227 protein-coding genes, 3 tRNA genes, 4 pseudogenes and 1 CRISPR repeat array (2 of these 235 only partly in view) are annotated in these 230,686 nt (G+C 61.4%); of the genes and pseudogenes, 76 read left to right on the forward strand and 158 right to left on the reverse strand.

Going from position 1 to position 230,686, the window contains the following annotated elements; genetic code table 11:
• Positions 1-149 carry the 3' portion of a CRISPR-associated protein Cas4 gene (gene cas4 / locus AB1555_01200; GenBank protein ID MEW6245308.1) on the forward strand. Its footprint begins 421 nt before the window's first position, so only the last 149 of its 570 coding nucleotides appear in the window; its start codon lies beyond the left edge, outside the window; it ends in the stop codon at positions 147-149.
• A gap of 176 nt (positions 150-325) precedes the next feature.
• Positions 326-2,705: a CRISPR direct-repeat array (repeat unit 37 nt; unit sequence GTTGAAGAGCCCTTCCCTATGAAGAGGGAACTGAAAG).
• A 492-nt stretch (positions 2,706-3,197) separates the two neighbouring features.
• Positions 3,198-3,995 (forward strand): OmpA family protein, encoded by a 798-nt coding sequence (locus tag AB1555_01205; GenBank protein MEW6245309.1) that lies wholly within the window; start codon positions 3,198-3,200, stop codon positions 3,993-3,995.
• Between the two features lie 90 nt (positions 3,996-4,085).
• On the opposite strand, the gene AB1555_01210 is transcribed toward AB1555_01205, so the two are convergent.
• Entirely contained in the window at positions 4,086-4,979 is an 894-nt protein-coding gene (locus AB1555_01210; GenBank protein MEW6245310.1) for a GGDEF domain-containing response regulator, read from the reverse strand.
• A 313-nt stretch (positions 4,980-5,292) separates the two neighbouring features.
• Here AB1555_01210 and AB1555_01215 point away from each other — a divergent pair, with 313 nt between their 5' ends.
• Complete coding sequence (locus tag AB1555_01215; GenBank protein ID MEW6245311.1) at positions 5,293-6,393, forward strand: GGDEF domain-containing protein; 1,101 nt, start codon at positions 5,293-5,295, stop codon at positions 6,391-6,393.
• 41 nt (positions 6,394-6,434) lie between these two features.
• Positions 6,435-8,348: an EAL domain-containing protein gene (locus AB1555_01220; protein ID MEW6245312.1), complete on the forward strand. Its 1,914-nt coding sequence runs from the start codon at positions 6,435-6,437 to the stop codon at positions 8,346-8,348.
• A 315-nt stretch (positions 8,349-8,663) separates the two neighbouring features.
• Here AB1555_01220 and AB1555_01225 read toward each other — a convergent pair.
• Together AB1555_01225 and AB1555_01230 are read right to left on the reverse strand one after the other, a co-directional pair.
• Positions 8,664-8,738 (reverse strand) — tRNA-Thr (locus tag AB1555_01225).
• A gap of 150 nt (positions 8,739-8,888) precedes the next feature.
• Positions 8,889-10,907, reverse strand: a complete 2,019-nt coding sequence (locus tag AB1555_01230; GenBank protein MEW6245313.1) for a hypothetical protein — start codon at positions 10,905-10,907, stop codon at positions 8,889-8,891.
• Between the two features lie 39 nt (positions 10,908-10,946).
• Between AB1555_01230 and ubiA the strand changes: the two genes are divergently transcribed.
• The gene (ubiA, locus tag AB1555_01235; protein ID MEW6245314.1) at positions 10,947-11,852 is read left to right on the forward strand and encodes a 4-hydroxybenzoate octaprenyltransferase; all 906 of its coding nucleotides are present in this window, start codon (positions 10,947-10,949) and stop codon (positions 11,850-11,852) included.
• 3 nt (positions 11,853-11,855) lie between these two features.
• Here ubiA and AB1555_01240 read toward each other — a convergent pair whose 3' ends face one another.
• The 14 genes from AB1555_01240 to hpnH all read right to left on the reverse strand — a co-directional run bounded on the left by AB1555_01240 (position 11,856) and on the right by hpnH (position 25,975).
• Positions 11,856-12,905 carry a c-type cytochrome gene (locus AB1555_01240; GenBank protein ID MEW6245315.1) on the reverse strand — a complete coding sequence of 350 codons (1,050 nt, stop codon included), beginning with the start codon at positions 12,903-12,905 and terminating at the stop codon, positions 11,856-11,858.
• The gene (locus AB1555_01245) at positions 12,902-13,705 is read right to left on the reverse strand and encodes an ethylbenzene dehydrogenase-related protein (protein ID MEW6245316.1); all 804 of its coding nucleotides are present in this window, start codon (positions 13,703-13,705) and stop codon (positions 12,902-12,904) included. Before AB1555_01245 ends, AB1555_01240 begins: the two co-directional genes overlap by 4 nt.
• 84 nt (positions 13,706-13,789) lie before the next feature.
• Entirely contained in the window at positions 13,790-14,509 is a 720-nt protein-coding gene (locus AB1555_01250; GenBank protein MEW6245317.1) for a cytochrome c, read from the reverse strand.
• 130 nt (positions 14,510-14,639) lie between these two features.
• The gene (locus AB1555_01255; GenBank protein ID MEW6245318.1) at positions 14,640-15,248 is read right to left on the reverse strand and encodes a cytochrome c; all 609 of its coding nucleotides are present in this window, start codon (positions 15,246-15,248) and stop codon (positions 14,640-14,642) included.
• Positions 15,249-15,339: 91 nt separating this feature from the next.
• On the reverse strand, positions 15,340-17,181 hold the full coding sequence (locus tag AB1555_01260; protein ID MEW6245319.1) for a cytochrome ubiquinol oxidase subunit I: 1,842 nt from the start codon (positions 17,179-17,181) through the stop codon (positions 15,340-15,342).
• Positions 17,182-17,232: 51 nt separating this feature from the next.
• Positions 17,233-18,165: a hypothetical protein gene (locus AB1555_01265; protein MEW6245320.1), complete on the reverse strand. Its 933-nt coding sequence runs from the start codon at positions 18,163-18,165 to the stop codon at positions 17,233-17,235.
• A gap of 51 nt (positions 18,166-18,216) precedes the next feature.
• Positions 18,217-19,311: a cytochrome bc complex cytochrome b subunit gene (locus AB1555_01270; protein MEW6245321.1), complete on the reverse strand. Its 1,095-nt coding sequence runs from the start codon at positions 19,309-19,311 to the stop codon at positions 18,217-18,219.
• Between the two features lie 27 nt (positions 19,312-19,338).
• The gene (locus AB1555_01275) at positions 19,339-20,283 is read right to left on the reverse strand and encodes a ubiquinol-cytochrome c reductase iron-sulfur subunit (GenBank protein MEW6245322.1); all 945 of its coding nucleotides are present in this window, start codon (positions 20,281-20,283) and stop codon (positions 19,339-19,341) included.
• 1 nt (position 20,284) lies between these two features.
• The gene (locus AB1555_01280; protein MEW6245323.1) at positions 20,285-21,103 is read right to left on the reverse strand and encodes a cytochrome c; all 819 of its coding nucleotides are present in this window, start codon (positions 21,101-21,103) and stop codon (positions 20,285-20,287) included.
• Between the two features lie 42 nt (positions 21,104-21,145).
• Entirely contained in the window at positions 21,146-22,849 is a 1,704-nt protein-coding gene (locus AB1555_01285; protein MEW6245324.1) for a cytochrome ubiquinol oxidase subunit I, read from the reverse strand.
• A 40-nt stretch (positions 22,850-22,889) separates the two neighbouring features.
• Positions 22,890-23,453: a cytochrome c gene (locus tag AB1555_01290; protein ID MEW6245325.1), complete on the reverse strand. Its 564-nt coding sequence runs from the start codon at positions 23,451-23,453 to the stop codon at positions 22,890-22,892.
• A 206-nt stretch (positions 23,454-23,659) separates the two neighbouring features.
• On the reverse strand, positions 23,660-24,214 hold the full coding sequence (locus AB1555_01295; GenBank protein ID MEW6245326.1) for a carboxypeptidase-like regulatory domain-containing protein: 555 nt from the start codon (positions 24,212-24,214) through the stop codon (positions 23,660-23,662).
• A 261-nt stretch (positions 24,215-24,475) separates the two neighbouring features.
• Positions 24,476-24,865, reverse strand: coding sequence for a hypothetical protein (locus AB1555_01300; GenBank protein MEW6245327.1), 390 nt, complete (start codon positions 24,863-24,865; stop codon positions 24,476-24,478).
• A 93-nt stretch (positions 24,866-24,958) separates the two neighbouring features.
• Positions 24,959-25,975 (reverse strand): adenosyl-hopene transferase HpnH, encoded by a 1,017-nt coding sequence (gene hpnH, locus AB1555_01305; protein MEW6245328.1) that lies wholly within the window; start codon positions 25,973-25,975, stop codon positions 24,959-24,961.
• Between the two features lie 219 nt (positions 25,976-26,194).
• Between hpnH and AB1555_01310 the strand changes: the two genes are divergently transcribed.
• Positions 26,195-26,899: a cysteine rich repeat-containing protein gene (locus tag AB1555_01310; GenBank protein MEW6245329.1), complete on the forward strand. Its 705-nt coding sequence runs from the start codon at positions 26,195-26,197 to the stop codon at positions 26,897-26,899.
• Between the two features lie 10 nt (positions 26,900-26,909).
• Here AB1555_01310 and AB1555_01315 read toward each other — a convergent pair whose 3' ends face one another.
• The 3 genes from AB1555_01315 to AB1555_01325 are packed head-to-tail and all read right to left on the reverse strand — an operon-like array spanning position 26,910 to position 29,887.
• Positions 26,910-27,626 (reverse strand): FHA domain-containing protein, encoded by a 717-nt coding sequence (locus AB1555_01315; GenBank protein ID MEW6245330.1) that lies wholly within the window; start codon positions 27,624-27,626, stop codon positions 26,910-26,912.
• A 42-nt stretch (positions 27,627-27,668) separates the two neighbouring features.
• Positions 27,669-28,478: a Stp1/IreP family PP2C-type Ser/Thr phosphatase gene (locus tag AB1555_01320; protein MEW6245331.1), complete on the reverse strand. Its 810-nt coding sequence runs from the start codon at positions 28,476-28,478 to the stop codon at positions 27,669-27,671.
• A complete protein-coding gene (locus tag AB1555_01325) occupies positions 28,475-29,887 on the reverse strand; it encodes a serine/threonine-protein kinase (protein ID MEW6245332.1) in 1,413 nt (470 codons plus the stop codon). The genes AB1555_01320 and AB1555_01325 overlap by 4 nt, the downstream gene beginning before the upstream one ends.
• 426 nt (positions 29,888-30,313) lie before the next feature.
• On the opposite strand from AB1555_01325, the gene AB1555_01330 reads away from it, so the two are divergent.
• Positions 30,314-30,604 (forward strand): hypothetical protein, encoded by a 291-nt coding sequence (locus tag AB1555_01330; GenBank protein MEW6245333.1) that lies wholly within the window; start codon positions 30,314-30,316, stop codon positions 30,602-30,604.
• 358 nt (positions 30,605-30,962) lie between these two features.
• Positions 30,963-31,265, forward strand: coding sequence for an RNA-binding protein (locus AB1555_01335; GenBank protein MEW6245334.1), 303 nt, complete (start codon positions 30,963-30,965; stop codon positions 31,263-31,265).
• A 486-nt stretch (positions 31,266-31,751) separates the two neighbouring features.
• Here AB1555_01335 and AB1555_01340 read toward each other — a convergent pair.
• A tRNA-Ser gene (locus AB1555_01340) sits at positions 31,752-31,837 on the reverse strand.
• Between the two features lie 356 nt (positions 31,838-32,193).
• Here AB1555_01340 and AB1555_01345 point away from each other — a divergent pair.
• The 3 genes from AB1555_01345 (at position 32,194) to AB1555_01355 (ending at position 36,098) form a co-directional block, all read left to right on the forward strand.
• Positions 32,194-33,846, forward strand: coding sequence for a hypothetical protein (locus AB1555_01345; GenBank protein ID MEW6245335.1), 1,653 nt, complete (start codon positions 32,194-32,196; stop codon positions 33,844-33,846).
• 439 nt (positions 33,847-34,285) lie between these two features.
• Complete coding sequence (locus tag AB1555_01350) at positions 34,286-34,915, forward strand: hypothetical protein (protein MEW6245336.1); 630 nt, start codon at positions 34,286-34,288, stop codon at positions 34,913-34,915.
• A gap of 775 nt (positions 34,916-35,690) precedes the next feature.
• Positions 35,691-36,098, forward strand: coding sequence for a type II toxin-antitoxin system VapC family toxin (locus AB1555_01355; protein ID MEW6245337.1), 408 nt, complete (start codon positions 35,691-35,693; stop codon positions 36,096-36,098).
• On the opposite strand, the gene AB1555_01360 is transcribed toward AB1555_01355, so the two are convergent.
• Both AB1555_01360 and AB1555_01365 read right to left on the reverse strand, forming a co-directional pair.
• Positions 36,079-36,852 (reverse strand): hypothetical protein, encoded by a 774-nt coding sequence (locus tag AB1555_01360; GenBank protein ID MEW6245338.1) that lies wholly within the window; start codon positions 36,850-36,852, stop codon positions 36,079-36,081. The genes AB1555_01355 and AB1555_01360 overlap by 20 nt on opposite strands.
• Before the next feature lie 235 nt (positions 36,853-37,087).
• Positions 37,088-37,291, reverse strand: a complete 204-nt coding sequence (locus tag AB1555_01365; GenBank protein ID MEW6245339.1) for a helix-turn-helix domain-containing protein — start codon at positions 37,289-37,291, stop codon at positions 37,088-37,090.
• 163 nt (positions 37,292-37,454) lie between these two features.
• Between AB1555_01365 and AB1555_01370 the strand changes: the two genes are divergently transcribed.
• Together AB1555_01370 and AB1555_01375 are read left to right on the forward strand one after the other, a co-directional pair.
• Entirely contained in the window at positions 37,455-38,165 is a 711-nt protein-coding gene (locus tag AB1555_01370; protein MEW6245340.1) for a hypothetical protein, read from the forward strand.
• 529 nt (positions 38,166-38,694) lie between these two features.
• A pseudogene (locus AB1555_01375) lies at positions 38,695-39,126 on the forward strand (site-specific integrase).
• Between the two features lie 170 nt (positions 39,127-39,296).
• Here the strand turns inward: AB1555_01375 and AB1555_01380 are convergent.
• The 13 genes from AB1555_01380 to ispH form a co-directional block, all read right to left on the reverse strand.
• A tRNA-Cys gene (locus AB1555_01380) sits at positions 39,297-39,372 on the reverse strand.
• A gap of 127 nt (positions 39,373-39,499) precedes the next feature.
• Positions 39,500-40,696 (reverse strand): flavodoxin-dependent (E)-4-hydroxy-3-methylbut-2-enyl-diphosphate synthase, encoded by a 1,197-nt coding sequence (gene ispG, locus AB1555_01385; protein MEW6245341.1) that lies wholly within the window; start codon positions 40,694-40,696, stop codon positions 39,500-39,502.
• 93 nt (positions 40,697-40,789) lie between these two features.
• Positions 40,790-42,757, reverse strand: a complete 1,968-nt coding sequence (dxs, locus tag AB1555_01390) for a 1-deoxy-D-xylulose-5-phosphate synthase (protein MEW6245342.1) — start codon at positions 42,755-42,757, stop codon at positions 40,790-40,792.
• 171 nt (positions 42,758-42,928) lie between these two features.
• A complete protein-coding gene (locus AB1555_01395; protein MEW6245343.1) occupies positions 42,929-43,945 on the reverse strand; it encodes a DUF3187 family protein in 1,017 nt (338 codons plus the stop codon).
• A gap of 22 nt (positions 43,946-43,967) precedes the next feature.
• A complete protein-coding gene (locus AB1555_01400) occupies positions 43,968-45,161 on the reverse strand; it encodes a BamA/TamA family outer membrane protein (protein ID MEW6245344.1) in 1,194 nt (397 codons plus the stop codon).
• A 26-nt stretch (positions 45,162-45,187) separates the two neighbouring features.
• Positions 45,188-45,859, reverse strand: a complete 672-nt coding sequence (locus AB1555_01405) for an ABC transporter substrate-binding protein (GenBank protein ID MEW6245345.1) — start codon at positions 45,857-45,859, stop codon at positions 45,188-45,190.
• A gap of 11 nt (positions 45,860-45,870) precedes the next feature.
• A complete protein-coding gene (gene mlaD / locus AB1555_01410; protein ID MEW6245346.1) occupies positions 45,871-46,314 on the reverse strand; it encodes an outer membrane lipid asymmetry maintenance protein MlaD in 444 nt (147 codons plus the stop codon).
• Positions 46,315-46,388: 74 nt separating this feature from the next.
• Positions 46,389-47,138, reverse strand: a complete 750-nt coding sequence (locus tag AB1555_01415; GenBank protein MEW6245347.1) for an ABC transporter ATP-binding protein — start codon at positions 47,136-47,138, stop codon at positions 46,389-46,391.
• A gap of 87 nt (positions 47,139-47,225) precedes the next feature.
• Entirely contained in the window at positions 47,226-47,996 is a 771-nt protein-coding gene (locus AB1555_01420; protein MEW6245348.1) for an MlaE family lipid ABC transporter permease subunit, read from the reverse strand.
• Positions 47,997-48,029: 33 nt separating this feature from the next.
• A complete protein-coding gene (locus AB1555_01425) occupies positions 48,030-48,785 on the reverse strand; it encodes a hypothetical protein (GenBank protein ID MEW6245349.1) in 756 nt (251 codons plus the stop codon).
• Between the two features lie 21 nt (positions 48,786-48,806).
• Positions 48,807-50,978 carry a squalene--hopene cyclase gene (gene shc, locus AB1555_01430; protein ID MEW6245350.1) on the reverse strand — a complete coding sequence of 724 codons (2,172 nt, stop codon included), beginning with the start codon at positions 50,976-50,978 and terminating at the stop codon, positions 48,807-48,809.
• A 199-nt stretch (positions 50,979-51,177) separates the two neighbouring features.
• Complete coding sequence (gene smc / locus AB1555_01435; protein ID MEW6245351.1) at positions 51,178-54,843, reverse strand: chromosome segregation protein SMC; 3,666 nt, start codon at positions 54,841-54,843, stop codon at positions 51,178-51,180.
• A 180-nt stretch (positions 54,844-55,023) separates the two neighbouring features.
• Complete coding sequence (ispH, locus tag AB1555_01440) at positions 55,024-55,980, reverse strand: 4-hydroxy-3-methylbut-2-enyl diphosphate reductase (GenBank protein MEW6245352.1); 957 nt, start codon at positions 55,978-55,980, stop codon at positions 55,024-55,026.
• A gap of 270 nt (positions 55,981-56,250) precedes the next feature.
• On the opposite strand from ispH, the gene AB1555_01445 reads away from it, so the two are divergent.
• Positions 56,251-56,958: a response regulator transcription factor gene (locus AB1555_01445; GenBank protein MEW6245353.1), complete on the forward strand. Its 708-nt coding sequence runs from the start codon at positions 56,251-56,253 to the stop codon at positions 56,956-56,958.
• 104 nt (positions 56,959-57,062) lie between these two features.
• A complete protein-coding gene (gene pnpS / locus AB1555_01450; protein MEW6245354.1) occupies positions 57,063-58,934 on the forward strand; it encodes a two-component system histidine kinase PnpS in 1,872 nt (623 codons plus the stop codon).
• On the opposite strand, the gene AB1555_01455 is transcribed toward pnpS, so the two are convergent.
• From AB1555_01455 to AB1555_01465, 3 genes are all read right to left on the reverse strand, one after another.
• Positions 58,907-59,899, reverse strand: coding sequence for an inorganic phosphate transporter (locus AB1555_01455; protein ID MEW6245355.1), 993 nt, complete (start codon positions 59,897-59,899; stop codon positions 58,907-58,909). The two genes, pnpS and AB1555_01455, sit on opposite strands and share 28 nt — an antisense overlap.
• A gap of 178 nt (positions 59,900-60,077) precedes the next feature.
• Positions 60,078-60,695: a DUF47 family protein gene (locus AB1555_01460; GenBank protein MEW6245356.1), complete on the reverse strand. Its 618-nt coding sequence runs from the start codon at positions 60,693-60,695 to the stop codon at positions 60,078-60,080.
• A 51-nt stretch (positions 60,696-60,746) separates the two neighbouring features.
• Positions 60,747-61,745, reverse strand: coding sequence for a beta-ketoacyl-ACP synthase III (locus AB1555_01465; protein MEW6245357.1), 999 nt, complete (start codon positions 61,743-61,745; stop codon positions 60,747-60,749).
• A gap of 190 nt (positions 61,746-61,935) precedes the next feature.
• On the opposite strand from AB1555_01465, the gene bamD reads away from it, so the two are divergent.
• A complete protein-coding gene (gene bamD, locus AB1555_01470) occupies positions 61,936-62,856 on the forward strand; it encodes an outer membrane protein assembly factor BamD (GenBank protein ID MEW6245358.1) in 921 nt (306 codons plus the stop codon).
• Positions 62,857-62,960: 104 nt separating this feature from the next.
• On the opposite strand, the gene AB1555_01475 is transcribed toward bamD, so the two are convergent.
• The 6 genes from AB1555_01475 to AB1555_01500 form a co-directional block, all read right to left on the reverse strand.
• Positions 62,961-64,169, reverse strand: coding sequence for a geranylgeranyl reductase family protein (locus tag AB1555_01475; GenBank protein ID MEW6245359.1), 1,209 nt, complete (start codon positions 64,167-64,169; stop codon positions 62,961-62,963).
• 145 nt (positions 64,170-64,314) lie between these two features.
• On the reverse strand, positions 64,315-65,061 hold the full coding sequence (locus AB1555_01480) for a cytochrome c biogenesis protein CcdA (protein ID MEW6245360.1): 747 nt from the start codon (positions 65,059-65,061) through the stop codon (positions 64,315-64,317).
• A gap of 2 nt (positions 65,062-65,063) precedes the next feature.
• Complete coding sequence (locus AB1555_01485) at positions 65,064-65,630, reverse strand: TlpA disulfide reductase family protein (GenBank protein ID MEW6245361.1); 567 nt, start codon at positions 65,628-65,630, stop codon at positions 65,064-65,066.
• A 9-nt stretch (positions 65,631-65,639) separates the two neighbouring features.
• Positions 65,640-66,269: a TlpA disulfide reductase family protein gene (locus AB1555_01490; GenBank protein MEW6245362.1), complete on the reverse strand. Its 630-nt coding sequence runs from the start codon at positions 66,267-66,269 to the stop codon at positions 65,640-65,642.
• 80 nt (positions 66,270-66,349) lie between these two features.
• On the reverse strand, positions 66,350-67,264 hold the full coding sequence (ccsB, locus tag AB1555_01495; GenBank protein ID MEW6245363.1) for a c-type cytochrome biogenesis protein CcsB: 915 nt from the start codon (positions 67,262-67,264) through the stop codon (positions 66,350-66,352).
• A gap of 93 nt (positions 67,265-67,357) precedes the next feature.
• Positions 67,358-68,791, reverse strand: a complete 1,434-nt coding sequence (locus tag AB1555_01500; protein ID MEW6245364.1) for a cytochrome c biogenesis protein ResB — start codon at positions 68,789-68,791, stop codon at positions 67,358-67,360.
• A gap of 376 nt (positions 68,792-69,167) precedes the next feature.
• Between AB1555_01500 and metK the strand changes: the two genes are divergently transcribed.
• The 7 genes and pseudogenes from metK (at position 69,168) to AB1555_01535 (ending at position 75,357) form a co-directional block, all read left to right on the forward strand.
• The gene (gene metK / locus AB1555_01505; protein MEW6245365.1) at positions 69,168-70,316 is read left to right on the forward strand and encodes a methionine adenosyltransferase; all 1,149 of its coding nucleotides are present in this window, start codon (positions 69,168-69,170) and stop codon (positions 70,314-70,316) included.
• Between the two features lie 177 nt (positions 70,317-70,493).
• On the forward strand, positions 70,494-71,750 hold the full coding sequence (gene ahcY / locus AB1555_01510) for an adenosylhomocysteinase (GenBank protein MEW6245366.1): 1,257 nt from the start codon (positions 70,494-70,496) through the stop codon (positions 71,748-71,750).
• A 1,530-nt stretch (positions 71,751-73,280) separates the two neighbouring features.
• Positions 73,281-73,433, forward strand: a pseudogene (locus tag AB1555_01515) (VOC family protein).
• A 167-nt stretch (positions 73,434-73,600) separates the two neighbouring features.
• The gene (locus AB1555_01520; protein MEW6245367.1) at positions 73,601-73,891 is read left to right on the forward strand and encodes a BrnT family toxin; all 291 of its coding nucleotides are present in this window, start codon (positions 73,601-73,603) and stop codon (positions 73,889-73,891) included.
• Positions 73,892-73,910: 19 nt separating this feature from the next.
• Positions 73,911-74,108, forward strand: coding sequence for a BrnA antitoxin family protein (locus AB1555_01525; protein MEW6245368.1), 198 nt, complete (start codon positions 73,911-73,913; stop codon positions 74,106-74,108).
• Between the two features lie 173 nt (positions 74,109-74,281).
• A complete protein-coding gene (locus AB1555_01530; protein MEW6245369.1) occupies positions 74,282-74,704 on the forward strand; it encodes a VOC family protein in 423 nt (140 codons plus the stop codon).
• 68 nt (positions 74,705-74,772) lie between these two features.
• Complete coding sequence (locus AB1555_01535; GenBank protein MEW6245370.1) at positions 74,773-75,357, forward strand: hypothetical protein; 585 nt, start codon at positions 74,773-74,775, stop codon at positions 75,355-75,357.
• 180 nt (positions 75,358-75,537) lie between these two features.
• On the opposite strand, the gene AB1555_01540 is transcribed toward AB1555_01535, so the two are convergent.
• The 4 genes from AB1555_01540 to AB1555_01555 form a co-directional block, all read right to left on the reverse strand.
• A complete protein-coding gene (locus tag AB1555_01540; protein MEW6245371.1) occupies positions 75,538-75,831 on the reverse strand; it encodes a GYD domain-containing protein in 294 nt (97 codons plus the stop codon).
• 310 nt (positions 75,832-76,141) lie between these two features.
• On the reverse strand, positions 76,142-76,276 hold the full coding sequence (locus AB1555_01545; protein MEW6245372.1) for a hypothetical protein: 135 nt from the start codon (positions 76,274-76,276) through the stop codon (positions 76,142-76,144).
• Positions 76,277-76,336: 60 nt separating this feature from the next.
• On the reverse strand, positions 76,337-76,690 hold the full coding sequence (locus AB1555_01550) for a hypothetical protein (protein MEW6245373.1): 354 nt from the start codon (positions 76,688-76,690) through the stop codon (positions 76,337-76,339).
• Positions 76,672-76,857 carry a hypothetical protein gene (locus AB1555_01555; protein ID MEW6245374.1) on the reverse strand — a complete coding sequence of 62 codons (186 nt, stop codon included), beginning with the start codon at positions 76,855-76,857 and terminating at the stop codon, positions 76,672-76,674. Before AB1555_01555 ends, AB1555_01550 begins: the two co-directional genes overlap by 19 nt.
• A 283-nt stretch (positions 76,858-77,140) precedes the next feature.
• Between AB1555_01555 and AB1555_01560 the strand changes: the two are divergent.
• Positions 77,141-77,449 (forward strand): annotated as a pseudogene (locus AB1555_01560) (bifunctional transcriptional activator/DNA repair enzyme protein Ada).
• Positions 77,450-77,494: 45 nt separating this feature from the next.
• Positions 77,495-77,842 carry a methylated-DNA--[protein]-cysteine S-methyltransferase gene (locus tag AB1555_01565; GenBank protein ID MEW6245375.1) on the forward strand — a complete coding sequence of 116 codons (348 nt, stop codon included), beginning with the start codon at positions 77,495-77,497 and terminating at the stop codon, positions 77,840-77,842.
• Positions 77,843-78,322: 480 nt separating this feature from the next.
• On the opposite strand, the gene AB1555_01570 is transcribed toward AB1555_01565, so the two are convergent.
• From AB1555_01570 to AB1555_01615, 10 genes are all read right to left on the reverse strand, one after another.
• Positions 78,323-78,607: a hypothetical protein gene (locus tag AB1555_01570; GenBank protein ID MEW6245376.1), complete on the reverse strand. Its 285-nt coding sequence runs from the start codon at positions 78,605-78,607 to the stop codon at positions 78,323-78,325.
• A 228-nt stretch (positions 78,608-78,835) separates the two neighbouring features.
• A complete protein-coding gene (locus AB1555_01575) occupies positions 78,836-79,507 on the reverse strand; it encodes a substrate-binding domain-containing protein (protein MEW6245377.1) in 672 nt (223 codons plus the stop codon).
• Positions 79,508-79,800: 293 nt separating this feature from the next.
• Positions 79,801-80,160, reverse strand: a complete 360-nt coding sequence (locus AB1555_01580) for a hypothetical protein (protein ID MEW6245378.1) — start codon at positions 80,158-80,160, stop codon at positions 79,801-79,803.
• A 99-nt stretch (positions 80,161-80,259) separates the two neighbouring features.
• A complete protein-coding gene (locus tag AB1555_01585; GenBank protein MEW6245379.1) occupies positions 80,260-80,502 on the reverse strand; it encodes a CsbD family protein in 243 nt (80 codons plus the stop codon).
• 81 nt (positions 80,503-80,583) lie between these two features.
• On the reverse strand, positions 80,584-80,724 hold the full coding sequence (locus tag AB1555_01590) for a hypothetical protein (protein MEW6245380.1): 141 nt from the start codon (positions 80,722-80,724) through the stop codon (positions 80,584-80,586).
• Between the two features lie 491 nt (positions 80,725-81,215).
• A complete protein-coding gene (locus AB1555_01595; GenBank protein MEW6245381.1) occupies positions 81,216-81,461 on the reverse strand; it encodes a hypothetical protein in 246 nt (81 codons plus the stop codon).
• Between the two features lie 138 nt (positions 81,462-81,599).
• Positions 81,600-82,415 carry a formylglycine-generating enzyme family protein gene (locus AB1555_01600; GenBank protein ID MEW6245382.1) on the reverse strand — a complete coding sequence of 272 codons (816 nt, stop codon included), beginning with the start codon at positions 82,413-82,415 and terminating at the stop codon, positions 81,600-81,602.
• A gap of 591 nt (positions 82,416-83,006) precedes the next feature.
• On the reverse strand, positions 83,007-83,513 hold the full coding sequence (locus tag AB1555_01605) for a hypothetical protein (protein ID MEW6245383.1): 507 nt from the start codon (positions 83,511-83,513) through the stop codon (positions 83,007-83,009).
• A 38-nt stretch (positions 83,514-83,551) separates the two neighbouring features.
• Positions 83,552-83,716, reverse strand: coding sequence for a hypothetical protein (locus AB1555_01610; GenBank protein MEW6245384.1), 165 nt, complete (start codon positions 83,714-83,716; stop codon positions 83,552-83,554).
• A 163-nt stretch (positions 83,717-83,879) separates the two neighbouring features.
• Complete coding sequence (locus AB1555_01615) at positions 83,880-84,080, reverse strand: hypothetical protein (protein ID MEW6245385.1); 201 nt, start codon at positions 84,078-84,080, stop codon at positions 83,880-83,882.
• Positions 84,081-84,692: 612 nt separating this feature from the next.
• Between AB1555_01615 and AB1555_01620 the strand changes: the two genes are divergently transcribed.
• Positions 84,693-85,658 carry a VIT1/CCC1 transporter family protein gene (locus AB1555_01620; GenBank protein MEW6245386.1) on the forward strand — a complete coding sequence of 322 codons (966 nt, stop codon included), beginning with the start codon at positions 84,693-84,695 and terminating at the stop codon, positions 85,656-85,658.
• Between the two features lie 75 nt (positions 85,659-85,733).
• Positions 85,734-86,456 (forward strand): DUF72 domain-containing protein, encoded by a 723-nt coding sequence (locus AB1555_01625; protein MEW6245387.1) that lies wholly within the window; start codon positions 85,734-85,736, stop codon positions 86,454-86,456.
• Between the two features lie 14 nt (positions 86,457-86,470).
• On the opposite strand, the gene AB1555_01630 is transcribed toward AB1555_01625, so the two are convergent.
• The 11 genes from AB1555_01630 to AB1555_01680 all read right to left on the reverse strand — a co-directional run bounded on the left by AB1555_01630 (position 86,471) and on the right by AB1555_01680 (position 102,247).
• Positions 86,471-88,105: a radical SAM protein gene (locus AB1555_01630; GenBank protein ID MEW6245388.1), complete on the reverse strand. Its 1,635-nt coding sequence runs from the start codon at positions 88,103-88,105 to the stop codon at positions 86,471-86,473.
• A 290-nt stretch (positions 88,106-88,395) separates the two neighbouring features.
• Positions 88,396-89,268, reverse strand: a complete 873-nt coding sequence (sucD, locus tag AB1555_01635) for a succinate--CoA ligase subunit alpha (GenBank protein MEW6245389.1) — start codon at positions 89,266-89,268, stop codon at positions 88,396-88,398.
• A 618-nt stretch (positions 89,269-89,886) separates the two neighbouring features.
• A complete protein-coding gene (sucC, locus tag AB1555_01640; GenBank protein MEW6245390.1) occupies positions 89,887-91,086 on the reverse strand; it encodes an ADP-forming succinate--CoA ligase subunit beta in 1,200 nt (399 codons plus the stop codon).
• A 111-nt stretch (positions 91,087-91,197) separates the two neighbouring features.
• On the reverse strand, positions 91,198-92,778 hold the full coding sequence (locus AB1555_01645; GenBank protein ID MEW6245391.1) for an FAD-dependent oxidoreductase: 1,581 nt from the start codon (positions 92,776-92,778) through the stop codon (positions 91,198-91,200).
• A gap of 109 nt (positions 92,779-92,887) precedes the next feature.
• Positions 92,888-93,622, reverse strand: coding sequence for a 2Fe-2S iron-sulfur cluster-binding protein (locus AB1555_01650; protein MEW6245392.1), 735 nt, complete (start codon positions 93,620-93,622; stop codon positions 92,888-92,890).
• Positions 93,623-93,707: 85 nt separating this feature from the next.
• A complete protein-coding gene (gene icd / locus AB1555_01655; protein ID MEW6245393.1) occupies positions 93,708-94,979 on the reverse strand; it encodes an NADP-dependent isocitrate dehydrogenase in 1,272 nt (423 codons plus the stop codon).
• Between the two features lie 109 nt (positions 94,980-95,088).
• Positions 95,089-97,335 carry an aconitate hydratase gene (locus AB1555_01660; GenBank protein MEW6245394.1) on the reverse strand — a complete coding sequence of 749 codons (2,247 nt, stop codon included), beginning with the start codon at positions 97,333-97,335 and terminating at the stop codon, positions 95,089-95,091.
• 77 nt (positions 97,336-97,412) lie between these two features.
• Positions 97,413-99,239, reverse strand: a complete 1,827-nt coding sequence (locus AB1555_01665) for a citrate/2-methylcitrate synthase (GenBank protein ID MEW6245395.1) — start codon at positions 99,237-99,239, stop codon at positions 97,413-97,415.
• A 239-nt stretch (positions 99,240-99,478) separates the two neighbouring features.
• Positions 99,479-100,678 (reverse strand): ATP citrate lyase citrate-binding domain-containing protein, encoded by a 1,200-nt coding sequence (locus AB1555_01670; protein MEW6245396.1) that lies wholly within the window; start codon positions 100,676-100,678, stop codon positions 99,479-99,481.
• Positions 100,679-100,904: 226 nt separating this feature from the next.
• The gene (gene mutM / locus AB1555_01675) at positions 100,905-101,741 is read right to left on the reverse strand and encodes a bifunctional DNA-formamidopyrimidine glycosylase/DNA-(apurinic or apyrimidinic site) lyase (GenBank protein ID MEW6245397.1); all 837 of its coding nucleotides are present in this window, start codon (positions 101,739-101,741) and stop codon (positions 100,905-100,907) included.
• A gap of 41 nt (positions 101,742-101,782) precedes the next feature.
• Positions 101,783-102,247 (reverse strand): dual specificity protein phosphatase, encoded by a 465-nt coding sequence (locus AB1555_01680; protein MEW6245398.1) that lies wholly within the window; start codon positions 102,245-102,247, stop codon positions 101,783-101,785.
• A 255-nt stretch (positions 102,248-102,502) separates the two neighbouring features.
• Here AB1555_01680 and AB1555_01685 point away from each other — a divergent pair, with 255 nt between their 5' ends.
• Both AB1555_01685 and AB1555_01690 read left to right on the forward strand, forming a co-directional pair.
• A complete protein-coding gene (locus AB1555_01685) occupies positions 102,503-102,862 on the forward strand; it encodes a hypothetical protein (protein ID MEW6245399.1) in 360 nt (119 codons plus the stop codon).
• Positions 102,863-102,897: 35 nt separating this feature from the next.
• The gene (locus AB1555_01690; protein MEW6245400.1) at positions 102,898-103,089 is read left to right on the forward strand and encodes a hypothetical protein; all 192 of its coding nucleotides are present in this window, start codon (positions 102,898-102,900) and stop codon (positions 103,087-103,089) included.
• A gap of 140 nt (positions 103,090-103,229) precedes the next feature.
• On the opposite strand, the gene AB1555_01695 is transcribed toward AB1555_01690, so the two are convergent.
• Both AB1555_01695 and AB1555_01700 read right to left on the reverse strand, forming a co-directional pair.
• Positions 103,230-103,544, reverse strand: a complete 315-nt coding sequence (locus AB1555_01695) for a HigA family addiction module antitoxin (GenBank protein MEW6245401.1) — start codon at positions 103,542-103,544, stop codon at positions 103,230-103,232.
• 358 nt (positions 103,545-103,902) lie between these two features.
• A complete protein-coding gene (locus tag AB1555_01700; protein ID MEW6245402.1) occupies positions 103,903-105,078 on the reverse strand; it encodes a small ribosomal subunit Rsm22 family protein in 1,176 nt (391 codons plus the stop codon).
• Positions 105,079-105,190: 112 nt separating this feature from the next.
• Between AB1555_01700 and AB1555_01705 the strand changes: the two genes are divergently transcribed.
• Positions 105,191-105,439 (forward strand): hypothetical protein, encoded by a 249-nt coding sequence (locus AB1555_01705; protein ID MEW6245403.1) that lies wholly within the window; start codon positions 105,191-105,193, stop codon positions 105,437-105,439.
• A 129-nt stretch (positions 105,440-105,568) separates the two neighbouring features.
• Here the strand turns inward: AB1555_01705 and AB1555_01710 are convergent, their stop codons facing one another.
• From AB1555_01710 to AB1555_01730, 5 genes are all read right to left on the reverse strand, one after another.
• Positions 105,569-106,777, reverse strand: coding sequence for a transketolase C-terminal domain-containing protein (locus AB1555_01710; GenBank protein MEW6245404.1), 1,209 nt, complete (start codon positions 106,775-106,777; stop codon positions 105,569-105,571).
• 254 nt (positions 106,778-107,031) lie between these two features.
• Positions 107,032-107,793 (reverse strand): carbon monoxide dehydrogenase beta subunit family protein, encoded by a 762-nt coding sequence (locus AB1555_01715; GenBank protein MEW6245405.1) that lies wholly within the window; start codon positions 107,791-107,793, stop codon positions 107,032-107,034.
• A gap of 37 nt (positions 107,794-107,830) precedes the next feature.
• Complete coding sequence (locus AB1555_01720; GenBank protein ID MEW6245406.1) at positions 107,831-108,154, reverse strand: pyruvate ferredoxin oxidoreductase; 324 nt, start codon at positions 108,152-108,154, stop codon at positions 107,831-107,833.
• 27 nt (positions 108,155-108,181) lie between these two features.
• Entirely contained in the window at positions 108,182-108,901 is a 720-nt protein-coding gene (locus AB1555_01725; protein MEW6245407.1) for a 2-oxoacid:acceptor oxidoreductase family protein, read from the reverse strand.
• Between the two features lie 65 nt (positions 108,902-108,966).
• A complete protein-coding gene (locus AB1555_01730; GenBank protein MEW6245408.1) occupies positions 108,967-109,860 on the reverse strand; it encodes a thiamine pyrophosphate-dependent enzyme in 894 nt (297 codons plus the stop codon).
• Between the two features lie 427 nt (positions 109,861-110,287).
• Here AB1555_01730 and AB1555_01735 point away from each other — a divergent pair, with 427 nt between their 5' ends.
• The 4 genes from AB1555_01735 (at position 110,288) to AB1555_01750 (ending at position 112,550) form a co-directional block, all read left to right on the forward strand.
• Complete coding sequence (locus AB1555_01735; GenBank protein ID MEW6245409.1) at positions 110,288-110,536, forward strand: methylenetetrahydrofolate reductase C-terminal domain-containing protein; 249 nt, start codon at positions 110,288-110,290, stop codon at positions 110,534-110,536.
• 132 nt (positions 110,537-110,668) lie between these two features.
• The gene (queF, locus tag AB1555_01740; GenBank protein MEW6245410.1) at positions 110,669-111,094 is read left to right on the forward strand and encodes a preQ(1) synthase; all 426 of its coding nucleotides are present in this window, start codon (positions 110,669-110,671) and stop codon (positions 111,092-111,094) included.
• Between the two features lie 132 nt (positions 111,095-111,226).
• Positions 111,227-112,051: a symmetrical bis(5'-nucleosyl)-tetraphosphatase gene (locus tag AB1555_01745; protein MEW6245411.1), complete on the forward strand. Its 825-nt coding sequence runs from the start codon at positions 111,227-111,229 to the stop codon at positions 112,049-112,051.
• Positions 112,044-112,550, forward strand: coding sequence for a DUF309 domain-containing protein (locus tag AB1555_01750; protein MEW6245412.1), 507 nt, complete (start codon positions 112,044-112,046; stop codon positions 112,548-112,550). Before AB1555_01745 ends, AB1555_01750 begins: the two co-directional genes overlap by 8 nt.
• A gap of 55 nt (positions 112,551-112,605) precedes the next feature.
• On the opposite strand, the gene panB is transcribed toward AB1555_01750, so the two are convergent.
• From panB to folD, 3 genes are read right to left on the reverse strand one after another with little or no spacing between them, the layout of a single operon-like run.
• The gene (gene panB, locus AB1555_01755; GenBank protein ID MEW6245413.1) at positions 112,606-113,394 is read right to left on the reverse strand and encodes a 3-methyl-2-oxobutanoate hydroxymethyltransferase; all 789 of its coding nucleotides are present in this window, start codon (positions 113,392-113,394) and stop codon (positions 112,606-112,608) included.
• Positions 113,394-114,281 (reverse strand): methylenetetrahydrofolate reductase, encoded by an 888-nt coding sequence (locus AB1555_01760; GenBank protein ID MEW6245414.1) that lies wholly within the window; start codon positions 114,279-114,281, stop codon positions 113,394-113,396. Before AB1555_01760 ends, panB begins: the two co-directional genes overlap by 1 nt.
• 10 nt (positions 114,282-114,291) lie before the next feature.
• Positions 114,292-115,152, reverse strand: a complete 861-nt coding sequence (folD, locus tag AB1555_01765; protein MEW6245415.1) for a bifunctional methylenetetrahydrofolate dehydrogenase/methenyltetrahydrofolate cyclohydrolase FolD — start codon at positions 115,150-115,152, stop codon at positions 114,292-114,294.
• A gap of 492 nt (positions 115,153-115,644) precedes the next feature.
• Here folD and AB1555_01770 point away from each other — a divergent pair, with 492 nt between their 5' ends.
• The 19 genes from AB1555_01770 (at position 115,645) to AB1555_01860 (ending at position 131,384) form a co-directional block, all read left to right on the forward strand.
• Positions 115,645-116,433 (forward strand): hypothetical protein, encoded by a 789-nt coding sequence (locus AB1555_01770; GenBank protein ID MEW6245416.1) that lies wholly within the window; start codon positions 115,645-115,647, stop codon positions 116,431-116,433.
• A gap of 253 nt (positions 116,434-116,686) precedes the next feature.
• On the forward strand, positions 116,687-117,616 hold the full coding sequence (locus AB1555_01775; GenBank protein MEW6245417.1) for an SMP-30/gluconolactonase/LRE family protein: 930 nt from the start codon (positions 116,687-116,689) through the stop codon (positions 117,614-117,616).
• The gene (locus AB1555_01780) at positions 117,613-118,332 is read left to right on the forward strand and encodes a hypothetical protein (GenBank protein MEW6245418.1); all 720 of its coding nucleotides are present in this window, start codon (positions 117,613-117,615) and stop codon (positions 118,330-118,332) included. Before AB1555_01775 ends, AB1555_01780 begins: the two co-directional genes overlap by 4 nt.
• Positions 118,333-118,667: 335 nt before the next feature.
• Positions 118,668-119,006: a hypothetical protein gene (locus AB1555_01785; GenBank protein ID MEW6245419.1), complete on the forward strand. Its 339-nt coding sequence runs from the start codon at positions 118,668-118,670 to the stop codon at positions 119,004-119,006.
• 55 nt (positions 119,007-119,061) lie between these two features.
• Positions 119,062-119,316, forward strand: a complete 255-nt coding sequence (locus tag AB1555_01790) for a hypothetical protein (protein MEW6245420.1) — start codon at positions 119,062-119,064, stop codon at positions 119,314-119,316.
• Positions 119,317-119,572: 256 nt separating this feature from the next.
• Positions 119,573-119,890 (forward strand): RNA-binding protein, encoded by a 318-nt coding sequence (locus AB1555_01795; GenBank protein ID MEW6245421.1) that lies wholly within the window; start codon positions 119,573-119,575, stop codon positions 119,888-119,890.
• A 91-nt stretch (positions 119,891-119,981) separates the two neighbouring features.
• Positions 119,982-120,842, forward strand: coding sequence for a fatty acid desaturase (locus AB1555_01800; protein MEW6245422.1), 861 nt, complete (start codon positions 119,982-119,984; stop codon positions 120,840-120,842).
• 558 nt (positions 120,843-121,400) lie between these two features.
• Positions 121,401-121,553: a hypothetical protein gene (locus AB1555_01805; protein MEW6245423.1), complete on the forward strand. Its 153-nt coding sequence runs from the start codon at positions 121,401-121,403 to the stop codon at positions 121,551-121,553.
• A 121-nt stretch (positions 121,554-121,674) separates the two neighbouring features.
• Complete coding sequence (locus AB1555_01810; GenBank protein ID MEW6245424.1) at positions 121,675-121,815, forward strand: hypothetical protein; 141 nt, start codon at positions 121,675-121,677, stop codon at positions 121,813-121,815.
• A gap of 246 nt (positions 121,816-122,061) precedes the next feature.
• On the forward strand, positions 122,062-122,427 hold the full coding sequence (locus tag AB1555_01815) for a hypothetical protein (GenBank protein ID MEW6245425.1): 366 nt from the start codon (positions 122,062-122,064) through the stop codon (positions 122,425-122,427).
• A gap of 256 nt (positions 122,428-122,683) precedes the next feature.
• Complete coding sequence (locus AB1555_01820; protein ID MEW6245426.1) at positions 122,684-123,337, forward strand: Crp/Fnr family transcriptional regulator; 654 nt, start codon at positions 122,684-122,686, stop codon at positions 123,335-123,337.
• Positions 123,338-123,482: 145 nt separating this feature from the next.
• Entirely contained in the window at positions 123,483-124,232 is a 750-nt protein-coding gene (locus tag AB1555_01825; GenBank protein MEW6245427.1) for a hypothetical protein, read from the forward strand.
• 366 nt (positions 124,233-124,598) lie between these two features.
• Complete coding sequence (locus AB1555_01830; GenBank protein ID MEW6245428.1) at positions 124,599-124,937, forward strand: hypothetical protein; 339 nt, start codon at positions 124,599-124,601, stop codon at positions 124,935-124,937.
• A 991-nt stretch (positions 124,938-125,928) separates the two neighbouring features.
• A complete protein-coding gene (locus AB1555_01835; protein MEW6245429.1) occupies positions 125,929-126,810 on the forward strand; it encodes an SPFH domain-containing protein in 882 nt (293 codons plus the stop codon).
• Positions 126,811-126,919: 109 nt separating this feature from the next.
• Complete coding sequence (locus AB1555_01840) at positions 126,920-127,219, forward strand: hypothetical protein (protein MEW6245430.1); 300 nt, start codon at positions 126,920-126,922, stop codon at positions 127,217-127,219.
• A 232-nt stretch (positions 127,220-127,451) separates the two neighbouring features.
• On the forward strand, positions 127,452-127,781 hold the full coding sequence (locus AB1555_01845; GenBank protein ID MEW6245431.1) for a hypothetical protein: 330 nt from the start codon (positions 127,452-127,454) through the stop codon (positions 127,779-127,781).
• A 128-nt stretch (positions 127,782-127,909) separates the two neighbouring features.
• Complete coding sequence (locus tag AB1555_01850) at positions 127,910-128,218, forward strand: hypothetical protein (protein ID MEW6245432.1); 309 nt, start codon at positions 127,910-127,912, stop codon at positions 128,216-128,218.
• Between the two features lie 429 nt (positions 128,219-128,647).
• A complete protein-coding gene (locus AB1555_01855) occupies positions 128,648-130,372 on the forward strand; it encodes a radical SAM protein (protein ID MEW6245433.1) in 1,725 nt (574 codons plus the stop codon).
• 229 nt (positions 130,373-130,601) lie between these two features.
• Positions 130,602-131,384 carry a slipin family protein gene (locus AB1555_01860; protein MEW6245434.1) on the forward strand — a complete coding sequence of 261 codons (783 nt, stop codon included), beginning with the start codon at positions 130,602-130,604 and terminating at the stop codon, positions 131,382-131,384.
• Positions 131,385-132,050: 666 nt separating this feature from the next.
• Here the strand turns inward: AB1555_01860 and AB1555_01865 are convergent.
• The 26 genes and pseudogenes from AB1555_01865 to AB1555_01990 all read right to left on the reverse strand — a co-directional run bounded on the left by AB1555_01865 (position 132,051) and on the right by AB1555_01990 (position 154,640).
• Positions 132,051-132,638 carry a peptidylprolyl isomerase gene (locus AB1555_01865; GenBank protein ID MEW6245435.1) on the reverse strand — a complete coding sequence of 196 codons (588 nt, stop codon included), beginning with the start codon at positions 132,636-132,638 and terminating at the stop codon, positions 132,051-132,053.
• Positions 132,639-132,690: 52 nt separating this feature from the next.
• On the reverse strand, positions 132,691-133,413 hold the full coding sequence (rnc, locus tag AB1555_01870; GenBank protein ID MEW6245436.1) for a ribonuclease III: 723 nt from the start codon (positions 133,411-133,413) through the stop codon (positions 132,691-132,693).
• A 93-nt stretch (positions 133,414-133,506) separates the two neighbouring features.
• Positions 133,507-134,757 (reverse strand): beta-ketoacyl-ACP synthase II, encoded by a 1,251-nt coding sequence (gene fabF, locus AB1555_01875; protein ID MEW6245437.1) that lies wholly within the window; start codon positions 134,755-134,757, stop codon positions 133,507-133,509.
• An 18-nt stretch (positions 134,758-134,775) separates the two neighbouring features.
• Positions 134,776-135,009, reverse strand: a complete 234-nt coding sequence (gene acpP, locus AB1555_01880; GenBank protein MEW6245438.1) for an acyl carrier protein — start codon at positions 135,007-135,009, stop codon at positions 134,776-134,778.
• A 138-nt stretch (positions 135,010-135,147) separates the two neighbouring features.
• Positions 135,148-135,891, reverse strand: coding sequence for a 3-oxoacyl-[acyl-carrier-protein] reductase (gene fabG, locus AB1555_01885; protein MEW6245439.1), 744 nt, complete (start codon positions 135,889-135,891; stop codon positions 135,148-135,150).
• A gap of 87 nt (positions 135,892-135,978) precedes the next feature.
• Positions 135,979-136,923 carry an ACP S-malonyltransferase gene (gene fabD / locus AB1555_01890; GenBank protein MEW6245440.1) on the reverse strand — a complete coding sequence of 315 codons (945 nt, stop codon included), beginning with the start codon at positions 136,921-136,923 and terminating at the stop codon, positions 135,979-135,981.
• 147 nt (positions 136,924-137,070) lie between these two features.
• Positions 137,071-138,045, reverse strand: coding sequence for a beta-ketoacyl-ACP synthase III (locus AB1555_01895; GenBank protein MEW6245441.1), 975 nt, complete (start codon positions 138,043-138,045; stop codon positions 137,071-137,073).
• Complete coding sequence (plsX, locus tag AB1555_01900) at positions 138,042-139,073, reverse strand: phosphate acyltransferase PlsX (GenBank protein ID MEW6245442.1); 1,032 nt, start codon at positions 139,071-139,073, stop codon at positions 138,042-138,044. The genes AB1555_01895 and plsX overlap by 4 nt, the downstream gene beginning before the upstream one ends.
• Before the next feature lie 139 nt (positions 139,074-139,212).
• Entirely contained in the window at positions 139,213-139,398 is a 186-nt protein-coding gene (rpmF, locus tag AB1555_01905) for a 50S ribosomal protein L32 (protein ID MEW6245443.1), read from the reverse strand.
• A gap of 50 nt (positions 139,399-139,448) precedes the next feature.
• Complete coding sequence (locus AB1555_01910) at positions 139,449-140,018, reverse strand: DUF177 domain-containing protein (protein ID MEW6245444.1); 570 nt, start codon at positions 140,016-140,018, stop codon at positions 139,449-139,451.
• 92 nt (positions 140,019-140,110) lie between these two features.
• Entirely contained in the window at positions 140,111-140,338 is a 228-nt protein-coding gene (gene rpsR / locus AB1555_01915) for a 30S ribosomal protein S18 (protein MEW6245445.1), read from the reverse strand.
• A gap of 12 nt (positions 140,339-140,350) precedes the next feature.
• The gene (locus AB1555_01920; GenBank protein ID MEW6245446.1) at positions 140,351-140,746 is read right to left on the reverse strand and encodes a single-stranded DNA-binding protein; all 396 of its coding nucleotides are present in this window, start codon (positions 140,744-140,746) and stop codon (positions 140,351-140,353) included.
• Positions 140,730-141,080, reverse strand: coding sequence for a 30S ribosomal protein S6 (gene rpsF / locus AB1555_01925; GenBank protein ID MEW6245447.1), 351 nt, complete (start codon positions 141,078-141,080; stop codon positions 140,730-140,732). Before rpsF ends, AB1555_01920 begins: the two co-directional genes overlap by 17 nt.
• A gap of 238 nt (positions 141,081-141,318) precedes the next feature.
• Positions 141,319-142,098 (reverse strand): enoyl-ACP reductase, encoded by a 780-nt coding sequence (locus AB1555_01930; protein ID MEW6245448.1) that lies wholly within the window; start codon positions 142,096-142,098, stop codon positions 141,319-141,321.
• 394 nt (positions 142,099-142,492) lie between these two features.
• Positions 142,493-142,704 (reverse strand): annotated as a pseudogene (locus AB1555_01935) (type II toxin-antitoxin system HicA family toxin).
• Between the two features lie 2 nt (positions 142,705-142,706).
• Positions 142,707-142,904, reverse strand: a complete 198-nt coding sequence (locus AB1555_01940) for a type II toxin-antitoxin system HicB family antitoxin (protein ID MEW6245449.1) — start codon at positions 142,902-142,904, stop codon at positions 142,707-142,709.
• Positions 142,905-143,133: 229 nt separating this feature from the next.
• Positions 143,134-143,814, reverse strand: a complete 681-nt coding sequence (locus tag AB1555_01945) for a hypothetical protein (protein MEW6245450.1) — start codon at positions 143,812-143,814, stop codon at positions 143,134-143,136.
• Between the two features lie 787 nt (positions 143,815-144,601).
• Entirely contained in the window at positions 144,602-145,693 is a 1,092-nt protein-coding gene (ychF, locus tag AB1555_01950) for a redox-regulated ATPase YchF (protein ID MEW6245451.1), read from the reverse strand.
• A gap of 98 nt (positions 145,694-145,791) precedes the next feature.
• Positions 145,792-146,376 carry an aminoacyl-tRNA hydrolase gene (gene pth / locus AB1555_01955; protein ID MEW6245452.1) on the reverse strand — a complete coding sequence of 195 codons (585 nt, stop codon included), beginning with the start codon at positions 146,374-146,376 and terminating at the stop codon, positions 145,792-145,794.
• A gap of 2 nt (positions 146,377-146,378) precedes the next feature.
• Complete coding sequence (locus tag AB1555_01960) at positions 146,379-147,149, reverse strand: 50S ribosomal protein L25 (GenBank protein MEW6245453.1); 771 nt, start codon at positions 147,147-147,149, stop codon at positions 146,379-146,381.
• A gap of 98 nt (positions 147,150-147,247) precedes the next feature.
• The gene (locus AB1555_01965) at positions 147,248-148,189 is read right to left on the reverse strand and encodes a ribose-phosphate pyrophosphokinase (GenBank protein ID MEW6245454.1); all 942 of its coding nucleotides are present in this window, start codon (positions 148,187-148,189) and stop codon (positions 147,248-147,250) included.
• Positions 148,190-148,366: 177 nt separating this feature from the next.
• The gene (ispE, locus tag AB1555_01970) at positions 148,367-149,305 is read right to left on the reverse strand and encodes a 4-(cytidine 5'-diphospho)-2-C-methyl-D-erythritol kinase (protein ID MEW6245455.1); all 939 of its coding nucleotides are present in this window, start codon (positions 149,303-149,305) and stop codon (positions 148,367-148,369) included.
• 106 nt (positions 149,306-149,411) lie between these two features.
• Positions 149,412-150,791: a sigma-54 dependent transcriptional regulator gene (locus AB1555_01975; protein ID MEW6245456.1), complete on the reverse strand. Its 1,380-nt coding sequence runs from the start codon at positions 150,789-150,791 to the stop codon at positions 149,412-149,414.
• Entirely contained in the window at positions 150,776-152,470 is a 1,695-nt protein-coding gene (locus AB1555_01980) for an ATP-binding protein (GenBank protein ID MEW6245457.1), read from the reverse strand. Before AB1555_01980 ends, AB1555_01975 begins: the two co-directional genes overlap by 16 nt.
• Before the next feature lie 254 nt (positions 152,471-152,724).
• Entirely contained in the window at positions 152,725-153,942 is a 1,218-nt protein-coding gene (locus tag AB1555_01985) for a type II secretion system F family protein (protein MEW6245458.1), read from the reverse strand.
• A gap of 161 nt (positions 153,943-154,103) precedes the next feature.
• Positions 154,104-154,640: a CDP-alcohol phosphatidyltransferase family protein gene (locus AB1555_01990; protein ID MEW6245459.1), complete on the reverse strand. Its 537-nt coding sequence runs from the start codon at positions 154,638-154,640 to the stop codon at positions 154,104-154,106.
• A 167-nt stretch (positions 154,641-154,807) separates the two neighbouring features.
• Here AB1555_01990 and AB1555_01995 point away from each other — a divergent pair, with 167 nt between their 5' ends.
• Positions 154,808-155,125 carry a hypothetical protein gene (locus tag AB1555_01995; GenBank protein ID MEW6245460.1) on the forward strand — a complete coding sequence of 106 codons (318 nt, stop codon included), beginning with the start codon at positions 154,808-154,810 and terminating at the stop codon, positions 155,123-155,125.
• A gap of 25 nt (positions 155,126-155,150) precedes the next feature.
• On the opposite strand, the gene AB1555_02000 is transcribed toward AB1555_01995, so the two are convergent.
• From AB1555_02000 to asnS, 22 genes are all read right to left on the reverse strand, one after another.
• Positions 155,151-156,293, reverse strand: a complete 1,143-nt coding sequence (locus tag AB1555_02000; protein MEW6245461.1) for a serine hydrolase domain-containing protein — start codon at positions 156,291-156,293, stop codon at positions 155,151-155,153.
• Positions 156,294-156,422: 129 nt separating this feature from the next.
• Entirely contained in the window at positions 156,423-156,929 is a 507-nt protein-coding gene (locus AB1555_02005; GenBank protein ID MEW6245462.1) for a DivIVA domain-containing protein, read from the reverse strand.
• A gap of 18 nt (positions 156,930-156,947) precedes the next feature.
• Positions 156,948-157,250, reverse strand: coding sequence for a YggT family protein (locus tag AB1555_02010; protein MEW6245463.1), 303 nt, complete (start codon positions 157,248-157,250; stop codon positions 156,948-156,950).
• Positions 157,250-158,068, reverse strand: coding sequence for a pyrroline-5-carboxylate reductase (gene proC / locus AB1555_02015; GenBank protein MEW6245464.1), 819 nt, complete (start codon positions 158,066-158,068; stop codon positions 157,250-157,252). The genes AB1555_02010 and proC overlap by 1 nt, the downstream gene beginning before the upstream one ends.
• Entirely contained in the window at positions 158,061-158,774 is a 714-nt protein-coding gene (locus AB1555_02020) for a YggS family pyridoxal phosphate-dependent enzyme (protein MEW6245465.1), read from the reverse strand. The genes proC and AB1555_02020 overlap by 8 nt, the downstream gene beginning before the upstream one ends.
• A gap of 130 nt (positions 158,775-158,904) precedes the next feature.
• Positions 158,905-159,612 carry a peptidoglycan editing factor PgeF gene (gene pgeF, locus AB1555_02025; protein ID MEW6245466.1) on the reverse strand — a complete coding sequence of 236 codons (708 nt, stop codon included), beginning with the start codon at positions 159,610-159,612 and terminating at the stop codon, positions 158,905-158,907.
• A 202-nt stretch (positions 159,613-159,814) separates the two neighbouring features.
• On the reverse strand, positions 159,815-161,011 hold the full coding sequence (ftsZ, locus tag AB1555_02030; protein MEW6245467.1) for a cell division protein FtsZ: 1,197 nt from the start codon (positions 161,009-161,011) through the stop codon (positions 159,815-159,817).
• A 51-nt stretch (positions 161,012-161,062) separates the two neighbouring features.
• Positions 161,063-162,298, reverse strand: coding sequence for a cell division protein FtsA (gene ftsA / locus AB1555_02035; protein MEW6245468.1), 1,236 nt, complete (start codon positions 162,296-162,298; stop codon positions 161,063-161,065).
• A gap of 3 nt (positions 162,299-162,301) precedes the next feature.
• Positions 162,302-163,177, reverse strand: coding sequence for an FtsQ-type POTRA domain-containing protein (locus AB1555_02040; GenBank protein ID MEW6245469.1), 876 nt, complete (start codon positions 163,175-163,177; stop codon positions 162,302-162,304).
• Between the two features lie 20 nt (positions 163,178-163,197).
• A complete protein-coding gene (locus AB1555_02045; GenBank protein ID MEW6245470.1) occupies positions 163,198-164,166 on the reverse strand; it encodes a D-alanine--D-alanine ligase in 969 nt (322 codons plus the stop codon).
• A 139-nt stretch (positions 164,167-164,305) separates the two neighbouring features.
• The gene (gene murB / locus AB1555_02050; protein MEW6245471.1) at positions 164,306-165,199 is read right to left on the reverse strand and encodes a UDP-N-acetylmuramate dehydrogenase; all 894 of its coding nucleotides are present in this window, start codon (positions 165,197-165,199) and stop codon (positions 164,306-164,308) included.
• A gap of 50 nt (positions 165,200-165,249) precedes the next feature.
• Positions 165,250-166,644, reverse strand: a complete 1,395-nt coding sequence (murC, locus tag AB1555_02055; protein ID MEW6245472.1) for a UDP-N-acetylmuramate--L-alanine ligase — start codon at positions 166,642-166,644, stop codon at positions 165,250-165,252.
• Between the two features lie 61 nt (positions 166,645-166,705).
• On the reverse strand, positions 166,706-167,914 hold the full coding sequence (gene murG / locus AB1555_02060) for an undecaprenyldiphospho-muramoylpentapeptide beta-N-acetylglucosaminyltransferase (protein MEW6245473.1): 1,209 nt from the start codon (positions 167,912-167,914) through the stop codon (positions 166,706-166,708).
• The gene (gene ftsW / locus AB1555_02065) at positions 167,914-169,119 is read right to left on the reverse strand and encodes a putative lipid II flippase FtsW (protein ID MEW6245474.1); all 1,206 of its coding nucleotides are present in this window, start codon (positions 169,117-169,119) and stop codon (positions 167,914-167,916) included. The genes murG and ftsW overlap by 1 nt, the downstream gene beginning before the upstream one ends.
• A gap of 38 nt (positions 169,120-169,157) precedes the next feature.
• Positions 169,158-170,585: a UDP-N-acetylmuramoyl-L-alanine--D-glutamate ligase gene (gene murD / locus AB1555_02070; GenBank protein ID MEW6245475.1), complete on the reverse strand. Its 1,428-nt coding sequence runs from the start codon at positions 170,583-170,585 to the stop codon at positions 169,158-169,160.
• A gap of 86 nt (positions 170,586-170,671) precedes the next feature.
• Positions 170,672-171,748: a phospho-N-acetylmuramoyl-pentapeptide-transferase gene (mraY, locus tag AB1555_02075; protein ID MEW6245476.1), complete on the reverse strand. Its 1,077-nt coding sequence runs from the start codon at positions 171,746-171,748 to the stop codon at positions 170,672-170,674.
• A 17-nt stretch (positions 171,749-171,765) separates the two neighbouring features.
• Positions 171,766-173,226, reverse strand: coding sequence for a UDP-N-acetylmuramoyl-tripeptide--D-alanyl-D-alanine ligase (murF, locus tag AB1555_02080; protein MEW6245477.1), 1,461 nt, complete (start codon positions 173,224-173,226; stop codon positions 171,766-171,768).
• Between the two features lie 49 nt (positions 173,227-173,275).
• Positions 173,276-174,781 (reverse strand): UDP-N-acetylmuramoyl-L-alanyl-D-glutamate--2,6-diaminopimelate ligase, encoded by a 1,506-nt coding sequence (locus AB1555_02085; GenBank protein ID MEW6245478.1) that lies wholly within the window; start codon positions 174,779-174,781, stop codon positions 173,276-173,278.
• Positions 174,782-174,815: 34 nt separating this feature from the next.
• On the reverse strand, positions 174,816-176,525 hold the full coding sequence (locus AB1555_02090) for a penicillin-binding protein 2 (GenBank protein MEW6245479.1): 1,710 nt from the start codon (positions 176,523-176,525) through the stop codon (positions 174,816-174,818).
• Positions 176,526-176,858: a cell division protein FtsL gene (gene ftsL / locus AB1555_02095; protein MEW6245480.1), complete on the reverse strand. Its 333-nt coding sequence runs from the start codon at positions 176,856-176,858 to the stop codon at positions 176,526-176,528.
• 12 nt (positions 176,859-176,870) lie between these two features.
• A complete protein-coding gene (rsmH, locus tag AB1555_02100; protein ID MEW6245481.1) occupies positions 176,871-177,779 on the reverse strand; it encodes a 16S rRNA (cytosine(1402)-N(4))-methyltransferase RsmH in 909 nt (302 codons plus the stop codon).
• 404 nt (positions 177,780-178,183) lie between these two features.
• A complete protein-coding gene (asnS, locus tag AB1555_02105) occupies positions 178,184-179,476 on the reverse strand; it encodes an asparagine--tRNA ligase (GenBank protein MEW6245482.1) in 1,293 nt (430 codons plus the stop codon).
• A gap of 207 nt (positions 179,477-179,683) precedes the next feature.
• On the opposite strand from asnS, the gene AB1555_02110 reads away from it, so the two are divergent.
• Positions 179,684-180,730 carry a hypothetical protein gene (locus AB1555_02110; GenBank protein ID MEW6245483.1) on the forward strand — a complete coding sequence of 349 codons (1,047 nt, stop codon included), beginning with the start codon at positions 179,684-179,686 and terminating at the stop codon, positions 180,728-180,730.
• Positions 180,731-180,747: 17 nt separating this feature from the next.
• Here the strand turns inward: AB1555_02110 and AB1555_02115 are convergent, their stop codons facing one another.
• Positions 180,748-181,695, reverse strand: a complete 948-nt coding sequence (locus AB1555_02115; GenBank protein ID MEW6245484.1) for a hypothetical protein — start codon at positions 181,693-181,695, stop codon at positions 180,748-180,750.
• Between AB1555_02115 and AB1555_02120 the strand changes: the two genes are divergently transcribed.
• Positions 181,688-181,876 (forward strand): hypothetical protein, encoded by a 189-nt coding sequence (locus tag AB1555_02120; GenBank protein MEW6245485.1) that lies wholly within the window; start codon positions 181,688-181,690, stop codon positions 181,874-181,876. The two genes, AB1555_02115 and AB1555_02120, sit on opposite strands and share 8 nt — an antisense overlap.
• Before the next feature lie 33 nt (positions 181,877-181,909).
• Here the strand turns inward: AB1555_02120 and AB1555_02125 are convergent, their stop codons facing one another.
• From AB1555_02125 to AB1555_02160, 8 genes are all read right to left on the reverse strand, one after another.
• A complete protein-coding gene (locus tag AB1555_02125) occupies positions 181,910-182,407 on the reverse strand; it encodes a YajQ family cyclic di-GMP-binding protein (protein MEW6245486.1) in 498 nt (165 codons plus the stop codon).
• 18 nt (positions 182,408-182,425) lie between these two features.
• A complete protein-coding gene (locus AB1555_02130) occupies positions 182,426-184,417 on the reverse strand; it encodes a carbon starvation CstA family protein (protein ID MEW6245487.1) in 1,992 nt (663 codons plus the stop codon).
• Between the two features lie 132 nt (positions 184,418-184,549).
• Positions 184,550-185,545 carry a lysylphosphatidylglycerol synthase transmembrane domain-containing protein gene (locus AB1555_02135; GenBank protein ID MEW6245488.1) on the reverse strand — a complete coding sequence of 332 codons (996 nt, stop codon included), beginning with the start codon at positions 185,543-185,545 and terminating at the stop codon, positions 184,550-184,552.
• Positions 185,538-187,007: a CDP-alcohol phosphatidyltransferase family protein gene (locus AB1555_02140; protein ID MEW6245489.1), complete on the reverse strand. Its 1,470-nt coding sequence runs from the start codon at positions 187,005-187,007 to the stop codon at positions 185,538-185,540. Before AB1555_02140 ends, AB1555_02135 begins: the two co-directional genes overlap by 8 nt.
• Before the next feature lie 133 nt (positions 187,008-187,140).
• Positions 187,141-187,863, reverse strand: a complete 723-nt coding sequence (locus AB1555_02145) for a phosphocholine cytidylyltransferase family protein (GenBank protein MEW6245490.1) — start codon at positions 187,861-187,863, stop codon at positions 187,141-187,143.
• Complete coding sequence (locus AB1555_02150; GenBank protein ID MEW6245491.1) at positions 187,860-188,954, reverse strand: alanine--glyoxylate aminotransferase family protein; 1,095 nt, start codon at positions 188,952-188,954, stop codon at positions 187,860-187,862. The genes AB1555_02145 and AB1555_02150 overlap by 4 nt, the downstream gene beginning before the upstream one ends.
• A 110-nt stretch (positions 188,955-189,064) precedes the next feature.
• The gene (locus AB1555_02155; protein MEW6245492.1) at positions 189,065-189,643 is read right to left on the reverse strand and encodes a thiamine pyrophosphate-dependent enzyme; all 579 of its coding nucleotides are present in this window, start codon (positions 189,641-189,643) and stop codon (positions 189,065-189,067) included.
• Between the two features lie 87 nt (positions 189,644-189,730).
• Complete coding sequence (locus AB1555_02160; protein MEW6245493.1) at positions 189,731-190,228, reverse strand: thiamine pyrophosphate-binding protein; 498 nt, start codon at positions 190,226-190,228, stop codon at positions 189,731-189,733.
• Positions 190,229-190,378: 150 nt separating this feature from the next.
• Between AB1555_02160 and AB1555_02165 the strand changes: the two genes are divergently transcribed.
• The 7 genes from AB1555_02165 to AB1555_02195 all read left to right on the forward strand — a co-directional run bounded on the left by AB1555_02165 (position 190,379) and on the right by AB1555_02195 (position 199,281).
• Positions 190,379-190,927: a hypothetical protein gene (locus AB1555_02165; protein ID MEW6245494.1), complete on the forward strand. Its 549-nt coding sequence runs from the start codon at positions 190,379-190,381 to the stop codon at positions 190,925-190,927.
• Between the two features lie 79 nt (positions 190,928-191,006).
• Positions 191,007-191,609 (forward strand): hypothetical protein, encoded by a 603-nt coding sequence (locus AB1555_02170; protein ID MEW6245495.1) that lies wholly within the window; start codon positions 191,007-191,009, stop codon positions 191,607-191,609.
• Positions 191,610-191,682: 73 nt separating this feature from the next.
• Positions 191,683-192,267, forward strand: a complete 585-nt coding sequence (locus tag AB1555_02175; protein MEW6245496.1) for a hypothetical protein — start codon at positions 191,683-191,685, stop codon at positions 192,265-192,267.
• Between the two features lie 76 nt (positions 192,268-192,343).
• The gene (locus AB1555_02180; protein ID MEW6245497.1) at positions 192,344-194,023 is read left to right on the forward strand and encodes an isocitrate lyase/phosphoenolpyruvate mutase family protein; all 1,680 of its coding nucleotides are present in this window, start codon (positions 192,344-192,346) and stop codon (positions 194,021-194,023) included.
• 133 nt (positions 194,024-194,156) lie between these two features.
• Positions 194,157-194,810, forward strand: coding sequence for a TetR/AcrR family transcriptional regulator (locus AB1555_02185; GenBank protein ID MEW6245498.1), 654 nt, complete (start codon positions 194,157-194,159; stop codon positions 194,808-194,810).
• A complete protein-coding gene (locus AB1555_02190) occupies positions 194,807-195,997 on the forward strand; it encodes an efflux RND transporter periplasmic adaptor subunit (protein ID MEW6245499.1) in 1,191 nt (396 codons plus the stop codon). The genes AB1555_02185 and AB1555_02190 overlap by 4 nt, the downstream gene beginning before the upstream one ends.
• An 80-nt stretch (positions 195,998-196,077) precedes the next feature.
• Positions 196,078-199,281, forward strand: a complete 3,204-nt coding sequence (locus AB1555_02195; protein ID MEW6245500.1) for an efflux RND transporter permease subunit — start codon at positions 196,078-196,080, stop codon at positions 199,279-199,281.
• A gap of 6 nt (positions 199,282-199,287) precedes the next feature.
• On the opposite strand, the gene AB1555_02200 is transcribed toward AB1555_02195, so the two are convergent.
• The gene (locus AB1555_02200) at positions 199,288-199,620 is read right to left on the reverse strand and encodes an SCP2 sterol-binding domain-containing protein (protein MEW6245501.1); all 333 of its coding nucleotides are present in this window, start codon (positions 199,618-199,620) and stop codon (positions 199,288-199,290) included.
• Positions 199,621-199,779: 159 nt separating this feature from the next.
• On the opposite strand from AB1555_02200, the gene AB1555_02205 reads away from it, so the two are divergent.
• A complete protein-coding gene (locus tag AB1555_02205; GenBank protein MEW6245502.1) occupies positions 199,780-199,971 on the forward strand; it encodes a hypothetical protein in 192 nt (63 codons plus the stop codon).
• 178 nt (positions 199,972-200,149) lie between these two features.
• A complete protein-coding gene (locus tag AB1555_02210; GenBank protein MEW6245503.1) occupies positions 200,150-200,515 on the forward strand; it encodes a PilZ domain-containing protein in 366 nt (121 codons plus the stop codon).
• A 206-nt stretch (positions 200,516-200,721) separates the two neighbouring features.
• Here AB1555_02210 and AB1555_02215 read toward each other — a convergent pair whose 3' ends face one another.
• From AB1555_02215 to AB1555_02250, 8 genes are all read right to left on the reverse strand, one after another.
• Positions 200,722-201,150, reverse strand: a complete 429-nt coding sequence (locus AB1555_02215; GenBank protein MEW6245504.1) for a hypothetical protein — start codon at positions 201,148-201,150, stop codon at positions 200,722-200,724.
• Between the two features lie 519 nt (positions 201,151-201,669).
• Entirely contained in the window at positions 201,670-202,791 is a 1,122-nt protein-coding gene (locus AB1555_02220) for a DUF2914 domain-containing protein (GenBank protein ID MEW6245505.1), read from the reverse strand.
• Positions 202,792-202,887: 96 nt separating this feature from the next.
• Complete coding sequence (locus tag AB1555_02225) at positions 202,888-203,949, reverse strand: hypothetical protein (GenBank protein MEW6245506.1); 1,062 nt, start codon at positions 203,947-203,949, stop codon at positions 202,888-202,890.
• Positions 203,950-203,987: 38 nt separating this feature from the next.
• Complete coding sequence (locus AB1555_02230; protein MEW6245507.1) at positions 203,988-204,626, reverse strand: hypothetical protein; 639 nt, start codon at positions 204,624-204,626, stop codon at positions 203,988-203,990.
• A 507-nt stretch (positions 204,627-205,133) separates the two neighbouring features.
• Positions 205,134-205,781 (reverse strand): hypothetical protein, encoded by a 648-nt coding sequence (locus AB1555_02235; protein MEW6245508.1) that lies wholly within the window; start codon positions 205,779-205,781, stop codon positions 205,134-205,136.
• A complete protein-coding gene (locus AB1555_02240; GenBank protein ID MEW6245509.1) occupies positions 205,778-206,149 on the reverse strand; it encodes a hypothetical protein in 372 nt (123 codons plus the stop codon). The genes AB1555_02235 and AB1555_02240 overlap by 4 nt, the downstream gene beginning before the upstream one ends.
• Positions 206,150-206,258: 109 nt before the next feature.
• Entirely contained in the window at positions 206,259-206,600 is a 342-nt protein-coding gene (locus AB1555_02245; protein ID MEW6245510.1) for a hypothetical protein, read from the reverse strand.
• Entirely contained in the window at positions 206,597-206,896 is a 300-nt protein-coding gene (locus AB1555_02250; protein ID MEW6245511.1) for a hypothetical protein, read from the reverse strand. Before AB1555_02250 ends, AB1555_02245 begins: the two co-directional genes overlap by 4 nt.
• A gap of 250 nt (positions 206,897-207,146) precedes the next feature.
• On the opposite strand from AB1555_02250, the gene AB1555_02255 reads away from it, so the two are divergent.
• From AB1555_02255 to AB1555_02290, 8 genes are all read left to right on the forward strand, one after another.
• Positions 207,147-208,037: a polyprenyl synthetase family protein gene (locus AB1555_02255; GenBank protein ID MEW6245512.1), complete on the forward strand. Its 891-nt coding sequence runs from the start codon at positions 207,147-207,149 to the stop codon at positions 208,035-208,037.
• A gap of 103 nt (positions 208,038-208,140) precedes the next feature.
• Complete coding sequence (hpnA, locus tag AB1555_02260) at positions 208,141-209,124, forward strand: hopanoid-associated sugar epimerase (GenBank protein MEW6245513.1); 984 nt, start codon at positions 208,141-208,143, stop codon at positions 209,122-209,124.
• A 103-nt stretch (positions 209,125-209,227) separates the two neighbouring features.
• Complete coding sequence (locus tag AB1555_02265) at positions 209,228-210,067, forward strand: carotenoid biosynthesis protein (protein MEW6245514.1); 840 nt, start codon at positions 209,228-209,230, stop codon at positions 210,065-210,067.
• 42 nt (positions 210,068-210,109) lie between these two features.
• On the forward strand, positions 210,110-210,730 hold the full coding sequence (locus AB1555_02270) for a c-type cytochrome (protein MEW6245515.1): 621 nt from the start codon (positions 210,110-210,112) through the stop codon (positions 210,728-210,730).
• A 23-nt stretch (positions 210,731-210,753) separates the two neighbouring features.
• Positions 210,754-211,065: a DUF5666 domain-containing protein gene (locus tag AB1555_02275; GenBank protein ID MEW6245516.1), complete on the forward strand. Its 312-nt coding sequence runs from the start codon at positions 210,754-210,756 to the stop codon at positions 211,063-211,065.
• Positions 211,066-211,084: 19 nt separating this feature from the next.
• Positions 211,085-211,486: a phage holin family protein gene (locus tag AB1555_02280; protein MEW6245517.1), complete on the forward strand. Its 402-nt coding sequence runs from the start codon at positions 211,085-211,087 to the stop codon at positions 211,484-211,486.
• A gap of 67 nt (positions 211,487-211,553) precedes the next feature.
• On the forward strand, positions 211,554-213,365 hold the full coding sequence (locus AB1555_02285; protein ID MEW6245518.1) for an ATP-binding protein: 1,812 nt from the start codon (positions 211,554-211,556) through the stop codon (positions 213,363-213,365).
• A gap of 129 nt (positions 213,366-213,494) precedes the next feature.
• Positions 213,495-213,860, forward strand: a complete 366-nt coding sequence (locus tag AB1555_02290) for a hypothetical protein (protein MEW6245519.1) — start codon at positions 213,495-213,497, stop codon at positions 213,858-213,860.
• An 84-nt stretch (positions 213,861-213,944) separates the two neighbouring features.
• Here AB1555_02290 and AB1555_02295 read toward each other — a convergent pair whose 3' ends face one another.
• The 4 genes from AB1555_02295 to AB1555_02310 form a co-directional block, all read right to left on the reverse strand.
• Complete coding sequence (locus AB1555_02295) at positions 213,945-214,487, reverse strand: DNA-3-methyladenine glycosylase (GenBank protein MEW6245520.1); 543 nt, start codon at positions 214,485-214,487, stop codon at positions 213,945-213,947.
• 90 nt (positions 214,488-214,577) lie between these two features.
• Positions 214,578-216,623, reverse strand: coding sequence for a TonB-dependent receptor plug domain-containing protein (locus tag AB1555_02300; GenBank protein MEW6245521.1), 2,046 nt, complete (start codon positions 216,621-216,623; stop codon positions 214,578-214,580).
• 8 nt (positions 216,624-216,631) lie between these two features.
• Positions 216,632-217,048 carry a nickel-responsive transcriptional regulator NikR gene (gene nikR, locus AB1555_02305; protein ID MEW6245522.1) on the reverse strand — a complete coding sequence of 139 codons (417 nt, stop codon included), beginning with the start codon at positions 217,046-217,048 and terminating at the stop codon, positions 216,632-216,634.
• Positions 217,049-217,262: 214 nt separating this feature from the next.
• Positions 217,263-217,460 carry a DUF2283 domain-containing protein gene (locus AB1555_02310; protein MEW6245523.1) on the reverse strand — a complete coding sequence of 66 codons (198 nt, stop codon included), beginning with the start codon at positions 217,458-217,460 and terminating at the stop codon, positions 217,263-217,265.
• Between the two features lie 199 nt (positions 217,461-217,659).
• Between AB1555_02310 and AB1555_02315 the strand changes: the two genes are divergently transcribed.
• On the forward strand, positions 217,660-217,818 hold the full coding sequence (locus tag AB1555_02315; protein ID MEW6245524.1) for a hypothetical protein: 159 nt from the start codon (positions 217,660-217,662) through the stop codon (positions 217,816-217,818).
• A 13-nt stretch (positions 217,819-217,831) separates the two neighbouring features.
• Here the strand turns inward: AB1555_02315 and AB1555_02320 are convergent, their stop codons facing one another.
• The 3 genes from AB1555_02320 to AB1555_02330 all read right to left on the reverse strand — a co-directional run bounded on the left by AB1555_02320 (position 217,832) and on the right by AB1555_02330 (position 222,682).
• Positions 217,832-219,277, reverse strand: a complete 1,446-nt coding sequence (locus AB1555_02320) for a Do family serine endopeptidase (GenBank protein ID MEW6245525.1) — start codon at positions 219,275-219,277, stop codon at positions 217,832-217,834.
• On the reverse strand, positions 219,274-221,931 hold the full coding sequence (locus tag AB1555_02325; protein ID MEW6245526.1) for a heavy metal translocating P-type ATPase: 2,658 nt from the start codon (positions 221,929-221,931) through the stop codon (positions 219,274-219,276). Before AB1555_02325 ends, AB1555_02320 begins: the two co-directional genes overlap by 4 nt.
• Before the next feature lie 103 nt (positions 221,932-222,034).
• A complete protein-coding gene (locus AB1555_02330) occupies positions 222,035-222,682 on the reverse strand; it encodes a thioredoxin domain-containing protein (GenBank protein ID MEW6245527.1) in 648 nt (215 codons plus the stop codon).
• A gap of 34 nt (positions 222,683-222,716) precedes the next feature.
• On the opposite strand from AB1555_02330, the gene AB1555_02335 reads away from it, so the two are divergent.
• Positions 222,717-223,319 carry a Slp family lipoprotein gene (locus tag AB1555_02335; protein MEW6245528.1) on the forward strand — a complete coding sequence of 201 codons (603 nt, stop codon included), beginning with the start codon at positions 222,717-222,719 and terminating at the stop codon, positions 223,317-223,319.
• A 103-nt stretch (positions 223,320-223,422) separates the two neighbouring features.
• On the opposite strand, the gene AB1555_02340 is transcribed toward AB1555_02335, so the two are convergent.
• Complete coding sequence (locus AB1555_02340) at positions 223,423-223,902, reverse strand: hypothetical protein (protein MEW6245529.1); 480 nt, start codon at positions 223,900-223,902, stop codon at positions 223,423-223,425.
• A 190-nt stretch (positions 223,903-224,092) separates the two neighbouring features.
• On the opposite strand from AB1555_02340, the gene AB1555_02345 reads away from it, so the two are divergent.
• A complete protein-coding gene (locus tag AB1555_02345) occupies positions 224,093-224,344 on the forward strand; it encodes a hypothetical protein (protein ID MEW6245530.1) in 252 nt (83 codons plus the stop codon).
• A gap of 194 nt (positions 224,345-224,538) precedes the next feature.
• Here AB1555_02345 and AB1555_02350 read toward each other — a convergent pair whose 3' ends face one another.
• The 4 genes from AB1555_02350 to AB1555_02365 all read right to left on the reverse strand — a co-directional run.
• Entirely contained in the window at positions 224,539-225,054 is a 516-nt protein-coding gene (locus tag AB1555_02350; protein ID MEW6245531.1) for a cytochrome P460 family protein, read from the reverse strand.
• A 423-nt stretch (positions 225,055-225,477) separates the two neighbouring features.
• Positions 225,478-227,754, reverse strand: coding sequence for a TonB-dependent receptor (locus AB1555_02355; protein ID MEW6245532.1), 2,277 nt, complete (start codon positions 227,752-227,754; stop codon positions 225,478-225,480).
• A 518-nt stretch (positions 227,755-228,272) separates the two neighbouring features.
• Positions 228,273-228,569: a helix-turn-helix domain-containing protein gene (locus AB1555_02360; GenBank protein MEW6245533.1), complete on the reverse strand. Its 297-nt coding sequence runs from the start codon at positions 228,567-228,569 to the stop codon at positions 228,273-228,275.
• Positions 228,570-228,597: 28 nt separating this feature from the next.
• On the reverse strand, positions 228,598-230,686 hold the 3' portion of the coding sequence (locus AB1555_02365) for a TonB-dependent receptor (protein MEW6245534.1). The gene runs 197 nt beyond the window's last position; 2,089 of the gene's 2,286 nt are visible here — the last part of the coding sequence; the start codon falls outside the window, past its right edge; its stop codon occupies positions 228,598-228,600.

Below are 230,686 nucleotides of genomic sequence, written 5' to 3' on the forward strand. Positions count from 1 at the left end.
AGCTGACCGACGAGCTCAGGGCTGAAACGCTCCGCGCCCTGGATCGTATTCAAGAGATGATCCTGTTGCAGCGCGTCCCGGAAGCGACCGAGGTTCGAGCCCGTTGCACGGACTGCGAGTATCGCAACTATTGTGGGGACGTGTTTTGATCTGCGATCCGCAGACCGCTGTCCGCTGTCCGCCTTCCGCCGCCGGAGACCGGGTCGCGGATTGCGGGAAGCGGGTTTTCGCAAACCACCCCGGGTTTATGGCAATTGCGAGGCTTTCGATGAACTGGCTCTGGACAACGACAAAGTGGCTTGGTTTATTGCGGCCTTCGTGAGCGGTTGAAGAGCCCTTCCCTATGAAGAGGGAACTGAAAGATGGAGCAATACCAACACGCAATTTTGCTCCATGAAATGTTGAAGAGCCCTTCCCTATGAAGAGGGAACTGAAAGAAGGGACATCATCCGAGCACACCTAAGCTACAAGGAGAGTTGAAGAGCCCTTCCCTATGAAGAGGGAACTGAAAGGCGCACGATCACCCACGGCGGGCGACCACTTCCACGCGTTGAAGAGCCCTTCCCTATGAAGAGGGAACTGAAAGCCCTTTGCGCGGTGGCCAGCACCATGCTGGCCTCGGTTGAAGAGCCCTTCCCTATGAAGAGGGAACTGAAAGGGCGTTAAAGAAGGTGCCGCCGCCACTGTTGACCCAGTTGAAGAGCCCTTCCCTATGAAGAGGGAACTGAAAGAATCAACCTGCGCGCGCTGGCTGAGTTCCCACGCCCGTTGAAGAGCCCTTCCCTATGAAGAGGGAACTGAAAGGCAGTTGCTCGATCTCGGTATAGGCGAGCGCGACGGTTGAAGAGCCCTTCCCTATGAAGAGGGAACTGAAAGGCGTGGGGAGCGACGAGGACTGAGCCGGGCACTCCCGGTTGAAGAGCCCTTCCCTATGAAGAGGGAACTGAAAGCCAGTTGCTGCGGCACCTCCGCCTCTTCCCGCTCATCGTTGAAGAGCCCTTCCCTATGAAGAGGGAACTGAAAGCTCGGTACCAATCCCATGACCCCAACCACCCACGCGTTGAAGAGCCCTTCCCTATGAAGAGGGAACTGAAAGATCGTAATCGAATCGGCTGGGGTCGTCGTCAGTTCCGTTGAAGAGCCCTTCCCTATGAAGAGGGAACTGAAAGCTGTGACAGGCGGAACCGTCGGCGACTGTCTCAGCGGTTGAAGAGCCCTTCCCTATGAAGAGGGAACTGAAAGGTGTAGGAAAACCCATACAGGAAAAGATGAGAAATCGTTGAAGAGCCCTTCCCTATGAAGAGGGAACTGAAAGGGCTCAGTCACGCCTCACTCGTCGTCATCCTGCGCGTTGAAGAGCCCTTCCCTATGAAGAGGGAACTGAAAGGGCGATTACTGATCCGGCGAGGGAGATCGTCGTGGATGTTGAAGAGCCCTTCCCTATGAAGAGGGAACTGAAAGGCATCAGCCGCCAATGCCAGGCATCGAGCAGGCTCAGTTGAAGAGCCCTTCCCTATGAAGAGGGAACTGAAAGTCTCGATGACACCCCCAGGGCCGGGTCCCTTCACCGTTGAAGAGCCCTTCCCTATGAAGAGGGAACTGAAAGCGAAACAAGGTAATCTACAGCCAACCCGGACAGTTTCGTTGAAGAGCCCTTCCCTATGAAGAGGGAACTGAAAGGCGGGGATTGCGGCAGTCGGGCTTACAGATAGAGTCGGTTGAAGAGCCCTTCCCTATGAAGAGGGAACTGAAAGATTGTATAACCAACGACAGCGAGCCAGTAACCTTGATGTTGAAGAGCCCTTCCCTATGAAGAGGGAACTGAAAGTTTGAAGGAAGCGTGGGCGATACGCTCCACATTCCCGGTTGAAGAGCCCTTCCCTATGAAGAGGGAACTGAAAGCGATCAATTCTGAGTAGACGGGCAAGAGGCGCTCCTGGTTGAAGAGCCCTTCCCTATGAAGAGGGAACTGAAAGTCTGTTCCATGCGGGTCAGGAGCCGGTGGCTGGTCGGTTGAAGAGCCCTTCCCTATGAAGAGGGAACTGAAAGATTGGGGCCGCTCCTGGATGCGACCGGGCAGCCCGGTTGAAGAGCCCTTCCCTATGAAGAGGGAACTGAAAGGATGGTCCTGATTCGCGTCGGCCAGAGTGACGCCGGTTGAAGAGCCCTTCCCTATGAAGAGGGAACTGAAAGACGAAGTTCTGACCTGGCTCTCGCTGGGTGCCGGCAGTTGAAGAGCCCTTCCCTATGAAGAGGGAACTGAAAGACCAACGAGAACTGATTCGTGGCGCTCTTGCCCACCGTTGAAGAGCCCTTCCCTATGAAGAGGGAACTGAAAGATTCACACAGCCACCGCGCGAGCCGCATGGCATGTGGTTGAAGAGCCCTTCCCTATGAAGAGGGAACTGAAAGGGTCGAACAGAGGAGGGCAGCCATCATGGTCCGCTGTTGAAGAGCCCTTCCCTATGAAGAGGGAACTGAAAGGAGCTTACGGGCGGTTATTGGGCAAGGATTCTGTATCGTTGAAGAGCCCTTCCCTATGAAGAGGGAACTGAAAGGTCGAGCGCTTCGTCCGCGTGGCCTTGACCGCGATCGGTTGAAGAGCCCTTCCCTATGAAGAGGGAACTGAAAGAATCGACTACCGCGGCCAACCCGGCGCGCTGGCCACGTTGAAGAGCCCTTCCCTATGAAGAGGGAACTGAAAGGCCCGTCTTCCGCAGCCCGCTTTCCGCAGCCCGGTAGGACAGGACGGAGAATGGGATACGGATCGTGGACAGCAGATTGCTGCCCCAAGCTCTTCCCTAACAAAGGGAACCAGAAAACTTTTGGAAGCAATACGCTTCCCTAAAGCGCGTTTTTTGGTTCTTTGAACATCAAGCCCCTATACTTCAAGACAGATAGCTCCGGCTCGCCGCATCTCGTCATGCGGGGATGTCCCCGCACGGACATGCGCGTCCTGCATGACTCTCCCTGATCTCCTGACCCTCCTCTCTTTCTAACTTCGCGAGTTTCCTGCCGGTTCAACTTCTCACACCCTCCAGAAGCAGCGGCACCGCCATTGCTCCATCGGTCTGTCGTCTTGAACAGCATGCGGGCCGGCTGGAAAGGAGGTGACGGCTCACGAAAGGCCGGCTTTCGCAACACTCATGAGCGATGACGCTTGACCATTGACCTGCTAACTCAAGGAGGAACCGACCATGCAGAAACCCACTCCATCACAAGTCGCGTCCGGGGGCATTGCCCCTGCGATTGTCGGACCGAGCAAGGACATGAAAGACATCTACATCGTGGCCGGGGTCGTCCTGATCCTGGCCGTGATCATCGGCGTCTTCTGGGTCTATTCGCCGCCGGGCGAGCCCATCACCACGCCGGGCGCGTCGGACAAGCTGGAGACGGCGCAAGTCTCCAGCGCGCTCTGGACACCCGCCACGTCCCTGCCCGAGCCGGCTATGCCAGACCCGGCCGTGAGCGCCGAGCCGGACGTCCTCCACGCCGACGTCTACTTCGAGGTCGGCCGCAAGGGCTTGACCGACGAAGGCAAGGCCCTGCTTCAGCACCAGGCCGAGTTTCTGAAGAGCCACCCGGATTATGGCGTCCTCGTTCAGGGCTCTACCGACCAACAGGGCTCGGCGAGCTACAACAAGACGCTCGGCCTGAAGCGGGCGGAATCGGTGAAGCAGTTTCTCGTCGGCGTAGGCGTACCGGACACGACCATCAAGATCGTGAGTCTGGGGGAAGAGGGTGCGCTCTGCGCGGACATCAGTGATATCTGTCGCAAGATAAACCGGCGCGTCCATCTGGAACTGCGCCGCATCGGCAAGGAGCACCTTATCCTGACTTCGCCGACGGTAACTGAGGCGATCCAGGAGCCGACTTCGATCCCTTCCGAAGCACAGGCCAACTCAGAAAGCGATCTCGGCACAGACGGGCTGCGGAACGAGGGGGAGGCGGTTTCCAAGACCGAATCGGTTCAGGAGCCGGTTCTCTCTCACTGACGGCGCGGGAAGGGCTGCGGTTATCCCCGCCGTCCTTCCCATCCGTGTGTCTTCCCGGTCTCCTTGTTCCTTACGCTTTGAAGGTCGGAATCAGGCCGGTTCATAAAACCGGTAGGTGTTGCCGCCCTGCTCCTTCGCCTGGTCCATCGCCTGTTCCGCGTGGGCCAGCAACTCGTGGATCTCGTGAGGGTCCAGCGGATAGACCGTGATGCCGAGGCTGGCCGTGACCGTCGTCGGCTGCACGTCCAGCTCGAACGGTTTGGCGAAGAGTCCCAGAACCCGCTTGGCGACGATGTCCATGTCGGCCTTGCAGTTGATGCCTTCCAGCAGGATGGTGAACTCGTCTCCCCCCAGGCGCGCAACCGTGTCCACCTCGCGCATGCATTGCCGCAACCGGTCGGCCGTCATCTTGAGCAACGCGTCGCCTTTCTCGCGGCCCAGCGTCTGATTGACCTCCTTGAAACGATCGAGGCCGAGCATGACGATGCCCACCTCCTGCTTTTTGCGCTTGCTCATGGCCAGCGCCCGGCTCATGCGATCCTGGAACAGCGCGCGGTTGGCCAGAGCCGTCAACGGATCGTATTGGGCCAGATACGCCAGGTTCTGCTCCGCCCGTTTCCGCTCGACGGCGTGGCGCAGCGCGCGCGCCAGTTGGTCCCCGCTCCACTGGCTCTTGACCAAAAAATCCTGCGCTCCGTGTTGGATCGTCTGGCGCTCCAAGCTCTCATCCGGTTTGTCGCTCAGGACGACGATCGGCATCCGCGCGAGCGCCGCCTGAATCAGGCTTAAGGTGTCCAGCCCGTGCGTGTCCACGAGCGTCAGATCCACCATAATCGCGTCAAAGGATTCTCTGGCCAGGCGGCGCAAGGCGGTGCTCAGCCGCTCAACGTGCGTGACTGTGATCTGCCCGCCTCCTGCCTTGGCAAGCATTTCCTGGGCCTTCCTGGCGTCGATCGGGTTGTCTTCAACGAGCAACACTTTCATGGCTGTTCCGGAAGGACGGTTATATCACACCGCCGGAGTCGGATGAAGTGCAACATATCACGAACGGGACAGCACGGACCCGCCACCCGGTCCCGGAGCTTGGCCGCCGGTCGCCTCCCGCCGTCGCCGTCGGCCGCTCGGCGTGCTGCGCTGTGGACAGCAAGAGAGCGGCCACGTCCGATGAGGTCGCCCGGCTTCGATGCCCGTTTTTTCCGTTGCGAGCCCGTTGGTGACGATTCCACCAAAACACCTGACAAAATGGATGTTTGCTGATAGAGTTTTTTCAGCCACTACGTAGAGGCACCCGTTCCTCATGACCGATCATCACGCCGGTGTCATCGTCAGGCGCTCCTCGTTGCGTCTCCTGCTCGGCCTGCTGCAGGTCCTGTTGACATTCGTTCTGGGTTACCGCCTTCCGCCCTTGGACGCGCTCCGTCACGCCGACATCGCGTTGATCGGGGTGACGAGCATGCTGCTTCTCCTGGTCCTCTGCCTTCCCGGCTCGGCGCTCGCGGGGAAGCCGTTCGTCTCGCTGTTGACCCTCGCGAACACGGGAATTCTGATCTTCATGACCCATCAAGCCGGCACGATCGAGCCCTGGCTCTACCTGGGGTACATCCTCGTCATCCTCATGGCGTCGGTCAGTTCATCCGCTCTGCATCTCTGGGGCCTGGGAGGTCTGGTGTCCGTCGCCTATGGCGTGTCATTGCATGCGGTCGGGGCCATGTTGACCGACCATGCCTTGCTCATTCCCGTCCTCTTATCCACGGCTTTGCTCTGCGGCAATAAAACTGAACTCGCCCAGACCGAGCTCAAGCGGATTACGGAATCCGAGGAACAGGCCCGCTATGAGAAGATGTCCGACGCATTGACCGGACTGCCCAATCGCGCCCAATTCATCGAGCGGGTATGGCGCTCGATCGAGTGCGCCAGGAACAATCGGGAATTCCAGTTCGCGATCATCTTCATCGACCTGGACGGGTTCAAACCGATCAACGACGGCCTGGGACACAAAGCCGGAGACGCGGTCTTGATCAAGACCGCCAAACGCCTGCAAGCCTGCCTGAGAAAGGGCGACATCGTCGCCCGGTACGGCGGAGACGAATTCACCCTGTTGATCAACAATGTGACGGGCAAGACCGACGCGATCCGCGTCGCCGAGCGTGTGCTGCGCAAGCTGACGGAACCGATCGACGTCGGCAAGACCGTCCATGTCGGCGCCAGCATCGGCATCGCCCTCAGCACCAACGTGCACGGCCGCCCCGAGGATCTCATCCGTGACGCCGATCTGGCGATGTACCGCGCCAAATCCCAGGGAAAGGGGAGGTACGAGATCAGCGACCAGATTCGAGATACGAAAGTCGGACACGCCGGAGGACGCCCGGCCGAACAGGTTCTCATGCAGTCGCGGTGACCGTTCAGGCTCCGACCGCGGGAACAAGGGGAACGACTTCCATGTCCATGTTGTCCAGAGCGCTCGCCGCGATGCCGAGGGTGCAGAGCACGCCGCCGGGCCTCCCGGAAACGGGCGGTGAGACCGCTCAACCGGCCACGGCCATGCGCTACAACTTCCTTCAGTTGCAGACGCTCGTGACCATCGTCCTGAGCTATCAGCTCCTCCTCAGCCCCAATGCGTTGATCACGCCGGAAGTGGAGATGCTCTCCATCCTGGGCCTGCTGCTGCTCTGCGGCATGCTGATGATCCTCCCGGCTCGCCTCATCACCGCGGACTGGTTCCCCGGCACGCTGGCCGTCCTGGACACCGGCATCACCTCCCTACTCATTTATTTCTCGGGCAACGCCGGATCCGACCTGTATTTGGCCTATTTCGTCATCATCCTGATCGTCACGGCCTCCCGTACGGCGATGCAGATGACGGTGTTCCTGACCCTTGTGACCACGATTTACGGATTCGCCCTCTATCGGGAGATCGAGGACACGGGGGAGGTGCTGGAACGCCATCTCGTCCGCATTCCGCTTCTCCTGATCATGGCCATTTTTTATCGGCGGACCGCCGAGTCGGTTCGGCTGCTGACCTATTACGATCCTGTGACGGGCCTCCCCAATCGGCGGCAATTCGTTCGCTTGCTGGGCCAGCAATTGACGGCCGGGGCGTCCGCCGATCACCGCAAGGCGCTGCTGTTTCTGGATCTGGACGGGTTCAAGCTCATCAACGACACGTTGGGTCATGTCGTCGGGGATCAACTGCTGAAAGCAGTGGCGGCGCGGCTCAAACAATGCCTGCGGACGACCGACACGATCGCACGGTTGGGCCCCGATGAGTTTTCCGTCCTTCTTCCGAACATCGCCGGTCCCGACATTGCGGGTCGGCTGGCGCAACGGATCCTGGACGCCCTCAGGCCCCCGTTCACGCTGGCCGGCCACGAAGTCTTCGTCACCGCGAGCATCGGCATCGCGATGAGTTCCTCCGAGAACGGCGACGCCGGCAGCTTGATCAAGAACGCCGATGCGGCCATGTATCGCGCCAAGGAGCGCGGCAAAAACAGCTACGAGTTCTACTCTCCCGACATGAACGCCCAGGCGTACGAGCGCCTGGTTCTGGAAAGCCGCCTTCACAAGGCACTGGAGCGGAACGAGATCATCGTCTATTACCAACCGCAGATTCACCTGCCCTCGCGCCGCATGATCGGCGTCGAAGCGCTCGCCCGGTGGAAGGACCCGGCCTCCGGCCTCATTCCGCCCGCCAAGTTCATTCCGCTTGCCGAAGAGACCGGACTCATCGTGAAGATCGGGGAATCGGTCCTGCGGCAATCCTGCCGTCAACTGAAAGCCTGGCACGACGCCGGTCACACCGCGCTTCAGTTGTCCGTCAACCTGTCCATGCGCCAATTCAAGCAGCCCGACTTGGCGAAAACCATCGCCGGGGTCCTCGCCGAGATCGGCATGGAGCCGAGGCATTTGGATTTGGAGCTGACCGAAACCTCCATCATGCAGGACGCCGAAGCCGCGCTGAAGGCCTTGAAGGATCTCAAAGCGATGGGGGTTCGCGTTTCGATCGACGATTTCGGCACCGGCTATTCGTCGTTGATTTATTTGAGGAGATTCCCGATCGACACGCTCAAAATCGACCGCGCGTTTACGCAGGATATGATGACGAGCGCGGACGCCCAGGCCATCATCGCCGCCATCATCGCCATGGCCCAGGCGCTCAAGTTGACCGTGATCGCCGAAGGAATCGAAACGGACGAGCAGATCTCGCTGCTACAGAAGCAAGGCTGCGTTCACGGGCAGGGGTTCGCCTTCAGCAAGCCGGTTTCTGCGGAAGAAATGACCGAATTGCTGAAGACCTGGCCGGGCGGAGTCGGATCCGATCTTCCCGAAGACCGTCTCCATGTGACACATTCCTGATTCGAGCTTCCATCCACTGCCGGTCGGCAGTTCCACCGTTTCCGGCGAACTCACGCTGCACGATCCACGGTGAGTGATTGAGGCGTGTATCCCGTCGCCGAGAGCAATTCACATGGCTCAGGGTCGAGCAAGCTTGGTTTGGTGTGGGCAAGCAGAGTCAATACAACTTGAGGTGTTTATCCCGTCGGCAAGATCCATCACATGGCCTCCGGGTCGAGCAAGCAGAGATAAGAAGAAGGGACACTGGAGGGTTTTATCCGCGCACATTTAGGTTCGATACTGCGATGAATAGCGCGCGGTCGCGCAAGCGAGGTGTGGAGCCGGCGAGTGGGGTCGAACCACCGACCTGCTGATTACGAATCAGCTGCTCTGCCACTGAGCTACGCCGGCTTTCACGGATGTGTCGAGAGGCTGCGCCGTGTCTCTGTCACCGGGCAAAGGCAGTGAATTTATACAGGTCTCCCCGTCGCCCCGTCAACACGCCCGTGAAGAAATCCGTGACCGTCTCTTGGCGTCGAACCGACGGTCCGTCGACCCGACTCACCGAACCTTCGTGAACGGAAGGATGCGCAACGCGGAGCCCTGACCGGCGCCCGGGATACAGATCGGCTCCTGATCGTTCCCGTCTTGCTTCTTTGCCACGCTGCGGACCTGCGCCCGCACATACGCGCAAAGTTCTCCGACCTGCACGACACCGTTCTTGTCCATGTCGGCTTCGCCGCGCAACCCTTTCAACAGGTAGTAGGTGAACAGCCCGTGCCGGCCTTGCTCATAGGCATGGGCTTCCTGCAGCGTGCGATTGCCGATCATGAACATCAGCTTGTCCTCGCGCGACGCGGGCTCTTCGCCGTCCCACATGGGCTCGATGCCGCTCCCCGGATCCGCTCCCGGGACCGGTTCCAGCGAGACTTCGAGCATCACCACGGCGCGCTGGACCGACGCCCGGCTCAACGCGTCCAGCAAACGGCGCAGCGAGAACAATCGGGACCGCGACACGGCGACTCCATCGTAGGGGACGAGCGAGACCGCGCCTGTGACCGGTTCCACAAGCGCCCGCCCTGCGAAATAGACATACGCCACGGTGCCTGGTTCCGTGTGGGGCGGAAGCCACTCCTCGAACACTTCGGCCAGGTCGTCTTTCATCGCCTGTTCATTCACCAAGAGCTTGAGCCGGCTCGCCGGAATCCCCGCCAGCGTCCTGAGGTGGCCGGCCATGACTTGGGCGTCTCGTCCCGCGAACTTGACGTCCGGCATCCCGGCGTCCCGGAAGGTCTCCACACCGATCGCGATGCCGATGGCCTTCGGCTGTTTGAACCCGGTCCCCGGTTTCGGTAGTTGGTCCACGTCCACAGAGAGCACTTCCACCTCTTCGTTCTGATCCGGCCTGACCGCGATGAGGAACTTTTTGGGAAGCGGCAAGTGCGCGCCGCTCGATAAGGTCCTGAGCGAGAGGATCAGTTCGGCCTGTTCCACCTCCTTCACCCCGTCGAGCTTGGCGCTGGCGGTGACCCGCTTCAACTCTCCGGCTTGGAGGTCGCCGACCTCGATGGGATTGGGAAACCGTCCGATCAGCGACGGGCTACCGCCGAGCAGGGTGTCCACGCCCAAGGCCGGTCCAGGTCCTTCGTTTTTGACTTCGATTTCGATGTTGACCTCCTCGTGGTTCTCCAGGACCTGATTGCGGTTCTCGTCTCGGACGATCGCGCGGAACGTGAGCTTAGGGCGTTGACCGCCCTCGCTCTGAACAGGCGAAGACCCCGGTTCGGAAGGGGGAGGCGCCGTCTTTGCCGGAACCTGGTCGCCAGCCTGGACCGGTGTCGACGCCTGAGCCCTCGGCAACGCGGCCCCAGGGTTCTTTCCCCGCAATGCCGCCTCGCGGATCTTCGTCGCGGTCCCCAATTGCTTGGCCATGCCTTCCGTGACTTTCTCGATCGCCTGTTCGGCGATCTTGTCGAGACCATGGACCTCGCAGCTTTCGCCGTCGGTCTCGACTTCGCCGCGCCCGAAGCTCTGGAGCTTCTTGCTGTACAGCACGGCGCCGTCCTCGTCCGTATAGGAAAAGTCCAGGCCCAGCGTCACCGTCACAGGATACGAGCGCCGGACTTTGCGCGGAATGTAGAGCTCCGTCTGGCTGATTCCCAAGACCACCGTCACGATGCCGTCTGCGGCGCCGCGCTTCGAGGCGACGTCGCCGACCTGGACTCGTTCGAACACCGTTCCGATCCGGCGGACCACAGCTGCCTTCAACGTCGCGTCGATCGGCAGCGTTTGCGGCTGTCCGCAGGCGTCGCGATACTGAAGAGCCGCATGGGCCACCGTCTCGTCCAGACTCAGGCGGACCGTGAGCGGGAGCCAATAGCCCGACGTGAACCCATCCCGGCCGGCGAAGAGCCCGCAACCGGCCAGGAGGGTCGCCAGGCAGACCAGCGCCGGGAGGCCGGCGGCAAGCCGTCCGCCGTGGCCGCTCAGCTTCGTGATTCGTCGGGCAGTTCCCACAGTACCGCGCTTATACCGGAAATCCGCCGCGGATAACAACCCGCGAGCCAGGTCATGCAGCATAATTGACAGCCGTTTTTACGGTGGGCTAAGGTCCCCGTCATGGCCGAGTCGCTGGTGCGCCATTCCGAATCGATTTCCGCCGGTTCGCCGCCCCAGAACAAGTGGGCCTCTTTCGCCGATCTCATTCGCTTGCGCAGTCAATCCGGCACGATGCTCCTGATGCTGCCGGCACTGTGGTCGCTCGTATTGGCTTCGGAGGGCCGGCCGCCGCTCAAGCTCCTGTTCGTGTTCGTGGCGGGCTCGTTTCTGATGCGGAGCGCGGGCGTCGTGCTGAACGATCTCGCCGACCGGTCGTTCGACCGGCAGGTCGCGCGCACGCGCGCGCGCCCTTTGGCCTCCGGATCGGTCACTGTCAGCCAGGCGCTGATGCTCGCAGCCGTGCTGATCGGACTAGCGGCGGCCTTGGTGTTGCTGCTTCCTCCTTTGGCGATCTTCTTGAGCCCGGTCGCCTTGATTCTGGCCGCGGTCTATCCTTATTCCAAGCGGGTGATCCACGTGCCCCAGGCGATCCTCGGTCTTGCCTTCGGATGGGGCGTTGTCATGGCCTGGGCTGCGACGCGCAGCTCACTCGACACGCCGGCTTGGTTGCTGTACGGAAGCGCTCTCTGCTGGGCGGTGGCATACGATACGATCTACGCGTTGCAGGATCGCGAGGACGATCTGCGCATCGGCGTCAAATCGGCGGCGATCTTTTTCGGCTCCCGCACTTGGATCGCGGTCGGGGTCACCCTCGGAGCCACGCTGACGCTTCTGGCTCTCGCGGGACGGCTTGCGGAACTGGGCATGGCCTACTATGGCGTTTTGGCCGTGGTCGGCGGCTTCTTCGCGCGGCAAACTTTCCTACTGCGCGGTTCAATTACTCCACCCGATGCGTTTGCGCTGTTCAAGCAGCACGTCTGGGTGGGTTGGGCGGTGCTGGCGGGGATGTGGTTGGGATTCTTATGAAGGTCAAGGTCGAGGTTCAGGTTGAGACTCCTCAACCTTCGCCTGAGCCTTAACTTCGGGTCTGTCCGATCTTGGCGCCCGCAACGTGCTGAGATACATCGTGACAGCCTTGGCGTCCGTATCGCTGAGCCCGAGATTCGGCATTCGGGTTTCAGGCTTCATGGCCTGCGGATACTTGATCCACCGGTACACCCAGGTCGAGTTCAGCCGGAACCCGGCGCGATCCAACGCCGGACCGACGATCCCGCCGTCGCCACCCACCCGATGGCAGCCGTTGCAGCCGTACTTGTTCTGATAAAGCCGCTTGCCGAACTCGGCGAGCCTCGTCACATCGGCAGCGGCCACGGTGGAAAAGTCCGGACGGGGGATCGGCGAAAACTTGGGCCGGGACGAGAAGTTAACCAGGGCGGCCTTCGCCTGATCCAGCTCCTTCTTGGCGACGAGGAGCGCTTCTTGCTCCTTCGCGTACGTGGACTCGTCCACTTCGACGCCCTTCTTCTCCGCCTCTTCATTGGCCTTCTTCTCGGCTGCATCGTACGACTGCTGGGCCTGATCGTACTTCTGCTGCGCCTCCTGGAGCTTGGCCTCCAGCTCCTTCTTACGGCCGTCCACGTCGTACGTCAACTTCAGGCCGTGCAACGTCCGGACGTAGGCGACGATGTCCCAGATTTCTTCCTCCGAGATGGTGTATTTGAATGTGGGCATCGTCGGCACGGCGAATTCGTCGTCGCCGATCTTGTCCCCGATCTCCGGCGTGGTGTCCTTCATGTCCCGGTAGATCGTGAAGAAGATCTCCTCGTCCTTGAAGGTGCTCATCTCCTCTTTGTTGGAGAGGTCCTTGGGCTTGGGATCGGGCATATGGGCCCAGTTGAAGCCTTCGTTCGGTCGGCCGTGTTCGCCGTGACAGTGCATGCAGTAGTGGTTGTACAGCGCCTGGCCCCTGGAGACCCGCTCGCTCTGGAAGAGCGAACAGCCACCGGTTCCCAGCGTTGCCGAGAGGCCGGCCATTCCGACGACCACTGCGACCACCCGCAGCTTCATCGACGTCCTCATGCCGACTGTCCTTTCTTTAGCTTTCTGATGACGACGAATTGAAACCCCGCCGCCAGCCCGATCGCCAAGGCGGCATAGAGATAGGGAGAATAATCCGGCGGCGGCTCGGCCCGGAAATACCACCAGGACGAGACCGCCTTTTGGGAGCCCTTCTCCTTCAGATCCCCGCTTTCCAGTTTCTTCCCGTCCCAAATCGCAAAGGCGATGCTGGTGAACTCGCCGGGTGTGAACTGCGCGTCCTCCTCGAGATGCTCGGTCGCGAGGGTCCGCGAAAAGACCACGCGCCACTTGCCGTCTTGATATACCCCCTTGGCCTTCACATCCTGGTGTTTCTGCGCCTTGAGGGTGCCGAACCCCTTGGCGTTCATATCCACGGCCTTGTTCTCTTTGTTCTTCCAATACCAGATGTTGACGGGACCGCCTTCGACGAGAGCCATCGGCTGGCCGTGCGCGAAGTGGGCCTTTTTGTCTCCCACCATGAACTCGAGGCCGGCCGCGTCGTCGGGATCCTCGGTGGGGTCCTCATATTCCAACATGATGGCCAGTGCTTTTCCGTCGTGCAGCGCGCGGACCTTGACCGATTTGACCGTCACTTCCTGGATGCGCGGCGCCCAATGGACCTGTGGAGATAAGGGGAATTCCGCGAGAGGCGCGCTGTTCCAAGCAGCCGCCATAGGGTCTTCCGATGGCAGCCCGCCTTTGACCACCGCCGCTCTGACCGTCACGCTTTCCTGGGCTGAGGCGATCGCTCCGACGCCGGAGGCTAGAAGCAAGAACCCAGCCAGCAAAAGGATTAACACTCGTCCTAGTCCCGTGACTCTTTCAGGCCGTTTCAATCTGTTCCTCCCCTCACCTCTAGCCCCTGGCCCCTCGCCCGCGACAAATCATTCCCATGTCCTCGGCTTCTGTTTTGCGCCGTCATACTCGCCCATGATGATCTTCCAGATCCATTCATCGGGCAATTCTACTTCCCAACGCGGCATCGCCGACTTCCAGGGCATCCCTTCGACCGGCAACCCGACTCCTCCTTTTTTGATCCGCCAGAACAGATAACTTTCCTGCAGCATCGCGATGGTCGTCGGGTCGGAAAAGTTGGCGGGCGGCGGGTTGAACCCTTTGGCCGCGACGCCCTTGCCGTCGAAGTTCGCTCCGTGACAGGGGGAGCAGAAAGCGGCGTAGAGTCCCTTGCCCGTCATCACGTTCTCCGGCGTGTTCGGAACCGGATTGGAGAGACCGACGAATTCTCCCGGCGGCGCCGGATGAATGGTCCGATTTTCCGCCGGCGGCTGACCGCTGGGAGCCGTGCTGGCATAGGTCTGCCACCCGACGAGCAACGGGAACAGGATCAACACCAGCCATCGCGCGCCCTGCAAGGCGCCAAGGTTTTCGCCGCTCAGGAAGCGGAAGATCGGGTCGAAGAACGCGTCCTTCGACTGGCCGCTGAGCGTGGCGTAAATCAGGATTCCCGTCACCGTCAGCGCAATGTAGAGAAAAATCAGGCTGGACGGCAACGGCGCCGAACCGGGGATATAGGGGACGACTAACTTGAGGAAAAGGTAGATGGCCACGATCAGCATGATCGGTTTAAGCAACGCACCGCCCATGATTCCTCCGTCTTCGGCTCTTATTCGAAAACCCTTAACCGTTGAACGCGACTCGTTAATCGTAGGATGGAAAACACCCTAAAACTGCCGAGCCTGTGCGGAACGCTCACCAAATGACGCGCTCCGTATTTCATTGCGCCTGCACCATGGTCGTTGGCGCGGCTTCGGCCATTTTCGGCGCGCCAGGCATCTCGATCTCGGACGGGCTCACCGTGATTGGCTCGCCGCTCATCTGCTGGAGGAACGCGATCACCGAAAGAATCTCGTTCTTTGACAGTCCGATCGGGTTCTTGTTGATGTACGGCATCCGGGCCGGATATTCCTTCGGCGGCCCTTCGTGTCGGTAGTCGAGATAGATGTACGCCTGCGGCTGAGTCAGGCTTTCATAAATGAATTCACGGGTCAGTTTCGCTCCGATCCCCTTGAGGTCCGGACACCGAGCCGATTCGCTCGGACCGATCGAGTGACACAAAGCGCACTGCCCCTTGCTGAAAAAGATCTTTTGCCCGATCGCCGCCATATCCGCCGGCGTCTTGATGCTGGCGACATCGAACTTTTCCTCCGCCGGGGGAAGCGAGGGCATCTGCGGAACACCCAGCGCGATGAGCGCGAACGTTCCCAGCACAATGACGACGAACCCGACGACCCGGAGAAACTGGGCTTTGATGAAGAGCAGAATGGCAACCCCGACGCCCACGACGCAGAGGCCGATGATCTGCAATAAGGCGACTTCGCTCATACGCTTCCTTCGGTTCGCGAATTAGGAATTAGAATTGTGAATTATGAATTCTGAACCACATTGGAACAATTCATCATTCACCATTCAAAATTCAACATTCCTGCCCACGTTTCACGCGGGTGGGTGCGCCTCCCGCCATGGCCGGCAAGGCTCCGTGCGGCACTTCGCTTTTCGCCGGCGCAGCCTCGGTTTTTCCTTTGTCGCCCATCGTGGCGACCCAGAAGATGAAAGCCACGAGCAGGCAGAACAGGAACGTGTTCAGGGACATGAACGCGGCGGCATAGCCGAGCGCCGGCGAGTAGGCGTACTGCGAGGAGTCCCGCATCACGCCGTAGATGTGCCAGTGAACCCGCGACGACGACCGCGCGTATCCCATCAGCGTCATCAGCAGGATGACCATCACGGCGTTGAGCACCAGCGCGTATCCGGCACGGGGAGGCATTCGGCCCCAGATCATTTCCGTGGTCGTCTTCGCGCTCTTCAACAGTAACGCGGTCAAGGGCGTGATCGTGAGCATCACGAACAGGACGATCAACACCTGCGACGTGGAAAAGTAATTGATCCTGACGATCGCGGGGACGAAGTATCCCCAGACCCCCAGCACGATCACCGCGATGGCGGCGACCGCGAGTACCGCGCCCATGACGGCCTTGGCGATCCTCGCCCACGTCGCCGTTTCCTGCTTGCCGGCCCTCCAATACATGATGAAGCTCATGAACGTCACCAAAATCATCAGATTCGCCACCGTCATCTTGGCCGACATGACGCCGAACACGCCGAGCAGCGGATGGTGCGTCCCGCCCATTTTTCTCGCTTCTTCGAGGCTGGCCACGAGGGAGTGCGGTGTCATCCAGACTCCGAGGCAGAGCAGCAAAATCACCAGCATCGCCATGATCGGCTTGCGGTAGCTCATTTCCGCGCCAGGAATGCGGTGCGTGATTCCGAGCCAGAAATAATAATTGGACCCGAGGAAGAGCACGCCGATCAGCATCGCCTGGAGAATGAACAGCCAGGAGAGGAACCCGCCCATCAGCGTGATGCCCATCTGCTGGTTGTACTGATAGATCTCGCGCATCAACCAATACCCGGCGAAGGGGAGTGGCAACAAACCGAACACGCCGATGAAGTTTCCGACGTAGCCCATCCAGTCGTAATGGTAGCGTTCGTCCTGGCTCCGGGCCGCGAGGTATCGGATGCCGGCGTAGGCGCCGCAGATATAGCCGCCGAGCACCACGTTGGCGATCAGGCGGTGAATGTTGACCGGCCACCAGGTCGGATTCCAGGTCGCCGCCCAGGCGCGTTGGATGTCCGTTCCTTCCGAAATCACCACCGGACTGGCCTGGAACGTCGCCCACGAATTGGGCACGATCATGATGAAGAACGCGAAGACGTTGAGCAGGAATCCGAGAAACAGATGGACGCTCTTCATGCCGCCATCCTGCATCGCATCCCATCCGTACCAATAGAGATACAGCGTGACGGTCTCGAGGAGGAACAGGATGCAGTAGACGATGAAGGAGGGGAAAAAGATATCGGTCAGGTACGCCATCAGTTTGGGATAGAACCCGATGAGCAGGAACAGCAGAATCCCTCCGAACAGGGCGGTCGTCGCGTATGACGAGGTCAGCAACTTGGTAAACTCCTTGGCCAGCTTGTCGTAGCGCTTATCCCCGGTCTTCCAGCCCACGATTTCACAGAGCCAGGCAAAGATCGGGACCCCTAAGACGAAGCCGGCCAGGAGCAGATGCTGCTGAGCGACGACCCAGATGATGTTCCGGCTGCCCAGTCCGGGAATGTCTCGATAGGCCACGGAGGCGGAGGCGCTGGCCGCGTCCTGCGCCACCCCCGAGGCGGGTACGCCCAAGAAGGCGGCCAGCATCAGTAATCCGGCGACGGCGACGATCTTCCGGCTCATCACGGCGGCTGTTCGCATTGGGTGTCCATCCCGGTGCATCATGGAGCTTCTCCCTAATCCCCGCCCAGGTTAAGGTTTCGCGGCCTTCCCTTTCACCTTACCCTTCTCTTTCGTTTCCTGCGCAGCCTTCTCTTCCAAGGCCTGCACGGTCGCTTCTGCCTGCGCCAGCAGTTTTTCCGCCTTCTGCAACGCCGCGGCGGGCTTGAACGGCGGTTCGACCTTGGCCTCGGATTGCACATACGACTCGTGCGGACGAGGCGTCGTCGCCGGGAGAAAAGCCCAGAACAATAGAACCAGCGTGACACCTGTACCCACGAAGACAGTGAGCAGCAGCGGTTGATCCGACGGGATCCGCATCAAATCCCACCGCCGGACGACCGACTGGTACGTTTCCGCTACCGGGGTCGCGGTCTTCACGTGCGGCTGAATGATCCGACCGATGATCCAGAGCCACCCCGTGATCAAGCCGAGCAGGACGAGCGTCGTCGGCACGCCCCATAAGTTCAGTTCGAGGCCGATACGCTCAGCCACCGGCAACGCTTTCATCAAGTCGGTTTCCATAATCGCGCGCGCGACGGACCGTGCGGCGCCGAACGCGGCGCCTTCGATGAGATACAACAGCGGAAAGTAGATCGCGCCGGTCAGCGCGATCTTCCACCACAGGGTCAGGCCCAACCCTTCCGGCGGCTCGAGACGCAGCCGGTCCAGGAATACCGTACGACCGGACAGGCCGAGCGCCCAGATGTCGATGGGAATTGCCAGCAGGAACAGGACGGCCAGTCCGGCGCCTTCGCCGAGGTGCAGACCTAGACCCAGAGTGACGATCGGGAGACCAAGCGCCGTCACCGGACTGGCGAGCAACAGCAGCAATGCGAGACCGGCGGCGGCCTCCACGTGCATTGCGCCGCTCGCGAACACCAGCAGCGTCAAGGCCAACTTGATCGGGAGTCCCGTCCAGAAGGCGGGCCAGAGCACCAGGAGGGCCAGCTTTATCGGGGACATCGGCTCACGATCCGTCATATGCAGACGCAGGATGCCGCGACCGCCGCGGCGTTACTCCAGAAACTCCCGGTTGATGATGGCGGATACGGTGAAGACCAGAATACCGGTCATCACGACAATCCAGCCGATCAGCGCGATCGGCCGCTTGAAAATATTGCGCTCGGGACTCCGGTCGATGAACGGCAGCGCCGCCAGGAACAGCAGGAACGCGCCGGGCACCGCCACCGCGCCCAGAAACTGGCCGAATTCGCCGGCGAAGATCTTCAACCGCAGCATCTGGAACAGGAACAGGAAATACCATTCGGGCTCGGGATGATACTCGCCGGGGTCCGGAGTGGCTTCTTCAAGCAACACCACCGGCTCCCAGAAGGCCAGGCTGCTGACGGTCAAAAAAACGGCTCCCATCGCCACGATGTCCTTCCAGACCTGACGCGGAAAGAAGTAATCGGTTTTCGCCTTCAGTTCCTCGGGACTGCCGCGGAACGGCCCGGCCGGGCCGGCCTTCCTGAACAGGAACAGATGCAGCCCCGCCAGCCCCATGAGCGCCGCCGGGAGGATCATGACGTGGATGACAAAGAATCGGCTGAGCGTCATCTGGCCCGGCGTGGGCCCGCCCTTCAGGAACCGGGCGATAAAGTCCCCGACGATCGGCGTCTTGTCCATGATCTCCACGCCGACGGTGGTGGCCCAATACGCCCGTTGATCCCAGGGCAGCAAATACCCCGTGAAGCCGAACGCCATCACGATGCCGAAGAGCGCAAGGCCGACGAGCCAGATCATCTCGCGCGGCTTCTTGTAGGCGCCCCAGAGGAAAACCTGGGACATATGCGCGAAGACCATCACGACCATCGCCGAGGATCCCCAGAAGTGGTAGCTGAGGATGAACCACCCGTAATCGACTTCGTGAATGATGTACTGGGTGCTCGCGTAGGCGTGGTCGGCGCTGGGCACGTAATAAAACATCAACAGGATGCCGGTGACCGCCTGCATGATAAAGATGAACAACAGGCATGACCCGAATACGTAGGCCCAACGCGATCCCCCGGGAACGGGCTCGTTGAGCATCTTGGCCTGGATGGTTTTCAGGCCGACCCGCTCATCCACGAACGCGAGAACTTTTTCCAGCGCGGTGGGTTGACCGTTCATGAAGCGATTCCGGGCTCCTCGAGAAATTTAGACGATCCGCACCCGGGCCTTGGTGCCGGCCTTGAACTCCATGTCGATGATCTGGACATCCCCGGTCGCGGACACCTGAATCGGCAACGGATCGAGCGGGCGCGGCGCCGGTCCATCCAGCACTTTCCCGCTGGCGTCATAGATGCTGAGATGGCACGGACAGAGGAACACTTCGCCGAGCAGCTTGTGCTTGCGCCATTTATATCCGCATCCGAGGTGGGGGCACTTTCCCGAAAAGGCGACGTAGGGGACATCTTTCTTGTTGGTCCAGATCACCTTGCCGCTGGAATCGCGGAAGTCCATATCTTTTCCCTGATAGACCTTGTCCAGCACGGCCGGCGTGGCCTTTAGGATCCAGACGTTCTTCTCGATCTCCGCCTCCGGCATGAAGGCTTCCTTGACCTTCTTTTTATATTTGAACTGGACGCCTACGTCCTCGGTCTTGATCTTGCTCACATTCCCGATCTTCAGCCACCTGTTGTCGAACGGCGCATACATCGGTTTCATCAGATACCGCAACACCGGGTAGACCAGCGGCAGGCCGATCAGCAATCCGATCGCGTGGGTCAGGTTCGCGAAGAACGTCCGCCGTTTGACGTCACGCTCCAGGACGGGCAGCGGAACCAACACCTCGCCGGGTTGGACGTGATGGAGGGAGGCTTCCAGATGCGCGATCTCGACCTCGTGGGTCGTGACATAGTCGTCGCGCTTGAACGGCGGCAACGCGTCGACCTCGCTCGACGCCGCGCGCAATTCAACGGCGTCTTCGGTGACGCTTTGCACCTGCGAGATCGGCAGCTGTCGCTCCTTCTGACCCAGCCCGTCGCCGCCGACGACGATGTGGCTGACCTCCCGCGACAAGGGGTCCATGATGACCTTGGTCACCTGGCCGATATCACGGTCCGTGCAACGGACTTTCGACTTTAATTTGGGAGGCTGCATGCTACTTTTTCTTGACCGGCTTAGGGGTGTTGACGGACGGATTCTTCATGGTGGCGAGCCAGGCCGCCAATACCTCGACGTCCTTTTCTTCCATCAAATCCTTATACTTGTCGGGCATTTTGCCTTTTTCGTACTCCTTCTCGAAGCCCTCCGCCATCCAGCTCTTCGGATCGAGGATCTTCTGCTTGATCTCCTCCGCCGTAAGATAACTTCCGATGTTGTCCAACTCGGGCCCGCGTTTCTTTCCGCCCTCCCCGCGCAATTTGTGGCAGTTGTAACATTCCTGAAGCTGCCACTGTTCGAAGCCGAGCTGTTCAAGCGCTTTGGCGTCCATGGCGCCTCCGATCGACGCAGGAGTCGGCTTGACGGAATCAGGACCGACTCCCACCGCGACCTCCGGCACATCCTTGCTCAAGCTCTTCAGCCGCTCGCTGATCGCCTTCGCCTGTTCCTCCAATACCTTGGCCCGTGCGATTAATTCTTCGGCTTTCCCTTGCTCGGTCTGTCTTCGCTTGGACTCGAGAATCTTGGCGATTTTGCCTTTCTCATCCTCCGGGTCGTACTGCGGGAGAAAGGACGCGCCAGCGATATAGACGGCGGAGATCACGATATAAAAGACGACGAGAGCGGTCACCGCTTTCGTCCCGCTGATAGGTTTCAGCGAGGGCGCGTCGAGCAGGATGAAGACGGCCGCGCCGAGCATCGCATAGGCGAAAAACATGGCCTGGAACACCGGCGGAAACTCCAACGCCCTGGTTACGCCGACGAGAACGCCGCCGACGAGAATTCCGACGATCAGCTTCTTTATCACATTGGCCATAGAATTCCTCGGCTCATACCATCAATCCGTGCGACGGCGGCGTCATTTCGCTCCCGCAGGAACCGGACTGCCTTCGGGCGCATGACTCTTGGCTTCGGCCGCGCGAAGCGTGATGAAAATCGCAAAACTGACCACGATATAAAACACCAGCGTAATCGCCGTGATCCACCAGGCCGAGTAGGACAGCGTCGGGGTAAACGACTCGGCGGTGAAATCCGGCACGAGATTGTAGGTATGGAAATACTTCCTGAGCAACGACCGCACGGCGCCCATCAATCCCATCGTCCAAATGGCGCTAAACGCCAGAAAGATCAAGACGAACTGGGACGCAAAATCGATTTTTCCCCAAACGATGGTTCCCTGTCGGATCGCACGGTTATAGATGACATAGTTGACGACCGTGACGAAGACCAGCGTAAAGGCCGCGGAATTCTTGGCCGGCATCAGCGCCAGGAAGTTCCACTCCGACGGCAGCTCCAATTCCGCCACGAGCTTGGCGCCGGTCGGCACGAACCCGTGGGGAGTCATCCAGATGGCGTTTCCCACGACCACCATCAGGAACCCGATCTTGATCACCGTTCCGGAAGAAACCGTGAGCGGCACGAATTTTCCGAGCACAACCGGGAGCAATACCAAGGGCAACAGAATAGCCAGCGACATGGGATCGGGGGCCGGAAACTGGGTCCAGGCCCAGGTCATCACGAACGGCAACGCGATCATCGCCAGCGGCGTCAGGACGGTCATCCTGACCCGCTCCACTCCCTCGATCCGCTTCATGCTCAGCCAAATGTAGTAGTTGCTGGCCAGGAAGATCAATCCCACCATGGCGCCCTGCATCTCGAAGAACATGGAGAGCTGATCGGCCATCATGTACGGACAAATGGAGGCGTCGTAGTCGCACAGCTCGTACGCGAGCAGATAGCCCATGAACGGCAGGAACAACAGCGCGCCGACGCCGATCAGGTTGCCGACAAATCCCATCCAGTCGTAGTACGACCGTTCTTCCTCTTTCTTGGCGCCCATATACATGTAGGCGGCGATCAACCCGGCGATGAACCCGCCGAAGGTCACATTGCCGACCAGGCGGTGGAGATTCATCGGCATCCAACTGTAGTTGTAAACCTTGTCCCATAGGGTCGCGGTTTGCAGAAACTCGGCTGGCGACACGCCTTCCGCCTTGACCGGGGTATTCATGAACGAAGTCGGACCGTCGATGACGAACAGCGTGATTGTCCCGATCACGTTCAACAGCACCCCGAGGGCAATATGGCGAGCTTTTTTGTCTCCCTTCCAGGCATCCCAGGTGTAGAAATACATGTAGAGCACGATGGTCTCCCCGATAAACAGCAACGGGTAGATCACCGCGAAGATCATGAAGAAGTGATTGATCAGCCACGCGGTGAACTGCGGATAGGTGGCGAGCAAGACGAAGATGAACAGGCCGCCGCTCAAGGCCGTCATACTATAGAGGATGACGGTGACTTTCGTGACCTCTTTGGCGAGCCGGTCGTATCGAGGGTCCTGCTTTCGATATCCCAACCACTCCGAGATCACCACGAAGATCGGAGCTCCGAGAATGAATCCCGCAAAGAGGATGTGGAGTTGGGCGACGATCCACACCGCGGTTCGATTTCCCGTGTACGGGAATTCGACGCTGGGCGCGCTCGGCACCTGGGCATAGGCCGCGGTCCCGAACAGCGCGAACAGGGCCGTTACGGCCAAGAGACTGCGCTGCCACATTGTCATGATGTCTCCCCGCCCCTCCTCTGCTCGGCCTAAATCAGAATTATTTCCCCGCTCCTGCGGCTGCCGGGGCCGCCCCTTCTCCGCTCGAAGCGGGAGCCGCTGCGGCGGCCGGGGCCGCACTGCCGACCGGCACCCACGCGTTCTTCACCGGATCCCATTCCTGCCCTTTCAACCCGAAGGTCCGTTCGAAGGCCAATACCTTCCACCGATCTTCTTCCGAAAGCTTGGTTTTCCACGCTTTCATCTTGGTGTTGGGAACGCCTTCGGAAATCCGCCAGAACCAGACGGAATCAGAATACAGCTTCATCCGTTCGGCATTCCGGAAGTCGCGTGCGCCCGCCTTGACCGGCTTGCCATCCTTGCCGTGACAGCTTGCGCAGTTCACGTCCGGATTTTTCTCACCGATGAAGATCTGCCGTCCCTCTTCGATGATCTTGTCGTCCGCCCACCAGCCGGCCGGCATGTGCTTGTCGGCGTATTCGGCCGGAGCCGGCGGAGGCGGGACAATCGGCCCTTCGCCCCCTTCACCACACCCGACCACGGAGACAGCCATCCCGACTATTCCGACAAAGAGCGCCACACCTGTTACATTAGTTCGTTGCATAGAGAATCACCCGCTCCTTTCTCCGTCGTTTCACGAACCGACCCTTTCCGGATAAAGCGCATGAAAAAAGACGCTTTTACCCAGGCTTTTCAGCCTCAAGCAAAAGCGCCATCTCCTACGAGTACGTCGAGATCACGCAAGAGCACTTTCCCTCGCCTTGCTTCCGCGTCCGATCCGGCGAGGTACGAGAGCGCCCCACGGACCGCCTACAGTGATGTCTTCCGCTTCCTCTGACTCTTCTTGTCCCGTCGGCCGACTTGCCTCCGCCGTTTCCGAAGCCATTTCAGTCCGGCGAAGACAACCGCCGCCGCCACTCCCATACCGGACCCGTAGTACATCCATCGTGGCGGCCCACCAATGGTCTTTTGGCATCCCGACCCGAAATTGACCTGAACCCTCCGTTCCGTCTCAAGATCCCTCGGGTCGAATTGGACCTTGATACGCTGCTCCTCGCTTCCCGCGATGACAAGGACCGGATCACCCAGGTTGTCGTTATGGAGATGAAGGATGGCCTTGTAGTAGCCATCTTCATCGGTCGACACCGTCGCCCCAATCGACACGCGTGTGTCTTTGACGACGACTTCGACATTCGGATTTGGCCGCCCGCCGCTTCCGCATACGAACCCTTCCACCGTGAATCGATGGTCGGCCTCATGTGTCGCCCATGCGGCGACCGGGAACAGCGCCAGCCAGGCGACTGCGATAGCACCAACCGCTCGTCGACCACTGATCCGCGCCGGCTGGCTGTTCTTCTGCCTCATACCCCAGCGCTTACTCGGCCTTCTCGATGCCGAGCCCTTGCACCTCGCCTCAAGCAGCGAAAAGCCTCATCAACACTGGGTGTGCCCGTTTTTGAGGCCGACCCTTTTAACATAGATGATTTTCTTTGTCAATAATTCGGACGACGTGACAAAGGAGAAAAGGAAGTGAGGATTTCAATGACTTATGTTCGAGATTGAGTGACAGAATCGGGCAACATTTTCAGGGTGACGCCGCCAGAAACAGCGGGGGAAGGCGGGAGGCTACAGGTGACCGCGGGCCCTCGCGGCGGCGGCTACCTGCTCCGATTCGGCGCGCCGCTGCGATTCTTTTTTGGCAACCCAGGCTTCCCAGGACTTGCCGGAGGCGGTGTCTTCGCCGGTAAATGCGATCGACACCACGTCGGCATAGGCGATCTTGCGGACGCCGGGCAGATCCTTTGGAAACAGCTCAAGGGCGGGAACGGCACCGTTCGCGTCGCGGTTGAAGACGTATCCGACGACGGTCTCGCCGGATGTGAGTTCGAGCGCCACGTCCCCACGATAATCGAACGCCTGCTCGATGGCTTCGCGCAACTCGGTCGTGCTCGACGGGCGAAACACCCGGCCTTGCAGCGTCTGGTCCTCCGGAGTGTGGTATTTCGCGTCGGTCATAAAGAAGACGCTAAGCGTGAATCGTTCTTCGTGAAACGGAAGGACCGGAAAGGCTACGCTTGCAGTTGACGTTGAACGGTTAACGACTCCCGTTTAACGGGCATTGGGGAGAAGCGTCGCCTTGACGGTGCGGCTGAGCCCGGACCAGGAACTGAACGTGTCTTCGACCGCGGACGCCTCATACCCGCAGTGCACCATGCAGTCGGCGCACTTTTCGTTGCGTCCGGCCCCATAGCGCTCCCAATCGGTCTCTTCCATCAACTCCCGGAACGTCCTGGCGTAACCGTCCTGCAGGAGATAGCAGGGCCGCTGCCAGCCGAAAATGTTGTAGGTCGGATTCCCCCACGGCGTGCACTGGTATTCCCGCTTCCCCATTAAAAATTCCAGGAACAACGGCGACTGATTGAATCGCCAGCCCGGCTTGCGGTTGCCGAGGATCTTGGAGAACAATTCACGCGTCCGATGGCGCTTCAAGAAATGTTGTTGATCGGGCGCTTTCTGGTAGCTGTAGCCCGGCGAAATCATCATGCCCTCGACGCCCAGTTTCATCATCTCGTCGAAGAAGGCGCGGACCCGTTCCGGATTCGCGTCGTCGAACAGGGTCGTGTTGGTGGTGACCCGGAACCCGCGCTTCAGCGCGGCCTTGATCGCCCTCACCGCCGTCTCATAGACGCCGTCCCGGCAGACGGCCCGATCATGTTCTTCCTTCAGGCCGTCCATATGCACGCTGAAAGTCAGATACTTAGACGGGGTATACTCGTCGAGCTTCCGTTCCAGTAGGATTGCGTTCGTGCACAGGTACACATATTTCTTCCGCGCGATCAACCCGCGGACGATCTCCGGCATTTCCGGATGGATCAGCGGTTCTCCTCCGGGAATGCTCACGATCGGCGCGCCGCATTCCTCGGCCGCCGCCCAACACTGCTCCGGCGTCAACCGCTTGTCGAGCACGTGGTCGGGATATTGAATCTTCCCGCAGCCGGCGCAGGCCAGGTTGCAACGAAACAGCGGCTCCAGCATCAGCACCAGAGGATAGCGTTTGACCCCCTTGAGCTTTTGCGTCAGGACATACTTTGTAACCGTGAACATCTGGGAAAGCGGAACGGCCATCCCGCACTCCTTCCTGTGCCGATGTTTCTGGAGAACGCTGAACCTTCGGCTGGATCCGCCGGTATGCGGCGCGGATTGTAACATCCCGTTTCCAGGTACGTCAATTTCTTGAGTTCGGTGGCCGCTGACCGCGCGCGACGCACTTTCATATTCTCGGGAAGTTTTCGCTTTTTGTCGGTTTTTGACATATCCTCTTCCTCAAGCCGAACGGAGACCGCCATGCCTTCGTCCCGATCAGCGGGTTCATTCACGGCAGGATTTCTGACCGTGCTGACGCTGGGCATCGTGTGGGGGACGGTCCTGCTGGGCGTCACCGCGTCGCCACAACCGGAGACGGTTGGGGGACCGATTTTTATCACACCTTCCAATCCGTCTCCCGACACAACACTTCGGCTGCGGAACGCGCCTGCGGTCGACTCTTCCGTCCCCCCGCCTCAAGCTTCGGCCGCCCCCTCCTCTCCGAAGCCGGCCGATCCCTTGCGGAGCGTCCCGGACCAGACCGACTACGAACCCCAAGCATCTCTGCCTTCGTTTCCGCCGCCAAATCCGCCTGACGACGCTCCCCGACAAGCCGAGGAGCTTCGACTCCCGGCAAACGTCGAGATCAAATGCCAGGCGGAACTGGAACGCATCTGCCCCGCCTCCCTCAGCGGCGACGATCGCCTGCGTTGCGCGCAGCGGAGCGCGCAGAAGCTGCCGTTGCCTTGCCAGCGTACCGTTCTGGCTCGAGTGGCTCGGGCGAAAGAAGACCTGCAGCGAATTCGGTTCGCTTGCGAGGAGGATGCAAGGAGATTTTGTCGGCAGGCGGGACGGCGGGGAGGACAGATCCTGCAGTGTCTGGAAGAACACGCGCAGGAGATTTCCGACCGGTGCTTTCAAGCTCTGCCCAAACGCCCGGTCATCAATTTCGAAACAGGACGTTGACGACCGCGAGTCAGCGTGCGGCCGTGTCTCTCAAGTAAAAATACATCCGTGCGCCGGCCACCTCCACCAGATCGCCGTCCTTCAGATCGACCTGCCCCTTCACCGCCTGGTTGTTGACCAGCACCTTCTTCCCGTCGTCAGCCGCCGCGATGTAGTAACCCTGGCCGCGACGCCCAATCATCGCGGCCGTCTTCGGCGTGAACCACCCGGCGAGTTTGATCGTCGCGTCGGGACTCGATCCGATGATCGTCAGTTGCTTGGTGAGCTGGTACTCTTTGCGGTTGGTTCGGCCCGACACCACCTGGATCGTCCCGGTCTTCTGCGCGCTCAGGCCGCGGCTTGGCGGGGTCGAGCCGGTGATGACCATCGTCCGATCCGACGCGCTGACGGCGGAGGCACCCTCGGCCGCCGGAACTGCGTTCTCCTCGCGGAAAATCAAGCGGTGCTTGCCGATCGCCACCACATCCGTATCTCTCAACTGCCGCCGTTCGATCTTCTGGCCGTTGACAAACGTTCCGTTTGTGCTCCCCAAGTCCTCGAGAAAATAGACAGCGTGGATCTTGACCAGTCTGGCGTGTCGTCCGGACACGGCCGGATCTTCGACGACCAGATCGTTGCCGTCCTTGCGCCCGATCGTGAACTCGGACTTGGTAATCGCGATCTCCTTGACCGCGCCGCCGTGCGGTTTGACGATGAACTTGGGGCATTTGGTCGCGACATCCTGCATCGTCGTCCTCCTTGCGCCGGAACGTTCAACAGCTCGACGGTTTCAGTTCCACAACCTTTTCCTTATGCGCCGCCACAGACCGGGGTGCGCGCCTTCGCATAACACCACGACGACAACGGTCGTGTTATCGTTCCCGCCCGCGGCGTTCGCCAATCTGATCAGCCGCTCAGCCAATGCCTCGGGATCATTGCCGTAGCGAACGGCCCGCAAGACCTCGTCGGAAGCCACGCCGCTCGTGAGCCCGTCCGAGCACAGCAGCACGATGTCCCCGCTCATGACCGGCACCTCGCCCAATTCAACCTCGACCGTCGATTCCACGCCGAGCGCCCGAGTCAGGACATGCTTCTGAAACGATTGCTCCGCCTCTTCTTCGGTGAGGAGACCCTGACGCACCTGGTCGCGTACGAGCGAATGGTCGGCCGTCAGTAACTGCATCGCGTCGCCCCGGATCAGATAGGCACGGCTGTCTCCGACATGGGCCACCGAGAGGACGCGGTCGGTGAGCAAGACGGAGACCGCGGTCGTGCCCATGCCGGCGTACTCCGGGCGCCGCCACGCTTCCCGGTGAATGGTCTGATTTGCGAGCCGAACGGCGCTGGCCAGCCGGTTCGTTTGCGGCAGGAAATTCGGATCGTACTCGCCGATGAAGGGAAGCTGTCCGTTACGGGTGGCGTCGGCGAGATGTCGATGAATCACTTCGACGGCGATTCCGCTCGCCACTTCGCCGGCGTTGCAGCCGCCCATGCCGTCGCATACCAGATAGAGGCCGAGTTCCGGATCGGCGCAGAATCGGTCCTCGTTATGGGACCGCCTCAAGCCGACGTCCGACTTCGCCGCATAGCTGCTCATCATGCGCGAGCCGCTGCCGGAGCGGATGTTGCGAGTTGCTGCACACATGCGCGGAGGTCCTGCGCCATGTCGCCGGCCCGCCGATACCGGCTCGGCAAATCCTTTTGCAGTGCCCGATCGACAATCTCCTGGGCCCGGATCGGCAGATCGGGGCGAACCTGGCTCAACACCGGATGCGGCTCACGGGCAATCTTATACAACAGGGAGGTGACATCTTCGGCGTCGAACGGTCTGCGTCCCGTGAGCAACTCGAACAGGACGACGCCCAGCGAAAACGTGTCCGACCGGCCGTCGACGACCTTCCCCATGACCTGTTCCGGTGACATGTAGCCGGGTGTGCCGAGGATCACGCTCGTCTTGGTTTTCATGGATGTCGTGACCCGTGCAATTCCGAAGTCCATGACTTTCACCAACCAATCCCTCGTCAACATGATGTTCGCAGGCTTGATGTCCCGATGTACGACTCCCCGGCTGTGGGCGTAATCCAGCGCGCTCGCGACCGTTGCGACGATGTCCATCGCCTTCGCGACCGGAAGCAGGTTCCCTTTCCGGCACCACTGGGTCAAGGTGGTTCCTTCCAGATATTCCATCGCGATGAATACGAGACCGTCCTGTTCTCCTGCGTCGTAGATGGTCACAATGTGGGGATGCGAGAGCCGACCCGTCGATTCGGCCTCCCGGAAGAAGCGTTCCTTGACTTCCTCGATCTCGGACGGATCGTCCGCCTCGTCGAACCGCATCGTCTTGATCGCGACGAACCGCTGAATTGTGGGGTCCTTGCCCAAATACACGATCCCCATCGCACCGCGGCCCAATTCTTTGACGATCCGGTACCGGCCCAACGTTGAACCTACGCCACCGACCGAGCCGGCAAGTTTTCGTTCGGCCCCGGTCCCGGCCGGCAGTTCCGTCGGCCGCTTGCCCTCAAGCGATTGCGTCTCATCGACCGTTCGGGTGGTCGGCTTGCCGCTTGCGCAGAAGGCTTTGAGCGCACTCAAGTGGCGAACCCAGGCGATGGTCAGCCAGACGGCGGCGCCGCCGAGCATGCCGGTGTACAACCAGTGATAGCGAGGGCGGCCGATCTGATCGAGCAGGGCTGAGCCATGGACAGCGAACATCTTGTTCGCGAAAAAGACAGTGACGAACGTGGCGATCGGGAGCAGGACGGCCTGCAAGAATTCGGCGCCTTTAGTCTCTTTGGACAGCCGGCGTGACGTGCGGTAGGCCATCATCCAGACCGTCAGAAGCGCAATGCCGTCGGCAGCCAGGCGCGCCATCTGAGAGGCGCTCAGACCCATGACGTCGAAGGAGGCCTGCCTCACCGGCCCAAGGTTGGCCAGAAGAGGTCCCAGCAGCAACGCCATCACGACCACGAGCAGGTACGGTCCAATCCAGCCCCAGGCCATCGTCATCAAAACTCCTTCGGATTTCTTCCCAGTGTAGCGGAAGGCAGCGGACTGTCAACGAAACGGTGCAAAGAAGCAGGACGAAGAGCCTTCGAGAAATCTTGAGAGATGACGGGTTAAAACCCGATGGAGCCGTACGCCGACTCGGAAGCGATTTGACCCGCCCCTTCCCATGTGTTACTGTGCATCAGCGTACGAGCCGCAAAAACTACCCTGCCAATCGCGCGCTTACCTGTCTTGTTGTGTCTGCGCGACCGGTATCTTAGTCCAGGCTGCTCCTACGGCCCAACAGTTTCCCGTCGTTTGATGCAAACCGGACGCAGGCTGATTCGTCACCGGTCGTCACTCAGATCCGTTGTGGTTCTTTCCGTCATCGCGGTCGGCGGACACACATCAGAGCGCCCGGTTTGAAAAGAGAAAGAAGGGCCGCCTATGGTAAGAATCAATGTCGACCCTCTCGCCACATTTGCCGACGGTTCGCAGTTGTTGGTGAGCACGAGGAACGCCGGTGCGGGACGCTTCACTTGCGAATTGTATATGGCAAAGCCCGATATTCATGAGAAGTTGGATGTGCGGGCCGTCTCCAATCCTTTCGAAGAGCCGACCTGCCTCCAAGCTCAAGAAAGCGCCTATGCCTATGCGAAACGGCTGTATCCGGGCACGGCCGACGGGATGAAGAAGCCGCCGTATCTCGTCTGGTCTGGACCGGCTCAAACCATGTAGGCGACAGCCTTTTCCCCGAAGGAGACACAGTGGCCTACCGCTTCAGCAAGAAAGCGCACAAGGCGAAACGCCCCGCACACCAACGGAAAATACGGTGGAAACGGTCGGGACTAGCGGGCCCGGCAAGGGACAAACCATCGGCGGCAAAACCCTCGGCGGCAACGGAAGAACCCGGCGAGCAAGTGGCGGTGCTTGCCAGTCGCGGGCTCGGCCAGGGAGCCCGGTCCCGACCTGCCCTCTCCAAGGGCTCTCCGGGCAACATCGCCGATCGGTGCGGAACCGTTCGTCGAAGCCGTCGAGGCGCGACCGAGTAGTGGACGGGGTGTCGGCCTCGTCCCTCATTCACAGGAGGAATCTCATGAGTACGAAAATTTATGTTGGCGGCTTACCGTATTCGACGACCGAACCGCAGCTCACCGAGCTGTTTGCGACCCATGGCAAGGTAGAGTCGGTGCGCGTGATCACGGACAAGTACACCGGTCAGTCTCGGGGTTTCGGCTTCGTGGAGATGGCGACAGCCGAAGAGGCCAAGCGCGCGATCGCGGCGTTGAACGGGACTACGCTGGAAGGCCGGACCTTGACGGTCAACGAAGCGAGACCTCCTGAGCCCCGCTCCGGTGGGGGTCTTGGGGATCGCGGCGGGCGCAAAGGTCGCTGGTAGATCGCGGTTTAACGGCTCACGCGACAAACGCGAAGCCAACAGGGGATGCCGGATCGGGTGTCCCTACACGTGTACCAAAAGAGGGCATAGCCCGGGAGGTCACCATCGCTAGACCAGGGAAAGCGACTCTTGCCAAGCGCGACCGCGAACGCGCCAAGCAGGCCAGACAAAAAGAGAAAGAAGCCCGCCGCGCTGAACGCAAGGCGAACAAAGCCGCGCGTCCGGCCTCACCTGACGGCCAAGACCCGGACCTCGCCGGTCTCACCTGGGGTCCTCAGGCTCCACTGTTTTGATTTCACCAGCGGCTTGTTTGGTCTTCCCTTTTAAGGCACCGGAGAGTGTTATCCGGCGGCAACCAATACGATACTCCGATGAAGAGCCGCCGGGTCGCAGCACTAGGTACGGTGTAAAGATTGAAGACACTGAAGGGTTTTATCCCGTCGCCAAGAGCCATGTGGAAAGGCTCCGGGTCGCGCGAGCGAGGTATGGAGGCGCCGGGCGGGTTCGAACCGCCGCATCGCAGTTTTGCAGTACGTCCGAGCCCAATGCGCCTGACAACGACCAACAGCGACAGAGTAGCAATATCCCCCAGGAATCTCAAGGAGATAGGTCATCCCCTGTGTGATAATTTGCGATTGTGGCGGACTGTGAATCGGGACAAAAACGGTGACCGAACCGTGACCAAAAGATTCGGGGTGCAACCGTGTCAGAGGAGTCTGTCCGGACCATAGGTCGAACGGAACCCCTCAACCGCTTTGCTCCGCGCGGTTCGCGAACATACTTCATTGACACAATCCCCCCATAAAAAGTAGCCTGTCACCATCCAACTTCTCAAGTGTTGCACTAGGATCTTGAGCCCAAACTGACACCTTTTCTGGCTCCACCTTTTCTGGTTCGCACCTTTTCTGGTTCGCAATTGCAGGTCCAGATGCCCAAGCCCGACAGTCTCGAATTCATTCTCCAACGAGACATCATCGAGACGATGCTTCCTTGTCTCGGTAACGAACAGTGGCAGCCCTTATACCTGAGCAGTGGCAATTATCCCCATCGGTTCACGCTCTGGTCTGCCCTTTTAGGGGACGAAGAGGCGAAACGGGCACTAGAGCACGATAGCTGGGACCTCCTGATAGGTGATGGAAAGCCTGGCTTTACGCAGAGATGGTCTGATGGCAAAGAAATGACGACCTATCATCGCTTTGACATGGGGAACACTCTCCGCCCTATTGTTCTTTACCGCCATTTCCACGGTGCCTTTCCGCAGTACTGTGAGATCGACGAAGAATTTAGGCTGTATCACGATCTGGCTGAGGATAAGGCAAGGGGCCTACTGCTCGATTTCGACTCATCGGGCAGGGAAATAGAAGTGGTTCGTTTAGGTCCGCGCGAAGTGACGGCTCGGCTCCAATATCTGAGACAATTCCAGGCCGGGGTCCAGCTGCACCTTGCGATCTTCATAGAATCGGTCCGCTATTCCAAGCTGCCTGTCAAGGACGTCCCCGGCGGTCGACATGAAAAAACGGAAAGGAAGGACGACCGTCGCTGGCGACGCTATATCGGCGAAGCTCAGATGGTGGAGGATTATGAATCGTTTTCTCTGGTCAACTGCAAGGTCGTCCTCCCTCCCCCGCCGCTCGAAAAGGCCGGCATCTGGCCGTTTAAAAAAGATGACGATTCCAGGACCGTCTCGTTCATCATCAAGGTCGATCAGAACGGTGATCCCGTGGAGCACACATCAGACCCCGCAGCGTTATCTAACAATTTTGGCGCCAACCCTGGCGCTCCACATTATCTGACCCCAGTGTTTTTCCGTCGCGAGGTCTTGCAAAAGTACTTTGCTGAGCCTAATCGCTACACGGTGGCGGATGGACAGTTGACTTGTCTCGGCCTCTGGAGCTGCCAGATTGATAACAATCTCCCCGATCGCGTTTCGGTATTTCTTGGCGACCTCGGCCGGGATCTGCCATATGAGGAGCGGTTGCATTGGCGTCAGTTCAATGTGTCTCCCGAAGGGGGTATAAGTGAAATCAACTTCCGCCGCAGCTTTCTTGCACAATTCACCGATCCGCAGGCTTCCGATCTAGTCTTTCGCCAAGAGTACACCGACTTCGGGCACGACTGGGAGAAAGTGCACGGATGGCCTTTGTTCCTGCCACCATCTGCAGCAGACTCACACTTGATTGATACCGTCCGAATCCCCACGACGAATTCACAGACGGAATTCGACGAGCAGGTCCTTCAACTCGCGAAATTGCTTGTGGGCTTCCTCAACGAAAAGGAATTAGCTTTCAGGGCTGGCCCTCTGGAAGAGGGCGCCAAAGGACTCAGTAAGCTAGAAAGCTACTTCGAGGCTACAAAGTTTGCTGATGGGAAAACGATAATTCAATTCCTGCGGGACCTCCAGACTCTACGATCCAAAGGCTCGGGACACAAAAAAGGCTCGTCCTATGATGCCATCGTCGCAAAACTTGGGATTAATCTGGCTAGAAAACCAGACGGTGTTCGAAAACTCCTTGAGGAAGCTATCATCGCTTTACGCATCATGCGACGGCATTATCTGAAAGGCAGCAAGAGCCAGCCATGATCGCCGACATCGATCATCGAACCGTCGATGGCTTCCTGGTAGCTTTGGCTGATGGATTCAGGAACTAGAATAAAAGGGATCTAGCCAAAAGGGCAAAGCTAGATAGGGGGCATTCATGGCCAAAATGGAATACTTTGGAGTTGGGCAAGAGCATCATATTCAAGATGTCAAACCAGATGGACGCCGTCTTGAGCTTGATGACTTGTCGAGGTGGGAAATTCAACCAGGTCATTCTACGCAGGTAGTTTGCTGGTATCCAACACAGCGTGTCCTGGTTGAAGAAAGCAACGCTAAGGGGCATTACCCAATCACGAACTTGGAAACGAACCAGACGGTCCTAGGGAGGTTTATTCCTCGGAAACCCCGTCTGTCACGTCTGGTGAAGAAGAGCTCCAGAGGCGTCAAACCAAGGCAATCCCGATAGACAGGAGGAACTAACTTGAAAATGCCGTTCGACGGCCACGATTTCACTATCCTCGGTGTAGCCCTCGCCTTCGGTGCCGGGATCTTATTCGCCAAGGCGTACCTAGTCCCTTCCTTCCCAGCCGAAGCTGCCATGACGTTTTTTGGCAGCAATCCGTTCCTGGTCAGGAATGGCATTGTGACACACCACGAAGCGATTGCGGGGCAGGTCTGGCTTTCCGCTGCATCTATCTTCACGATCATTGGTATCGTTCGGACCATCAGAGCCGGACAAGTTGGGTCGCTCATTAGCTCGTGGTTCGACATTCTCGTTCTCCTGGCTGCGGTGCTGGTTCTCGGTCGTCTTACTATTTCGATCACAGATCGGACCAGTCGCGCTGAATATCTGCCGATCATGATCTCCATGACGCGGGAGCTCTACGCCCGAGACAGTCATTATGTCCTCCATGATGGCCTGTCACGAGAGGAATCGATGAAAGGGCTGCGTGTCTCGTATGACACTCGAAGCGATAGACTCAAGCATAGTTCTGAAAACCTTGATCGGATAGGGAAGCTGCTAGACGAGCCGCGCAGGGAGGCCGAAGATGATAGAGCATACACCAACCGACTCTCACCTTACTTTCCAGGCATAGCTCTAACTGATTAGCCAAGATCAAGAAAAAGATATCAGGCTACTTTTCCGCTGACGCCTGACGGCCCGCCGCTCCGCGTCGGCTTGGCTTCCCACCCGGGCTTAGGGCTCCCCTCAATCGGCTTTATCGGCCCCGCGAACCAGCGGATCGACGAATCCTCGCGGCTTGAGATCCAGCCATTCCTAAACTGTTGCATCGCTGGGAACCAGCAAGATATTCCTTCCTTGCGGAATCAAGAAAATGCTCGTTAAGAAGACATCCAAGAACCAAGTCACCCTGCCGAAGCGAATTGTGGAGGGGTTGCCGGACACTGATTATTTTGATGTCAGTCTGAAAGGTGGAGCTGTGGTGTTTAGTCCGGTTAAGGGGATAGGATCCTCCAGACATCTCGCCACCGCTCGGCGAAAAGTTCGGAAACTGGGGCTTACCCCCAAGGATATTGAGAACGCGGTCCGCTGGGCCCGGATGCGTCCGAGCCGCAGGACGTGACCTTGACTTGTTGACGGAATGGCTTGCCCCTGCTACCATCCTCTTCGAGGTTAGTCATGGTAAAGACGATCAAAGCCAGATTTTCGCATGGGACCTTCACGCCCCTCGATCCGCCGCCGCCCGAGCTGGTTCATGAAGGCGATGAAGTGCTATTGGCCGTTTCACCGGCTGCAGTCTCCTCCGCCTCCGCCCTCCGGGAAACAGCCGGCTCCTGGAGAAAGCTTATTGATGGTGAGGAACTTAAGCGGAATATCTACGCCGATCGTCTCGTGACTACGCGCCAGCCCGTCTCGTTCTGACGTGGCCCGTCCCGCCTATCTCATCGACACCGACTGGATCATTGACCATCTCTGCGGTATTGCACCCGTTACACAAAAGCTACAGGTGCTCGAACCGGAAGGGCTGGCGATCAGCATTATCTCGCTGGCCGAACTCTACGAGGGCGTCCACTATTCGCGCGATCCCCAGCGAAGCATGGCCGCGCTGCAGAAGTTTATGGCCGGCGTCGTCGTGCTTCCCATTGATGAACCGATCTGCGATCTGTTCGGAAAGGAGCGCGGGCGTCTCAGAAAGCTCGGGCGCACCGTCGGCGATTGCGACCTGTTCATAGCCTGCACGGCGATCTGCAATGGTGCCACCCTCTGCACGAACAACCGTCGCCATTTTGAGATGGTCGAGGGTTTGACGCTCATGTGGGTTCAGGGCTAGGCTCGCCGGAACCTACAATCCACCGATACGATAAAGCTTCGTAGCCCGCAATCCAGCCGCAGGCCCCTCCCTCGCCCAGCCACTGCATGATATTGCAGTGCACGCCGAGGCGGCGCACCGCTTCCTTCAGCATAAGGGACACGATCTCCCCTTGCACCCCCTCGGAAGGGCGTGCAAGGGTGATCTCGAAACGCTCCGTTGGCACATTGATGCCCAGTGAACAAAAATACCTGTGCTCTCCCACGGTGCGTGGCAGAGCCTCCAACTCCTTGCTGATGTATTTCGAGAGATACCGGGCGAGCTTGACCGGCGAGCTCCCCGGCCGTGGCCCTTTGACGTTGACCTGGCCCTGGCCGTTGCCGACGACTTTATACCAGCAGCGGCGCAGGAGCCGGACGTCCTGAAAGCCCTTGACGGCGATATGGAGATGAATGGCCCCCCGCTTTTGATGCTCCATGACCGCCACGTACTGAAAGGAGGCTCCCAATCGCTTCAGCATTCGGCGGAATTGGTCGAGGTTCTCGAGCGCCCGGGTCCGGTCCTGGACGTTCTCTGGATATGTTAACGTGAGCAAGGTATCGGCCCCGATCGCGATGCACTTTTTCCGAATTTCTCCCTTGGCCCCGGCCCAGGCCCGTTGCAGGTTCCGTTCTCGGTTCGGTGAGCGTCCTTTCGTTCCGCGCTTTCCGGGTCTGGAGTCCGACTTTCCCCAGGTGGCCTCCATCCATTGCTTCCCGAAGTCGTGAACGTTCACCGCCCATCTGTGGACGACCTGAACAGGCGGTGCGACTGGCTGTGACGAGGACGGATCGCCGAGATATGTCTTCCTGAGAAGTTTAGGGGCTGCCGCTGGCGCGGCAGCCGTGCGTCGGTGGCTGTCGCCATCCGGCGCACTGGCTTCCCGCTTCAGGACGTACGGCTTGAACTGCCTGGAGTTTGCATCCGTGCCTGCCTCCACATAGTCCCCGGCATCTCAGCCGCCGATGCGTTCAAGGTGTTCCCCCTTCAGGGATGGGCGGGCGGTATCCTTTGCGGATCAACTCCTGGACGACCTCCAGGGGAATCCGCACCTGCCGCCCGAGCTTCACATAGGGAATGCGCCGGCGGAGGATGTCCTTGCGCCAAGTGGCGACCTTCCGCCCCGTCAGTGCCTCCGTCTCTCTCACCGTGAAGAGCTTCGCACTGTCCTTCACGCCCCACCTCCTTGCGTTTTGAGATTGACTGCGCTTGCGAACCCACCTATACTGCTTTCTTACAATAACGCCTTTAGTCATGCAAGACGTTAGCGCAATGTAATGCGATAAAGTCAGTTCTCACAGAATCGCATTGGCACCGATGAATCACAGCGAGGCAGGCATGGACAACGAACTGGCGGGGGTCTTGGACGAGCTGGCGAAGGCGGCGGAGCGCCTGGGCAGGAATCCGGACGAGTGCATGCGCTGGGTGCTCAAGTTTGCCCAGGCCGACCTGCCGAAGTATTCAGAAGGCCAGTGGGCCGACCTGGCCACCGAGGTTGCCATCTTTATAGGCCGGGGGCCCTTGGTCAGCGTCGGCCGAAACATTACCCATCTCGGGGCGGCCTTCGACTGGAGCGGACCGCCCCCAAAAAGCGCCCGCCTCAAGGCGGAATGGGCAACCTATGCCTCTCACCCCTCCCGCCAGCAAATCATGGCGCTACAGAAGCACACAAAGGAGGCGCTGAATACTTTCGCCCAACGCAAGGAGCTCAAGTTTGTCCTGGGGCCGCTGCACATGACTCTTGAACCCTGGCGGGTTTCGCGAGGCGGGCTCTCGCTCAAATCCCATACTCCCGCCGATGCTTTTCGATTTCACCTGGCTCTCTTGCTCTCCCATTACTACGGGCGCGTGAGATCCTGCGGGGAATGCTCAACCCTGTTTCTCGCCGACCGGCGCAATCAACTATACTGCGCCACGCGGTGCCTGACCCGGGTCACGCAACGCCGTTGGCGGGAGCGCCACATGAAAAAGAAGCCACGCATAACCACGAAACGGAGCCTGCGCCGAGCTGGCGCAAAAGGAGCGCGTCATGGCACGAAAAGACGGTAAGGATCGCGGCATCCTCCAGCGAAAGGGTCGTGACGGCTGGTGGGTCCGCCTCATTCACAATGGCCGGGAACGCTGGCATCGGTGCGATACCAAATCACAGGCGAAGGCCCTCTACGGCCGTTTGAAGGCAGAAATTCGGGAGGGAACGTATTTCCCCGACAAGTTCAAGCCGAGCCAGGAGATCACGCTGCGAGCCTGGATCACCCGGTACAAGGACAGCATTACTTCGCCAGGGTTGCGGAACATGAAGCACTACGGCAAATTCTGGTCAAAGCTGCTAGGCCGCCGGCTGCTCACCGATCTGACCGGCGATGAGTTGCGCCACGTCCAGGCCCGGATGCTGGCCAAGCGCAAGCGCGCCCCGCAGACGATCACCCGTTACTTCGCCGGACTCCGGCGCATCCTGAACCTGGCTATTGCGGAAGGGAAGCTCGTCACGAACCCGGTCAAAGGCGTGAAGTTCTTTCGCGAGCCGCAGGGCCGTCTCCGGTTCTTATCCGATGGTGAGATCGCCCGGCTTCGGGAGGTCATGTCTCCCGAACACTGGCCGCTTGTGGCCTTTGCCCTGGAAACGGGCCTTCGGTTGAACGAGCAGTGCAAGGCCCGGTGGGATTGCGTGGACCTGGAGCGGGGTATTCTGACCATCCCCCTGAGCAAGTCCGGCCGGACCCGTCATGTCGTGCTGAGCGAGGCCACCATTGCCATCCTTCGGGGCCTCCCGTCATGGATGCACAGCGCCTACGTGTTCCCCAGCCCCCGTCATGGCGGAGAGCCGATGCAGGGCCGGCATTTCGTGGTGAAGGTCTATGAACCAGCCTTGGAGCAAGCGGGCATTGTAGGGGCAACCTGGCACACGCTGAGGCATACCTTTGCGTCACGGGCGGTCATGGCCGGGGTGGATATTCGGACGGTCCAGGAGCTGATGGGCTACTCCACGATCACCATGACCATGCGGTACGCCCACCTCTCCCCGACTCACTTGCGGGAGGCCGTCAACAAGGCCAGCCTGGGGCAATCCATGGTGAAAAGTGCCAATGGAACCGTGACCAAAACCGTGACCAAACAGAATCAGCCGGTCACAGTTGAAAAGGAAGAAACGGCAGAAGCCTTTGAGGAACTTGCGGGAATAGGTGGAGGCGCCGGGCGGGTTCGAACCGCCGCATCGCAGTTTTGCAGACTGCTCCCTTAGCCACTTGGGTACGGCGCCACGTGCGGCATTATAGCCAGGCGGCTCTTCCAAACTCAACAATCAGCGGCGCCTCCGAGGAAATGCCTGTGGGTTCACGTGCGAGAAACAGGTCCGCGTCATCTCGCGGACAGATCGGGGGAACTCGTTAGCTTTTGTCGGAGAGTACCGGCAGTTCGCGGACGAGCGATGATGAGGTCTCGGTCGAGGAAACGTTAGAAACGGGAGTGGATGACGCATTTCCGTGGGCGGCCGCCTGTTCGTCTCCTGTGCTTTCCGCTTCCTTTTCTTTCGCCAATAGCTCGACTTCTTCGATCAATCGGTCCATCAGTTCGGCCATGGGCACCTTACGGACTAGCTTGCCTTTCTTGAACAAAATGCCCACCCCTTCGCCGCCGGCGATGCCGATGTCCGCTTCTTTTCCTTCGCCGATCCCGTTGACCACGCACCCGAGCACCGACACGTTGAGCGGCGTCTTGATGTGCCCGAGCCGCTTCTCGAGCTCGTTCGCCATACGGACCACATCGATCTCGACGCGGCCGCAGGTTGGGCAGGCGATCACGTTGATCCCGCGATGGCGCAGCTCCAGCGCCTTCAGAATCTCGAAGCCGACTTTGACCTCTTCCACGGGATCAGCCGCCAGCGAAACGCGGAGCGTATCGCCGATGCCTTGGGAGAGCAGCCATCCGAGCCCGATCGCCGACTTCACCGCGCCGGTCATCGCGGTGCCGGCTTCCGTGATGCCGATGTGCAGCGGATAGTTGGATTGGTGCGCGAACAACCAGTAGGCGTCGATCGCCATATGCACGTCCGAGGCCTTCAGCGACACTTTCATATTCGTGAACCCGACGTCTTCCAGCGCATGGACAGCGTTCAGCGCCGACTCGGCCAGTGCCTCGGCCGTCGGGTAGCCGTACTTCTCCAGCAGATGCCGCTCCAGCGATCCTCCATTGACACCGATCCGCAACGGAATCCCTCGATCGCTCACCGCCTTGATGACTTCGGCCACTTTCCACCAGGCCCCGATGTTGCCGGGATTGATCCGCACGCAGTCCACCACTTCAGCCGCCTTGACCGCCAGGCGATGATCGAAGTGGATGTCGGCGATGAGCGGCACGGTCATCTGCGCCTTGATCTTCGGGAGCGCCTCGGCTGCTTCCACGTCCGGCACGGCCACGCGGATCAGCTCGCAGCCCACCGACTCCAGCCGGCGAATCTGCTCGACCGTCGCCTTCACGTCACGCGTATCGGTGGAGCACATGGACTGAACGGAGACCGGCGCATCTCCGCCGATCTTCACCATTCCGACTTTGATTTGCCTGGTCTTGCGTCTCGTGATCCGCATGAGTTTCAGAAGGTCGCGGCTGAGGTGAAGGTTAAGAAAAATCCTGAACCTATCCTAGCTTGACCTTAACCGTAGCCTCAACCCTTTTCCGGCTCAGCTCCCCTGTTCGTCTCCGATCGGCGCGCCGCTGAAGGGCGCGTAGCCGGCGCCCATGGCATTGCGGGCATGGATTGCGGCGCGACCACCCGAAGTCTGGGTCATCAATTCTTTGACGCTCTGGTAAATACCTTCCGCCGTAAGCCCGTACTTCTCACGCAACAGGTCCTGCGGTCCCTGCTCGATGTACCAGTCCGGCAAACCGATCAGTTTGGTGCGCAGGTGCGCGAGGCCTTCGTCGGACAAGGCTTCGAGCACGGCCGAGCCGAATCCACCCATCTTGCATCCTTCCTCGACCGTAACCAGATAGCAGACCCGCTTCGCCACACCGACGATCAAGTCCTTGTCGAGAGGCTTCACGAACCGCGCATTGACGACCGCGGCGGAAACGCCCTCCCGCTCCAACCGTTCAGCCGCCTGGACGGCCTGCCAGACCGTGACACCGATGGCGACGATGGCGACGTCCGTTCCGTCCCGCAACAGCTCCCCTTTTCCGATTGGAAGCGCCGCCGGCTCCTGATCCAGGCCTACCCCCAGACTGACGCCTCGCGGATAGCGCACCGCCGCGGGCCCGTCGTGGATCAGGCAGGTTTTCACCATATGCTGCAGTTCATTTTCGTCCTTCGGCGCCATCACGACCATATTGGGGACGTGCCGCAGATACGCGAGGTCGAAGGCGCCGTGATGCGTCGTGCCGTCTTCGGCGACCAAACCGCCTCGGTCGATGCAGAACGTGACCGGCAGGTTTTGCGTGGCCACATCGTGCACCACTTGATCGTAGGCCCGCTGCAGAAACGTCGCGTACATGGCGACGACGGGTCTCATGCCCTGCGCCGCCAGCCCGGCGGCGAACGTCACTGCATGCTGCTCCGCGATCCCGACGTCGTAGAGTCGGTCGGGGAATTCCTTTTCAAAAGCCGTGAGACCGGTGCCTTCGCACATCGCCGCGGTAATGGCCACGACGCGCCTGTCCGATCGGGCCAGCTTGATCAGCGTATCGACCGCGATCGCCGTGTAGGTCGGGCGCGGCGACTTCTTCGCCGGCGCGCCGGTCTCGCGGACGAAGGGCGGGCAGGCATGAAACCAGACCGGATTGTTCACGGCCGGCTCGTACCCCAGTCCTTTCTTCGTGATGACGTGGAGCAGGATCGGCCCTTTCAACTTGAGCACGTTCTCCAACGTCGGAAGGAGATGGTCGAAGTTATGGCCGTCGATCGGTCCGACATACTGGAAGCCCAGTTCCTCGAACAGCAGTCCCGGCAGGATGACGCCTTTCGCCAATTCCTCGGCGCGACGAGCGATCTTCTGCATGTCCTGACCGATGCCCGGAATCAGGCGCAGCAGATGGCCCGTTTCTTCACGAACGCGCGCGTAAAACTCTCCGGTGAAGGTTCGATTCAGATAGGCGGAGATGGCCCCGACGTTTTTGGAGATCGACATCTGGTTGTCGTTCAAGATCACGAGGAAGTCCTTGCCGAGCCCGCCGGCGTGATGCAGCCCTTCCAGCGTCATGCCGGCCGTCATCGCGCCGTCGCCGACCACGCACACCACTTTGTGCTTCTGGCCCTGCTGATCGCGCGCTTCCACCATGCCGAAGGCGGCCGATACGCCGGTGCCGGCATGGCCGGCGTTGAAGGTGTCGTAGACGCTTTCTTCGCGCTTGCAGAACCCGCTCAGCCCGCCGTATTGCCGCAGGGTGTGGAACTGTTCGCGGCGACCGGTCAACAGTTTATGCGTGTAGGCCTGGTTGCTCGTATCCCACACGATCTTGTCCTTCGGCGTGTCGAGCAGGTAGTGCAAGGCGACGGTCAATTCCACCACGCCGAGGTTGGATGCGAGGTGCCCGCCGACGTTCGAGACCACACCGATGATTTGCTCGCGGATTTCCTGGCAGAGCTCGGGGAACCGCTCCGGAGGAAGCCGTTTCAAATCGGCAGGGTTGTGTATGGCCTTCAACAACGACATAGCTCATTCTCCTCGTATGGAAGTGGTAACCGCCCGGTCTCTAGGGAAGCGGTGTGGACAGGAGCTTCGAGAGTAGCAAGTTCTTAGGGATTTCAGGTAACCCGCGGCGTAGTCTCACACAGATTTCCGCTCTTGTCAAGCAATTCACCCGGAGCTCCGCAGAGACGAGCGTTACCGCCCATGATCAAATCGATACGTGATCACGGTCGAGAGCGTAAAATCCGCTGCGCTGTCTCGAATAAAATCCAAATTCTCCACGCCGTAGACCTGCCAGAGCACATTCGACCTGAGCCGATAATTGAAGCCGACCGCCGACTCGGTGACCCCGCGATCCAGCGGTTTGAGGCCGGCCCCGTCAAACGGCGTGGAATAATAATCGAACTGGGCGGTGAACGAGAGAGTTTTCGACCAGAGGTATTCGACCGCCGCGATCCCCGACATGAACGGCCGCAGCGCGAAGCCGCCCACCTGGCCGGTCGGAAAGATGCCGTTGACGTTGCCGTACAGGATCCATCGTCCGGCCACCGTCCTTTCCACCGCGAGCCCGATCCCCACGTCCGGATGTCCGCTGCCGAAGAATTTGCCCTGGTCTCCCGAGGGCACCTTGACCGCCAATCGCAACGAAACGGCCGGGAGCGAAGCGCGCTGCGACAGAAACTGGTACTTGCCGAGCAGGGTAATGTCTCCCAGCCCAAGGTCTCCGTCGGTTCCTGAAAAACGCCTCCGCCCCGCCGCCGAGAGGTTGTACGCAAATCCGGTGTCCTTCAACGCCGCCCGAGCCGGGCTCAGGCCCGTGGTCGCCCGTTCGGTCGCCGTAATGACGCCTTCCATGAACCCGCGATACCGATAGAGCGCCGGCACTTCCATGCCGACTTCCAACCGATCGGTCAGCCCATACCGCAGGAACAGACCGGATCGGAGTTGCTCGAATTTCATGACCGCGCTCGCCTGCGCCGTGTGCTCGTTGAAAATGGTGCTGGTCTCGGCCAGTTCGACCCGCACATCCAGCCGACCTTTCTTGAGCACCTCGGCGCGGTCGCCCGGCATGCCCAGGAAGAGAAGCTGTATCGGCTGAAAATTCCGCACGGGCAACGGCCCGAAGCCTTCCGCCAACGCCGCGGCCTGCCCTGCGCAGAGCGACCAGATCAGCAGAGCAAGGACGAACGGCCAACGGACTTGTCCGGGCATCGCGCACGCCACCGATCGACCGTCAGTAAGGGAAATCCAATCCGGCGAACACCGCTCCTCCTTCGCGGCTGTAGCCGTAATCGACACGGCCGACCACATTGGGCCGCACCAATCCGCGGAAGCCGATTCCTGGAGTCATCCGATAATCCTTAAAACTGACGTCCTTATAGTTTTCGAACACCTGGCCCGTGTCCAGGAACGGTGCGACCTCGAAGTCCGCAGTGACGCCGAACATCTTGGTCCGCATCACGTGGATGCGTTCCTCGACACTGACCGCCACGAGATGCTTGTCGATGAACCGATCCACCCCGAACCCCCGCAGGTTGTTCTGCCCGCCCAGCGAACTCTGCTCGTAGAACGGCACCTCGCTGCCCAACGTCGCCTGCAGATCCGCGCGCACGACGAGGATCGCCCGCTTGGATTCGCTGGGGAACAGCTTCTTGACTTCAATTTCGTACCGGGAGAACACGGGATGGTCGCCGTTGCGAAGATTCTGGTTCAGTTCGGCATAGGCGGTCACTTGCATGCCGTCGGTCGGCGTGACCAAACTGTCGCGCGTGTCGTAATGGAAAGTGACCCGATGCCCCAGGATCGTCGCGCCTCGGACGCCGTCGACATTCGGAAAGCGATCCACGGTGAACGGCAGATCGGTCCCGCCGCGCTGAAGACTCACGTCTCTGAACCGCTGGCCGACGGCGATCTGCGTCACCTCGTTGGCATGGAGGCCGAACTTCCACCAGGCCCGGCCTTCCCGCGCCGTGTAGTTCGTCTCGTTGCCTTCGACCGTCGTTTGTCCGATCCCCCAAAACCGCGCGGTCGCATTTTTGAAAAAGGTTCCTCCGTAGCTGAGCGCGTACCGCCCGTGGCTGAAGGCCGGGTCCGTGTAGCTGAACAGGAGCTTCCGCTCGATCAGCTCCGTGAACGAGGCGATGAACCGCATCTCCCGGCCGCCCGGTTCGTAACGAAAGATATTGAGCGCGCCCCGGACCCCGACGATCGAGTTGCGGATCACCATCGGCGCCACGAGATACTTCAATTCGCCGTCGGGTTCGGTCACGAGAATCGGCACGATCAGGCCGACATCGTTGCCGTCGTTTCTGGTGGTGGACACGGAGGGAATCGGAAAATACTGGGTCTCTGCAACGGCCGACCGCGGCGGGAAGGGGAAGGCAGCCCCCCCGAGCACGAGCAGGACCAAGGCGAGAAGTCGATGCATCGGGGGCATGGGGTCGGAGGAACGGCTCAGGGAGCCTTGATCTTGTCGGACTTTTTGCGGAGTTGCTCGACGAGGTCGGCATAGGAAGACGAACGGATGATCTTGGCGAACTGCCCTCGATAGTTATTGACCAGGCTGACACCGTCGATGACCACGTCATAGACGCGCCACTCGCCGTTCCTGTTCAGCAGCCGGTAATCCAGCGGAATCTCCGCCTTACCGGACACGATCTTCGTCCGGACTTCGGCGAAGTCTTTCTCCGTGCGCTCGTTCACGTACTGCACCGGCTCGCCCGAATAGCTCTCGATCTTGTCGGCGTAAGAATTGGTGAGCAGGGTCCGGAAGAGCTGCACGAACTCCTGCCGCTCCTGTTCGCTGAGTTGATGCCACGGCGCGCCCAGCGACCGTTTCGACATCTCTTCATAATTGAATCGGTCGCCGACGACCTTCTCGAGCAGGCGTCTCCGTTCTTCGGCCCGTTCCGGTTTCTTGAGATCCTTGTCGCGGAGAATGCGCAGCACTTCGTCGATCGTACTTTTCACGGCGTCGGTGGCACCGCCGGCCCAAGCGGATCTGACGCTCCCCATCAGGCCGACCAAGGCAGCCAACACGGCGATCAAGACAACCGCAGGCCGTCCAGCCGACCACCCCAACCCCCACCATGTCCTCGGACACGCCCTGATCTGTCTCCGCTCCATCGCTCCCCCCGTTATTTCACGTTGCCATGCACGAATTGGCTGACCAGTTCCTCCAGGTCGAGCCCGGACTCGGTGTCCCGGATCGTCTCCCCCGGCTTGAGCGGCTCTCCGCCGCCGCCGGGGGACAGCGCCATGAATTTCTCCCCGATGATGCCGCGCGTCTTGATCGACGCGATCGTGTCGGTGTAGAGCGTAACCCCGTCGTTGATCGCAAGAGCCACCAGAGCCCGGTTGTCTTTGAGGGCGATGTCTTTCACCCGGCCCACCTCGACGCCAGCGATTTCCACCGATGCGCCGTTCTTCAAGCCCGAGGCGGAGGTGAATTCTGCGAAGACCGTGTAGTTCTGCCCCCCGATCACTTCCAGCTTGCCCAACTTGATCGAGAGATACGCCAGGCAGGTGATCCCAATCAACACGAAAACGCCGACGACCAGTTCTAATTTGGCTTTATCCATGTCTTGGCCTCGTTAGCTGCTCCTTGCAAATCGTTCACCGCGGTCAATCTGGGCCAGCAACAGACCAGTCACGTTTAACGATTCACGTTTAACGATACGATCCCGCCGACGGAAATAAACTCGCGAATGCCCGGGTCCTCAATGCGCTGAAACTCGGCTGCGGGCGCCATGGCCGCGATCTTGCCCTCCTTCAGCATCGCCACCCAGTCGGAAATGCCGAAGATCTCCGGAATCTCGTGACTGACCATCACCGCCGTAAACCCAAAGGTCCGTTGCATGCCGGTGATCAAGTCGTGAATCTGTTTCGCCATGAGTGGATCGAGCCCGGTCGTCGGTTCGTCGAACAGGATAATTTCCGGCTCCATCACCAAGGCCCTCGCCAAGCCCGCCCGTTTTTTCATCCCGCCGCTCAATTCAGCCGGATACTTGTGTCCCATGCCGGCCAGGCCCACCTGCTCGAGCTTTTCATTGACCCGGCGGGTCACATCCGGACCTTTCAGCCGCAGTTTTTCCCGGAGCGGAAACGCGACGTTCTCAAACACCGTCAAGGAATCGAAGAGCGCCGCGCCCTGGAACAGCATGGCGAATCGCTTGCGCACCTCGTTGAGCGCCTTCCCGCGCAACCGCGAGATCTCCACGCCGTCGACCCAGACCTCGCCGCGATCGGGTTGGAGCAGGCCGATCATATGCTTGAGCAGGACGCTTTTCCCCTCGCCGCTCCGCCCGATGATCGTCGTCAGCTTGCCCTTGGGAACGTCCAGATCGACGCCCCGCAGGACCGGTTGACCGCCGAGGGTTTTTTCAACGCCGATGAGTTTAATCATGGGCAACGAATCGCTCATATCCGGTAGCAAGCAGCGGGGCATCCGGAACCCCGGCTATTAGCTGCTCGCTATTAGCTGTCAGCACACCTATAGGAGCACCGACGTGAGGAAATAATCCCAGACCAGAATCAGCACGGACGACAGGACCACGGCTTCGGTGGTCGCCCGGCCGAGCCCCTCGGCGCTCATCCTCGTATAAAACCCTTTATAACAGCAGACCCAACTGACGATCAGCCCGAAACTGATCGATTTCAGAATCCCGCCGTAGACATCTTTCCATTCCACCGCCGACTCGATCGAACTCCAATACGAGCCTTCGTTCACGCCCAGCAGTTCGACCCCGACCAGATAGCCGCCGTAGATCCCCACCACGTCGAAGATCGCCACGAGCAACGGCACCCCGATCAGTCCCGCCACCAGTTTCGGCGCGATCAGGTACTGCAGCGGATTGATGGCCATCGTGTCGAGGGCGTCGATCTGTTCGGTGATGCGCATGATCCCGATCTCGGCGGTCATGGCGGACCCGGCCCGCGCCGTCACCATCAGGGACGCCAGCACCGGCCCCAATTCCCGGATCATGCTCAGCGCGACGGCCGATCCCAACAAGGCCTCCGATCCGAACTTTCGGAGCGTGTAGTAGCCTTGCAAGCCCAGCACCATGCCGGTAAAGGCGGCCGTAAGCACCACCACGAACGTCGATTTGTACCCGATAAAGTGGAGCTGTTTGACGATCTGGAACAGGCGGAACGGCGGCCGCGCGAGCCACGCGAACGAGGCGAGGACAAACAGCAGCATACGCCCCATCTCCTGCACAATGAAAAGCGTGGTCCGCCCGATTTTCTCGATCGCCTGCGCCATTAGCGGATGCCTCGCTGTCCTGCCGTCGTGCGGCTACTCCCGAAGCGCGTCGAAAAACTTGCCATAGAAGACCGTCAACCGCGCCGCCGCCTCGGCGCTCTGCGTCCGCAGTCGATGAAGGCCCGCGAGACTCGACGGATGGGCCATCACCATCGCGAAGCCGCGAAGCCAACCGGCCGGCCGCAGGAACAGATTGAAGTCGAGCGGAAGATCCTCGTCCACAAGGTCAGACGCGGCCCGGGCGATCATGAAGGGCACCCGGCGCAAGTGAGCCGACTCGGCGATCGCTGCACTTTCCATATCCGACGCGACCCCGCCGGTGGCCGCCGCGACCTCCCGCTTGTGTTCGGCGCGCCACAATACGCGGGACACGGTGACAAATCGCCCGGAGCGAGACGTCGGTGCGACCTCCCGCGCCGCTTGCAAGGCCATGTCACGGTAGTCGCTCGAACAGACGAAGGATGAGGAGGAAAGAGGGGAAGACCGGGCTCCACCGTGCAGGATCACATCGGTCCCGATCAACAGGTCACCGACCCGCGCGGAGGACAAGGCACAAGCGAACCCGGCCGAGATGACCAACTCGAACGGATACGCCGCCAGCGCCTCCCGACTGGCGGCGCCGGCTTGATCGATCCCCACGCCCGTTTGGATGAGTCGTACCCGAACACCGCCTCGTCGTCCCACGACACCGTGGAAGGCTCCCGTTCGCTCCTGCTTGTCAACAGCGACGGCCTCCCGAACCGCGTTAAACTCCCACCGGGTTGCGACGAACACGCCGACCTGCTTCAATCGGCCTCCCGGGGATCCGGACTATTCAAACCGAAAGCGTCCTGTCTCGCGAGCGTGTTGGCGCAATTCGTCGGCCCTCGTGCGACCGCGGGTTCTGAGATTGCGGTACATGGCAAGGGCCCAGAACGGGAAATACTGGCAGTACCAGTGGTAACGGAGATAGAACACGCGAGGGAATCCGGTGCCCGTGTGGCGGATCTCCTCCCATGAACCGTCTTTGAGCTGCTGCCGAATGAGGTAGTTGATTCCCCGCACCACACTGAATGAATCGGTTGCGCCGGCGGCCATCAACGCCATCAGCGCCCAGGCGGTCTGCGACGGCGTGCTGTCCCCTTTTCCGCTGTACGCGGGATCGGCATAGGAGAGGCAGGATTCACCCCATCCGCCGTCCGGGTTCTGTTTCGATTCCAACCAGGCCACTGCGCGGCGGATATAGGAAGCCGTGAGGTCCTCTCCGATCGCCCGTAAACCGGCCAGCACGGACCACGTGCCGTAGATATAGTTGACGCCCCACCGGCCGTACCAACTGCCGTCCGGCTCCTGTTCCCGCCTCAAGAACTCCAAGGCCGGCGCCGCCGCCGGATGGCTTCTGTCATAGCCGAGCGTGCCCAGCATTTCCAGGCAGCGGCCCGCCAAATCCGCCGTGCTGGGATCGAGCAGCGCCCGGTGATCGGCGAATGGAATGTAGTTGAACACGATGCGGTTGTTGTCCTTGTCGTAGGCCCCCCATCCCCCGTCGGATCCCTGCATGGCCATGACCCAGCGGTAGCCGCGACGAATCGACTCCCTCTGCCTCGCTTCGTCCGCCATACGCAGTTTGGAGAGCGCCATGATCACCACGGCGGAATCATCCACGTCGGGATACAGCTCGTTCTCAAATTGAAAATACCAGCCGCCCGGTTCGGCCTGAGGCGAGGAGACCTGCCAGTCTCCCGCCATCCTGGTCTGGCGGGCCATCAGCCAGGCGGCGGCCTTCTGCAAGGACGGATGGTCCTGCGGCAGCCCGGCCTCGACCAAGGCGTTCATCAACAGCGAGGTATCCCACACCGGCGAGAAACAGGGCTGCAAATGCAACGCTTCGACCCGCTCTCCGTTCTCGCTCACGGTGTCGTAGACTTCGAGCTCTTCAATTTCCCGCAGGGCTTTGACCACCAGAGGATCGTCAACGTCGCGCCCCAGGCAGTGCAGCGCCACGACGGAGTTGGCCATGGCCGGGTAGATTGCGCCGAGCCCGCCGCTGCCCTGGATATGGGCCAGCATCCAGTCGGCCGCTTTTTGCAACGCCTTCTGACGCAACCACGCGATCGGCAGGCGATCATAGAGCTTCAGCACGGCATCCAGCGTGATGAAGACGTTCCGCCAGGTAAACCAGGCCGCATCTTTCTTGAGCGGGGGGACGTCCCGATAGTCGATGAGATGGCGCGGCGTCGTATACAACTCGTCGAGGCCCTGCTCGGCCGGAATCCGGCAAACCGGCCGGTGCGCGAACACGATCAGCAGGGGAATCAACACGGCGCGCGACCAATACGAAATCGCGTAAACACTGAAGTAGAACCGCTTGGGGAGCAGCATGATCTCCGGCGGCATGCTCGGAATGCCCCGCCAGTCGTATTGATCGAAGAGCGCGAGGGCGATTTTCGTGAACACGTTGGCCGCGACCACGCCCCCGAGCGCGAGAATGCATGCCCGCGCACGGACCAGGCACGGGTCGTTGGCGGGCACGCCGCATAATTTCAGCGCAAAGTAGGCCTTGACGGAGGCGCTGATGTCGGGCGGGCCGCCGTAGTAGATCGGCCAGCCGCCGCCGGGCAATTGGGCGGCTTTCAAGTACCGGACGGCCTTGCGTTCGCGTTCCGGGTCCACGACGCCTAGGAAGCGCCGCAACATGATGTATTCCGAGGTGAGCGTCGTGTCGGCTTCGAGCTCCGCCACCCAGAAGCCGTCGGCGGCATGCTGGCGGGCGAGGAACCAGGCTTGACTGCGGCGGATCGCTTCGTCGATCGAGTCGAGTTGGCTGAATGTCTGGCCGGATGAACGGCGCATCGTCGCATCGGTCGAGGTCGCGCCGGACTTGTCGGACACCAGCCGGAGCGCCGGTCCTCTGGAACGATCGCCCGCCGTTTTGAGCCTCCCAGGTACGGCGGCGAACAAGCTGTCAGAGAGGCGATTGAGCAATGCCCGAATCAGTCCCATACTGTCCTTGGAACGACGGAGATGGCAGGAAGAAAGCGAACTACAGGATCAACCTACCAAGCAGCGGCAGAAGAAGCCGGACAGGTCGGCGCACCCGTCATCCAGCGGCTTATAACAAACAAGCTACACGAAGTCAAGCGAAGGGACTCGGAACTGCCCTGAACTACGAGCTTTTTCCGCCTCTCTCGGCGGATAGCGGTCAGGCCGGCTGCAGATCGGCCAGGCGGACGGAGACCAGCTTGGAGACGCCCGGCTCTTCCATGGTCACGCCGAACAGGGAATCGGCCACCGACATCGTGCGTTTATTGTGCGTGATCACGATGAACTGGGCGGTCCGAGCCAATTCCTCCAGTACGACCGTGAAACGCCCGATGTTTTCTTCGTCCAACGGCGCGTCGATCTCGTCCAGAATGCAGAATGGCGTCGGCCGGATGAGGAAGCTCGCGAACAGCAACGCCATGGCCGTCAACGTCTTCTCTCCGCCCGACAGCATCGTGATGCTCTTCAGTCGTTTCCCCGGCGGCTGCGCGACGATGTCCACGCCCGGCTCCTGGTTCGTTCCCGGCTCGGCCCCTTCCGGCGGCGGTTCGTCCACCAAGACCAGCTCCGCGCGGCCCCCGGGGAAGAACTGCGCGAAGACCTCGCCGAACTTCTCCTGCAGCTCATTGAACGTAGCCAGGAACATGTCTTTCGTCGTGCGATTGATCCGGTGGATGATCTGCTTGAGCGAGCCGATGGAGTTGGAAAGATCCTGTTCCTGCTCCGTGAGAAAACGATAGCGCTCCTCCAACTCCCGGTGCTCCTCGATGGCGGCAAGATTGATGGGCCCCATCCGATCCAGGCGATCGCGGATTTTCTGCAATTGCTGCCGCCGTTCTTCAGCCGTGGCCGCAGGGGGTTCGCCTGCCGTGGGAACGGACCCGGATTCGTCGCCTCCCGCTTCCCGGCACTCGAGCACCGACGCGGGCGCGAGCTGATAGGTGCCGATCAGCGTGCTCTCCACGGCTGCAAGCTGCGTTTTCAGTTCGGCGCGCCGGACCTCCGCCGTCATCCGTAATTCCCGGATGGATGCGAGCGCCTGCCGGACCTCGGCCAACGCCTGTTCGAGGCGCCGGGCCGCGCCCATTTCCTCGGCCTGACGCTCCTGCGCCGCGATCAACTCGGCTTTGATCCGGCTCACAGCCCGTCCCAGTTCCTGGCACAACGCGTCCTGCCGTTCGCACTCCCGCCGGCTCTGTTGCCGCGACGCCTCCAACTCCGCGACCTGTTGATCGAGCGCCGACCGGTGAATTTTCGCCGCCTCCTGCCGATCCAGAAGCCGGGCCAAATCGGTTTCCGCATGGGCTCGGCGCGCGCGCAATCCTTCCACCGCCAAACGCGCGTCGGTGAGCCGGTGTTGCAACGCCAGGCTCTCTTCCTCGATTTCTTCGAGCCTCGCTTTCAGTCCGGCCAGCGCCGCCTCCTGTTCCACCTTGTCCTGAACGTCGCGCGCCAGGCGTTCGTGCATCGACCGGATCTCGGCCTCGATGCCCTGTCGCTCCTCTCGCCCGCGTTCAAGCTCGGCCGCGATCGCTTCGGCGCGCCGATCGAGTTCGGCGAAGCTTTGTCGCAGACCCGCTTCGTCTTTGACCAGCGACAGCGCCAGCATATCCGCTTCACGTAACGCATCGGCCAGCCGCTGCTCATCGTCGCGCAAAGCCGCCAGTCGCGCAGCGAGGTCCTCTCGCCGACGGCGGATCGTTTCGACGGCGCCGACCAATTCTTCGCGCCGGGCCGCGAGTTGCCGGACTTCCCGCCGGCGCTGCAACAAGCCCGTATCTGAACCGGCTCCTCCGCCCGTGATCACACCGGCCGCATCCACGATCTCTCCGGCCAAGGTGACCAACGTCGGCCCGTCGGGGGCGGCCCACCGGTGGCGTTCCCATACCCGGACCGCCGTCTCCAACGCGTCGACGATGACAACGCCGTCGAGCAGGCACGCGCAGGTCGCGGCGGAACCGGCCGGCGCCTGGACCAGGTCGAGCGCCCGCCCGATCACGCCCGGCTCTCCGGCGAGAGCCGGCCACCAGGCGTGAACCCGGTCCGCCGACCAGCGCGGCTGCCGCGGAATAAACGCGCCCCGTCCGAGGTCTTTTTGGCGGAGAAACTCCACGGCCCGGCACGCAACGGACGGGTGGTCGACGAGCCAGCCTCGCACCCGCTCGCCCAGGACCGCCTCGATCGCTCGATCGAGTCCTTGGGGCACCGCCAGCCATTCGACGATCGCCTCTCGCACGCCCTCGCAAGTCCTGAGCGCGGTGCCTTCCTCTCCCTGCCGCCCGTAGCCCATCTCCTCCCGAACGACGCCTTCCAGAGTCCGCAACCGGGAATCGGTCGCCGTGAACTCCTCCAGCCGCCGGCTGAGGAGTTGTTCCGTCTCCGCCAGCTCCGTCGTCACCCGCTCGGCTTCCGCGACGGCTTCCTGGCGGGCGCGTTGGAACTCCAGCCGCCGGTCTTCGTTCTCTCGCCCTTGAGCCTGCAGTCCTCGGGCTTTCTCCAGCAGCGCGGTCCTCTCGCGATCGATCTCGACCTGCTCGCCGGTCAGCCGTTCCGCGCGCCGAGTTGTCTCGCGTTCCCGCTCCGCCAACTGCGTCAGCGCATGCTCCCCGCCGGTCACACGGACCGTCAATTGCAAAATATCTTGCCGCAACCGCTCTTCCTCCGATTCGACCGTCGATCGCTGCTCCGACGCCTGCCGCACGGCGGCTTCCAACTCAGCAAGCCGGCCCGTCCGCTCGGCTATTTCCGCATCGCATTCGGAAAGCGTGAGGCGCAACCGATCCGCTTCCGCCGAAGCGCGATTTTGCTCCTCGGCCAGCCGCTGTATCTCGTGAGCGGCCTGGGCTTGCTGCTGTTCGTATAGCCCGATCCGGTTTTGTTCCACTTCCGCCGCCGCCAGCGCCCGCGCCTGTTGCTGCTCCGTCTGCCCCAACGCTTCCCGGAGACGATTGATCGCCTCTCCGCTCTCCAACACGCCGAGCTTGACCGTTTCCAACTCGGTGCTCAGCCGGGCTTGCTCGGCCGTCTGCGCCGACTCCCTGACTTCCAGACCGCCGACCTCCTCCTCGATCACGTTCAGGCCGGCTCGCAGAGTCCGATATTCGTCGGCGAGGAGTCGAATTTCCAACGCCCGTGCTTCTTGCTGGAGCGCTTGAAAGGACCGCGCCTGTCTCGCCTGCCGTTCGAGGGAATTGAGCTGTTTTTTCACCTCCGCGATGATGTCCCGCACCCGCAGCAGGTTCTGCTGGGTCGTCTCGAGCTTGCGGAGCGCCTCGGCTTTCTGTTTTTTGTAGCGGACGATGCCGGCCGTTTCCTCGATCAATTCGCGCCGATCCTGCGGCGAGGCGTTCAAGATCTGATCGATCCGGCCCTGTTCGATCACCGTATGCCCCTTTGACCCGGCCCGGGTGTCCAGGAGAAGACTCCGAATGTCCTTAAGCCGACAGGGCGTCTTGTTGATCAAATATTCGCTCTCGCCGTTCCGATAGAGTCGCCTCGTGATCATCAGCTCCTGGTACTCGTGCAGCCGGCCCGGCAGGCCGGCGACCACATCCGGCGCCAGGCCGCCGAGCCCGCCGATGACCAGCGATACTTCCGCCATCCCCAGCGGCTTCCGGAGTTCGGTCCCGTTGAAGATGACATCTTCCATCCGCTCGCTCCGGAGCGTCTTGGTGCTCTGCTCGCCCAACACCCACAAGATGGCGTCGACCACGTTGCTTTTCCCGGCCCCATTGGGACCGACGACGGCGGTGATCCCGCTGGGAAATTGAATCTTGGCCTCGGCAAACGACTTAAACCCGACCATCTCCAAGGACTTCAGGTACATCCGCAGACCTCCCTACCACTCCCGTTGCCGGCGACCCCGGTCAGCCGCGAGTTTCGGCCCTTGTAACACAGCCATAGGTGGAAAATCAAAGCAGAAATACCGTATGGGGTGGATGGAGAGAAAGCCCGCCACTATTTGTAGTGGACGGTCAAAGGTCGAGGGCCAGGGAACCTGAACCGGTCAGCCGCCGTTCGAGCGCCGGGAGATCGAATGGACGCTCACCAGTTCTTTAGGCAGGAGAAATTCCACATCCTCTTCGATCACCGTCAAGTCCTCGACCTCGGCGGGACCGTAGTTCTTCAAATAGGCCACGACTTCGGTCACCAAGACTTCCGGCGCTGAAGCGCCGGCCGTGATGCCGACCGCCTCGGCGTCTTTGAGCCATTCCGGATCGATGTCATCGGCCGAGTCGATCAGATAGGAAGAAATCCCGCAGTGCTCGCCCAATTCGCGCAGCCGGTTGGAGTTCGAGCTGTTGGGCGATCCGATGACCAGGATCACGTCCACCAGCTTGGCCAGTTCCTTGACGGCGTTCTGCCGGTTTTGCGTGGCGTAACAGATGTCCTCTTGGTGGGGCCCTTTGATGTTGGGGAACCGACGATGCAGCGCCTCGACGATGTCACGGCATTCGTCCACGCTGAGAGTGGTCTGCGTGACATAGGAAAGATGGTGTGTATTTTCGACCTGGAGCTTCTCGACATCTTCCACCGACGAGACCAGATGAAACTTGTCCGGAATCTGCCCAAGCGTTCCGATGACCTCTGGGTGGCCAGCGTGGCCGATCAGGATCAACTCGTAGCCTTGAGCATAATCCCGGTTCACCTCGTTGTGGACTTTGATCACCAAGGGACAGGTCGCATCGATCACCTTGAGCCGGCGGCTGTTGGCTTCCTTCCACACTTCCTTGGCCACGCCGTGAGCGCTGAAGATCACCACCGACCCTTCCGGGACTTCGCTCAGCTCTTCCACGAAGACAGCCCCTTTTTGCCGGAGCGAATTGACCACGTGGCGGCTGTGCACGATCTCGTGCCGCACGTATATGGGTGCTCCGTATTTCTTAAGAGACAGATCGACGATATCGATCGCCCGGTCGACGCCGGCGCAGAACCCGCGGGGATTGGCGAGATAGATCTTCATATCCAGTACCAGCTCCGTTATGTGCGCTAAAGAACGTTGCGATCTCGCCGGCCTGGAAGCCGGTCACCAAGGCGACACCTTACGTCAGACCCCGCCTCGCCGTCAACACATTTGACCGCTGACCGCGGCTGTCAGCGCGAACGTCGGCCCGGTGCCTTCAGTCCCCTGCACGCGGGCGACAGGCCGGATGCCCGTCGATCCGATCGGCGGCGCGGATCCGCGCCGTGAGGCCTTGACACCTCCAGGCCTTCTCATTAGGCTGTGATTCAGGTGAGCACGCCACCCTCGAGCAAGAAAATTCTGATCGTGGAGGATGAGAAAGATATCCTCCAGTTGGTCAAGCTCTATCTCGAAAAAGACGGCTACCGCACAGTCGCCGCGATGACCGGCACGGAAGGGCTCCGGCTGGTCAAGAGCGAGCGACCCGACCTGGTGATCCTGGATCTGATGCTGCCCGAGCTGGACGGCTTGGAGGTCTGCAAGAAAATCCGGACGGCTCGAGAGACGGCCCTCCTCCCGATCATCATGCTGACGGCCAAGGCCGAAGAGGCCGATACCGTGGTGGGTCTCGAACTCGGCGCGGACGACTATGTCACCAAGCCGTTCAGCCCCAAGGCTTTGGTCGCGCGGGTCAAAGCACTCTTGCGCCGCGTGGAACGCAGCCAGGAAGAGGGGCCGCCCCGGTATCTGTACGGCGACCTCGTCATGGACCTCGCCAAGCACGAAGTCACGGTCAACCATCGCGAGGTGCCGCTGACCGCCAAGGAATTCGGCTTGCTCGAGCATCTGCTGCGGAACTCCGGCCGCGTGTTGACCCGCGACGTGCTGCTGAACGCCGTCTGGGGGTACGACTATTACGGCACCACGCGCACGGTCGACGTGCATATCCGTCGATTGAAACAGAAGATCCCGCTGTTGAACGAGGCCATCGTCTCCGTCAAGTCGCTCGGGTACAAGCTCAAAGAACGTGAAGCGTGAAACGTGATGCGTGACGAGTCGGGCAATTGGATGCGTCCCGATCTTCCGGCTGCCATCTTTTACCCCTCACCCTTACCCTTCACCCCTCACTCCTCACCGTCCCTATGAGCCTCTCAATCCGCTGGAAAGTTACGCTCGGCACCCTGTTCGCGGTCACGCTGGGGCTCGCCGTGGCGGGGTGGTTGTCCATCCGCTCGATCGAAACGATCGAGTTGACCCGCCTGAAAGACACCCTCCACGCTCAGACCACCCTCGCCGCGTTGACGTTACAGCCGCTCCTGCAGAAGGAAGATTTGCGCAGGCCCGGTCCCGAGCTGCAAGCTCTCGCCAAGGAAATCGGCCGCCGTTCCCTTGCGCGCGTCACCGTGATCGCCGCCGACGGCACCGTTCTCGCCGACAGCGCCACCGAAGACCGTGCAGTGGCGCGAATGGACAACCACGCCGCGCGCCCGGAGGTCGTGCAGGCGTGGGCGTCCGGGGAGGGGACGACCATACGGGTCAGCGACACCACCGGGCAGCGGACCTTCTATCTCGCGCACCGCATGCGTCCTGTCGACCAGCCGGAGAGCCGCTCGGCGATCATCCGGTTAGGTCTGCCGATGACTCAGATCGAAGCGCAACTGCGCGAGCTGAAACAGCGACTCGCCCTGGCGTTGGGATTGGCGTTCCTGGTCGCCGTCGCGTTGGGCATGGTCATCGCCCGGAGCCTGACGCGCCCGCTCTCCGACATGGCCGAGGTCGCCAGAAAGCTGGCGGCCGGCGTGCTGGGCCAACGCGTCCCCGCCGCCTCGCGGGACGAAATAGGGGTGCTCGCCCGCGCCCTCAATGACATGACCAGCCAGTTGGAAGCCAAGATTCATGAATTGTCCGAGGACCGAGCGCAGTTGCTCGCGGTGCTGGTCTCGATGGTCGAAGGCGTGATGGTGCTGGATTGTCGAGGCACCGTCCTGCAGGTGAACCCCGCGCTCGAGCGAATGTTCGCGCTCAAGCCGGGCGAAACCAAAGGACGCCCGTATTGGGAAGTCATCCGGCACCATGAGCTCAACGAATTGACCGCTCGCGCGCTGGAACGCCGAACGAGCCTGGGAGGAGAGATCACCCTTACGCCGAGCGGAAACCAGCTTCGCGTCGAAGCCTCGGTCACGGCGTGCGCGGGGGAAAACGAACCTTGCGCCGTCCTGGTCTTTCACGACGTCACGGCCGTGCGCCGTTTGGAAAAAATCAGGAAGGACTTCGTCGCCAACGTCTCTCACGAACTCCGCACCCCCTTGACCTCGATCAGGGGGTATGTCGAAGCCCTGTTGGACGGGGGAAAGGACGATCCTGAAACGCTCGTCCGGTTCCTCGACATCATCCTCAAGCAGAGTCACCGGCTGGAGCTTATCCTGGAGGATCTTCTGCAACTCTCGCAGATCGAGTCCGGACTGGTTCTCTTCAAACGGGAGCCCGTCGCCCTCGGCGCCGTCATCGAGCGGACCGTGGCGCTGATCAAGCCGATGGCGGACAAGAAAAATCACGCGCTGATGACCCGCATCGACGACGATCTGCCGCCGGTCATCGGCGATGAAGACCGCCTGGTGCAAGTGCTGACCAACCTGCTGGATAACGCCGTCAAGTACACGCCGCCTCACGGCGCCATCACCGTCGCGGCCCATGCGCTTCGCGCGCGGACGGCGGACGGCTCGCCCGCCGGTATCGTGGAGCTCAGCGTCACCGACACCGGCGTCGGCATTCCCGAAGCCGACCGGCCCCGCGTCTTCGAACGGTTTTACCGCGTCGATAAGGCCCGCTCCCGGGAGCTCGGCGGAACCGGCCTGGGCCTGGCCATCGTGAAACACATCGTGGAAGGACACGGAGGGCAGGTATGGGTCGAGGGAAACGAACCGACGGGCAGCCGCTTTGTGGTCCGCCTGCCGGCGGCGAGGGAAACGCCGATCTCCGCTCAGCCCTATTTCGCCGCCAAGACCAAGACGTAGATCGCCGCCGAAAGGATCGCCGCGCCGGGCAGGGTGAACAGCCAGGCGAACAGAATCCGGGCGGTGACACCCCACCGGACGGCGGACAGCCGTTTAATGGCGCCCACTCCCATGACGGACGACGTGATGGTGTGCGTGGTGCTGACCGGCAACCCGATATGCGCCGTCATCAGCAGAACGGCCGCGGCGCCGGTCTCGGCGGCGAATCCGTGCACCGGTTCCAGCTTCACGATCCGCATCCCCAGTGTCCGGACGATCCGCCAGCCGCCGACCGCCGTGCCTAACCCCATCGCGATCGCACAGGATCCGATCACCCAGCCCGGCACCTCCGCGGTCGCAATCTGGCCGGCGGACAGCAACGCCAGCGTAATAATGCCCATCGCTTTCTGGGCGTCGTTTGCGCCGTGACTGAAGGCCATGAAACTGGCCGAGACGAGTTGAAGCCTCGAGAAAAGCCGCGTCGCGACGCTGCGTGGAACCCGGAAGAAGGTCCAACTGATAAAGACCATCAAGGCCAGACCGATCGCAAAGCCGAAGAACGGCGAGAGCACCATCGCTTCGAGCACCGCGCGCAGCCCCGACAATTTCACCGCAGTCCATCCGCTGTGGATCCACGCTGCGCCGACCATGCCGCCGATCAGCGCATGGGAAGAACTGGTCGGGAGTCCCAGCAGCAACGTAAAGAGATTCCAGAGAATCGCCCCGGCCAGGGCCGCCGCGACGACCTCCTGGGTGACCGCGGTCGGATCCACGATGCCCTTCCCCACCATCTTGGCAACGGCCGTCGACATGAACGCTCCCGCCACGTTCAGCACTCCCGCGACCACCACGGCAACGAACGGGCTCACGACCCGCGTGGACACCACGGTGGCGATCGCATTCGCGCTGTCGTGCCAGCCGTTCGAAAAATCGAACAGCAGAGCCAACACGACGACGAGCAGCAGCATGCCGGTCAGATCAAACACGACAGCCGTAAGGGGTAAGGGGTAAGGGGTAAAGAGTTCGGAGTATTGAGCGAGGAGATGGTCGGAAATTGAACGAGGGAAGACAGAAGGTACGGAAATCTAGACGGGCCACCCCGCCGATATAGGCGTGTTGTGCTCCTCTTCTCACGCCTAACGCCTCACCCCTCACGACAAGTTATCAGATGTGCTTCAGCGCGATGCGTTCCAGAATGTTCGCCACGTCTTCGCAGCGGTCGGTGCCCGCTTCGAAATTCTCGTAGATCTCTTTCCACTTGATCACGGCGATGGGGTCCGTCTCTTTGTCGAACAACCGGGAGATCGCGTCCCGCGAGATCCGGTCCGCCTCGTTCTCCAGGCTGTTGACCCTGACGCTGACTTCGTTCATGTCGGTGTGCGACTTTCCCAGCAAATCCACGGCGGCTCCCACCGCCTCCGAGGCCTGATAGAGAACGTTCGACAATTTGATGGCCATTTCGGTGGGCTTCTCCACCTTGTAGAGCACGAACCGATCCGCAATCGCCTCGACGACGTCCAAAATATCGTCGATCGCGCTGGCGAGGTCATGAATGTCCTCACGATCGATCGGCGTAATAAAGGTCTGATTCAGCTTCCTCGCGATGTCGTGGGTGATCGTGTCCCCGTCGTGCTCCACCTGCTTGATGCGCCTCGCCTTCTCGACCGGATTGGCGAAATCCTCCATCATGTCCTTGAGCAGACGGCTGCCCTCGATCATGTTGTGCGCCGCCTTGCGGAACAGATCGAAGAAGGCTTCTTCCCGGGGAATCAAGTTAAACATCCCGACTCAACTCCGTGCGCCCGCGTCGAACGCAGCACTGTGCCTTGATCATTACCAGCGCGCCAAGGCCGTCGCCCAGGTCAGCCCGCCGCCGAACGCGCCGAGCAACACCAGGTCGCCGGCGGCGATATGCCCGTCGCGCACCGCCCGGTCCAACGCAATGGGGAGCGATGCGGACGAGGCGTTCCCGAACCGCTCGATGACGGAATCCAGCGCCTCCGGCGGGAGCCCCAGCCGATCCCGCAGCGCCGCGAGGATACGCCCGTTGGCCTGGTGCACCACGACCCGCTTGACCTCGGAGAGGTCGACGCCGAATTCCTTCATGGTCGCTCGGACGGCCGTTTCCAAGCGACGGACTGCGATCCGAAACAACGGCCCGCCCTGCATACGAATCACGTGCTGGTTCTGACCGATCGTAACGGAACTCCCGGGAACCCGCGAGCCGCCGGCTATGACCTGAATCAACGTGTGCCTCGCGCCGTCCGCGTAGAGACGGACTCCTAAAATACCGGAGCCCTGACCGTCGGCGACCGTCTCACCGACGACGGTCGCCGCGCCCGCTCCGTCTCCGAACAACATGGCGGTCGCGTCGTCCTGACGGTCCAGGAACCGGGACTTGACCTCCGCCGCAATCACCAGACAACACCTTGCCTGGCCGCTCCTGATCATGGCGTCGGCCATCGAGAGACCGTACAGGAACCCGGAGCAGGAGGCCGCCAGATCGAACGCCGCAACGGCTCGCGCGCCCAGCGCCCGTTGCACGTAACAGGCGGTCGACGGAAAGACCGTGTCCGGCGAGGTGGTCGACACCAGAATGGCGTCGACCGACGACGGAGTCCTCCCCGCCGCGTCGAGCGCGTGGCGGGCCGCTTCCGTGGCCAGATCGGACGAAGCCTGGCCGTCCGGCGCCCAATGGCGCGTTCTGATACCGGTGAGCCGGAACACCCGATCCGGATTTCTCGCCAGCGAAGGACTGACCTCGCTGTTCCCGACCACACGCTCAGGCACATATGAACCCGTTCCGACGATTCTACTGCGTAGCATCGGCATCCGAATCTCCGAAGCGGGCAAGGATCGAAGTCCGTCCGAGTGCGCCGGCGGGATTATAGGGGTCCCCTTCCCACCGGTCAACTGCACGGCCCGCCATTTCCGTTGCATTTCAGCCGGGTCTTTGTTAAAAAAGCCGAAATTTGCCGACCATTCACCGCGGTGCTTCTGCGGTGCTTCTACGGTGCTTCTGATGCGCGGAACATGTGCTCGCTGGCGGCCGCCGATCGCCTTCGCCGCGGCGATGTTGATATCCACGGCTCTGCTCGCCGGCGGCTGTTCCGGCACCTCGAAGAAGACCGGCAGCAAGACCCTGAGCGGCACCGACGAGCAGATTTTCATCGGTGATACGATCGAAAAGAATTACGATCCAAACGTCATCATGAAGCGCGGGGAAGCCTTCTTTGAGAGAGAAGAGTATGCGGAAGCGTTAGTCGAATACCAGCACTTCCTCGACCTTCACCGCGCCCATGTGCTCGCCCCGTATGCGCAATTCCGGCTCGCAGAGGCTCATTTTAAAATGGCTCGGACGATCGACCGGGATCCCGAGCCGGTGTACAAGGCCTTGGCGGCGTTCGAGAAGTTGAGGCGTGAATTTCCCGGCAGCCGCTACGACGCTCAGGCGCTTCAAAAAATCCAGGAATGCCACGAGTGGCTGGCGCAGACGCATCTGTTCGTCGGGCAGTTCTACTACCGGCGAGAATCCTACTTAGCCGCCGCCCATCGCTTCGAGTTGATCATCAAGGAATACCCGGACATGAACGCCGCGCCCGACGCGTTGTATTACCTGGCCCTGAGTTGGAAGGAACTCGGCGCAGACGACTGGGCCCGCGACAGCCTCATCTTGCTGGCGGAAAAATATCCCAACAGCCAATACGCCGAAGACGGCCACAAGCTCCTCGCGAAACTCGGAAACCCGAAACCGCCGGCCTTGGTGGCCAAGTCGGACAACGGTTCGAACGGCAGTCGGCCGTCCCCTCCGTCGTCCAACGGCACGAACAACCATCACGTTCCCAACTTTCAGCTCGGCGTCCAACCTTCCTCCCTCGCCGTCCCCTCCGCCAATGGCCTCGGGCAGAGCTTCACGCCCTGCCGTGTCGGGGCGTGGTGTTAATCTCCAACTTCGAGCAAACAGTCGGTAGCGAACAGCGCAAGGCCGAGGAGATCATTGATTTTCCGGCACTTCGCTATCTTCTATTCGCTATTCGCTGCACGCGGTCAACGAAACGGCAGAGCTTCGCGCAAGAGTTCGCGGAACGAGGACTTCACAATGCCTTTGGCTTCGTGGAAAAAACTGTGGTAGGTGTGCCGCCCTCGCAGTACCTCGTAGTACAGGTTGATGACTTCCTGATAGCGGTGCATGAGACGGTGGCAGAGCTTGGGGAACGAATAGACGATACGGGCGATCCGAGAGGCAATGCGGAATTCCGAGTAGATCTCCCGTCTCACCGCCAACTCGTAGTCCATCAGTGAACGACGCCGGTCGTGGAACGTTTCCAGGACCGAGGCGGCCGCCATCTGGCCAGACCGAACCGCATAATAAATGCCTTCGCCGAACAGCGGATCGACCAGATGCCCAGCATCTCCGACCAACAGGGCCCGGCCGCTGACCAGCGCGACGGGAGGCTGTTCCGTGAGTCCGACCACGCGGGGCGAAAAGAGCGGCAACGGGTGTCCGGCCGGATGCGGCACGGTGAAACTCGCCAACCCTTTCTCGTCCCGCACGAATCGATCGAAGATCTGCTTGGGACTCGTCGTTTTTCCCCGAAACTCCGCCACGCCGATCGACAGCCGCTGGTGCTTCGGGAAGATCCACGCGTACCCTTTGGCCGTCGCGCCTAGATCGATGAGCACTTTCCCTTCGCCCGGATAGGGCGGCATCATGCCGATGCCGATCTCGCTCTCCAACGTCGGCATGCGCCGCAGACGACGTGCCGGAAACAGCCGCTGGGCCACGACGCTGTTGGCTCCGTCCGCGCCGATCAAGACCTTGGCGTGATAGCGGCCCCGGTCCGTCGTCACCTCGATGCCGTCCGCTGACTGTCGGAAGGCCAATGCCTGTTCGCCTTCATGGACATCGGCCCCGGCCCGGCGCGCCTTCTCCACCAAGAGATGATCGAAGCGATCCCGCATGACCATATACGCGATCGGCTGGGAGGACTCGATCAGGAAGGGCTCTTCGCCCCGATAGGTGAACTGCACGCCGTAAATCGTGTGTTCGACCACCGACTTGAAATCGGCCTCCAAGATCCGGTCGATTCGGAGCGAGAGTCCTCCGCCGCAGACTTTGTACCGGGGATGGAGCTGCTTCTCTAGACCGAGCACGGCCAAGCCCGCGCGGCTGAGTTCATAGGCGGCCGTGGCGCCGGCCGGTCCCATCCCGACGATCAGGGCGTCGTAGAATTTCATGTCGGGAAACGCGGGCATGGACGAACGAGCCTTCGACTTTCAGCCGTCGGTTCTCAGCTTTTCGGATGCGGAGATGCCGGCGAGGGTCAGCGGTTCTGAACGCGTCTCAGGGTAAAGCTGATGGCTGAAAGCTGATAACTAATAGCTGATCGCCGACAGCTCTTCACTGTCCCAGATACCAGCCGATGCCGTACCGCTCGAGGAAGCTGGTGATCATGGTGAGCGAGTTGGCATAGATCATCACGCCGACGACGACCAGCAACGCGCCGCTGACCGTCGAGACGCCCCACAAGTAGGCGCGGACCTCTTTGAAGTAAGCGAGGAACCGATCGACGCCGAGGGCGGTCAAAAACAGCGGCAACCCGAGGCCCAGCGAATAACACGTCAGCAGCGTGACGCCGTCGGTCAGCGCGTCGGTGGTGCTGGCGTAGAGCAGAATGGTGCCCAAAACCGGACCGACGCAGGGCGTCCAGCCCGCCGCAAAGGCCACCCCGATGAGAAACGAGCCCAGGTATCCGGCGGGCCGGTTTCGGAAATGGAGACGTTTCTCGGTCTTGAGAAAATTCAGGTTCAAAATCCCCAGCAGATACAACCCGAAAATGATCACCAGGATGCCGCCGAACCGGCGGAGGTGCTCCTGATAGGTGATCAGCATCTGCCCGATCAAGCTGGCGGAGGCGCCGAACGCCACGAACACGACGGAGAACCCGGCGATGAAGAGCAGCGAGTTCACGATGATGGCCTTGCGGAACCGGCTTCGCTCCGCCGCATCCGCCAGTTGCTCGACTGACAGGCCCGTGATGTAGGAGATGTAGGACGGAACCAGCGGCAGCACGCAGGGAGACACGAACGAGAGCAACCCGGCCGAGAAGGCGGCGAAGAACGAAATCTGTTGGATCGACTCCGACATGGTCAGAAGGCCTTCACCAGACTCTGAATCAATTGTATCGCTTCCGGACTCTGCCAGTCGCGCGCCCCGAAGATCCGATGCCGAATGACGCCGTGGCGATCGATCAAAAAGGTCATCGGCAGGGTGCGGGCGCCGTAGGCGACTCCGATGCGGAAATCAGCGTCGTGCAAGATCGGGAAGCTCAGACCGATCTCCCGCTGAAACGGCCTCGTCACCGCCGCGCCCTGCGGGTCCGTCGAAACCGCCAGGATCTCGAAGTCCTTGCGGTTGAACGACCGGTAGAGCCGCTCCATCGCCGGCATCTCGAAGCGGCAGGGACCGCACCAGGTCGCCCAGAAATTCACCAACACCACTTTGCCGCGCAGGCTCGCGAGCGTGACGAGGTTCCCGTCGAGGTCCCGCAACTGGAAGTCCGGCGCCGGCTCGCCGAGCTTGGGTCCCGAGCGGTCCGCAACGGCTACAACCTCCGTCGGCGGCGTCGACGACGAGGAAGGCTCGCTCGGTTCGCAGCCCGTCTCCGCCGCGAGCAGCATGGCGAGCAGGCACGTGTAACCCCACTCCCGCGTCATGGCTATGGATCACAGACGCTGCGCATCGGCCGCCGAATGAGCGGTTTGCGCGGACTTGGCGCCGGACTTCAGCAACTGCGTCACAATCTGCAGATTGTCCAGCCTGGTCCAGTCACGGGGACCGATGACCTTCTCTCGGAGGATGCCCTGTTGATCGATGATGTAGGTCTCGGGGACGCCCATCAGTTTGTATCGCTTGTCGGTCTGTCCCCAGGAGTCGATGAGGATCGGGAAGGTGAGGTTCAGACTTTTGACGAAGGGCGGGATATCCTTTTTCGTCGTGACCCGGTCGATACTCACCGCCAGAATCACCAGCCCGTCCTTCTCAAAATTCTTGTAGAGCACCTCCATGGACGGCATCTCTTCGCGACAGGGTTTGCACCAGGTCGCCCAGAAGTTGAGAAACACGACCTTGCCGCGATAATCGGACAGCCGCACGTCCTTGTCGTTGAGATCGGGCAGCTTGAAGTCGGGCGCTTCCTTCCCCACCGTGAGCGGCTCGTACTTGGCGCTCTGCATCCAGACCACGCCGAACGCAAACGCCAAGATCCCCGCCGTCATCAGCACAATGGACAGGCGCCGCGAGGCCGGCGGGTGCGGCTCTTTCTGCACGGACTCGACTGCGATCGGTTCAGCCATACCTTCCTTAGGCTAGAGGCGCGAGGCAAATGGCTAGGGGGATTTCACCACTCGCCTCAAGCCCCTCGCCCCTTGCCCGATTATGCGTACGCGTGGAGCCCGGATAGGAGAAAATTCACGCCCCAGAAACAGAAGATCACCATGAGAAACCCGAAGATGGCATAGATGGCGGCCCGTCGGCCTTCCCATCCTCTCGTCATCCGGGCATGGATGTACGCGCCGTAGATCAGCCAGACAATGAGCGACCAGGTCTCTTTGGGATCCCAGCTCCAGTAGCCGCCCCAGGCATAGTTGGCCCACATCGCGCCCAGGATGATCCCGAACGCCAAGAGCGGGAACCCGATCATGATCGCCTTATAGCCCAGCTCGTCGATGGTCTCAAGATCGGGAAAGCTGGCGAAGACCCGCGACCGGCTGCCTTGCCGCTCGGCCCGCTCCTTCAGCAGGTACATGACGCCCAGCCCGCCCGCCATCGCGAAGGCCGCGTAGCTGGTCAAGGTCACGGAGACATGAATGTAAATCCAATAGCTGTTCAAGGCCGGCACGAGCGGTTCCGCCGTTTGATAACGGTACGGAAGCAACGAGGCTGCGCCCATCGCGATGAACCCGATGCCGACCACGAAAGCGCCGATCGCCTTGATCCGATACCGGAACTCCAGCAGCACATAGCCGAGGATGATGGCCCACGAGACGTACGCCATGGCTTCGAACTGGTTCGACCAGGGCGCGAAGGTCCCCGAGTGCTGCATCCGTTCGAACGCCCGCGTGCCCAACGCGAGGGTGTTGACGATCCAGCCGAAGATCGTCACCAGCGTGGCCACCTGTCCCAGTTGGGTCGCCCAGGCTCCGTCGCCTTCTTCGACGTTCGAAGTCGGATGGCCGGCCGGCGCCAGTTGCATGGCCGGGCGCCGCACGAACATGTAGGCGACGTACAACACGAGCGCCGAGAGGTAGAGCCAGAAGGTCATGTCGAATAAGAAGAGTGAGCGAACCATAAAAACCTCCTCCTCAGGCGAGTGGCACGCGGCAAGCGACTAGAGGATGAGTGCCTGCTCCCCCTCGCCCCTAGCCTCGCGCCCCTGGCCCATCTACGTCTTTATCGTCTGAATCCGTTCCGTCAGTTTGGCGAATTCCTTCTGGAAATCGATCTGACTCTTGTGCGTCGTCCCGCCGAGATGCACCGTCGCGCCGTTCGGCCCCGGAACGACCTTGGCCCACAGCCGGCGATGGTAGATAAACGAGGACAGCGTGATGCCGACGACGATCATCGTGGAGCCCACCCAGACGATGTTCACGCCGGGATTCTTCGCGATCTGCAGGCCGGTAAACTTCTTCGGCTGATAGCCGACCAGCTCGAAGGCATACTTCGACCCCTGAATCTCGAACAGATCGGGATAATGATAAAAAATCCAGGGCGCCGCTTCCAGCGTCTTGCGCTCCCTGATGGCGAGACGGACCGCCGGATTCGCATGTTCGACCGTCTTGGAGAACACCTTCTTCTCGGTGGAATTGAAGGCGAAGTCGGCGACGAAATCGGTGAGCGTGAGATTCAGATCCAACCCGTCGACGACGGTTTCTTTTTGCCATTCCAGATCGACCGTTTTCAAGACCCTGTCGGTTTTCTTGTCCTTCACGTTGATGCGCGCGACTTCGATCCGATCCCACGCGTCTCCGTAGCTCGACTGATAAAACCAGATGCCCTTGTAGACGAGCGGATCGTTCACCGTGATCGTCTTCGTGGTCACCGGCGCGCCCTGGTCGATGACGGTGAGCGTGCTGTTATAGGATTTGATCGCGCCGTTCTCGTAATAGTCGATCCAGAATTTGTCCACCTTCAGGTCGAAATTCCCGCGCGGGATATGGTACGTCTGGCCTTCCAGGCACACGCCGAATTCCTGAAACCCGTAGTAGCTGCCGATGAGTCCGCCGAGCACGATCACGGTCGCGCTCAGATGCGCCATATGGGCGCCGACCCGGCCGATCACGCCCTTCGTGGCATAGAGGGTCACTTCGCCCGGCTCGTTCTTCGCCAGGACCCGATAGCCCTTTTCGATCAGCATCTGCGCCATCCGTTCCGCCACGTGTTCCCGGGACGCCGCAACCGGAATCTCGGCCTTGTGCTTCATGTTCTGAATGAACGCCAGGGAGACGCTCACCTTATCCTGACGCATGGAGCGCCAGACGGCCGGGAATCGCTTATAGAAGCAGGTGAGCGAGTTGACGCAGAGCAGTCCGAGCAGACTCGTGAACCACCAGGTGTGATAGACGTCGGTGAAGCCCAGGCGCAGAAACCAGCGGTAGGCGTCCTCCCCGTATTCCTGAATATAGACGTCCGGCCGCTCACCCTGCTGGATGACCGTCCCGATTGTGGCGGTCATGGCCAGGGCGATAAACAGGAACATGGCCAGTTTGATCGAAGCAAAAAACTCGACCAGTTCCCGGGAAAACTCTTCCCACCCCAATCCCGGTGTGGACGGGCGGGCAACCTCCCGCTCAGCGATGATTTCGGGTTTCCCGTTCATAGCGATTCAGTCCTTAAAGTGAAGCCGGGCCGGATTCCAGCCGGACGCAAAGACAAAAAACCAGCCCTCGGGGCAGCTCCCGATGCTGCCGAGGCCTCAAGGCTGGAGTGGCACGCAAACGATGGGTTGGGCGTGCGAGAATTCAGACAAGCCCGCGAAAATCAAGCTATGCTACAAGCCGGCGGTAACACGTGTCAAGCAAAGGACCCGCCCGACCGGCGCCAAGCCCCATACGGATGAGTGGTGGACAAATGCCCGCGGCTTCGTTAATATTCGCCAGGTTTTTTGGCGTTCTCAGGAGTTATGACACAGTCAGGTGCCGCCTGATAGAAGCCAGCGCTCACGCATTCCCATTCACCTGTAGTCAGAGGACACAATGAGAAATAATTATCTGTTCACCTCGGAATCCGTCACCGAGGGCCATCCGGACAAGATCGCCGATCAGATTTCCGACGGCATCCTCGACGCCATCATTGCGAAGGATAAGCACTGCCGGGTCGCCTGCGAGACCATCCTGACGACCGGCATCGCCTTCGTCGCCGGCGAAATCTCCACGACCGCGTACGTCGAGATTCCGGACATCATCCGCCAGGTGATCAAGGATGTCGGCTACACCGATGCTTCCTGGGGATTCGATTACCACACCTGCTCCGTTCTGACATCCATCCACAATCAATCGCCGGACATCGCGCAGGGGGTCGATTCGGGCGGCGCGGGCGACCAGGGACTCATGTTCGGCTATGCTTCCAACGAAACCGAAGAATTGATGCCGATGCCGATCGTGCTCGCGCACCGGCTCACCAGGCGGCTGGCCGAGGTGCGGAAGAAAAAAATCCTGCCCTGGGTGCGGCCGGACGGGAAATCGCAGGTGACCATTGAATATAGAAACTGGAAGCCGGTGCGGGTCGATACCGTCGTTGTGTCCTCCCAGCATAGCCCCGATGTCACCAGCAAACAGATCGAGCGCGACATCATCGAACACGTCGTCAAGCCCGTGATGCCCAAGGGGCTCTACGATCCCGCCAGCGTCAAACACTACATCAACCCGACCGGCCGATTCGTCGTCGGCGGTCCGATGGGCGACACCGGCCTGACGGGGCGGAAGATCATCGTCGACACCTACGGCGGCGTCGGCAGCCACGGCGGCGGGGCATTCTCCGGCAAAGACCCCACGAAAGTGGACCGCTCGGCCTCCTATATGGCCCGCTATATCGCGAAGAACGTCGTGGCCGCGGGCTTGGCGGACAAGTGCGAAGTCCAGTTGGCCTACGCGATCGGGGTGGCGGATCCCGTCTCGATCCTGATCGACACGAAGAACACGGAAAAAGTGGCGGTGGAGACGCTCGACAAGCTCGTCCGCAAGCATTTCCCCATGACCCCGCGCGGCATCATCGACCACCTGAAGCTTCGGCGCCCCATCTTCAGGAAGACGGCGGCGTACGGCCACTTCGGCCGGAACGAGCCGGAGTTCACCTGGGAAAAAACGGACAAGGCCAAGATTCTGAGGAGAGAAGCCGGGCTCTGACAGCAGGGGTTCTACAGGCAATGCACAAAGGGGGACGGAGCGCATTCCCGTCCCCTTTTTATATGATGAGCCAGTAGCTGACAGCGAATAGCGAGTAGCTCGTGAAGGATTGGGCTACGTCAGGCTATGAGCTATTAGCTATTCGCTGTTGGCTATCAGCTTTTTTAGGGAGGACATGTGGATTACGACGTGAAAGACATCAGGTTGGCCGACCAGGGCCGGCTGAAAATCGAATGGGCGGAAGCCACCATGCCGGTGCTGCGCCTGATCAGAAAACGCTTCAAGCGGGAGCAGCCGCTCAAGGGGATGCGGGTCACCGCCTGTCTCCATGTGACCACGGAGACCGCAAACCTCATGAAGACGCTGCAGGCCGGCGGCGCGGAGATCCGGCTCTGCGCGTCGAATCCGCTCAGCACCCAGGACGACGTGGCGGCGTCCCTCGTCCAGCACGACGGCATCGCCGTCTTCGCGATCAAGGGCGAGGACAATCAGACCTACTACCGCCACATCGAGTCGGCGATCGCGCACCGTCCCCAACTCACGATGGACGACGGCGCCGATGTCGTCTCGACTCTCCACGCCAAGCGCAAGGACCTGCTCAAACACGTCATCGGCGGCACGGAAGAGACGACCACGGGGGTGATCCGGCTGCGCAGCATGGCGGATCGGAAGGTCCTCCGCTTCCCCGTCATCTCCGTCAACGACGCGGACACCAAGCACATGTTCGACAACCGCTACGGCACGGGGCAAAGCACGATGGACGGGATCGTGCGCGCGACGAACCGGCTGATCTGCGGCTCCACGGTCGTGGTGGCCGGCTACGGGTGGTGCGGCCGCGGCGTCGCGATGCGTGCGAAGGGCATGGGCGCGGATGTGATCGTGACGGAAATCGATCCATTGAAAGGATTGGAGGCGGTCATGGACGGCTTCCGGGTCATGCCGATGGAACAGGCCGCCCCCGTGGGCGACTTCTTCATCACCGTCACCGGCAACCTGAAGGTGATTCGCGGGGAGCATTTCGCCGTCATGAAGGACGGTGCCATCGTCTGCAACTCGGGCCATTTCAACGTGGAGCTGGACATTCCGGCCCTGGAAAAGCTCAGCCGCAAGCGACGCCTGGTCCGGCCCGGCGTGGAGGAGTTCACGCTGAAGAACGGCCGGCGGGTCAGTCTGCTGGGCGAAGGGCGGCTGGTGAATCTGGCGACCGCCGAGGGCCATCCGTCCAGCGTGATGGACATGAGCTTCGCGAATCAGGCCTTGAGCGCGGAGTATCTGGTGAAGCATCGCCAGAAGCTGGAGAAGAAGGTGTACCCGGTGCCGGCGGAGATCGACAAGGAGATCGCGAGGCTGAAGCTGGCGGGGATGGGGGTGGAGATTGATCGGCTGACGAAGGAGCAGAGGAAGTATTTGGCGTCGTGGGAGATGGGGACGTAAGAGCGGGCCGGGAGGCTCTTTCCGCTCTTGGCCAGAGCGGCGTTGACCGCTCTACGCTTCGCCTCCACTTGGCTGCGGAACTTGTTCAATTCCAGCCACGCTGAATTGAACGTCGAACAGTCCTCGCCACCCGCAACAGCGGGCCGTTTCGGCTCAGCAAGCGCGGTGCCCCAACGCCGCTCTGATGCCCGCTCCAAGAGCCTCCCGGCCGCGCTTGAGCAGTCGGGAAAAAGAGCCTGTCGAGGGGAAACAGTGCTCGCCGTCGCGAAGCGCGACCGCATGTGCTCGGCAAGCGCGGGACCCGAGCCTCCGCGATTCGCGACACAGCTTACCCCATCCCGCCACACATCCCAGGGAAAAGCCACGCAGCTAGAGGGAGAGGGGAATCAAAAAGGCCACCGCTCATGGGTGGCCTTTTTGTATACGAATACGTTGGCTGACCTTTTTGAGCCTCTTAAGGTAAGCACCCTGTCTAGAGAAAGAGCAGTGACCCCCGCTGATCGTCTCTGCATGTGTTACCGCATTCTGTCGAATCATGCCGCCCCACTTACAGTAGTCTTCCCGCTCAACGTCCGGTGCCGACGGCTATAAGGGTGGCAGAGAAATACTCGGAGGGCTTGGAAGAAACGGCCTTAGCGCGAGGAAGGCTAATATTGCTAAGAGATTCACCCAGATTGGGGCTGTATAGTCGAGGGCATCGAGCCAGATCCAGAACCAAACCATAGGCGGATACTTACCCCCTCCGCTAACTCCGATGCAACCATAGTCTTGGGTAAGTCGGTTAACCACGCTCACCTGATCTTCCATACCTGGAACGTATCGGCTCGCGATTTCTCTGATCTCTGGGCTGTGGCTACCAGGTGGAATCGGCATAGGGCCGAACGCTCCCACCTCAAGCAGACGGCGCGCCTTCCATGGCGTCAGGGATTTAACGAGAGCGTGATAGGCATACCTCGCAGCCCCATATAAACAGACTAGGACCAGTCCCCATTCGACAACCGCTGGGCGGGTCAGCTTTAGATTGACACCTAAAAAAGGGACCTGCGCGTACTCTCCGAACGTGGCACCTGCAAGGCTGTAAACCCATAGAACCATCCCCAGTGTGAGCGCAAAACGGCGAAGCCTCAGAAGCTCGTTGTCCATCACAATGGTAGTGGGCGATCAATGTTTCCCCGGGATGGATATTACCCCTTAGTACCAATTCCGCGCTTTTATTCGAGGAGTCGGTCTTGTATTTCTCACGAAGCTCCTCGTATTGTGCTTGAATTAGCTCGTTTACACGCTCTCGTATCGTATGCTCAAAAATAGATATTAACCAGTTTGAGCTGAGGCCCGAACAAAGAGTTGCCGGGAACTGCTCTTGCGGAAGCCTACCACAGTAAGGCCGGTCGATGAAGAGAGCAAAGGTGCAGGAACTATTCCCCTGAACCTTTTTGCTGTGCTGATGGCGCTGGAGGATCGGATCGCCTGCACCACGGCGCGTCCACTGATTTAGCTGCCTTCCCGCCTCTGCTATAATCCCGGTCCACTATGAAGCCGCGAATTACGATGATCACCTTGGGCGTAGATGATTTGGAGCGATCGCTCAAGTTTTATCGCGATGGGTTGGGATTTCCGACGGAGGGGATCGTTGGGACGGAGTTTGAGCATGGCGCGGTGGCGTTTTTCGATCTGCAGCCGGGATGGGGGCTGGCGCGAGCAATGTAACACTTGATTTGGCCGATCGAGAGCGACGGCTGCCCCGCATGCTCCACCCTCGCACAGTTGCACCCCACATCCGCCGCACTCCCCCTGCTTCTGCGCTGGAGTAGGCTCTGGCCCCCCGCGTAGGTTTTGTATATACTTAATCCGTGTTCGAATGGGACCCGCTGAAGGCTGCCGCCAATCTTGCCAAGCACGGCGTCTCATTTGAAGAAGCCACGACGGCGTTTCAAGATGCCAGAGCTCTTGATGGTCCCGACATCGAACATTCCACTTCAGAGGCGCGCAGGCTTCATCTTGGCCTGTCCATGTCAGGCAGGCTCCTGGTGGTTGCCTATACCGTGAGGAGATACGACGATGAACAAGAGGCGATTCGGATCATCAGCGCGAGGCGCGCGAGTCGGAAAGAGAGACGCCGTTATCAAACGGCGCAGGATTGATTTCTCCGACATCCCGGAGATGTCCGATGCCCAATTGCGTGCCATGCGGCGAGTGGGCCGCCCGAGGCTTGGCGAGGTGGCACGGCAACTGATCGCGATCCGCATTGATCCCCAAGTGTTGGAAGATCTTCGGAAGGAAGCCAAGCGGCGGGATATCGGCTATCAAACGCTGATCAACAACATCCTGGCGGAGCACGCCAAAAAGAAAACGGCGTAGCGGGACAGAACAAGTAACATTACCGGCCGATGGCCACGGCCGGGCGGGTTCACCCGCTTGGTTCTGAAGCCACAGGCCATAGGCTTCCAGCGAGCCACTTTCCGCGGAGCCGCCACCCTCCCGCGTCCACTGATTTAGCTGCCTTCCCGCCTCTGCTATAATCCCGGTCCACTATGAAGCCGCGAATTACGATCATCACCTTGGGCGTAGATGATTTGGAGCGATCGCTCAAGTTTTATCGCGATGGGTTGGGATTTCCGACGGAGGGGATCGTTGGGACGGAGTTTGAGCATGGCGCGGTGGCGTTTTTCGATTTGCAGCCGGGATTGATGCTGGCCATTTGGCCTCGCAAGGATATCGCCCATGACGCGAACCTCCCCCTGACGCCTCGCAGCCCGACCGAGTTTACGATCGGCCACAATGTCGGCAGCCAGGAAGAAGTGGATGCAGTCATGGCGCAGGCGGAACGAGCGGGCGCCAAGCTCGTCAAACCTGCCGGCAGAACATTCTGGGGAGGCTACGCCGGATATTTCCAGGACCCCGACGGGCATGTGTGGGAGATCGCCTGGAATCCACGCATGCCAATAGCGGATTAGGAAGAGAAGAATGTACCAAGAGTCCTTTCTCACCCGAATACGGCGACCTCGGCCGATCGCCGGAGAATATGATGCTGCGCCGATCCATGGCGGGCCTCTGCGTTTTGACTTTCCTCGCGTGGCCGGTCTCTGGTCTGACCCCGGCTGCTCCTGTAGCTGCGGAGGTCGCTGAGCCGACGGCCGGGCAGTGGTCGGGCGGAGCGGGGCTTGGCTTTTTAGGCCGCACGCCGGATGGAGTTCTGGAGTTCGGGCTCAACGGGCACGCCGATTACTTCGTCATCAACCACGTCTCGCTCGGCCCGTTGGTCCAGTATGCCGGCGTGGGGAACGACATGATCTTTGGTTTGTCCGCGCAGGCCAAGTACTGGTGGGACATCCCCGGCAGCCACAGGGCGCGGCTCGCGGTGCAGAGCGGAGTCGGCTTCATCCGAGCCGGGATCAAAGACGCCGACAGCGGCGTGACCGACACCTATACTTCGTTCCTGATTCCACTCGGGATCGGGCTCGACTACGCCCTATCCCAGCGGTTCGCCGTCACGGCCGACGTCCTCCTCAACGTCACTTCTCTCGGGCAAACCCTGCGCGCTGGAGGACGCGACGTCGATCTCCACACGAATCTCATGCCGGGCCTGTACCTGGGAGTGAGGTTCTAAGGGAACAGAAGGGAAGAGAAGAGAAGATGTAGCGGGAGTCTTTTCTCACCCCATCAAATTCTTCAACGCTCAGAGCGGCCCACCCCGGTTCAGCAAGAGCGGTGACCAACGTCGCTCTGATAGCTGATCCCAAAGTGTCCCTGCCTTGCTTAACGGGTACGCGGGCAAGAAACACGCGCCTTAAGCCAGTGATTCCATGATCTTCCGATAGTCCGCCTCGGGATAGGCCTTGAGCGTGGTCGTCCGGACATTGCCGGCCGAGCCGGTCTTGAGCAGGAACTTGGCCGCCGCTTCATCGTTGGGCACCTCGAAGATCAGTACCGCATCGAAAGCTCCCTGGGTCATGTAAAAGCTCTTCACCTCGCCTCCCAACTTCTGCAGCTCTTTTTTCGCCGCGTCGAGGCGCTTGGGCGAATCCTTCACCGTTCGAATCCCCTGATCCGTCCAGTTGATGAGTGTCACGAAGGCCGGCATGACGCACCTCCTCTTCCCTCGGAAAGGACCCCGGTTGGTTGTCAATGATCGTGGCGCGGGCGTTCGATGGTATACGTGCCGGAGCGAGAAAAAGGCTAGGCTTCCTGTGGGGGCGTGTCAAGAGTGGGGAGTGAGGCTGAGCGGGGCCTGTCGCCGACCAGCCTGCTCGACCTCGGACAAGAACATGGAGACCTTCAGAATGTTGTAAACCGCCCGCCGGCGGCGACGGCTCGCCCGCACGATCCCGCGCTCGCCCGGTCGCTGATTCTGGAGGAGCTGTTTGCTCTGTTGCTCTATCAAGTGTTCCGGGTTAGGAAAGAGAGGCGAGGAGCGTGGTGCATTCCTCGGCCAGGCCCAAGGCTTCGGCCTGGGTCGCCAAGCTCTCCCGTTCGACGGCGCTTGGCTGGCGAACCGTGACAATGTCCAGAGCATCCTGGAGGTCCACCGGCCTCCCTGCATAAAGCTTCAAGAGCACCAGCGCCTGCCAATTCACCACCGGAACCGGTCAGTCCAGAACGGAAACGATGTCCACGCGTCTGAAGACGATATCAGCCCATTTCGGTTCGAACACGATTAACTGGACAGGAACGACGTGTTCGCCGACAGAAACCTCAATCCGGAACACACCGCTCAACGGATCGTCAGGATCGCCTGGACGATATCCGGCGTTCAGGTCGGCGGCAAGCATAGCGGGATCGGCGGCGCCGAGAGCCACCGCCAGGTCAATGTCGTGTGTGGCTCTGGGCTTTCCCCAGACCGCGACGGCGAATCCGCCGACCAGCGCGTAGGACTGCACGAGCTTCCGCTCTCGCGCCTGGTCGAGGCGTCGCGTGATCTCGATCAGTGCTTCGCGGAACACGTGCGCTTCAACTCGAAGCAGAAGTCGGAAAGTTCGAGGGCCAGCAGGAGCCGCTCCTCGGGAGTCATCCGCCGAGCCGCTTCGATCTTCTGGCCGGCGAGCCACCCGCTGAGTCGGCTGTGCCGCCTCCGGCGCGTAAGGGTGGGGAGAAAGAACCGGCGATTCATGGCCGGGATTATACACAGATTACGATAGGAAATGGAAAATGAGTGGAGCGGTGAGATGGGGCCCGGCATGAGTAATTGAATCTGCCCATTTGAGATATTGCTAATTTGGCAGCAAGAATCGGATGGTGCGCGTCACTGTATCAGAGGTAGGATGACTGTGCCGGGCGAGGGTGACGAGATGAACGACCGACTGTTGCCGGTGAGTCCAGACCGTGCGTGGGAAGCGGTTCTGACGCGCGATCGCCGGTTCGATGGCGCGTTCGTGTAATGGGTCGGGCTTTCTCCGAAAGCGTATCGAGATATGCGGAGAATGGAGCGTTTCAAAACATCGTTGAAGCGAGGTGAGACCGTGACGAATGCCATCTACGAGGCGAACTTTGGTTCGAGCGGCCGCCTGTATGAACGCGTGAATTCGGACCTGGGCATGACACCCTCGGTGTTGCAGTCAGGTGGAGCCGGGGTGACCCTTCGCTTTGCAACGGCTCCGACTCCCGCCGGCCGGATGTTGGTGGCGATCACGGAGCGGGGCATCGCGACCGTTCGACTCGGGAATACGGACGCTTCATTGATCGCGTCGCTTCAACGAGATTAGCCGAGGGCCATCCTCCGCCGAGATCCGTTCGGATCGAAGCCGTATGTGGATGGAATCTTCCACCGTCTCAGTGGAACAGGCCAAGCTCATCGGCTCCCGTTCGACCTCCACGCGACCGCATTTCAACGGCGGGTGTGGAAAGCCCTCCAACGGATCCCATACGGACAGACTCGTTCCTATCGTGAAATCGCGCGAGCGATCGGGCAGCCGGCTGCAGCCCGGGCTGTCGGCAAGGCTTGTGCGGCCAATCCCGTCGCGGTCGCCATTCCTTGCCATCGGGTTATTCGGGAAGATGGACGGCTCGGCGGCTATCGGTGGGGCCTTCAGCGAAAGAAACGGCTCCTCGCCCTCGAACAGGAATCGGCAGGCCCGGTGCGCAGGAATTCTTCGTGAGCACGAGACCCAAAGTGTACCGGGAAGTCTTTCCTCTATTGCTCATCTCGTTGTGACGGGTGATTCCCTGTGACTCCTAGACCTGATCCGAAATTCTTTCCGACCTTGAGCCCTCTATTCTCTTCGCCCCCATTGGGGGAGAGGCTGCGGTGAGGGGGTGCTTTTCGGATACCACCCTCACCTGTCTCCTCTCCCTCCCGCGCGAGGGAGAGGATCCTTTCGGGAACCGGGGAAAGGCATTGTTGCCGAGAGAAATATTTTCGGATCAGGGCTAGCCTTCCGCTGATTGTCGGTGAGTAGTCGTGGCCCGTTGGAGCGGTCCATTGTAGGAGAACCTTAGGGCGCAGAGGCTCCCGCTCCGGCTCGAAGCCTGCCGCAGAATTCGCGCACTTGGGTAAAACCATCCCTTTGAATCGGCAATAGTCCCGGCAAGACTTCTACTTCTGATGAGGGAAGCGGAAACTTTTGAGCGGACAGGCGTTAACAACCCGACATAGACTGAGTTCTAATGATCCCCTCGGCATCGATGGTAAACACTCTCCGGCATGTATAGGTTTCAAAGAACCCGTTTTTCCAGAAACTGATATAGGTCATGGTCCGACCGGCGCCCTCTATGTCGGTTTCTTCTGAAGGTTGCCCCCACACGCGGATCAATTCACTCCCATCGTGGCCTATCCAGCCGCGCATGGAGTCGCTTGGGTCCGAACAGGCGGCAGCGAAAAACATGACCAGACCCAAGATTGTGGCGGACGTGATAATCATCATGGGATCTCGCCCTTTTTCACCTGGTTGGGTTGGTGGGCCTTCCATCCGGCCCGTGAGGGCAAGTCCGTCGGTCCGGATGACCCGTCTCTCGCGGCCGGTTCGGTGTTCGCCTTGCTCCCCAGCGCAGCGGCGTTGCCCAGCGCATGGCCGTCAGGCCGCCGTCGTCCAGTACGAGGCGCACCGCCAGTCGAAGTGGGCAGAGAACGGTTTGTGCACGGCCGGCGAGGGCTATGGCTTGGGGCCTTGCTGTGGCTGCTGCGCGTCCGATGGGTTGAAAGGGGTATACATCTCGCTGATAATGTCTTGCCCTTCTTGTGACAGAGCAAATCCGGCGAAAGCTTCAGCCACAGGGTTCGGCTCTTTTCTCGAGAGCAGAAGAACCGGGCGCCGAAGCTGATACCGTCCGTCTTTGACAGGTTGCGCGCCCGCCTCGACCTGGTCGATCAGCAGCACATGGACATCAACTCCGTACTTCATCGCGTCGAGGGCGACTCGAAGCGAGGTATAGGTCACCGCCGAAAGGTTCCCTGCCACCGTGCTCATCGCGGTCTGGTCAGATCGAATCACCTTGGCCGATTTGGGAATCTGCCCTACGATCCCGAGCGCCTCCTCAAAGCTGTGGCGGATATGCTGGTTCTGCGGACGGTCGATCAGTTGGATGGCGCTGCCCTGTCCGTTCAGCTCCGCCCACTGTGTCACCTTGCCCGAGAAGATGGCGGCCACCTGTTGGATGGTCAGTTCTTTGACCGGGTTTCCAACGTAGACGACCACCGCGATTCCGTCCCAGGCGATAGGGATCGCGGCCAAGTCCGGATCCTGTTGCCCTGTCACGGCGACATGCGCTTCCCCCGACTTCACCATGCGAACCGCGTCCTGATCCTTGTCCCACTGGATCTCCACGACACTCCCGAAGTGGCCCCTCTCAAACGCCCGAGCCAGCCTTCGATGATCGGGAGTTCAGGGCCGTTCCCGACGATGATCATCGAGCCGGCGAAACTCGGCGCAGCGATTGACAGCAGACCCGTGCTCGCGGCCAGGAGCACATTCAAGACCGTAACTCCTCTCGTGGACATAGGAAACCCTCTCATGCGTCTAATGCATCGCGCGTCCAACGCGTCCAACCGGCTCGTCATGTCCGAACTCGTCGGTCCCGACGCCCTGTTCCATGGAGCGGCCTCATCGGGCTCGGCTCATCAGCGCCACGTGCGGTGGCGCTCGCTCACGTGCTCCACTCCGCCAACCTTCTCGATCTCCCAGGTGACATCCGGCGGTATCTCCACAATCTTCAGCGCCGCGCCGTGCCCATTGGCCTCGACGCCCAGTTCTTCCACCACCTGCACGAGCTTCTCATCGTCTCGGGGAATGAGCAGGCCGCACTGATTCAAACTCGGCTCTTGCGGCGTCGCCCCTTGGGGCCAATACGCGCCCAGGTCCGGTTCCTTGAGCGCCTCCGGTTGCCCCAATTCTCGCAGCCGCAGCAGGGCCCTATGGCTGAGGGAAAATCCTCCGTAGCGCTGATCTCCATAGCTCGTATTGATCACGATCTTTCTCATGGACTGATCTCCCTCTCTCAGTTCTGCTCTGCCTCCCGGGCGCCTCGGTCGGCGGTACCGGGATTCCGCCGTCTGACCGCGATGGCGCTCGGGACCCGATCAGGAACTGGACGTTGCCTCTTCATACTCTTGATACTGTCCGGTCCACCGGGCGTACCAGCGATTCGCCCACTTGCAGACCTCTTCTTTTTGCAATTCGCCGTACCGCTTCTGGATGGTTCCCTTGAACTTGTCCAGATCGCCCGCGATCTGGAGGAGGTCTTCGTCCGTGATCCTTCCCCACTGCGTCTTCAGCGCGCCCTTGAGTTGGTCCCAACTCGCTGTGAATGGCTCCTGGTTCATCTTGCCCTCCTGTGTCTGGTGATGTCTTCTGCGCCGGATCCTCCGCCAACGTCTCCGCAGCCGGGGAGGAGATGAGGGCGACTAGTCCCGGTCGGGCCACTCCTTGTAGTCGTACACGTAGGTGTACAGCGTCACCGCGACCACAGCTCCGCCAAAGAACAGCGCGGCGGCGGTGAACGGAGAGTGCGTGACCCACTGAACAAAGGTCTGGATGGCACTCATGATGCTCCTCTGTGTTGTCATTCGACTGCGGAAGAAGGATGGTCCCTACGCGCACGACGCGTCCGCATGCCTCGATGCACCCGGCCGGTTGACCGTGCCCTCCTGAGAGGCGGCTCCCCGGCTTATGGCTTCTCCTCCCGAATGGAAGCCCACACGGCCGCCCCCCAAGTCAGCAACATGATTCCCAACAGCGCGAGAATCGGATACATCCCGTTCACCGTTCTCTTTCATGAGTACGTTGGAATGTCAGGAGTGTCCTTCCCCAAACACCGATCGTGTGATCAACGCCGGGCGATTGCAACGAACCACGGGGAAACTCTAGCGTAGAAGCGGCGGAGACCGGGGAATCAGTCGCGCAGGGAGATAGCAAAAAGCGCGAAAGATAGGACAGTCGGCGTGGCTCAATACGTCATGGTTTCACGCTACGCGCAAAGGACAATGGAGTCAAGCAGTATTATCGGGACTTGGATAGCTTCTCCCTCCACGGGACCTCAAGACCTCAGATCACGAATCAGTTGCTCCATCTCGCCGCGAATCTGTTTCATGCGGCTCGGATCTTCTATGAAATCAAACAAATCATCCTCGGACAGAGGAAAGCACAGGGATTTCTCTTCGTTCATAATGGTAATCTGAAAGAAACCGTGTTCCGTCTCTTCGGGAATCTTGCACACGAGCCGAGGATTCATCATACGCACCATCTCGCTCAGCTTCTGCTTGGCTTCGTCCAGATCAGACATGGGTTAGGCCCTTCCCTCACTTGGTATGTCATGACATATCCACTTCCCCCTGCCGCTAACTTTTCCCCAGCCTCGTAAGAGGACGACTGTTTTCCCGACAGCAGGATGATATCCCGTTGCCATGAAGAGGGCACACGACTAGAAGGCGTCTTGGGCGCACCGGATCCCCGCGTAGAGGACCTTGTCCACAGGCAAGTAGCTCTCCCGAGTTGTTGAATTCAGGTCGGTCGGTGAAGCCCTAAACGACCCGCCTCGGAGCACCTTCTGGTCGCCGCTGGCCGGCCCCTTCGGATTACTCTTCGGGCTCGTGGCGTAATACTTCTCATCGTACCAGTCCGCCACCCACTCCGACGCGTTCCCGGCCATGTCGTAAATCCCATAAGGACTCTGGCCGGTTTCATAACTGCCCACCGGCCTGAGACTGTCACTGTAGGTATGGCGTGTAACGAGCTTGTTGTAATTCGCCAGCGTGAAGGTCGGGTCGGCATCGCCCCAGGGGTATGTGCGTCCATCCGTCCCTCGCGCCGCTTTTTCCCACTCGGCCTCGGTGGGCAGGCGCTTGCCGACCCAACGACAGAAGGCCTCTGCTGCCCTCCATGTGACTCCGATCACCGGCCGATCGCCGTCATAGGGCAAGTTGACTTGCTCCCACAACATCGGCACGAGCCTCGGCTGATTGTGCCCGGTTGCGTTCAGGAACTTCGCGTAACGTGCCGTCGTCACCTCGTACTTGTCGATATAGAACGCGTGAAGATACACCTCATGAGAAGGTTGAACCTTGGAGCCCGTCGGGCTCCCCATGATAAACGTCCCGTCTGAAACCCACACCATCGGAGCGCCGTGCTTGCGGGCCTCCGCCTCAGCCGCTCGGCGACTTTCCGCCAACGCCGGCGCAGCGACGTCGATCGCGACCAGCCCGGCTAGGATTGTCAGCAGTCCGGCGACGCATAGCATGGGAGACCTCCGCGTGAGATGGAGTTTCATCTTTTCCAGGAGACCGGCAATCGGCACAGACAGTTTTCGGGACCTTGCCAGGGTCTCGACCTCCTTCGCGAAGGTTGACAGGCTCAGCGGCTTTGTTCGAACCCGGCTCGCGAATGAACTCCGTCGGCCTTGTCATTCAGCGATTCCGGAAGAGCGCCTGACGGTTCTCGCTTTCTCTCGCGCTTCGAAGAGGAAGGTTTGAGCTTCGTGGGTTTTTCCCCTTTCGGGGCGTGCGGCAACTCGACCATGTAGGTTCCTTCGCCCACTGATGTCACGCACACCTGTCCGGTCCGGCTCATGCGATCGACTGCGAGAAAGACCTGGTTCCACGTGACACCCGACAAGCTCAGCACCAAGTCATCGAGCTGACAGCCGGGAGCGCGTCGCACGGCTTCAAGGATCCGATCGGCAACAGTCTCTTGTGGTAACATGGCAATCCTTTTCTCTCTCAGGCTTCCCAGCGTCTCGCTTCGCCGAGACCATCCCTCTCATCCGACCTCTCTTGGTCTCAGGGCAAGGACGGGATGAGGGGATGGTCTGAAGGCACAGACCAACGCATTTCTACTGCGCTGAGCCGGGTCTGGGCACCTCCGTCCCATACTGCCCGGCCGCGGACCTTGGCACCGCGATCCCGTACTCATCGAGCGGTGTGACCATCTGCGCGAAGTTGGTCAACTCTTCCGCCGCGACATCGCTGATACCATGATCCCGCTTGGCGAGCATTCTGAAGAACGCGCCCATCTCGGCTTTCACGGCTCGGCGATCTCCACGGCCCAGCGCGTTCCGGACCAGGTCCAACTTCGCCAGATAAGGGGAAAAATCGGACGCGGGATAGTTGGTTTTGTAGATGCCCAGCGAGTTCCTGATCTCATCCACCCAGGTGGATTGCGCCGGAGCAGGCCGGACCGAGGACATCTCCGGTTGCGCGGAGGGCCGCGTTCCCATGATCTCTGGAATCCCCGATCCGGGAGACTGCTCCGCTGCATAGGTTGACAGTGGAGGGAGCCACGACGTCAGTGTAAGCGTCGCGAGAATGACCGTGCGACCGATGAACAGATCGGTTCTCATGATGCGTTTCTCCTTTTCTCCATTTCTCCATGTTCGCGTTATGCTGCTTTCTTCCTCGTCGTACGAAGATCGCCGACGGCGGTCTCCCTCTTGCCGGCGCCGGCTGACTGGGAGGCTATCAGCGCCCAACCTGACACGACGAGGGCAACGATGACCCCCGCGACCGCGATCGACCCATCGATGACAGAACTCACATTCTCCATTTGCATTCACCTCCTTTTTGCTTCGGCGTCTTGTTCGGAGTCTCAGGGGTTGACGCTTCCTCGGAGGCCCCGGCATGAAGCGCGCACCCCGTCATCTCGTCTGTCCAACCACCGGTCATGACCCTGGATCCTGGCGCCCGAAGCGAGATCGGGCTTCATTCGTTCAATTGTTGGACTCCGCGAGCTTCGGCCGGCCGGATACCGCCACCACTGCGCCGGGAAGACGGGCCCGGCTCCGAATCGGCTCGTGGTGACCTTTTCGATTGGCTTCGATACCGGGGTCGGTGGCCTCGCCGCACAGCAGGCATCGCCACCCCGAGATCGTCTCGCCGCTCGCCGTTTCCTTCATTCTGACAGGTATCATCAAGCCGTCACACCGTGGGCAGTGCATCTGTTAGCCTTTCCGGGCTCTGGCCCGCACGCCGTTTGCGGTCACGATACTTTCCTCAACGTTCGCCCCCATACGATGCAGGCATAGTGGGAATATTTCGGTTCCCTCCGGAAGCGGCGTAGCCAGAATGTTTTGATCTGCGACCACAGTCCGTTCATGCCTCGTCTCCTTCAACCAACGACGGTCCCGGGTCTCCTTCGATCACTCCGCAAGTCTTGCCGACGAGTGCTTCGCAGAAGACACGGACGGCCATTCCTGTTTTCAGCTCACGAAAGATGCAAGGACCGGCGTTCAACGCCGGGGAATGCCGCGCTTCAAAGAAACTCTGGCGGAGAAGCGACGGAGACCGGGGAATCGATCGCGCTGGGAAGGATCAGGAAGCGCGAAGGATAGGACAGTCAACGAAACTCGACACGTCAGGCTTTCATCCTACGCGCAAAGAGCAGCCCGGTCAAGCCGCATAGAACGCGTCCGGGATAGTTCAATGATTTCATAGGCTCTCGGAGGCGCCACGCGTACGCCGCTCCCGGTTCTCCGGCCTGACTCTGGTATAATCCGCTCAACTTTTCTCCTCGAGGTCCGACAATGGGGACTCTTCACCGCCATGATCCCGAGCTCGCCCGGACGCTCATCCTGGACGAGCGGTTCGACCTGTCGCTCTATCGAGCGCTGCGGGAGATCTCGTCCGATGAGGACGCGAAGAAAGTGCTCGATGAGTTGATCCAGGTGGAAATTCAGCATCTGGCGTTCTGGCAGAAGTTCTTCGATTCCACGTTGGATACCCTCGATCTTGGCCGGCGCGTGAAGCTGCGCGTCATCGTCCTGGCGTGCCGGCTGTTCGGAACCACGGCGGTCCATCTGATTCTCGAAGCGATCGAAGTCTATGGCGTGCGGAAGTATCTCGCGCTCTGGAAAAGTTACAAGGGCCAGCCTTTGGGCGAGGCGCTCGAAGGCATTCTCATGGACGAGTTCAAACATGAGGACGCGCTCGTCACGCAACTGACCGAGCGAAAGATCAACGCGGAGAAGATCCGGAACATCTTCCTGGGATTGAACGACGGGCTGGTCGAAATCCTCGGAGCCGTGAGCGGGTTCTTCGGCGCCTTCGGCGACGCCGTGACGGTCTTGATCGCGGCCTCGACGACCGCCGTGGCGGGCTCGCTCTCGATGGCGGCCGGCGCCTTCTTGGCGTTGAATTCCGAGAAGGAGGTGAAATCGACCGAGTCCTTGAAGAAGCAGTTCTTGGGGAAGGCGAGCGGTTCGACCGATATGGAGGAACAGCCCTTCGGGTCGGCCGTGGTCGTCGGCTTGAGCTACTTTATCGGCGCGCTCGTGCCGGTCTTGCCGGTCCTCTTCGGCGCGACGAATGCCTTGTTTTCCGTGCTGACGGCCGGTCTCGTCATTATTGTCGTCTCCACGATTCTCGCCTTCCTGTCCGGCATGAATGTGCGGCGCCGGATCGTCATGAACCTCGTGATCATCACCGCGGCCGTCACCATTACCTATGCCATCGGTATCGCGGCAAAGACACTCTGGGGCATCTCCGTGTAAAGCTGACGGCTGAGGGCTGATAGCTCATAGCTGGCAGCTCATAGCGAATAGCTGGTAACCGGCGGCGGCTCGTCCATGGCCCACATCTTCATCGGCCTCTCCGGGTATTCTTACAAACCCTGGCAGGGACCGGGGCGCTTCTACCCGGAAGGTCTGAAATCGTCCGAGTTCCTTCGCTACTACGCCACCCGCTACCGGACCGTCGAGCTTGATGGAGTCTGGTATCGCCTGCCGACCGAACAGACCGTTCGGTCGTGGATCGAGCAGACTCCCTCGACCTTTTTCTTTGCACCCAAAGCCCATCGCCAGATCACCCACATGTCCCGGCTGAAGCCGGAGGCGCTGTCGTTCGCGCAGCTCATGCTGGACCGGCTGGCGCCGCTGGCTGAGAGCCGGCGTCTCGGCCCGATCCTGCTGCAACTGCCGCCGAACCTGCGACGCGATGATGCTCGTCTTGCCGATTTCCTCGGCAAGCTGCCGCAGGGCTTTCGCTGGGCCGTCGAGTTTCGCCACGACTCGTGGCGCGTGGCCGAGGTAGAAAAGCTGCTGACACAGCATGGGGTCGCCTGGGCGGCCGCCGATACGGATGAGCAACCGGCTGAACGTCGCGACACGGCCGGTTTCTGCTACGTCCGCCTCCGTCGCAGCGCATATGACGAGACGGCGCTAGCCGAGTGGGCCGAATGGCTGGAGAAGGAGGCTCAAGCCGGGAAAGAGTGCTTCGTGTACCTCAAACACGAAGACGAAGGCTCGCCGTGGGTGTGGGCTGATCATCTGCTCCGACTTGCGGGAAGCTGATCGTCGATCGCTCATCATCGAGCCGAGACCATGGGCAGTTCCCTTGGACCCTCCGCCTCGCTCTGAATGCGCAGGCGCTCGGCCGCCGACTCCTGCAGCACGTGGTTGAGCATGTCATCCGTCAGTTGCGTGAGGTGGGCCGCAGCGTCCTTCATCGCTCCGTGCTCAACGGCGCGCGAGAGGACCTCGGCCTTCGTCGCCCCTTTCTTCTGTCCGAGGAACGGCTTGATGATCAGATAGGCCACGTCTCGTACCGGCATATAACGGAGAAAGCGCCGCAGCAGCTTGAACGTTTGCATCGGATAATGCAGCAGCTTGTAGAGGAACAGCCGCCGCAACCCGACACGGCGCTCATCGTTGATCACTTCGCCGGGGAGGCAGGTCGGGTCGATCTCGGAGCATTTGAAGTACTTGTACCAATCGGTTGATTCGCTGACCAACCCGCGCTTGACATATTCCTGCCACAGCGGCGTCCCGCGATACACGCAGAGGCGATTGAACCCGAAGGTATCGAGCGGAATTCTCGCGGCAAAGTCGAAAGTGGCCTTCACTTCTTCAGCCGTCTCATCCGGATTGCCGACGACGAAGAACCCGTGCACGATCTCGATGCCGGCCTGCTTGGCGTTCCTGACCGCCGTCTCGGCTTCCGCCAGCGTCTGCTCTTTCTTTAACCGATCGAGCACCTTCTGACTGCCGCTCTCGAGTCCGAACATCAGAGTCCGGCAGTGCGCTTCGGCCATGGCGGGGAACAGATGCTGCGCGACCGAGTCCACCCGTCCCTCGCAGCCCCACTGAATCGTAAGGCCATTGTCGTTGATGCCCTTGCAGATCGCCTCGATGCGTTTGGGCTGCAGCAGGAAGTGATCGTCCACGAAATAGACCGAGCCATACCCGAGATCCTGGAGATGCTTGAACTCCTCCACGACATGCTGCGGACTCCGGGAGCGCCACTTCCCTTCATTGAAGATCGGAATATCGCAGAACACGCAGGGCCACGGACAGCCGCGCGAGGTCTGCATGGTGGTGAACCGTTCCATGGAAAGCACCGCCGGCACGTCCAGCGGCATGGATTCGACGAAGTCCAGCGGCAGGCTTTCGCGGTCGGGAAACGGCCACTGATCGAGGCGGCGTTCCATCGGCCGGTTCGGATTGTTCACGACACGGCCGTCCTTCGCCCACGTGAGCCCTCCGACACCCTCCGGATCGTCCAACCGTTCCACGAGATCGAGGATGAGCTGTTCGCCGTCGCCGCGGCAGATGAAGTCCACTTCGGGACATTGCAGCTTGACCAGCGGGGCATTGAGGCTGGCGAACACCCCTCCGAACGCCAGCTTCACCCTTTCATTCGTCGCGCGAATCTGGCGGGCCAGGATCTTCGCGTAGGGGTAACTGGTCGTGCTGAGGAAGCTCAACCCGACAAGGGCCGGCCGCCGCCGCCTGATTTCCTCGACGATGACCTCATTGGGCGTCTCCGGATTCGCCTGGTCGAACATGACGCATTCATGGCCCGCTTGCTTCAGCACGGCCGAGAGCGACATGATGCCGATCGGAGGGAACCCCATCACCCGGATGTGTCCGTTCTTTGCACGAGTCTTGGCCGGGAGGGCGTAAAACTGCGGGTCGCGGACGTGGACCAGGAAGGTGAGCATCGCGGCCTCCTCTCTGTGTTAAGGACAGGAACCGGGGCTCCGTTGTGTGCCGCCGAGTCTCCGAGGGGAGGCCGATCCTATCTCTGTGAGGTTGGAATTGACCTGAATGGCTCTTGCGCCGACCGGGTTTTTCCCATCAGCGCCGAACGCCCTGTCGTGAATCGTTGACGGACCGGAGGCTGTGTGGCCTCATTGATGCGCTGAGGGTAACACGATTGAACGTGCGGGGGAAGCAAATAGTGCAGACGTGGAACAGGTGGATTGGGACGTATTCAGTCGCTGCGCATCAATCAGCGATTCAGCGCAGCTTTCACGGTCGCGCCGATTTCGGCCGGGTTGCGGACGACGCGCACGCCGGCGGCTTCGAGCGACGCCATTTTCTCGGCGGCCGTGCCTTTGCCGCCGGTGATGATGGCGCCGGCGTGCCCCATGCGGCGGCCCGGCGGCGCGGTCAGGCCGGCGATGAAGCCGATCACCGGTTTGCGGATGTGCTCTTTGATGTAGGCGGCGGCTTTTTCCTCGGCATCGCCGCCGATCTCGCCGATCATGACGATGGCTTTCGTTTCTGGGTCTTTCTCGAACAGCGGCAGGACGTCCACGAAGCTGGTCCCGTTCACGGGATCGCCGCCGATCCCGATGCAGGTGGTTTCGCCGAGCCCCAGCGTGGACAGTTGATGCACCGCCTCATAGGTCAAGGTTCCGCTGCGGGAGACCACCCCGACGACCCCGCGCTTGTGGATGAACCCCGGCATGATGCCGATCTTGCATTCATCGACCGTGATGATGCCGGGACAATTCGGCCCGATGAGCCGGACATCGCGCCCGCGCAGCGCGCGCTTCACGCGGACCATGTCGTTCACCGGAATCCCCTCCGTGATGCAGACGATCAGTTTGATGCCGGCATCGGCGGCCTCGAGGATCGCATCCGCAGCGAAGGCCGGCGGCACGAAGATCAACGAGGTGTCGCACTGAGTCTTCTTCACCGCCTCGCGGACGGTGTTGAAGACGGGAATGCCTTCCACTTCCTGTCCCGCCTTCCCCGGCGTCACCCCCGCCACCACCTGCGTCCCATACGCCTTGCACTGCGTCGCATGAAACGATCCCTCTTTCCCGGTAATCCCCTGCACCACCACGCGGGTGTTCGTATCGACTAAAATGCTCATGTCGGATTTCCTACTCTAGGTTTTTAAGTCGGAATCTGACTCGCAGTTGCCTAAGTTTCTTCACTCTGGTCCAAATATTGTTCATGGCATCCTTTATGCCACACTCGTCTGAAGAGGAACCCTCCGACTTCCTCAGGAAATTGCTTCTCAACCTCTAGGTCGGGATCTCCCTCTCTAACAGTCACTCCACAGTACGCACATAGATGAGCCCAGCCGTGAAGCTTTGAAAGTTGAAAACTGTCGTCCATTGTATTCAGGTCTCTCTGCTTTATAAGCCGCACAGGGCGCGGGATCTGGTTCGCGAATTATGCGGAAGATCGGGTTACCGATGGTTCCCGTCACCCTCCCCTCTCCCCCAAGGGGGCGAGGGGCGAAAATTGGAAGCGGTCGGGCTGCGAGGCTCTTGGAGCGTTATCAGAGCACCGTTGGGTCACCGCTCTTGCTGAGCCGGAGCGGTCGTGTCGCAGACGCGGCGGCGAGGACTGTTTGAGCTGCGTCTCCCGAAGGGAAGGACACAGCGAGTTCCGCAGCCGAGCGGAGGCGAAGCTTAGAGCGGTCAACGGTGCTCTGTGGCTGCAAGCGGAAAGAGCCTCGCTGCCCAGGACCCACCACAACAACTCACGCCGTCGCCACCGCCCTCTTCCGCTTCTTCCCCGTCATCGCCACGATCTTCTGCGCCGCCTCCCACAGATCCGTCGCCACATCGACTTTCAGCCCGGATTCGAGCAATAGCTTCCGGCCTTCCTCCGCGTTCGTCCCCTGCAGCCGCACGACGACCGGCACCTTGATGTTCACTTCTTTCGCCGCCTCGATGACGCCGTGGGCGATCCGCTCGCACCGCACGATGCCGCCGAAGATGTTGATGAAGATGCCTTTCACCTTCTTGTCCTTGAGCAGGATGCGGAATCCCGCCGCGACGGTCTCCTTGGTCGCTCCGCCGCCCACGTCGAGAAAGTTGGCCGGCTCGCTGCCGGCCAACTTGATTACGTCCATCGTCGCCATCGCCAGCCCGGCGCCGTTGACCATGCAGCCGATGTTGCCGTCGAGCTTCACATAGTTGAGGTTGTTGGCGCCGGCTTCGATCTCGAGCGGGTCTTCTTCATGCAGATCGCGCATGGCCTGCACGTCCGCATGCTTGAACAGGCCGTTGTCGTCGAAGGACACCTTGCCGTCGAGGGCGACCAGCTTTTTGTCCGTCGTGATGACCAGCGGATTGATTTCCACCAAGGATGCGTTCTTTTCCATAAAGAGCCGGTACAGGTTGCCGAGCATCTGGACGAATGGATTGAGCAGGGTCGGCTCAATGGACGGCAGGCCCAGTCCGAACGCCAGATTGCGGCCGTTGTAGCCTTGGAATCCGACCGCGGGGTCGATCGGCTCTTTGACAATCTTCTCCGGCGTGTGCGCGGCGACCTCTTCGATCTCCATGCCCCCTTCCGTGCTGGCGATGAACACCGGCCAGCCGGAGTCCCGATCGACCAGCAGGCTCAGATAGAGCTCCTTCTCAATCCCGGCGCCTTCTTCGATGAGAAGCCGCCGAACCTTGCGGCCCTTCGGCCCCGTCTGATGGGTGACCAGCGTTTTGCCGAGCAGTTCCTTGGCGAGCGCCGGTACGTCGGATGGATTCTTCGTGATCTTGACCCCGCCGGCCTTGCCGCGCCCGCCCGCGTGAATCTGCGCCTTCACCACAAAGACCGGGCTGTTCAACTGCGCGGCCCATTTCTCCGCCGCCAAGGGCGTCTTGATCTCTTTCCCGCGCGGCACCGGCACGCCGAACTGCGCAAACAACTGCTTGGCCTGAAATTCATGGATGTTCATGGTTCTCCTCAGAAAACTGCCTGCGCGACGGGCGGGACTGGCCCGAAAGGCGGGACTGGTTGCAATTTATGGCAAGTCGCGCCTTTCTCGCGCTTCGCGTATGTCTCGCTGTTACTCCTTTTTCGCGTACGCCGGCAAGACCATCGGCGAGACGACGGAGAAGGACGCTCCGTGTTTGCGGGCTTCGGCGCGGAAACGGGCGAGATGGTCCAACGTCAACTTGCCCTGCGACATCGAGGCGGCCCGTTGCGCCGCCGTCGTGCCCGAGCGCTTCCCGAACACCATCAGATCCAGGAGCGAGTTGCCCATCAACCGATTGCGTCCGTGCAGACCGCCCGATGCTTCACCGGCGACGAAGAGGTTCCGCACCTCGGACTCGCCGTTCACGTCGATCTTCACGCCGCCGTTCTGGTAGTGCAGCGTGGGATAGATCAGCACCGGATCCTTGCTGATGTCGATCCCGAAACGTTCGTACTGGCGGACCATCGCCGGGAAATGCTTTTCGAGCGTCCCCGGCCCGTGCTCGACCTCCAGCAGCGGCGTGTCCAGCCAGACGCCGACCCGGCCGGACATCGTACGGATGCCTCGCCCCTCTTCGCACTCGCGGATAATCGAAGAGGACACGACGTCGCGGGTGTCCAGCTCGTTGACGAACCGCTCGCCGCGCGCGTTCACCAGGTGACCGCCTTCCGATCTGATGCCTTCCGTCACCAGCGCCCCCGCCAATTGCTCCGGATAGACGGCCCCGGATGGATGGTACTGGAACGTATCGATCTGCACCAACTTGGCCCCCATCCGATAGGCCAGGCAGAGCCCGTCCCCGGTCGCGCCGTAGTGGTTGCTGGTCGGGAAACCCTGAATATGCAGCCGCCCGATGCCGCCGGTCGCCAGGATCACTGTTTTGGCCGCGACGACGATGAACCGCTGGTTGTCGAGATCCCGCAGGACCGCGCCGGTGCAGGCGCCATGATCGTCGCTCAGCAGTTCGACGACGGCGCAAAACTCCAAAAGCTGGATCTTCCGGTTCAACACCTCGTCCTTGAGCACCCGCATGATCTCCAGACCCGTATAGTCGGAGCAGGTCAGGAGCCGGGGTTTGGAGCTGCCCCCGCCCCTCTTGACGTGCAGATTGCCGTCGGCGTCCCGATCGAAGAGCACCCCCAACTCGATCAGCCACTTGGCGATGGACGGGCCTTCCTCCACCATCACCTTGAGCAGCCGGTGGTCGTTCTGCATGTGCCCGCCCTTGAGGGTGTCCAGGAAGTGTTGGATGGGCGAGTCTTCCGGCGCGACGGAGACCTGAATGCCACCCTGGGCCATCACGCTGTTGGAATCGCCGAGGCGGAGCTTCGTGGCCAGGATGACTTTCGCGCCTTGCCCGTGCGCGTGCAGCGCGGCCGCGCACCCGGCCCCGCCTCCGCCGACGACGAGCACATCCGTCGTGTAGGCCGGAGTCAGGTCGAGGTCGTCCGGAACCGGGCTGTCGCCTTCGAGCAGGGCGGCCAATTCCACGACCGTCTTCTCGCCGGCGTTGGGGCCGAATCGGATTGCCCGGTATGCGCTTTCGCGGTAATCGGGATGATACTTTTTGATCAGCGTGTCGCGCTCGGCGGGCGAATACTTGGGCAGCGTTTGGGTGCGCCGAAAATCGCGGGTCTTGTGCACGATTTGCTGGAGAACGTGGATGTCCATTCGTTACCGACCCGGCGCGAGACACGTGGCGAGAGGCGAGCGGTAAGAAGGACCGCACACGCTGATTCTTTCGCCCATAGCCTCTAGCCCCTCGCCTCTCGCCTAGAATCTATTTCAGTTCGGCGCACGCCTTCGCTAGCTCTTGGTCGTTCATGTTCAGGATCTTGTTCCACTCCGCGTCGTAACGGCCTTCCTGGATTTCTTTGATCCGGCGGTCAAGCCGCTCCGGCTTCGGAGTGAAATGAGCGCCCTGAACGCGGCTGACGTAGAGTGCGACGAAATTCGGCGCGATGTCGGCGATGCAGACCGGCGCGCAGAGCCCGCACATGACGCAATCCATGAACATCTCGGATACGCCTTTGAAATCGCCGAACACCGCCTTCCATACCCCCTCCCGAACATCGATTTTCTGAGGACAGGCTTCGGTGCAGGCGTTGCAGTTCCGGCAGAGGGGCGCTTCCGGGTAGAGATTGAAGAGGTCTTGCTTGGGGTCCTCTAGTTTGGTGATGTCGTAGGTGGCTTTCCGGGCTGGAAACGGCGGCACCATGGAGAACGACATGCCGTCTTCGACCGCCGTCTGGCAGGCCAAACAGGTCTTCACCTTGGGGTCATCTTTCGTCCGATAATAGGTCGCGCATGCGCCGCAGAAGCCGCCGAGACAGCCGGCTCCGCGGACGACTTCTTGTCCCGTATACCAGAGCGCCTTGATGACGGTGATTCCTTCCGGCACCTGATACGTCTTGCCGGCGATCTCGACCGTCACCATTTTCGGCCGGAGGATTTCCTCCTGGTCGATGACGTTCTGGGTATCGTAATCGGCCGCCATCTTATCTCGAACGATCACTTCAGACCGTGAAGCGTGATGCGTAACGCGTGACGGGTAACGAAATCCCTCGGATCTCCAACCCATCACGCATCACGTGTCACGCCTACTCCATGTTCCTGATGATCTCCGTCCCGTACTCGGAGCACTTGATTTCTTTCACATCCGTCCGGCCTTCTTCTCTCATGAGGCGGGCGAAATCGTAGGTGACCGTGCCGTTGGCGATGGTCTTGGACATGCCCTTCTCGATCAAGCGCGCCGCTTCGGTCCAGCCCATATACTCCAGCATCATGACGCCGGATAGCAAGACCGCCCCGGGATTGACCTTGTCTTGCCCCGCGTACTTGGGCGCGGTGCCATGGGTCGCCTCGAACCAGGCATGGCCGGACACATAGTTGATGTTGGCGCCCGGCGCGATGCCGAGGCCGCCCACCTGCGCCGCAAGGGCGTCGGAGATGTAGTCGCCGTTCAGGTTCATGGTGGCGATCACGTCGTACTCCGCCGGCCGGGTCAGAATCTGCTGCAGGAAGTTGTCCGCGATCGCGTCCTTGATCAACAGCTTCCCGGGAGGCGGATTGCCGCCGCAGTCGTCCCAGGCGACCGTCTTGTCCGGGAATTCCTTCTTCGCCAGTTCATAGCCCCATTTGCGGAACGCGCCCTCGGTGAATTTCATGATGTTGCCCTTGTGCACCAGGGTCACGCTCTTCCGCTTGTTGGCCAGCGCCCAGTTGATCGCGGCCCGGACCAGACGGTGGGTGCCTTCTTCGCTGATCGGTTTCACCCCGATGCCGGACGTCTCCGGGAACCGGATCTTCTTTACGCCCATTTCCTTCTGCAGGAAGTCGATGACCTTCTTCACCTCGGGCGTGCCCTTCTCCCATTCGATGCCGGCATAGATGTCTTCGCTGTTTTCCCGGAAGATCACCATATCGACCAGGTGCGGCTTCTTCACCGGCGCCGGCACGCCGGTGTACCACTTGACCGGGCGCTGGCAGACATACAAATCGAGCAGTTGCCGAAGGGCCACGTTGATGCTGCGGAACCCGCCGCCGACCGGAGTCGTCAGCGGCCCCTTGATTCCGATCATGTATTCCTTGGAAGCGACCAGGGTGTCGTCGTGCAGCCAGGTGTTTTCCCCGTAGATTTTGTTGCACTTCTCGCCGGCGTACACTTCGAACCACTCGATCTTGCGCTTGCCGCCATAAGCCTTTTGCACCGCCGCGTCGAACACGCGCACGGAGGCCGCCCAGATGTCCGGCCCGGTGCCGTCGCCCTCGATGAACAGCACGATGGGATTGTCCGGGATGTTGAGCTTGCCGCCCGGTCCCATCGTGATTTTTTGCCCCTTCGTCGGTGGTGTCAGTTTCGCGTATCCCATCTCCTCACCTCTCCCTTGATGATTGAAGGATGTTTGTGGTGGCCTGAGCCCGATGTCCAATGCCAAGGTCGCCACAACCTCCCGCACCGGACCGCGAAGCTGTTGGTGTTCAACTCAGAGCATTCAAGGCCGACCCGGCCTTGAACCATCCGATCTGCTGCTCCGTCATGCTGTGGTTCGCCTGGATGGCGATCTCTGTTCCATCCGGCTTGTGGATGATCACCCGGACGGGCTTCCCCGGCGCCAGGTCCTTCAATCCCATGACGCTGATCCGATCGTTCTGCTCGATCTTGTCGTAATCGGCCGGGTCAGCGAACGTCAGCGGGAGAATCCCCTGTTTCTTCAAATTCGTCTCGTGGATGCGCGCGAAACTCTTGGTCAGCACCACCCGGACGTTCAGATAGCGGGGCGACATGGCCGCATGCTCGCGGCTGCTCCCCTCGCCGTAGTTCTCGTCGCCGACTACGACCGATCCGATGCCCTTCGCCTTGTAGCGTCGGGCGATCTGCGCGATCGTGAGCCCAGACTCGCCGGTCAGCACGTCGGTGCCCTTCCCCACCTCCGGGTAGAACGCATTGTTGGCGCCGAGGAACATGTTGTCGCTGATCTTGTCCAGGTGGCCGCGGTACTTGAGCCACGGACCGGCCGGCGAAATGTGATCCGTCGTCGTCTTTCCCTTCGTCTTGATCAACAGGGGCAGTTTGATAAAGTCCTGACCGTCCCAGCGCGGGAACGGCCGGAGCAACTGGAGCCGCTCGCTGTCGGGCGGAATGTCCACGGTGAGCGCCTCGCCGTCTTCAGCCGGCGGAACGTAGCCTTCTTCGCCTCTCGCAAAGCCCTTCGCCGGCAACTCTTCGCCCTGCGGAGGCTCGAACTTGAACTCTTTCCCGTCCGCCCCTTTCAGCGTTCCGCGTACCGGATCGAAGGTCAGATCGCCCGCGAAGGCATACGCCGTCACGACTTCCGGGCTCGCGAGGAACGACAGCGTCTCGTTGATGCCGTCGTTGCGGCCGGGGAAGTTCCGGTTGAACGAACTGACGATCGAATCGGCCCGGCCTTTGACGGCGTCCGCCCGCTTCCACTGACCGATACAAGGACCGCAGGCATTGGCCAGGACGGTCGCGCCCATCTGCTCGAACGCCTCCATGAAGCCGTCCCGCCTCATCGTGTGGAAGATTCGCTCGGAGCCGGGCGTGACCAGGAACGCGGTCTTCGCCTTGAGCCCCGCCTTCAAGCCCTGGCGCGCGATGTGGGCCGAGCGGCTGATGTCCTCGTAGGACGAGTTGGTGCAACTGCCGATCAGCGCCGCTTTGAGTTCGACCGGATAGCCTTTTTCCCTGGCTTCCGCCGCCATCTTGGAGATCGGTCTGGCCAGGTCCGGCGTGTGCGGCCCGACGACGTGAGGCTCCAGCTTGGAGAGGTCGATTTCGACGATCTGGTCGAAGTACTTCTCCGGCGACTGCAGCACTTCCGGATCGGCGGTGAGCAACTCGCGATTCGCCAGGGCCAGGTTCGCGATATCCGCCCGATCGGTGAGGTTCAAATAGGCCACCATCTTCTGGTCGAAGGGAAAGACCGAGGTCGTGGCGCCCAGCTCGGCGCCCATGTTGGTGATCGTGCCCTTGCCCGTGCAACTGATCGTCTCGGCGCCGGGTCCGAAGTACTCCAGAATTTTGTTCGTGCCCCCCTTCACGGTGAGCAGGCCGCAGATGTACAGAATCACGTCCTTCGGGGACGCCCAGCCGTTCAATTTGCCGGTCAGCCGGACACCGATCAGCTTCGGATGTAGCACTTCCCAGGGCAGCCCGGCCATGACCTCGCCCGCGTCGGCTCCGCCGACGCCGATCGCCAGCATGCCGAGACCGCCCGCGTTGGGCGTGTGGGAATCCGTCCCGATCATCAACCCGCCCGGGAACGCGTAGTTTTCGAGGACGACCTGGTGGATGATGCCAGCGCCGGGCTTCCAGAATCCGATCCCGTACTTCTTCGCGGCCGAGGCGAGGAAGTTATAGACCTCCCGGTTTTCGTCCATCGCGCGCAGCAGGTCTTTCTGCGAGCCGACTTCCGCCCGAATCAGGTGGTCGCAATGGATCGTGCTGGGCACGGCGACCTTCTTCTTGCCGGCCTGCATGAACTGCAGCATGGCCATCTGCGCCGTCGCGTCCTGCATCGCGACCCGATCCGGCCGCAACGCCAACATGGCCTTGCCCCGTTCCCACACCTGCGTGTCGAAATTGTCGGCGTGCGACACGAGAATCTTTTCCGTCAGCGTGAGCGCGCGGCCGAACTTCTTCCGCGCCTTGGCCAGCTTCTCCGGCATCGACGCATACAGTGTTTTGGCTATTTCCAGCGACATGGAACTCCTCTCAGCTAAGAGCGAATAGCTCATAGCAAGCAGCCAAAAGCTATTCGCTGTTTGCTATTCGCTACTTGCTATTTCAGAGGCGGCACCTCGCGCCGCTTCGGCGCGGCATAGTTGACCAGATAATCGAAGAGCCGGATCAGCCGGCTCTCCTGGCGCTTCTGATCGACCCAATGCCCGATCAGGCCGATCGTCCGAGCCAGGATGAAGAAGCCGTTCAGGCTGTCCACCGGGAAGCCCAGATCCACGAGCACGGCCGCCATCGTGCCGTCCACGTTCAGGATCAGGTTCTCTTTTTTCGCCGAGGTCACCTTTTCGACCTCCAAGGCGAAGTCCAAGTGCGGCGTTTTGATGCCGAGGCTCTTGACGTATCCGACCAATTCCTTCACCCGCTTATCCGGGTTTCGCACGCTCTTCACGCGATGGCCGATGCCGGGAACCGGGCCGACATTTTGCTTCATGTACGAAAGGAACTCGTCCACCGTCATCTTGTTGTCCACCGCGTATTTGAAGTAACGCCCGGCGTCGGTGACGGCGCCGCCGAATCGAGGCCCGATCATGATCAACCCGGCCGCGACCGCCTGCGACATGCCGATGCCGGCGCAGGCCGCGATGATCGTGGCGAGCGCGCCGCTCACGCAGGGACCGTGGTCGGCGGACAACATGATGATCCGCTTGATGATCTCCGCTTCCTGCTTGGAGATAAGCCGCTTGTCCCACAGGAGACCGATAATGTGGGGAATATCGTAACCTTTGTTGATCAATTCCGAGGCAGGATAGCCGTCGTACAGCGGTTCATCGCCGCGATCGTCGCTGATCGTGGTCTTGATCAGCGGCGCCACCATGACTTCGCCGGTCTTCATGGCTTCGTCGACGGTCTTGGGGAGCTTCGGGAGATCGGCCGGGCTCAAGTCGGGGATCGGCACGACCTGCCCTGTCCTGACGAACTCTTCGTACACTTCCTTGATGGACGGACCCAAGGCGCCGAAGGTCGGCGGGACGATCGCACCGGCCTTCTTGAGCGCTTCGGACTTCGAGCGGGCCGACCCTTCGCCTTTCAGCCCCTCTTTTGCCCCGGCGTGGCCGAACTTCATGCCCTTGGGCAGGCTTTCCTGGCAGAAACCCGACACCACCGCCAGGAGTTTGATCCGCCGCTTCTTCGCGCCGTACCACTCGGCCGCCCGCTCTTCCAAATCGCCGCCCATCTCCCCTACGATCACGACCGCCTTCGTCTGAGGATCCTGTTCGAACATTTCCAAATACGTGACGTAATCCGTACCGGGATAGGCGTCGCCGCCGATGCCGATCGCGGTAGTGATGCCGTCCGCGAACTGGGAACAGATCCAGATGATCTCGTTCGAGAGCCCGCCGGATTTCGTGATGACGCCGAAAGAGCCTTCGCGATAGAGCTTGCAGGCGACGAGGTTGTCGAACGCGCCGCCGATGACGCCGAGCCGGCAGGCGCCCGCCGAAATGATGCCGATCGAGGAGGGTCCGTTGAAGATCTTGCCCAGCTTGACCGCGTGACGGCCGAGCAGCTTCGCGTCCTTCTCAGGCACGCCTTCCGTGATCATCGACACGAGCTGAATCCTCGGATCGTTGAGCGCCTCCATTCCCGCGGCAAGCGCCCGGTCGGCGCCGATATAAACGAGACTCGTGTTGATCTGCGGATGGTTGGCGGTCGCCTCCGCGACGCTCTTGTAGACCGGAATCGTCAACAGACCGCCGCCGTAAGGCACCTCGTTGGTCTTGCCCGCGTCCGGCGGATACACAAATGCGTCCACGTTGAGCGGGCGCTTGATCATGTAACAGAACTCGGCCATGCGGCGTGCGGCGTTCAAGCCCGCAGCTCCACCCTGGATCACCACCCGGGTGTCTTTGTTCGCAAGAATACTCATCGGGATCTCCACTGTGTAGAAAATAGCAGTCAGCTATCAGCCGTCAGGTTCACCCTCACGCTCCCCTCCCCCTTCAAGGGGGAGGGTCTCGGGGAGGGGGGTTTTCATGCTGCAGGGTGAGCCAAGGGCTCATGAAGACTTCTTAAAAACCGTGACGGGTCACGAGTGATGAGTGACGGGCGGAAGAGACGGAACGTCTACTCCAGCGCTTTCCACTACCACTCATCACGCGTCACGCATCACTTGTTTTGGAGCGCCATGTCGACGATATCGGTCAGCGGCGTGTGGCGGTCGAACACGTGGATGTCGAACCCTTCGTCCTTCAACGCGCGCATCGCGTCGAGCCCCTCTTTCTCGCGGGGCCCGCCGCGGCGGACCCAGATTTTCACCCCGTTCAACTTGCCTTCGGCCTTCGCCTTCCGGAACCCGGCGATGATGCCGCCGAACGTCTTCTTGACGTCGGTGAAGTTCGCGATCGCGCCGCCCACGATGATGTTCTTGATGCCGGGCAAGGAACAGACTTTTTCCGTGAGGACTTCGACGGCCCAGTCCGGCGGATCGCCGGAATATTCGGCGTAGTTGGCCAGTTTTCCGCCGCGGGCGACCACGGCATCCGAATAGTAGACGCTCGCCCCGCCGCCGGCCGGCAACATAGCGGTATCGCCTCCGGGAATCTCGATGAATTTCACCGAACCCTTGATCTTGGCGTCCACCGCCATCACTTCCAATTCGTTCTTCGTATACGGGCGTCCGAATTCCGCGGCGAATTGGAAATTCCAATCGGGATGTCTGAACTTGGCGTCCCCGTCGAGCAGAGTCACCGCGTCGAGCGCGACGAATTCGCCGTCGCTTTCCCGCACCACGACCGGATTCACCTCGAGGTATTGCGCATCTTCGTTGTCGAAGCAGGCAAACAACTTACCGGCGAAATCGGCGACTTTCTTCGCGAGATCTCCCGTGAAACCGGCTTCCTTGGCCAGCTTCTCGAGCGCATCACGGGGGGGCGTCGTCCCGATTTCGACCGAGAGCCGCTTCACCCGATCCCAATTCGATTCCACCTCGATTCCGCCGCAGTTCGCGACGAGAATATCGGCGCCCTCGCGGGTGGATTTCACCGCCACATAATATTCCTCCTTGTGAGGAATCATTTCCGACACGATGACTTGGGACACCGTGAGGCTGCCCACCTGGCGTCCCAACATCTCCTTGGCGGCCGCCTCCGCACCGTGGAGATCGAGGCCGACTTTCACGAGCCCGAGCTTGAAGCGGGAGCCGAGCGCTTCGTGAGCCTTGACGACCAGTTTCGATTTCTTGAGCCAGTCATTGGCCTGGCCGAGCTTGGCCAGCTCGTCAACCGAGGTGACAACGACATAGTTGGGAACCGAAATGCCCCACTTCTTCATCAGCCCCATTCCCGGGCCCTCGAGCACTTTAGCCATAAGCTGCGACTCCTTTTGCCAGCATCAGAAAACCAGCGGGGGGCTAGGGTAGCGGAATCTCGTACCGGCCTCAATCCTCCAAAGGGCCTACCGAACGGGCTCAGAAGTCCTACCCGCCTCCTGACCAGCCGGGGAGACCGCTAAGTTATTGAATTCCTAAGGCAGGGGAATGAAGAGTCTAAGGAAGTTGGCTCGGCGTAGTCAAGGAGGAAATTCGAGGAGAAATTTACGACAGGTTTTTTCGCTGACACGAGGGACAATAGAAGGAACTGCGTTCGCCTCGCAATCGCCTGATACGTCGGCCGCAGCCGTTCGGGCAAGGCTGGCCTTCCTTCCCGTACACAAGATGTCGCTGCTTGTACCGTCCCTCTGTTCCATCCGGGGCAAAGAAATCCCGCACGCTGGAGCCCCCATATCTGATAGCCTCTTCCAGCACTTCCCGCACGGTTCGATACAACCGCTCGGCGGCAGGCCTGCGCAGCCGGTTGGCAGGTCGATAGGGGTGAAGGCCGGCACGAAACAAGATTTCGTTCGCATAGATGTTGCCGATGCCGGCAATCACCTGCTGGTGCATCAAAAGCGGCTTGAGCCGCCCGCGGCGAGCGTGCAGGAGACGAACGAACTCTTCCTTCGTCATGTCCAGAGGATCGAGGCCAAACCGCCTGGCGATGAAGCGGTCCAGCCCTTGTCGATCCAACAAGTAGATCCTTCCGAACCGCCGGGGATTCCAGTAGCGCACCTCTGGCTCCGCTCCATCGTCCAAATACAGCGTGAAATGGGTATGCTGGGGAAACCGTTGGCCGGATGTCCTGAACAGGAAGCGCCCGGTCATCCCGAGCTCCCCGACGATGTACCGAGTTTCCTGACCGCGCGACAACGAAAACACCACGCTTTTGCCTCTCCGTTCCACCGCGGTAATCCGGGCGCCGCGATACCATCCTACCGTGGACAAGCCTTCCCGCACGATGTCCGCGCGGCCCACCCAACAGTCCTTGACGCTGGCGCCTACGATCCGGCTTCGGAGTTGACAGGCGGCGACTTCCGCTTCCGGCAGTTCAGGCATGAAGATACAGGGGGACGCAGCCCCGGCGGGAAGACGACACGTTACAAGGGGCGCCGGGCGGGATCGGCCGGCATATCGTACGGTTCGGTCGACTGTTTGTGTTTCTGCCGCATGCGCTGCACTTCCCGAATGGTCTCCTCGAGGTTAGGGATCGGCGCCGCACCCGGACGTCGCGCCGACACAAGCTTCACCGCGTCTTCATAGGTCATGCGTTCCACACAGCAGAGATAGGCGATGGCCACCGATACCGAACGTCCCATTCCCGCCCGGCAGCAGACCATCACACGCCCCGACGGCGCGTGCCGCTCCAGCCACTCCACAGCATGTTGCAGATCGAGCGGATCGACGGCCGCAAACTCTTTCAATGGGATCACATGGTACGAAACCCACGGCGGCGGCTGAACCTGGTATTCGCCGGCCACCAACAAGAGCCCGCTCACAAACGGCGCCGGTTCGCGCGCATCGTCGCTGTTCCCGACCAGCAATGAATCCGTAATGAAGTGCATAGGCCCTAAAGGTATCGAGAGGGAGTTCCTCCGTCAAGGTGTTTGCGGGAACCTCGAGTAGAAAACATACACCATCACTATCCGGAACGAAAAGATAGACAATCTGCTTCCAACCGTCCGGATAGTGAGGCGGCGGGCCTGGTTGGAAATGGTCAGGAGACGGCCTTGAACACGTTGCAGTCTTGTGGCAATGGCCGCTATACTCGTATCACTGACGCAGCCAAGGCTGCGGTTCTTCAGGAGGATCACACCAGAATGACGAAGCCGTCCGTTGAAGAAGTCGAATCACGGCTGGCCGGAGTCCGGTGCGCGATTTGTAAGGGGAGTCGGTTCATGATCGACCGCCGCACGATGCAGCCGGACGGAGAATGGAAAGGCGTGTGCACCGCTTGCCGGTACACATTCCCGGTCTATACGGACATGGAATTCTACCTGCGCACCCAGCCGGACATCCCATACCGCCTCAAGGAGATGTCCTGTCCTTCATGCCGGCAGCGCGGCGTGAACTTGGATTTTCGAGCGACCCTGTCGGTACGGGAGGCCGTCTACTTCCTGACCTGTTCCGCCTGCAAACACCGATTCCCCGAAAAGTCATCGTTGGAAGCGTTCGAGTAGCCCCTCCCCTCCCCGGTTTGGTGTATACTGAAGCCATGAAGGAACCCCAATCGCCTCCCCCAAAGCCCGCCGATGCCCCCGAACCAGATCAGCCCAAGGCGCGGAAGGAGATTCCTCTGGTTTCCGTTCCCAATGACCGGGATTTGATCGCCGAGGAAATGGCTGAGCTGTTCGAGGAAGACAAGGTCCGACACGAGCACGGCTCTTCCGAGCCGGAAGCGGATTAACCGCAGAGGCCCTCAGCAATCGGCCGTCAGCTTTCAGCGGATCACCAGCCGGCATTTCAATCACCTACGACGAACGCGGAATGCTGAACTGGCGTGGTAAGTCAGCGGCCTCGGCGAGTTGCCGCCCTATCAACCGGCCATCATGCGGCGTCCAGCGGTGAAATACGTTCAATCTTGCTTTTCGCGTTTCTGGACGCCTCCCAGAGATCAACGGCCCGTTGGGCGTTCAACCAAAATTCCGGGGTATTGCCAAACAGTCGAGCCAGACGTAGCGCCATCTCGGGACTCACGGCCCGTCGTTCCCGAAGCACTTCATTGACGGTCTGACGCGACACCCCGAGAGCCCTGGCAAAACTCGATACGGTCAGCCCGTAGTCCGGCAAGAAATCCTCTCGCAGCATCTCGCCCGGATGGGTGGGCCGCACTTTCCGCGACCCTTTACTGGGAATGCTCATGTGACACCTCGTCTCAACCCGGATTCCGCAGTTGGTCTTGTTGGGTCGAGGAAAAGTGGTCGGGAGTCTTTATAGGATTCGCGTCTTGAAATGACTCCCGACCCCTTTTTCCGACTCCATTAAGGGGGTAGTCTGACCGTCCTTCACTGCGCGCATCATCGACCCGTTGCATTGACCCATTGCTACCATAGAGAGCAATGGGCAACCCCGAGCAACAGGTCCCCCGGCACCGTCCTTAGTGTTGCAATCAATTAATTCTTATGTGCGCGCTCTGTGAGCGCGAGGACGGTCAGGCTACCTCCTTACGTTCCTCTTTCTTGTGTGCGCGGTTCTCGAGCACGAGGGCCAGCCCTGCCGCCTAAGCACTCAACACGGGCCGGATAATCTCCACCGTCGCATCGGCTGGAATCCGTCCCACTGTGGCTTCCCGTCCTTTCCGTTGCCCCCGCACAATCTGGTCGATCCTCACGATCGCCCCGCGGTGCCACTCGTCGAAGGCGGCATTCGACGGCGACCGCATCCGATCCAGCCGCCCCACCTCTGGCCTTCCCGTCTCGTTGCACAACCAGACCCGTTTTTCGCCCTTCATCTCCCGGAGTTCGCTCACGACACGGTAGACATCGGTTCCCCTGGGCACGATCGTGCGACCATCCTTGCGTAACAACAGATAGGAGAACTTCAGCGCGTCTTTGATCAATCCGACTTCCCGATCGATCGCCGAAACGATCGGCGGCGGTGTCCACGGCCGTTCCTCGTGGCACCAGTCCTCGACCTTCACCAAAGCCGGACAGGGACGCTCGTGCAGGCAGGGACTGTAGACGGTGCAAACCTTGTCCTCCAGCAGGCGGTCGCGCAGTCGGTGCAGCGCGCGCGAGGTGTCCCGCAGGGCCGGTTCGACGATCATCAACGTTCCGGCCGGGTCGAGGAGTTCCAGGAGCGAACCGACCAGCGCGACTCTTGGAGCCAACGGATCGCGCGCAGCGAGGAAGAGTTCCCCGAGGGTGTTGGCCAGCACGATCAGGTCGAAGGTCCGGCAGGAACCCTGCATCCAGTGCGCCGACAGAGGGGTCCGCTCCATATCTTCGCAGACCGTCCGGAGCTGCGCATCGGATGCTCCCACAAGGCCCACGCACGTCTCCCACAGACGCGCGCAATCGCTGAGGGCCATCGGCGAGCGATCTATGGCGAGGCACTCGAGCGGCCGCGTCGGGCCCGTCGCCGATCTCGCAACCCAGTCCAATACCGCCAGCACGGCCGTGCCCGGTCCGCTCCCGACATCCAGGATTCTGTACGGCCTCCCGGCCGATGCCGGCTCCATCGGCCATGGGGGCGACTCTGCGAGCAGCGACTGCACCTTCGCCAGGTTAACCGGAACGTAATAGGCCAAATAGGCCCGTCGCAACTCGTCTCTCTCCAGGTATGGATCGGCAAGTCCATCGCGTCGTCGCGTGAAGAGGAGAGACAGGGCGGCGACGCCGTGCGCGATCTCCTTGGCGGTCCTTGCTTCGGGCGTCGCGACGTCCACGCCTGCCACGCGGGAGAGTGTTTGAAGGATCGGCTGTGATAACCGGGGAAAAGCCGCCATCGTGTCAGGTTGACCCTCAGAAAGAGAGTGGTGTATCTTACCTCGCGGATGGAGCGCTGTCATGACCGACGCGATCTTACAGGCTTACCGCGAAGTCGAGCAGGCGATGGCGCGGTACAACAAAGTGCTCGAAGAGCACGTGACCACGCTCCGCACCTCCGAGTCCGCCGACGCCAGGAAACTGGAGCGCATGACGCACGGCGCCAAGGCCATGCGCGACAGCAGCATGATTTATCTTTCCTACGCCAAGTTCATCGCGTACGGTATGCCTGAAAGCGAGGAGCTGATCGAAGAGGACTTGCAGGGGTAGGCTGGTCTGTCTCGTCTGTCTGGTTTATTTGGTCTGTTAGTAACCAGACAGACCAGATAAACCCAAAACCAAAAGGGCCCGATCCCGGACGGGATCGGGCCCTTTGTTTTCAGACCGCGCGCAGCGCCGTCAGATGCTGCGCATGAAGTGGGCCATCGCCGCCGGATCCACGTCCGCCACACCCATGACCTGAGACAGCGGGACATTGGTGGACTTCTTGCCGGTCAGTCCCGACTCGACCTCGTCCACGATCAATTCCACCGGCATGGACTGACCGCCGTAGACGTGAGGGCCGGCGATGATCTTGGCCTTGGAGTGCCCGTAGATCGCGGCCGCGACATCCTTGGCCAGCCATCCCACGTAGTTGAACTCAGGGATCACGATCAGTTTCGCCTTGGCGCAGAGCTGCCGGAGTTCCTGCGTCGGAAACGGCCGCAGCGAGCGGATCTTGATCAGGCCGACCTTGATCCCTTTCTCGGCGCACAGTCTGATCGCCTCGCGGGACTGGGCCACCGCGCTGCCGGACGCGATCAGGATGGCATCCGCGTCCTCGGTGTTTTCCGCCGTACAGAGCCCGCCCATGTACTTGTTGATGTACTTCCGCGAACGCTCCACCGCCGCCCAGACTTCCTGCTGCCAGACGGCATGAATGTTATACGCCATGAAGTTGGATTTCTGGACCGGCGCATCGCGGGAAAGCCGCGCCGGTGGGTTCTCCGCGTCCAGCACAGGGACCGCACCACGCCAGGCGTCTCGAGGCGGGAGCTTGAGGCTCCGGTCCTGCATATGCACATAGCCGCGCGCGTGGGTCACGAAGAATCCGTCGCAGGCCACGCCGACCGGCAGGGTCACGTCGTTCTTCTCTCCGATGATGAACCCCTTCATGATGAAGTCGAACATGTCCTGCTGATTCTCGGCATGGAAGAGGATCAATCCGCAGTTCAGGAGGTACGAAATCTCGATGTTGTCCGGCTGAATCGCGAGCGGGGCGTTGACCACGCGGCACGTAAACATGATCACGGCCGGCAGCCGATGCCCCGGCCATGACGCGATCGGCTCGATGCCGCGCAGCGTGCCCGGTCCCGCCGTCGCGGTGAAGCACCGCACGCCCGCGCGCGACGCCCCGGCGATGGCGGACATGACGCCGTATTCCTCCTCGCCGCGGTAGTATTCTTTCACGTAACCCTCGCCGTACAACACGCCGATGAGCTGCATGGTCTCGCTTTGGGGCGTGATCGGATAGGCCACGGCGAAGTCCACATTCGAGCGACGCACCGCTTCCTTGGCCGCTTCGCTTCCCGTGATGAATTCGCGGGTCCTCGGCGCCTCCAGAAACATATATTCCGGCGTGACCACACGCTGTTTCTTGGCCTCCGCGTGCGGATCCTTCTTGACCTCGGTGGGCTTCGGAGCCGCCACGCTGGTGATCGGGTCACCTTGCGGATTGGTTTTGACTTCGGTCTCCAGGGATTCGCTCATGGTGGCACCTCTTGGCTTTTGCGCTACTCGCGCGTAGCGAATAGCTGAAGGCGTTGTGGCCGGATTCTTCTTCTGTAGCTTACCCGCGACTCGCTACCGGCTGTTCGCTCTTGTCAGGCTTCGCTGTGCATATGTTCGGGTCGGTGTCCGTAGGCCGCGGCTCCTGCCAGATCCGCCGTGATCGGCACGAACTCGAGGGGGTTCGTGTGCGTCTTGCCGCCGTGCACCTTGGACTGTGTTCCGGTGAACCGGACGTTCTCACCGTTTTCCGGCAACGTGAGACCCATCTCTTCACGCACCCGCTTGACGACCTGCGCGACCCGCCGCAGCTTCGCCGCGTCGCAATCGCGGACGGTGAGCATTGCGTCTTCGTGCCCTTGCTCGGCGCAGAGCGCGCTTGTGCAGCAGTTCGTTCCCGCCCGAATCATCTTCAGCGTGAGATTGGCGTAGTGACAATGCACGCCGACGAAGATACAGGCTTCGATCTTGTTGCCCCAAATGGTCAGATTCGGGTGGTTCGGGTTGATGACTTCCTCGGGATCGATCTTGGGATACTTCGGGCGATAGTCCGGCATGGGGATGATCAGCACATCCGGAATCTGCGCGGCGATTTCCAAAACCGCTTTGGCCTTGTCCACGGCATGTTCGTTCCAGGCCCAGAGCACCAGCGGACCAGGGAAGATCGTCGCGTTGGGACTCGTCAGCATCTTGCGCGCAATCTCCTCCATCACCTTTTCTTCGTCCTCATGATGCCCATACCACAACCCCTGGCCCGGCTCGGGCAAGGTCACCCCGAGCTGCGCAGCGGACGGCGGGTGAAACCCGGCCGGTCCGGGAACGATGATTTTTTCTCGTGTCTGCTGTGTCGTCTGCACGACCCTATCTCCCTTTCTTGTCCCGCTCTTGTCCCGCCTATCCGACCACCGGACTCGCCAGCAAGGCAGTGGTGGACTTCTCGCCGTACATCACGTTATCCGTGATCGCCGCCTTGGGCAATTGGTCGATCATCACCATCTTGATGGCGTGATGCTTGGCCATGTTGTCACACACCCAGACGCACTGCGCGCATCCTTTGCAGCGGTCCACCGCCACATAGGCCGCTCCGTACTTGTACCCTTTCTCTTTGCCCAACTGGTCGTTGTAGAGAATGGTATTGGCCTCAGGGCAGTATTGCGTGCAGAGCTTACAACTGGTTTGGGCGCAAATGTCGACGTTGATGTCGGCTACAAGGTACATCGGATCCCCTTTTCTTCTTCTTGAGGATTATGCTTTAGCCGCGGCGGCAGCTTCGGCCCGTTTTGCCGCTTTGCTGACCTCATCCCAGCCGTTATCGGCCGCAAACTTCCAGCCGGCCGCAATCACGGCCATGTTCTTTTCGATGAGCTCCTGTTTCTTCTTGAACTTCCGCTCCACGACGCTATCCAGAGCCGCGGTTCCGCCAGACACCACAAACCCCTTGCCAAGGAACCGATCCTTCACCGCCTGACCCAAGGCCTCCAGGTTCGTCAACCCGGTGATACATCCGATCGCGCCCATCAAGGCCATATTCGTCGCCAGGTCCATCCCGGAGACTTCGAGAGAGATCTTGGTCGCCGGCAGGTAGTACAACTTTGCCCGCCGTTCCTCCAACTCGCGCATATGGTCCTTGTGCAACTTCATCGGGCCGTCATGATTGATCAGCGCCACCCCGTCTTCCTTCAATCCGAAATAGAACGGCATCGTATAGGATTTGCCGTGGGTGATGACCTGAGGGTGGAAGATGATGATGATGTGCGGGAAGGTGATCTCCCCGATCTCATAGATCGGCTCGTCCGACACCCGCACATAACTCTCGACCGGCGCCATGCGCTTTTCCGATCCATAGAACGGCACGATCGTGCTCTCGCCGCCGGCATTGATGACCGCGGTGCTGAGAATGTGCGAGGCGGTGACCACGCCCTGTCCGCCCACGCCGGCCATCCGGATATTAAACCGTTTCGCCATGGCTGCTCCCTCCTTCTGCGCTGGACCCCCGCCCCTCAAACCGCTTTCCGCAGGTTACTTCTAGGTTACTTCTGAGGAACCGCGGCTGCCGCCGGCTTCGCCTGAAACTCCCTATAGCCGTAGCGATCGGCCAGGTATTGTTTCGCGTCGTCGGTAATGAATTCGGTGAACTGGTAGCGATCGTTCTCGACGTTCTTGGCGTCTTCCATGACCTTGTCGGTGGGGATCGCGTATTCGATGTTGCACGAGGTGTAGGCCTGGATGTAGGTCGGGCCGACTTCGCGGGCAATGAGGACGGCCTTCTTGATCACGCTTTCGACCCGACGGGGGTTGTTCGGCACGACGGTCGCCACATAAGCGCAGCCGGCGACTTTGGCCATCTGGACCATGTCCATCTTCTCGAACTTCTTGCCCAGCGGCGCCATCTTCAGCACCGCGCCGCGGTTGGTCATGCCGCTTTCCTGCCCGCCGGTATTCCCATAGACCTCGTTGTCCAGCATGATCGTCGTAAACTTCTCTTTGCGGAACCAGGAGTGGAGCACCTGCGAAAATCCGATGTCGGCCAAACCGCCGTCGCCGGCCAGCACGACGACATCCTTGGGTTTGTCGCCGAATCGCAACCGGAGCCCGCGGGAGAGTCCGCTTGCCACGCCGTTGGTGTCGCCGTAGTTGCCATAGACGAACGGGATGGCGGCCTGGGAGAGGGCCAGACGTCCGCAGCCGGCCGTCCCGACCGTAATGGTATCTTCAGGATTCGGGAACGAAATGATGGCCAGCCGGATGAAGAGAGTCATCGCGCAACCTGCGCACATAGGATGTTCTTCGAGGATCTCTTTGAAGCTTCCCATTTGGGAAACCGTGACCTTTTTTCCGAAAGGTCCGTGCTCCACCATGTCACGATATTCCTTCGGCATGAACTTCCCGAACCCCGGAGTGAATTTGACGTAATCAAGACTCATTTGGATACCCTCCCTGCTGTTCGCTGGCCCTCGCACACCACTATCAGCGGGCCAACTTGAGGTCGTGTCGATGGGGATCGCCGTAATCGCAGAAAAATGCTTGCGGTACAAACCCGCCGGATGATCCGGTTCTTCCGAGAGACCGAGTGTAACAAAGGCCGGAAAACAGTGTCAATTGTAAATCCGCTTAAAAGCGACTATTGTGCCCGAACAATCGCCAGTTTATAATTCCGCTCGGGTCAATGCAACGCCGCAGAAGGCCCACGGGCTGCGAAAGAAGGCCTAGCGCTCCCGGGTCCGGTAGGCCATTTGCCCTAAAATTTCCGACGTTCATTTCATTCATTCACCCTGATTCATTACTGTCCGCGTTCGCTCCGGTTGACGAGGAGATTGCCGATTGGGCCGAATCCGTCTACACTAGGACGCTATGCCGTTGCGCGTCATCATTCCGGGAGAAGACGAAGGCGCCGAGCACACGGGAGGCGTCCATAAGCGCCCGCCGATTCCCGAGGCATCGCTCAAGGCCGAATGCCCGAAGTTCATGAGCCACGGCCCTTGCGGCGGTGTGCGGAAGGGCGGATTCTGCGAAGTGTATCCGGACATGAAGTGCCCGTGGGTCACGCTGTATTTCGAATTGGAGAAGATCGGACAGATCGAATGGATGAAGCAGGTGTAACGCGAACGTAGGGCGCGAGCCGCGGGGCACGCGGCGAGAGATCGTGCGGAGGAAAGACATTCACTTGGATCTTGGCTGTCTGCGCCGCTAGCCCCTCGCCTCTCGCCTTCAGGCCTCGGTGGGGAGCGAGACATGAAGCGCGACAAGGCACTGAGAGGAACAGGAGCGAGGAAGGCAACAAAGCTCGGCTACAACGAGCGGCATGCAAGAAGCGGAGTCTCCGTTCCGCTGCCAGACATTGAAACTTGGCCGAACCAGTATAAAGGTTACGAGATCACCATTGAGATCCCGGAGTACACGGCGATCTGCCCGAAGACCGGTCTTCCCGATTTCGGGACGATCCGGTTGCGCTACATGCCCGACAAGGCCTGCCTCGAGCTCAAATCGCTCAAGCTCTATATCCACGCCTACCGGAACCTTGGTATCTTTTACGAAAACGCCGTCAACCGCATTCTGCAGGACGTGGTGAAAGCCTGCCGCCCGGTCTGGGCGACCGTGACCGGCGAGTTCACCGCCCGAGGCGGCCTGCGGAGCACGATCGAGGCCCGGTACCCCTAAGAAGCGTCAACCGTCATTGGGCATTCGTCATTCGTAAAAGGACGGATTTCCAATCCTCCAGGTTCGGCGACTTCTCCCGCGATCTTCCCAACCATGTGGCGAGCGACGAGTAACGGAGCACGCTCCTTTTGAATGGCGATCTACGCAATCGGCGACATCCAAGGCTGCTTCTCGGCACTGCAGAAGGTCATTGATCGGATCCGCTTCGATCCCGCCAAGGATCGCCTGTGGTTTGTGGGCGACTTGGTCAATCGCGGACCGGACTCGCTGAAGGTGCTGCGTTACGCCAAGAGCTTGGGGCCGGCCGCGGTCTCGGTCCTGGGGAACCATGACCTCCACCTGCTGGCTGTTGCGGCCGGTTGCGCGCCGGGCCGGACCAAAGACACGTTCCAGGATGTCCTGGACGCGCCGGATCGCGACGAACTGCTGGACTGGTTGCGCCATCGTCCGCTCCTGTTTCGGGACCACGACTTCCTGCTCGTCCACGCCGGACTCTTGCCGCAATGGACCAGCACCATGGCTGTCGAGCTGGCCCGGGAAGTCGAGTGCGCGTTGCAGAGCGACGCCTATCAGAAGTTCTTGCGCATTCACTATAATAAGAATGGGCACACGCAATGGAGAGACGAGCTGACGGGCATGCCCCGCCTGAGCGTGATCGCCAACGCCCTGACGAGACTCCGCGTCTGCACTCCCTGTGGTGACATGGACTTCTCTTATACCGGTCCGCCCGAACAGGCGCCGTCGGGATTTCTTCCCTGGTTTGAGATCCCACACCGCAAGAGCGCGGACGTGACGATCGTCTGCGGACATTGGGCGGCGGCCGGACTCCGCGTGCTGGACAATGTGCTGGCGGTGGACAGCGGATGCATCTGGGGCCGACACCTGACCGCCGTCCGGCTCGAAGACCGGCAGGTCTTTCAAATCTCCTGCGGCGACCGCGGGTGCCGCGGTGCATGAGCCGGAACCGCCTGATCTCAACTGGCCTCGGTATTCCTGCCGCCCGTTTCCCTCTTACCGCTTCGTCCCGGGGCGGAACCCGCATCCGCGCCGCGACCCGCGCGGCCATTCCTATCACCTGCCCGAAGCCCGACCGGCGCCGTTTTCGCCGGAAGCGTGGGCGCAATCAGAGGACTTTCTGTACGGGATCGATCTCTACAATTTCGCCTATTGGTGGGAAAGCCACGAAGTGTTCGAAGGGCTCTGGCACGCGGCGGGACACCAGAGCGAGCAGGGCCGATTCTTTCAAGCCTTCATCCACCTCGCCGCCGCCCATCTCAAGCGGTTCACCGATCAGGAGCCGGCGGCGAACCGTCTCTTCGTAAGCGGGTTGGCAAGGCTCGAGCGGTTTCCCCCTTTGTTTATGGGGGTCGATGTGGCCCGCTTGACGGCGGGCATCCGCTCCGCGTTGGCGGATCCCACCGCGCAACCGATCCTCGTCCGATTGCTGATGTCCTGACGCCTCCGTCGTCAACGGAGCGGCGTCCCGGATTTCGTGTTGAATCGGGACCGGTTCAGTGATAGCTCTCCGAATGGCTCGGGAACTTCCCCTGCTCCACTTCTTCTTTGTAGCGACGCAACGCCTGCAGGGCATCGGCCTTGAGGTGGGCGTAGGGTTTGACGAATTTCGGCGTGAAGTCGTCGAAAAGGCCGAGGAGATCGTAGAGGACCAGCACTTGGCCGTCGCAATGCGGGCCGGCGCCGATGCCGATGGTGGGAATGGTCAACGCTTTCGTCACACGCCGAGCCAAGTCGGCCGGCACGGCTTCCAGAACGACCGCGAAGGCGCCGGCGGCCTCCAAGGCTTTGGCGGCCTCCAACAAGGCGTCGGCACTGTGCCGATCCTTGCCCTGCACTTTGTACCCACCGTATTGATGCACGGACTGCGGCGTCATGCCCAGATGCCCCATGACCGGGATGCCGAACTTCGTGATCGCAGCGACGCGATCCATCACCGGCACGCCGCCTTCGAGCTTCACCGCCCCCGCGCCGGCTTGCAGGAAACGGCCCGCGTTGCGAACGGCTTCTTCCACGCTGACCTGATAGGACAGGAACGGCATATCGCCGATCACCAGCGCCCGCTGAGCCGCGCCGGCGACCAACTTCGTGTGGTACAGCATGTCGTCCATCGTGACGGACAGGGTGTCTTTGTTTCCTTGGACCACCACGCCGAGCGAATCCCCGACCAGCAGCACGTCGATCCCCGCCTGTTCGATGATGCGGGCGAACAGCGCATCATAGGCGGTGACGACGATGAGCTTCCTGCCCTCTCGCTTGCGCTTCTGAAACTCGGGAACCGTCATCACACCAGCTCCGCCTTGGTGAGAATCTCCGGCAGGCGATCGATCGCCTTGATCGCCATCAGGTGGACTCCGTCGCAGTGCGGCCGCACGGCTTTGATCGTCCGGACGGCGATCTCCACGCCGACATCCAGCGCGTGCTTGTCACCGGCCGCGCGCAACTCGGCGATCATGTCGTCCGGCACCGAGATCCCGGGAATGTTCGCGTTCATGAACTCGGCCATTTTGGCCGAGCGCAGGAGCAGAATCCCCGCCAGCACTTTGACCTTGAAGCGGCGGACCGCCTGCATGAAGCTCGCGAACTGCTCCGGGTGGTAAATCGCCTGGGTCTGGAAGAATTGGGCGCCGGCGCGGACTTTGGTTTCAAACTTCACCAACATGGGGCCGATGGGGTCGGCTTCGGGCGTGACCGCGGCGCCGATCGTAAAATCGGTCGCGCCGTCCAGTTTGTTTCCCGCCATATCCCGGCCATTGTTCAAGCCTTGAACCAGTTGCATGACCTGAACCGAATCGAGGTCATACACCGGCTTGGCCTCTTTGTGGTCGCCGACGGTCGGATAGTCGCCGGTGAGGCACAGAATGTTGCGAATACCCAGCAAGTGCGCCCCTAAGAAGTCGGACTGCATCGCCAGGCGGTTCCGATCCCGACACGTCATCTGCATGACCGGATCATGCCCCATTTCGTAGAGCAGCCGGCAGACCGGCAGCGATCCCGCACGCATGACCGCCGCCGTGTTGTCGGTCACGTTGACGCCGTGCACTCGTCCGACCAGCCCTTTGGCGCTTTCCAGCAGCACAGAAATGTTCGTGCCTTTGGGCGGGTTGTATTCGATCGTGACCGCGAACTGACCCTGATCGAGCACTTCTTTCAGACGCCGGGGTTCCCGCATAGAGCTTCCTTCACCTCGCGCCGGCGAAACGTTTCGCGGATTCCAGCGTATTGTCCAACAGCATAGCGATCGTCATCGGTCCTACGCCGCCCGGCACCGGGCTGATCCAGCCGGTCTTCTGGCTGACGGGACCGAAATCCACATCGCCCACAAAGGTGCCGTCCGCGAGCCGGTTCACTCCCACATCGATTACCACCGCGCCCTCGCGCACCATGTCCGCCGTAACGAACTTGGCCTTCCCGATCGCGACGACAAGGATTTCGGCTTCGCGGCACACGGCGGGCAAGTCCCTGGTCTTGGAGTGGCAGATGGTCACCGTGGCATGCCGATGGAGCAGCATCAATGCCACCGGTTTCCCGACAATGTTGCTCCGTCCCAGGACCACGGCGCGCTTGCCCTCGATCGGAACGCCGGTGGATTCGATCATTTTGATCACGCCTTTCGGCGTGCAGGCTTCGAAAATCGGGTTGCCTTCCACCAATCGGCCGAGGTTGTAGGGATGAAACCCGTCCGCGTCTTTCTTGGGAGAGACCGCGTCCAATACGACCTTGCTGTCGATGTGCTTGGGCAGCGGCAGTTGCACGAGAATGCCGTGGATCCGTGGATCCGCGTTCTTTTTCTCGATCAGGCTCAAGAGATCGGCTTGGGACGTGCTCGCGGGCAACTTGTGCTCGTCCACGTAGATACCCGCCGCATCGCAGGCCTTCTGCTTGTTTTTGACGTACAGGTGCGACGCGGGATCGTCTCCCACCAGGATCGCCGCCAACCCCGGCCGCACGCCGGTCTTCGCGTATAGTTCCACCACGTCCTTCGCGATGCGCTCGCGAATACTCTGGGCCAAGGTTTTTCCATCGATCAGTCGCGCCGCCACGGATCCCTCCATTGCGATTCCCGATGCAATTCCCGAATAAAGAGACGCGACCAAGCGATTAGATGCCCATGATTTCCCTGGTCGCTTGTGAGGAAATCAGCGAACGATAACAGGCCATTCGAATATCCGTCAAGCGCGCAGGAGTCCTTTCACACGCCCGCCTTCGCGCTTCTTTGACTTCTCCCTACGGGTCCTAAAGCGGGGCCGGCCTTCATACGGCGACCCGTTCGCCGACATTCGGGATTTAGCGAGATATACAGGTTGCACGGCTCATGAGATTCTGAAATCATAGCCGACGGTCGAAACGATCGGTGAGACAAGGGGGCCGGCTTGGGCATGACAAGATTTCTCCGCCCTCTCTGTGTGAGCATCATGCTTTCCGGCTGTGTATCTTCCTCATCCTTTACGCCCGGCACTCAAGTGGAACGGGCACATTTTGCAACTCGATGTCACGCCCCCGGCGTCGTTCGGTGCTTCGGGTTCGATTCCGAGATGGAAGTCGAACCGTACATCTACCCCGGTTTTGACGGAACGATCCGCCCGGAGATCGACAGGAACATCAAGGCGTCGGGGACAGGCTCTCTGCGCTTCACGGTGCCTCCGAACTCGCCGGCGGATAGCTCCGGGAGTTTTCAATTCAATTTCTCGGACGATCTTTCGGTTCAGTTCGGAGAAGGAGACGAATTCTTTGTGCAATGGCGGCAACGGTTCTCGCCGGAATTCCTCGATACGTTCTACGAGGGAGGGCTCGGCTGGAAGCAGATCGTCATCGGAGAAGGCGATCGACTCGGTTTCTTCTCTCCAGGATGCACGCAGTTAGAAATCGTGGTGAGCAACACTGAACAGCGCGGGTACCCGCAGATGTACCACAGTTGCGGCGGAAAGGACGGGCAATACGAAACGCTCTACCTGAACCGATACGTGTCCTACACCGCCAACGAATGGATGACGTTCCAGGTGCACGTCAAGATCGGAACGTGGTACAAGAACGACTCCGATTACAAGGGAGACAGCACGGTACAGCTTTGGGTGGCACACGAAGGAAAGGACCCGTCGTTCGTCGTCGATCTGAGTCCTCGGCCGGCAACTCTCTTCGGCTTGGAAATTCCGTGGACGGGCAACGGATATGATTTGGCCAAGACAAACCCGGAAGCCAAATACGGCAAGATTCTCCTGACGCCCTACCACACCGGTAAGTCCGAGTCGCAGGCTCATCCGACCGGTTATGTGTGGTACGATGAGCTCATCGTCTCGACCCAGCGGATCGCGGAACCGCAATGACGCTCGAGCGGAAGATACTGATCATTTAGCGTGCTCCACCACGGTTCTTTCGGATAGGCTATTCCGCAACCATTTCATTGGACAGTTAACGTCCCCCAGCAGCAACCAGGAACTGAGTTTTCCTACGATGCGCCCCCTTCACCGCCGCTTCCCTGCTCCTCATTGCTCACAGGTCTGCCGATTACGACAGTGCTACTTTGCCTCGTTCATTTTGGTCTTCATGGTCATGTCTCAAACCGATCTCGCTGAAGCGATGCAAGTCGTAGATCTGCGGTCGCCGCACAGTTTCCTGGGCGACCCCTCCGGCAAGGAGTATTTCATCTCGAACGTCAACGGAGAGCCCGACTCCAGAGACAACAACGGTTTCATCACCAAGCTCGACGCCGAAGGCAAGGTCGTCAACCTGAAATTCGTTCAAGGCGGCGGCGAGGTCACGCTTCACGCGCCCAAAGGCATGGCGCTGGTGAACCACACGCTTTACGTCGCCGATTTGGATACACTCAGAGCATTCGACCAAAAAACCGGTCGCCCGGTTCTGACGCTCTCGTTGGCACCCCAGTCCAAAGCATCATCAGCGTCATCGGGTAAGCCGGTTTCCCTGGTGGATGTGGCCTGGGACGGGCAACGCTTCCTCTATATTTCAGATTCGACCAACAATTCCATCTACCGAGTCGATCTCGATCAGCAATATGCCGTTTCGCTGCTCGTCCACGACGATCGGCTGGCCGGCCCGTCCGGGCTCGCCGTCCATCCCAAAAGCGGACACATCATTGCCGTGAGCTGGGAAAAAGGCAAAATCCTGGAGATCACCCCGGAGGGTGCGTTGACCGAGTTGGTCTCGAACGGATTTTTCACCGCCCGGTTTCAGAATCTCAGCGGCGTCGATTTCGACCGCTGGGGCAACATGTATGTCTCGGATCAGACCAAGGGCAAGATCTGGCGCATGACTCCGAATCAACGTTTTCATGTCATCGCGGAATACCTCCCGAGTCCGGCCGACATCGGCATCGACAGAGGCAACAACCTGATCCTGGTGCCCTATCAATACGCCGACGCGGCGGAGATGAACGGATTGGAGGCGCCGGCCGGGTCCAGGAGCAAAGGCCAGAAGCGCACGCTGGCCGACTATGGCTTCGTGCCACCTCCGCCCAAACCACAGCCCGAAGGGGCGACAAAGAAATGAGCAAGTGCGCCTATTGTCACCTGCGCAAAGGAAAGCGATCCTGTCCGGCCCTGGGCGGACCGATCTGCAGCCAATGCTGCGGCGAGCATCGCGTCGTCCGGATCGCCTGCCCGTCCGACTGTGTATATCTGGACACCGGCAGCGAATATCAACAGCGACGATTGGGCGAACAGTTCGCGCCGGTCCGACGTGAACTGTATCGAGAACTCGGCCAACTCGGCGGCGAAAAAGCGGCGGCGCTGCTCAACCTGATCGAGGTCGTCACGTTCAGCTACTTCCAAGGTCGCCGCGACGGCCAGGACGCGGAAGTGATCGCGGCGATCCAGGCGCTCCGTCGGATGCTCAGCCCGCTGCATGTGCCCGCCGCACCGATGCCGGTTTTTGCCGAGCATCTCAAGAAGGAGTACGAGAACTTCAAAAAGCAGGAACCGCAGCACGTCATCGACGCCTCGACCGCGCCGGAGGTGCTGGACCGCGCGCTCAAATTCATTACCGAATTCTCAGGCGGGGCGTTTCAGTCCCGGCGCTTTCTCAGCGGCCTGATCGGCTATGTTCGCGCCTTTCATCCCGACATCGCCGAGCACCTCTCCAAACAACAGGAGGGAGGCCGCATCATTCTCCCCGGCCAATTCAACCCCCCGGCCGTCGAACCGCACGTCCATTCCCAGGAGTCCGCGCACCATCACGAAGGCCACCTTCACACTCACCGCCATTGACGGCCTCTTCAGGCTTCGAGCGAGCGGCGGTCGCTATTCCAGCGGAAGTGTGGTAGACTGGAATACCGTATGAGCTACGGTCACTATCCTATCTCTCGCGCGTCCGTTCTTCCTTTCTAACCCTGCGCGATCGATTTTGTAGTTTCCGCCGTTCTTACGTCCGAGTTGCCGAACAACACAGCACGTCCCCTGTGAGCCGTCCGAAACACGCCGGCGCCGCCGAAGGGATTGTGTGAGGGGCGGTATCGTACTCACGGCGACCGCGCCGAATCGTCGGCGAACGGCCGCGATTGGCGCGGCCCCTTTCGCCATCACAATGTGGAGGCCCCATCATCATGAGCGAAAGAAAACATGGGCAGGCAGTGACCGGAAGGTCCTGGATAAGAATTCCCGATGGCACCAAGGTCCGACATCGATCGGACGGGCACGAAGGATACATCGACGGATTGACGGAGATTGTGACCGGTCCGCGTCGCAATCCTGATGGACGAACACAGTACCGGCTCAATATCGGCGAACCGGATCGGATCCTTGCCGTCGAGGAGGATTTGCTGATCCTCACGGACAAGGAAGGATTGGTCCTCATGGCCAAGCAGAAAGTCGAATACCGCTGCTATATCACCGAACAACTCCACGGCGCATTCGCGAATGACAGATTCGTGGCCTCGCGCTGAGCAGAGGCGGTCGCGCGGCGCAACCGTCGTAACCGGCAATCGAAGGAGTGTCACCATGGTTTGGAGACGATCGCTTCAACACAAGCGCGCGAAACCGAAACGGAAGGTCAAACTGGAACGCTTGGGCCTGGGAGCATTGGAACAGCCGGTTGTTCCGATGGATGAGATCCGGCGACAAGGCCTGCTGCTGGCGGGTCGCACTCTCGGACTCAGCGTCCGACCCCAACACCCGGTCCCAAGCGGGCCCGCGGTTCGCTCGGCCAGGCCGGCTGCAGCCACTCGACGCGGCCGGCGGGACTCCGCACAGTAAGAGCCGTGACTTGTTGTTGGTGTTTCAGGTTGCTTTTCGCTCTAGCTCCTGTTACAGTGTGCCATGGTTCATCGCGTCGGGCCTCGTGGTGAATCGGTCAAACGGAAGGCCCGTCACTGATGTTGTTTTGTCCGGGAATCTGATCGGAAGCCAGACCCAAGCCGCTCCATCGTTCGCGTCTTTGGCCCGTTCCTTCCTATCGACTCATTGTTCTCGCGTCTAAGACATCATCACTACCATAAAAGGAGGAACCCCCATGGGTTCGAAGTTGTATGTCGGTGGCTTGCCCTATGCGGCTACCGAGCCGCAGTTGCATGACTTGTTCGCCCAGCACGGCACCGTCGAGTCGGCGCGCGTGATTACGGACAAGTTCACGGGACAGTCACGGGGTTTCGGCTTCGTTGAAATGTCCACCGCAGAGGAGGCTAATGCCGCGATCGCCGCGTTGAACGGTTCGCAGCTCGACGGCCGCACGTTGACGGTGAACGAAGCGAAGCCGCAAGAGTCGCGTTCAGGCGGCGGCCGTTTCAGCAGTGGCCGTAGCGGCGAGCACCGCAACCGCAACCGCTTCTAACGGCGCAGGCCGAGAAGCACAGTGAATAGGAGGGGCGTCTCGACCGAGACGCCCCTCTGCACAATCACTTCTGTATGTAAGGGCTATCCTGATGACATCTCTTTCGCTCTCCACTAAACCGCTTCCTCGACCCTGGAATTATGGCACCGCGTTTCTGTTCAGCCTCGTCAGCCTCGGCGCTCTGATCGGGGTTCCCGTCTTCGCGTATCTCTACGACTACACGTGGGTGGATTGGACCATGTTCGGACTCCTGTATGTCGTCACCGGTTTGGGTATTACGGTCGGGTACCACCGCATGGCGGCTCACCGCAGCTTCGACTGCCCCAATTGGGTCAAGGCCGGGCTGTTGATCGCCGGCGGTTGGGCGCTGGAAAACTCCGCGCTGAAGTGGGCGTCGGACCATATTCGCCACCATGCCCATTGCGACCGCGAGGCGGATCCGTACAACGCCCAGCGAGGATTTTGGTACAGTCACTGCGGGTGGTTGTTCTTCGACGATCCCTATGCGGACGACAAGTATGCGTCCCGCTTGCGGCAGGATCGGGTCGTCCTGTGGCAACACAGGTACTACCTACCCATCGTGCTCTCCGGCCTCGCCCTCACGTTCTTGGTCGGGTTTCTCTACAACGGATGGGTCGGCGGAATGGGATGCTTCCTGTTAGCGGGCGTGGGGCGGACGTTCGCGGTGCTGAACTCCACGTTTTGCATCAATTCCATCTGCCATCTCTGGGGCAACCAGCCACACGGCCAGTCCGACTCGAGCCGGGATAGTTGGTGGATCTCCCTGCTGACTTTCGGCGAGGGCTACCACAACTACCACCACACGTATCAAAGCGACTACCGGAACGGCCCCCGCTGGTATAACTTCGATCCTTCAAAGTGGGTGATCTTCACGCTCTCTCTCCTCGGCCTAGCCACCTCGTTACGCAGGGCCTCTGCCGAAACCAACTAAAAAGCGGCCATCTTGAGGAAACCGGCCGCTGGTTTTCCCCGGCCCGTGCGACGTCGGTCGAATCGCCTGGCGGTTCCATATCCGCCATCAGCACCACGCCGGTCACCACCGTCACTGACCGCCAAGGCGATGGCGCTGGATTCGAGTCCCTGGCGGCTCACCAAACCGACGCGCGACGTCGATAGCTCACAACATCTCAGCACCTCCCACCGCCTTATCCTGCCGTTCGCAGGACGATTGCTGGGGCGATGGGTAGGCGTGTTCTTGTCTCGTGACGGCCTCTCGGTGCTTCTGATCCGGTATCCGGTAAGCTTCCGCAAGTCTGCGACCCTGGAAAATCATTGAACTATCACAGACCTCCAAATATAGGTTGACTTCACCACGCTGCCCGCGTAGGGTGAACACATGACGTATTGAGCTACGCTGACTTTCCTATCCTCGCGCTTCCCGCTTCCTCCCTGCGCGACTGATTCCCCGGTCTCCGCCGCTTCTACGCCAGAGTCTCCCTGTCGTTGTCTTTCGTTGCCGTCAACGGAGAACGACCTGGACGCCGATCACATGATCGATAGCCGGGAAAAGAGCGGTTTTGACATTCGGACAGATCCGTGGAAGGGGGTGAACGCGATGTATCCGATTCTCGCGCTGCTGGGAATCATGTTGCTGACTTGGGGGGCGGCCGTGTGGGCTACCTTTCGGGAGGAGAAGCCATAAGCCGGGGAGCCGCCTCTCAGGAGGGCACGGTCAACCGGCCGGGTGCATCGAGGCATGCGGACGCGTCGTACGCGCAGGGGCGTCCTTCTTCCGCAGTCGAATGACAACACAGAGGAGCATCATGAGTGCCGTCCAGACCTTTGTTCAGCAGGTCACGCACTCTCCGTTCACCGCCGCCGCGCTGTTCTTTGGCGGGGCTGTGGTCGCGGCGACGCTGTACACCTACGTGTATGACTACAAGGAGTGGCCCGACCGGGACTAGGCGCCCTCGTCTCCTCCCCGGCCGCGGAGACGTTGGCGGAGGATCCGGCGCAGAAGACATCACCAGACACAGGAGGGCAAGATGAACCAGGAGCCATTCACAGCGAGTTGGGACCAACATCAAGGATACGAAGAGGAACAACCTACGCCCTGGATGGTTCAAGGGCACCAGACCATAAGAACGAGGAGAGCGGTCGAATCCCACAGCGCCGCAGCGAAGCCGGAAGGCGGAGACGGAGGACAAGTTATGAGATGCATCGTCATCAATAAGAGCGACGGGGACTTTTGCCTGAGCCACAAGGCGTTTCTGCGACTGCGAGACCTGGGGCAACGAGAGGCGCTCAAGGAACCAGACTTTGGTACATATCGGCTCGCAAGCGCGACTCTACAGGAGCCGACTTTGAATCGGTATGGCACACTCATCCCCCGGGATGATCAGAAACTCGTGAGGGTGGTGGTGGAACTCGGCGCTCAGGCAAACGGTCACGGTGTCGACCTGAAGATTGTAGAAATTCCGAACGATGTCAAATGGGAGATCGAGAAGGTTGGCGGCACGGAACATGTGAGCGAAGCGCATCTGACCGAAGCGCATCGCACTTGGCACTGCGCATGAACGTCACAGTGAACGATCTCGCCGCTGATTGTGCCCCTTCCCTAAAGAAAAGGAATTGGTCCTGGCACAAGACGCTCTGGACCGCGAGGAGTTGGGGGAATGTTCTTCACGATGCCGGCAAATCTGCCCAGCTTATAAGGATCAAGATCTCGGAGGTGCACACTGTCTCTTTCACGCGGGTCATTTCTTGAAGGCCACCGGACTCTTGCGTGCCTCGAATCACAACGATACAATCAGCGCCGGGTAGGACGCGTTGATGGCACCCAAACACCCCAGGCCGTTCAATCCTAAAACCTTCCTCACCAGAGTCGGCAGCGGCAAAACGATCCTGCAGTGTCGGAAGAAACAGATTATCTTTTCGCAAGGTGACGCGGCGGATTCCGTGTTTTATATCCAGGAGGGCAAGGTCAAACTCACCGCCGTCTCCCAGCAAGGCAAAGAAGCCGTGATCGCCTTGCTGGAGCGCGGAAACTTTTTTGGGGAACCCTGCCTCGTTGGACAGCCTGTTCGCCTGACGACCGCGACCGCACTGGAAACGTCCACGATCGTTCGTATTGAAAAACCCGCCATGATCCGCATGCTCCACGACGAGCCCGCATTCTCAGAGCTATTCATGTCCTACCTGCTTTCCCACAACATTCGAATTCAAGAGGACTTGGTCGATCAGCTCTTCAATTCAGCCGAGAAGCGGTTGGCGCGGGTGTTGCTGTTGCTGGCGCATTTCGGGAAAGAAGGCAAGCCGGAGCCGGTCATCGCGAAGATCAGCCAGGAAACGCTGGCCGAAATGATCGGTACCACGCGGTCACGAGTCAGCTTCTTCATGAACAAGTTCAGGAAGCTGGGCTTCATCGACTATAACGGTGGATTGCACGTGCACAGCTCCCTCCTCAATATCGTCTTGCACGACTAGCATTCTCTCTTAGACATCGTTGACTTCGAGCAGCGCGAGGGCCGGTGCCTTCCTCCTCATTTCCTCAAAACTGAGCAATTTTGAACAGACCGAAATCTGTCTTGTCGGATAGATTTACCTTCAATACCGACACGATTGGTCTTTCATGCCTAACCATAGGCTACGGGTTCACCATACCGCCGTCTTAGGGCTTCTGCTTCACTCGGCCTTTGGCGTGCAAGGCTGCTTGGCCATTACGTGGCTGGGCGCGGTCGGGATCGATATGACCCGGACCAGTGACATTGAGTTCCGGTCATTCGAGAACTCGTGGGCGGTCGCACCGCAAGAGCGGCACCACCTGGGATTGGTGAAGAGCGTCGCGGTGATGCCGTTCGTCGGAGATCCGGCAATGGCTGAGCGGTGGATTGCTGTCCTTCAACACATGACCGATCTTCGCGTGGTAAGCCTGTCCGGCGCGACTCGGCAGGGGCATCTGAATGTAAACCCCGACTTTTCCCACAGGTCGGCCGACCGCGGGCAGATAGAGCTGGCGAAACGGATCAGCGCGGAGTTTCAGGTGGATTGCGTGCTGTTCGGGAGTGTGGCCGATCACGAGGCGCAGAGGCGTCTTGCGGGATTAAAGGAGAGTTCCCTGCGGAGGCTCTACCTGCATCTGATAAGCGCAGAAGGGAGCCTCTTGTGGAAGACCGAGCTCCCTTACACGATTGTGAAGGGGGCCAAGGACCTCGATGAGGAAATGGTGACACACGCTCTCCTGACTCGTGTGCTGGCCCAGGCCAACGAGGTTGGGTTAGCGGAATTGGGAGCGGGACACCAGCAGGCTGCATCACGATTCTTGCGCGACGGGTCCGACCATCAACAGACACAGCTTTCACCGGCGGTCGAGCGTCCTTGACGGTCATGGCACTTCTTCACAATCGAGCACGTTTGACCGGATTGCAATTTGGCTTCAAGCGCGAACGTTACGACGTGGTCTCCGAAAACCGAGCCGCCGGCAATTTGCGGAATCTGCGCCCTTACAGACAGCAGTCACGTAGGGAGATCGCTGAGTGCAAGGTCCCCTTACGTTATGACCAGCCTGTGGAAGCCTTCAATGATGAACGACGAAGCACGGCAAGGAACTCACCATGAACATCACTTGCGGTATGGACAGCGATTGTCCTCCCCTGCGCCGGGCACGATGCGCCCGTCTCACCGTTCGAGTCCGGGCATTCTGGTCTTTTCGCACAGGCGGCACTTGCTGCACGTGAATCGCGCGGCTTTGGACCTGCTGGGCCGCCTCGAACAGACGGAGACCGGACTAGCCACTCTGACGTTCACGAGGCTGGTCAGCGAGCTTCGCGTTCAAATCCAAGATACCCTCGACAACCGCAGAGACGCCAACGTCCGGGATCTCGTTGAATTGAAGCGCGTCATAGTGGAATCGGGGCGAAAGATCCTCCTTCGTGGATTCGGGCTGCCTGATCGGAATTCAAGCAACCTCTCGCGAGTTATCATTGTCCTCGAGGAGGTCAGTCTCCAGCAGGCGCAAGCGAAGGTTCAATCCGCTCATGGGGAGGGCGCCGCCCAGGAGCATGTCCCCGTGAACAGGTATAAATGAAACGCATTTCCAAAGTAGTAATTCATGGCCACCAAGTGGCCACCCTGGAGCATGAAAATGCGGGTGGCACCGACCTGGGCGCCTGTCCGCGCGCAGCGGGGTCCCTACACCGGGCGGGGTGCGAGCTTGCACCCGTTGCAATCGGAAAAGAGCAACGGGTACCCGACTGGTCGGTGACAGGACCCGCATTTTCATACCAGTCCTAATAAGGCTCTTTGATGTCTTGCTGATCATCAGACTAGATGGAACACGCGAGAAGCGCCATTCCGTCGAACACTATCCCCGGTCTGCCGAACAGGCAGACCATCGAGCATCGCTTTTTGTGCAACTCGGAAGGCTATGAACAGTGCGGAGGGGCCGGGCCGAGTGCTTTTCCCGCCAACGGCCTCCGCGGACAACCGTCTCTCACACGCCCCTCCGCCACTTCATCGAGGAAGCTGAACGATCAACCGTCCGTGCCATGAGGATCAGCCTTGCGATTGCCCTGCACGACCGGTTTCCCCTTCAGTGTCATGGGGTTAGGTCGAGCAGTCAGATCGCGTTGGTCCGGCCAAAATTCTTCAGAACTGAGCAATTCTGACCAGCTACGTTCCCTCGAGCAGCCTAGTATAGTTCTACGCAGGATGACTCTGTTCTACGCTGATTTGATCATTGCAGAAGTCGAGATTCGACCGAAGTAGGAACGTCTAACGTCCGCTGCACAGGACAGAACGGGAGAAGACGTCATGGCATGCGCACGATGCGGCGGGTTGGTGGTCGAGAACTGGTGGGACCTCGTCGGCGATGCCAGTCAGAAGTGGCTCCAGGGAACGAGGTGCGTGAACTGCGGGGCCATCGATGACCTTGTGATCCTGGCGAATCGTCTACGGCCGCATCCGGCTCGAATTATCGCTCCCCGCGGCGCAACCGGCATGGGAAAGGCGCCTGTCCCTTCGTTTCGCGGAAGGCCCAATAAAGTCCCTTTCTGAAGCGAAGTAACCTGGAGGTCGGCATGTACCTTCCGTTGGCGGTCGGACTCGCAACGCTCGTCGTGCTCTTGCTCATGACGATCAAGATCGTCCCGGAGTATCAGCGCATTGTCATTCTCCGGCTCGGCAAAGTCCTCCCAAGGGCGATGGGGCCGGGCCTGGTGCTGATCATTCCGTTGATCGATCGGCCCATTCGCGTAGACCTTCGAGAAACGTATCTCATCGTCCCCCACCAGACCTGCATTACGAAAGACAACGCCCCGATTTCCATCGACTTCCTGATCTATTCGAAAGTCCTGGATCCCATCGCCAGCGTGGTGCAGGTCCAGGACTTTGCGGGGGCCTCTCAAGGGATCGCCACGACGACGCTCCGGGCCGTCGTGGGCGATATTCCGCTCGATGATGTGTTGGCCAAGCGCGAACAGATCAACCATCTGTTGCAGGCCAGAATGGACGAAGTCACGCAACGCTGGGGAGTGAAAATTACAACCGTCGAGATCCGGGAGATCACACCCCCCAAAGAGGTTCAGGAGGCCATGACCCGCCAGATGTCGGCCGAGCGCAGCCGGCGGGCCACGGTGACCGAGGCGGAAGGGACGAAACAGGCGGCCGTGACCGTGGCTGAAGGCGAAAAGCAGTCGGTGATTCTAAAAGCCGAAGGGGATAAACAGGCCGCGATCCTGCGCGCAGAAGGCTTCGCTCTCGTCCTCGGCAAGATTTTCGACGTGGCCAAGGGGATCGATTCCAAAACCATGACGTTGCAATATCTGGACACGTTAAAGGTCATGGGCGCCGGCCCCTCCACGACATTCATCGTTCCAATGGAGCTCAGCTCGTTCCTGGCAGGCGCCTTGAAAGATGGAAAGAGAGCGATCAGCAACAGTGACGCCGTCGTCGGATCATGATTTCACAGCATCCGGATCAGTTTGTCTTCGATCTCATGACCCTGCCGCGGTCGGCGTCCTGACGACCGAGGAGCCGCGATATCGGAGGTTTCAGAACGGAGGCCTGGTCATGAAACAGGAGTCCACCCTTACTGCTCGGATTCTCGAAGCGGTGCACAAGAGGCTTGGTTGTCGGATCGAAGAGTTGGTCTCTCTTTTCCCGGACCACACGTGGAATCAGGTCTTCCGCGAAGTGAATCGTCTGAGCCGGAACCGCCAATTGCGTCTGATGTTAGATGGTCGAGGGGTTTTCACTGTCAGGAGACCTGACGAGGTCATGGCTTTGCAATCTTTAGCCGGCTTGCAGGGCACACAGTTGAAGCTTACTTCATGCCGTCGCAAGAGATTCACGACGTTTCAGCCGCGCTGACTGCCTCATCCCTCGCGCGGCCCGATGACGCTGTCGCGCGACCGATTTCCCGGTCTCCGTCGCCTGCTACGCCGGACTGTCTCTGAAGCACGCCGTTCTTGGGGGTACACACCAAGAGCGCCGTCTCTTGTTTCCGTCAGTCTCGCTCGGACAGGGAAGACTTCCCGGTGACGTATCGGGATCGCCCCTGACCCAGCGCGTCGTCGTGTTCGCAACGAAAGGAGTGCAGGCCATGAAACTCTATACGATGGTGTTCACAGGACTCGTGGTAGCGGGGAGTGTTTCCCTTGCCTTCGCAAATCCGGCGATGCTCCCCAAACATCCCGGGTATCCCGCAGGAGGAGAGTTTGCCAACGACACGGGGCAGCAGAACCTGACGCATTCACAATCCCTTCTGGATGCCGCGGTGTCAGAGGATGCGCATACGACCCAGAAACTGGTGGACCCGAATAATGCCAGGCTGCTGAAGCCGCAGGGAGCCGGCCAACTGCCGGCAGTTGAGGGGCCCAATATCAAGATTGAGCCGCCGGTCACTGAGGCGACTCGCATGCCCAAGCCGTAGCGTACTGTTCACGCGAGAAGGGCCCGGTGAAGCGGGTCAGTTCCCGACAAGTCCCGCGTGTCACCGGACATGTGCCTACGACGAACCGGCTCACCCCCGAGCCTTATATCCTAAGGGAGGAAAGAGCAATGACTACCTATCTGTTCATGAGGCGTACCGTTATTCTCACATCGCTCACGCTGATTGCATCGCTGTCCGCACTGGCTGCACAGCCGGGGGATCAACCTTCGCGCGGAGCTACACTTCCTGCTTCGACGGAAGCGATGAGTGCCGTGGCGGCGGGCGCGGCCGAGGACACGCTCAAAGCCTGTCTGGCCAGAATTCCCCAGGACGCCAGTATCGGTCAGCGTATGATCGCTGAAACGAGCTGCCAGCGGGAGGAGATGGACAGGAAAGTGATCCAAGCTGTGCCTAACACTGAATACGCATCTCAGTGAAAAGGAGGAGTTGGAGAGACGCGATACATCACAAACCCTGAGTCCGCGGCTTTGCCCGATCTGCGCCCATGCAATGTTGAGTGCAAAAAGAGCGGCAAGGGACAGCCAGATTTGATCGTTGAGAGGGAGTGGTCTGCAGCCTGCGCCGGCGTCACAGTGAGAAAGGAACACGTGGTGCTGGAGGCGCTCTGTAAATTGACGTGAGCCCCGTCAGGGGGCCGTGATACGCGAGGAGAGGACGGTGGATCTTATCCGACCAGCACGGCCATATCTCGGTTCGTCGGGAGTTCACAGACGCGACGGCTCCTGTTGGTGGATCCCTAGCCCAAAAACAATCCCTACCATCTGACCGCGCCGGAACGGCGCGCGGTCTGGTTTCCGAAGCTGAGCCTGCCGGTAATCGCGGCCTACACGCCTGAGTATTGGTGTGTGGATCTCGTGGATGAAGCCGTGGAGGATGTGAATTTCGAACACCCCTGCGATCTCGTCGGGTTGTCGATCATGACCTGCTACGACCCGCGGGCGCATGAAATTGCGACGGAGTTCAGGAAGCGAGGCAAACCGGTCGTCATGGGCGGCGTTCACCCGACCTATTGTCCCGACGAGGCTCTGCAGTATGCCGATGCCGTCGTTTGCGGCGAGGCGGAAGATCTGTGGCCCGAACTCATCGCCGACTTCGAGGCGGGGGCCATGAAGCGACGGTATCAGATGGAATCGTTTCCGACGCTGGAACAGTATAAGAGCCCGCGTGCGGAACTGCTGAGCCCCGATGCCTATATGACCAGGCAATGCAGTTTCACCACCCGAGGGTGTCATTTCGATTGCGAGTTCTGCAGTGTCTCTCCCTTCAACGGGAAGACCACCAGACGCCGGCCGGTTCAAGAAGTCGTCAAGGAATTGACCCGGATCAAACAATGGATTCGCGGCGAATTGGTGGAACGGATACGCCATGACTCGCTCTGGCACGCCTTCATCACGGGGGTTCGCATTCGCCTCGGCATTGAAGACGGCGCCATCTTCGCCTTCGTCGATGACTTGCACAACAGCAACCGGGCTTACTGCCGGGAACTTTGGACGGCGCTCAAGCCGCTGAAGATCAAGTGGGGATGCCAAGCCACGATGTTCCTGGGCGATGATCCGGAAATGGTCAAGCTGGCGGCGGAGAGCGGCTGCGTGTCTGTCTTCGTGGGGATGGAATCGCTGAATGAAGACTGCCTGGAGGAAACCCATAAGCCGTTTAACCGGGTGCAGAAGTTTTCGCAAGAGATCAAGATGTTTCATGACCATGGCATCATGGTGAACCCGGGGATTGTCTTCGGCTTCGATAACGACGATGAATCGGTCTTTGAACGTGCCGTGGAGTTCCTGGTCAAGAATCAGGTGGAGTTGGCCTATTTCAATGTGCTCACTCCACTCCCTGGCACGGCCCTCTATGAACGCTACACTCGCGCCGGCCGCATCTTCGACAAGGACTGGGCGAAGTATGACGGCAAACATGTGGTGTTCTATCCAAGCCGGATGACACCGGAGCAACTCCAGGAGGGCTTTTTCTGTGCCAACCATCGGTTCTATTCGCTGCCGTCGATCTGGCGCCGGTTGGTGGGCACCAAACAGCGATTCATCCCCCGTTTGTCCATGAACCGGCAGTTTCGCAAGTTAGTCAAGCGGTCCTGTCCGCAAGGGACCCTCTCGCCGGTCGCCGGGGCGCTCAAGACCCTGGAAGCTCAGTTGCCGACGCTGGAGACGGATCAACTCATCCCCAATGCGCTCCATGCCCTCAGACAGAAGCTGGGTCAGACCGCCGCACCCGCGCACGGATTGTGGTTGACGATGAGAGCCAAGCGGCATGACCAGTTTGCCGCGCTGTTTGTCGACCTTGAAGGGACACTCGATCGACTGAATGCGCAAGAACTGCTGAAACGAATCAGCGAGGCGGCGGAGAAAGCCCGGATCGACATCATCGTGAACTTTGAACACCTGAAACACGCGACGCCCGAGGCGCTCAGAGCCTTGCTGGACGGTGAGGCGTTGAAAGCCGTGGTGCCCTATGCCAAGGTGCGCTACCGGAAGTTCAAGGCGGCGTTTGAGAACGCGGTGCAGGAGCGCTCCATCGATCGACTTGAATGGCTGAGCCAGGATGTACAAGACACATAATATCCCCGTGCGCGACCGTCGCCGCTTCCTAAAAGCCGGTCGTTCGAGTGGAAGCGGCCAGGTGCGGGCGAGGCACCGGGGAACGGGGTTCGTACCGTAAGGCTGTCCAACCAGGAGAGAAGACCAGACGCAACAGGGCCCGGGCGCAGGGGAAGCGGTACGGAGACCCGTGTGGCGATGGCCTGCTCCGTCAACGCTTCGGCCTGAACCTGAATAGGAGGCGCCTCGCATGGAGTTGGCGTTCAGTCTCCTCATCCTGCTGGTTTTGCTGGCTGTCGTCTTGGCGATGGGCTTCAAGGTGCTGCGCGAATATGAACGAGCAGTGATCTTTCGGTTTGGAAGAGTGGCGCGAGGCCTCGTGGGCGGCCATGGCCCCGGCATCGTGGTCATCATGCCGCTTGTCGATAAGCTCTTACGCGTGAGCCTGCGGACCGTCGCCATGGACGTGCCTCCACAAGACGTCATTACACGGGATAACGTGTCCGTGAAGGTGAACGCCGTCATTTATTTCCGTGTCGTCGATCAGCAGCGAGCGATTGTCCAGGTTGAGGACTATCTGTATGCGACGTCGATGATGGCCCAGACTACGCTCCGCAGCGTGCTCGGCCAGAGTCAGCTCGATGATCTGCTGGCCAAGCGGGAAGAGATCAACGTCCACCTCCAGCGCATCCTTGACCAACAGACAGAACCCTGGGGCATTAAGGTTTCGGCGGTCGAAGTAAAAAACGTGGACCTTCCCCAAGAGATGCAGCGCGTGATCGCCAAGCAGGCCGAAGCGGAACGCGAGCGGCGATCCAAAGTCATTCACGCCGAGGGCGAATTCCAGGCCGCACAACGCCTGGCGGACGCGGCCACGGTCATGAGCCGGCATCCGATGGCTCTCCAACTGCGGTACCTGCAGACCTTGGTGGAGATCGCCGCTGAAAAGAATTCGACCACGATTTTCCCGATCCCCATCGACATGCTCACGCCGTTCGTCCAAGGTCTGCAAAAGCGCGAGGCAGGAGAGTAAAAGGAAAATTCTGGGCGAATGACGCGGCACGCAACAAATTGCACGACCACATCGCTCGATCCCGGCAATTGGCCGCTTGGGGGTGACGTGTGAGTCTCGCTCGGCCTATGGACAAAGAAAACAGGCTCTTCAGGAAATCGTGTGGGTCTTTCTTTTTCCCTCTCCCTTGAGGGGAGAGGGGAGGGTGAGGGTGAACGCCGGGGTTGGTGGACAAGACTGTGATGCCCATGGAGGCCCCCGATGTTTCTGAACAGGTCACGGCCCCATGCCGATCTCCCCCTCACCCGCACCCTCGCCCCCGCAAAGCGGGGGCGAGGGATGTCCTGGAGTTCTATACCCACACAAGATCCGGAAGAGCCAGTATTCTTTTCCACCGCAAAGTCAGAGCGTCGGGGGAGAGGTTGGACGAACCTGCCAGGCGCAATCGCGCGGATTCACCCGTTGCAACGAGGAGCGACAGGTACCCGGCTCCGCGCTTGCCGAGCAGATGCGGTCCGCGAAGCGGACGGCGAGCGCTGTCCGAAGCTGCGTTCATGCAACGCACAGGACGCAGCAAGTTGCGCAGCCGAGCGGGGTACCCGTTGCTCCTCTTCATGCAACGGGTCTTGGAGGCTTAGCGCGGTCGAGCCGGAGCGCTGAGCAAGGCAGGTTCGGCCAACCTCTCCCTTACTCGACGATCGTCACCGTCATCTCCACCCGCTCCGTCGGCAGATCGCGCGAGTCGCGGGGCAGGTTCACGATCTTGTCCGCCACCCCGATCCCTTTCACCACCTCGCCGAAGACGGTGTACTTCCGATCCAAGAACCGGGAATCCTCCACCACGATGAAGAACTGCGAGCCGGCGCTGTCCGGGTCCTGCGCCCGCGCCATCGACACGATGCCCCGCTTGTGCGGAATGTCGTTGAACTCCGCCTTGATGGTGTAGCCGGGACCGCCCGTGCCGTAGGTGTCTTTCTTCGTCGAGTCCTTCGTGTTCGGATCGCCGCCCTGAATCATGAACCCGGGAATCACGCGGTGGAAAATCGTGCCGTTATAAAATCCGGACTTGGCCAGCTTGATGAAATTCTCCACGTGTTTGGGCGCGACATCGGGAAAGAATTTGATTTCCATCTCGCCGTATTTCGTCTTGATGATCGCCCGCGGTTCCTTGCCGCCAGACGCCTGATCGGCCGCCGGCGCGACCAACGGCCCCCCCAAAAGCATCGCGACGCTCACCCCTGCCAGGACTGCACGGATTGTCCTCAACATTAACATTCAGCGCCCCCTTTCTCTCTCGCTCACCGGTCTCATTCCACCGACAGGGCCGTCAGGCCCCGACCTGCTCGAGCGCCTGTTTGGCCGCCATCTGTTCCGCTTCCTTCTTGCTGTGCCCCCTTCCCACGCCGACCACATCCCCCCGGATCGTGAGCTCCACCTCGAAAAGCTTCCGGTGGTCGGGCCCGGATTCGCGCACGGTCGCATACTGCGGCAACGTCTCGAATCGCTTCTGACACCACTCTTGCAGCAAGGTCTTGTAATCATCCATCTCCGGCCGGGCTTTCTGGTTCTCCACCCCGCTCAACTCGGGAGCCAGCACGCGCAGGGTGAACGCCCGGCTGGCTTCCAGCCCCCCGTCCAGATAGACGGCGGCGATCAGGGCTTCCAGCGCATCGGCCAGCAGCGAATTCTTTTCACGTCCCTTGGTCAGTTCTTCGCCCCGCCCGAGTCGCAGCAAGTTGCCCAGGTTGAGCCGGCGCGCCGCCTTGGCCAGCGAGGTCTCGCTGACCAGTCGCGCTTTCAGTTTCGAAAGGGCGCCTTCCGACAGGTCGGGGAATGAGGACGCCAGGTGATCGCTGACGATGAGCGCCAGCACCGCGTCGCCCAGAAACTCCAGCCGCTCATTGTGCTTGCCCTGTTTGCCCTTGCTTTCGTTGACGTGGGACTTGTGCGTGAGGGCTTGGTCGAGCAGGCCGGGCCGGCGGAACTGATAGCCCAAGGCTGCCTGGATGACCTCGATGTCCGCCACAGTGTCGGTCTTGGAACGCGCCATATGCGCGACACGGTGCGACATGCAGGTAAATGAATCAGGCCGGATACTCAGACAGGCGCGGCCCAACCGCGGCGGTCTTTTCCCGCCATCGCGTTATGCATCAAAACGTTTGAACAACAGGCAGGCGTTCACGCCGCCGAATCCGAAGGAGTTCGAGAGCACGACGCCGGGCGAGGCCTGGCGAGCCCGATTGGGCACATAGTCCAGATCGCACTCGGGATCGGGATTCTCCAGATTGATGGTCGGCGGCAACACGCCGCGGTAGAGCGCCAGCACGCTAAAGACGGCTTCGACGCCGCCGGCTGCGCCCAGCAGGTGCCCGGTCATCGACTTCGTGGAACTGACCGGAATACGACAGGCCCGTTCGCCGAACACCTGTTTGATGGCTTGCGTTTCAATTTTATCGGCAAAGGTCGACGTCCCGTGCGCGTTGATGTACCCGATTTCATCCTTGGCGATCCCCGCATCCTTGATGGCCAGTTCCATACACCGCACCGCCCCTTCTCCTTCGTCGGGCGGCGCAGTGATGTGATAGGCGTCGCTGTTCATGGCATAGCCGATGACCTCGGCATAGACCCGTGCGCCCCGCCGGCGCGCCCGCTCCAATTCCTCCAACACCACCACCCCGGCGCCCTCGCTGAGCACGAAGCCGTCCCGATCACGATCGAACGGCCGGCTGGCCCGCGGCGGATCGTCGTTCCGCGTGGACAACGCCCGGGCTGCGGCGAACCCCGCCACCGCAGTGGGCACGATGCAGGACTCGGTGCCGCCGGCCAGCATCACGTCCGCCTCGCCCCGCTGAATGATCCGGAAGGCGTCGCCGATACAATGGTTCCCGGTCGCGCACGCGGTCACGGCGCAGGAGTTGGGCCCCTTGGCGCCCAGCCTGATGGCCACCTGGCCCGAGGCCAGGTTGATGATGACCATGGGAATGAAGAAGGGCGAGACCCGATCCGGTCCTTTCTCCAGTAAAACCTTATGGTAGTGCTCAATCGCCGGAAGCCCGCCGATGCCGGCGCCGATATACACCCCGACGCGATCCGCGTCCTCGGGCGCGATCTTCAGCCCCGCGTCATCCACCGCCATCTGGCTCGCGCCAACGGCATAATGGATGAAGGTGTCCATTTTCTTGATTTCCTTTTTCTCGATGAAGTGGGCGGGGTCGAAGTCTTTGACTTCCCCTGCAATCTGGACAGGATAGCCGGCGGGATCAAAGCGGGTAATCCGGCCGATCCCGGACTGCCCGGCGCACAACGCTTTCCAGGTCTTTTCGAGGCCTGTGCCGAGCGGCGTGACCAGCCCCAGCCCCGTCACCGCGACCCGTCGTGTCACCCGCTCGCTCATCCTCGGCCTGACCTCGTCTTACACCTTCTCCTTAATATACTCCAGCGCCTTCCCGACGGTGAGGATCTTCTCGGCGTCCTCATCCGGGATTTCGATCTCGAATTCCTCCTCGAGCGCCATCACCAGCTCGACCGTATCCAGGGAGTCCGCGCCAAGATCTTCGACAAAGTGCGCCTCCGGAGTGACTTCGTCCTCCTCGACCCCCAGTTGCTCGGCGATAATTTTCTTCACACGTTCTTCAACGGTCGCCATTGACTTGCCCACCTCCTTCCCCATGTTCCCTTTCCTTCCTGCATGTCCTGGATCCTGGCTCCGGATCTTGGAATTTTCAGTTCCACCCTCGTCAGAACTCAACGCTCATCACTCAGCGTCCGCGCAGCGGCCGGCGCGTCACGCCATCAACATCCCGCCGTTGACGTGCAGGACATGACCGGTGATATACGACGCCTCGTCCGAAACGAGAAACCGGACGGCGGCGGCGATATCGTCCGGCCGGCCCAGCCGGCCCAGCGGGATCTGCTTCTGCAAGGTCTCCTTGACGTCGGCCGGCAATCCCTGGGTCATCGCCGTGTCGATAAACCCGGGCGCGACGGCGTTGACGGTCACGTTCCGACCGGCATATTCCCGCGCCACGGTCTTTGTGAACCCGATCACCGCCGCCTTGGATGCGGCGTAGTTGGCCTGGCCGACGTTGCCCATCACGCCGACGATCGAGGCGATGTTGACTATCCGGCCGTAGCGCTGCTTGGTCATCGGCTGAAGCACCGCTTTCGTGCAGTGGAAGGTGCCGTTCAGGTTGACTTGCAGCACGAGATTCCAGTCTTCCTCTTTCATGCGCAGCAGCAGACCGTCGCGGGTGATGCCGGCGTTGTTGACGAGGATATCGACTTTGCCCCAGTCCTTCAGCGCCTGGTCGACCATGGCCTTCACGTCGTTGAAGTCCGCGACATTGACCTTGACGTTCAACGCCCGCCGGCCGAGTTCTTCGACGGCGGCGACCGTCTCTTGCGACCGGCCGGGATCGAGATCGGCTACCACGATGTCGGCGCCGTCGCGGGCCAGCGTCTCCGCAATCGCCCGCCCGATCCCCTGCGCGGCGCCGGTGACGATGGCGACTTTACCTGCTAAACTCACGACAAACCTTTCGTCGTTAAATGTTAATCGTTATTCGTTATTCGTTAAACGCGAGAGTTCATGCCGGATGCCTTTGACGATTCACGATTAACGGTTCACGTTTAACGCTCTGAGGGTCGCGTCCAGCGACTTCGGGTCATGGACGTTCAGCGTCACGGCGTCGGGCAGGATGCGCTTGATCAGTCCGGCCAGAACCGTGCCCGGTCCCACCTCAATGAATGTCGTGACGCCCAACCCCGCCATAGTCTTGATCGAATCTTCCCACAGCACCGAAGAGGGCAACTGGCGGATCAACGACGCCCGCACCTCGTTGGCCAGCCTGAGCGGTTTGGCATCGGCGTTGTTGACCAGCGGCACCGTCAAATCCGACCAGGTCGCTCGCGCCATGTCCTGCGCGAGCCAGTCCGCCGCCGGTCGCATGAGCGGCGTATGGACCGGCACGCTGACCGGCAGCGGGATCGCTTTGCGACTCCCCTTGGCTTTCGCCAGCTCGATCGCCCGCTCGACCGCGGCTTTTTCCCCCGCGATCACCACTTGCCCGGGACAGTTGAAATTCGCCGCCGCGACGACCCCGACCGGCGAGGCTTCCCGGCAGATCTCTCTGACGGTCTCGCCCGTCAAACCGAGAATCGCGGCGACCAATCCGCTTCCCGGCGGCACGGCCTCGGCCATGTATCGCCCGCGCTTCTGGACGAGCCGGACGGCGTCGCGAAACGCCAAGCCTCCGGCGGCGACAATGGCCGAATATTCGCCGAGGCTATGACCGGCGACGGCGAGAGGCTTCGCTCCGGCCGGCTCCAGCAGACGCAACGCGGCGACGCTGCTGGTGAGCAGCGCCGGCTGCGTGTATTCCGTCAGATTCAGCCGATCGGCCGGTCCCTCGAAACAGAGCGCGGCAACGTCGTAGCCGAGGACGGATGACGCCTCTCCGTAAACCGTTCGGACTGCGGGATGCGCTTCGTAGAGCGCTCGCCCCATCCCGACCGACTGTGAGCCTTGGCCGGGAAACACCAGCCCGATTCCGGACGCCATAGCGCGCTATGATATGGTAGAAATCCGATTCAATGTCAACGAGAAAAACGTTCTGCAGGAGCGTTCTGCACTCAGCCGTCGGCGGTCAGTCTGAAAGAACGCTTCCGGAGTTGAACGCTGATCGCCGACTGCCGACGGCTTCGCCGTTCACCAGCGAATCATCGCCGAGGCCCAGGTCAGCCCGGCGCCGAAGGCGCCGATCATGACCAGGTTCCCTTCCCGCAACCGTCCTTCGCGCACCGCTTCATCGAGCGCGATCGGGATCGACGCTGCGGACGTGTTCCCGTACCGGTCCATGTTCAGAAACACTTTTTCGAGAGGCAGTCCCAGCCGCTCCGCGACGGCCTTGATAATCCGCACGTTGGCTTGATGCGGGACGTAGAGATCCACATCCTCGATCGACAGGTTATTGTGGGCCAAGGTTTCCCGCGCAATCTCTTCCAACGTGCGGACCGCCACCTTGAACGTCTCGTTGCCCTTCATCTTGATGTACTGCAGCCGCTCGCTCAGCATCTTCTCCGACGGCGGATGGCGCGACCCGCCGCCCGGCACCACGATCAGATCGCACAGGCTGCCGTCTGAGCGCAGATGGGAGGAAAGGACGCCGCGTTCGCCTTCGCCGGCGCTGAGCACGACCGCCCCGGCTCCGTCGCCGAACAGGACGCAGGTGTTGCGATCCGTCCAGTCGGTGATGACCGACATCACCTCGGACCCGATCACCAGCACATGCCGCAAGCCGGTCTTGATGTAGGCGTCGGCGACGGCCAAGGCATAGACGAAGCCGCAACAGGCCGCCGAGATGTCGCACGCCGCCGCGCGCGTCGCGCCGAGTCGATGTTGGATGAGACAGGCGGTGGCGGGAAGCGGCATGTCCCCGGTGCAGGTGGCGACCAGGATCAGGTCCAGGTCCGCGGGCGAGAGTCCGGCGGTCTTCAGCGCCCGCTCGCCGGCCTGGACGCCCAGATCCGAGCAGGCCTCCCCCTCGGCGACGACGCGACGTTCGCGGATGCCCGTCCGCTCGACGATCCACTGATCCGACGTGGCGACCAACCGTTCGAGATCGGCATTGGTCACCACGCGTTCGGGGACATACGAGCCCGTTCCGGTGATCCTGGCCTTCATGCCGGAATGCCTTCCTGCCCCGATTGTCGGTGCAAAGCCAGGCTTTCCTCGATGTCCCGACGGATCAACTCGTTCAGCCGGCTCTCGACCATCGCCTTGGCCCGTTTGATCGCGTTCTTGATCGCCTTGGCCGACGAACGCCCGTGGCAGATCATGCACACGCCGTTCACGCCCAAGAGCGGCGCGCCGCCGAACTCCGCATAATCGATCCGGCGGCGCAGGCGAAGGAGCGGCCCGGCCACCAGCGGATAGGCGAGCCGGCCCAGGAAGGAGCCGGCCAACTCTTTCATGAGGAGCTTTTTGATCGTATCGGCCACGCCTTCGGAAATTTTCAACGCCACGTTGCCGATGAAGCCGTCGCACACGATCACATCCGCCGAGCCGCTATAGACGTCGCGGCCTTCGACGTTGCCGATAAAGTTGATCGGGAGGGCTTTGAGCAGCTTGAAGGCTTCTTTCGTGACCTCGTTGCCTTTCGTGTCTTCCTCGCCGATACTCAGGAGACCGACGCGGGGATTGGGCTTGCCGTACAGGTGCTTGGCGTATTCGTTTCCCATCAACGCGAATTGCTCCAGGTGGCTCGGCGTGCAATCGACGTTCGCGCCGACGTCCAACATCACCGCGGTGCCGGTGAGCGTCGGCAGCGTCGTGGCGATGGCGGGCCGTTCCACGCCTTTGATCACCTCCAGCACGAAAAACGCGGCGACCATGCTGGCGCCGGTATTGCCTGCGCTGATGACGGCGCTCGCTTCTCCGGATTTCACCAACTCGGTCGCGATCCAAATGGACGATTCCCGTTTCTTTCGGACGACGGTCGCCGGCGATTCGTGCATCTCCACGACCTGCGGCGCATGCCGGATCGTCAGACGAGAATCAGCGTACTTGGCCCGCCCGAGCTGTTCCTTGAGCTGCGCCTCGTCCCCGACGAGGACCACCTCAACATCCAGCTCGCGAACGGCTTGAAGGGCGCCCTCGAGAATAGGCGGCGGCCCGTGATCCCCGCCCATCGCGTCGACGGCGATTCGCATGCGTTGTTGATGGATACCCACCGGCGTTGATGATCGATCGGAGCGCAGCGCCTCGTCTCACCATGAACTGGGGCGGGCGACCGACCTGCCACCCGCGGCGCCCGCGCACCCGGACCTGGTTGAGAAGGGATCCCGCGCGTTACGCTTCCTCGACGGCAATGACCGCCTTCCCCTTATAGGTGCCGCAATTCAGGCATGTGTAATGCGGAAGCTTCAGCTCGTGGCACTGTGGACACACGGAGAAGCCCGGCGGAATGATTTTCGATTTGCTGGTTCGCCGCCGATCTCGGCGGGCCCTGGAGAGCTTATGTTTTGGATTCGGCATGGTGACTCCTTACTCGCTCGCTCCGATATTCGCGCCCGCGGCGACCGGCGTCAGCCGCCCTGCTCCGGGTCTCTGAATCGCCTGAGCACCCGGAACGGCGAATTATCCGGTTCCTGCGGACACCGGCAGCGGCCGACGTTGAAATCCTGCCCGCAGACGCCGCAGAGACCCTGACAGTCTTCCTGACACAGCGGCTGCATCGGCTCGGCCAGGATGACCTGTTCCCGGAGCATCGGGGCCAGATCGATTTCATCTCCGGTATAGAGATAGGGTTCGTCCTCTTCGTCGGCGCCGATCGCGTCCAACCGTCCATGCGGCAGCACGCGCGTCGCTCCGCGCAAGGCGCCGGCGCCTTCGCTGACGTACTCCGCGTCCACGGACACCGAGAGCGGATCGGCAAAGTCCTTCAGGCAGCGCACGCACTGGCGAAGAATCATGCCCTCCAGCAGGCCGCTGGCTCGGATGCTGCCGCTAAGTTTGACCAACTCCAAGGCCACGACGAGAGCGCCCTGCACCAGAGCATCCCGTTCGCTCAATCCCAGTTCTTCCGCCGTGACGTCGCACCGGAGAACCAGTCCTTCCTGGGGGATGTCGGACACCTTCGGGGTCAGTGAGTTCATCGACGTCACCATAACCTGAGCGTTGCTCCCCCTATACCGTCAGACCGCTGCGATGTCAAACCGATCGGCTCGTTGCACAGGCGGCACCGAGCTCAGCGCTCCTCCGCAAAACTCACCAGGGCGATGTGCCGGGCGCGCTTGATGGCGATCGTCAGCTCGCGCTGATGCCGCAAGCAGTTGCCCGAAATCCGGCGCGGCACGATCCGGCCCCGCTCCGTCAAGAAATTCTTCAGCAGTCCGACGTCCTTGAAATCGATTCCCGCCTTGTCGATGCAGAACCGGCAGGGCCGCCGTCGCTGAAACAACCGTCCTCGTTCCATGAACCGCCTCCGTTATGGCTGCTCTTCGAACTCGTAGTTCGTATCATCCGACGTCGGCGCGTCGCCGCCGCCCGCCTCGGGCCGCTTGGGCAGGAACGTCACGGTCTGCGCGACGACCTCGTGCTTGCTGCGCTTCTGGCCGTCCTCGGTCTCCCAGCGGCGCTGCTGCAGCCGACCGTCCACGATGACGCCGTTCCCTTTGCTGAGATACTGGCCGCAGTGCTCGGCCTGCTTGCCGAAGACGACGATATCGACGAAGCAGACTTCCTCTTTCAGTTCCTCCCCCTGCTTGTACCGCCGGCTCACCGCCAAGCCGAAGCTCGCCACCGGCGTGCCGCTCGGCGTGTAACGGAGCTCCGGATTGCGGGTGAGGTTGCCGATGAGGATGACTTTATTGAACCCGGCCACTGTCCGACTCCTGGGCGTCGCCCGCCTGTTTCTTGGAAACCGGCTCCTCTTTCAGTCGGACCGTCAAGAACTTGATGACCGAATCTTCGAGCCGGTACGAGCGTTCCAGCTCGCTGACGACCGTGCCCGGCCCTTTGAAATAAAAATAGATGTAGGTGCCTTTCCGCTCACGCTCGACTTCATACGCCAGTTTCTTGCGGCCCCAATTCTCCGCCTTGACCAGCGTGGCGCCGTTCTTCTCCAGGACCCCCTTCATCTTGTTGATGATCGCGCCGGTGTCTTCATCGGAGAGCGACGGACGGACGATAAAGATAGACTCGTAGAGCTGCTGCATGCAGACAACCTCCTGGACAAAGGCCCCCGAACGCAGTCGGGAGCGAGGGATATGAGCGTCGGATGAGGAGACGCAATCGGCGGTGGAAGCTACCACAGCGCCAAACGGGCTGTCAAATGAAAGAAGGTCGGGGAGTTCATGGATGGGCGAGAGGTCAGGGGTTCGGGGCGAGGGGGGAAGAGACTCCGACCTCTAGCCTCGGGCCTCTCGCCTCGAGCCTATTTCTAACAGCGACCGGCTACTCCAGCGCAGCCAACGATCCGAGAATATGATACCCGCCGTCGACGTAAATGACTTCCCCGGTAATGCCGCGAGCCAGCGGGCTGACGAGGAACAGCGCCGTGTCCCCCACCTCCGCCTGCTCGGTCGCCCGGCGCAACGGCGCCACCTCCCGATGGTGATCGACCATTTTGCTGATCCCGGAGACGCCCCGCGCGGCCAAGGTCTTGATGGGGCCGGCTGAGATCGCGTTCACACGGATATTCTTCGGGCCGAGGTCATGCGCCAGGTAGCGCACCGTCGCTTCGAGGGCCGCTTTGGCCACCCCCATGACGTTGTAATGCGGGACGACCCGTTCGCTGCCCAGATAGGTGAGCGTCACCACCGACCCGCCGTCGGTCATCAGCGGCACCGCCGCGCGCGTGAGAGCCACGAGGGAATAGGCGCTCACATCCAACGCCATGGCGAAGCCCTGACGGGTCGTGTCGACAAACTGGCCGGCCAGTTCCTCGCGCGGCGCAAAGGCGACGGAGTGGACGAGGAAATCGAGCCGGCCGAACTTTTCGCCCACCCGCTTCATCAACGTGTCGATCTGAGCATCGTCCCCCACGTCGCAGGGGAACGCCTTCGCCCCCGGCATGGTGTTGACCAGTTCCACGACATTTTCCCGCAACCGCTCGTTCTGATAATTGAACAACAGTTGCGCCCCCGCCTGAGCCGCCGCCTGCGCGATCGCCCACGCGATGCTGTGCTTGTTCGCGACGCCGATAATGAGGCCCTTTTTGTCTTTCAGCAACATCGTGCCCTGTTCTCCCGGCTGTATCGTGAAAACCCGTCGCTCGTGATGCGTGATGCGTATCTCGTGAAGCGCACTTACAAACGGACACAAGACGACCGGCGCTTCACGTCAAGACTGGGCGCTCAAGATAGCATGATTCTGTTTCAGAGTGAACCTGGTTCCGGTGGAGTCTTTCGGTGAGTCTGGGGCTCAGATTCTCGTCGAAAAGCAGTTTCACACTGCTGACGAGCCGGCGAGCCGCCGTTCGCGGCCGGCGGCGAAGGCCAGGCGGGCGCAGATGTCTTCCGCTCGTCTCCTCTCCTTTGCCGGACGAAACAACTCTGTCACAACGTTCGCGCCCAGGAGTACGATCGCAGGGAGTGTCACCTGCAGCGTCGTGTTAGGCGTCCATCCCTCACAGCAACTCACGGAACTGTTCAACGGTGAGACCAGCATCACGAACGATAGCTCCCATCGTGATCGCGTTGACGGATTGTGGCGAGGGATGGTCAGTATGCGTTGTCCATTGCTCATCACGATATGCTTGCCTTGGCGCACGACGCGGAAGCCTGCTTTCTCAAGCGCGCGCACGGCGTCAAGGTGGTTCACTCCCGGTATTTTGGGCAAGGCTACACTGCGACTTCGATCGCGCGCACGTCTTGCCCACGAATCTCATCCTCTACGGCCGCCAAATATTCGCGGATGGCATGCTGAATATGTTCAAGCGCCTCCTGCTCCGTGGCGCCTTGCGACCAACAGCCAGGAAGCCCTGGGACCGACACGGCGTAACCTTCCTCGGATTTGTGCAGCGTGACGCGGTATTTCATGGCAACCTCGTGCAAAGATTATCTGTGGCCCACCTTCAACCCCGGGCAACGGTTCCTGGAACCATTGTCTTCCTCAAAAATGATTCCCGACCCCTTTCTTTTTTCCCGCTTCTTCGGAGAATTCGGCTGGCTTCACGGTGATCGGCGTTGTGCTGCCTAACGTTCGCGATGACCCGCACCATATGGAGCGCGTAGCGGCGACCCGGCGGTGTCGGCGTCGATCGCGTTGTTAGGTGGCGGAGCTTTTCCCACTGGCGGCCTGCGCTGCCCAAGTTTGAATGATCTTCATCGTGGGCTTATAGAGCTTGGAAAACCCCTGCACGATGTCCGCGAAACTCACCCAATAGAAGCGCGGCTTGGTCGACAACCTGTTTCTGTCGAGCGCGAGCGCGAAAACGACCGGATATTCTGCCCCGACGATTGTCATATCGGTGTTGATGAAGGAGTGCTTGAACGCATTTGCTATATCGTTGAGCGTAGAGAGATAGGACTCATGGGGTGCAAACAGGTCTTTCACTTCCTGTGGCGGACTGTGCTTAAGGCCGGCGATGGAATCGACTTTGATCGCATCCGGCCATACTCCGTTGCTCTTCCACTCGCTGATGACATAAGCGAGAGAGATAAGCTCGTCCGCCGTCTTCCGGAGCCAATAGACTACCTGCTCTGCGTAGAACTGGTGTTCAAGTATGTCTTGCAGCGGATTCTGAGATTGCTCGTTCTTTGGATGAACGTAGGTGGCAAATACGCGTGCGATCTCGAGATTGACCCTATCGAGACGGCGAACAATGTTCATCCCCTTAAGCAACAGATTCCCGTACGGCGTGTCGCTAGGAAGCTGCGGCATATGGACGATATTGAGCGGTTGAAGCGGCTGCTTACCATTGTCTATTTGAGGAACGGTCGCCGCCATCTCCGCCACCTAACTATCAAGTCTGCTGCCGCCTACCCGCGCAGCATAGCACAGTAACCTAAGCACTTCGCTGAAGAGTAAGTCTACTTGCAAATCCAAGACTTGTTCAATATTTCATCTTGCTTCGCCCCCTGGGATAGACTGCGATTCCCGCAGTCTATCCGGCGATCAGCACGCAGTATATCCCGGCCAATCGCTTGGAGTCGGGAGAGGTCAAATAGACCGTGAATCGCTCAGCCAGCTTCAGCTTTTTCAGAAGGGGAAGTATTGACTTCAGAAAGGACCACAAGCAAAAAGCCTTTACGGGGTAGGAAACTGGTCTCTCGAACCATTTCCCCCGCAAACGGGAGGGTGAGGCCTGGTCGCGAATCGCGCGGAGGCTCGGGGCGCACGACACGACGAATAAAAAGTGTCATGTTTGTGCGCGCCGGCGAGTCGGTGAGGCGGCAGGGTGATTTCGCAGTTGCTGACCGGGTGCGATCGCGTAGCAACGCCGAAGACTGTTTGAAGCTGCGTTCGCGCGAACGCGTCATACGCAGCGAGTTCCGCTGGCGAGCAGATAAGAGGCTTCGTGCGGTCGAGCCGGAACGTTGAGCAGACAGGCTCCATCCTCCCGTTCTTTGACCACTCCCTGTCAGCGTTGTAGAGATATTGGAGGGTAAGAAGGCGGGTGGCGCCGACCTGGGAGCCTGCTCGCCCGCAGCGGGGTCCCTACACCGGGCGGGGTGCGAGGACGAGCGGGCTGGTCGGTGACAGGACCCGCCTCCGGATTTCGGACACTAAAACTTCACACATTGAACCGGAAATACACCACATCCCCTTCTTTGATCACGTAGTCCCGCCCTTCCAGCCGAAATAATCCCTTCTCCCGCACCTTCGCCTCCGAGCCGCAGGCGATCAAATCGTCGTAGTGGTAGACCTCCGCGCGGATGAAGCCGCGCTCCATGTCGGAGTGAATTTTGCCGGCCGCCTCCGGCGCCTTCGTCCCCTTGCGGATCGGCCAGGCCCGCGCTTCCACTTCGCCGGCCGTGAAGAAGGTGATGAGGTTCAACAACTCGTAGGCGACGGCGGTGAGCCGCACGAGGCCGGACTGGGCCAGGCCCAGGTCCTTCAAAAAGGCGGCGCGATCCGGCTCGGGCAGGGTGGAGATCTCCGCTTCGATCTGGCCGCAGATGAGCACCACCTTGGCGCCTCGCTTGTCGGCCAGCTCCTGCACCGCCCGCACATGCGGATGCTCCGCCGTCGTGCCTTCCTTCACGTTGGCGACGAACAACACCGGTTTGGCGCTCAGAAGCTGCAGCTCGTTCAGCATGGCCCGTTCGTCCGGCGAGAAGGCATGATTCCCCAGCCATTCGCCCTTGTTGAGCAGGTTGGTGAGCCTCTGCACGACAGCCAGTTCCTTGCCGGCCTGCCCCTCGCCCGATTTGGCGCGCTTCTCCACCCGTTGCCGGCGACGGTCCAAGGTCTCCAGATCGGCCAAGATCAGCTCGGTCTCGATCGTCTCGACATCGCGCTGCGGGTTGACCTCACCGCCGACGTGGACGACGTCCGGGTCCTCGAAGCAGCGCACGACGTGCATGAGCGCGTCCACTTCCCGAATCTGGGCGAGAAACTGATTGCCCAACCCTTGGCCTTCGCTCGCCCCCTGGACCAACCCGGCGATGTCCCGCACCTCCAGCGTGCTCGGCGTCTTCTTCCTGGATTGAAAAATCTCGACCAGCTTGTCCAGACGCGGGTCCGGCACCGGGGCGATCCCGACGTTGGTCTCCACGGTCGAGAAGGGATAGTTGGCGACGACCGCCCCCGCGCCGACCAGCGCATTGAAGACGGTCGACTTCCCCACGTTCGGTAAGCCGATCATGCCGCAACACAAACCCATGCTCTTAACCCGATGAGGAATGAGAAATTAGAAATGAGGAATGGTCATGAAACATCCACCAATTCCATTGATCGACGGCCCGGAGCGTTTCACATTCCTCATTCCTCATTCGCGTCCTCGCGCTCTCGCACGTTAAATTCATTCATCGCCGCGGCGACTCCTTTGACCACGATGCATTCCAGCGCCTGCACGGCGCGGTCCAGGACCGGCTCGATCCGGGCCCGCTCATCGCGCGAGAAGGGTTCCAACACATAGTCGGCCGAGTCCTGGCCCGGAGCCGGGCGCCCGATGCCGATCTTGAGGCGAGTGAAGTTCGGCGTGTCCAGCGCGGCCAGAATCGAGCGCAGGCCGTTGTGGCCGCCGTGGCCTCCGGCTTGTTTGATCCTCAGCCGGCCGAGTTCCAGATCCAAGTCGTCGTGGATGACGATGAGCTGCTCAGGGGAGAGACCTAACTCGTGCAGCAGGGCCTTGAGTGGAGGGCCCGTGACGTTCATCCAGTCGAGACGGCCCGCAAGCTCGACGGACTCCGAACCGACCGTTCCCGCGCCTCGTACGGCGATCCCGTGCCGCCGAAGACGAATCGACCACCGGGCCGCCGCCCGCTCGAGGACCCAGATGCCGATGTTGTGGCGCGTATGGGCGTAGGCTGCTCCGGGATTCCCGAGCCCGACGATGAGGCGCAACGCTACTTCTTCTTTTCAGGTTCTTTCTTTTCGGCTTTCGGCGCTTCTTTGGCGGGCTCTTTCTTTTCGCTGGCTTTCGCTTCGGCCGCGGGAGCCGCCGCTTTTTCGGCCCCTTCGACCGGCGCCTCTTCCTTCCCTTTCCCGATCACCTCGGGCTCCTTGCCCGGCTCCGCTGCGCCGCTGGTGAGCAGCGCTTCCAGCTTGGCTTCGGACATCGGGGCCGCGACGCTCACGACCATCTGATCGGCATCGTCCAGGAACCTGACGCCTTCGACTTTGGGCACCTCCCGGACGTGGATCCCCTGGCCGATCGCCAACTGGGAGGCGTCCACCTGAATCGCGTCGGGCAGGGCCGAGGGCAGACACTCGACGTACAGCTCACGCAAATTGTGGTGGAGCACGCCGCCTTCCTTCACACCGGCCGGCACGCCGCCGATGAGCTGCACCGGCACTTTGACCCGGATGGGCTTATCCATCGACACTTCGAACAAATCCGCGTGCAACACCTCGCCCGTCACGGGGTCGACTTGAAAGTCCCGCAGCAGCGCCGTCCGTTTGGCTTTGGCCTTCGCGCCATTCACCGTGAGCGAGATGAGCGCGGTCGTGCCGGCATGGGAACGCAGAATGGTGGTGAGATCGTCCGGCTTCATCGTGAGCAGAAGACATTCCCCTTGCCCGTACAGCACCGCCGGCACGCGACCGCTGCGCCGGAGCTGCCGCGCTGCACCCTTGCCGGACCGTTCTCGCACTTCAACCGCCAGATCGAATTTCATGTGATTTCTCCCCCAACAAGCAAATAGCCGCTAGCGAGTAGCCGATGGCTCGGAATCTTCCAGCTGTCCGCTGCCCGCTATTCGCTATTGGCTTCCGATTACGCAAAGAGCGAACTGACCGACTCCTCTTCGTGGATCCGCGTGATGGCTTCGCCGAGCAGCGGCGCGACGGAGAGCAAGTGCAGCTTCGGGCACAGCCGCTCTTTTTCTTTCAACGGAATCGTATTGGTGACCACAATTTCCCGTAAACAGGACTGTTGCAGCCGATCCAGGGCCGGCCCCGAGAGCACCGGATGGGTGCAGGCCGCCCAGACCTCCCGCGCCCCCTTTTCGGCGCAGGCCTGCGCGCCCTGGACGATGGTGCCCGCCGTGTCGATCATGTCGTCGAGGAGCAGCGCGCTTTTACCCTCGACATCGCCGATGATGTTCATGATCTGCGCCTGGTTCGGTCCCTCCCGTCGCTTGTCGATGATGGCGAGGTTGGCTTGGAGCCGCTTGGCGAAGGCCCGCGCCCGTTCCACGCCGCCCGCGTCGGGCGACACGACCACGAGGTCCGCCACACCGCGCTTGTTGATGTATTCCAACAGCACCGGCGTGGCATAGAGGTGGTCCACCGGGATGTTGAAAAAGCCCTGAATCTGTCCCGCATGGAGATCCATCGTCAGCACGCGATCGGCCCCCGCGGTCGTGATGAGATCGGCGACGAGCTTCGCCGAGATCGGCACGCGCGGCTGATCTTTTCGGTCCTGGCGCGCATAGCCGAAATACGGAATGACGGCCGTGATCCGGCTGGCCGACGAGCGTTTGAGGGCGTCGATCATGATCAACAACTCCATGATCGAATCGTTGACCGGCGCGCAGCAGGATTGCACGACGAAGACATCCGCTCCGCGGACGTTTTCCTCGATTTTCACCCGCACTTCCCCGTCGCTGAAGGAGGAGACCGTCGCCTCACCCAACCGAATCCCCAGATACGCGCAAATCTCTTGCGCGAGCGCAGGATTGGCATTGCCGGTAAACAGCTTGAGCGCCTTGTTCATCGTGGTACCTCGAACGCTGTGAGAAGCCGTCGGATCGTTCAGAAGTCGCGAGATGTTCTTCTGCTGGGCGGGCCCGGCGGGTCTCGGCGTAACGCCCCGCCTCCCTCTTGTCTCTTCGTTGCGTTCTCGAGGAAGCCGGTTAGGGGATTGAACTCTAACGAAAAGCGCTGCCGGTTGTCAACCAACGCGAAGCGACGCCGTCGTTGGCGCGCTCTGACAAGACAGGGCCTCGGTGCAGGCCTGAACGGCATAGGCCCGGCACCATTCGAACCGGCCCATCGTCGCCTGCGCCTGCCGGGCCGTCGTCTCGTCGCGAAAGACGCCGAATACGGTCGAGCCGCTGCCGGACAGCAGCGCCGCCTCCGCGCCTTGCGAAAGCAGCCGCGTTTTGATCGTGCGGAGCACGCCGTACTCAGGGAACACCGCCGCCTCAAAGTCGTTCTCGGCCAGCGGCAACAGATCCTCCCAGGTCACGGCTTCACGCGCTTCCATAGCCCGCAAGGCGCCGGAGAGCGACGGCGCGCTGGAACGTGTGGCCGAGAGCCGTTGATAGGCCCAGCGCGTCTCGATCGGGAATCCAGGGGTGACCAAGACAACCCACCGTTCACCCGCCAATCGGAGCGGTTTGACGGCTTCCCCGCGGCCGGTCACCAGAGCGCTCGGGGCGAAGAAGAAAAACGGCACGTCGCTCCCCAACTGTTGACCCAACTCCGCCATGTGGGCGACCGTCCACCCCAGACCCAGAAGACGATTCACCCCCAGCATCGTCGCGGCGGCGTCGCTGCTCCCCCCGCCGAGCCCGGCGCCGTAGGGAATCCGCTTCATGAGCTCGATCTCCAGTCCGACGTTCAGGCCGGCCCGCTCCAGCGCCAGCGCCGCGGCGCGATAGACCAAATTCCGATGGTCCGTGGGCAGCGTCGCGTCGTCGCATCGGAGCGCCACCCCCGCTGTGTCGTGCCTGACCCGCAACCGCACCTCATCTTCCAGCGCGACGGTCTGCATCACCGACCAGAGATTGTGATAACCGTCCGGCCGTCGATCCAGCACGCGCAAGATCACGTTGATCTTCGCCGGCGCGGCGACCCGCGCCTCTTTTTCTTCCACCGTCGCCCTCATTCACCCTCATCGCTCGTGAACCGTGAACCGTTCGTCAGCATGGATTTCTGATCCTTCTTGCACTTCACATTTCACGTTTCACGTTTCACGCTTCACGCTTCACGTCTTAGTCCTTTCCCCCCTTGATCGCGTACTTTTCCAACCGATAGCGGAAGGACCGCGTGTTCAGCTTCAGCAGGCGGGCGGCCTTTTTCTTAACCCAGTTGGCCCGTTCCAGGGCTTTCAACAGTAATTCCTTCTCAATGGAATTGATCATCGCCTCCAAATCGAGCCCGTCCTCCGGCAGATCGGTCGGATACGTCTGCGGCTGCGTCATTGGACGGTGCAGCCAGCCGCGGATCTCCTCATCGGTCACCGACTGGCCGGATGAAAAAGCCACCACCCGCTCGATCAGATTTTCCAGTTCGCGGACGTTGCCTCTCCATTCGTGCGCCAGGAGCGCCCGCATGGCCTCGCCGGTGATGGCGGGAACGGGCTTTCCGCTTTCGCGGGCAAACTTGTCCAGAAAGTGCTGGACCAGGAGCGGAATATCCCCCGTTCTGAGCCGCAGGGGCGGCAGGACGATGGGGATCACGTCCAACCGATAATACAAATCCTCGCGGAACGTGCCTTCGGCCACCGCTTTCTCCAGATCCTTGTTCGTGGCGGCGATGATCCGCACGTCCACCTTCACGTCCTGCGTCCCGCCGACCCGGCGAAATTCACGCTCCTGAATGACCCGCAAGAGCTTCACCTGGGTGGCCGGCGAGGTGTCTCCGATTTCGTCCAGGAAGACCGTGCCGCCGTTCGCCACCTCGAACAGACCGGCCTTGTTCGAGACCGCTCCGGTGAACGAGCCCTTCATGTGACCGAACAACTCGCTCTCCAGCAGGGTCTCCGGCACCGCGCTGCAATTGACCGTCACGAAGGGCATCGGCGCGCGAGCGCTATTGTAATGGATGGCTCGCGCGATCAACTCTTTCCCGGTTCCGCTTTCTCCGAAGATGAGCACGTTGCTCTTGGAATCGGCCACCTTGCGCACGACATCGAAGACCTTTTGCATGGCTTCGCTTTGTCCGATGATCTGCGCGAAGGAGGACTGGCTGGCCATCTCGCGCTTGAGCAGCATGTTCTCGGTCGACAGCCGACGCCGCTCCAGCGCGTTGCGGATGATGAGCTGGACTTCGTCTACCTGGAACGGTTTGGTCAGATAGTCGTAGGCGCCGTGCTTCATGGCCTCGACGGCCGACTCCGCCGACGCGAACGCGGTGATCACCAGCACCACCGTGTCCGGCGAGGAGGCCTTGACCGCCTTGAGCACGTCGAGCCCGCCCACCTTGGGCATTTTGAGATCGGTGATCACGAGGTCGAAGATTTCCTTCCCGAGGTGGGCGATCGCCTCGTCGCCGTCGGAGGCCGTCGTCACCGTATATCCGGCCCGTTTGAGCATGATGCTCAGGACGTCGCGCATGCTCTGTTCATCGTCGACGACTAGGATCTTTTCCACGGTCCCCTACCTTCGTGCCACAGCCTTGGTCCGGCCTCGGCCGACCTCGGCAGGCACACCGTAAACCGAGAGCCCTTGCCTTCCCGGCTGTCGACCTTGATCCAGCCGCCGTGCAGATCCACGATCCGATGCACGGCGGCCAGGCCGAGTCCGGAACCTTCTTTTTTCGTCGTGAAGAACGGCAGGAAGATCTTGTCCAGGTTGCCCTTCGGAATCCCCATCCCCGTATCCTGGAACGCGATCTCGATCACCTCACCGCTGCGCCCGCCCGCATCGACGCGTCGACAACCGGTGGAAATGGTCAATTCTCCGCCTGACGGCATCGCTTCAAACGCGTTTGTCGCCAGATTCCAGAAGACCTGCTTCAGTTGGTCCTGATCGGCCTTGATCGTTAAGGGGCCCTGGGCCAAGGACGTCGACATCGTGATGTCGGTCTTGGTCCGCGCTTCGTGCGCGATGAGGTCGAGCGTGTCCGTCAGGACTTTGTTCACGTCGCACTCCGCCAGATTGAGGGCGGGCGGCCGCGCGTACAACAGAAATTCGGTGATGATCGTGTCCAGTCTCGTCGCTTCCCGGACGGCGATATCCATGAGCCGCCGGCTGGTCTCGTCGGACGCGACGTCTTTGCGCAGCATCTGCATCGCGCCGGCCAGCGCGCCCAGGGGGTTCCTGATCTCGTGGGCCATGCCGGCGGACATCTCGCCCAGCGTGGCGAGCCATTCCCGTCGACGCATCTCTTCTTCCATGTCTCGAATCTCGGTCAGGTCCTTGAACACGCCGACCAGGCCGGTCTGTTCACCCTGCTCCTGGAGCGGCGACAGCGTCATGCCGAGGATCAAGCGGCGGCCGTCCGCGCGTTTGCACTCGACTTCGAACCGGGAACAGGCGAAGAGATCCTCCGCTCCTTCCTCCGACCGATGATTCGGATGCCAATTGAAGATTTCCTGCCAGGGTCGGTTCTTGACCTGTTCGAGACTATAACCGGTCGCTTCCTGGGCGGCGCGGTTGAACGAGGTGATCAATCCCGCCGCATCCGTCGTGAAGACGCCGCTGCTGATGCTCTGGACGATGTTCTCGTGGAACGCCTGGAACCTGGTCAGCCCTTGCTCCTTTTCCCTCAGGCGCAAGTCCGCCCGATTGAGCTGATCGACGAGCGCGCCGCTGAGGAACCCGACCACCAGGAACGCCAGCGCATAGACCCCGAAGTTCTGGAGCGTCTCCGCCGCGGACAGACGCGAGGGATGCAACCAGCCGAGCGGCTCCAGCACGCCGTACAACTGCAGATTGGCCATGACGCCGAACAGGATGACGCAGAGTCCCGCCGTCACCAATCCGACCCGCCGGCGCGGCACGAGGCTGGCCAGCGTCACCGTGATCACGTAGAGCACGGCAAAGGGACTTTCGACCCCGCCGGTCCTGGCGACCAGCACGGTCTCCAGAACGAAATCGACTCCGATCTGCAGCCAGGCGAAGAACGTCAACGACCGGGGAGTGGACAGTTGCCGGAGGATGATCACATACGGAATCGTGATCGCATACGTGAACGCGATCAGGGCGTAAAAGGTGGGAACGCGCTCGCCTCTGGCGACCTGGAACGTCAGTGAAAGGCCCAGCAGGAGCGTGACCACCACGACCCGCAGGGCCATCAACCAATGGAGTCTTGTCCTCAGATCGTCCATGCATCCAGCGGGCTGCCTGTCCGGAAACGGTGGTCGGCGACATCACGGTGTCGGGTCGTCGATCTCGTGATGCTCCGCGCGGGCCGAAGCCGGGGACCGGAAGACTGCTCCGCTCATGGAACTGAGGCAGGATCCCTTCGGAGGCCATTGCGGTCAGACCCGGCTGCGACCGCCGATCCCATCGACTCGGAGGAGGGTGAACAAGGCTTCTGCCCCGGCGTCACGCGACCGCGCGGTTCCAGGCCAACGGACGGTTATCCGATCGCCGACGCCATCTGGAAGATCGGCAGATACATCGCGATCACGATGAAGCCGATCACCGTCCCCAGAAACACCATCATCATCGGCTCGAGCAGCGCGGTCAATGACGCGACGGCTTGATCGACTTCATCCTCATAGAAGTCGGCGATCTTGCCGAGCATGGCGTCGAGCGCGCCAGTCGATTCGCCGACCGCGATCATGTGAGTCACCATCTTGGGAAACGTCTCGCTTTTTGCAAGCGGTTCGGCGATGGTCTTTCCGCCGCTGATGCTCACCCGGGCTCCCATGATCGCCTCTTCGATGACTTTGTTCCCGGAGGTTTTGGCGCAGATAATGAGGCCGTCCAGCAGGGGTACGCCGCTGGTGATCAGCGTCCCGAGCGTCCTGGTGAATTTGGCGACCGAGGCTTTGCGGATCAAATCGCCGAATACCGGTGTCTTCAGCAGCAAACGGTCGATGACCAGCTTGCCTTTCGGCGTTCCGTAGTATTTCTTGATGCCGTAAATCGCCAGGACCATGCCGATCGCCATATAGATGATGTAGGACTGGACGAAATTGCTCATATCGATCACGAGCTGCGTCGGACCCGGCAGACCCATTTTCCCGCCGGACATTTCCGCGAACATCTTGGCGAAGATGGGAATCACCCAGATCATCAGCACGGTGATGACGATGCCGGCGACGCCCAGGATGGCGGCGGGGTAGACCATGGCCGACTTGATCTGTCCCTTCAGCTTCATGGCCTTTTCGATGTGTTTGGCCAAACGGGTCAAGATGGTGTCCAACAGGCCGCCGACTTCGCCCGCGTGAATCATGTTCACGTACAAGTCGTCGAAGACCTTGGGATGTTTCCTTAACGCGTCGGAGAAGGTCGATCCGCCTTCCACGTCGACCTTGACTTCCCCGATGGTCTTGGCCAGCACCTTGTTTTCCGACTGGGTCGAAAGGATATCCAGACATTGAATCAACGGAAGGCCGGCGTTGATCATGGTGCCGAATTGGCGGGTAAACACGACCAGATCCTTGTCGGTGATCGCGGACCCGAATGAAAGATTCAGCCCGCCTTTCTTGCCCGCTTTTTCTTCCAGACTGGTGACGATGACGTTCTGCTTGCGCAGTTGCTCGACGGCTTCGTCGCGGGTTTTGGCCGTCAATTCGCCTTTGCGGACCGTGCCCGTTCTGGTTCTGCCGACGTATGCGAAGGTGCTCATCTGGTGATCTCGACCCGGTGGCTCTTCGGTGGATCAGAAACGCTCTTCGGAAGAACGTGGATGTGAAACGAAGTCTACTGGACGACCTGGGGCTTGTCAAAACAAATGCCGAATCGCGCGCGCTCGCGGCGCCGGACGCGTGAAGCGACCGCACGACCCGGTCACGCCCCGCTGGCGCTGACATGAACATAACCGCGGTAGAGATAGTGGAAGCCCGACGTCAATGTCAGCGCCACCATCAAGTACAGCAGCGGTTGGAGGAGCCCGAGATCCATCTGCCTCGAGGCCAGGAAGACCGCGAGAATGATATAGGCGAGTTGAAAGAGCGTCGTGCCTTTTCCCAGGATCGTCGGGGAAATATCGACCCGCGAATCGGTGAGTTGCGCCAACACGGTGCCGGCCATCAGAATCAGATCCCGACTGACGACCACGATGGCGATCCACGAGGGAATCAGATGCATCACCGCCAGCGTCACGAACCCCGACGTCAGCAGCAGCTTGTCGGCCAGCGGATCCAGGAACGCGCCCAACCTGGTGCGTTGGTTGGCGACCCTGGCGATGGTCCCGTCGAGCCCGTCCGTCACGCCGGCCAACAGCAGGACCATAAGGGCGTGGTCGTATCGTTCGTAGACCAGGAACCCGACGTACACGGGGATCAGGAGAATGCGCAGGATCGTCAGGCTGTTGGGAATGTTCATGGCGTCGCTTGAGGCCGCCGGCGGCGCGTTGCGCTCGTCATCCGTCGAGAAGCGGGGTCATCTTAGGGACCGGGCCGGAACCTTGTCAACGCGGTTGCAGTCGACCGGACAGGCACCTATAATTTGCCGTTGGTGCGCGCCGGATCGCGCACATGGAGGTCAACACGATGAGCACCCTGCCGCTGATGTTCAAGAAAGAAGGCCTGGTCGAACGCTATCAGATCGAAGGGGTCGACCCGAGCGATCGGTATTTTAGCCGCTCGATCCTGGTCAATCGGACCGCCAACGGCTATTTCGCCAAAGTCATGTACGAAGCGCTCGCCGTTGAGGGACAGACCCACCCCTCGATCGCGGCGGCGGTGAAAGACGTCGTGGACAAGTTGAGGGCGCTGGGGTTCCGGCGGATGAGGACCAGGCCCAACTTCAAAGGTCGCCGCTACCTCGCCGAAAAGGAAACGTGGACCGACTACCCGGACGAAGCCTAAACAGCGAGCAGCGAATAGTTGGAAGCTACTGGCTGCCCGCTACTAGCTCATAAAAGATCAGGTCGTGAATGAAAGGACGGAAGCGCTGAATGTGAGTGTTCCGGCGGGTCGGGTGGACGCGGTTTGACAGCAACACCACTTCCAGCTCCCGGGTCGGATCGATCCAGAGCGAGGTGCCTGTATACCCTAGGTGCCCGAACGACAGCGGGGAAAATCGGCTCCCTGACGACGACGGCACCGAAGGCGTATCCCAGCCCAGCGCCCAGCTCGATTGCGGGATGCGATCCTGCCGGGTCACGAATCGGCGCACCAGCTTCGGCTCGAACAGGCTCGGCCGCCCATGGTAGGCATCGAGCCAAGCGCCGGACACCGCTAACACCGCCTTCGCCGTCCCGAACAGTCCCGCATGGCCGGCCGCGCCGCCCAGCGCGTAGGCGTTTTCATCGTGCACCTCCCCGCGCAGAACCCGTCCTCTCCATGCATCGCGCTCGGTCGCGGCGACCGCATTCTGCTCGGCCACAACCCTGCCGCCCACCGCTATTCCTCTGTCCGTAAGCGTCGCAAACCCCAACGGCTCGGCTCCGAGCGGGTTGAACAGGTATTCCCGGCAAAAAGTCGCCAGCGACTGCCCGCTCAGACGTTCCACGATGAAGCCGAGCAACATGAATCCCAGGTCGCTGTAAAGACTCCGCTCTCCGACGGTATGCAGCAAAACTTCGTCGCGGATGTAACCCAACACCGCCCGTCCGGCGGCCTCGCTGCCCAAAAAGCCCGGGGTGAGGCGATCCTGTTCCGCCACCCGCTCGTAATAGGGTCTCCACGCCGGCAACCCGGAGCTGTGCGTCAGCAGATGAAAGACCGTCGCGCCGCCGATCGGGGAGCCCTTGAGTTCGGGAAGCAGATCATCGAGGCGACGATCGAGCGCCAGCCGGCCGTGCTGAACCAACCAGAGAACGGAAGTGGTCGTGGCGAGCGGTTTGGTCAAGGACGCGAGATCATAGATCGTCTGTACCTGCGCCGGCGAGCCCGGCGGCTCCGACGAAACCCGACCGACGGCCCGGTGATAGGCCGGCCGCCCCCGCAGGCGCACCGCCAGCACTGCGCCGGGAAATACGCCCTCCTCCACGGCGGTTTCGAGCGCGCGGCCCACCGGATCGGTTCCGCTCATGAGACCCTTTCGCGATGGCCGGGAAGACCCGGAGGTCGAGACTGTCTCGCCGTTCCGGCTCGGGAGGACGCGCACGGCGGCGCGAAGCAGGGCGGCTGTGGAATGACCTGCTCGGAGGGCGACGGTCCCTCAGTGGCTGGAATCACCGGCGAGCTTTTCATCCGGAGCGGCCTGGTCGGGATGGTACGCCTCCCCTTCCTCGATCTCCAGCATCCGTTCGAACGTGCGGATCGTGGCGCGCAGCCGCTCGATCATCAACAACCGCTGCTTCCGCAGTTCGGTGAGGTCACGTTGCGTATCGGCCAGTTCCGCCCGGGCCTGCCGAAGCACCTCCGCGGCTTTCACCTCGGCTTCTTTGAGCACCAACTCGGCGTCCCGCTGCGCCGAGCGCTTCATCTCGTCGGCCAGCGATTGCGCGGACACCAGCGCGTGCGACAGCGTCGCTTCCGTTTTTTTCACCTCGGCCAGTTGCTGTTCGACGAAGGCGAGTTTCTCCCGCAGCACGGCGTTGTCCCGATTGAGGGCTTCGACGGTCTGCGCGATGTCCTCCAAAAACCGATTGACCTCCTGGCGGTCATAGCCTCTGAACGCGACCCGGAAGACCATTTGCTGGATATCGAGCGGTGTGATCTTCATGAGATTTCCCCCGCAGAGTTATTCGATGTGCATACGCGTCGCCATCTCGAACAACGACCGCACGAGCGCATACTGAAGGAAGACAATGATCAGGATCGCCACCACCGGAGAGAGATCGATGCCCATCCTCCACCCGAGCCACCGGCGGATCGGAGCGAGCACGGGCTCCGTGGCCCGTTCCAGAAATTGCACGATCGGGTTCCAGGGATCGGGATTCACCCAGGAAATCAGCGCTCGCGCGATAATGACATACATATAGAGTGTGAGGACCCAATCCGCCACATGGGCGATCCCTTCCAGCACGTTGGCCGCCACGAACATCAGCGTCCCAGATCCTCCGACCGCCGTGTGGCCGCTTCCACGGCGGCGATCAAACAGGCCCGCACGCCGCCGCTCTCCAACCGATGGAGCCCGGCGATCGTCGTTCCTCCGGGAGAGGCCACCCGGTTCTTGAGCGCGCCCGGATGTTCATCCGTCTCCAGCAGCATGCGGGCGGCGCCTAACAGCGTCTGGGCGGCCAGCAGTTCCGCTACGGCCCGCGGTAGCCCCATCTTCACGCCGCCGTCCGCCAGGGCTTCGATCGCGACGAACGCGTAGGCCGGTCCGCTGCCGCTCAAGCCCGTGACCGCATCCATCAACCGCTCCTCCACCGTCACGACTCGACCGACGGATTCAAACAGCGCTTTCGCAATCCGGCTGTCTTCTTCGCCCACTCCAGGACCGTCGCTCAAGGCCGTCATGCCTTCCCGAACCAGCGCCGGCGCATTGGGCATCGCCCGGATGATTCTCGCCTGCTGCGGCACCCGGCCGGCGATCCATCGGACGGAGATGCCGGCCGCAATCGAGATGACCAGACGGCCGGGCAAGGCAGGAGCGAGTTCGCTTAGCACGTCGGCCAGAACCTGGGGCTTCACGGCCAGGACGACCACATCGCCCCATCGCGCCGCCGCCAGGTTGCTCGAGCCGACCCGCACGCCGAACCGCCGCTTCATGACGTCCAGGCGCGCGGCGTCCGGGTCGGTCGCCCACACACGGTTCGGCTCGCAGGCCCGCGAAGAGAGCAACCCTCCGACCAGAGCCTCGGCCATCTGGCCGGCGCCGATGAACGCGAGTTGCTTCCCGTCCATGACATCAGGCATGACGCGCTCCGAAAATCGCCGTACCGATCCGCACCATCGTCGCACCTTCTTCGACCGCGACCTCGTAATCGTGCGACATCCCCATCGAGAGTTCGTCCATGCTGATCCGCTCCAGACCGGGACGCGCCAGCGACTGAGCCAGCTCCCGGAGCCTCCGAAAATACGGGCGCGCGTCTTCCGGATCGGCCGACGGCGGTGGAATCGTCATCAGTCCCCGGATGAGCAAGTGCGGCATGGCATTCAGCTCCGGGAGGACTTCCGCCACAGCACCCGGGGCGAACCCTCCTTTGCTGGCCTCTCCGCCGATGTTGATCTCCAGCAAGACCGGCTGGCTGATCCCGGCCTGTTCCGCCCGGCGGTTGATCTCCGCCGCCAGTTCCACGCTGTCCAGCGAATGAATGAGCTCGAAGACCCCGACGACCGCCTTGGCCTTCCGCCGCTGCAACCGGCCGATGAAGTGCCAGCGCGCCAGCCCGTGGCCGATCTGTTCGATTTTCTCCAGCGCTTCCTGCAATCGATTCTCGCCGAACTCGGTCAGACCTGCGGCCATCGCTTCGCGCAGGCGGGGCGCGGGGACCGTTTTGGTCGCGCCGATCAGCCGGATGCGGTCGGGTTGACGCCGGACGCGCTCAGCGGCGCGGCGAATGTTCTCGAGGACGGTCCGGATGTTTCGGGCGATCGCATGGGACTCAGGCGCATCCGTCAACGGAATCGACCATCAGCCGCGCAGGGATACCCGCCGGTTCGCCGACCGGTCCTGCATCGGCACAAGCTGGCATGTGCTGTCATTGTACCGGAAGCCCGGCGTGTTTGTCAGGATTTCACGTCGCACGGTTCTACCTGCCGCGTCGGCGCAGGAGGACGATGCCGCTGACCATCGTGCCGTTCACGGTCCCCTCGCGACGATACGAGTGGAACAGGTCGGGATGGCAGACCGTGCAGACGTTCACGCTGTGGATCCTTTCTTCCTCGACGCCGACCGATCGGGCCTGTTGCCGCACCAACTCCCGCAGGTTCAGCATCGCTTTGCCGCTCCCGCGCTCGCGCACCACGGAGCGCCATCCGCGAAAGCCCGCTCTCAACCGAGCCAGGACCGGCTCGTCCACTTCGTAGCAGCAGGGTCCGACCGCAGGACCGATGCCCATCTGAACCGAAGAAGGCTCGGACCCGAACCGTCGCTTCATCGCCTCCAGTGTCTTGGGGACAATGCCCGCGACGGCGCCGCGCCAGCCGGTGTGGACGGCGGCCACGACGCCGCGCCTCCGGTCATGCAACAAGACCGGCACACAGTCGGCCGTGCGGACCGTCAGCAGCACGCCCGGTTGATCGGTGATCAGGGCGTCCCAGCCGCCGTCGAATGTGTCGCCGGCCCGCAAGGGCCGATCGATGACCAACGCGTCGGTCCCGTGCACCTGTTTTACCGACACCGTTGTCAAGCCGCCGTCCGTTTCAATCCGCTCCGGCTGTCTGCGCGTACCGAAGAAGTGGCGCACACCGTCACGCGCCGTGGCAAAGGCCGGCAATGTGATCACCAAAGTCCGCATCTCCGCACGGTCCCCATGAGCCTTCGGCTTACCCGCACAGCATGAAAAATGTCCCCGGCGAGTAGCGAACAGCTAACAGCGAGCAGCGCCGAGCGACTCGCTGCTGGCTATTCTCTGTTCGCTATTTTCAATGCGGGCTCACTGAGCGCTCGTCATGCGACGTCCTTTTCCCGTTGACCAATGACCAACGACGGTTGGCGAATCAGTCAGCCTGCTTGCGCAGGAACGTCGGGACGTCCCACTCGTCATCGGCCATCAAGCTGAGCCGTTCCTGCGCTTCCCGTTGCTCGCTCAATTTCCGAAGAAACGCCGGTCGGTCCAGGTCCCGATGCGGCAGGTCCGGCCCTCCCGCGTGGACGCCGGCCAACACCTGTTGGGCGGTGCGAGGACTTCTCGCCGCCACCCGCTCGGCGGCCGCGACGGCGGGTTTGGCGTGCTGCTCGTCCCGCTCGAACCCGGTGGCGATGACGGTCACGACCAGGTCGTCGCCCATATCCGGATTGATCACCTGGCCGACGATGATGTTGGCTTCCGCGTCGGCGGCTTCCTTGATGATCGACGCCACTTCATCCACCTCGTGCAGCGACAGGTTGGGCCCGCCCGTGATATTGAGCAGAACCCCGCGCGCCCCCTCGACGCCGCCGTCCTCGAGCAACGGGCTGGAGATCGCTTTCTGGGCGGCTTCCATCGCGCGATTGGCGCCGCGCGACACGCCCATGCCCATGACCGCCCGACCCGTGTGGCTCATCACCGTCCGCACATCGGCGAAATCTACGTTGACGTGACCGGTCGTGGTGATGACGTCGGCGATGCCCTGAATCGCCTGTCGCAGGACATCGTCCGCGACCTTGAACGCCTCGAGCAACGGGGTGGCCTTGTCCACAATGCTCAACAGACGCTGGTTCGGAATGACCAGGAGCGTATCGACATGCCGGCGCAGGTCGCGCAGCCCCTCTTCGGCGTAGGCCATCCGCCGGTGTCCCTCATATTGGAACGGCTTGGTCACCACGGCGACCGTCAGGATCCCCAGTTCTCGGGCGATGCCCGCGACGATGGGCGCCGCGCCCGTGCCGGTCCCGCCTCCCATGCCCGCGGTCACGAAGACCATGTCGGCCCCTTCCAGCGCCTCCCGAATTTGGTTCTGGCTTTCCAAGGCCGATTCCTTGCCGATTTCGGGCTTGGCGCCGGCGCCCAAGCCTCTGGTCCGTTCCGGCCCGAGCTGAATCTTAAAGGGAGCGTGGGCGCGTTCGAGCGCCTGTACGTCCGTGTTGGCGGCGATGAATTCCACCCGGCTCAACCCGGCTCCGATCATGGTATTAACCGCGTTGCAGCCGGCGCCGCCTACGCCGATGACCTTGATCCTGACCGGCGTAAGGATATCCTCCTGAAATGCAAACATCGCGACACCTCCCTTTGTGCGATGCGCCCGCTCGAAAGCTCGCAGGCGAGGTTAAAAAAACTCGAACATCCACGACCGCATGCGCTCGAAGACCCGCCCCAGGGGACGCCCGCGCCGCAGCCCGGCGGTTTCCAATTCTTCGGCGTGGTGCCGGGCGTGCAACAACAGGCCCACCCCCGTCGCATGCATCGGATTGCTGACGATGTCCCGTAACCCGCCGACCCCGCCGGGCGTTCCCCGCCTCGCCGGCAGGTTCAGCACTTTCTCCGCCGCGTCCGGCATGCCTTCCAGCAGCGAGGTGCCCCCGGTGATCACCACGCCCGCGCCCAACATTCCCTCGTACCCGGCCCTGGCGATCTCGCGCTTCACCAGATCGAACATCTCCTCCACGCGCGGCTCGAGAATGTCGGCGATGTCCCGCCGCGACACGGTCCGCGGCGGCCGGTCGCCGACCGAGGGCACCTCCACCATTTGATGGCCGTGGATCAACTCATTCCTCGCGATCCCGTGCTGGATCTTGATCTTCTCCGCCTCGGTCTGCGAGGTGAGGAGCCCGATGGCCAGATCCTTGGTCAGGTTCTGTCCGCCGATCGGCAGGATCGCCGTGTGTCGAATGCTGCCGTCCAGGAAAATGGCGAGGTCCGTGGTGCCGCCGCCGAGATCCACCATCGCGACGCCCAATTCGCGCTCTTCCGGGCTCAGCACCGCTTCGCTGGAGGCCAACGGCTGGAGAATGATGTCCACCACATCCAGGCCGGCCCGGTTCACGCTCTTGATGATGTTCTGCGCGGAGGTGACCGCGCCCGTGATCACATGCACGTTCACTTCCAACCGGTTACCGGACATGCCCAGCGGTTCGCGGACGCCGTCCTGGTCGTCCACCATGAACTCCCTGGGGAGCACGTGCAGGATGCGTCGCTCGTGGGGAATGACCGCCAACGTGCGGGCGCTTTCCACCGCCCGCTGGATGTCCTCGCGCGTCACCTCCCCCTTCTTCAACGCCACCACGCCTTTGCAGTTCTCTCCCGAAATATGACTGCCCGCGATGCCGGTGTAGACCGAATTGATCTGAACGGCGGCCATCAGCTCCGCCTCCTCGACCGCCTTCTTGATCGACTCGACGGTGCTTTCGATATTGACTACGACCCCCTTGCGCAGACCGCGCGATGGACTGGACCCGACTCCGATGATGTTCAGCGCGCCGTCATCCGTCACTTCGGCGACAATGGCGCAGATCTTGGTCGTCCCGATATCCAGCCCCACGAGGATCTGGTCTCGTTTCGGCACCGCTTACCCCCTTTCTCGGACGATCACGCGACCGGAATAGCGCAGGTCGATCTCGCTGGGCCCGCGCCCGTCTTCGTCGAACGTCACGGAGCGGAGCGCCGGTCTGATCTTTCGGAACCGCTCCCATTGCTCGTCAACTGGAGACCGTCCGAATTGGAATCGCACGCCGTGGACGGAGGCGACAAGATTGGCCGGATTCCCGACGTCCACCTCCACCCGGCCGCCGAGCGTCTGGGCCACCAGGTTCGCCAGGTCGACGCCGGCCTTCGTCGCGCGGCGGGCGGCGGGATCGCCGTGCAAGAGGCCCTTGGAATCGATCCCGGTCAGCAACGGAAGCGTCGGCTCGTCGCCGCCTCCCAACTTCGACAACACATGTCCTTCGTCATCCGTGAGCCAACCTCCCGAGGCCGTCCTGACAACCGCCGCCGGCTTGCGTTCGGCGACCGTCACTTGCAACTCATGGAACGGCACACGCCGAATCTCCACCGTTTTGATCCAGGGATGCGCGGTGAGCCGATCAGCCAGTTCCTGCGGGTGCACGGAAAACAGCGTCGCGTCTTCCTTCAGCGACAGCCGATCGAGAATCTCCTGCCTGGTCACGCGATCAAGCCCCTGCACCGTCACGGCCTGGATTGCGAACCATTGGCGGATGACCGGACCGGCCGCCCGCGACACAACGGAAGTTCCCCACACGGCCAATCCGCTCAGTATCAGCCACCCGGCGAACCGAAGCCCCCGGCGAAGCGAACGGCGTCGCTCCTCGCGCCTCCGCTCCCAGGCCGCGCTTCCTGGTTCAGGCCCGCGACCGTGCCGTTGATTCGGTCTGGGCCCCTCCGCCGGCTTCTTCCGCCCCCGCAGTGAGATGCGTTTCTTGGTCATGGACTCGAGTGTCCTGGCCCTCATCCGGTCCAAACTCGCCGATGCGCGGCGCGTCTGAGCGCAGACTCGAGAATCCGCTCGGTCAAGGCGTCATAGTCGATCCCGGCCTCGGCCGCCGCCATCGGCAGCAGGCTCGTCTCCGTCATGCCCGGGATCGTGTTGAGCTCCAGCACGTAGGGACGTCCGCGCGGCGTGACGCGGAAATCCACCCGCACCGCGCCCTCACAGCCGAACACCTCGTAGGTCTTCACCGCCAACTCTCGCAGTCGGCGGGTCACGTTCGCCGACAGGGGGGCCGGACACAGGTACCGGGTCTTCCCTTTCTGGTATTTGGCGGCGTAGTCGTAGAACCCGCTCGGCGCCACGATCTCCACCGCCGGCAGGGCGGAGACCTTTTCCTCTCCTTCACCGAGCAGAGAGACCGTGATTTCGTGTCCCGGAATGTAGGCCTCCACCAGCGCCCGCCGGTCGTACCGATGGGCGAGCGCCAGCGCGTCCTTCCACTGCGATGGTTTGCGGACGACGCTCACCCCGATGGTCGATCCCTGCGAAGCCGGTTTCACGACGACGGGCCATGTCAACTTGGCCGAACGGAGGACGCGCCCGCTCGACATCGCGTCGCCTCGCTTAACTACCGTTCCCGGAGGCACCGGCACACCGTGTTGGGTCAGCAGCGCTTTGGCCGTCACCTTGTCCATCCCCATCGCGCTCGCCAGCACCCCGCACCCCGTGTAGGGCATGCCGATCGTTTCCAGGAATCCTTGGATCGCGCCGTCTTCGCCGCCCGGACCGTGGAGCGCCAAAAAGGCCAGCTCGATCTTGTGTTCCTGCAGATCCTTGTAGAGAGACGGCCCGACATCGATCGGCACCGCATCATAACCGCGCCGGACCAGAGCCCGGTGGACGGCTTGGCCGGTCCGGAGCGAGACTTCCCGCTCGGAGGACTGGCCTCCCATCAGCACGCCGATACGGGCTCTGGTCAGCGGCATACTCACCGGTTCGTCGAGTTTGTCTGGTTCATCTGGTTTGTTTGGTTGCGAGGCGGCCCTGTTTCTCCGACTCGGATGTTCTCCCGGCATCTCAGCACGAAACAAACCCGATCAACCAAACACACCTCTGCGCCCGTCTCTACGTTTGGCCAACGATCTTCAATTCCAATTCCAGGGTGACGCCGGTCCGCCGTTCCACTTCGCGGCCGACTTTCTTGATCAACGCGATCACGTCCGCCGCCCGCGCCTGTCCCCGGTTCACGATGAAGTTGCCGTGCTTCTCGGACACCTGGGCGTCGCCGATGCGCGCTCCCTTGAGCCCCGCCGCCTCGATCAGCTTCCCGGCCGGCTCTTTTCCAGGGTTTTTGAACACGCAGCCGGCGTTGGGCAGCGTCAACGGCTGCGTGTCCTTGCGATAACGCAGGTAGTCTTTGACCACCCGCTCGATCTCCTGGCGGGAACCGGGCTTGAGCTGAAGCCACACGCCCACGACGATTCCTTTCGGCAACTTCGCGCGTCGGTAGCCGAATTCAATGTGCGACGCGGGGCGCTCGACGAGGCGCCCCTTGGGATCTACGATCCGCACCGCTTTCACCGCCGATTGCATTTCACCGAGCCTCGTGCCCGCGTTCATCACCACGCAGCCCGCCACCGTGCCGGGGATTCCCGCCGCCCATTCGAGCCCCGAGAGCGAACGGCGGATCGCATGGCCGATCAGCGTCGGCATGCCGACGCCCCCTTCCGCATAGACGATGTGATGCGGCTCGTCCTTGATCGCCCTGAGCCGGGACAGACTGACGACCACGCCGCGGATGCCCTTGTCCCGCACCAGCAGGTTGGTCCCGCCGATGACGAAGATCGGAACCTTGGCCGCGGTCGCCTGTCTCGCCAACCGGCAGACGTCTTCGACATCGGCCGGCTCCACGAGCACATCCGCCGGCCCTCCGATCTTGAACGAGGTGTAGTCCCGCAGCGGCGCATGAAATTTCACCATGCCCTTGATGCCGGCGACGACCGCGCGAAGGTCGCGCATCGGCGGGCTCCCAGACCGTTTCGATCGCCCGCGACGCCGGTCCATGACCGTCATGGTTGAGCCGATGATGCCAATCGATCCAACAATCCCAGTCCGGCTTTCCAGATATCTCCGGCGCCCAGCGTGATGACGAGATCGCCCGGCTTGAGCACCGGCAGCACCTGATCCGGTAGCGTCTCTTTCCGTTCCACCCAGATCACCGAGGGATGGCCGGCGGCCCGCACGGTGGCCGCCAACTTCTCGCCGGACACGCCGGGGATCGGCTGCTCGCCCGCCGCATAGATGTCCGTCACGAACAGCACATCGGCCCGGTCGAAGGCATGGGCGAACTCGTCGATCAGGTCCCGCGTGCGGGTGTACCGATGCGGCTGAAAGAGCACGATCACCCGGCGGTCCCAACCCTGCTTCGCCGCGGCCAGCGTCGCCTTGATTTCCGTGGGGTGATGGCCGTAGTCGTCCACCACCATGACCCCACCCTGCTCGCCCCGCAGGTGGAAGCGGCGTTCCACCCCGGTGAAGGCGGCCAGTCCCTTGCGGATCAGGTCGATCGGCACGTCGAGTTCCATCCCGACCGCGATGGCCGCCAGCGCGTTGGAGACGTTGTGCACGCCCGGCGTCGCCAAGCGGAAGGGCCCGAGATTTTTTCCGCGGAAATACGCCCGAAACTCGGCGCCCCATTGCTTCAACGCAATGTCCGTCGCCCGAAAGTCCGGCGGCGCGCCTTCCTGCTCCTGCAATCCGTAGGTCTGGTAGCGCTTCACGACCCGAGGCAGGAGCGACCGGATCCGCTGGTCATCGGTGCAGAGGACCGCTAATCCGTAGAACGGGACTTTGTTGATGAACTCCAGAAAGCTCTCGTTGAGCCGCTCCATCGAGCCGTAATGATCGAGATGCTCCCGGTCGATGTTCGTCACCGCGACGATGGTCGGCGACAGCCTCAGGAAAGAGCCGTCGCTTTCGTCCGCTTCGGCCACGAGGAGATCCCCGCGCCCCAGGCGCGCGTGGCTGCCGAGCGCGTTCACTTTGCCGCCGATGACGATCGTCGGGTCGAGTCCGCCCTGCGCCAGCACGCTCGCGACCATCGAGGTCGTCGTGGTTTTGCCGTGCGCGCCGGCGATCGCGATGCCGTACTTCAACCGCATCAGTTCGGCCAGCATTTCGGCGCGCGGAATGACCGGAATCTTCCTGACCCTGGCTTCCGCCACTTCGGGATTGGTCGGGGCGACGGCCGAAGAAATCACCACCACCTGCGCCTCACCCACGTTGGACGCCTGGTGGCCGATGAAGATGCGGCCGCCGAGCTCCTGCAGTCGCCTGGTCGTTTCGGATTCATGGAGATCGGAGCCCGTCACCTTGTAGCCCAACGTCAGGAGGACCTCGGCGATGCCGCTCATGCCGGCTCCGCCGATCCCCACCAGATGAATATGTTGCGTCTTCCTGAACATGGACACCCGGCTTACCAACCTACGACCGCTGCGGCCCTCGTCCGACCGCATAAAAACCTGCTCACGTGCTCCTCGCTCCAACAGACCGGTCGGTCTCATGATCTCCCCCCGTCAGCGCGTAACATTCCTTCACGATCGCCGCCGCCGCATCGGTTCGCCCCATCGCCAGGCTCCTGGCGCTCATCCGGGTCAACCGTTCCGGATCCTGCAACAGCTCCTTGATCGCCCGCGCCAGTTTCGGTCCGGTCAGCTCCGCCTGAGTCAGCACGACGGCCGCCCCGGCCGACTCCATGACCTGCGCGTTGCGCGCCTGGTGGTTGTAGATCGCCTGCGGGAGCGGGATCAGAATCGCAGGCCTGCCGCAGGCGGTGACCTCGGCGATGGTGATGGCGCCGGCACGGGAAACCACCAGGTCGGCCGCGCGCAAGACCCGCGGCATGTCGTAGAGGAACGGCACGACCTCCGCACGGAATCCCGCCGTTTGATAGGCGGCGCTGACCCGGGTATGGTCCGCGTCTCCCGTCTGGTGCGTCACCGCAAGGCGCTCTCGCATGTCCGCCAAGTCCGGCAACGCCTCGATCATCGCCGAGTTAATGGCCTTCGCTCCCTGGCTTCCGCCGAAAATCAGCAGGCGGAAGGCACAAGGCTCGCGGCTAGGGGAGACAGATTCAGCGCTCATAGCCAGCTCTCTTGCTTGCCGCTCGCCCCTCGCCGGGGACCCGTTGCTCCGAAGAATGCAACGGGTGCCCCCCTCGCCTTCTTCATAGAACCCGCGCCGGATCGGCGTTCCGACCACCCGGACCTTCGACGGCGCAAAGGCCCCGGCCGCGGACTCGAAGGCCAGAAACACCCGCTGCGCGAAAGGCCCCAGGACTGTGTTCGCCATGCCGGGAGAGGCGTTGGGTTCCAAAATGACCCGCGGGATGCCCAACAGAAAGGCCGCCACGAGCACCGCCGGACTGGTATACCCGCCCACGCCGATGACGAGGTCCGCCCGCCGTCGGCACAGGATGCCGATCGACTGGCAGATGCCGATCGGGAGGGACAGCAGGGCCGTCGCCGCCTGAACGAATCCCCGCCCCATCACCGGCTTGGCCTTGATGAGCCGTAACTCGAAGCCCTCGTGCGCCAAGACCTTCGATTCGATGCCTCGCGCCGTGCCGACGAAGAGGATGCCGGTGTGCGGATCCCGCTGCAGGAATTCGCGGGCGAGGGCCACGGCCGGATAGAGGTGGCCGCCCGTCCCGCCTGCCGCGATCACGATGTTCATCAGCCGCCCGATCCGTTCCCATAGCCGCTCCGGTGCCCGCCAGCCTGCCGGCCTCCCTGTCGATCACGGGAAATGCTGAGCAGCAGACCGACGCCGACCAGATTGACCACCAGCGACGAGCCTCCATAACTCACGAAAGGCAAGGTCAACCCCTTCGTCGGCAACAGCCCGGTGGCGACGCCAGCGTTGATCAGCGCCTGGATGCCGACCAGAAGCGTGATCCCCATCCCCAGATGCCGGCCGAACGGCATCCGCGCCCGTCCTGCGATCTGAAATCCCTTCAGCAGGAAGATCGCGAACAGCAGAATGATCGCCGATGTGCCGATCAACCCCAATTCCTCGCCGACCAACGCCAGCACAAAATCCGTGTGGGCTTCCGGAAGAAAGAAGAGTTTTTGCTTGCCTTCTCCCAATCCGACGCCGAAGGGACCGCCGCTGCCGAACGCCAGAAACGACTGGGTGACCTGAAAGCCGGCGTCGGAGGCGTCCTTCCATGGAGAGAGAAACGTCAACAGCCGTTGGCGCCGGTAACTCGACCCCAGCACCAACGCCAAGCCGACCGGCAGGGCGCAGAGAATCAGACCCATCAGATGCATCAGTCGTGCCCCGCCCAAGAACAACATCCCCACCGTCGCCAGTCCCATCACGACGACAGTCCCCAGGTCTGGCTGCAGCAGCACCAACCCGCTCAGCACGCCGACGACGATCAGCGGCGGCAGGAACCCCTTGGCGAACACGCGAATCTTGTCCTCTTTTTTCGCCAGATACGCCGCCAGGTAGATCACCGAGACCAGCTTGACGATCTCCGCCGGTTGCACCGAAATCGGCCCCAGCCGCAGCCAGCGCCTCGCCCCCTTGGCCACAACGCCGACCGAGGGGATCAACACCAAGATCAAGAGCACGGCCGAAAGCCCCAGAATCGGCAGGGCCAACTTCCGCCAGACCGCGTAGTCGATGCGGGAAGCCACGTGCAGCAGCGCGAAGCCGAAGGCCAGCCAGGCCACCTGCCGCTTCAGGAAATAGCCGGGATCCTGGAACCGGTTCCCTGCCACGACCGCGCTCGCGCTGAACACCATGACGAGTCCGAGCAGCGCGAGCACCGCCGTGATGACCAGCAGGGTACGGTCCACGGGAACCCGCTTGCGGATTTTCCGACCGGACGACGGCCACGGAAGCGCCAGTGTGCCGGCTGTTTTTTGCGACATTCATGCGCCTCTCAACACGTCGCGCGTCACGCGACAAGTCATGGTAATGCGTTGACCAGCGCCTTGAACCGCCGGCCGCGGTCCTGATAGTCGGCGAACATGTCGAAGCTCGCGCAGGCCGGCGAGAGCAACACCACGTCCCCCGGGCTCGCTCCCCGCGCAGCTACTTCCACGGCTTCGCGCAGCGTGGCGGCATGGCTCACGCGATCGAACTCCCCCAATGCTTCCTGAATACGCGGCGCCGCCTCGCCGATCAGAATGACCTGTTTGACGCGAGCCCGTACGGGCTGCCGAAGTTTCGAAAAGTCCGCGCCCTTGTCGCGCCCGCCGGCGATGAGCCAGACCGGTTGGTCCAGACTTTCGAGCGCTTTCACCGTCGCATCGACGTTGGTTCCCTTCGAGTCGTTCACGAACCGGACGCCGCCGCGCTCGCGCACGAACTCCAACGCATGTTCGAGGCCGGGAAAGGTCCGCAGCACGCGGCGAACCGCATCAAGTGGACAGCCGCACAGCAGCGCGAAGCTGACGGCCGCGAGCGCGTTCTCGAGATTGTGCGCGCCGAGCAGTTTCAGCTCGGTCCGCCGGCAGACTTCCTGCCTCCGTCCCGTGACCGTGGACACGATCAGATCGCCTGCCAGAAACGTTCCGCCGTCGAAGTCCTCGCCGATCGCCCTGGTCCGGCTAAAGCCGAGCGCCTTCGCGCGAGTCCGAGCCCGCAGACGCGCCACTCGCTCGTCGTCGAGGTTGAACAGCGAATAATCGCCGGCCGTTTGGTTGTCGAACATCCTGGCCTTGGTTGCGACATACTCATCCACCGACTCGTAACGGTCCATGTGATCCAACGTGACGTTCAGCAGCGCGGCCACCCAGGGATGAAAGCGCTCGACGGTTTCCAACTGGAAGCTGGAGACTTCCACGACCAGAAAGTCATAGGGAGATGCCTCCCCGCCCGTCCGGTACGCCGCGAGCGCGGCCTCGCTCAGAGCCGTTCCGATATTCCCCCCGACGAACACCCGCTTGCCGCTTGCCGCCAGGAACTCGCCGATCAACGTGACCGTGGTGCTTTTCCCGTTCGTTCCCGTCACGGCCAGGATGGGCGCCGTGAGAAAGCGGGAGGCCAGCTCGAGTTCGCCGATGACCTGCACGCCGCGGGCGCGGGCTTGTTGCAATTCGCCGGCGCGGGACGGCACGCCGGGGCTGATCACGATCAGTTCGGGCGACTCGAACGCCGATCCATAGTCCGCCCCCGCTCGAACCGTGACCGCGCCGGAATCCAGCTCGGCAAGCGCGCGTTCCAGCTCGTTCCGCTCCTTCCGGTCCGCGACGGTCACCCGCGCTCCGGCGGCGAGGAGCAACCGGGCCGCAGCGACCCCGCTCCTGGCCAGCCCGACCACTGTGACGGCTTTGCCGGCGAGGTCCTGCACCGTGGTTGCGACGTTCGCGATATTTGGCTTTGCGGCGGGCATGCTGGTCTATCCGGTCTATCCGGTCTATCCGGTCTGTCTGGTTTGTTCGGTTTTACGCTCCAACCAAAGAAACCAGACCAACCTCCTCACCGTAACTTCAACGTGCTCAGGCTCAGCAGCGCGAGCAGGATCGCGATGATCCACAGTCGGACCACGACTTTCGGCTCCTCCCAGCCCTTCATCTCGAAATGGTGGTGAATCGGCGCCATCAGAAAAATCCGCTTGCCCCGCGACTTGAAAGAGAGGACCTGGAAGATCACGGAGATCGCCTCGATCACGAACACACCGCCGACCATGAGCAACAACAGCTCATGCTTGCTGATCACCGCCACGGTCCCCAGAGCCGCGCCCAACGGCAGCGAGCCGACATCGCCCATAAAGACCGACGCCGGATACGTGTTGAACCAGAGGAACCCCAGGCTCGCTCCCAGAATCGCGGCCGTGAACACGGCGATTTCGCCCGCGCCCTCGATATGCGGAATGAGCAGATATTCCGACATGATCCGGTTGCCGGTCACGTAGGCCACGATCGTATAGGCCAGCGCGGCGATCATCACGGGACCAATGGCCAAGCCGTCCAAGCCGTCGGTGAGGTTGACGGCGTTGGAGGCGCCCACGATGACCAAGATCGCGAAGGGGACGTACAGCCATCCCAAGTCCGGCGTGAAGTTCTTGAAGAAGGGCACGCTGAGCTTGGTGGTATAGCCCGGCAGGGAGTACAGGAACAGGCTGATGCCCAAGGCGACCAGGATCTGCGCGGTGAATTTTTGCGCGGCGGTGAGCCCCTTGGATCGGGTCTTGACGAACTTGAGGTAGTCGTCCACGAAGCCGACCGCGCCGAAGCCGGTCGTGGCGATGACGACCAGCCACACATAGCGGTTGGTGAGATCCGCCCAGAGCAAGGTGGAGAGGACGACGGCGAACAGAATCAGCAGACCGCCCATGGTCGGCGTCCCGCTTTTCGCCAGGTGCCGTTTGGGTCCGTCGTCCCTCACCTGTTGCCCCAATTTGATTTCCTGCAGCTTGCGGATGAGCCAGGGCGCCAGCACGAACGCGATCAAGAACGCCGTCACCGCCGCATAGATGATGCGGAAGCTGAGATAGCGAAAGACGTTCAGGAAGGAAAATTCCGTGTGCAGGGGATACAGCCAGTTGTACAGCATGGGGAATCGGCGCTACCTCATCGCCTCTTGCGCGGCCTCCGTCCCGATCCGGTCAAGATCTGAACGACTTGCTCCATCTTCATGCCCCGCGAGGCTTTTACCAGCACGACATCGCCTTTCCTGACCAGAGACTTCACGGCAACCGCCGCGGCGCCGGCGTCCGGCACCTCCAGGATACGGTCCGATGCCATTCCGCCCCGCCTCGCGCCCTCCGCGAGACTCCGTCCGAGCGCGCCGCAGGCGACGAGCAGCGAAATGTTCCGCTCCGCCAGAAAGGCGCCGACGTCTTGATGCAACGCCCGGGTTTCCGGTCCCAGCTCGAGCATGTCCCCCAACACCGCGATTGTCCGCCTGGAAGAACCGAGCTCAGCCAACAATTGAATGGCCGCCTTCATCGATGCCGGATTGGCGTTGTAACAGTCGTTGATGACCTGCACGCCGTTGCGCTCGGCGACCTGCGACCGCATCGCTGCGGGGCGGAACCGAGCCAATCCCTGCGCGATCGTCGCGCCGCCCAGCGACAGCACGTGGCCCACCGCCGCCGCCGCCAAAGTGTTCGAGACGTTGTGCGCCCCATGGGCCCGAAGCGCGACCGCCGCAGGGCGGGCCTTGCCCGGAAGCGTCAACCGGAATGCGGCGCCCTTGCGCTCATCCGTCCGCACATCCAGGGCCCGCACATCCGCCTTCGGCGAGAGTCCGAACGACACGACTCGGCATCGGGCCCGCGAGGCGAGATAGTCGAAGTAGGGATCGTCGGCGTTCAGGACGACCGCGCCGTCCGGCGGCAGCAGATCCAGCAATTCGGCTTTGGCCTGGGCCGACGCGTCCAGGCTGCCGAAGAACTCCAAATGGTCGGGGCCGATGTTCGTGATCAACCCGATCGTCGGCCGTACGATCTCGCAGAGCCTGGTGGTCTGCCCCTTCTGGTCGACGCCCATCTCGATCACCGCGGCTCCATGCCGCGGCGCCAAACGGAACAAGGTCTGCGGAACTCCGATGCGGTTGTTCAAATTGCCTTCGGTTTTCAGGACCGTCCAGCGCCGAGCCAGGACGCCGGCGACCATGTCCTTGGTGGTGGTCTTGCCGTTGCTCCCGGTGACCGCGACGACGGGAATCGTGAAGCGGCTGCGATGATGGGCGGCCAGTTGCTGATAGGCGAACAGGGTGTCCCGGACGCCGAGCAGTAGCGGCTCCGCCTTCTTCGTCTCCTGCCGGCTGGAGTTCGTGATGTCGGCGGCCACAGGGCGATAGCGGTCCTCGACGATCGCCCCGACCGCGCCCTGACGGAGTGCGGCTTCGACAAACTGATGGCCGTCGAACCGCTCTCCCTTCAACGCGACAAAGAGATCGCCGGAACGGACGGATCGGGAATCGGTGCAGAGCCGCGCGATGCGCCGTTTGAGCCAGTTCTCGCTCCGCCCGGCGAGCACTTTCACGCTAATCACTTCCAGCAATTCTTCGATGGTGAAGAGCGACATGAGGAATTCTTGAACTCGGCCCGTCGGGACGCCGGGCGGCGGCGCTGAATCAGCCCGAGCGCACCTTGAGGATGGCCTCTCTCGCCACCTCGCGATCGTCAAAGTGAAATTTGGTGGTGCCGATGATCTGGTAATCTTCGTGCCCTTTCCCGGCGATCAGCACCATGTCTCCCGACCGAGCCTCGCGGATCGCCACCTCGATGGCCTGCCGGCGGTCCGCGATCATGTCGTACCGGACCCCGGTTTTGGCCGACAGCGCCTCGCGGACTCCGACCTCCACCTCTCGCAGGATCGCCATGGGATCTTCGGTGCGCGGATTGTCCGAGGTCAGCACCACGACATCGCTGTACCGGACGGCCGCGCGCCCCATCTTGGGACGTTTCCCACGATCCCGGTCGCCGCCGCAGCCGAAGACCGTGATGATCCGGCCGGTCTTGAGCGACTGCGCCGCCGTCAGGAGCCGCACCAGCGCATCCTCCGTATGGGCGTAGTCCACAACGACCGTGAAGTCCTGTCCGGCCTCGACGCGCTCGAACCGGCCGGGGACGTCGCGCACCCGTTCGAGGCCCTGGCGAATGTCGTCCGGCGAAAGCCCTTCCTGCAGAGCGACCCCGATGGCCGCCAGCACGTTGTACACGTTGTGCTCTCCGACCAATCGACTTTCGACCTGGAACCTGCCTCCCGGCGTGGCGACCGTGAACGTCGTACCGGCCAGAGACAGACGCACGTCCTCGGCGCGGATGTCCGACCGGTTTCGGATGGAATACGTCCAGACAGGAACGGCGCAGGCGGCGCGAACGAGTTCCCCTCGCGGATCATCCACGTTCACCACGGCCCGCTTGGACGTTTTCTTCGTCCCGCCGACGGAGAGACCGGTGAAGAGCTTCAATTTGGCCTGAAAGTAATCTTCCATGTCCTTGTGGAAGTCGAGATGGTCCTGCGTCAGGTTGGTGAAGACCGCGACGTCAAACTCGCAACCGACGGTGCGATCGAGAGCGAGCGCGTGCGAGGACACTTCCATCACCGCGGAGTCCAACCCGGCGCCGACCATGCGGGCCAACAGAGCCTGTAAATCCAGCGCGCCGGGTGTCGTGTGGAAGGCAGGGATCGTCTCGGTTCCGATCTGATACGCCACCGTCCCGATCACCCCGACCCGCCGGCCGACCGCCTGCAGAAGCGTTTTGCAGACATAGGTGACGGTCGTCTTGCCGTTCGTCCCGGTCACCCCGATCATGCGAAGGCGGACGGACGGGTCGCCATGGAACCGGCTTCCCAGCAAACCCAGTGCCAGGCGGGAATCCTTCACGCGAACCAGCGGAACGTCGCATCCGGTCAGCTCCCGTTGCGCCACCACGGCGCCAGCCCCGGACCGCATCGCCGCGGGGACGTACTCATGGCCGTCCACCCGTTCGCCTTTGACGGCGACAAACAAGGCTCCCGGCTTCACACGGCGCGAATCGTCGGTCACATCGGCGACCGGCACCCGCAGGTCGCCTTTTCGCTCGACGATCTGAAGTCGGTCTTTCAGCGGCTCGATCAGTTCCTCCAGCGTCATGGCCCATTCCCCGAGAACTCCCGACCCCCGCCGCTCACATCGCCATCGCCAACTTGACCGTCTCGTTGGACGTCACGCCGAGGTACGGCAGCACTTGCTCGGCGACCCGGCGGAAGACGGGAGCCGCGACGGCCCCGCCCCAGGCTTCCGTCTGCGGCTCATCGATGACGACGATCATCGCCAGGCGAGGGTCGTCGGCCGGCACGTATCCGACGAACGATCCGACGAACTGCGTTGACGAATAGGCGCCGGTCCTGGGATCGATCTTCTGCGCCGTACCAGTTTTTCCCGCGACACGAAAGCCGGGAATCGCCGCCTTCGTCCCCGTCCCCTGCGCCACGACTCCCTCGAGGATACGGCTTAGCGTGCCGGCCGTTTCCGCGGAGATGACCCGCCGCCTGACTTGCGGGGCACCCTGCTTCACCAGACGGCCCCCGGCGTCGCGGATCTCGGACACGATGTACGGCTTCATCAGGAGGCCCCCATTGGCCACCGCCGAAACCGCGGCGATCAGTTGCAGCGGTGTCACGCCGATCTCTTGTCCCATCGCGATGGACGCGAGCGAACGGCGTCCCCAGCTACGCGGATGCTTCAGGAGCCCGGTCGCTTCGCCGGGCAGGTCGATGTCCGTGCGTTCGCCGAACCCGAAGGCTTGCAGGTACCGGTAGAATCGGTTCTCCCCCAAGGCCATGGCCGCCTTCGCGGCCCCGATGTTGCTCGATCGTTGAATGACCTGGGCAAAGGTCATCCAGCCCGACTTCTCATGGTCGTGGATGATCGTGTTCGCGACCGTCATCCGCCCGTGTTCGCCGAATACCAAGGACCCGGGCGTCATGACCTTTTCTTCAAGCGCGGCGGCGCCGACGATTACTTTCATCGTCGAGCCCGGCTCATAGGCGTCCGTCAGCGCCTTGTTGCGCCATCGATCGGGAGACAGCGCCGCAACGGCGTTCGGATCGAAGCGAGGACTGACGGCGAGGGCCAGCACCGCCCCGGTCCGCGGCTCCATGGCGACGAGGATGCCCGACTTCGCATGCGCGGCGTTGACGGCCGCTTCCAGCTCCTTCTCCGCCACATACTGAATGACCTCATCGATCGTCAGCGTGAGACTGTGGCCGGAGGCCGGCGTCTGCTCCCTCAGGTCCTTCGGGAACACGGTGCGCCCCAGCGCATCGCGCTGCAGCACGACCATCCGCTTTTCCCCGTGCAGATAGGTTTCATACCGACGCTCCAGGCCCTCCAATCCTTGCCCGTCCATTCCGGCGAACCCCAGCACGTGAGAGAGCAGCGGGCCCTTGGGATAAAAGCGGCGACCCTCCATGACGATACCGATTCCGTCGAGGGGCATCCGCTCCAATCTCCGACCCTGATCCGGATCCAGCTTGCGCGCCAGCCAGACGAAGCTGCGGTCCTGTTTGAGCTTCCGTTCGATCTCGGCGGCCCGGACGTGGAGGACGGGGGACAGGTAGCGGGCCACCCCGCTCGGGTTATCCAGCGAAGCCGGCACCCCGAACACCGACGGCACCTCGACGTTGATGGCGAGCACTTTCCCGTGTCGGTCGTAAATGGCGCCCCGCGGTCCTTCCAGCGTGACCGTCTTGCTGTGCTGTCGATCCGCTTTCACGGTCAGCTCGGCCGCCTGCAACACTTGCAGGTTGAACAACCGGATCAGGACGACGGCAAACCCGGCCATGAATACCAGCGCGACCGCGAACCGCCGCCCCCGATAAGAAGAACCTGTCACCTACCGCACCCTTCTCAACGCGTCGCTCTTGGCCAGCCGGATTTCGAACTCCGCCGGTGCGGCGGGCGACGGCGCCTCAGGTTCCAACCGGACCAGCACCACCTGATCCTGCCGAGGCGGAACCATTCCCAATTTTTCCGTCGCCACCTTCGCGATCCGTGCCGGCGACGTGAGCGACGAGACTCTGACCTGCAATTCATCCCGCTCCCGTTCGAGACGGACTTTGTCCGATTTCAGCCGCTCGATGTGATAGCCGAGCCTCACGATGTCGACCCGTTCCCACACAAACGCGAGCAGGAGCGACATGGCCGCCAGGAGCGTCAACGTTTTCATCGGCGCATCTCCTTATGGCAGACGCTCGGCCGCGCGCAGCTTGGCGCTGCGGGACCGAGGGTTCCGACTTCTTTCCTCCTCGGTCGCCGTCCGCGGCTTTTTGGTCAGAACGGCCAACCGGGCATCCGGTCTCCGCGATAACGACCGGAACGTCTCTTTCACAATGCGATCCTCCAGCGAGTGGAACGCAATCACGCACAGCCGTCCCTTGGGAGCCAGCACGTCGGCGGCGTCGCGGATCGCGGGACCGAGCACGGCCAACTCCTGATTCACGGCGATCCGCAGCGCTTGAAACGTGCGCGTCGCGCAATGAATGCGCCCATGAGCGTAGGAAGCCGGCACGGCCTGTGTGATCACGCCGACCAGCTCGGACGTGGTGCGAAGCGGTCTTCTTTCGCGGGCCCGCACGACGGCTCTCGCGATCCGCCGCGCAAAGCGCTCTTCGCCGTAGCGATAAATCACATCCGCCAGGTCGCGCTCGGACAGGCGGTTGACAAGTTCTTCCGCGGTCGTGCCGCCTGCTCGATCCATACGCATGTCGAGGGGGCCGTCCGCCAGGAAGCTGAATCCTCGCTCGGGCCGGTCGAGCTGAACCGAGGAGACCCCGAGATCGAACACCACTCCGTCCACCTTCTCTATGGCCAGCGAACGCAGACAGTGCTTCAGATCGCTGAAGTTCGTTTTCACGAGATGCGTCCTGGCCTCGAATGGCCGGAGTCTCTGCCGCGCGGCCGCAATGGCGTCGTCATCGCGGTCCATTCCAATCACCATGCCGTCCGGTCCGCAGCGCTCAAGGATCGCAGCCGCGAACCCGCCTTGCCCGACTGTGCAGTCGAGATATCGCCCCCCCGGACGGCATACCAGATAGGCCAAGACCTCTTGCAGCATGACCGGAACATGGCCGTAATCTTCGGCACTTATGTTTTCTCCACTCTCATCCACTTCTTCCCACTTTCCGGGTGGAGTATACACGCCGGCAAAGACTTGTCAACAGAAATTTCATAGGCTTGGAAACATTTTTGAGAGTCTGCCTCTTCACGAACCAAACACGCCGGTCTCCGCAGTTTTCAATTCAGGGCTCTTTCCTGCTTCACATCAAACACTCCTCCTTAAACACTCCTCCTTACCCATCCCCGCATGGGCCGGAAATCCGGCCTGGCCAAACTCGCCGCCCGCCGTTTCAGACGTCAGATTCTTGCGCTCGGTATGATGAGCCGCGAGGAAAGGAAATCGAGAAGTTGGAACGATCCGGATCGTTGGAGAGAAGAAAAGGTCCATGACCGCGACCCCGCTGTTCAGGGACATCGCGAAAAGAGAGTGTTCCTTCAGGGATAGAGCTTATACAACATGCGGGGGAAAGGAATCGTCTCGCGCACGTGGTCGAGACCGCAAATCCAGGCAACCGCGCGCTCGATCCCCATACCGAACCCGGCATGAGGCACGGAGCCGAAACGCCGCAAGTCGAGATACCACCGGAACGCTTCTTCGGGCAGCTTATGTTCACGAATACGCGCCAGGAGCTTGTCATATTCGTGGATACGCTGCCCACCGCCGATGATCTCGCCGTACCCTTCCGGCGCCAACACATCCATACAGAGCGCCAGTTCGGGCCTCGCAGGATCGTTCTGCATATAGAAGGCCTTCAACGCGGTGGGATAGCGGTGCACGACAACCGGTCGATCGAACTCGTTCGATAACAGGGTTTCCTCGTCGCCGCCGAAATCGTCTCCATATTGAATCGGATTGCCCTTTGTTCGGAGCAATGAGACGGCTTCCTCATAAGTGATGCGGGGGAAGGGAGGCTTCACCCGCTCGAGTTTGCCGACATCGCGCTCCAGTGTCGCCAGTTCCGCGCGGCGAGCGGAGAGAACCCGCTCCACAATATACGTCAGGAACTCTTCAGCCAGATCCATCATGTCCGGCAACTCGGCGAAGGCGACTTCCGGCTCGACCATCCAAAACTCCATCAAATGCCGCCGCGTCTTCGATTTTTCCGCCCGAAACGTCGGTCCAAAGCAATAGACCTTGCCGAACGCAGCCGCGGTCGCTTCGCTGTAAAGCTGCCCGCTCTGGGTGAGATAGGCGGTCTCGTCGAAATATTGAGTCTGAAACAGCGTCGTAGTCCCTTCGCACGCGTTCGGAGTAAAGATCGGCGCATCGACCAGCACAAAGCCTCGTTCGTCAAAAAAGGTCCGGCACGCGCGTATGATTTCATGCCGAATTCTAAGAACGGCGTGCTGGCGGCTGGACCTCAGCCAGAGATGCCGGTGCTCCATCAGGAACCCGACGCCGTGTTCCTTGGGTTGAATCGGAAACGGTTCGGCGATCTGGACCGGCTCGATCCGCGAGACGTCCAGTTCATACCCGCCGGGCGCCCGCGGGTCTTGCCGCAGCCGGCCGGTCACAATCAGCGAAGACTCTTGAGTGAGTTGGGCGGAGATGCCGAACTGCTCCTCCCCCACGGCCCCCTTGCTGACGACCGCTTGCAGGTCGCCGGTCCCGTCCCGGACGATGAGAAAATGCAGCTTGCCGCTCTCGCGACGGTGCCTCAGCCACCCGCGGATCGTCACTTCCCGGCCGGCATAACGAGCCACATCTTCAATGTAGATCACCGTCATATTGCCTCGCGAACCCCTGATTTTACGGGACCTTTTCGGCGCTCGCAGCCTATCTGATTCGTGCAAAGCATTTCAAGGGTGGCGGAAATCGAGGTTTCGTTGACTTTTCCCAAAGGCGGGCGCCACAATGCCCATCGAGCAACGCTGTGCACGGATCGAGCGCGGGCGATCTCTCGGTCTTTGTTCTGTCTTTCACGGGGGCGGTCGATGTTTCTCCTGTGGGCCTTTCTCATCGTGAGCGGACTTGCCCTGGACAGTGCCGTTGCCGCTCCGCCCATTGACTATTGCTCCGAACGCACACCGGACCAGCAGCTCGGCGCCGCGCTGCACCCGGAGCGAAAGTCGGGCCCTGTTCCTGAGCCCGGCTGTGTCCCTCTGGTGGAAAAGAGGGAGAAAAAGCGCACGCGGGAAGATTCAGGAACGGATGTCGAAAAGCCCCGGCGCGAACTCAAGATCGAACATCTTGAAGGCGAGGTCACGGTGTTCCTTGAAACCTATCGAAGGTTTCTGGATTGCTGCAAAACGGACCCGGCGGAGCTCGAGACGATCGAAGATCTCGGCGACGAAGTAGCGGATCTGTTGGCGATGGCGCAATCCAAACTTTTCAGCGAACAGCTCAAACTCCGAGGGTTCACCTTTCGCGATTTGATTGCTCCCGTCGCCAAGGCCAGGGCCGACCTCCAGAAACTCAGGCACCGGCTGGAACGGATCGGCGAGCTCCGCGATCAGCGCAGCACACTCGATTTTGAAGGGGCCGGGAAAGTCGATCTGGAGATTCGAGCCCTTGAGGAGTCGATCCAGCAGGAGTTTCGCCCGGTCCAACTCCCTTCCGGCCCGAAGACCGGTCTGACGATCGGCTCCACACCCGCAACCGGGACAGAAATCGGAAAGACCCCGAAGACCGGAACGAGCATCGGATCGGCAGGACTGAACGTCAACGAAGGAGGACTCGGGCTTACGCCCAAGACCGGCCGAGAAATCGGGGCAACAGGCCCGACAGGATTCGAAATCGGCAATGCGCCTCGCGCAGGGCCGGCGGTCGGAGAATCGACCCTCAACAGCGATCCGTCCGCCGTAGGTTCCACGCTTCCCCGCTCGATGGTCGGATCCGATCTGCAGGACTCGACCGTGGACTCGAGTCTTGGTTCGTCGACGATCGGCTCCGATCTGCCGGACTCCACGATCAATTCGACACTCGGCGGATTTTCCGTCGGTTCGTCGCTCCAAAACCGCAGCACGCGCCCCGAGCCATAACAACATCCGGCCGGCAATTATTCAGCGGCCTTCACCGACGGCATCGGCTCCCACGTCTCGCCGCCGTCACGGCTGCGATACAGACCGCTCCCGTTGGTCCCCACGAAGAAGGTCTTCGGATCGATCGGGCTTTGGGCGATCGAGCGCACGTTCAGCGTCGCCAAACCCGTGTTGAGCGTTTTCCACGTCGCGCCGCGATCCTCACTCCGAAATACCCCTTCGCGACCGATCACGTACAGCACGCCGGCACGGGATCGGTCGAGCAGCATGGAAATGATCATCTGGTCCGGCAGCGACTTCCCGATACGAGTCCAGGACTGAGCCGCATCGGTCGACTTATAGAGCCCACTCAACGTGGCGGCGTACACCGTATTGGGTTCGTAGGGATCCACGTGGATCGCCGTCACATTCAACGCGCGGGAGGATTTCACCAGCTCCGGCGGCACCAGGCCGTTGTTGACTTTTTCCCAATGCGCGGCCCGATCGACGGATTTATACACGCCGCCGCTCGTTCCCGCATACATGATCGACGGGCGGGTCGGATCGAGGCAAAGGCTGACGACCATCAACACTTCCTTCATCCCGTTCATCCGCTTCTCCCAGGTCTCCCCGCCGTTTGTTGACTCGAACACTCCCATCGTCGTGGCCGCAAAGAGATGCGTATTGTCGGTCGGGTCGAACACGAACTGATTCACCACGGACGTAATCGTCGCATCGTCCAACCCCGCCCGCTGGGACACCCACCGCTGTCCTCCGTCGTAGCTCTTGTACACCGCGTCGCCTTTGGTTCCGGCGTAGACCGTCGCGGGATAGACCGGATCGACGGCCATCGAGATCACCCGGGAATGACTCATGCCTCGCGAGATGTTCTGCCAGGTCTTCCCGCCGTCCCGGGTCTTATAGATGTAGTCGTTCGTCGCGACGTATATGATGTTGGGATTCGTCGGATGGAGCTGAATGACCACGATCGGATCGCTCCGGCTGCAGCCGGCTAGCGCGACGGCGGAGAAGCACAAGATCGCGAGCATCCTCTTGAGGAGGGAATCGCAAGCGGGAGCCGCCGGTGCTGGGAAAGGCGAGAAAGAATGCACGCTCGAACCCGAGGCGTACGTCGCCGTCTTACGTCGAAGGGAAGCACACGACTGAGAACACGGTTGGGATCTGTTCCGGCATGCCGGCTCAACGGTAATTCACAAACTGGAGATCGATGCCGAACTCTTTCTGCTTGAGCAATGCGATCGTCGCCTGCAGTTCGTCTTTGCTCTTGCTCAGGACCCGCACGTGATCGCCTTGGATCTGCGCCTGGACCTTGAGCTTGGCGTCGCGAATCTCTTTGGAGATTTCCTTGGCCTTTTCCGAAGGAATCCCGCTCTGGATCGTAATCACCTGCCGCACGGTTCCGCCGAGCGCCTCCTCGACTTTCCCGTAGTTCAACGCCTTCAGCGAGACGTTGCGCTTGACGCATTTGGTTTTCAGGATTTCCAGCACGGCCTTGAGCCTATACTCGTCGTCCGACGCCACGGTCAGCTTCTTGTCTTTCTCCTCCAGCGTCAATTCGGTCTTGGAGTTCTTGAAGTCGAACCGCTGCCGAATCTCCTTCAGAGTTTGATCCACCGCGTTCTTCATTTCCTGCATGTCGACTTGCGACACGACATCGAATGAAAACTGATCGGCCACCGGAAAGCCTCCTCCGTTTTAACAACATCCGTTGATTGGAAACTGCGCCCCGCCGCATGCCGTCGGATGCGCCCGCGCGGCTGACCCGCCGCCGATGACGACCACCTCACTGCTCGTGAAGGGCCGTTTCAAGACCAGATACCCGTACCACTGCGTCGCGCTGTCCGTTAACACAATCATCGCCAACAGCGCCACGGTCGCGACCAGCGCGGCATCGAGATACAACGCGAACGCCTGTCCCGCCGCGCTCACTGCGGCCGCTTTCCCCAGAAACAGGCCGAACATTTCATAACAGCCGGTCAGCGTGATGGCGCCGACAAAGACCATCGGAATCGAGGTCACCCATAGGAAGCGCCACTTCCGCATCTTGATCAACACCGTCGTTCCGATGCACAGCGCCAAGGTCCCCAGCAACTGATTCGCCGCACCGAACATCGGCCAGATCGTCGAGATGCTGCCGGTGCCGATGAGATACCCCCAGGCCGCCACGACCGCGGCGCTGCTGGCGATCACCCCCGGCCACCAGCCAATGTGACGCAACGGCGCGTAGAAGCGTCCGCCCAACTCTTGGATCAGATACCGCGCCACCCGCGTGCCGGTGTCGATCGTCGTCAGGATGAACAGAGCTTCAAACACCAACGCGAACTGATACCAATACGCCATCAAGCCGGCCATGCCGGGCAAGGCCGCGAAGATGGACGCCATGCCGACCGCCAAGGACACGGCTCCGCCGGGCCGTCCGGCGACCTCGACTTCGACCATCTGCGAGAGTTCCTGAATGCGCGCGACGGGAAACCCCATCGCGGCCAGCGCATCCGCGGACAGCGTCGTGTTGATCGCCAGGTAGTCGCCGGGGATCAGCACCGACGCCGCGATCAACGCCATCACGCCGACGAAACTCTCGAGCAGCATCGCGCCGTACCCCACTGGGGCGTGGGACTCGCGCTCGATCATCTTCGGCGTCGTGCCCGATGAGACCAACGAATGGAAGCCGGAGATCGCCCCGCAGGCGATCGTGATAAAGAGGAACGGAAACAACGCGCCGGGAATGATCGGCCCGCCGCCGTGAGCGAACGCCGTGACGCGCGGCATCTCGACCGTCGGCGCCATCATCATCACGCCTAGGCCGAGCAACGCCACGACGCCCAGTTTCATAAACGTCGACAGATACCCCCGGGGCACGAGCAACATCCACCCGGGCAGAACCGAGGCGAGAAACCCGTAGCCGGCCAACAACCACACCAGCGTGGACCGTTCATATTCGAACCAGTGCGCGACCGGCGACTGCGCCACAACCCGCCCGACGATCACCGATACGATCAACAGCGCCACGCCCAGCGCCGACACCTCACCCACCCGGCCGGGGCGGAACCTCTGGAGATAATACCCCATAAGGAAGCCGATCGGGATCGTCATCGCGATGGTGAAGGTCCCCCACCCATTGCGATACAAGGCGTTCACGACCGCGAATCCGAGACCCGCCAACGCCACGACGACGATAAACAGCACGGCCACCGCCGTCGCCGTGCCGGTGACGGCCCCCAATTCGTCGCGCGCGATCTCCGGCAGCGAGCGGCCGTTCCGCCGCATCGAGGCGACCAGAATGATGAAGTCCTGCACCGCGCCGGCCAGCACGGCGCCGATCACCAGCCAGAGAAATCCGGGCAGAAAACCGAACTGCGCCGCGAGCACCGGTCCCAGCAGCGGCCCCGCTCCGGCGATCGCCGCGAAATGATGGCCGAACAGGATGTACTTGTTGGTGGGATGAAAGTTGACGCCGTCGTTCAATCGATGCGCCGGGGTGATGCGCAAATCATTCAGTTCGACGACCCGGCTCGCGAGCCAGCGGCCGTAAAACCGAAACGCCAGCACATAGAAGCAGGCGGCCGCGACAACCAGCCAGAGCCCGTTCACCTTTTCGCCGGGGTTGACGATGCCGGCGACAAAGCCGAACGCGGCGGCGCATATCACCGCCGTCAAAGCCCAGACGAGCGTCCTCAGAGCCTTCATGCGACGTATCCTAACAAGGCGTCGAACACCTGTAAACGGGGACAGGAGACATGAGGAAGGAAAGAATGGCGGCGGTGCAACGAAACGGAGTCGGATCAGTGGCTTCCGCGCCCGCACATCCAGCGCGCGGAGTTATGACCGGATCGGTGCCGGCTCCTTCCGATATCCTAATGCAGCGAGACACAACAACCCGATCGCAATCCACACCAACTCCCGAAATCGCCGCAACAGGGCGAAGGTCATGCCGGTCACTTCGTCGTATCCGAAGGCGGTGAGGAGCAGCAGGTTGCCGCCGTCCTGGGCGCCCAGGCTGCCGGGGATGAAGAACGTCCCGCCTTTGATGAAGACGGAGAGCGCGCCGATGGAGACGGCCGAGAGAAGCTCCGCCGGCCCGCCCAGATAGTCAATCATGACGTACACCTCCAACGCCTCGGCGAGCCACCCCAGGAAGAACATGCCCGTCGAGGAATAGAACCCGCGCCGGTTGTGGGAATAGAATTCGAGGATCGTCCTGTCCAGGGACCGCAGCTTGTCCTCACGCGCTTCAAGATAGGCGATGCTGACGCCGGCCTTCCGCAGCATCGTCAGCAGCCACGTAAAGACGCCCCGGCGTTGTACGACGATGAACGCCGCCGCGCCGAACGCGAGCAGGCCGACGCTCACGAAAGCCGCCAGCACGGTTTGCCCGGACGAACTCGACCCGTCGAGCAGCCAGAACGCGAGCGCCACGCCGAGGAGAATGAACAGCACCTGCGCGATCGTCATCGTGGTCTTGGCGATCACGACCGACGCAAGCCCCTCCACCATCGAGACTCGATACCGCTTGAGGAAATACGCCTTGAGCGGCTCGCCGCCGACGTAGGCCGTCGGGGTGGTCATGTTCACGACCTCGCCGGCCGTCCGGATCGCCAGCAATCGCCAGAACGGCACGGCAACCGCACGGGACCCGAGCGTCAGGCGCCAGCCATACGCTTCGAGTACATACATCAACACTGAAGGAAGGAGCATGACGAGCAAGGCGCCGGGACCGAGCTGGGCCGCCGCGTTGTAGATTCGAGCAGGCCCGATATGCCACACGAGCGCAACGAGCGCGAGGAGACCGAGGAGCAGGAGGAAGAGTTTAACCACGCGAGCCCAGCGAAGGGCGGATGACCCACGCCATGATCATCCAGAACACCGTCGACCCGATCGCCGCCAGCCACAAGAACCAGTCAAGCTTGCCGATCAGCGCAAAGAGCAGCACGACCACCGAGAAATCGCGGCTGGCCACGTTCTTGAGCATGAAGTCCGACCAGGCCGCTTGGACGGGATTGTTCCAACCGCGCGTCGAACGGATCTTCTGCGCGCGGCTCACGAGCCAGAACGAGCAGGCGTTCCCCAGCACCGCGGCGGCGCCCAAGACCAAGGGGATCCACGCGCCGTCGCTTCCGCCGTGTTGGGTATACGCACCCCAGGCGATGCCGGCGAAGATCGCCATGTGGACGACGTTGTCGGCCGCGATGTCCAGCCAGGCGCCGAACGGCGACTCGGCGAAGGTCAGCCGAGCCACTTCGCCGTCGCAGCAATCGATGACCGCGGCCAGTTGGAAGAGCAGCGCGGCGATCACGCCGGCCGCGTAGCCGCCGACGGCGAAACACGCCGCCGCCGCCAGCCCGATGACCGTGGAGACGATCGTGACGGCGTTGGGGGAGAGCCGCAGCGCGAGAAACAGCTTGGTGAAGAGCTTCGAGACCTTCCGGTTGAAGTAGCGATCAACGAAGCCTTCGAATTCGCCCGTCAAGGAGCTGAAGAGGGTCTGCTCGGCCGCTTTCACGCCGGACGCATCTCGCACATCCTGATACCACTGCCCGGGACCCGCTTGAGCGGGCATGACTCTGACCCGGCCGTCGAGGGCGGCCTGCTCCAGAATACGCCTGATCGGATGGGGCGTGGACGGTCTCGAGACGGCCGCCTGACTCGAGCGGGAACTCGACGACAGACTCGGCTGGAGCGCGGTGCCGAGCAGGCCGGCCGGCAAAACCAGGAGATCGGCTGCGACGCAACTTTCGGTCGGTTCATCGGGGGCAGCCAGCGCGACCAAGCGATCCGCTTCATATCGGACGGGAGGGTTGCCGGGGCTCCCCCGTCGCCACGAGCCTTCGGCGTCGAGAACGACCAGCGTGACCTCCCCGTCCTGCAGCCTCTCGCGCAGCCGTTCGATCAGTCCTTTGGAAAAGACCGCCTGCGTGCTCGCAATCAGGCAAAACCCTTTGACGTCCTCGGCCAGCGCCTCCCAGGTTCGCGGATCGTCGGGCGGAAACTCGCGCACCGGCCGCCACCGCACCGGAACGGTCACCGCCGGGCCCCGACGTAACGCCCGCTTGAGCGCCTCCTCTTCGCGGCCGGCAAGGACGATCAGTTGATTCACCCCCGCACGCTCAAGCGTCAAGACCGCGCGCTGAAACAGCGTGAGTCCTCCGACCTTGGTCAGCGGACCGATGCCCTCGGACAGGCCCCGTTTCCCATCGGCGAACACGCCCGCCGTGGTCACCAGAATCGCCGTCGTCAGCCCCTGCACGTCCGTTCGCTTCTGAACTGCGCTTTCACCCATACGAGAAGCCGTCCAGGATCAACAGGTAAAAACCGTCATTGGTCAAGGGTCACTGGTTGGTGATCGGGCATGGGCGGCGGGCCTTTCTTTTCTCCATAGACTATTGACCAATGACCATTGGCTTTCTTGGACCTTATTCCAGCATCGGCAAGATGTCCCGTTCCGCCCGCACGACATCTTCCGGGAAATCGATCTCGGTCCAAGGCAGACCGCCGATTTTCTCGTGCCCCACCTTCACGTCCTGAAAGAATTGCAGCAGGCCGTCTTCGTACTCCATGTCCCACAGGTCGCGATCCACATAACCCTTGAGCGAGTTCACCAAGTGTTGCGCGTCGCCGTGTCGGACTTTCAGGAACCCCACGCCCTCCCCCGCGTAATCGTACTGCGACGGCATCTTCTTGGTCAGCGCGATCACCCGCCCGCCGCGCACCACGACCATGCATTCCTCTCCCTGCTGCTTGACCGTCTCGTCCATCAGCAACGCGTTGGGCCACGGCGAGTGGACCAGCCGGCGGAGGATCTCCCGATGAAACAGCACGTCCGCATCCATGATGAGCGCGTCGTCGTCCAGTTCCGTCCGGGCCAGCCACAGAGACGAGATGCTGCCGCGGTGATACTGCTCGTTGACGAGGTAGGTAACGGCCACGCCGCAACAGGTCGATCCCGCCACGGCCCGGATCATCTCCCGCTTATACCCGACGACGATCGTCGCTCGCCTGACGCCCAAGCCCGCCAACGTGTCCAGGTACCGAAGAAGGAGCGCGCGTCCGCCGAATTCGATGAGGCACTTCGGACGATGCTGCGTAATGGTCCAGAGCCGCTTGCCGACTCCGGCCGCGAGGATGACGGCTTTCATGTGCGGACGGCCGCGCTCTCCAGAACGCGCTCGAAGGCTTGGAGAAACCCTTCGATCTGCTGAGGCGTCAGGGCGCCCATGTTCGCGACGCGGAAAATCTTGCTTTCCAGCTGCCCCTGACCGGCGTAAATCACGTAGCCTTGCTCTTTCAGCCGATCGTGCAGAGTCTGATAGGCCAAGCCGGCGGGGAGATAGTAGGACGTGATCGTGTTGGATTGCAGCTCCGGCGCGAGAACCGGCTTGATCCCCAGGGCGCTCATCCGCCGGCGGATGAGCGCCGCGGCTTTTCCGTAACGTTGAATCCGGTTCGCGACCCCTTCTTCCAGCAGTTCATTCAACGCCTCGTCGAAGGCGTAATACAACTGGACCGCCGGCGTGAAGGGAATGGCTTCTTGACCGTCTTCGTCGAAATAATGAATGAGATGCAGGTACCAGGATCGCTTCGGATAGCTCTTCAACCGCTCCATGAATCCCCGGCGGACCAAGACGAAGGACACCCCGGGGAACCCCTGGATGCATTTCCCCGCTGTCCCCGCCACCATATAGATATGTGACCCGGCGATATCCAGCGGCTCGCCCGCCAGGCCGCTCACGGAATCAAGAATGAAGACACGATTCTGGCTGTCCACCACGTCCGCGATCTCTTTGACCGGGTTGATCAAGCCGGTCGTCGTCTCGTGGTGCACCATGGCGACCGCGTGCACCTCGGGATGCTGCCGGAGCGCCAGCCGGAGCTTTTCCGGATCGGGCCGCATCCCCCACTCCAGCTTAAACTCGGAGACACCGAGGCGGTGGAGGCCGACCATGTTGGAAATCCGCTCCCCGTAGACCCCGTTGTTGATGACGAGGACTCGCTTCCCGTGCGGAATCGAGGACAGGACCGCCGACTCGACCGCGGCGGTGCCCGATCCGGTCAGGACGATCGCCGCATATTCGGATTCGGCGCCCGGCACGAACGCCTTGAGGAGCTTGTGGCGGATGCCGCGCAGCAGCTCCACGAACTCGGACTCGCGATGGCAGATATCCGGGCGGTGCAGCGCCTGCCGCACGCGCTCGGACACGTTGACGGGACCGGGATTCAGCAAAATCACTGCGAACCTCCGTCAAATGTCATTGGTCAACCGTCAAGCGTGCCACGAGAGCCATGCCCAAACCTGTTGACCGCGCTTCACCCTTGACGAATGACCATCGACGTATGACGTCATTCTATCGCTTTCATAAACCGCCTGGTGATCTCCGGCGGCTCCAGCATCACCCGGCCCGCGTCCTCCGCCAGCTCGTTGACCTTCACGAGCAGAAAACTCGGGCCGTCTTTCCCGAGCATGTCCTTGAACTCGTACACGAGATCTTCGCGTTCGCGCACCCGTTCGACGTTCACATACCCGGCGGCTTTGGCCACCAGGTCCAGCCGCACGACGTTCGAGATCGTCGGCTGGTTGCCCGTGCTGCCGTACACTTCGTTGTCGAAGACGACATGGATAAAGTTCTTGGGCCGCAACGCGGCGACCGTCGCCAACGTGCCCATGCCCATCAGGACATTCCCGTCGCCGTCGAAAATCACGACCTGTTTGTTCGGTTTCGCCAAGGCCACGCCCAATCCGATGGCCGGCGCCACTCCCATCGATCCGATCATATAGAAATGAGTCGGACGATCGGCGATCTTGAACGCCTCGCGTGACGGAAATCCGTTGCAAATAATCACCGGCTGGTCGGTGAGCAACTCCAACACCGCCGCGATCGCCTGGGCCCGGCTGATCAACGTCCCCTGTTCAGGCCTCATTGTCAGCTTGTTCCCCCGACCGTCGCGCAACTGGAGCGCCACCGCATTTCCGGATTCCCGCGCGTCTCGCCATTCCAGCCCGTTCTCTCACGGCTGCAACCCTTTCACCACTCCCTTCTGGATCAGCAGGGCCACCGGGATACGCCGTTCCATGAAGGTCTCCGCCACCCACTTCAGATCATCCATGACCGTCTGTTCCGACAGCGTCCGATGCGGGATCCGCACCGTGTCCAGCAGTTGCGTCATGGTCTGCCCCATGACCAAGTGTTCCGGCGCGTCTTTCCCTTGGAAGCCCCGCCACGAGACGATCAAGATACAGGGTTGACGGTAGATCAGATTGAGCGACATCAGGGTGTTCAGCGAAGTGCCCAGCCCGGAGTTCTGCATCAACACGGCCGGAATCCTGCCCGCCATGTAGGCGCCGGCCGCCATCGCGACGGCCTCGTCTTCCCGGACAGCCGGCACATAGACGCGCCGCTCCATTAATTCGGCGATGATCCCGCCCAGGATGGAATCCGGCACACCGGTGAAGAAATTGACCCCTCTATCCTGGAGCGCCTGAACGAACGCATCGCTTTCAATCACGTCCACGCCACCGGGGTACAAACCGCATCGTCAACCCGCCCCCAAAGCGGGTCGCATTATAGCCAAGCACCGGAGCATTCTCAACCGAGCGCAGTTGCGTTGCCGTCACGACCATGCTAGCGTGCTGCTGCAACGCAGGAGCGTGGCTGCATGTTCCTGGTCAGACAAGTTCGCGCCAGCGTCGCACTGACCTGCAGTCTGATCACCGTCGGATGGCTTATCCCGCAGTTCAGCCTCCTGCCGGCCCGCGCCGTCGTCACGATGGTGAACGACCCCAAAGGCTTTCATGACATTCCCTGGGGCCTCCCGCTGGCAAATCTTCCGAACCTCAAGCTGATCCACTCCGGCACGCTGATTCAGGATTACGAACTGAAAGACGGCTCGCCTACGCTGGGCGACACGCCGGTCGACAGCATGCGATTCTCCGCCGTCGAGGGGAAGTTCGCGCGGGTCATGATCCGCTACCGCGGGCAGAAAACACATGAGCAAGTGCTGACCTATCTGCAAAACCGCTTCGGCCGAATCGAGCGCATTCCGGGTCAGATGGTGCGCGGCTTGACCCAGCAATACACCTGGCGGGGCACGGATACGGAGATCAATCTGACGTATGAGGCGAACGGCGAGCGCGGCTTCGTGTTCTTCGAGAGCCGCACGCTTGCGCCCCGGTTCAACGAAGGGATGTCGGAGACCGGGGAATGAATTGCCTGACGGCGGAACCGATGCCGGGCTTCTGAAGCCTGTTCCGAAGCGCGGGAAAACCCAACGACAGGGGGCAGATATGGACGCTTCATTGACTCGTCGCCTCGTCAAGCGCCTGTTCACACCCTGCGGCCAAGCCCGGCCTCCATACACGGCCGGCTTACGGATCCGGTTCTGCTTCGCCGGATTTCTCCTCCTCACTGCATCACCGGCCGGCGCCGTGCCCATGACCAATGACCCCAAAGGGTTCGAAGGCATCCCCTGGGGCGCCGCCTTCTCCGAGACCGCGAACTTTGTGGTCGCCGAAGAAGCAGGGCGCATCAAGGGCTATGAGCTCAAGGGCGGGCCCCCGCCTCTAGGCCCCGCCCCAGTGGACTCCATGCGGTTCATGACCGTCGACGGGAAGTTTGCAAGGGTCATCGTCAAGTATCACGGAAGCGACACCCACCGGAAAGTCGTCGGCTATCTCCAGGCGAAGTTCGGCCCTCTCGATGCGTCGCCGGGACAAATCGCCGGCGGCGCGTTTCAAGAGTACGCGTGGCAGGGCGAGGAAAGTCAGATCAGCCTGACCTATAATAAGCGACGGGACCTGGGGGTCATTTTCTTTGAAAGCCGTGCCCTTGCCCCCTCCTTCGCCGAAGGCATGATGCCGATCCCCGATCTCGGCGGCGCGACGTTTTGATCGATTGTCGCGAAGACACGCGGGGGCTTGTCTTCTTCATTATTTTCATTCCGCAACGGACGGAGGTGGGGTCATGAATACCTTGTCGATTCCGCGACCTTTCACTCGAGCGGACACGGCCCTCGCCCAGGCGGCACGCTCACGGACAACCGGCCCCCTGTTCCTTTTCCTCGTCGGGCTGGCGTCCCTCCTTCTCGAATCACCGGCCGGCGCCGTGCCCATGACCAACGACCCCAAAGGGTTCGAAGGCATCCCCTGGGGCGCGACATTCTCGGAAACGGCCACGTTCGTGAAAGTCGAAGAAAGCGGGCGGTTCCAGACCTACGAATTGAAATCGGGGACGCCGCCGCTTGGCGGGGCCCCGGTGGACTCGATGCGGTTTACGACCGTGGACGGAAAATTCGCCCGCGTCACGGTCCGCTACCATGGCCAGGCCGAGCACGACCGAATCATGGCGTACCTCGAATCCCAGTACGGTCCGCTGGACCGGACACCTGGTCAGATCGCGGCCGGCGCCGTGCAGCTCTACTCCTGGAGCGGACCGACGACCGAAGTCACGCTCCGCTACCGGGGGCGGGAGAATCAAGGCATTATTTTCTTCGAGAGCCAGTCGCTGCGTTCATCCTTCACCGAAGGCGCTTCCGCCACCGCGCAGTGAGAGGCGCGCGCCGCAGCGCCGGCCGGGCGAAACTTTTCATTGACAAGCGGCGAGCGTTTTCGCAAGATGCGGCCCCATGCACAACGCGACGAAGCTCCGCCGCCTCTTGCAACGTCCGGGTATCATCAAAGCCGTCGGCGCCCACGACGCCCTCAGCGCGAAGCTGATCGAACAGGCGGGCTTCGACGCCATCTGGGCCAGCGGGTTCGCCATCTCCGCCTCCCTTAAGTGCCTCCCCGACGCGAGCTTCATCACCTCGACCGAGCAGCTCGAGGTCGAGCGTCATATCGCCGAGGCCGTCACCATTCCGATCATCGCCGACTGCGACACGGGCTACGGAAACGCGCTGAACGTGATGCGGACCGTCACCGACCGGGAACGGGCCGGCGTGGCGGCCATCTGCATCGAGGACAACGTGTACCCCAAACGGTGCAGCTTCTACGCCGGCGTCCGCCGTGAACTGGTTCCTATCGAGGAGCACTGTGGAAAGATCAAGGCCGCCAAGGCCGCGCAGACGGTGCCGGATTTCGCGGTGATCGCCAGGACCGAAGCACTGATCGCCGGTTGGGGACGGGAGGAAGCGCTGAAGCGGGCCGAGGCTTACGCGGAAGCGGGGGCCGACGCGGTGCTCATCCACTCGAAGTCGCCGACCTTCGACGAACTCAAAGCGGTCGCGAAAGCCTGGTCCGGCCGCGTCCCGCTGGTCGTCGTGCCGACGATCTTCGATCAGGTGACCGCCGCCGAACTCGAAGACGCCGGCTTCAAGATCGTGATCTACGCCAACCAACTGGTTCGGGCCGGCATCAAAGCCATGCGGGACACGCTCGACATCATCAAACGGGACACCAGGCCCGGATCGGTCAACGACCGCATCGTCAAGCTCAAGGAAGTTTACGACATCGTCGGCGTGCCGCAGATGGAAGAGGACGAGCGGCGCTTCCTGCCGGTCGGCGGCGAGAAGATCACCGCCGTCATCGCGGCGGCCGGCTTCGAGAAGCAGTTGCTGCCGCTGATCGAGGACAAGCCCAAGTGCCTCCTGGACATCAAAGGCAAGACCATTCTCGAACGGCAGGTCGCCGCGCTGAACGAGTGCAACATCAAGGACATCGCCCTGATCAGGGGATACAAGAAGGAAGCCATCACCCTGCCCAACATCCGGTATTACGACAACGATCGATATGAAGAGACCGGCGAACTCCATTCGCTCTTCTGCGCCGAGAACGAGATGAAGGGCCGGACGATCATTCTGTACGGCGACATCATTTTTGAAACCGCGGTGCTGGAGAAACTCCTCAAGAGCCCGGCGGACATCACGCTGGTGGTGGACTTGGCCTGGCATGACGAGAAGCAGCGGGGAGGGCCGCCGATCCACCTCAACCCGGACCTGGTGATGCTGCAGGATCCGCCGGGGAAGAGCTACCTGTTTCGCTACGTCATGCCGGACGAACAGAATCGCGTCGTCAAAATCGGCCAGCACTTGCCGCCCGACCAGGCGCATGCCGAGTTCATCGGGATGGCGATGTTCTCGGAGAACGGCATCAAAGCCTTCACCGAGTGCTACCGCCGGGCGTCGGTCACGTACCGGTCCAAGGGCTTCCACGAGGCCGGCAGCTTCCTCAAAGCCTCGTTCACCGACCTGATTCAAGAACTCATCGACACCGGCCACACGGTCAATTGCGTCCCCATCTTCAAGGGTTGGATGGAAGTGGACTCCTTCGAGGAATACCAGAAGGCCTGGGCGAAACTGCGCCAATAACCTCCGCTCCATCTCCTCGTCTGCGCCCCCGCTCTCTCCACGATTTCGGCTGCATCCGATCGTGCCGCTGCTTGTTCCGCTCGCGATCCCTGTGATAGCATGCGGTGAGTAAACACTTACTCACCGACATTACATGCCCAGACACGCACGTCTCGCGGCCTTGCGCCCTTCGGGTCAGGAACGGCAGGCCAGCCTCATCGCCGCCGCGACGTCGCTCTTCGCCGCCAAGGGCTTCAAGGGGACGACCACCAAAGAGATCGCCAAGGCCGCCGGGGTGAGCGAAGCGCTGGTGTTCAAGTACTTCCCGACCAAGCGCGCGCTCTATGCCGCGATCCTGGCCGAGAAGGCGAGTCTCTCCGAGTTGCTCGAGGCGGTGGATGAGGCGGCGCGGAAGCGCGACGATGCCAGGGTCTTTACGCTGATCGCCGGCTACCGCATCCGGCCCGGCGCCGATCCGACCTTGATGCGCCTGCTGCTCTTCAGCGCGCTGGAGGGACACGAGCTGTCGGACATGTTTTTCAGCAAGCACCATCGCGTCTTTTACGACTACCTGGCGGGATACATCAGGCAACGGATCAGGGACGGCGAGTTCCGCAACGTGGATCCGCTTCTGGCCGCACGAGCGTTCATCGGCATGATCGTGTACCATCGGCTGCTGCATGAGATCTTCCATGTTCCCATGCAGCGCCCGCACGACGAGATCGTCTCCACCTACGTGACCTTGTTTCTCGACGGGCTGCGGGCCCGCCGATCAAACGGCAGGACGCCTCGTCGCAGGCTGCCATGAATCGTATCAGGCAACATCCGATCCTGACCCTCGCGGGGCTGCTGATCGCGGTCGTCGCGGTGCTGGTCGTCTTCCGTCTGAGCAGCAGCAGCGCAAAGGGCGACGGACGGAAGGGCCGCGTGATCACGGTCGGGACGATCACGCCGATCCGGCAGGATTTGGACGTGCGGCTCACCTACACGGCGGATCTCACGCCCAATCAGGTGGTGAACCTGTTTTCACGCGTGGACGGCTATATCGCCAAGATGCACGTGGACAAGGGCGATTTCGTCAAGGCCAATCAGTTGCTGGTCGAAATCGACCACACCGACTTCGTTCACGCGGTCAACCAGGCCAAGGCCAACCTGGCCGCGGCCCGCGCGCGGGTCGCGCAACAGGAGGCCGCCCTCCGCAACGCCACGCTGACCCTCGACCGCATGCAAGCCCTCATCAAGGACCAGTTCGTCTCTCAACAGGATCTGGACAACGCGCAGGTCAATTACGACGCGGCGGTCGCGCAGACGGACACGCTTCGCGCGCAGGTCCGGCAGATGGAGGTCGCGCTGGCCCAAGCCGAGACCAACCTGACGTATTCCTACATCCGCGCCCCCTTCACCGGCTACGTGGCCGAGCGGAATTTGGATCCCGGCGCCTACGTCAGCGGGGCGACCGCCAGCACCAGCACCTTTTCGCGGGGAATCCTCAGTCTGCACGACATCGAGACCGTGCGGACGTTGATCGAGGTGGTGGAGAAGGACGTCCCGCTGGTGCGGATCGGACAAAAAGCGGAGATCAGGGCCGAGGCGTATCCGGACCGGATCTTCGAGGGCACCGTCACGCGGGTCGTCCAGGCGTTGAACCGCGCGACGCGCACGATGACCGTGGAGGTCGACCTGCCCAATCCCGATCACGCGCTTAAAGGCGGCATGTTCGCCCGCGTCGAAGTGATCGTCGGCACGCATCGGAACGCCGTGCAGATTCCGCTGGACGCGCTGACCCGTCTTGAAGACCTTCAATACGTCTACGTCGTCCGCGAGGGCAAAGCCCGCCGCGTGCCGGTGGAGGTCGGCAGCCGCGTCGAGACCCGCATCGAGGTGACGAAAGGCCTGACCGGCGACGAGGAGATCATCGTCTCGGGGAAGGACCTCGTCACGGACGGCACCGCGGTCCAGACCAAACCGCTTGATACCGTGAAACGTGAGACGTAAAACGTGAAACGTAAAAAGGACAGAATTGCATCTCACGCTTCACGCCTTACGCCTCACGCGTCACGCGTCACGTCTTCTGTATGTGGCTGACTCTTCTAGCGCTCAGGAACCGCGTCGGGATCTTGATGCTGTCGCTGGCGATGGTCGTGTTGGGCGCGACCTCGCTGGAACGCCTACCGGTCGATCTCTTTCCCAACATCCAGGTGCCGGTCGCCTTCGTCGGCGTGATCTATAAAGGCGCGCCGCCGATCGACATCGAACAGAGCGTCGTCTATCCCATCGAGAAAGCCGTCAGCTCCGCCTCCAACGTCGAGCACGTGGAATCGTTCTCCAAGCAGGGCATCGGGGCGGTCCAGATTTGGTTCAACTGGGGGGCCGATATCAACGTCGGCCAGATGGAAGTGATGCAGCGCGTCACCCAGATTTTGAACCAGCTTCCACCCGGCATTCTGCAGCCGTTCATCGTCAAGTTCGACGTGTCCAACATCCCCGTGGCGCTCGTGACGGTCTCCGGCGGCAACCTGGACGAGCGCGCGCTGTATGACCTGGCCTATAACACCATCGCCCCGCAGATCGAACAGATCGCCAACGTCGCCGCGGCGACGGTCGAGGGCGGCAAGATCCGCCAGATCAACATCAATCTTGACCCGGCCCTCTTGCAGGCCAGGGGGTTGTCGATCCTGGACGTGGTCAAGGCCGTCAAGGCGGCGAATCTCATCCTGCCGTCGGGCGATATCAAAGCGGGCAATCTGGACTATAACGTCTTCACCAACAATCAGTTCAAGACCGTCGAGCCGATTGCGGACGTCGTCGTCAAAGTGAACCAGCAGGGAAATCCGGTGCGGGTGCGCGATCTCGGCGTCGTCACGGACTCGTCGGACATTCAAACCAACATCGTGCGCACGGACGGCCAGCGGTCGGTCTATCTCCGCGTGAACAAGCAGCCGGTCGCCAACACGGTCGAAGTCGTGGACGCGCTCCGGCGGGCGATCCCGAAGATGGTCGGCATTCCGCCCGGGGTGAAGCTGGGTATCTCGTTCGATCAGTCCGTGTACATCCGGCAATCGATCAAGAATCTCGGCGAACAGGCCCTGCACGGGTCCGTGCTCGCCGCGGCCGTGATCCTCGTCTTCTTGCGCAACCTGACCAGCACGCTCATCATCTCCGTCGCCATCCCGCTCTCCATCATGGTGACGTTCATCGTGCTCTACTTTACGGGCCAGACGCTCAATGTCTTCACGTTGGGCGGGCTCGCGTTGGGCGTCGGTCGTCTCGTGGACGACTCGATCGTGGAACTGGAGAACATTCAGCGCCACCTCAACGCCAATCAACGCCGCTGGGAAGCCATTCTCGACGCGGCCCGTGAAGTGGCCATGCCGATTTTCGCGTCGACCGTCACGACCGTCGTCGTCTTCCTTCCCATTTTTTTCGTCGTGGGCATCGCCAAGCTGCTCCTGATTCCCCTCACGTTGACGATCGCCATCGCGCTGTTCACCTCGTTCTTCGTCTCGCGGACCGTGACCCCCGCGCTCTGCTACAAATTCCTCAAGCCGGAGCACGAGGCGCACCGCGCGATGCCGGCGTGGTTCGTCCGCGTCATGGACTGGAGCCGCAGCCGGTACGAAGCGTTGGATCAGGGCTATGAACGGACCTTGCGCTGGGTCCTGGCGCATCGTCGCACGCTGATCGTCACGATCGTCCTGTTGTTCGCCGGTTCGCTGGCCTTGCTTCCCTTTATCGGGACCGAATTTCTTCCCGTGACGGACGAGAGCCAGTTTCGGATCGTGCTGCGCGCGCCGGTGGGACAACGGGTCGAGAAGACGGAGCGGCAGGTGGCGGAGGTCGAACGGGTCCTGCGGGAAAACATCCCGCCCGAGGAATTGGAGACCATCGTGTCCAGCACCGGCGTGCTGGCGCAGGGTCGATCGTCGCTCTTCAACCCCAACACCGGTCCGCATACATCGATCATCCAGGTCTATCTGAAGCCCCCGGACAAGCGGAAACGGAACCAGATCCAGATCATGAACGACGTGCGGCCCAAGGTGTTGGCGCTCTTTCCCGGCGTCGCGATGTTTTTCGACCCGGGCGGGCTGGTGAAGCGGGTGACCAGTTTCGGATCGCAGAAGGCCGTGGACGTGGAAATCTACGGCTATGAGCTGGACAAGGCGCGGGAGGTCATCCGGCAGGTCGAAGCGATCATGCATCAAACGCCCGGTCTCGCGGATATCGAAGTCAGCCGGGAGGAAAACTATCCCGAAGTGAACGTCCTCGTCGACCGGGAGAAGGCCGCGCTGCTCGGCATCAGCGAGACCGACGTGGCGAACGCCGTGCTGTTCTCCTTGAACGGAAACGGCCAGACGGACCCGATCATCTACACCGATCCGCAAAACGGCAACGAGTACTATATCAGCGCCTGGCTCGCCGAAGAATACCGGAAGGACCTGACCGATCTGGAGAACATCGTCCTGACGACCAAGAACGGCGAACCGGTTCTGCTGAAGAACGTGGCGTCGCTGAAGCTCAACGCGGGGCCCGTGAAGATCGACCGCAAATACTTCCAGCGGGTCGTGCACATCACGGCCAACCCGGTCAACCGCGACCTCGGCTCGATCGCCGCCGATCTGGAGACCGCCTTCGCCGCGCTGCAATTGCCGCCGGGCTTCAGCATCCGGCTGGCCGGACAGATCCAACAGCAACGGGAAACGTTCGAAGGTCTGATTTTCGCGAGCGCCTTGGCGCTGATCCTGGTCTATATGGTGATGGCCGCCCAGTTCAAATCTTTGCTCGATCCCTTCATCATCATGTTCTCCGTCCCGATGGGCTTCCCCGGAGTCATCCTGATCCTGTTCCTCACCAATACCACGCTGTCCACCACCTCCATGATGGGGGTCATCATGATGCTGGGCATCGTGGTCTCGAACGGGGTCCTGCTGGTGGACTACACCAACGTCCTCCGCCGGCGCGGCGTCCCGTTGCACGACGCGGTTCTCCTCGCCGCCCGCACCAGGTTGCGGCCGATCCTCATGACCTCGCTGGCGACGGTCTTCGGCCTCATGCCGATGGCCATCGGATTCGGCACCGGCGGCGAAACCAACGCACCGCTGGCCCGCGCCGTCGTCGGCGGCCTCAGTGTCTCGACCGTTCTGACGCTGTTCCTGATTCCGACGCTGTACCTGATCCTGGAGGAGCGCTTCCCACGGAGGCTGGAGGAGGAACTGTCGGACACGAGCGGGAACGGACGATCCCTCCAACCGGGGGAAATTCCTACACCGGCCCTTCGTTGAAAGCGGCTAACGCACGGTAGGAAACAAGGCCCTGAGATGGAGCGCCAAGCCGATGTCGCCGGTGATCCGCAAGCGTCCGGACATGGCGACCGAAGCTCCGTCAAGCTGGCCGTTCAAGATCTGAAGACAGTCTTTACCGGACATGGAGAAGACGACGTGCGGCTCGGGGTGGACGCCCTGGCTGACCGCGCAGGCGCCATCCTGAATCTCCACGTAGTATTGTCCGCCCTGGGGTCCGCTCAAGTCGAACTGATAGACTGCCGCCAGCCCCTCCGCCGCTTCGGCGTCGAACTTGCCCGGCAGCACGTCGAAAAACTCCTTGACCGTTCGCGGCTTCATCACCCCAGGTCCTTGGACGAGACAGAACGCGGTCCAGCTCGTGCGCTCGGCGAGCGGCCGCATATGGGGCGGCACTATAAAGCAGTGCCCGGACCATGTCCAGATTTTGCCGGTATCGGTCGTTGACAAATTCTCGAACCCTTCGCGAGAATGCTTAACATGGCCGAAGCACAATCCGACCAGCCGGTCGAGCCGACCGCCTCGCCCGCCGATCTTCCCGATCGGCTTTGCACCTGGTGCAAGGTCCCCATGCAAAAGCGCCTCGTCGGCGGAGGGAAGTTCATCCATTATACGTGCCCCAAGTGCGTTTTCCAGCATACGACCAAGCACGCCGTTCCCAAAAGCGCGTGATCGCCGGCCGGATGCCTCCGACACGCTCGTGTACGAGACGCGCTTCTGTCTCTGTCATGCGTTTGACTCACGCAGCACGCCTTAGGTGTAGACCGACAGATTCATAATTGGTACTATACGCAGCCACGGAGGAACCACTCGGCCCGGCACGAGGAGGCCGAAGCAGACTCGAGGGTTCATGATCGGCTCGGACACGAATCGCGATACAGTCGAGATGTCTTCTTCGCCGCATCGACGACATTGGCCGCGCGGCGCGTTTGTGACGCCCTGTTCCTATTTTTTGACCGACACGAGCGATCCCGGTTCCGTCAGGTACCTGCAAGGCGACGCGCTCTCGATCAACGTCAGTTCCGGCGGCATGTTGTTGCTCGTGGGTCATCCCACACGGGAACGACAGATCCTGGAAATCCGCGTGCCGACGCCGGCCGGTACCACGGCCCCGACGCTCGCCGAAGTCCGCTGGACCAAACCAATTCCCGTCGAGGAAGGCGAGAGTCTCTATCTGGCCGGGGTTCGGTTCCTCCTCGCTTCCGCTCAAACATAGGCGACGGCTCGGCCGGTTCCGAGGAAGCCGCGACCGAGACCGCCGAGCGAGTGGATTGCACGCGGCAAGCAGCAGGGGCGAAGACGTTCGTCTCGGCGCAACGGAGCGCCATCACCCGTTGCTCGGGATAAGGCCGAAGGGCTCCTGAGGCCTGTTCCGGAACGGAAGCCGACTAGAACGGAGAACGGCCTGTTCAACCGCCGGAGTTACGCCACGTCCCGCATGGGCATGGGTTGGTCGACAAAGTGATCCCCGTTGTCGCCGTGATGGGACGGCACGTCGTTGAGTTCATCCAGCACAATGACGATGCGCGACTGCAGGAAAGAAAGCCGATTCGGCAGTCCGAACCCGTGAATCTGAACACGCCGCCCGAATTCGCCGATCACCCGCTTGTATTCGAATTGATCGGGCTGGCCCGACTCGGCCCGGGCTTCCAGGGCGGTTCGCACGATCGCACAGACCTCGGCGAGGACCGGAGGAAGCGCATGATCGGTCGAGTCCCACGGTCCGACCTGACCGGCCAGGCCCGCAAGTTCCCAAGCCCGGCGATTGACATACAAGATTTTCATCGTCGAAGCGAGCACCAGAATTCCGGGGCTCCTGGCCTCGCGCGGCAACCGGCCGTTCTGTGTCATGACAGGAAAAGAACCCTTTATGTCGCCCACGGTTCTCATTTTGCAATCCCCCCTATGACAGGCCCTTCATGGCACCGATGGATGAATGGGAAGAACGAGCGCGAATCTTTCGAAGCGACGATGCCCAGCGCCCAACGACTCGATCACGGTCGTGAATCCGGGACAGGAAGGAACCAGGAGGAAGCGGCCCGTTGGTGTTCATAACCTGAGGACGCGCTGTTGATAGTGATGGTGACGGTAACAATTCGAGTCAAACCGCACAACACTACGTAAGCGTAAGCCTCCCTACAAAAGGGTTACGTACTCGCCTCGGCGCCAAAATGGAAGTATTTTCAGGGGAAAGGGGACAGCGAATAGCTGATAGCGAATAGCCCAGAGCTGTTCCGAAAATAGATCCGAGTCGAGAGGCCCGAGGCTAGGGGTTAGGAGTTGAACCCCTTGCCCCTTGCTTCATGCCTCATGCCTTTCGCCCATTCATGATGTCCCTCCTGCATGGTGACCCGAAGGGCCATTGACCGCCTAGTACGTTATGGTCTTCAATGCCGGCGCTTCTCCCGTAGCCGGCTCCACGCGGAAATTGACTCGTCCGATGATTCGGCCGTCCGCGGTTTCCACGTCAACCCGCCACTCTCCCGGTGCCAGGCGCTGTTTGACGGTATAGGCGCGGTACCCCGCTTCGCGGCCGCCGGAGATCGTGATCGGGATACGGTCCGCGGTCATAAACGATCGCTTGCCTTTGTCGCCGGTCAGGCGATATTGCCAGTGATGATAGATCGTCGTCTTGAGATCGACCGGCGCAAAAACGGCGGTAAAGCAGTAGGCCGGGTCCTCTCCGCGGAAGGGGTTGTCCGACCGCTTCCAGATTTCATACCAGGGACCCCTCTCAAAAGACAGCTCGTATGCGTCGGCGACCTTCGCCACTCTGTGGTACATCCCGCCGAACTTCATCGAGAGCGGGACCGGCGGAATCCAGTTCAGAAAATAAAACCCCACCAGGACCCCGATCAGCGCGAGGGCCGGCAGGCCGCTGATCACCGTGTCGCGTGCGTTGCCCTGCGGGTTGTCTCGATAGACCAGCGCCACGACGCGCAGCGTCACGAGTCCGGAGAGCACGGCGCCGAGTAGGAACACGAACGTGTTCATCATCCCCGTGACGACGGGCAAAAAAAACGTGAAGAACCCGAAGCAGACGAGCGCGTACAAGCTCACCAGCAGCCGCAGGTTCGCGAGCCGGTCGCGCAGGAATTCGTTCGCGACCAGCAACGCGACCAGCAGGCCGAAAAACACCGCGGTGCCGGTCAGCGAGGCGCTCCGCGAGTAGAAGATCGTATAGGCGCTGAACAATCCTCCGAGGAGAAATTGAATCGCCATCGGATAATAAGGCCTGGCGCGGAGGACCACGCCGGGGAGATGCCAGCCGGGGACGCCCGCCCCGTCCAGATCCCTGCTCATCCCGACGCGCCCGACCAGCACGATCAGAAATCCGAGCAGCGCGAGATACAGCAGCAGAATCAAATTGTCGAGCAGCCGGTCGATGCGGGTCAGCGTCACGGTGTCGTAGGTCACTCCGGCAAAGAAGAACACGACGGGCAGGAGCGGCTTCGCGAGCGCGGCGCGGACCTTGGCGGCGGGAAGTATCAAGGGCGTTTCAAGCCGGAATCGTTGGGCACGGATATGGGTAAGGATAGCAGAACGCGCAAGACGGCGGACGACCGAGCAAGAAAGTCGACATCGTTCTCAGGCAAAGGGCGGGAGCGGCGCGTACGTGACAGGCATGCCCAACAGCCGTTCCAGCCAGCCGGGCATGAGTTCTTCCCCCAACGGTGCCCGGTTCAGACGGACTTCCATCTGAAACCCGGCGTCGGTCCCCACCAGGCCGACGATGGCCGACGCGTCCTCCCCCTCAGGCAGCAGTTCCTGGGTTGGGAACTCGCACAAGGTGGCATAGAGACGGCCGTGCGGCCGGATCGCGTCGAGCACTTCCGGCACCTCGTCCAGGGGACAATGGGCGGAGCAGCGATAGGCCAAACGAACGCCTGGCAGGACCGCCTCAAATTCCTGCAAGGCCTCTTCCGAGAAACCGGTCAGATAGGCGCGGACGCCGGCCGGCTCGCCACCGTGCGTCGCGGCCAGCTTGCTGGCGGGCACAAGAAACTCGTACGGGTCGGCCGTGTTGTATTCGAACTGGCAGGGCCCGAACGCGTCGGGCCAGGAGCAAAAGAACGGAACGGCCTGATCCGCGACCTGCAGCACGACGCCGCTCTTTTCGACCGCCGTGCGGATCGGGAGGTCGAGGAGCGTAATGGCTTCCAGGAAGGCCGCGCGCCGCTCCTCGATCCATTGCTCGCGCCGGTCGTCCGCTCGGGTCTCGCCCGGCGTGACCACTTCGGCCGTGTTCAGACGGACCCGGATGAACGCGTGCAGGTGGCGGAATCCCAGCCAGAACATGCTTCGCCGGTGATGCAACTCCAGCGGTTCTCGGATCTTCCAGGGATGGCTGATCGAACAGTACGTGCCGACCTCCTGGAATCGCTGATAGACTGTGTGGTACCCCCCGGCCAGGAGGAAAAAGTCTCCCTGCCATCCTTCCCGCACGTGAACAAGCGTCGCGTCTTCGGTCGACCACGGGTCCAGCCGGTCGAAGTCTTCGGGCGAATCGACCACCCATTCTTCGATGTAGCAAATCACGTCCTTGGCCGGCGTCGCCGGCTTTAGCCCCAGCGCCGCCAGTCGTTCTCCGACCTCCAGCACTTCGCCGAACGTCAGTTTCGAACGGGTTTCCCAGCGCCGTTCACGCACCGGCTCGACTCTCCTTGTCGTCCCGTCTCGCGACGTCGTTATTTCAACCGCCAGGCCCCGTTCTCGATCTTCGTGTCCGCCATGAGGCGATCCAAGCTTTCTTTCAGCGTCTCGTTCAGGAGGCGTTGGACATCCTCCGGATCGAACCAGAAGACGGTCTCGGAGCGGGACCCGTCCAGGTTCATCGTGGTCGTGCTGCCGTCGACGGCGTTGCGCGCGCGGATGACGAACCTGGTTCCCGTGTTGACAGCCGTGGAGAAAAAGCGACTCTTGGCGTTGGCGGAGAACTCCATGACTTGTCCGGTGAGGAGAATGTCCGGCTCGCCTTCGGCGGTCGTCACGCCCGGCGTCCTGACGCCGACCTTCCAGCCCCGCAGTCTGAGATAGTCCGCCAGCGCCTGCGCCGCGACTTCTCCCGGCCTGCCCCCCGGGACGTTGAAATAGGTCACCCCGCCCCAGAGATGCGTCCGAAGCCCCAGTTTGCTCTTGTCCGCCCGCTTGTCCTCGAACGTCTCCACGACGATCTTCAGCGGCTGAGTATCGACCGGCTGCACGTCCGTGGGCTTGAATCGCACGTCGAGATTCACGACTTCTCCCGTACCGGCGCAACCGGCCAGCAGCAGAAAGCCCGCCATGACCACGAGTCCGAATCCACCGCGCACCGCCTCGTCTTTCACGTGCACCTCCTTCTCCTAACAGGTTGTTGAAAAACTATGTCGGCGCCATCGAACCGCAGGACTCCGGCCGATGACTAACAGAATCAGAATAGCCCGCAGGATGTTCAAAAAGGCCGTCGCACCCGCCAGGCGGGTACCCGGGCCGCAGCGAGCGAAGAGGCGAGGCGTACTCGGGGCACCCGTTGCTCTTCTTGCTGCAACGGGTCCAAGACGTTGAGCCTCTGAGCGTCAGACCCATTGCGCTACAAGAGCAATGGGTACCCCAACAAAGCTGGCGGACTTTTTCAACATCCTGCTAAGGGTTGATGCTCGTCGATGAAGGCCCAGTCTACCCAACTCGCCGGAAGGATGACAATTCCGCCTGGATCGGCGGACCGCCTCGCCTCCGAGGAAGCGCGACTCCACCCGCCTCGGTGACGACGGTCACGAGCAACCGGAGACCGAATCCCGCTTCCATGCGCCCAGTCTAGCCGAGGACGCGGCGGACGTCCACGGAAGCGTCGGGGATCAGGATGAGACGATCGGGAGGATCGCCTGAAAGGTCTCGCATCCGACCCGGGGGAGCATCCCTTGCGCAACGGCGGGATCGTCGGGAGGAACGAAACGGAGGATCTTGAAGAACGACCGCTCGGCCAGCGCGGCCGCCACGCGGGCCTTCCGGTCATGAGTGATGGGAAGCGTATAGCCCTCCCCGCGCTTCCATTCCCATAGGGTCGGCGCCAGCGAAAGATGGAGATCCTGCCCCGCGACGCGATGAAACCGATCGAGGAGGTTCCGTTTATACTGTCTCAACGCTCCGCCCTCCAGGATCAAGGCAAAGGCGAAGTGGTGACCCCACCAAAACAGCGAACGGAAGGTAAATTTCTCGCTGCCGACGAAATGCTTGGGGTAATCCAGGTATTGATACGGAAAGTCCTCCAGGTGTTCGCCCTTGACGAACTGGCACTTGCGCGGATCGAACCCAGGCGGAGCCAGCAGTGAGGCCTTGGCCATTTCCGCCTGCAGTTCCTCGTGCACCGCTCCGAGCAACGCCCGCACCTTGCGTGTGATCTCGGCCTTGGCGCGGAAAAAGTGTTCGTCGGCGATCAACTCCACTTCTTCGGCCGTGAATCGAAGGGACTTGCCCGTTTCTTTCTCGACTTGTTTCCCGCTCATCGCTGCTGGGTCTCAAAGGCGGAGACGCTGAGATCGTACAGCCGGCGACATGCCCCGCACCGCAGACCGACCGAATCCTGGAGGACGTTCATCTCACGGACCGCCAGCGACGCCGGATGCGCGGAGGCGCAAGCGGCCAGGCAGTCGACGGGGAGGCGTTCCTCCCGAGCCCGCAGGTTGTCGGCTGTCTGGCTCACCGCCGACGCGCGCACGGTCACGACGCTGACCGTCAATCGGTGGACCATGTTGCACGATTCGCAGGCCAGAACGAGGCATTCCCGCTTCTCAAGACGTTTGAGCGACAGGCAAAGCGGGTGCACGGCGAAACATTGTTGCATGAATGCGCCGCTTTTGAACGTGGGAGCCATCGGGAAGACTCACTGCGCAACGGGAGAGCGACCGCGTGATTCGTGACTGAGCGACGAACGACCAAGCGTTCGGGTCACGGAAGAGCTTTTCCGTTCGTTCACCGGCGTTTCAGCCGGCGAACCGGGTCAACCCCAACAGGAGCAGGACCCCGGCCGCATAGGGAATGACGCACGAGTAAAGCACGGCGCTCAGGGCGTGCTCCGGCGCAGCCGACCGCGACCGCTGCTCTTGGTAGACGAACTCGTAGGCGAGCACGATGACCGTAATGGTCAGCACCATGACCCGGCTGGTCCGCGGCCAGGTGTAGTGACCGCTAAGCAGGAAACTGGCGGTGAAAAACCCGCTGGACAGCAGGATCAAAGGAGCGATGACGAACCGGACCGCCGCAGCGAAAAACGTATGCCATTCCGGGCGGGACGGCGCTCGTCCATGATCCGCCGCAGACATCATGATCCAACGGCGACTCGAGCCTTTTCATCGATCGCGCCGGAGGACGCGTGGGGTGCCCCGTCCTCCTGCGCCGCCCGACAGAGCTTGCAGACCCGCGGCCGCATCTTGAGAAACTTCACCTTGCCGCTGGCGAGACAACTGTAGTGGACGAACTCGTCGCAGACCGTGCACCTCGACCAGCCGCCGCGGAACAGCGTCTTGTCGCGGTAGAGACCTTGGTGACAGACCTTGCAGGAACGCGGCTGAATCCCCAGCAGGAGAGGCTCCCATTCTCCGCCTGCCTTGCGAATGCTCATGGCGGCGCAGTATACCGAAGGCATCCCCGAAATAACAAGCGCAGTCCGCAGGCAAGGGGCGCGAGGAGAGAGCAAGCGGGAGCAGCCTCTTGCCGCTCGCCTCGAGCTTCTCGCCCGCTCGTTCGTTTGACAGCCTCTCAGCCATTTGCTACCCTCACACCGCCCGAACGTCCGCCCAGGATGGATGATACGCATTCCACCGGCGGGCCGGTCTCACCGTCATTGACTCGCACGGCAGGCTCCACGGCACATGGACATCCGGCACTACCTCGAGCGGAAGCGCGAGGAAATCGATCGGTTCCTCGATTCCGTCCTCCCCGGCGCGCAGACCGAGCCCAGGACCCTTCACGAAAGCATGCGGTACAGCGTGTTCGCGGGAGGAAAGCGCATCCGCCCGATTCTCTCGATCGCGGCCGCTGAGGCCGTCGGCGATCCGCCCGCCGCCGTTCTTCGGATCGCCTCTTCCCTGGAATTGATCCACACCTATTCTCTGATTCATGACGATCTGCCCGCCATGGACAACGACGACTATCGGCGCGGGAAACCGACGAACCACAAAGTCTACGGCGAGGCCATGGCGATCCTGGCGGGCGACGCGCTGCTGACGCTGGCGTTCGATCTCTGCAGCCGCCCGGATCCGGGCGACGGGCTCGATCCGGCCCGGCAGGTCCGGTTGATCCACGAATTGGCGCTCGGAGCGGGCAACCTCGGCATGGTCGGCGGCCAGGTGCTGGACATCCAGGCGGAAAACAGGGACATCGACCTGGCGACGCTGCGGTCGATCCACAAGCATAAGACCGGCATGCTCATCCGCGCCGCCGTGCGCATGGGCGCCATCGCCGCGGCCGCGACACCGGCCCAACTCGACGACCTGACCGCGTACGCCGAGGATATCGGATTGGCGTTTCAGATCGCCGACGACGTATTGAACGTGACGGGCACTCGCGAGGAACTCGGCAAGAATCCCAACACCGACGCCCAACGCGGCAAGAAGACATATCCTACCTTTTACGGCGTCGAGGGCGCCCTCGCGTTGGCCAACGAATGCGTCGAACGCGCGACCGAGCGGCTGGCTTCTCTCGGTCCGTCCGCCGAGCCGCTGCGGGAAATCGCGCGATATATCACGGCGCGGAAGAATTGACCCTCGTTCGTGACACGTATCTCGTGAAGCGCATAATCACTCATCTCGACAATTACTCCCGATCCAGACGCTTCACGCTTCACGTTTCACGCTTCACGCATTTATGAAAGTTCTCGTCACCGGGGCGACCGGATTCGTGGGGGCGGCCGTGGTCCGCGCGCTGCTGGCGGCCGGCGTCGAAGTCCGGGTCCTGGCCAGACGCGGGAGCGACTTCACCAACCTCAGCCGATTCAAGCTGGAACACGCGTACGGCGACCTGCGGGACCGGGAGTCCCTCCGCCGCGCCTTGTCCGGCTGCCAGCGGCTCTATCACGTCGCCGCCCATTATGCGCTCTGGGCCAAGGACCCCTCGATCTTTTACGAGGTCAACGTCGCGGGCACCCGTAACCTGCTGGAGGCGGCCCGCGAGGTCGGAACCGAACGCATCGTCTATACCAGCACCATCGGCGCCATCGGGTTGCCGCGCGGCGGCGGGATGGGCACGGAGGACACGCCGGTCTCGCTCGACCAGATGGCGGGCCATTACAAGCGGTCCAAGTACCTGGCCGAACAGGAGGCGCTCACGTTCGCTCGCCAAGGGCTGCCGGTGGTTATCGTCAACCCCAGCGCGCCTGTCGGCGAAGGAGACGTCAAACCGACTCCGACGGGCCAGGTGATCGTGGATTTCATGAAAGGCCGCATGTGGGCCTACATCGAAACCGGCATGAACCTCATCGACGTGGACGACGTCGCCGCCGGACATCTCCTCGCCATGGAGCGAGGCCGTGCCGGCGAACGCTATATCCTCGGCAACAGAAACCTGACGCTGCGCGAAGTGTTCGAGATGCTCGCGAAGATCACCGGAGTCCGCGCTCCATCGGTGAAATTGCCCCGTGGCGTCGTGCTGCCGTTGGCCTACCTGAATCTCGGGTTCTCCTACGCCAGCGGTATTCCGCCCCGCATTCCCCTGGAAGGCGTCAAGATGGCCAAGTACAAGATGCACTACGATTGCAGCAAGGCGATCCGCGAACTGGGCCTCCCGCAGACGCCCGTCGAGGTCGCCTTGGAAAAGGCGGTGAGGTGGTTTCGCGATCACGGATACACGTGACGCGCGCCAGCGCGCGTAAGTTCTGAATTCCGAATGTTGAATGTTGAATTGTGAGCCTTGCTTTCTCCGCCATTCAAAATTCAGAATTCAGCACTCAGAATCGATGGACACCCTGACCCTCCTGATCAAGACCGTCCAACTCCGTCCCTATGTCTTTCTCTTTCTCGCCGCATTTTTCTTCTCGGCCAAGGCGCTGATCGGCTGGAAGCGGACGTGGCTGTTCTTCGGCTTGACCTGGCTCACCGCGTTCGCCTGCGAGTTCAGCTCGACACGGACCGGCATTCCGTTCGGTCGGTACTCCTACACCGGCGCGACGACCGGCCGGGAGCTGTATCTCGCCGACATTCCCTTCATGGATTCGCTGTCCTTCACTTTTCTTCTCTACGCCAGCTATTGCCTCGCGCTGCTCTTTCTCCTGCCGGCGCGCGACGGCCATCCGGCCGGAAGGACCGCCCGGGCCGATCGTGTCTTGCCCTTTCTCGTCTTCGATCCGGTCGTCCGATCGAGTTGGCCCGCGCTCTTCCTCACCGGGCTGTTCTTCGCCTTCATCGACATCGTCATCGATCCGGTGGCGTTGAGGGGGGACCGGTGGTTCCTGGGCAAAATCTACGACTATCCCGATCCAGGCATTCACTTCGGCGTGCCGATCGCCAATTACATCGGCTGGGCGATCGTCGGTCTCATCGCGCTTACCCTGTACTTCTCGTGCGATCGCCGACTCCCGCCCGTGCCCTTTCACCGAGACGAACCGGTTACCCTCAAGCTATTACGGGGCTGCGGGCTCTATTATGGAGTGCTGGCCTTCAACTGGTCGGTGACCTTCTGGATCGGGGAACCGTTGCTGGGCCTGACGGGCATCCTGATCTATATCCCGATCACCGCCTTGTTGCTCCTGCGTCTGTTCGGACAAGCCCCCGCCCGGCTGCCTCATGAGTGGCGGTAGCATCTCGGAGTTTGTATACTGCAGAACAAACACGGAGGCGCGATGAAGACGCGATCCAAACTGATCGTGATCCTGGTCCTTGTCGTCGCGGCGCTGATGGGCATGCTGGGCTGGGTTGGGTACCGGTCGTTCAAGACCGGCTTCAGCGCGAAGGCCGAACCCCATGCGCTCGAAGTCTTTCTGGCTCGGCAGATTCGACATCTGGCCATTCCCGTCGAGCAGCGCAACACACCCAACCCGGTGCCGCGCAGCCCGGACGTTCTGGCCGAGGCGCGCGCGCATTTCGCCGATCATTGCGCCACCTGTCATGCGAACGACGGCAGCGGAAAAACCCCGATCGGACAGAGCGTCTACCCCAAAGCGCCTGACCTGCGACTGAAGGAGACACAGTCCATGTCCGACGGCGAGTTGTTCTTTATCATCCACAACGGGATTCGGTTTACCGCCATGCCGGCTTGGGGCTCGGGCGATCCGGACAAGGACCTCGACAGTTGGAAACTGGTTCACTTCATCCGGCACCTGCCGGACCTCACGCCCGAGGAATTGCAAGAGATGAAGTCGCTGAATCCGAAGACGAAAAAAGAACTGGAGGAGGAGGCCGCCTTCGACCGTTTTCTGGAAGGCGAGGACGTGCCCGCGCCGTCCTCTTCGCATCGTCACTGACACGTCGTGGAAGGAGGTGCCCGTTGGCGAAGTTCATCATCGGCCTGCTGGTGTCGTGCCTGGCTGCTGTGGGGACCGCGGCCTGGGCCCATGGCGGCGGCGAGCATGTGCTCGGAATGGTGACCGCGATCGACGGCGGCCACATCGAGGTCAAGACGCTCAAAGGCGGCACGGTTTCGGTGCGACTGACCGACAAAACACGGTATCGGGCCAAGGGCGAGGCCGGCGCGCAGGGAAGGCCTCAAGTGGGCGACCGAGTCGTGATCGAAACCACCAAGGACGGCGAGACGTTGACGGCGACGGAAGTGCGGTTCGCCAGGCCGAAAGGCAAGTAACCACATTCGACGAGTCGCGATGAGAGCGTTGCTGATCCGTTTCATCATCACCGGCGTCGCGGTGTTTCTGGCCATCACAATCGTGCCCGGCATCGAGGCGCAGAGTCTCTCCGCCGGACTCGCCGCGGTCCTGTTGCTGTCGCTCCTGAACGCGGCGGTCAGACCCATCCTCTATCTCTTCTCGCTTCCGCTCATCATCCTCTCACTGGGCCTCTTCATGGTGATCATCAATGCGCTTCTCCTTCAATTCGTCGGGTGGCTGGTGAAAGGGTTCGTCGTGGAGGGATTCTGGGCGTCGGTGTGGGGCGCGCTGCTGATCAGCGTCGTGAGCTTCACCTTGAACCTGTGGATCAACGAACAGGGCCGCGTCGAGCTGGTGATTCACCGGTCCCGCCCGCCGCGCATCGTGAACCCCGACTGACCGGCGGGTTTGATCATGACCGCTCTCCGCTGCTACAATGCGGCCTCTGTGTGAGAGACTCCTTGTCGTGACGCCATCGGCCGAACAGACCAAAGCCGCACAAGAGACGCACCTCCAGCGAACCTTGACGTCGGTCCTCAACGACCTGCCGGTGGATGCGGCCTTGGCCGCGATTTTTCACCGCGAGAAAGGCCCGCTCGTGGCCCAAGTCTATCGAGGGTTCACGCCGCGGGACGTCCACGCCATCATCAGAACGCTCTCCACGCCGGAAGCCTCGTTTCTGCAGCCCTCTTCCGAAGAGGGGGATGGCTCGCGCACGATCCGCCTCCGGCTGATCACCCCCGGCGCCAAGTCGTTGCTGGCCGCTCCGCTGCGCTACCGCCAGCGGACCTACGGCTATGTGGTCGTCGGACGGAAGGAGAGCGCGTCGTTCGCTAAGAAAGAAAAGTCGCTCCTGGAGAGCGCGAGCGAAGAGATCACCAAGGCGCTGGAGCGCGAAGTCCTCTTCGACAACTCCGTGGTCCTCAGCCGCCCGCTCGTCGCTCAGGAACCGCTGACCGTCTCGACTGGAACCGACCTGCTGACGGCCTCGACCTCGCGCGCCACGCCGGAGATGCAGGAACAAGTGGGCGCTGTGCTGGGAGAGGTGACGCCGTTGTTGCCGTACGATCGCGCCTGGGTCTGCTACTATGATCCTCTTGCGGGCAGCGTGGAAGTCATCGCCATCGCCGGGGATCAGAAGGGGGAACACAAAAAGGACCTCAAACCCGGCCAGCGGCTCGCGCTCGACGCATCGGCGGCCGGGTGGGCCGTGCGCCACCGCAAGCCGCGCGTGGATCACGATCTGGCCTCCACGCAGGGCAGATTTCTCGATCACAAGCACCTCTATAAGGACCGGTTCCGCTCCTCGCTGGTCGTGCCCTTCTTCGTCCGCGGCCAGGTCGGGGGCACTCTGACGCTCGCCTCCAAAGAAACGGCCTTTTATTCCGTCGCCGACGCCCGCACGCTGGAACCCGTGACGCTGAAGTTGGTCGATCTCTTTCAACAACCGCCGGCGAGCCAGCCGGCCAGGCCGCAGGAAGCGACTCCGGGGGACGGCCAGGCCGCCGCAGCCCCACCGGCCCCGTCCGAGCCCATGATCCGGAAACAAGAGCGGCAAGCGGCTATCGGCGAGTTCAGCGCGTTCCTGGCGACGGAAGTACGGGAACCTTTGGCCTCCATCCGCGCCCAACTTGAAGAAGTCACGGGCGAGGGGATTCTGGATTTCGATCCGCAGACGCGGGTCGAGAACGCCATGCGCGATCTCATCCGGATCGAAGCCATTCTGAACGAGATCCTGGACTTCGCCAAACCCTTGGAGCTGAACCGGCGGCTGTGCCGCGTGCCGGAAATCATCGAAAACGCGCTGACCGTCGTGGCCACGGAGTTGGAGGTCACCCGTATCCAGGTCACCAAGGACTATGCGTCCCACGTCAGCCCGGTCCGGTGCGACGAAGCCAAGATGCAGCAGGTGTTTCTGAGCATTTTCAAAAACGCCCTGGAAGCCATGACGCCCGGCGGCCATTTGGACATTCAGGTGGCGAATCAGCGGGCCGGCCGACATCAGGAAGTCCAGATCCTGATCAAGAACGACGGCGCCCCGATTCCGACGGAACACGTCGGCAAGGTGTTCGAACCCTTTTTCACCACCAAACGGTCAGGAACCGGTCTTGGGTTGGCGACGGTCAAGAAAATAGTCGAGGAACACCAGGGACACATCTCTATCGCCAGCGGGCCTGGTCAGGGCACCACGGTCATTATCCGGTTACCGGCCGCCGGGCGAACCGGCGCCTATCGCCACCGAGGACGGGGCCGGCGTCCTCCCCGGCGAACCCATTGAACAAAGCCGCCCGCGAATCCGTCGCTTCGTCCTCTTGACAGGGTCAGGGCGGGACCGCTAAGATGCCGCCCGCTTGATCGGTTCTCATGCGCCACTGTTTTCAGCCACCTTCTTCAAAGGAGTAGGGGTATGAAGCTCTTAATCGGCACTGTTGCAACACTGTCAGGTGTGCTGTTTGTGCTGTCGTTGGCTTCCGCCAATCCGGCGTTGCTGCCCAAGCATCCCGGATATCCTGCCAAACCGGCCACAAGCCCGGTCACCGGCCAACCACTGGCCAATGATCCGGGCCAGACCAATGCCTCCGGGGAGAAGGCGGAGCTTGAGGCAGCCCAGTCTGTCAAGCACGCTCAGCAACACCTGATGGACCAGAATAATCAGCGGATCATGAAGAAGGAAGGCGCCGGCCGGCTCCCGGCCGTTCAAGGCCCGCAGATTAAGATCGAGCCTCCGGTGCAGTCGGCCACCAAGATCGGGGCCGGTCGCCAAATCCCGTAATCATCGTTTCGAACCACAACGGGGGCCTTGTCGATCCGACGAGGTCCCCGTTTTCTATACCGCGACCCGTCCACGGTCAGGCAATTATTCAGCGGGCTCTTCAACCCTGAACCGCCAGGGTTTGGCTGCCCACTCGCCTGCATACGCCACGCCGATCCTCGGATAGACCGCAATCCGGCCTCTCGACCATCGATCTCCCCGGTCCTCGATCCAGAGCGCCCGGCCTTGCGTGAGATCGAGCCGGTTCAGCCTACGATCGATCTGCAACGTCCGACACACACGGCCCGGGCCGTCCACCAGGCCGGTATCCAACTCGATCGCCCGGATCAACACCGCGGCCGGATAGCCTTCCCGTTCGGTCACCACGTTCAAGCAGTGATGCATCCCGTAAACCAGGTAGACATAGGCGATGCCCGGCGGCCCAAACATGACGTCGGTCCGAGGGGTTCGTCCGCGTGACGCGTGCGACGCACGGTCCTCCGGCCCGACGTAGGCCTCGACCTCGACGATCTTCGCGACTATTCTTCTCTCCCCGTTCTCCCGCACCAGATACTTGCCCGGCAGCGACCGAGCCACCTGCAAGGTGGGGCGGTTGAAGTACGAGCGAGGGAGTATCTTGCGTATCATTGCCTTCCACGGTGGCGCGCCGCGGGCGCGACTCGCGGGAAAAGCGCGACCGGGCAAGTCCCACGACTCCCGCCTTTCGCGCTTGTCCCGCTAAAAATACCACGCCAGGCCCCCCATCACGAACCGGGGATTCCCCGGCACGAAATGGGTGTCATTGACCGGTGCCGCTTCATTCCGGAGTTGGGATTCGAAAGCAAAGACCGCTTGCTCCCATTTGGTATTGAACAGGTTCTGGACAAACAGAAACGCTTCCATCCGGCCATACGGCAACTTGACGGGCAGTTGGTACCGTTCGCTCAAGTCGAACACGAACCACGACGGCGCTGTGATGCTCCGATCTTCGATTAACGGTCGGACGCCGAGATAGGTCGCCTGCAATTGCGACGTCAGGCCCTCCGGCCAGCGAACCAGCACCGAGCCGTAGGCCGTGTATTCGGGAGCCAGAGGAATCGCATCGCCGTTCCGGAATTCGGCCTGGGTCCAGGTAAAACTGCTGTTGAAATAGAGCGGGCCCCAAACTTGCCCGCGGGCCGCGACCTCGATGCCACGGCGTTGCGTAGCGCCCCGGATTTCGGTCGTGCCCTCGTCGCCCACAAAGACCAACTCCTGCTTCAGATCCAGAGCCCAGGCCGTGGCGATCAGTTCCATCCCCTCGGGTCCCCAGGGCCATGAGCGCACCCCCACCTCATAGCTCTTGGCCCGCGCGAGCGGGGATGAAGCGGGAGCCACGGCCGACCGCGCGTCATTACTGTGAAAGCCCTCCCCGTAGTTGAGAAAAAGTTCCGTACCGAGCCAGGGACCCAGAACCAGGTTCGCTTTCGGCAAGACCAGACCTGAGGTCGTCCGTCCCACCGGCTGCTCGGGACAATCGGGACAGCGATTCCGGACGTTGAACGTAAAGACCTCGCCACGCACACCGCCCCCCAGCCGCAGCCACAGCGTCGGCTGAATTTCCGCTTTGACAAACGGTGCATAGGAGGCTTCCTGAATATCGCTATCGACCGTGACGCCGAGCGGCGCCCGCCTGACCTGTGGCCCGAGCCGCGCATGAATCTTGTCCACACGGCTTTGGACGCCGATCGTGGCAGCAGCGGGAACATCGAGTAGAGTTCCCGCTTGCCGATAGCCCAGGTCACCGCCGTAGAGGACCCGCCGGTCGGACTGGAGGAACCCATCTCCGTTCACCGGATCATTCAGAAAGAAGGTGAAGTTGGTAAAGAGATCGAATTTGTAATACTGGGCATAGGCATTCGCAAAGAAGCGACCCCCTGCGGTTGTGTCGTAATGATAATTGAGCCTGGCGGTGCTGCGGATGGTTTTCCCTCCCTCGGATGGATCGATCGACCCAAAGCGATCGAGCGATCCATCCTGCACCGCTCGCAGGGGAATCTCGCCAGAGCCATTCCACTGCGCTTTATGGAAGGTGGCGGCCAGACTGAGTTCGTCCCGGCCGAGCGGATTCAACGTGGCTTTTCCCAGCAGATTCCCGCGAAGGTACCGATTGTCATTGAGAAACGGTCCATTGGTGTAGTAGCCCTCTCCCGCAAACAGGGTTCGGACCCTGTCCTTCGTCGGAGAAAACATGAGCAAATGCCTCTGGGTGTCGAACTGGCCGCCGGCCAGTTGCACGACACCCTCCCTGACAACGTCCCTGGTTCTGAAATTCACCGCCCCGGCTGTCGCGAAATCTCCGAATTCGGGCAGATAGGCGCCCTTGTACACGTCAAGACCCTCGATCGTCTCCGGAATAATGAAGTTCAGGTCCGCATAGCCCTGGCCGTGCGCATGGCTCCGGAGATTGATCGGCATGCCGTCTGTGAAAAAGGCGACATCCGTTCCATGGTCCGCATCAAAGCCGCGCAGAAAGTACTGGTCCGCTTTGCCCGCGCCGCCGGAATGCTCGACCGCAATAAAGCCGGGGATCAGGCGCAGCACCTGGGCCGGCCGTCCTTGCGGCTGCAAGAGATACTCTACGTCCGGAATGAACTGGTGCGAGGACGCCGCGATGGGCCGATCCGCCGAGACGGCGATTTCCGGCACCTCCACGGTCGGCGCGTCCGGATCATGCGCGAAGGCTGACGAGGCGAGCAGAACGATGAAAAGAAAGAGCTGGAGAAGCGAGCCGAATACCTTCACCGGCCGGCTCAGCTCAGTCCCTTGCCGGTCGTCGTCATGGTCAGCTTCCCGTGTTTTACGCCCTTGACGCTGACCAGCGCATCCGAGACCTTCTTGATCTCCGACCCTCTCCCCTTCACGACCAGCACTTCCAGACAGTGGTCGTGATCCAGGTGCACGTGCATGCCGGAGAGGATGAGCTTTTGGTACCGGTGCTGGATGTCGGTGAGCTTCCGGGTCAGGTCGCGGACGTGGTGGTCATACACGAACGTGATCGTCCCGACCGTCTCCTTGTTCTCGTCCCACTCCTGCCCGACCAGGTGGTTTCGGATCAGATCCCGCAACGCCTCCGATCGGTTCGTATACCTCCGCCGCTGAATCAACCGGTCGAAATCATCCAGCAGATGGTGATCCAGCGACACCCCGAACCGAACGAGCTTTGTCATTATTGAGTCCTTCCTGGTGTTACGAATGTCTAATTCGTGGCACGCACAATAGCATCGGGGCGGCGGGAGTGTCAACAATGGTGTTTACGGTGCCTGCTGGGCCGTGCACGCGCGGGGGTTAGACAGGCGAGCCAACTGGTGGAGGGGTGTTTTGGAGAAGACTAGCATCCTTCAGCAAGCTGCGTGGTACGAGTGCTGCAGAGGAAACCAGGTGTTAGGCTGCGATCTGCTCGAAAGAAAAATGCGGAATGTCCGCTCTCTCTCGGGCATGCTCGATTGTCATCGCACAGATATTTCCATCTTTGTCGAGATCGAGTTGCGTGTTTTCATCCAAATCCCTCGTCTCTGAGACTTCTGCTGCCCTGAACTCGATGTACAGCGTGTCTGTGTCTTGAAAATATTTGATCTTCATGGCTTAAATTCCCGATCAAAGAAGATTCTGCATTTCCACAGACGGCGATGCACTTGATACGACAAGCAAACCCGAATGTTCCCTGAATTTCGCCCGGAAAGCCGCTACTGATCAATGGCCGGTTAGGCGGCAGCGGTTTCGAGCGAACGGATTTTTTCTCGATCGCCTTTGGAAAGTCCGCGAAAACGAAGAGGCTTTTGTGAAAAAGGTAATCCTCGCCGCTTTCGTCTACGATCCGCACGAGATCATCCTTCGCTGCCTGCGGAGACTGACCGAGTCTTCGAGGGAATTTCCGAAGGTTTCCGCCGGGCAGAGTCCGGAAGGGTCGCTTCGAGAGGTGCGGGAGCACCAGCCCTGACACGCCCTGCTCCCTATTCCCCTTGGATCGGCACATACAGCACCGTCCCCTGGCGGTTGACCAGGAGGAGGGTCACATCGGTGGGTCTGATCGGCTCGGCGAGTCGTTGAAACGTGGCGAAGTTGGGGAGCGGTTGTCTGTTCAGCTCGAGGAGCACGTCGCCGGGCATCAGGCCGGACGCCTCCGCCAGGCTGCCTTCCTCGACGTCGGTCACCACCACGCCCGAATTGACGTTCAACCCCATCTGCCGTGCCAACGCAGGCGTGACCTCATCGACCAGGACCCCGGACAGCGGATGGGTGGCCGCCTCGACCGGCGTGGTCTGCGCGCGCTTGACGCGCTCGCGCGGCGCTTCCTGAACGATTAGTTCCGTCTGCGCCAGCCTGCCGTCACGGATGACATCCAACCGGTGCCTGCTGCCGATCGGCGCTGCGGCGACGAGGTTGCGAAGGTGGCCGCTGTCCATCACGTCCCTGCCGTCGAAGCGCACCACCACATCGCCCCGGCGCAGGCCGGCCTTCTCCGCCGAGCCCTTGGCCATCAAATCGGTAATGATGGCCCCCTTCACGTCCGGCAGCTTGAAAATCTTGCCCAACAACGGCGTCACGTCCTGGGTGGAAGCGCCGAGAAAGCCGCGGACGACGCGGCCGGTCTTGAGGAGGCTCTGCATCGCGGCGCGCGCCATGTTGCTCGGAATAGCGAATCCCACGCCCACGCTCCCGCCCGTCGGGCTGGCGATGGCCGTGTTGATACCCACCAGCTCGCCATGGATGTTGACCAGCGCGCCGCCCGAGTTGCCGGGATTGATGGGCGCGTCGGTCTGGATGAAATCTTCGTAGTCGGCGACGCCGACATCCGCCCGGCCCACCGCGCTCACGATCCCGAACGTCACCGTGCGGCTCAACCCCAACGGATTGCCGATGGCGAGCACGAAGTCCCCGACGGCCAGGGCGCCCGAATCGCCCCATGGCACCGTCGGCAGATTGGTCCCGTTGATCTTCACCACCGCCACATCGGTCTTCGGATCGGTGGCGACGACGCGGCCTTTGAATTGCCGTCGATCGGCCAGGATCACTTCGACGTCCACGGCGTCCGCTACGACATGGTTGTTGGTGATGATGTATCCGTCCGGCGAGACGATGACGCCCGACCCCTGCCCGTACTGCCGGCGCGACGGCGGTTCGCGGAACAGCCCGAAGGGCAGGCCTTCGTCGCTGAAGGCTTGATCGCGCACAACGACCGTGGATGCGATGCTCACGACGGCCGGGATGACCTTGGCCGCCGTCCCTTTGACCTGCGCCTGCAGATCGAGGGCCGTGACGACCGGGATCAACCGCCCGGCCGCGAAGGCCGAGGGAAGCCCGGCGCTTCCCCCCGCGACGAGCGCCAGCACCGGTACCCACCACAGAGCCCGCAGCGCCGTCGCGGCTTTCTCTGAAGGAAAGGGACTCGCACTCATAACTCGACGCGCCGCAGCCTCAACGCGTTGGAGATGACCGACACGGAACTGAAGGTCATGGCCGCGCTCGCGATCATCGGGCTGAGCAACAGCCCCCAGACGGGATAGAGCAGGCCGGCGGCGATCGGCACCCCCAGCGCGTTGTACAGAAACGCGAAGACCAGATTCTGCCGGATGTTCCGCATGGTCGCGCGGCTGAGCCGGCGCGCGCGGGCGATCCCCCGGAGATCGCCTTTCACCAGGGTCACTCCGGCGCTCTGCATCGCGACATCGGTGCCCGTGCCCATCGCGATCCCGACATCGGCCTGCGCCAGCGCCGGCGCATCGTTGACGCCGTCCCCGGCCATCGCCACGACGCGCCCCTCGGCTTGCAGTTGTTTCACGATTCGGCCCTTTTGCTCCGGCAACACCTCGGCCCTCACCTCATCGATTCCCAGTTGCTTCGCGACCGCTTCCGCCGTTGACCGATGGTCGCCGGTCACCATAATGAGCCTGAGGCCCTCGGCGTGCAGCAGCCTGATGGCTTCCCGCGTCGACGCCTTGATCGGATCGGCGACGCCCAGCAAGCCGGCCGGCTTGCCATCCACGGCGACGAATACGACGGTCTGCCCCTCGCGCCGTAACCGGTCCGCTTCCGTTCCGAGTTCGCGCAGGTCCTGCTCCGCGAGACCCAGGTCCTGCCGCAAAAAGGCCGGCGTGCCCAAGGCGACGGCGCGGCCTTCGACCGTTCCCTTCACGCCCTTCCCGGTCACGGACCGGAACTCCTGAGCGGGTGAGAGGACCAAGCCTCTGGCTTCGGCTTCCGCGACAACCGCCGCGGCCAGCGGGTGCTCGCTGCCCCGTTCGAGCCCGGCGGCGAGCCGCAGCAGATCGATCTCAGAGATCCACGGCTCAGCTCTGACCGTCGTCAGTTTCGGTTTCCCCTCGGTCAGGGTGCCGGTCTTGTCGAACATGAGGGTATCGACTTTTTCTAAAACCTCCAGCGCTTCCGCTTTCTTGATCAACACGCCGGCGGTCGCGCCGCGTCCCGTTCCGACCATGATCGACATCGGCGTCGCCAGCCCCAACGCGCAAGGGCAGGCGATGATCAGCACCGCCACGGCGTTCACCAGAGCATAGGCCAGTCGCGGCTCCGGTCCGAACAGGGCCCAGGCAAGCCCCGAGACGAGGGCGATCCCGACAACCAGCGGTACGAAATAGCCGGCCACGACGTCCGCCAGCCGCTGGATCGGCGCGCGGCTGCGCTGCGCCTCGCTCACCATCCGCACGATCTGCGCCAACAATGTCTCGGCGCCGACCCGCTCGGCCCGCATGATCAACGTGCCCGTGCCGTTCACCGTCCCCGCCGTCACGCGATGGCCCTTGGCTTTTTCGACGGGGATCGGCTCGCCGGTAATCATCGATTCATCCACCGCGCTGGCACCTTCCACCACGACGCCGTCCACCGGCACGTTCTCCCCGGGCCGGACCCGCAGCCGATCGCCCGGTTTCACCTGGTCCAGCGGTATATCTTCTTCCGTCCCGTCGTCCCGGAGCCGGCGCGCGGTCTTGGGCGCCAAACCCAACAGCGCCTTGATCGCGCTGGTCGTGCGGCCGCGCGCCCGCAACTCCAGCACTTGACCGAGCAGCACGAGGACCGTTATGACGGCCGCCGCTTCAAAATAGACGGCGACCGAGCCGTCGGGCCGGCGGAACGAGGACGGCACCAGGCCGGGGAGCAGCGTCACGAACGCGCTGTAGAGATACGCGGCGCCGGTTCCCATCGCGATCAACGTGAACATGTTGAGGCTGCGGTTGACGACGGACTGCCATCCCCGCTCGAAAAATGGCCACCCGGCCCAGAGCACCACCGGCGTCGCCAGCAGGAACTGCAGCCAACCGAGCGCGGCATTCGACAGGATCCGCTGAATCGGCTGCCCCGGAATCATGTCGGACATGGCCAGGACCAATACCGCCGCTGCCGGTCCCAGGCTGATCCGGAACCGGCGGGTCATGTCGGTCAGTTCGGGATTCGCTTCCTCTTCAAGAGACACCGTTCTCGGCTCCAGCGCCATCCCGCAGAGCGGACAGGTCCCTGGTTCGCTCCTGACGATCTCCGGATGCATCGGGCAGACGTATTCGGTCTTGGTGGCAAACGGCGCAACCGTCGCCGGCTCCAGGGCCATCCCGCACTTTGGACAGGGGCCGGGCTTGTCCCGGTGAACCTCCGGGTCCATCGGGCAGGTGTAGTCGCGGGAGAGGCCGCCGGTTGGCGCCGGCGTGTGAGACTCCGGTTCCGCCTTCGCCTTGAGGTACTTGAACGGATCGATCTGAAACTTGGTCAGGCAACCCTGACAGCAGAAATAATAGGTCTTGCCTTCGTACACGTGCGAGCCGGCGGCTGTTGCGGGCTCCACGGTCATCCCGCAGACCGGATCAACCTCGCCTGGTCCGCCGCCGACCTGTGGGCCACCGGACATCACCGGCAGCGTCTTCTTCGCAGGCGGCGTCTCGACCGTCACCAGCGGTCGAGACTCGGCATATTTCGCTGGATCGGCGCGGAAGGTGTTGAGACAATGCCGGCTGCAGAAGTAATAAGTCTTGCCCAGGTAGTCATGACTGCCCGCCGCCCGAGCCGGCTCCACCGTCATGCCGCAGATCGGATCAATGGCCATCAGAACCCCGTGAGGCGTGACGCGTGATGCGTGATGGGTGAAGAGACCAGCAAGTCACTCTTTGAGATGAGCTTTTCTCCGTTCACTGGCCCCGTGTCATCCGTCACTTTTTCGCGTCCGCATCCAAAATGCTCCGAATAATCGTTTTGAGATTCTCCGGATCGATCTGTTCCACCTTGATGTTGCCGTCGAGGAGGATGGTGGGCGTCTGTTGCACCTTGATGCGCTCGCCCCACTTTCTTCCCTCCTCAAACGCTCTCGCCGGCTTGCCGCTCGCCAAGCCTGCTTCGAACGCGACCGGGTCGAGGCCCACTTCCTTGGCCAGCTTCTCTCGAATCAGCCGATCAAAGATGTGCACCCGGTCCTGATGAATCGTCCGGAAGATCGCCCGCTTCATCTCATTGCCCTTGCCCATGCTCTTGGCCTGCTCGTACATGTCGAAGGCGGTCGGGAGCTTGCCTTGAATGACCGGAAAGCCGACCATGGTCACTTCCAGTTTGTTGCCGAACTCCTTTTCCAACATCGACAACCCTTCCGCATCAAACCGATGGCAATGCGGGCAGTAGAAATCCAGGAACTCCACCAGCTTCACCTTTCCCGGCGTGTGGCTGGAGGGCTCGTTTAGCTCTTCGTACTTTCCGTTCAACTGAAGTTTGCCGGCCGCGCCGAGGGAAGGCATTCCCCCCCACGCCAGCAAGACCAGAAGCAGCCAGGCCATTATCGGCCAAGAGGTGCGTCGTCGATCCGTCATGCCATCACTCCTTTTTCATCGTATGCGCTCCAACGTGGTCATTATAATCCATGCGGCGCAGGCGCAGTGTTTGTTATTTTGTTATAATGTCGGCATGAAAGACGGGTTTGCGCGGCCGGCTCTGTTGCTTCTCCTGCTGGCGTCTCTCTCGGGATGCGCGGCCGCTGCCCCTGAGTCATATCCCAACCAAGCGGAGCGGGTCTCGTTTACCGAAATCAAGGCCTCTCCGGAATCGCACAAAGGCCGGGTGGTCATGTTAGGCGGGGAAGTGCTGACGGCCAAACGGCTCAAAGAGGGGACGCGAATCGAAGTGTTGCAACTCCCGCTTGACGGATCGCAGGAGCCTGGACTCGATTTGACCAAGTCACAGGGCCGGTTCGTGGCGATTCAACGAGACTTCCTCGACCCTGCGACGCTGCCTCCTGGAACGCGCGTGACGATCACAGGCGAGGTGACCGGTTCGATCACGCTGCCGTTGGATGAGACCGAATACACCTATCCGGTGCTGGAAATCAAGCACCTGAAAGTCTGGCCGAGAATCGCCGATGCGCCCCTCCGCATCAGACCCTACTACGGCCCCTATTGGGGACCGCCGTACTGGGGTCCGTACTATTGGGGCCGGTATCCCTATTGGTAAATCATCACTTTACCCCCATTCCGGAAATGCACACGCCCCCTGCACCTATTAGGGTTTAGGGTGCAGGGGGCGTGTCCTCGCTGCGTTCTCACCTTGCCCAGTTTTAGCGAAGGATCAGCAGTTTTCCCTCGGCCCCGCTTGGGTGGAGATGATCCTTATACACAAAGGTACTGCCGGATGTGGCATAGAGCAGGTCGCTCGTCGGAATGCCAATATATTTCGTCTCTCCTGGCTTGAGCACCAACTGCGCCCTTAAGACCGTCGGCGCCTCAAATGCCCCGTCGGCAGTCATCAAGAACCCACGATCGATGGAGGACCTGTTCGTCACCTTGATGACGACCGGTCGACCGCCCCGTGTCTTCATGTCCAGGACCGATGTCGGTGGATAGATGATTTTCAAGTTCCCTAGATCGGCAGCATAAATTTCCAGGTCAACCGGCAATTCCTTGAAGGGCTGCCCGACAACAGAGCCCGTCTCCAGGTCTCCGATTTCGACGCCGCCCGCTTGAAGGGCGAATGCACGATAATCGGCCGACCCGACCACTGACACGAGTAAGACTCCGAACATGACTTTCTTCCACATTGGAGACCTCCTTGGTTAGAGTGACGACGCCTGTGATGAAGTTGAGCTGCACGGCGGCAGGTCAGCGTGTTCGAGGATCTGCCCTCCGATGACTTGCTCGCCGACCACCAAGAACTCCACTCTCAGCCGTTTTTCCTGCCCGAAAAATCTCGCCACTGGCGACGGCAATCACCTCCCGTGAACCGTCCGCATGGAGGCGATCGGACTCGATCGTCACGACGTACGAATCAAACCCGTCGAACGCTTTGTTGAAGGCTTGTGCTCGAAGAATCCGCTCCAACGCTCGATGTGCGTCGGCTGCTGGATCCGCCGCACCGGAAACCACCGGGATCAGCAAGACGAGGGCGACAAGAGCACTGCTGCATACGATCACAAGACGACGCTGACTCACAACGCGCCGCTTCCGCTGATCGACCGACATACGCTCACCTCCGCTGCCTGATCAGGACTCATCGAGACGTTTCTTCGCGTGACTCCACCCATCGATCTCTGCCTCGCTGGCGTCCTTCGATTCGAAAAAGGGGGAGCGGTTCGGTGACCGCTCCCCTTGTGGAGCCTGTGTCGAGGAGGTAGGTCACAGCACAAGCTCCGCGGAACGGCGCCTCGTGGGCAAGCGGCGCCGCATGTGACGCGCATTCAATGGACATGCCCCCGCTTCTGAAAATATTCCTCGTACCGGTGAACGAAATCATGTTTGGCCAACGGTGCGTGGCACGCCCGGCATTTAGTCACGTCTTCCGCCAACGGCTTCCCCTTCGGATCATATGCCGCGAATATCCAGTTCCCGGTTTTCAGATTGTCGGCGACCCCTTGTCCCCAACCGGGATTCTTACCCATCACGAACACCTTCACAAGTTGGTCTTTTTCCAATTGTCCCTGAGCTCCGTTTTTCGCCGAGTACAGTTCCATCACCATGACCGTTCCGTCGGGAAACATCTGCCCCTGTACCGCTTGTGCTCCGGCGGGGTTGACATAAATATCCCGGACTTGCTTGAGGTCCGGTCGTTGGACATTGGTGAGAAAAACCGGCCACTGTTTGTAATTGGCCGGCAGGGCCAGTTGCCCATCTTTCAGGACAGACCCGACCTCGGCATAGGCTACACACGCCAGCACTCCACCAATCAGCACGGAGAGACCGACCGTTTTGCTCATAGTCCTTCTCCTCCTTGTTTCCCACATGCCGCTTTCCCCCCTGCACAGGTCACATTTCGCTTCATCCCGTGCACGCCACCGTGCCGGCTTCTCAGTTCTCATCGCACCCGCGGTCGCACGCCAGCCGTCTTGGACCGGCTTTTGGTGGCAATGGGCCGTCGTCACAACAGCCCGACCACTGTTCGAACACCCCCTTTGCCTTGCGTCACGCTAGCCCGGCTGATCCACCCTCGGTCTCCTCGTTAAAATGGCTCGGAGCAGGGGAGAAGAGTGTGAAGCCCCTGCTCCGAGCGGATCCGAGGAAGGAGGCCCCCCGAACCTCGGACCCTTACGCGGGGCATAACCCGCAGGAGGACACAAGTCACGCCCCGTCTCCGACCGTTGCCCGACGGAAAGCCTCGTCGCAGGCCGAACCGCTCCGGTTTACATGAAGGCATACCGGAGCGAAAAGCCGCTAAAGACATTTCGCCCGATGAACGGCCCGAAAGCCGGTTGGCTGGCCGGGTTGATAGTCGCAAACGCATAGTTCGCATCGAAAATGTTTTCCAAACGTCCGAACAGTTCGAGCCCCCAGTGCTTGCTGAGCATGGCCTTGTAGCCGCCCTTGAGGGTCGTGACCGTGTAGCCGGGATTTTTCCGATCGTTCTGGGGATTCGTCCCTGTCGGAGAAACGGAATCCAGATTGGTGTCGCTGACAAAATAGGCCGTTTGATACTGCCATTCGACTCCGGCAAAGGCGCCAGCCAACAGGCCTTCCTGCTGTTCATAGGTCGCATCGATAATCAATCGGTGCTCGGGAATGCCTGGCAACCTCCGACCGGCTAACTGCACGCCATTGACGACGTAATCCCGGAATCGGTAGTCGGCATACGTATAGGCGACCTGAATCGTCAGGGCGCGAAGTGGTTTATAGGCGAGCCCCACTTCGAAGCCGTCATGATCGGTTTTTCCGGCATTCCGAAAACACGGGGCAAAGATGCTGCACGCCCCAGTGAAACCGGTCGAGAACTGAATCAACTCGTCGCTGAAATGTTGCCGGTAGATGGCGAAATCGTAATACAGTGTCTCGCCGACCGCGCCTTTGACACCCAGTTCGTAATTTGACGACTTCTGGGGCTGCACGAACGGATTGAGCCCCACGCCCGTCGGAGTCGTGGGATTGCGAAACTCCGTGCCTGTCGGTGTCTCAAAAGATTGGCCGAAGTTGAAGTAGAAGTTTGCCCACTTCACCGGGCTGTAGCGAACCCCGGCGAGGCCCGTCGTCTGGGCAAAATTGCGACGGCTGGAGCCATCGATCCCGCCGGCTTTGAGGCGGTCATCGATTTTGAATCGGACTTGGCTGTACCGGACGCCGCCTACAAGCTCGACCTGCTCAAGAATGCTCAGCTCGTCCTGCGCATAGAAGCCGTCCTGGCTAATGCGCTCTTGTGTATACACGCGCAGCGCTCCCGGCGAGCCGAGCACATTGTCGAAATTCTTGTTCACGGAATTCTGATCTTGCCAGTCATAGCCGACAATGAGGCGGTTGGGCAGTCCAAAGAACGGGACGGTGTTGGTGTATTTCGCAAACGCCGCGTTCTCGACCCTGGTGAGCGTGATGAAGCTGGCCGGGAAGCAACAAAGCGGATGATGGAGATCCCGCGTCCCGAAAAACCCGGTGAGGCTGAATTCTTGGTTCTCCGAGAACTGGTTTCGATAGACCACAGCGGGTCGGAACCGTTCATCCTTCCTGGCCGGTTGAAACGCGGCAAACGGCGTATTCGCCGGAAATGTCGCAGGCGGAATCGCGTGCAAGGTCTGCTGTTGTTGCCGCGGATTGGTTCGAAACTGGGTCATGGTCAGGTTGCCCGGAATATCCCCGTCGAGCTGGCCGTAGGTGACCACCAGCGACAGGTCGGAGCGGTCATTGATCGTGTATTTGAACTTTCCCAAAAAGCGCTGGTTTCTGGTTGTGGAATGGTCGCGGTAGCCGCCGTAATCAAGATAAGAGTAATTGGCCATCCAACCGAACCGATCCGTCGCGCCGGCCGACTTCAGCCGATACTTGTAGAAGTCATAGGCGCCGAATACGAACCTCGGCTCCGCGTACCGATTGTCTTTTTCCCCTTCCTCCAGCACATAGTTGATGACCCCGGCCGAGGCGTTGCCGTAGAGCGTCGAGTTGGGACCGCGCAGGACTTCGACTCGCGCAACTGCATCCAAGTCGATCGGCTCCAGCCGGGTTTGACCGTCGACCTCAGTCAGCGGAATGCCGTCGATCAAGACGCGGATACTCCGCACACCGAATGTCGAACGAACGCCGCTGCCTCGGATCGAGATACGAACATCGTCCGGTCCGAACCGTCGCTCCGCCTGCACGCCGGGCGCGTAGCGCAACGTCTCGTCGACGCCTGTCGCGGGCCTGCCTTGCAGAATCTGCTTCTGCTCGACGACGCTGACGGCACCCGGCACCAGCGTCAGCGGCTTCGGCGCCCTCGTCGCCGTCACGACGACGGGGGCCATCTGCACCAGCGGCGCTTCCGTTCGTACGGCGTCGCCGCCTTCTGCTCCGCCACGTTGTTCCGTCGATCCGCCGGCCACCGGCCCCGATTCTTCCGCCGCCGCCATATCCATACAGACTCCGACAGCAAAACAGACTGACACACCGATCACGGCCTGTAATGTGAAGACATGGCGCCGCATCATCGACGTTTTCCCCATCGGCCTCTCCCTCCAATTCTGCATCGCAAAGCGCGCGAACCCGCGCCGTCCTGTGCGTGCGCGCAACAGAGTAGGTTCACGGACGAAGCGGTGATAAATGACGAGAAGACTGCTTACCGGGGAGGGCCGCGGGCAAACAACAGCGCAAGGGAAACCGTTGGATTCGATCCCGGAGATGAATGGACGACCGTGCCGATGAGCCTTAGGGTCCAATTTTCAACCGGAAGCGACGGGAGCGCCGCGCCTCCGTGTGTCTGGCATGCCCAAGCGCAGAAGGGAGTCTTGGCCGGCGAGTCATGGTGGTGAGTCGCATGATCTGAAACGGATCCAACATGCAGCAGGCCGCAGGCCGACATCAGCATCGCTGCAAGGACATAGGCAACGACGACCCCGACCGCCAAGGGCCCAAGGTATGGACTCCTCATCATCGGATCACGTCCGCGCATCGACTTGGCTTCACCGCCGTACGGCGCCTATTCACGAATGGACGCGTGTATACTCCCGAATCTGTTCTGTGTCTACTGACGAGTGCTACTCTCTGCAACATTCACGAACTCTGGATCGCGTGAATCCTTGCGTATCCGCCCAATTCCCCTGCGACTGCGCGTAAATTGAAGCGGTGCAGGCATCGCCTCGCCACCGGCCGTCCGGTGTTGTTCTACCAGCGCCATGACGGACTCGCCAAAGATGCGGAGGCTCCCGCGCCCGAGCTTCGTGCCCCCAAGCCGCCCTTCCTCCAGCCACCGGTAAATCGTCCACCGGCTGACACGCAGGAACTCGGCGGCTTCCTTGACGCGCAGTAACGGCTTATCCATGGCTGCACCTCCGTAGTGAAAGAATCGTTCAGAACCGGTACTCGACACCCGCGTAGCCGCTCACGCCCTGAGCCGGATTCGCGAAGCGGGTGAATTGATCGTTGACGATGACCGCTCCCGCATAGGTCTTGTCGGTCAGGTTGCGGCCCTCGGCAAAGAACGTGAGGTTCTCATTCACGTTCCAGCCGGACCGCAGGTGCAGGACGAAATAAGACGGGTTCTTCACCGTGTTCAAATTGTCCACATAAAAGCCGGAAAGCGACCACTCGAAGTTCGGGGCGATCCACCAGCCGTTCGGGTGGTCATAGCGGACTTCGACGTTCAGATTGTGCTCCGGCGCGCCGGGCACCGTGTTGCCGTCTTTGGCGATCAGCACGTTGGGCCCGCCGACGCCTCCGCCGCGCACGTCGTCCGTAAACTTGAAGCGGGACCAGGTGTAGGCGACGCGCGTCTGCAGGCTGTCATCATTCGCGCCGCCCCCCTTCGCGAGGAGCCCTTTGGTCACCACCATCGCGCCCCCGACTTCCACACCCGTGTGACGCGTCCCGTTGGCATTTTGGAAGGTGCTCTGGTTGTTGATGTTCGACGCCAGGATCTCCTTCTGCATTTCCAGGTCGTACACGGTCACATCCCACAGATACCGTTTGTCGGCTGACGCCCCTCGGTGCCCCAGTTCGAACTGCCACGCCCGTTGTGCGTCGAGATTCAAAAAGCCGGTGTTGGGCGAGCCGGTCGCATTGACCGAGGAGAGCAATTCGAGGTTCAGCGGCGCCTCGTAAGCCCGGCTGGCGTTGAAATAGAGTTGCGACGTCGCCGTGGTGCGGTACACGAAGCCGACTTTGGGATTCAGGGCGTCGAACTGCGCAAGCGGCTGGCGGGTGTTCTGCAGGACGGATGGGGTCGTCTGAGTCGCCGGGAAGCTGGCCGGTCCAAAGTTTTGCACATTCCCCTGCCGGCTCGAGTAGTCCCACCGGCCTCCGACGACCAGCGTGAAATTGTCCATCGCGTCGAATTGGTCCTCGGCATAGGCGCCGACATACAGCGTCCGGAGAAACGCGTTCTGGGTCATCGCGCCGATGCTGCCGTTGATGTTCACGAAGCGGGTCTGGTGCTGGTCGCCGTAGCGCGGCTGGACGCCGACGACGAAGACGTTCTCGCGCCCGAACAACCGGTTGGTGTTGCGATACCGGATCTCGCCACCCACGTTGTTGTTGTCCTGCCGGATGGTCTGGAAAATGGGGTGGTCGAGATACTGGTATGAATAGTACGGAATCACTTCCACAAACTGGTCCGGTGCGAATTCGTTGCGGTAGGCCACGCCGATCCGCTGCAGGTTGTAATAGCGGCCGTAGTTGCAGGTTTGATTGTCCAGGTTGCAGGCGAAGAAATTGCCGCCGGTCGGGTTCGCGCCCGGTGTCCGCCCGCCCGCCTGCTGAGGATTCGCGAACAGTTGCGCGTTGGTCAACGACCCCGGGATGCGTTCCGACACGTTGGCTTGAAGGAAATACGCGCGGATTTCCTGGTGCAATCCCAGCTGCAGGCCGAGATTCGCGTTGATGCGCTGTCGGCCCTGCTGACTGTTGTCCTGAAACCCGTCCTGGCGATTGCCGGAGACGCTGATGTAGTAATCGGCGGTCGCGTTCAGGTTGCCGACCTTGAACGGCAGGACCTTGCCGCTCGAGACCTGTCCCATGTACAGGCCGAAGCTCCCCCCCATGCCCCGCATTTGCAGGATCGACGCGCTGTAGCCGGTCCTCGGCACGAAATTGATCGCGCCGCCGATCGTGTTGGCGCCATATCGCAAGGCATTCGCCCCCTTATAGACTTCGATCCGCTCGTAGGCCATGAGGTCGATGGACTCGAAGTCCGAAAATCCGTCCGCATCGCCGAAGAAAATGCCGTTGATGAGGATGTTGATGCCGCGGTGGTGGAAATTGTTCCGGAGCGACGTGCCGCGGATCTGGAACTGCCCTTCGTCCGCGCCGAAGCGGGACTGAAAGCGCACCCCCGGCGCGAATTGCAACACATCCTGAAGATTCAACTGGCGCGACTCGACGATCTGTTTCTCTTCGATCAGAATGTTGCTGCCCGGTCGCCGGGCGAATTCTTTTCTGACA

It is taken from the genome of Nitrospirota bacterium (assembly GCA_040755395.1).
In the GTDB taxonomy this organism is placed as follows: Bacteria; Nitrospirota; Nitrospiria; order Nitrospirales; family Nitrospiraceae; genus DATLZU01.

Coding starts and splice junctions, on each gene's coding strand:
- AB1555_01590 (MEW6245380.1), bottom strand. CDS start 80,724: ATGAGTGCCATCCAGACCTTTGTTCAGTGGGTCACGCACTCTCCGTTC.
- AB1555_01800 (MEW6245422.1), top strand. CDS start 119,982: ATGACATCTCTTTCGCTCTCCACTAAACCGCTTCCTCGACCCTGGAAT.
- AB1555_01710 (MEW6245404.1), bottom strand. CDS start 106,777: ATGTTTCTGGAGGCGCCGAGGACCCGCGAATTCATCACGGGAAGCGAA.
- AB1555_01735 (MEW6245409.1), top strand. CDS start 110,288: ATGCCGTTGCGCGTCATCATTCCGGGAGAAGACGAAGGCGCCGAGCAC.
- AB1555_01595 (MEW6245381.1), bottom strand. CDS start 81,461: ATGTCTGATCTGGACGAAGCCAAGCAGAAGCTGAGCGAGATGGTGCGT.
- AB1555_01745 (MEW6245411.1), top strand. CDS start 111,227: ATGGCGATCTACGCAATCGGCGACATCCAAGGCTGCTTCTCGGCACTG.
- AB1555_01660 (MEW6245394.1), bottom strand. CDS start 97,335: ATGTCGCTGGAAATAGCCAAAACACTGTATGCGTCGATGCCGGAGAAG.
- AB1555_02010 (MEW6245463.1), bottom strand. CDS start 157,250: ATGTTCGTGGCGGCCAACGTGCTGGAAGGGATCGCCCATGTGGCGGAT.
- AB1555_01280 (MEW6245323.1), bottom strand. CDS start 21,103: ATGGCCAATGTGATAAAGAAGCTGATCGTCGGAATTCTCGTCGGCGGC.
- AB1555_02330 (MEW6245527.1), bottom strand. CDS start 222,682: ATGACGGATCGACGACGCACCTCTTGGCCGATAATGGCCTGGCTGCTT.
- AB1555_01400 (MEW6245344.1), bottom strand. CDS start 45,161: ATGCATCGACTTCTCGCCTTGGTCCTGCTCGTGCTCGGGGGGGCTGCC.
- AB1555_02350 (MEW6245531.1), bottom strand. CDS start 225,054: ATGAGCAAAACGGTCGGTCTCTCCGTGCTGATTGGTGGAGTGCTGGCG.
- murB (MEW6245471.1), bottom strand. CDS start 165,199: ATGCGCGACCTTCGCGCGGTCGTCGCCGGCATCAAGGGCATGGTGAAA.
- AB1555_01680 (MEW6245398.1), bottom strand. CDS start 102,247: ATGCACTTCATTACGGATTCATTGCTGGTCGGGAACAGCGACGATGCG.
- AB1555_01810 (MEW6245424.1), top strand. CDS start 121,675: ATGAGTGCCGTCCAGACCTTTGTTCAGCAGGTCACGCACTCTCCGTTC.
- AB1555_02200 (MEW6245501.1), bottom strand. CDS start 199,620: ATGAAGCCGCGAACGGTCAAGGAGTTTTTCGACGTGCTGCCGGGCAAG.
- AB1555_01500 (MEW6245364.1), bottom strand. CDS start 68,791: ATGAACGGGAAACCCGAAATCATCGCTGAGCGGGAGGTTGCCCGCCCG.
- AB1555_01240 (MEW6245315.1), bottom strand. CDS start 12,905: ATGAGGACGTCGATGAAGCTGCGGGTGGTCGCAGTGGTCGTCGGAATG.
- ftsZ (MEW6245467.1), bottom strand. CDS start 161,011: ATGTTTGCATTTCAGGAGGATATCCTTACGCCGGTCAGGATCAAGGTC.
- murF (MEW6245477.1), bottom strand. CDS start 173,226: ATGTCGCTCTTCACCATCGAAGAATTGCTGGAAGTGATTAGCGTGAAA.
- mutM (MEW6245397.1), bottom strand. CDS start 101,741: ATGCCTGAACTGCCGGAAGCGGAAGTCGCCGCCTGTCAACTCCGAAGC.
- AB1555_01825 (MEW6245427.1), top strand. CDS start 123,483: ATGCCTAACCATAGGCTACGGGTTCACCATACCGCCGTCTTAGGGCTT.
- AB1555_01840 (MEW6245430.1), top strand. CDS start 126,920: ATGAAACAGGAGTCCACCCTTACTGCTCGGATTCTCGAAGCGGTGCAC.
- AB1555_01820 (MEW6245426.1), top strand. CDS start 122,684: ATGGCACCCAAACACCCCAGGCCGTTCAATCCTAAAACCTTCCTCACC.
- nikR (MEW6245522.1), bottom strand. CDS start 217,048: ATGACAAAGCTCGTTCGGTTCGGGGTGTCGCTGGATCACCATCTGCTG.
- AB1555_02110 (MEW6245483.1), top strand. CDS start 179,684: ATGTTTCTCCTGTGGGCCTTTCTCATCGTGAGCGGACTTGCCCTGGAC.
- AB1555_01690 (MEW6245400.1), top strand. CDS start 102,898: ATGAAGGAACCCCAATCGCCTCCCCCAAAGCCCGCCGATGCCCCCGAA.
- AB1555_01725 (MEW6245407.1), bottom strand. CDS start 108,901: ATGGCGAAACGGTTTAATATCCGGATGGCCGGCGTGGGCGGACAGGGC.
- smc (MEW6245351.1), bottom strand. CDS start 54,843: ATGTACCTGAAGTCCTTGGAGATGGTCGGGTTTAAGTCGTTTGCCGAG.
- metK (MEW6245365.1), top strand. CDS start 69,168: ATGAGAAATAATTATCTGTTCACCTCGGAATCCGTCACCGAGGGCCAT.
- AB1555_01310 (MEW6245329.1), top strand. CDS start 26,195: ATGCCTTCGTCCCGATCAGCGGGTTCATTCACGGCAGGATTTCTGACC.
- AB1555_01845 (MEW6245431.1), top strand. CDS start 127,452: ATGAAACTCTATACGATGGTGTTCACAGGACTCGTGGTAGCGGGGAGT.
- AB1555_01605 (MEW6245383.1), bottom strand. CDS start 83,513: ATGAGAACCGATCTGTTCATCGGTCGCACGGTCATTCTCGCGACGCTT.
- ftsW (MEW6245474.1), bottom strand. CDS start 169,119: ATGTCGCAAAAAACAGCCGGCACACTGGCGCTTCCGTGGCCGTCGTCC.
- AB1555_02205 (MEW6245502.1), top strand. CDS start 199,780: ATGGCCGAAGCACAATCCGACCAGCCGGTCGAGCCGACCGCCTCGCCC.
- AB1555_01895 (MEW6245441.1), bottom strand. CDS start 138,045: ATGAAGGCCAGGATCACCGGAACGGGCTCGTATGTCCCCGAACGCGTG.
- AB1555_01980 (MEW6245457.1), bottom strand. CDS start 152,470: ATGGACGATCTGAGGACAAGACTCCATTGGTTGATGGCCCTGCGGGTC.
- AB1555_01790 (MEW6245420.1), top strand. CDS start 119,062: ATGGTTTGGAGACGATCGCTTCAACACAAGCGCGCGAAACCGAAACGG.
- AB1555_02180 (MEW6245497.1), top strand. CDS start 192,344: ATGCACAACGCGACGAAGCTCCGCCGCCTCTTGCAACGTCCGGGTATC.
- AB1555_02190 (MEW6245499.1), top strand. CDS start 194,807: ATGAATCGTATCAGGCAACATCCGATCCTGACCCTCGCGGGGCTGCTG.
- AB1555_02145 (MEW6245490.1), bottom strand. CDS start 187,863: ATGAAAGCCGTCATCCTCGCGGCCGGAGTCGGCAAGCGGCTCTGGACC.
- AB1555_01850 (MEW6245432.1), top strand. CDS start 127,910: ATGACTACCTATCTGTTCATGAGGCGTACCGTTATTCTCACATCGCTC.
- AB1555_01645 (MEW6245391.1), bottom strand. CDS start 92,778: ATGGACATCCACGTTCTCCAGCAAATCGTGCACAAGACCCGCGATTTT.
- AB1555_01215 (MEW6245311.1), top strand. CDS start 5,293: ATGACCGATCATCACGCCGGTGTCATCGTCAGGCGCTCCTCGTTGCGT.
- AB1555_01665 (MEW6245395.1), bottom strand. CDS start 99,239: ATGAGTATTCTTGCGAACAAAGACACCCGGGTGGTGATCCAGGGTGGA.
- AB1555_01720 (MEW6245406.1), bottom strand. CDS start 108,154: ATGTACCTTGTAGCCGACATCAACGTCGACATTTGCGCCCAAACCAGT.
- AB1555_02245 (MEW6245510.1), bottom strand. CDS start 206,600: ATGATGTCTGCGGCGGATCATGGACGAGCGCCGTCCCGCCCGGAATGG.
- AB1555_02235 (MEW6245508.1), bottom strand. CDS start 205,781: ATGAGCGGGAAACAAGTCGAGAAAGAAACGGGCAAGTCCCTTCGATTC.
- ftsL (MEW6245480.1), bottom strand. CDS start 176,858: ATGAAAACGTTGACGCTCCTGGCGGCCATGTCGCTCCTGCTCGCGTTT.
- plsX (MEW6245442.1), bottom strand. CDS start 139,073: ATGCGAATCGCCGTCGACGCGATGGGCGGGGATCACGGGCCGCCGCCT.
- AB1555_01535 (MEW6245370.1), top strand. CDS start 74,773: ATGATGCTGCGCCGATCCATGGCGGGCCTCTGCGTTTTGACTTTCCTC.
- bamD (MEW6245358.1), top strand. CDS start 61,936: ATGCGCGGAACATGTGCTCGCTGGCGGCCGCCGATCGCCTTCGCCGCG.
- AB1555_01230 (MEW6245313.1), bottom strand. CDS start 10,907: ATGCTGCATGACCTGGCTCGCGGGTTGTTATCCGCGGCGGATTTCCGG.
- AB1555_01625 (MEW6245387.1), top strand. CDS start 85,734: ATGGCCCACATCTTCATCGGCCTCTCCGGGTATTCTTACAAACCCTGG.
- AB1555_01275 (MEW6245322.1), bottom strand. CDS start 20,283: ATGCAGCCTCCCAAATTAAAGTCGAAAGTCCGTTGCACGGACCGTGAT.
- pgeF (MEW6245466.1), bottom strand. CDS start 159,612: ATGCGGACTTTGGTGATCACATTGCCGGCCTTTGCCACGGCGCGTGAC.
- AB1555_01555 (MEW6245374.1), bottom strand. CDS start 76,857: ATGAATCGCCGGTTCTTTCTCCCCACCCTTACGCGCCGGAGGCGGCAC.
- AB1555_02130 (MEW6245487.1), bottom strand. CDS start 184,417: ATGAAGGCTCTGAGGACGCTCGTCTGGGCTTTGACGGCGGTGATATGC.
- ychF (MEW6245451.1), bottom strand. CDS start 145,693: ATGGGTTTGTGTTGCGGCATGATCGGCTTACCGAACGTGGGGAAGTCG.
- AB1555_01260 (MEW6245319.1), bottom strand. CDS start 17,181: ATGCGAACAGCCGCCGTGATGAGCCGGAAGATCGTCGCCGTCGCCGGA.
- AB1555_01480 (MEW6245360.1), bottom strand. CDS start 65,061: ATGTCGGAGTCGATCCAACAGATTTCGTTCTTCGCCGCCTTCTCGGCC.
- panB (MEW6245413.1), bottom strand. CDS start 113,394: ATGACGGTTCCCGAGTTTCAGAAGCGCAAGCGAGAGGGCAGGAAGCTC.
- rpsF (MEW6245447.1), bottom strand. CDS start 141,080: ATGCAGCAGCTCTACGAGTCTATCTTTATCGTCCGTCCGTCGCTCTCC.
- AB1555_02040 (MEW6245469.1), bottom strand. CDS start 163,177: ATGACCAAGAAACGCATCTCACTGCGGGGGCGGAAGAAGCCGGCGGAG.
- AB1555_01910 (MEW6245444.1), bottom strand. CDS start 140,018: ATGAACTCACTGACCCCGAAGGTGTCCGACATCCCCCAGGAAGGACTG.
- AB1555_01415 (MEW6245347.1), bottom strand. CDS start 47,138: ATGATTAAACTCATCGGCGTTGAAAAAACCCTCGGCGGTCAACCGGTC.
- AB1555_01795 (MEW6245421.1), top strand. CDS start 119,573: ATGGGTTCGAAGTTGTATGTCGGTGGCTTGCCCTATGCGGCTACCGAG.
- AB1555_01620 (MEW6245386.1), top strand. CDS start 84,693: ATGGGGACTCTTCACCGCCATGATCCCGAGCTCGCCCGGACGCTCATC.
- AB1555_01780 (MEW6245418.1), top strand. CDS start 117,613: ATGAGCAAGTGCGCCTATTGTCACCTGCGCAAAGGAAAGCGATCCTGT.
- AB1555_02215 (MEW6245504.1), bottom strand. CDS start 201,150: ATGACACAGAACGGCCGGTTGCCGCGCGAGGCCAGGAGCCCCGGAATT.
- AB1555_01530 (MEW6245369.1), top strand. CDS start 74,282: ATGAAGCCGCGAATTACGATCATCACCTTGGGCGTAGATGATTTGGAG.
- AB1555_01705 (MEW6245403.1), top strand. CDS start 105,191: ATGACCGACGCGATCTTACAGGCTTACCGCGAAGTCGAGCAGGCGATG.
- AB1555_02295 (MEW6245520.1), bottom strand. CDS start 214,487: ATGATACGCAAGATACTCCCTCGCTCGTACTTCAACCGCCCCACCTTG.
- ispH (MEW6245352.1), bottom strand. CDS start 55,980: ATGAAGATCTATCTCGCCAATCCCCGCGGGTTCTGCGCCGGCGTCGAC.
- AB1555_01730 (MEW6245408.1), bottom strand. CDS start 109,860: ATGAGTCTTGATTACGTCAAATTCACTCCGGGGTTCGGGAAGTTCATG.
- AB1555_02140 (MEW6245489.1), bottom strand. CDS start 187,007: ATGGGTGAAAGCGCAGTTCAGAAGCGAACGGACGTGCAGGGGCTGACG.
- AB1555_01320 (MEW6245331.1), bottom strand. CDS start 28,478: ATGATGAGCAGCTATGCGGCGAAGTCGGACGTCGGCTTGAGGCGGTCC.
- AB1555_01930 (MEW6245448.1), bottom strand. CDS start 142,098: ATGTTGCTGAAAGACAAAAAGGGCCTCATTATCGGCGTCGCGAACAAG.
- AB1555_01485 (MEW6245361.1), bottom strand. CDS start 65,630: ATGACGCGGGAGTGGGGTTACACGTGCCTGCTCGCCATGCTGCTCGCG.
- AB1555_01220 (MEW6245312.1), top strand. CDS start 6,435: ATGTCCATGTTGTCCAGAGCGCTCGCCGCGATGCCGAGGGTGCAGAGC.
- sucD (MEW6245389.1), bottom strand. CDS start 89,268: ATGAGCATTTTAGTCGATACGAACACCCGCGTGGTGGTGCAGGGGATT.
- acpP (MEW6245438.1), bottom strand. CDS start 135,009: ATGGCGACCGTTGAAGAACGTGTGAAGAAAATTATCGCCGAGCAACTG.
- dxs (MEW6245342.1), bottom strand. CDS start 42,757: ATGTCGTTGTTGAAGGCCATACACAACCCTGCCGATTTGAAACGGCTT.
- AB1555_02170 (MEW6245495.1), top strand. CDS start 191,007: ATGGACGCTTCATTGACTCGTCGCCTCGTCAAGCGCCTGTTCACACCC.
- AB1555_02005 (MEW6245462.1), bottom strand. CDS start 156,929: ATGAAGATCACACCGCTCGATATCCAGCAAATGGTCTTCCGGGTCGCG.
- hpnA (MEW6245513.1), top strand. CDS start 208,141: ATGAAAGTTCTCGTCACCGGGGCGACCGGATTCGTGGGGGCGGCCGTG.
- rnc (MEW6245436.1), bottom strand. CDS start 133,413: ATGGCGCGTTCCAAGACCGACACTGTGGCGGACATCGAGGTCATCCAG.
- mraY (MEW6245476.1), bottom strand. CDS start 171,748: ATGCTGTACAACTGGCTGTATCCCCTGCACACGGAATTTTCCTTCCTG.
- ubiA (MEW6245314.1), top strand. CDS start 10,947: ATGGCCGAGTCGCTGGTGCGCCATTCCGAATCGATTTCCGCCGGTTCG.
- AB1555_01785 (MEW6245419.1), top strand. CDS start 118,668: ATGAGCGAAAGAAAACATGGGCAGGCAGTGACCGGAAGGTCCTGGATA.
- AB1555_01775 (MEW6245417.1), top strand. CDS start 116,687: ATGCAAGTCGTAGATCTGCGGTCGCCGCACAGTTTCCTGGGCGACCCC.
- AB1555_01460 (MEW6245356.1), bottom strand. CDS start 60,695: ATGTTTAACTTGATTCCCCGGGAAGAAGCCTTCTTCGATCTGTTCCGC.
- AB1555_02175 (MEW6245496.1), top strand. CDS start 191,683: ATGAATACCTTGTCGATTCCGCGACCTTTCACTCGAGCGGACACGGCC.
- AB1555_01345 (MEW6245335.1), top strand. CDS start 32,194: ATGCCCAAGCCCGACAGTCTCGAATTCATTCTCCAACGAGACATCATC.
- AB1555_02320 (MEW6245525.1), bottom strand. CDS start 219,277: ATGAGTGCGAGTCCCTTTCCTTCAGAGAAAGCCGCGACGGCGCTGCGG.
- AB1555_01475 (MEW6245359.1), bottom strand. CDS start 64,169: ATGCCCGCGTTTCCCGACATGAAATTCTACGACGCCCTGATCGTCGGG.
- AB1555_01815 (MEW6245425.1), top strand. CDS start 122,062: ATGAGATGCATCGTCATCAATAAGAGCGACGGGGACTTTTGCCTGAGC.
- AB1555_01300 (MEW6245327.1), bottom strand. CDS start 24,865: ATGACCGACGCGAAATACCACACTCCGGAGGACCAGACGCTGCAAGGC.
- AB1555_01465 (MEW6245357.1), bottom strand. CDS start 61,745: ATGCCGATGCTACGCAGTAGAATCGTCGGAACGGGTTCATATGTGCCT.
- AB1555_01335 (MEW6245334.1), top strand. CDS start 30,963: ATGAGTACGAAAATTTATGTTGGCGGCTTACCGTATTCGACGACCGAA.
- AB1555_01420 (MEW6245348.1), bottom strand. CDS start 47,996: ATGGCGCAGGCGATCGAGAAAATCGGGCGGACCACGCTTTTCATTGTG.
- AB1555_01270 (MEW6245321.1), bottom strand. CDS start 19,311: ATGAACGGTCAACCCACCGCGCTGGAAAAAGTTCTCGCGTTCGTGGAT.
- murD (MEW6245475.1), bottom strand. CDS start 170,585: ATGCCCGCCGCAAAGCCAAATATCGCGAACGTCGCAACCACGGTGCAG.
- AB1555_01945 (MEW6245450.1), bottom strand. CDS start 143,814: ATGGCGGCGACCGTTCCTCAAATAGACAATGGTAAGCAGCCGCTTCAA.
- murC (MEW6245472.1), bottom strand. CDS start 166,644: ATGTTCAGGAAGACGCAACATATTCATCTGGTGGGGATCGGCGGAGCC.
- AB1555_01960 (MEW6245453.1), bottom strand. CDS start 147,149: ATGAAATTCGATCTGGCGGTTGAAGTGCGAGAACGGTCCGGCAAGGGT.
- murG (MEW6245473.1), bottom strand. CDS start 167,914: ATGAACATCGTGATCGCGGCAGGCGGGACGGGCGGCCACCTCTATCCG.
- sucC (MEW6245390.1), bottom strand. CDS start 91,086: ATGAACATCCATGAATTTCAGGCCAAGCAGTTGTTTGCGCAGTTCGGC.
- asnS (MEW6245482.1), bottom strand. CDS start 179,476: ATGACGGTGATCTACATTGAAGATGTGGCTCGTTATGCCGGCCGGGAA.
- AB1555_02265 (MEW6245514.1), top strand. CDS start 209,228: ATGGACACCCTGACCCTCCTGATCAAGACCGTCCAACTCCGTCCCTAT.
- AB1555_01250 (MEW6245317.1), bottom strand. CDS start 14,509: ATGGGCGGTGCGTTGCTTAAACCGATCATGCTGATCGTGGCCATCTAC.
- AB1555_02340 (MEW6245529.1), bottom strand. CDS start 223,902: ATGTGGAAGAAAGTCATGTTCGGAGTCTTACTCGTGTCAGTGGTCGGG.
- AB1555_01965 (MEW6245454.1), bottom strand. CDS start 148,189: ATGAACAAGGCGCTCAAGCTGTTTACCGGCAATGCCAATCCTGCGCTC.
- AB1555_01525 (MEW6245368.1), top strand. CDS start 73,911: ATGTCCGATGCCCAATTGCGTGCCATGCGGCGAGTGGGCCGCCCGAGG.
- AB1555_02360 (MEW6245533.1), bottom strand. CDS start 228,569: ATGGATAAGCCGTTACTGCGCGTCAAGGAAGCCGCCGAGTTCCTGCGT.
- shc (MEW6245350.1), bottom strand. CDS start 50,978: ATGGGACTGATTCGGGCATTGCTCAATCGCCTCTCTGACAGCTTGTTC.
- AB1555_01285 (MEW6245324.1), bottom strand. CDS start 22,849: ATGACAATGTGGCAGCGCAGTCTCTTGGCCGTAACGGCCCTGTTCGCG.
- AB1555_02000 (MEW6245461.1), bottom strand. CDS start 156,293: ATGAGCGGAACCGATCCGGTGGGCCGCGCGCTCGAAACCGCCGTGGAG.
- AB1555_02085 (MEW6245478.1), bottom strand. CDS start 174,781: ATGACGCTGGAGGAACTGATCGAGCCGCTGAAAGACCGACTTCAGATC.
- ispG (MEW6245341.1), bottom strand. CDS start 40,696: ATGCGGATCACGAGACGCAAGACCAGGCAAATCAAAGTCGGAATGGTG.
- AB1555_01990 (MEW6245459.1), bottom strand. CDS start 154,640: ATGAACATTCCCAACAGCCTGACGATCCTGCGCATTCTCCTGATCCCC.
- ccsB (MEW6245363.1), bottom strand. CDS start 67,264: ATGGTTCGCTCACTCTTCTTATTCGACATGACCTTCTGGCTCTACCTC.
- AB1555_02185 (MEW6245498.1), top strand. CDS start 194,157: ATGCCCAGACACGCACGTCTCGCGGCCTTGCGCCCTTCGGGTCAGGAA.
- AB1555_01805 (MEW6245423.1), top strand. CDS start 121,401: ATGATCGATAGCCGGGAAAAGAGCGGTTTTGACATTCGGACAGATCCG.
- AB1555_01695 (MEW6245401.1), bottom strand. CDS start 103,544: ATGAGCATTCCCAGTAAAGGGTCGCGGAAAGTGCGGCCCACCCATCCG.
- AB1555_01685 (MEW6245399.1), top strand. CDS start 102,503: ATGACGAAGCCGTCCGTTGAAGAAGTCGAATCACGGCTGGCCGGAGTC.
- AB1555_01770 (MEW6245416.1), top strand. CDS start 115,645: ATGGAAGTCGAACCGTACATCTACCCCGGTTTTGACGGAACGATCCGC.
- AB1555_02280 (MEW6245517.1), top strand. CDS start 211,085: ATGAGAGCGTTGCTGATCCGTTTCATCATCACCGGCGTCGCGGTGTTT.
- proC (MEW6245464.1), bottom strand. CDS start 158,068: ATGCCTGATGTCATGGACGGGAAGCAACTCGCGTTCATCGGCGCCGGC.
- AB1555_01395 (MEW6245343.1), bottom strand. CDS start 43,945: ATGCCCGGACAAGTCCGTTGGCCGTTCGTCCTTGCTCTGCTGATCTGG.
- hpnH (MEW6245328.1), bottom strand. CDS start 25,975: ATGGCCGTTCCGCTTTCCCAGATGTTCACGGTTACAAAGTATGTCCTG.
- AB1555_02195 (MEW6245500.1), top strand. CDS start 196,078: ATGTGGCTGACTCTTCTAGCGCTCAGGAACCGCGTCGGGATCTTGATG.
- AB1555_02210 (MEW6245503.1), top strand. CDS start 200,150: ATGATCGGCTCGGACACGAATCGCGATACAGTCGAGATGTCTTCTTCG.
- fabF (MEW6245437.1), bottom strand. CDS start 134,757: ATGAGCGAGCGGGTGACACGACGGGTCGCGGTGACGGGGCTGGGGCTG.
- AB1555_02310 (MEW6245523.1), bottom strand. CDS start 217,460: ATGAAGATCAAATATTTTCAAGACACAGACACGCTGTACATCGAGTTC.
- AB1555_01995 (MEW6245460.1), top strand. CDS start 154,808: ATGAGCACCCTGCCGCTGATGTTCAAGAAAGAAGGCCTGGTCGAACGC.
- AB1555_01580 (MEW6245378.1), bottom strand. CDS start 80,160: ATGAGAAAGATCGTGATCAATACGAGCTATGGAGATCAGCGCTACGGA.
- AB1555_01330 (MEW6245333.1), top strand. CDS start 30,314: ATGGTAAGAATCAATGTCGACCCTCTCGCCACATTTGCCGACGGTTCG.
- pnpS (MEW6245354.1), top strand. CDS start 57,063: ATGAGCCTCTCAATCCGCTGGAAAGTTACGCTCGGCACCCTGTTCGCG.
- AB1555_02250 (MEW6245511.1), bottom strand. CDS start 206,896: ATGAGCATTCGCAAGGCAGGCGGAGAATGGGAGCCTCTCCTGCTGGGG.
- AB1555_02290 (MEW6245519.1), top strand. CDS start 213,495: ATGAAGCTCTTAATCGGCACTGTTGCAACACTGTCAGGTGTGCTGTTT.
- AB1555_01865 (MEW6245435.1), bottom strand. CDS start 132,638: ATGTTAATGTTGAGGACAATCCGTGCAGTCCTGGCAGGGGTGAGCGTC.
- AB1555_01210 (MEW6245310.1), bottom strand. CDS start 4,979: ATGAAAGTGTTGCTCGTTGAAGACAACCCGATCGACGCCAGGAAGGCC.
- AB1555_02345 (MEW6245530.1), top strand. CDS start 224,093: ATGGAGGCGATCGGACTCGATCGTCACGACGTACGAATCAAACCCGTC.
- AB1555_01760 (MEW6245414.1), bottom strand. CDS start 114,281: ATGCGGGAACCCCGGCGTCTGAAAGAAGTGCTCGATCAGGGTCAGTTC.
- mlaD (MEW6245346.1), bottom strand. CDS start 46,314: ATGGATAAAGCCAAATTAGAACTGGTCGTCGGCGTTTTCGTGTTGATT.
- rpmF (MEW6245443.1), bottom strand. CDS start 139,398: ATGCCGAATCCAAAACATAAGCTCTCCAGGGCCCGCCGAGATCGGCGG.
- AB1555_01570 (MEW6245376.1), bottom strand. CDS start 78,607: ATGATGATTATCACGTCCGCCACAATCTTGGGTCTGGTCATGTTTTTC.
- AB1555_01610 (MEW6245384.1), bottom strand. CDS start 83,716: ATGGAGAATGTGAGTTCTGTCATCGATGGGTCGATCGCGGTCGCGGGG.
- fabD (MEW6245440.1), bottom strand. CDS start 136,923: ATGGCGTCCGGAATCGGGCTGGTGTTTCCCGGCCAAGGCTCACAGTCG.
- AB1555_02255 (MEW6245512.1), top strand. CDS start 207,147: ATGGACATCCGGCACTACCTCGAGCGGAAGCGCGAGGAAATCGATCGG.
- AB1555_02240 (MEW6245509.1), bottom strand. CDS start 206,149: ATGGCTCCCACGTTCAAAAGCGGCGCATTCATGCAACAATGTTTCGCC.
- AB1555_01405 (MEW6245345.1), bottom strand. CDS start 45,859: ATGGAGCGGAGACAGATCAGGGCGTGTCCGAGGACATGGTGGGGGTTG.
- AB1555_01490 (MEW6245362.1), bottom strand. CDS start 66,269: ATGGCTGAACCGATCGCAGTCGAGTCCGTGCAGAAAGAGCCGCACCCG.
- AB1555_01255 (MEW6245318.1), bottom strand. CDS start 15,248: ATGAGCGAAGTCGCCTTATTGCAGATCATCGGCCTCTGCGTCGTGGGC.
- AB1555_01600 (MEW6245382.1), bottom strand. CDS start 82,415: ATGCTATGCGTCGCCGGACTGCTGACAATCCTAGCCGGGCTGGTCGCG.
- AB1555_02355 (MEW6245532.1), bottom strand. CDS start 227,754: ATGGGGAAAACGTCGATGATGCGGCGCCATGTCTTCACATTACAGGCC.
- rpsR (MEW6245445.1), bottom strand. CDS start 140,338: ATGGAACGAGGACGGTTGTTTCAGCGACGGCGGCCCTGCCGGTTCTGC.
- AB1555_01615 (MEW6245385.1), bottom strand. CDS start 84,080: ATGATACCTGTCAGAATGAAGGAAACGGCGAGCGGCGAGACGATCTCG.
- AB1555_01940 (MEW6245449.1), bottom strand. CDS start 142,904: ATGAAATACCGCGTCACGCTGCACAAATCCGAGGAAGGTTACGCCGTG.
- AB1555_01265 (MEW6245320.1), bottom strand. CDS start 18,165: ATGTCCCCGATAAAGCTGGCCCTCCTGGTGCTCTGGCCCGCCTTCTGG.
- AB1555_01585 (MEW6245379.1), bottom strand. CDS start 80,502: ATGAACCAGGAGCCATTCACAGCGAGTTGGGACCAACTCAAGGGCGCG.
- AB1555_01835 (MEW6245429.1), top strand. CDS start 125,929: ATGTACCTTCCGTTGGCGGTCGGACTCGCAACGCTCGTCGTGCTCTTG.
- AB1555_01325 (MEW6245332.1), bottom strand. CDS start 29,887: ATGACGATGGCCTGGGGCTGGATTGGACCGTACCTGCTCGTGGTCGTG.
- AB1555_01295 (MEW6245326.1), bottom strand. CDS start 24,214: ATGAGGCAGAAGAACAGCCAGCCGGCGCGGATCAGTGGTCGACGAGCG.
- AB1555_02155 (MEW6245492.1), bottom strand. CDS start 189,643: ATGAGGCCTGAACAGGGGACGTTGATCAGCCGGGCCCAGGCGATCGCG.
- AB1555_01370 (MEW6245340.1), top strand. CDS start 37,455: ATGGACAACGAACTGGCGGGGGTCTTGGACGAGCTGGCGAAGGCGGCG.
- AB1555_01290 (MEW6245325.1), bottom strand. CDS start 23,453: ATGCAACGAACTAATGTAACAGGTGTGGCGCTCTTTGTCGGAATAGTC.
- AB1555_01540 (MEW6245371.1), bottom strand. CDS start 75,831: ATGCCGGCCTTCGTGACACTCATCAACTGGACGGATCAGGGGATTCGA.
- AB1555_02045 (MEW6245470.1), bottom strand. CDS start 164,166: ATGCCGCTGACCAGAGCCCGTATCGGCGTGCTGATGGGAGGCCAGTCC.
- ispE (MEW6245455.1), bottom strand. CDS start 149,305: ATGAGGGCGACGGTGGAAGAAAAAGAGGCGCGGGTCGCCGCGCCGGCG.
- AB1555_01985 (MEW6245458.1), bottom strand. CDS start 153,942: ATGAGCACCTTCGCATACGTCGGCAGAACCAGAACGGGCACGGTCCGC.
- AB1555_02270 (MEW6245515.1), top strand. CDS start 210,110: ATGAAGACGCGATCCAAACTGATCGTGATCCTGGTCCTTGTCGTCGCG.
- AB1555_02325 (MEW6245526.1), bottom strand. CDS start 221,931: ATGGCCATTGATCCGATCTGCGGCATGACGGTGGAGCCGGCTCGGGCG.
- icd (MEW6245393.1), bottom strand. CDS start 94,979: ATGGGATACGCGAAACTGACACCACCGACGAAGGGGCAAAAAATCACG.
- AB1555_01205 (MEW6245309.1), top strand. CDS start 3,198: ATGCAGAAACCCACTCCATCACAAGTCGCGTCCGGGGGCATTGCCCCT.
- AB1555_01630 (MEW6245388.1), bottom strand. CDS start 88,105: ATGCTCACCTTCCTGGTCCACGTCCGCGACCCGCAGTTTTACGCCCTC.
- AB1555_02165 (MEW6245494.1), top strand. CDS start 190,379: ATGTTCCTGGTCAGACAAGTTCGCGCCAGCGTCGCACTGACCTGCAGT.
- AB1555_01860 (MEW6245434.1), top strand. CDS start 130,602: ATGGAGTTGGCGTTCAGTCTCCTCATCCTGCTGGTTTTGCTGGCTGTC.
- AB1555_02120 (MEW6245485.1), top strand. CDS start 181,688: ATGACCACGATCGGATCGCTCCGGCTGCAGCCGGCTAGCGCGACGGCG.
- AB1555_01670 (MEW6245396.1), bottom strand. CDS start 100,678: ATGGCTAAAGTGCTCGAGGGCCCGGGAATGGGGCTGATGAAGAAGTGG.
- AB1555_01315 (MEW6245330.1), bottom strand. CDS start 27,626: ATGCAGGATGTCGCGACCAAATGCCCCAAGTTCATCGTCAAACCGCAC.
- queF (MEW6245410.1), top strand. CDS start 110,669: ATGAAGCGCGACAAGGCACTGAGAGGAACAGGAGCGAGGAAGGCAACA.